At 41.1% G+C, this 230686-nt stretch carries 200 protein-coding genes, 3 tRNA genes and 9 pseudogenes (2 of these 212 cut by a window edge); 112 read left to right on the top strand and 100 right to left on the bottom strand.

The features are described from left to right. Together L0B70_RS05765 and L0B70_RS05760 are read left to right on the top strand one after the other, a co-directional pair. Window positions 1-1900 carry the 3' portion of a TonB-dependent receptor gene (locus L0B70_RS05765; RefSeq protein WP_235143330.1) on the top strand. 320 nt of this gene lie to the left of the window's left edge, so only the last 1900 of its 2220 coding nucleotides appear in the window; its start codon lies beyond the left edge, outside the window; it ends in the stop codon at window positions 1898-1900. 102 nt (window positions 1901-2002) lie between these two features. Beyond that, window positions 2003-2644: a hypothetical protein gene (locus tag L0B70_RS05760; protein WP_235143329.1), complete on the top strand. Its 642-nt coding sequence runs from the start codon at window positions 2003-2005 to the stop codon at window positions 2642-2644. A gap of 224 nt (window positions 2645-2868) precedes the next feature. On the opposite strand, the gene L0B70_RS05755 is transcribed toward L0B70_RS05760, so the two are convergent. Next, window positions 2869-3408, bottom strand: a complete 540-nt coding sequence (locus L0B70_RS05755; protein ID WP_235143328.1) for a hypothetical protein — start codon at window positions 3406-3408, stop codon at window positions 2869-2871. 304 nt (window positions 3409-3712) lie between these two features. On the opposite strand from L0B70_RS05755, the gene mnmA reads away from it, so the two are divergent. From mnmA to L0B70_RS05735, 4 genes are all read left to right on the top strand, one after another. Continuing rightward, complete coding sequence (gene mnmA, locus L0B70_RS05750; protein WP_235143327.1) at window positions 3713-4900, top strand: tRNA 2-thiouridine(34) synthase MnmA; 1188 nt, start codon at window positions 3713-3715, stop codon at window positions 4898-4900. A gap of 179 nt (window positions 4901-5079) precedes the next feature. Next, window positions 5080-6102 carry a hypothetical protein gene (locus L0B70_RS05745; protein WP_235143326.1) on the top strand — a complete coding sequence of 341 codons (1023 nt, stop codon included), beginning with the start codon at window positions 5080-5082 and terminating at the stop codon, window positions 6100-6102. Window positions 6103-6148: 46 nt separating this feature from the next. Further along, entirely contained in the window at window positions 6149-7000 is an 852-nt protein-coding gene (locus L0B70_RS05740) for a hypothetical protein (protein WP_235143325.1), read from the top strand. Between the two features lie 230 nt (window positions 7001-7230). Continuing rightward, window positions 7231-7923, top strand: coding sequence for a diphthine--ammonia ligase (locus tag L0B70_RS05735; protein ID WP_235143324.1), 693 nt, complete (start codon window positions 7231-7233; stop codon window positions 7921-7923). 45 nt (window positions 7924-7968) lie between these two features. On the opposite strand, the gene L0B70_RS05730 is transcribed toward L0B70_RS05735, so the two are convergent. The 7 genes from L0B70_RS05730 to L0B70_RS05705 all read right to left on the bottom strand — a co-directional run bounded on the left by L0B70_RS05730 (window position 7969) and on the right by L0B70_RS05705 (window position 13798). After that, window positions 7969-8712 (bottom strand): LytTR family DNA-binding domain-containing protein, encoded by a 744-nt coding sequence (locus L0B70_RS05730; protein ID WP_235143323.1) that lies wholly within the window; start codon window positions 8710-8712, stop codon window positions 7969-7971. 9 nt (window positions 8713-8721) lie between these two features. Continuing rightward, window positions 8722-9282, bottom strand: a complete 561-nt coding sequence (locus L0B70_RS05725) for an isoprenylcysteine carboxylmethyltransferase family protein (RefSeq protein WP_235143322.1) — start codon at window positions 9280-9282, stop codon at window positions 8722-8724. A 1-nt stretch (window position 9283) separates the two neighbouring features. Beyond that, window positions 9284-9574, bottom strand: coding sequence for a 2TM domain-containing protein (locus tag L0B70_RS05720; RefSeq protein WP_235143321.1), 291 nt, complete (start codon window positions 9572-9574; stop codon window positions 9284-9286). Continuing rightward, the gene (locus L0B70_RS13530) at window positions 9561-9830 is read right to left on the bottom strand and encodes a hypothetical protein (protein WP_407929699.1); all 270 of its coding nucleotides are present in this window, start codon (window positions 9828-9830) and stop codon (window positions 9561-9563) included. The genes L0B70_RS05720 and L0B70_RS13530 overlap by 14 nt, the downstream gene beginning before the upstream one ends. 35 nt (window positions 9831-9865) lie before the next feature. Then, window positions 9866-11194 carry a 2TM domain-containing protein gene (locus tag L0B70_RS05715; protein WP_235143320.1) on the bottom strand — a complete coding sequence of 443 codons (1329 nt, stop codon included), beginning with the start codon at window positions 11192-11194 and terminating at the stop codon, window positions 9866-9868. A 36-nt stretch (window positions 11195-11230) separates the two neighbouring features. Then, window positions 11231-11521 (bottom strand): 2TM domain-containing protein, encoded by a 291-nt coding sequence (locus L0B70_RS05710; protein WP_235143319.1) that lies wholly within the window; start codon window positions 11519-11521, stop codon window positions 11231-11233. Between the two features lie 156 nt (window positions 11522-11677). After that, window positions 11678-13798 (bottom strand): carboxy terminal-processing peptidase, encoded by a 2121-nt coding sequence (locus tag L0B70_RS05705; RefSeq protein ID WP_235143318.1) that lies wholly within the window; start codon window positions 13796-13798, stop codon window positions 11678-11680. Between the two features lie 134 nt (window positions 13799-13932). Here L0B70_RS05705 and surE point away from each other — a divergent pair, with 134 nt between their 5' ends. After that, on the top strand, window positions 13933-14700 hold the full coding sequence (gene surE / locus L0B70_RS05700; RefSeq protein ID WP_235143317.1) for a 5'/3'-nucleotidase SurE: 768 nt from the start codon (window positions 13933-13935) through the stop codon (window positions 14698-14700). A 154-nt stretch (window positions 14701-14854) separates the two neighbouring features. Further along, window positions 14855-15895 carry a GMP reductase gene (locus tag L0B70_RS05695; protein WP_235143316.1) on the top strand — a complete coding sequence of 347 codons (1041 nt, stop codon included), beginning with the start codon at window positions 14855-14857 and terminating at the stop codon, window positions 15893-15895. Between the two features lie 11 nt (window positions 15896-15906). Here the strand turns inward: L0B70_RS05695 and L0B70_RS05690 are convergent, their stop codons facing one another. The 8 genes from L0B70_RS05690 to L0B70_RS05655 all read right to left on the bottom strand — a co-directional run bounded on the left by L0B70_RS05690 (window position 15907) and on the right by L0B70_RS05655 (window position 23687). Further along, the gene (locus L0B70_RS05690; RefSeq protein ID WP_235143315.1) at window positions 15907-16569 is read right to left on the bottom strand and encodes an aspartate/glutamate racemase family protein; all 663 of its coding nucleotides are present in this window, start codon (window positions 16567-16569) and stop codon (window positions 15907-15909) included. Beyond that, the gene (locus tag L0B70_RS05685) at window positions 16566-17519 is read right to left on the bottom strand and encodes an L-histidine N(alpha)-methyltransferase (RefSeq protein ID WP_235143314.1); all 954 of its coding nucleotides are present in this window, start codon (window positions 17517-17519) and stop codon (window positions 16566-16568) included. Before L0B70_RS05685 ends, L0B70_RS05690 begins: the two co-directional genes overlap by 4 nt. Beyond that, window positions 17516-18667 (bottom strand): ergothioneine biosynthesis protein EgtB, encoded by a 1152-nt coding sequence (gene egtB / locus L0B70_RS05680; RefSeq protein ID WP_235143313.1) that lies wholly within the window; start codon window positions 18665-18667, stop codon window positions 17516-17518. The genes L0B70_RS05685 and egtB overlap by 4 nt, the downstream gene beginning before the upstream one ends. A 233-nt stretch (window positions 18668-18900) precedes the next feature. Beyond that, on the bottom strand, window positions 18901-19644 hold the full coding sequence (gene fabG / locus L0B70_RS05675; protein WP_235143312.1) for a 3-oxoacyl-[acyl-carrier-protein] reductase: 744 nt from the start codon (window positions 19642-19644) through the stop codon (window positions 18901-18903). Window positions 19645-19648: 4 nt separating this feature from the next. Continuing rightward, entirely contained in the window at window positions 19649-20383 is a 735-nt protein-coding gene (rsmI, locus tag L0B70_RS05670) for a 16S rRNA (cytidine(1402)-2'-O)-methyltransferase (RefSeq protein WP_235143311.1), read from the bottom strand. Window positions 20384-20624: 241 nt separating this feature from the next. Beyond that, window positions 20625-21086 carry an IS200/IS605 family transposase gene (tnpA, locus tag L0B70_RS05665; RefSeq protein WP_235143310.1) on the bottom strand — a complete coding sequence of 154 codons (462 nt, stop codon included), beginning with the start codon at window positions 21084-21086 and terminating at the stop codon, window positions 20625-20627. Between the two features lie 129 nt (window positions 21087-21215). Then, the gene (murC, locus tag L0B70_RS05660) at window positions 21216-22592 is read right to left on the bottom strand and encodes a UDP-N-acetylmuramate--L-alanine ligase (protein ID WP_235143309.1); all 1377 of its coding nucleotides are present in this window, start codon (window positions 22590-22592) and stop codon (window positions 21216-21218) included. Window positions 22593-22646: 54 nt separating this feature from the next. Continuing rightward, a complete protein-coding gene (locus L0B70_RS05655) occupies window positions 22647-23687 on the bottom strand; it encodes a hypothetical protein (RefSeq protein ID WP_235143308.1) in 1041 nt (346 codons plus the stop codon). 60 nt (window positions 23688-23747) lie between these two features. Between L0B70_RS05655 and L0B70_RS05650 the strand changes: the two genes are divergently transcribed. The 6 genes and pseudogenes from L0B70_RS05650 to L0B70_RS05625 all read left to right on the top strand — a co-directional run bounded on the left by L0B70_RS05650 (window position 23748) and on the right by L0B70_RS05625 (window position 32279). Further along, window positions 23748-24335, top strand: a complete 588-nt coding sequence (locus L0B70_RS05650) for a thymidine kinase (RefSeq protein ID WP_235143307.1) — start codon at window positions 23748-23750, stop codon at window positions 24333-24335. Continuing rightward, window positions 24332-26776 carry a bifunctional UDP-N-acetylmuramoyl-tripeptide:D-alanyl-D-alanine ligase/alanine racemase gene (locus tag L0B70_RS05645; RefSeq protein ID WP_235143306.1) on the top strand — a complete coding sequence of 815 codons (2445 nt, stop codon included), beginning with the start codon at window positions 24332-24334 and terminating at the stop codon, window positions 26774-26776. Before L0B70_RS05650 ends, L0B70_RS05645 begins: the two co-directional genes overlap by 4 nt. Then, window positions 26776-28942, top strand: a pseudogene (locus tag L0B70_RS05640) (patatin-like phospholipase family protein). Before L0B70_RS05645 ends, L0B70_RS05640 begins: the two are co-directional and overlap by 1 nt. 3 nt (window positions 28943-28945) lie before the next feature. Further along, window positions 28946-29358: pseudogene (gene ybeY / locus L0B70_RS05635) on the top strand (rRNA maturation RNase YbeY). 169 nt (window positions 29359-29527) lie between these two features. Next, entirely contained in the window at window positions 29528-31390 is a 1863-nt protein-coding gene (mnmG, locus tag L0B70_RS05630) for a tRNA uridine-5-carboxymethylaminomethyl(34) synthesis enzyme MnmG (protein WP_235143305.1), read from the top strand. 70 nt (window positions 31391-31460) lie between these two features. Next, window positions 31461-32279 carry a class I SAM-dependent methyltransferase gene (locus L0B70_RS05625; protein ID WP_235143304.1) on the top strand — a complete coding sequence of 273 codons (819 nt, stop codon included), beginning with the start codon at window positions 31461-31463 and terminating at the stop codon, window positions 32277-32279. A gap of 195 nt (window positions 32280-32474) precedes the next feature. Here the strand turns inward: L0B70_RS05625 and L0B70_RS05620 are convergent, their stop codons facing one another. Beyond that, window positions 32475-33665: a phosphoglycerate kinase gene (locus tag L0B70_RS05620; protein WP_235143303.1), complete on the bottom strand. Its 1191-nt coding sequence runs from the start codon at window positions 33663-33665 to the stop codon at window positions 32475-32477. A 708-nt stretch (window positions 33666-34373) separates the two neighbouring features. Here L0B70_RS05620 and rpiB point away from each other — a divergent pair. The 8 genes and pseudogenes from rpiB to tsaB all read left to right on the top strand — a co-directional run bounded on the left by rpiB (window position 34374) and on the right by tsaB (window position 40865). Then, window positions 34374-34805 carry a ribose 5-phosphate isomerase B gene (rpiB, locus tag L0B70_RS05615; RefSeq protein ID WP_235143302.1) on the top strand — a complete coding sequence of 144 codons (432 nt, stop codon included), beginning with the start codon at window positions 34374-34376 and terminating at the stop codon, window positions 34803-34805. A gap of 29 nt (window positions 34806-34834) precedes the next feature. Continuing rightward, complete coding sequence (gene rnr / locus L0B70_RS05610) at window positions 34835-36991, top strand: ribonuclease R (protein ID WP_235143301.1); 2157 nt, start codon at window positions 34835-34837, stop codon at window positions 36989-36991. Window positions 36992-37039: 48 nt separating this feature from the next. Beyond that, on the top strand, window positions 37040-37723 hold the full coding sequence (locus tag L0B70_RS05605; RefSeq protein WP_235143300.1) for a LysE family translocator: 684 nt from the start codon (window positions 37040-37042) through the stop codon (window positions 37721-37723). Beyond that, a complete protein-coding gene (locus L0B70_RS05600; RefSeq protein ID WP_235143299.1) occupies window positions 37720-38649 on the top strand; it encodes an LD-carboxypeptidase in 930 nt (309 codons plus the stop codon). The genes L0B70_RS05605 and L0B70_RS05600 overlap by 4 nt, the downstream gene beginning before the upstream one ends. Then, window positions 38649-39008 carry a MauE/DoxX family redox-associated membrane protein gene (locus tag L0B70_RS05595; RefSeq protein WP_235143298.1) on the top strand — a complete coding sequence of 120 codons (360 nt, stop codon included), beginning with the start codon at window positions 38649-38651 and terminating at the stop codon, window positions 39006-39008. The genes L0B70_RS05600 and L0B70_RS05595 overlap by 1 nt, the downstream gene beginning before the upstream one ends. Next, window positions 39008-39379: a YraN family protein gene (locus L0B70_RS05590; RefSeq protein ID WP_235143297.1), complete on the top strand. Its 372-nt coding sequence runs from the start codon at window positions 39008-39010 to the stop codon at window positions 39377-39379. The genes L0B70_RS05595 and L0B70_RS05590 overlap by 1 nt, the downstream gene beginning before the upstream one ends. An 11-nt stretch (window positions 39380-39390) precedes the next feature. Further along, the gene (locus L0B70_RS05585; protein ID WP_235143296.1) at window positions 39391-40143 is read left to right on the top strand and encodes an SDR family NAD(P)-dependent oxidoreductase; all 753 of its coding nucleotides are present in this window, start codon (window positions 39391-39393) and stop codon (window positions 40141-40143) included. A 48-nt stretch (window positions 40144-40191) separates the two neighbouring features. Further along, window positions 40192-40865: pseudogene (gene tsaB / locus L0B70_RS05580) on the top strand (tRNA (adenosine(37)-N6)-threonylcarbamoyltransferase complex dimerization subunit type 1 TsaB). A gap of 64 nt (window positions 40866-40929) precedes the next feature. Here tsaB and L0B70_RS05575 read toward each other — a convergent pair. The 5 genes and pseudogenes from L0B70_RS05575 to L0B70_RS05555 form a co-directional block, all read right to left on the bottom strand. Then, window positions 40930-42648 carry a tol-pal system YbgF family protein gene (locus L0B70_RS05575; protein WP_235143295.1) on the bottom strand — a complete coding sequence of 573 codons (1719 nt, stop codon included), beginning with the start codon at window positions 42646-42648 and terminating at the stop codon, window positions 40930-40932. 6 nt (window positions 42649-42654) lie between these two features. After that, window positions 42655-42729, bottom strand: a pseudogene (locus tag L0B70_RS05570) (hypothetical protein); the annotation flags it as partial. An 834-nt stretch (window positions 42730-43563) separates the two neighbouring features. Then, the gene (locus L0B70_RS05565) at window positions 43564-44121 is read right to left on the bottom strand and encodes a nucleoside triphosphate pyrophosphatase (RefSeq protein ID WP_235143294.1); all 558 of its coding nucleotides are present in this window, start codon (window positions 44119-44121) and stop codon (window positions 43564-43566) included. Between the two features lie 12 nt (window positions 44122-44133). Further along, on the bottom strand, window positions 44134-44652 hold the full coding sequence (locus tag L0B70_RS05560) for an HAD family hydrolase (protein WP_235143293.1): 519 nt from the start codon (window positions 44650-44652) through the stop codon (window positions 44134-44136). Then, window positions 44642-45394 (bottom strand): Rossmann-like and DUF2520 domain-containing protein, encoded by a 753-nt coding sequence (locus L0B70_RS05555; RefSeq protein WP_235143292.1) that lies wholly within the window; start codon window positions 45392-45394, stop codon window positions 44642-44644. The genes L0B70_RS05560 and L0B70_RS05555 overlap by 11 nt, the downstream gene beginning before the upstream one ends. A gap of 103 nt (window positions 45395-45497) precedes the next feature. On the opposite strand from L0B70_RS05555, the gene L0B70_RS05550 reads away from it, so the two are divergent. The 7 genes from L0B70_RS05550 (at window position 45498) to L0B70_RS05520 (ending at window position 53302) form a co-directional block, all read left to right on the top strand. Next, a complete protein-coding gene (locus tag L0B70_RS05550) occupies window positions 45498-46049 on the top strand; it encodes an RNA polymerase sigma factor (RefSeq protein ID WP_235143291.1) in 552 nt (183 codons plus the stop codon). A 13-nt stretch (window positions 46050-46062) separates the two neighbouring features. Next, window positions 46063-46611: a hypothetical protein gene (locus L0B70_RS05545; protein WP_235143290.1), complete on the top strand. Its 549-nt coding sequence runs from the start codon at window positions 46063-46065 to the stop codon at window positions 46609-46611. Window positions 46612-46623: 12 nt separating this feature from the next. Beyond that, window positions 46624-47136 (top strand): hypothetical protein, encoded by a 513-nt coding sequence (locus tag L0B70_RS05540; RefSeq protein ID WP_235143289.1) that lies wholly within the window; start codon window positions 46624-46626, stop codon window positions 47134-47136. A gap of 246 nt (window positions 47137-47382) precedes the next feature. Continuing rightward, window positions 47383-49179 carry a translation elongation factor 4 gene (gene lepA / locus L0B70_RS05535; protein ID WP_235143288.1) on the top strand — a complete coding sequence of 599 codons (1797 nt, stop codon included), beginning with the start codon at window positions 47383-47385 and terminating at the stop codon, window positions 49177-49179. Between the two features lie 196 nt (window positions 49180-49375). Continuing rightward, window positions 49376-51073 carry a M14 family metallopeptidase gene (locus L0B70_RS05530; protein WP_235143287.1) on the top strand — a complete coding sequence of 566 codons (1698 nt, stop codon included), beginning with the start codon at window positions 49376-49378 and terminating at the stop codon, window positions 51071-51073. Between the two features lie 98 nt (window positions 51074-51171). Continuing rightward, entirely contained in the window at window positions 51172-52911 is a 1740-nt protein-coding gene (locus L0B70_RS05525) for a thiamine pyrophosphate-dependent enzyme (RefSeq protein ID WP_235143286.1), read from the top strand. 1 nt (window position 52912) lies between these two features. Continuing rightward, window positions 52913-53302 (top strand): hypothetical protein, encoded by a 390-nt coding sequence (locus L0B70_RS05520; protein ID WP_235143285.1) that lies wholly within the window; start codon window positions 52913-52915, stop codon window positions 53300-53302. A 42-nt stretch (window positions 53303-53344) separates the two neighbouring features. Here the strand turns inward: L0B70_RS05520 and L0B70_RS05515 are convergent, their stop codons facing one another. Then, entirely contained in the window at window positions 53345-54226 is an 882-nt protein-coding gene (locus L0B70_RS05515) for a cupin-like domain-containing protein (RefSeq protein WP_235143284.1), read from the bottom strand. A gap of 168 nt (window positions 54227-54394) precedes the next feature. Between L0B70_RS05515 and L0B70_RS05510 the strand changes: the two genes are divergently transcribed. Next, window positions 54395-57103: a TonB-dependent receptor gene (locus L0B70_RS05510; protein ID WP_235143283.1), complete on the top strand. Its 2709-nt coding sequence runs from the start codon at window positions 54395-54397 to the stop codon at window positions 57101-57103. A 31-nt stretch (window positions 57104-57134) separates the two neighbouring features. Next, window positions 57135-58007: a GLPGLI family protein gene (locus L0B70_RS05505; protein WP_235143282.1), complete on the top strand. Its 873-nt coding sequence runs from the start codon at window positions 57135-57137 to the stop codon at window positions 58005-58007. A gap of 48 nt (window positions 58008-58055) precedes the next feature. On the opposite strand, the gene L0B70_RS05500 is transcribed toward L0B70_RS05505, so the two are convergent. Further along, window positions 58056-58550: a DinB family protein gene (locus L0B70_RS05500; protein WP_235143281.1), complete on the bottom strand. Its 495-nt coding sequence runs from the start codon at window positions 58548-58550 to the stop codon at window positions 58056-58058. A gap of 133 nt (window positions 58551-58683) precedes the next feature. On the opposite strand from L0B70_RS05500, the gene L0B70_RS05495 reads away from it, so the two are divergent. The 6 genes from L0B70_RS05495 (at window position 58684) to L0B70_RS05470 (ending at window position 65399) form a co-directional block, all read left to right on the top strand. Then, entirely contained in the window at window positions 58684-59580 is an 897-nt protein-coding gene (locus L0B70_RS05495) for a GLPGLI family protein (protein ID WP_235143280.1), read from the top strand. 117 nt (window positions 59581-59697) lie between these two features. Then, complete coding sequence (locus L0B70_RS05490; protein ID WP_407929698.1) at window positions 59698-59973, top strand: ferrous iron transport protein A; 276 nt, start codon at window positions 59698-59700, stop codon at window positions 59971-59973. A 40-nt stretch (window positions 59974-60013) separates the two neighbouring features. Next, the gene (gene feoB, locus L0B70_RS05485) at window positions 60014-62050 is read left to right on the top strand and encodes a ferrous iron transport protein B (protein ID WP_235143279.1); all 2037 of its coding nucleotides are present in this window, start codon (window positions 60014-60016) and stop codon (window positions 62048-62050) included. Further along, window positions 62050-62202 carry a hypothetical protein gene (locus tag L0B70_RS05480; protein WP_235143278.1) on the top strand — a complete coding sequence of 51 codons (153 nt, stop codon included), beginning with the start codon at window positions 62050-62052 and terminating at the stop codon, window positions 62200-62202. Before feoB ends, L0B70_RS05480 begins: the two co-directional genes overlap by 1 nt. 127 nt (window positions 62203-62329) lie before the next feature. After that, on the top strand, window positions 62330-63712 hold the full coding sequence (glmM, locus tag L0B70_RS05475; protein WP_235143277.1) for a phosphoglucosamine mutase: 1383 nt from the start codon (window positions 62330-62332) through the stop codon (window positions 63710-63712). A gap of 313 nt (window positions 63713-64025) precedes the next feature. Beyond that, entirely contained in the window at window positions 64026-65399 is a 1374-nt protein-coding gene (locus tag L0B70_RS05470) for a tetratricopeptide repeat protein (protein ID WP_235143276.1), read from the top strand. Window positions 65400-65570: 171 nt separating this feature from the next. On the opposite strand, the gene L0B70_RS05465 is transcribed toward L0B70_RS05470, so the two are convergent. Further along, window positions 65571-68090 carry an ATP-dependent Clp protease ATP-binding subunit gene (locus L0B70_RS05465; RefSeq protein ID WP_235143275.1) on the bottom strand — a complete coding sequence of 840 codons (2520 nt, stop codon included), beginning with the start codon at window positions 68088-68090 and terminating at the stop codon, window positions 65571-65573. A gap of 269 nt (window positions 68091-68359) precedes the next feature. Here L0B70_RS05465 and L0B70_RS05460 point away from each other — a divergent pair, with 269 nt between their 5' ends. The 3 genes from L0B70_RS05460 to L0B70_RS05450 are packed head-to-tail and all read left to right on the top strand — an operon-like array spanning window position 68360 to window position 70876. After that, window positions 68360-69457 carry a glycosyltransferase gene (locus L0B70_RS05460; RefSeq protein WP_235143274.1) on the top strand — a complete coding sequence of 366 codons (1098 nt, stop codon included), beginning with the start codon at window positions 68360-68362 and terminating at the stop codon, window positions 69455-69457. A 37-nt stretch (window positions 69458-69494) separates the two neighbouring features. Further along, window positions 69495-69914: a SufE family protein gene (locus L0B70_RS05455; RefSeq protein ID WP_235143273.1), complete on the top strand. Its 420-nt coding sequence runs from the start codon at window positions 69495-69497 to the stop codon at window positions 69912-69914. Continuing rightward, entirely contained in the window at window positions 69911-70876 is a 966-nt protein-coding gene (locus L0B70_RS05450) for a glycosyltransferase family 9 protein (protein WP_235143272.1), read from the top strand. Before L0B70_RS05455 ends, L0B70_RS05450 begins: the two co-directional genes overlap by 4 nt. 57 nt (window positions 70877-70933) lie before the next feature. On the opposite strand, the gene L0B70_RS05445 is transcribed toward L0B70_RS05450, so the two are convergent. From L0B70_RS05445 to L0B70_RS05405, 9 genes are all read right to left on the bottom strand, one after another. Beyond that, window positions 70934-72016 carry a mannose-1-phosphate guanylyltransferase gene (locus L0B70_RS05445; protein ID WP_235143271.1) on the bottom strand — a complete coding sequence of 361 codons (1083 nt, stop codon included), beginning with the start codon at window positions 72014-72016 and terminating at the stop codon, window positions 70934-70936. Window positions 72017-72018: 2 nt separating this feature from the next. Continuing rightward, window positions 72019-72609 (bottom strand): SprT-like domain-containing protein, encoded by a 591-nt coding sequence (locus L0B70_RS05440; RefSeq protein ID WP_235143270.1) that lies wholly within the window; start codon window positions 72607-72609, stop codon window positions 72019-72021. A gap of 32 nt (window positions 72610-72641) precedes the next feature. Beyond that, the gene (locus tag L0B70_RS05435) at window positions 72642-73991 is read right to left on the bottom strand and encodes a TolC family protein (RefSeq protein WP_235143269.1); all 1350 of its coding nucleotides are present in this window, start codon (window positions 73989-73991) and stop codon (window positions 72642-72644) included. A gap of 65 nt (window positions 73992-74056) precedes the next feature. Beyond that, window positions 74057-75847 carry a MutS-related protein gene (locus tag L0B70_RS05430; protein WP_235143268.1) on the bottom strand — a complete coding sequence of 597 codons (1791 nt, stop codon included), beginning with the start codon at window positions 75845-75847 and terminating at the stop codon, window positions 74057-74059. A gap of 6 nt (window positions 75848-75853) precedes the next feature. Next, on the bottom strand, window positions 75854-76243 hold the full coding sequence (locus tag L0B70_RS05425) for a hypothetical protein (RefSeq protein WP_235143267.1): 390 nt from the start codon (window positions 76241-76243) through the stop codon (window positions 75854-75856). A 197-nt stretch (window positions 76244-76440) separates the two neighbouring features. Then, on the bottom strand, window positions 76441-77550 hold the full coding sequence (locus L0B70_RS05420) for a serine hydrolase (RefSeq protein WP_235143266.1): 1110 nt from the start codon (window positions 77548-77550) through the stop codon (window positions 76441-76443). A 148-nt stretch (window positions 77551-77698) separates the two neighbouring features. Continuing rightward, on the bottom strand, window positions 77699-79102 hold the full coding sequence (locus tag L0B70_RS05415; protein WP_235143265.1) for a nucleoside recognition domain-containing protein: 1404 nt from the start codon (window positions 79100-79102) through the stop codon (window positions 77699-77701). 97 nt (window positions 79103-79199) lie between these two features. Further along, window positions 79200-80243 (bottom strand): PA0069 family radical SAM protein, encoded by a 1044-nt coding sequence (locus L0B70_RS05410; RefSeq protein ID WP_235143264.1) that lies wholly within the window; start codon window positions 80241-80243, stop codon window positions 79200-79202. Window positions 80244-80371: 128 nt separating this feature from the next. Further along, complete coding sequence (locus L0B70_RS05405; RefSeq protein ID WP_235143263.1) at window positions 80372-80566, bottom strand: hypothetical protein; 195 nt, start codon at window positions 80564-80566, stop codon at window positions 80372-80374. A gap of 188 nt (window positions 80567-80754) precedes the next feature. On the opposite strand from L0B70_RS05405, the gene L0B70_RS05400 reads away from it, so the two are divergent. From L0B70_RS05400 to L0B70_RS05370, 7 genes and pseudogenes are all read left to right on the top strand, one after another. After that, a complete protein-coding gene (locus L0B70_RS05400; RefSeq protein WP_235143262.1) occupies window positions 80755-82869 on the top strand; it encodes a prolyl oligopeptidase family protein in 2115 nt (704 codons plus the stop codon). 192 nt (window positions 82870-83061) lie between these two features. Further along, the gene (locus L0B70_RS05395) at window positions 83062-83781 is read left to right on the top strand and encodes a bifunctional 2-polyprenyl-6-hydroxyphenol methylase/3-demethylubiquinol 3-O-methyltransferase UbiG (protein WP_235143261.1); all 720 of its coding nucleotides are present in this window, start codon (window positions 83062-83064) and stop codon (window positions 83779-83781) included. 73 nt (window positions 83782-83854) lie between these two features. Then, window positions 83855-85615 (top strand): DNA mismatch repair endonuclease MutL, encoded by a 1761-nt coding sequence (gene mutL, locus L0B70_RS05390; protein WP_235143260.1) that lies wholly within the window; start codon window positions 83855-83857, stop codon window positions 85613-85615. Window positions 85616-85620: 5 nt separating this feature from the next. Continuing rightward, window positions 85621-86351: pseudogene (locus L0B70_RS13525) on the top strand (rhomboid family intramembrane serine protease). Window positions 86352-86386: 35 nt separating this feature from the next. Continuing rightward, window positions 86387-87334, top strand: a complete 948-nt coding sequence (locus L0B70_RS05380; RefSeq protein ID WP_235143558.1) for an endonuclease/exonuclease/phosphatase family protein — start codon at window positions 86387-86389, stop codon at window positions 87332-87334. A 1-nt stretch (window position 87335) separates the two neighbouring features. Beyond that, on the top strand, window positions 87336-87719 hold the full coding sequence (locus tag L0B70_RS05375; protein ID WP_235143259.1) for a hypothetical protein: 384 nt from the start codon (window positions 87336-87338) through the stop codon (window positions 87717-87719). Between the two features lie 36 nt (window positions 87720-87755). Continuing rightward, the gene (locus L0B70_RS05370; protein WP_235143258.1) at window positions 87756-88103 is read left to right on the top strand and encodes a hypothetical protein; all 348 of its coding nucleotides are present in this window, start codon (window positions 87756-87758) and stop codon (window positions 88101-88103) included. A 19-nt stretch (window positions 88104-88122) separates the two neighbouring features. Here L0B70_RS05370 and L0B70_RS05365 read toward each other — a convergent pair whose 3' ends face one another. Continuing rightward, window positions 88123-89637 carry a GH3 auxin-responsive promoter family protein gene (locus L0B70_RS05365; protein WP_235143557.1) on the bottom strand — a complete coding sequence of 505 codons (1515 nt, stop codon included), beginning with the start codon at window positions 89635-89637 and terminating at the stop codon, window positions 88123-88125. A gap of 147 nt (window positions 89638-89784) precedes the next feature. Between L0B70_RS05365 and L0B70_RS05360 the strand changes: the two genes are divergently transcribed. Beyond that, window positions 89785-90411, top strand: a complete 627-nt coding sequence (locus L0B70_RS05360) for a hypothetical protein (protein WP_235143257.1) — start codon at window positions 89785-89787, stop codon at window positions 90409-90411. A gap of 49 nt (window positions 90412-90460) precedes the next feature. Here the strand turns inward: L0B70_RS05360 and L0B70_RS05355 are convergent, their stop codons facing one another. The 15 genes from L0B70_RS05355 to mraZ form a co-directional block, all read right to left on the bottom strand. Beyond that, window positions 90461-90871, bottom strand: coding sequence for a BrxA/BrxB family bacilliredoxin (locus tag L0B70_RS05355; protein ID WP_235143256.1), 411 nt, complete (start codon window positions 90869-90871; stop codon window positions 90461-90463). Window positions 90872-91085: 214 nt separating this feature from the next. Further along, window positions 91086-91532, bottom strand: a complete 447-nt coding sequence (locus L0B70_RS05350) for a GatB/YqeY domain-containing protein (RefSeq protein ID WP_235143255.1) — start codon at window positions 91530-91532, stop codon at window positions 91086-91088. 80 nt (window positions 91533-91612) lie between these two features. Next, window positions 91613-93448, bottom strand: coding sequence for a cell division protein FtsZ (gene ftsZ, locus L0B70_RS05345; RefSeq protein WP_235143254.1), 1836 nt, complete (start codon window positions 93446-93448; stop codon window positions 91613-91615). A gap of 67 nt (window positions 93449-93515) precedes the next feature. Continuing rightward, entirely contained in the window at window positions 93516-94892 is a 1377-nt protein-coding gene (gene ftsA, locus L0B70_RS05340) for a cell division protein FtsA (RefSeq protein ID WP_235143253.1), read from the bottom strand. 78 nt (window positions 94893-94970) lie between these two features. Next, on the bottom strand, window positions 94971-95984 hold the full coding sequence (locus L0B70_RS05335; RefSeq protein WP_235143252.1) for a cell division protein FtsQ/DivIB: 1014 nt from the start codon (window positions 95982-95984) through the stop codon (window positions 94971-94973). 110 nt (window positions 95985-96094) lie between these two features. After that, window positions 96095-97453, bottom strand: coding sequence for a UDP-N-acetylmuramate--L-alanine ligase (murC, locus tag L0B70_RS05330; RefSeq protein WP_235143251.1), 1359 nt, complete (start codon window positions 97451-97453; stop codon window positions 96095-96097). Between the two features lie 78 nt (window positions 97454-97531). Further along, complete coding sequence (murG, locus tag L0B70_RS05325; protein ID WP_235143250.1) at window positions 97532-98641, bottom strand: undecaprenyldiphospho-muramoylpentapeptide beta-N-acetylglucosaminyltransferase; 1110 nt, start codon at window positions 98639-98641, stop codon at window positions 97532-97534. A 64-nt stretch (window positions 98642-98705) separates the two neighbouring features. Continuing rightward, the gene (locus L0B70_RS05320; RefSeq protein ID WP_235143249.1) at window positions 98706-99935 is read right to left on the bottom strand and encodes an FtsW/RodA/SpoVE family cell cycle protein; all 1230 of its coding nucleotides are present in this window, start codon (window positions 99933-99935) and stop codon (window positions 98706-98708) included. A 49-nt stretch (window positions 99936-99984) separates the two neighbouring features. Continuing rightward, window positions 99985-101310, bottom strand: coding sequence for a UDP-N-acetylmuramoyl-L-alanine--D-glutamate ligase (murD, locus tag L0B70_RS05315; RefSeq protein ID WP_235143248.1), 1326 nt, complete (start codon window positions 101308-101310; stop codon window positions 99985-99987). Window positions 101311-101342: 32 nt separating this feature from the next. Further along, window positions 101343-102584, bottom strand: coding sequence for a phospho-N-acetylmuramoyl-pentapeptide-transferase (gene mraY / locus L0B70_RS05310; protein WP_235143247.1), 1242 nt, complete (start codon window positions 102582-102584; stop codon window positions 101343-101345). Window positions 102585-102601: 17 nt separating this feature from the next. Continuing rightward, window positions 102602-104062 (bottom strand): UDP-N-acetylmuramoyl-L-alanyl-D-glutamate--2,6-diaminopimelate ligase, encoded by a 1461-nt coding sequence (locus L0B70_RS05305; RefSeq protein ID WP_235143246.1) that lies wholly within the window; start codon window positions 104060-104062, stop codon window positions 102602-102604. 43 nt (window positions 104063-104105) lie between these two features. After that, on the bottom strand, window positions 104106-106097 hold the full coding sequence (locus L0B70_RS05300) for a penicillin-binding transpeptidase domain-containing protein (protein WP_235143245.1): 1992 nt from the start codon (window positions 106095-106097) through the stop codon (window positions 104106-104108). Next, on the bottom strand, window positions 106081-106446 hold the full coding sequence (locus L0B70_RS05295; protein WP_235143244.1) for an FtsL-like putative cell division protein: 366 nt from the start codon (window positions 106444-106446) through the stop codon (window positions 106081-106083). The genes L0B70_RS05300 and L0B70_RS05295 overlap by 17 nt, the downstream gene beginning before the upstream one ends. Before the next feature lie 67 nt (window positions 106447-106513). After that, window positions 106514-107407, bottom strand: coding sequence for a 16S rRNA (cytosine(1402)-N(4))-methyltransferase RsmH (rsmH, locus tag L0B70_RS05290; RefSeq protein ID WP_235143243.1), 894 nt, complete (start codon window positions 107405-107407; stop codon window positions 106514-106516). Between the two features lie 10 nt (window positions 107408-107417). Further along, a complete protein-coding gene (gene mraZ / locus L0B70_RS05285; RefSeq protein ID WP_235143242.1) occupies window positions 107418-107888 on the bottom strand; it encodes a division/cell wall cluster transcriptional repressor MraZ in 471 nt (156 codons plus the stop codon). A gap of 253 nt (window positions 107889-108141) precedes the next feature. Between mraZ and L0B70_RS05280 the strand changes: the two genes are divergently transcribed. From L0B70_RS05280 to L0B70_RS05260, 5 genes are all read left to right on the top strand, one after another. Further along, window positions 108142-108921 (top strand): alpha/beta fold hydrolase, encoded by a 780-nt coding sequence (locus L0B70_RS05280; RefSeq protein ID WP_235143241.1) that lies wholly within the window; start codon window positions 108142-108144, stop codon window positions 108919-108921. A 42-nt stretch (window positions 108922-108963) separates the two neighbouring features. Beyond that, window positions 108964-109584, top strand: coding sequence for a ribosome biogenesis GTP-binding protein YihA/YsxC (gene yihA, locus L0B70_RS05275; protein ID WP_235143240.1), 621 nt, complete (start codon window positions 108964-108966; stop codon window positions 109582-109584). Continuing rightward, on the top strand, window positions 109584-110033 hold the full coding sequence (locus L0B70_RS05270; protein WP_235143239.1) for a GNAT family N-acetyltransferase: 450 nt from the start codon (window positions 109584-109586) through the stop codon (window positions 110031-110033). The genes yihA and L0B70_RS05270 overlap by 1 nt, the downstream gene beginning before the upstream one ends. Before the next feature lie 164 nt (window positions 110034-110197). Further along, the gene (locus L0B70_RS05265) at window positions 110198-111499 is read left to right on the top strand and encodes a T9SS type A sorting domain-containing protein (protein ID WP_235143238.1); all 1302 of its coding nucleotides are present in this window, start codon (window positions 110198-110200) and stop codon (window positions 111497-111499) included. A gap of 111 nt (window positions 111500-111610) precedes the next feature. Continuing rightward, window positions 111611-113749, top strand: coding sequence for a S46 family peptidase (locus L0B70_RS05260; RefSeq protein ID WP_235143237.1), 2139 nt, complete (start codon window positions 111611-111613; stop codon window positions 113747-113749). Window positions 113750-113836: 87 nt separating this feature from the next. On the opposite strand, the gene msrA is transcribed toward L0B70_RS05260, so the two are convergent. From msrA to L0B70_RS05235, 5 genes and pseudogenes are all read right to left on the bottom strand, one after another. Then, complete coding sequence (msrA, locus tag L0B70_RS05255) at window positions 113837-114397, bottom strand: peptide-methionine (S)-S-oxide reductase MsrA (RefSeq protein WP_235143236.1); 561 nt, start codon at window positions 114395-114397, stop codon at window positions 113837-113839. A gap of 99 nt (window positions 114398-114496) precedes the next feature. Further along, a complete protein-coding gene (locus L0B70_RS05250) occupies window positions 114497-115465 on the bottom strand; it encodes an ROK family protein (RefSeq protein WP_235143235.1) in 969 nt (322 codons plus the stop codon). Between the two features lie 100 nt (window positions 115466-115565). Then, window positions 115566-118637, bottom strand: a complete 3072-nt coding sequence (gene secA / locus L0B70_RS05245; protein WP_235143234.1) for a preprotein translocase subunit SecA — start codon at window positions 118635-118637, stop codon at window positions 115566-115568. A gap of 116 nt (window positions 118638-118753) precedes the next feature. After that, on the bottom strand, window positions 118754-118975 hold the full coding sequence (locus tag L0B70_RS05240) for a DUF2795 domain-containing protein (protein ID WP_133439307.1): 222 nt from the start codon (window positions 118973-118975) through the stop codon (window positions 118754-118756). A gap of 96 nt (window positions 118976-119071) precedes the next feature. After that, window positions 119072-120100: pseudogene (locus L0B70_RS05235) on the bottom strand (GDP-mannose 4,6-dehydratase). 65 nt (window positions 120101-120165) lie between these two features. Here L0B70_RS05235 and L0B70_RS05230 point away from each other — a divergent pair. Next, complete coding sequence (locus L0B70_RS05230; protein WP_235143233.1) at window positions 120166-120963, top strand: DUF2797 domain-containing protein; 798 nt, start codon at window positions 120166-120168, stop codon at window positions 120961-120963. A gap of 42 nt (window positions 120964-121005) precedes the next feature. Beyond that, the gene (locus L0B70_RS05225; RefSeq protein ID WP_235143232.1) at window positions 121006-123669 is read left to right on the top strand and encodes a hypothetical protein; all 2664 of its coding nucleotides are present in this window, start codon (window positions 121006-121008) and stop codon (window positions 123667-123669) included. Window positions 123670-123684: 15 nt separating this feature from the next. Here the strand turns inward: L0B70_RS05225 and L0B70_RS05220 are convergent, their stop codons facing one another. The 7 genes from L0B70_RS05220 to L0B70_RS05190 form a co-directional block, all read right to left on the bottom strand. Beyond that, window positions 123685-124026, bottom strand: a complete 342-nt coding sequence (locus L0B70_RS05220; protein WP_235143231.1) for a hypothetical protein — start codon at window positions 124024-124026, stop codon at window positions 123685-123687. A 99-nt stretch (window positions 124027-124125) separates the two neighbouring features. After that, window positions 124126-125349, bottom strand: a complete 1224-nt coding sequence (locus L0B70_RS05215; RefSeq protein ID WP_235143230.1) for a PepSY domain-containing protein — start codon at window positions 125347-125349, stop codon at window positions 124126-124128. 50 nt (window positions 125350-125399) lie between these two features. Further along, on the bottom strand, window positions 125400-126806 hold the full coding sequence (locus L0B70_RS05210) for a TonB-dependent siderophore receptor (protein ID WP_235143229.1): 1407 nt from the start codon (window positions 126804-126806) through the stop codon (window positions 125400-125402). Then, window positions 126803-127615: a TonB-dependent receptor plug domain-containing protein gene (locus tag L0B70_RS13450; protein WP_311195394.1), complete on the bottom strand. Its 813-nt coding sequence runs from the start codon at window positions 127613-127615 to the stop codon at window positions 126803-126805. The genes L0B70_RS05210 and L0B70_RS13450 overlap by 4 nt, the downstream gene beginning before the upstream one ends. A 499-nt stretch (window positions 127616-128114) precedes the next feature. Further along, window positions 128115-128198 (bottom strand) — tRNA-Leu (locus L0B70_RS05200). An 8-nt stretch (window positions 128199-128206) separates the two neighbouring features. After that, window positions 128207-128279, bottom strand: a tRNA-Gly gene (locus L0B70_RS05195). Between the two features lie 54 nt (window positions 128280-128333). After that, window positions 128334-128415 (bottom strand) — tRNA-Leu (locus tag L0B70_RS05190). A gap of 158 nt (window positions 128416-128573) precedes the next feature. Between L0B70_RS05190 and L0B70_RS05185 the strand changes: the two genes are divergently transcribed. The 8 genes and pseudogenes from L0B70_RS05185 (at window position 128574) to L0B70_RS05150 (ending at window position 134932) form a co-directional block, all read left to right on the top strand. Further along, complete coding sequence (locus tag L0B70_RS05185) at window positions 128574-128954, top strand: DUF3127 domain-containing protein (RefSeq protein WP_235143228.1); 381 nt, start codon at window positions 128574-128576, stop codon at window positions 128952-128954. A gap of 63 nt (window positions 128955-129017) precedes the next feature. Next, the gene (gene aat / locus L0B70_RS05180; RefSeq protein WP_235143227.1) at window positions 129018-129665 is read left to right on the top strand and encodes a leucyl/phenylalanyl-tRNA--protein transferase; all 648 of its coding nucleotides are present in this window, start codon (window positions 129018-129020) and stop codon (window positions 129663-129665) included. After that, a complete protein-coding gene (locus tag L0B70_RS05175; protein WP_235143226.1) occupies window positions 129655-130539 on the top strand; it encodes a DMT family transporter in 885 nt (294 codons plus the stop codon). The genes aat and L0B70_RS05175 overlap by 11 nt, the downstream gene beginning before the upstream one ends. Before the next feature lie 169 nt (window positions 130540-130708). After that, window positions 130709-131362, top strand: coding sequence for a CBS domain-containing protein (locus L0B70_RS05170; protein WP_235143225.1), 654 nt, complete (start codon window positions 130709-130711; stop codon window positions 131360-131362). Window positions 131363-131448: 86 nt separating this feature from the next. Further along, a pseudogene (locus L0B70_RS05165) lies at window positions 131449-132316 on the top strand (NAD kinase). Between the two features lie 71 nt (window positions 132317-132387). Next, window positions 132388-133458, top strand: a complete 1071-nt coding sequence (fbaA, locus tag L0B70_RS05160; protein ID WP_235143224.1) for a class II fructose-bisphosphate aldolase — start codon at window positions 132388-132390, stop codon at window positions 133456-133458. Between the two features lie 60 nt (window positions 133459-133518). Beyond that, window positions 133519-134370, top strand: a complete 852-nt coding sequence (accD, locus tag L0B70_RS05155; protein WP_235143223.1) for an acetyl-CoA carboxylase, carboxyltransferase subunit beta — start codon at window positions 133519-133521, stop codon at window positions 134368-134370. Between the two features lie 49 nt (window positions 134371-134419). After that, window positions 134420-134932, top strand: coding sequence for a DUF6973 domain-containing protein (locus L0B70_RS05150; RefSeq protein ID WP_235143222.1), 513 nt, complete (start codon window positions 134420-134422; stop codon window positions 134930-134932). An 88-nt stretch (window positions 134933-135020) separates the two neighbouring features. Here the strand turns inward: L0B70_RS05150 and L0B70_RS05145 are convergent, their stop codons facing one another. Continuing rightward, a complete protein-coding gene (locus tag L0B70_RS05145; protein ID WP_235143221.1) occupies window positions 135021-136262 on the bottom strand; it encodes a PQQ-dependent sugar dehydrogenase in 1242 nt (413 codons plus the stop codon). 88 nt (window positions 136263-136350) lie between these two features. Here L0B70_RS05145 and L0B70_RS05140 point away from each other — a divergent pair, with 88 nt between their 5' ends. Together L0B70_RS05140 and uvrB are read left to right on the top strand one after the other, a co-directional pair. Beyond that, window positions 136351-137166: a GLPGLI family protein gene (locus L0B70_RS05140; RefSeq protein ID WP_235143220.1), complete on the top strand. Its 816-nt coding sequence runs from the start codon at window positions 136351-136353 to the stop codon at window positions 137164-137166. A 446-nt stretch (window positions 137167-137612) separates the two neighbouring features. Further along, window positions 137613-139604: an excinuclease ABC subunit UvrB gene (gene uvrB / locus L0B70_RS05135; RefSeq protein ID WP_235143219.1), complete on the top strand. Its 1992-nt coding sequence runs from the start codon at window positions 137613-137615 to the stop codon at window positions 139602-139604. A 207-nt stretch (window positions 139605-139811) separates the two neighbouring features. On the opposite strand, the gene L0B70_RS05130 is transcribed toward uvrB, so the two are convergent. The 4 genes from L0B70_RS05130 to L0B70_RS05115 form a co-directional block, all read right to left on the bottom strand. After that, complete coding sequence (locus tag L0B70_RS05130; protein ID WP_235143556.1) at window positions 139812-140063, bottom strand: DUF3820 family protein; 252 nt, start codon at window positions 140061-140063, stop codon at window positions 139812-139814. A gap of 22 nt (window positions 140064-140085) precedes the next feature. Beyond that, window positions 140086-141168, bottom strand: coding sequence for an AI-2E family transporter (locus L0B70_RS05125; protein WP_235143218.1), 1083 nt, complete (start codon window positions 141166-141168; stop codon window positions 140086-140088). A gap of 68 nt (window positions 141169-141236) precedes the next feature. Beyond that, window positions 141237-141980 carry a beta-carotene 15,15'-monooxygenase gene (locus tag L0B70_RS05120; protein ID WP_235143217.1) on the bottom strand — a complete coding sequence of 248 codons (744 nt, stop codon included), beginning with the start codon at window positions 141978-141980 and terminating at the stop codon, window positions 141237-141239. Between the two features lie 69 nt (window positions 141981-142049). Continuing rightward, the gene (locus L0B70_RS05115) at window positions 142050-142772 is read right to left on the bottom strand and encodes a hypothetical protein (protein WP_235143216.1); all 723 of its coding nucleotides are present in this window, start codon (window positions 142770-142772) and stop codon (window positions 142050-142052) included. A gap of 75 nt (window positions 142773-142847) precedes the next feature. Between L0B70_RS05115 and L0B70_RS05110 the strand changes: the two genes are divergently transcribed. From L0B70_RS05110 to L0B70_RS05100, 3 genes are all read left to right on the top strand, one after another. Beyond that, window positions 142848-143825, top strand: a complete 978-nt coding sequence (locus L0B70_RS05110) for an aminodeoxychorismate synthase component I (RefSeq protein ID WP_235143215.1) — start codon at window positions 142848-142850, stop codon at window positions 143823-143825. Further along, window positions 143809-144435: an aminotransferase class IV gene (locus L0B70_RS05105; protein ID WP_235143214.1), complete on the top strand. Its 627-nt coding sequence runs from the start codon at window positions 143809-143811 to the stop codon at window positions 144433-144435. The genes L0B70_RS05110 and L0B70_RS05105 overlap by 17 nt, the downstream gene beginning before the upstream one ends. Window positions 144436-145187: 752 nt before the next feature. Further along, a complete protein-coding gene (locus L0B70_RS05100) occupies window positions 145188-147062 on the top strand; it encodes a DUF5686 family protein (protein ID WP_311195400.1) in 1875 nt (624 codons plus the stop codon). Here L0B70_RS05100 and menD read toward each other — a convergent pair. Then, the gene (gene menD / locus L0B70_RS05095; RefSeq protein ID WP_235143213.1) at window positions 147059-148726 is read right to left on the bottom strand and encodes a 2-succinyl-5-enolpyruvyl-6-hydroxy-3-cyclohexene-1-carboxylic-acid synthase; all 1668 of its coding nucleotides are present in this window, start codon (window positions 148724-148726) and stop codon (window positions 147059-147061) included. The genes L0B70_RS05100 and menD overlap by 4 nt on opposite strands. An 87-nt stretch (window positions 148727-148813) precedes the next feature. Between menD and L0B70_RS05090 the strand changes: the two genes are divergently transcribed. The 3 genes from L0B70_RS05090 to L0B70_RS05080 all read left to right on the top strand — a co-directional run bounded on the left by L0B70_RS05090 (window position 148814) and on the right by L0B70_RS05080 (window position 152614). Continuing rightward, window positions 148814-149761: an isopenicillin N synthase family oxygenase gene (locus tag L0B70_RS05090; protein ID WP_235143212.1), complete on the top strand. Its 948-nt coding sequence runs from the start codon at window positions 148814-148816 to the stop codon at window positions 149759-149761. A gap of 214 nt (window positions 149762-149975) precedes the next feature. Next, entirely contained in the window at window positions 149976-152102 is a 2127-nt protein-coding gene (locus L0B70_RS05085) for a translation factor GTPase family protein (protein WP_235143211.1), read from the top strand. 191 nt (window positions 152103-152293) lie between these two features. Continuing rightward, window positions 152294-152614, top strand: coding sequence for a GIY-YIG nuclease family protein (locus tag L0B70_RS05080; protein ID WP_235143210.1), 321 nt, complete (start codon window positions 152294-152296; stop codon window positions 152612-152614). Between the two features lie 150 nt (window positions 152615-152764). Here L0B70_RS05080 and L0B70_RS05075 read toward each other — a convergent pair whose 3' ends face one another. The 3 genes from L0B70_RS05075 to L0B70_RS05065 all read right to left on the bottom strand — a co-directional run bounded on the left by L0B70_RS05075 (window position 152765) and on the right by L0B70_RS05065 (window position 155510). Continuing rightward, the gene (locus tag L0B70_RS05075) at window positions 152765-154141 is read right to left on the bottom strand and encodes a tryptophanase (RefSeq protein ID WP_235143209.1); all 1377 of its coding nucleotides are present in this window, start codon (window positions 154139-154141) and stop codon (window positions 152765-152767) included. 94 nt (window positions 154142-154235) lie between these two features. After that, window positions 154236-154874 carry a DUF502 domain-containing protein gene (locus L0B70_RS05070; RefSeq protein WP_235143208.1) on the bottom strand — a complete coding sequence of 213 codons (639 nt, stop codon included), beginning with the start codon at window positions 154872-154874 and terminating at the stop codon, window positions 154236-154238. A 57-nt stretch (window positions 154875-154931) separates the two neighbouring features. Then, window positions 154932-155510: a tRNA-(ms[2]io[6]A)-hydroxylase gene (locus tag L0B70_RS05065; RefSeq protein WP_235143207.1), complete on the bottom strand. Its 579-nt coding sequence runs from the start codon at window positions 155508-155510 to the stop codon at window positions 154932-154934. Between the two features lie 144 nt (window positions 155511-155654). On the opposite strand from L0B70_RS05065, the gene L0B70_RS05060 reads away from it, so the two are divergent. Then, window positions 155655-155894 carry a hypothetical protein gene (locus tag L0B70_RS05060; protein WP_235143206.1) on the top strand — a complete coding sequence of 80 codons (240 nt, stop codon included), beginning with the start codon at window positions 155655-155657 and terminating at the stop codon, window positions 155892-155894. 35 nt (window positions 155895-155929) lie between these two features. Here the strand turns inward: L0B70_RS05060 and L0B70_RS05055 are convergent. Further along, window positions 155930-157023: pseudogene (locus L0B70_RS05055) on the bottom strand (acyltransferase family protein). 143 nt (window positions 157024-157166) lie between these two features. On the opposite strand from L0B70_RS05055, the gene L0B70_RS05050 reads away from it, so the two are divergent. The 4 genes from L0B70_RS05050 (at window position 157167) to L0B70_RS05035 (ending at window position 160338) form a co-directional block, all read left to right on the top strand. Then, window positions 157167-157697 carry a DUF421 domain-containing protein gene (locus L0B70_RS05050; RefSeq protein WP_235143205.1) on the top strand — a complete coding sequence of 177 codons (531 nt, stop codon included), beginning with the start codon at window positions 157167-157169 and terminating at the stop codon, window positions 157695-157697. Window positions 157698-157818: 121 nt separating this feature from the next. Further along, entirely contained in the window at window positions 157819-158244 is a 426-nt protein-coding gene (gene rplU / locus L0B70_RS05045; protein WP_235143204.1) for a 50S ribosomal protein L21, read from the top strand. A 26-nt stretch (window positions 158245-158270) separates the two neighbouring features. Beyond that, window positions 158271-158528, top strand: a complete 258-nt coding sequence (rpmA, locus tag L0B70_RS05040; protein WP_235143203.1) for a 50S ribosomal protein L27 — start codon at window positions 158271-158273, stop codon at window positions 158526-158528. A 238-nt stretch (window positions 158529-158766) separates the two neighbouring features. Beyond that, window positions 158767-160338 carry a M20/M25/M40 family metallo-hydrolase gene (locus L0B70_RS05035; protein WP_235143202.1) on the top strand — a complete coding sequence of 524 codons (1572 nt, stop codon included), beginning with the start codon at window positions 158767-158769 and terminating at the stop codon, window positions 160336-160338. 354 nt (window positions 160339-160692) lie between these two features. Here the strand turns inward: L0B70_RS05035 and thiL are convergent, their stop codons facing one another. Continuing rightward, a complete protein-coding gene (gene thiL / locus L0B70_RS05030) occupies window positions 160693-161745 on the bottom strand; it encodes a thiamine-phosphate kinase (protein WP_235143201.1) in 1053 nt (350 codons plus the stop codon). Window positions 161746-161790: 45 nt separating this feature from the next. Next, window positions 161791-162330: a thioesterase family protein gene (locus tag L0B70_RS05025; protein WP_235143200.1), complete on the bottom strand. Its 540-nt coding sequence runs from the start codon at window positions 162328-162330 to the stop codon at window positions 161791-161793. A 276-nt stretch (window positions 162331-162606) separates the two neighbouring features. Here L0B70_RS05025 and L0B70_RS05020 point away from each other — a divergent pair, with 276 nt between their 5' ends. Then, a complete protein-coding gene (locus L0B70_RS05020; protein ID WP_235143199.1) occupies window positions 162607-163815 on the top strand; it encodes an NAD(P)/FAD-dependent oxidoreductase in 1209 nt (402 codons plus the stop codon). Window positions 163816-163884: 69 nt separating this feature from the next. Continuing rightward, window positions 163885-164208 carry a bacteriophage spanin2 family protein gene (locus L0B70_RS05015; protein ID WP_235143198.1) on the top strand — a complete coding sequence of 108 codons (324 nt, stop codon included), beginning with the start codon at window positions 163885-163887 and terminating at the stop codon, window positions 164206-164208. Window positions 164209-164334: 126 nt separating this feature from the next. Here the strand turns inward: L0B70_RS05015 and L0B70_RS05010 are convergent, their stop codons facing one another. The 5 genes from L0B70_RS05010 to rsfS all read right to left on the bottom strand — a co-directional run bounded on the left by L0B70_RS05010 (window position 164335) and on the right by rsfS (window position 169041). After that, window positions 164335-164988 (bottom strand): phosphatidylserine decarboxylase family protein, encoded by a 654-nt coding sequence (locus tag L0B70_RS05010; RefSeq protein ID WP_235143197.1) that lies wholly within the window; start codon window positions 164986-164988, stop codon window positions 164335-164337. A 7-nt stretch (window positions 164989-164995) separates the two neighbouring features. Then, window positions 164996-165871 (bottom strand): phosphatidate cytidylyltransferase, encoded by an 876-nt coding sequence (locus tag L0B70_RS05005; RefSeq protein WP_235143196.1) that lies wholly within the window; start codon window positions 165869-165871, stop codon window positions 164996-164998. A gap of 54 nt (window positions 165872-165925) precedes the next feature. Continuing rightward, window positions 165926-166507 carry an LUD domain-containing protein gene (locus L0B70_RS05000; RefSeq protein ID WP_235143195.1) on the bottom strand — a complete coding sequence of 194 codons (582 nt, stop codon included), beginning with the start codon at window positions 166505-166507 and terminating at the stop codon, window positions 165926-165928. A gap of 118 nt (window positions 166508-166625) precedes the next feature. Next, window positions 166626-168623 carry an ATP-dependent zinc metalloprotease FtsH gene (ftsH, locus tag L0B70_RS04995; protein ID WP_235143194.1) on the bottom strand — a complete coding sequence of 666 codons (1998 nt, stop codon included), beginning with the start codon at window positions 168621-168623 and terminating at the stop codon, window positions 166626-166628. 49 nt (window positions 168624-168672) lie between these two features. Next, complete coding sequence (rsfS, locus tag L0B70_RS04990) at window positions 168673-169041, bottom strand: ribosome silencing factor (protein ID WP_235143193.1); 369 nt, start codon at window positions 169039-169041, stop codon at window positions 168673-168675. Between the two features lie 87 nt (window positions 169042-169128). Here rsfS and L0B70_RS04985 point away from each other — a divergent pair, with 87 nt between their 5' ends. Both L0B70_RS04985 and L0B70_RS04980 read left to right on the top strand, forming a co-directional pair. Beyond that, window positions 169129-169518 carry a biotin--[acetyl-CoA-carboxylase] ligase gene (locus L0B70_RS04985; RefSeq protein WP_235143192.1) on the top strand — a complete coding sequence of 130 codons (390 nt, stop codon included), beginning with the start codon at window positions 169129-169131 and terminating at the stop codon, window positions 169516-169518. Window positions 169519-169520: 2 nt separating this feature from the next. Then, the gene (locus tag L0B70_RS04980) at window positions 169521-169844 is read left to right on the top strand and encodes a hypothetical protein (RefSeq protein ID WP_235143191.1); all 324 of its coding nucleotides are present in this window, start codon (window positions 169521-169523) and stop codon (window positions 169842-169844) included. Here the strand turns inward: L0B70_RS04980 and L0B70_RS04975 are convergent. The 4 genes from L0B70_RS04975 to L0B70_RS04960 are packed head-to-tail and all read right to left on the bottom strand — an operon-like array spanning window position 169838 to window position 173163. Then, window positions 169838-170932, bottom strand: a complete 1095-nt coding sequence (locus L0B70_RS04975) for an LptF/LptG family permease (protein WP_235143190.1) — start codon at window positions 170930-170932, stop codon at window positions 169838-169840. The genes L0B70_RS04980 and L0B70_RS04975 overlap by 7 nt on opposite strands. A 15-nt stretch (window positions 170933-170947) precedes the next feature. Beyond that, complete coding sequence (gene tgt / locus L0B70_RS04970) at window positions 170948-172084, bottom strand: tRNA guanosine(34) transglycosylase Tgt (protein ID WP_235143189.1); 1137 nt, start codon at window positions 172082-172084, stop codon at window positions 170948-170950. Window positions 172085-172120: 36 nt separating this feature from the next. Beyond that, window positions 172121-172450, bottom strand: a complete 330-nt coding sequence (locus L0B70_RS04965) for a DUF4296 domain-containing protein (RefSeq protein WP_235143188.1) — start codon at window positions 172448-172450, stop codon at window positions 172121-172123. Beyond that, window positions 172447-173163, bottom strand: a complete 717-nt coding sequence (locus L0B70_RS04960; RefSeq protein ID WP_235143187.1) for a polyprenol monophosphomannose synthase — start codon at window positions 173161-173163, stop codon at window positions 172447-172449. Before L0B70_RS04960 ends, L0B70_RS04965 begins: the two co-directional genes overlap by 4 nt. A 111-nt stretch (window positions 173164-173274) precedes the next feature. Here L0B70_RS04960 and L0B70_RS04955 point away from each other — a divergent pair, with 111 nt between their 5' ends. From L0B70_RS04955 to L0B70_RS04940, 4 genes are all read left to right on the top strand, one after another. Continuing rightward, window positions 173275-173916, top strand: coding sequence for a DUF4271 domain-containing protein (locus L0B70_RS04955; RefSeq protein ID WP_235143186.1), 642 nt, complete (start codon window positions 173275-173277; stop codon window positions 173914-173916). A 9-nt stretch (window positions 173917-173925) separates the two neighbouring features. Further along, window positions 173926-174666, top strand: coding sequence for a uroporphyrinogen-III synthase (locus tag L0B70_RS04950; RefSeq protein ID WP_235143554.1), 741 nt, complete (start codon window positions 173926-173928; stop codon window positions 174664-174666). Between the two features lie 128 nt (window positions 174667-174794). After that, window positions 174795-176849, top strand: a complete 2055-nt coding sequence (locus L0B70_RS04945) for a S9 family peptidase (RefSeq protein ID WP_235143185.1) — start codon at window positions 174795-174797, stop codon at window positions 176847-176849. Continuing rightward, the gene (locus L0B70_RS04940; RefSeq protein WP_235143184.1) at window positions 176839-177189 is read left to right on the top strand and encodes a hypothetical protein; all 351 of its coding nucleotides are present in this window, start codon (window positions 176839-176841) and stop codon (window positions 177187-177189) included. The genes L0B70_RS04945 and L0B70_RS04940 overlap by 11 nt, the downstream gene beginning before the upstream one ends. Window positions 177190-177204: 15 nt before the next feature. Here the strand turns inward: L0B70_RS04940 and L0B70_RS04935 are convergent, their stop codons facing one another. Then, a complete protein-coding gene (locus L0B70_RS04935; protein ID WP_235143183.1) occupies window positions 177205-177708 on the bottom strand; it encodes an SRPBCC domain-containing protein in 504 nt (167 codons plus the stop codon). 187 nt (window positions 177709-177895) lie between these two features. On the opposite strand from L0B70_RS04935, the gene L0B70_RS04930 reads away from it, so the two are divergent. Beyond that, a complete protein-coding gene (locus L0B70_RS04930; protein ID WP_235143182.1) occupies window positions 177896-179449 on the top strand; it encodes a sensor histidine kinase KdpD in 1554 nt (517 codons plus the stop codon). 77 nt (window positions 179450-179526) lie between these two features. Then, entirely contained in the window at window positions 179527-180213 is a 687-nt protein-coding gene (locus L0B70_RS04925; RefSeq protein WP_235143181.1) for a response regulator transcription factor, read from the top strand. A gap of 65 nt (window positions 180214-180278) precedes the next feature. Here the strand turns inward: L0B70_RS04925 and L0B70_RS04920 are convergent, their stop codons facing one another. Continuing rightward, complete coding sequence (locus L0B70_RS04920) at window positions 180279-180824, bottom strand: SPOR domain-containing protein (RefSeq protein ID WP_235143180.1); 546 nt, start codon at window positions 180822-180824, stop codon at window positions 180279-180281. 186 nt (window positions 180825-181010) lie between these two features. On the opposite strand from L0B70_RS04920, the gene L0B70_RS04915 reads away from it, so the two are divergent. The 12 genes and pseudogenes from L0B70_RS04915 (at window position 181011) to L0B70_RS04860 (ending at window position 195686) form a co-directional block, all read left to right on the top strand. Next, window positions 181011-182375: a c-type cytochrome gene (locus tag L0B70_RS04915; RefSeq protein ID WP_235143179.1), complete on the top strand. Its 1365-nt coding sequence runs from the start codon at window positions 181011-181013 to the stop codon at window positions 182373-182375. A 22-nt stretch (window positions 182376-182397) separates the two neighbouring features. Next, on the top strand, window positions 182398-185493 hold the full coding sequence (locus tag L0B70_RS04910) for a TAT-variant-translocated molybdopterin oxidoreductase (protein ID WP_235143178.1): 3096 nt from the start codon (window positions 182398-182400) through the stop codon (window positions 185491-185493). A gap of 18 nt (window positions 185494-185511) precedes the next feature. Then, window positions 185512-186911, top strand: a pseudogene (gene nrfD, locus L0B70_RS04905) (NrfD/PsrC family molybdoenzyme membrane anchor subunit). Next, complete coding sequence (locus tag L0B70_RS04900) at window positions 186898-187419, top strand: DUF3341 domain-containing protein (RefSeq protein WP_235143177.1); 522 nt, start codon at window positions 186898-186900, stop codon at window positions 187417-187419. The pseudogene nrfD and the gene L0B70_RS04900 overlap by 14 nt, the downstream one beginning before the upstream one ends. 4 nt (window positions 187420-187423) lie before the next feature. Next, window positions 187424-188158 (top strand): cytochrome c, encoded by a 735-nt coding sequence (locus L0B70_RS04895; RefSeq protein ID WP_235143553.1) that lies wholly within the window; start codon window positions 187424-187426, stop codon window positions 188156-188158. 13 nt (window positions 188159-188171) lie between these two features. Next, on the top strand, window positions 188172-189503 hold the full coding sequence (locus L0B70_RS04890) for a quinol:cytochrome C oxidoreductase (protein ID WP_235143176.1): 1332 nt from the start codon (window positions 188172-188174) through the stop codon (window positions 189501-189503). A gap of 78 nt (window positions 189504-189581) precedes the next feature. After that, window positions 189582-190739: a hypothetical protein gene (locus L0B70_RS04885; RefSeq protein ID WP_235143175.1), complete on the top strand. Its 1158-nt coding sequence runs from the start codon at window positions 189582-189584 to the stop codon at window positions 190737-190739. A 1-nt stretch (window position 190740) separates the two neighbouring features. Beyond that, window positions 190741-191277, top strand: coding sequence for an adenine phosphoribosyltransferase (locus L0B70_RS04880; RefSeq protein WP_235143174.1), 537 nt, complete (start codon window positions 190741-190743; stop codon window positions 191275-191277). Between the two features lie 136 nt (window positions 191278-191413). Beyond that, on the top strand, window positions 191414-192124 hold the full coding sequence (locus tag L0B70_RS04875; protein WP_235143173.1) for a tetratricopeptide repeat protein: 711 nt from the start codon (window positions 191414-191416) through the stop codon (window positions 192122-192124). A gap of 16 nt (window positions 192125-192140) precedes the next feature. Next, entirely contained in the window at window positions 192141-192659 is a 519-nt protein-coding gene (gene ribH, locus L0B70_RS04870) for a 6,7-dimethyl-8-ribityllumazine synthase (protein WP_235143172.1), read from the top strand. A gap of 46 nt (window positions 192660-192705) precedes the next feature. Then, a complete protein-coding gene (locus tag L0B70_RS04865; protein ID WP_235143171.1) occupies window positions 192706-194784 on the top strand; it encodes an LTA synthase family protein in 2079 nt (692 codons plus the stop codon). Between the two features lie 47 nt (window positions 194785-194831). Beyond that, window positions 194832-195686 (top strand): neutral zinc metallopeptidase, encoded by an 855-nt coding sequence (locus L0B70_RS04860; protein ID WP_235143170.1) that lies wholly within the window; start codon window positions 194832-194834, stop codon window positions 195684-195686. Window positions 195687-195798: 112 nt separating this feature from the next. Here the strand turns inward: L0B70_RS04860 and L0B70_RS04855 are convergent, their stop codons facing one another. The 3 genes from L0B70_RS04855 to L0B70_RS04845 form a co-directional block, all read right to left on the bottom strand. Continuing rightward, entirely contained in the window at window positions 195799-196041 is a 243-nt protein-coding gene (locus tag L0B70_RS04855; RefSeq protein ID WP_235143169.1) for a YtxH domain-containing protein, read from the bottom strand. A 220-nt stretch (window positions 196042-196261) separates the two neighbouring features. Beyond that, the gene (gene pruA, locus L0B70_RS04850; protein ID WP_235143168.1) at window positions 196262-197887 is read right to left on the bottom strand and encodes an L-glutamate gamma-semialdehyde dehydrogenase; all 1626 of its coding nucleotides are present in this window, start codon (window positions 197885-197887) and stop codon (window positions 196262-196264) included. 85 nt (window positions 197888-197972) lie between these two features. Further along, window positions 197973-198623, bottom strand: coding sequence for a metal-dependent transcriptional regulator (locus tag L0B70_RS04845; protein ID WP_235143167.1), 651 nt, complete (start codon window positions 198621-198623; stop codon window positions 197973-197975). A gap of 251 nt (window positions 198624-198874) precedes the next feature. On the opposite strand from L0B70_RS04845, the gene L0B70_RS04840 reads away from it, so the two are divergent. Continuing rightward, window positions 198875-199906 (top strand): low specificity L-threonine aldolase, encoded by a 1032-nt coding sequence (locus L0B70_RS04840; protein WP_235143166.1) that lies wholly within the window; start codon window positions 198875-198877, stop codon window positions 199904-199906. A 57-nt stretch (window positions 199907-199963) separates the two neighbouring features. Here the strand turns inward: L0B70_RS04840 and L0B70_RS04835 are convergent, their stop codons facing one another. Both L0B70_RS04835 and L0B70_RS04830 read right to left on the bottom strand, forming a co-directional pair. Next, window positions 199964-200773, bottom strand: coding sequence for an enoyl-ACP reductase (locus tag L0B70_RS04835; protein WP_235143165.1), 810 nt, complete (start codon window positions 200771-200773; stop codon window positions 199964-199966). A gap of 105 nt (window positions 200774-200878) precedes the next feature. After that, entirely contained in the window at window positions 200879-201145 is a 267-nt protein-coding gene (locus L0B70_RS04830) for a hypothetical protein (protein ID WP_235143164.1), read from the bottom strand. A 194-nt stretch (window positions 201146-201339) separates the two neighbouring features. On the opposite strand from L0B70_RS04830, the gene L0B70_RS04825 reads away from it, so the two are divergent. Further along, window positions 201340-201903, top strand: coding sequence for a DNA-3-methyladenine glycosylase I (locus L0B70_RS04825; protein WP_235143163.1), 564 nt, complete (start codon window positions 201340-201342; stop codon window positions 201901-201903). A 129-nt stretch (window positions 201904-202032) separates the two neighbouring features. Here L0B70_RS04825 and L0B70_RS04820 read toward each other — a convergent pair whose 3' ends face one another. After that, window positions 202033-202887 carry a nucleoside phosphorylase gene (locus L0B70_RS04820; RefSeq protein WP_235143162.1) on the bottom strand — a complete coding sequence of 285 codons (855 nt, stop codon included), beginning with the start codon at window positions 202885-202887 and terminating at the stop codon, window positions 202033-202035. A gap of 216 nt (window positions 202888-203103) precedes the next feature. Continuing rightward, the gene (locus tag L0B70_RS04815) at window positions 203104-203427 is read right to left on the bottom strand and encodes a translation initiation factor (RefSeq protein ID WP_235143161.1); all 324 of its coding nucleotides are present in this window, start codon (window positions 203425-203427) and stop codon (window positions 203104-203106) included. A 170-nt stretch (window positions 203428-203597) separates the two neighbouring features. On the opposite strand from L0B70_RS04815, the gene L0B70_RS04810 reads away from it, so the two are divergent. From L0B70_RS04810 to L0B70_RS04790, 5 genes are all read left to right on the top strand, one after another. After that, complete coding sequence (locus tag L0B70_RS04810) at window positions 203598-204044, top strand: transcriptional regulator (protein ID WP_235143160.1); 447 nt, start codon at window positions 203598-203600, stop codon at window positions 204042-204044. Between the two features lie 63 nt (window positions 204045-204107). Continuing rightward, complete coding sequence (locus tag L0B70_RS04805; RefSeq protein ID WP_235143159.1) at window positions 204108-205334, top strand: efflux RND transporter periplasmic adaptor subunit; 1227 nt, start codon at window positions 204108-204110, stop codon at window positions 205332-205334. Next, on the top strand, window positions 205334-208474 hold the full coding sequence (locus L0B70_RS04800; protein WP_235143158.1) for an efflux RND transporter permease subunit: 3141 nt from the start codon (window positions 205334-205336) through the stop codon (window positions 208472-208474). The genes L0B70_RS04805 and L0B70_RS04800 overlap by 1 nt, the downstream gene beginning before the upstream one ends. Before the next feature lie 35 nt (window positions 208475-208509). After that, complete coding sequence (locus L0B70_RS04795; RefSeq protein ID WP_235143157.1) at window positions 208510-209919, top strand: efflux transporter outer membrane subunit; 1410 nt, start codon at window positions 208510-208512, stop codon at window positions 209917-209919. Window positions 209920-209954: 35 nt separating this feature from the next. Continuing rightward, window positions 209955-210482 carry a 2'-5' RNA ligase family protein gene (locus L0B70_RS04790; RefSeq protein ID WP_235143156.1) on the top strand — a complete coding sequence of 176 codons (528 nt, stop codon included), beginning with the start codon at window positions 209955-209957 and terminating at the stop codon, window positions 210480-210482. Window positions 210483-210556: 74 nt separating this feature from the next. Here the strand turns inward: L0B70_RS04790 and L0B70_RS04785 are convergent, their stop codons facing one another. Further along, window positions 210557-211093 carry an RNA methyltransferase gene (locus L0B70_RS04785; protein ID WP_235143155.1) on the bottom strand — a complete coding sequence of 179 codons (537 nt, stop codon included), beginning with the start codon at window positions 211091-211093 and terminating at the stop codon, window positions 210557-210559. A 100-nt stretch (window positions 211094-211193) separates the two neighbouring features. On the opposite strand from L0B70_RS04785, the gene mutS reads away from it, so the two are divergent. Both mutS and L0B70_RS04775 read left to right on the top strand, forming a co-directional pair. Next, window positions 211194-213749 (top strand): DNA mismatch repair protein MutS, encoded by a 2556-nt coding sequence (mutS, locus tag L0B70_RS04780; RefSeq protein WP_407929702.1) that lies wholly within the window; start codon window positions 211194-211196, stop codon window positions 213747-213749. Window positions 213750-213856: 107 nt separating this feature from the next. Next, window positions 213857-214708 carry an oxygenase MpaB family protein gene (locus L0B70_RS04775; RefSeq protein WP_235143154.1) on the top strand — a complete coding sequence of 284 codons (852 nt, stop codon included), beginning with the start codon at window positions 213857-213859 and terminating at the stop codon, window positions 214706-214708. Between the two features lie 110 nt (window positions 214709-214818). Here L0B70_RS04775 and L0B70_RS04770 read toward each other — a convergent pair whose 3' ends face one another. From L0B70_RS04770 to L0B70_RS04760, 3 genes are all read right to left on the bottom strand, one after another. Next, entirely contained in the window at window positions 214819-216657 is a 1839-nt protein-coding gene (locus L0B70_RS04770; RefSeq protein WP_235143153.1) for an ABC transporter ATP-binding protein, read from the bottom strand. Between the two features lie 47 nt (window positions 216658-216704). Beyond that, window positions 216705-217628 carry a M28 family metallopeptidase gene (locus L0B70_RS04765; RefSeq protein ID WP_235143152.1) on the bottom strand — a complete coding sequence of 308 codons (924 nt, stop codon included), beginning with the start codon at window positions 217626-217628 and terminating at the stop codon, window positions 216705-216707. Between the two features lie 95 nt (window positions 217629-217723). Continuing rightward, window positions 217724-218113: a DUF4293 family protein gene (locus L0B70_RS04760; RefSeq protein WP_235143151.1), complete on the bottom strand. Its 390-nt coding sequence runs from the start codon at window positions 218111-218113 to the stop codon at window positions 217724-217726. 155 nt (window positions 218114-218268) lie between these two features. Between L0B70_RS04760 and rho the strand changes: the two genes are divergently transcribed. The 3 genes from rho (at window position 218269) to L0B70_RS04745 (ending at window position 222761) form a co-directional block, all read left to right on the top strand. Beyond that, window positions 218269-220185, top strand: a complete 1917-nt coding sequence (gene rho, locus L0B70_RS04755; RefSeq protein ID WP_235143150.1) for a transcription termination factor Rho — start codon at window positions 218269-218271, stop codon at window positions 220183-220185. 290 nt (window positions 220186-220475) lie between these two features. Further along, window positions 220476-221993: an FAD-dependent oxidoreductase gene (locus tag L0B70_RS04750; protein WP_235143149.1), complete on the top strand. Its 1518-nt coding sequence runs from the start codon at window positions 220476-220478 to the stop codon at window positions 221991-221993. A gap of 171 nt (window positions 221994-222164) precedes the next feature. Then, on the top strand, window positions 222165-222761 hold the full coding sequence (locus tag L0B70_RS04745) for a superoxide dismutase (RefSeq protein ID WP_235143148.1): 597 nt from the start codon (window positions 222165-222167) through the stop codon (window positions 222759-222761). A gap of 58 nt (window positions 222762-222819) precedes the next feature. Here L0B70_RS04745 and L0B70_RS04740 read toward each other — a convergent pair whose 3' ends face one another. Both L0B70_RS04740 and L0B70_RS04735 read right to left on the bottom strand, forming a co-directional pair. Further along, window positions 222820-223236, bottom strand: coding sequence for a DUF6146 family protein (locus tag L0B70_RS04740; protein ID WP_235143147.1), 417 nt, complete (start codon window positions 223234-223236; stop codon window positions 222820-222822). Window positions 223237-223311: 75 nt separating this feature from the next. Next, entirely contained in the window at window positions 223312-224514 is a 1203-nt protein-coding gene (locus L0B70_RS04735; RefSeq protein WP_235143146.1) for an endonuclease/exonuclease/phosphatase family protein, read from the bottom strand. A 237-nt stretch (window positions 224515-224751) separates the two neighbouring features. On the opposite strand from L0B70_RS04735, the gene L0B70_RS04730 reads away from it, so the two are divergent. Both L0B70_RS04730 and L0B70_RS04725 read left to right on the top strand, forming a co-directional pair. After that, on the top strand, window positions 224752-227475 hold the full coding sequence (locus L0B70_RS04730) for a TonB-dependent receptor (protein WP_235143145.1): 2724 nt from the start codon (window positions 224752-224754) through the stop codon (window positions 227473-227475). A gap of 19 nt (window positions 227476-227494) precedes the next feature. Next, window positions 227495-229549 carry a DUF5689 domain-containing protein gene (locus L0B70_RS04725; protein ID WP_235143144.1) on the top strand — a complete coding sequence of 685 codons (2055 nt, stop codon included), beginning with the start codon at window positions 227495-227497 and terminating at the stop codon, window positions 229547-229549. A 230-nt stretch (window positions 229550-229779) separates the two neighbouring features. Here the strand turns inward: L0B70_RS04725 and L0B70_RS04720 are convergent, their stop codons facing one another. Both L0B70_RS04720 and L0B70_RS04715 read right to left on the bottom strand, forming a co-directional pair. Beyond that, complete coding sequence (locus tag L0B70_RS04720) at window positions 229780-230250, bottom strand: DUF6702 family protein (protein WP_235143143.1); 471 nt, start codon at window positions 230248-230250, stop codon at window positions 229780-229782. A gap of 42 nt (window positions 230251-230292) precedes the next feature. Then, window positions 230293-230686, bottom strand: partial view of a TIGR00730 family Rossman fold protein gene (locus tag L0B70_RS04715; RefSeq protein WP_235143551.1) — the 3' portion only. The gene runs 338 nt beyond the window's last position; only the last 394 of its 732 coding nucleotides appear in the window; its start codon lies beyond the right edge, outside the window; it ends in the stop codon at window positions 230293-230295.

Genomic DNA, 230686 nt, shown 5'->3' with positions numbered 1-230686 from the left:
TGCCGTCGTAATTTCCGCCGGCTCCATTGAAGCGAGCGACCGAAAAAGAGCCACCACATTGCTCACGCCGATTGATATTTATACAACAGCCGGCGCGAACGGACAGGTAACTTCTGCACTCGAAACGCTTCCCGGCGTCCAGAAGATCGGCGAAACCGAAGGTTTGTTTGTGCGTGGCGGAACCGGCGATGAAACCAAATTCTTTATGGACGGCAATTTGGTGAACAATTTTTTCGGCAATTCCATTCCCGGCGTGAAATCCATGGATCGCTTGAACACTTCGCTTTTCAAAGGAAATGTTTTTTCCAGCGGCGGTTATTCGGCGGTTTACGGCCAGGCGCTGTCTTCCGTTCTGGTTTTGGAAAGCATCGATTTTCCGGAAAAAAATTCGGTCGATCTGGGTTTTTCGCCTATTTTCGTCAATGCCGGATTTCAAAATGTGAACGGCGAGAAAACGAAATCATTTGGGATTTCTGCGGGTTACTCCAATATTGGGCTGATGACGAAGGTCATTAAATTCAATAATAATTTCACGAAGGCGCCGGAAGGTTTGGGCACGAATTTTAACTTCAGACTGAAAAATAAAGCGGGTGGCATCCTGAAATATTACGGCAGTTTCGACACGAACAGGATTGGGCTGCAAACGGAAAGCCTGGAACCCGACACCGATTTCGACAATACGTCTTTGCAAGGCAAAAATACCTTTCATAACCTGGCTTTCAAACAGAAATTCGGGAAATATCTGTTGAATCTGGGAAGTTCTTATACGTACAATTCGAATTTTATTAATTTGAGTAACACGTTTCAAAACAGAGAAATCAATCCAAATTCCATTGATATAAAATCAAACTACTTCAATACGAAAGCGGTTTTAGAACGAAAAATCAACAAAATTTCCGCAATCCGCGGGGGTCTTGAGTATAACCAGGCAAACGAAAACACGGACGTGGCCGTCACAGATGCACCGTATAAATTTAAAGATCAGATTACCTCGATTTTTGCAGAATCGGATCTGGGTTTCAGCAATAATCTTTCCGCAAAAGTAGGTCTGCGCTCCGAATACTCCAGTGCGGTCCACGAATGGAACTTGGCGCCGCGCTTCGCCATGGCGTACCGCCTCTCAAAAAACTGGACCAGCTCTTTGGCCTACGGAATCTTTTACCAGAATCCGGAAAACAAATTCTTTGGCGCGGCGCCGCTGGATTATCAGAAATCGGAACATTATATCCTGCAGGTTCAAAAATCAGAAGAAGGCCGGAGCCTGCGTCTGGAAGTTTTCTATAAAAACTACACGGATCTTATTAAAACTAAAGTTTTAGATTACCGCCCGCTCGCCATCAATAACACCGGCGAGGGATTTGCAAAAGGGGTGGAAGTTTTTTGGCGGGACAAGAAATCAATCCCCGATATTGATTACTGGGTTTCCTATTCGTATCTGGATTCAAAGAGAAATTTCCAGAATTACGACCAAAGTCTCTTCCCCAATTTTGCGGCAAAACATACGCTTTCCGTCGTTGCAAAGAAGTTCGTGGTTTCCTGGAAAACGGGTTTCAACCTTTCCTATACTTATGCGTCGGGACGACCTTATTACAATTTCGTGACGGACGACGGCGGAAATTACCACCTCGCTACGGAGGGAAGATTAAAGGATTTCAGCGCGCTGAATTTCAGTTTGAATTACCTGCCTAATTTAGGAAAAAAAGACGCCAAATCCTTTATGGTGCTGGTTTTGGCCATCAACAATATTCTGGGACAGAAAAACATTTACGGATACAACTTCTCGACGGACGGTTTGCGAAACCGCGCGGTTCTGCCCTCGGTGAATACGTTTATTTTCGTCGGCGCCTTCATCAATTTCGGTATCGACCGAACCGAGGATGCCATCAACAGTAACCTTTAAAACCTTTCGGAAACCAAAAGCGACCTTTCAGAGAAAAAATATTTGAACACGAAATTTTTTAAAATACCTTTATATCATCAAACACCTCAAAAAATTAAAACAATGAAAAAATTATTTGTAACAGCGCTGCTCCTGATTGCAGTCAGCACCTTCGCCCAAACGCCTTTTGAGAAAGCGATGACCGAAAAAATGGCGAAACTGGACCAATCGAAAACGCCGGAAGACTTCACGGCTTTGTCCAATGATTTCGCGAGAATTGGCGACAAAGAAAAAACGCAGTGGCTGCCCTACTATTATGCCGCGCACGCCTCTATAGAAAAAGGCAGAAACCTGATGCGCACGGGCAAAGTCGCCGAACTGGATGCCGTAGCCGCAGAAGCACAAACTAACCTCGATAAAGCCGCGGAACTCAGTGAAGACAACGCAGAGATACTGATTCTCCAAAAAATGATTCACGGCTTGAAAATGATGGTGGATCCGCAGGCGAGATTTATGAGCGAAGGCATGTTGGGCGCCGACGCGCTTGCCAAAGCAGAAAAACTGGATCCCGAAAATCCGCGGATTTCCCTGCTGAAAGCGGAAGACACTTATTACACGCCGGAACAATTCGGCGGCAGCAAAACAAAAGGGTTAGAATTATTTCAGAAATCTCTGGACCAGTTCAAAACCTATACGCCGAAAAGTCCGCTATATCCGAACTGGGGAAAAGGTGAAGCGGAATATTTTCTGGCGAATAAACCTTAAGCAAACCTGATCAATAAAGCAAAATCTCCTGTTTATACGGGAGATTTTTTTGATTTTTAAGTTTGAATTTTTCCGTCACCATAACGTAAAGTGAGATTTTGGATCGATACAACTATGCGCGACCTGTAAACAGAAAGTTTAGGAAACTGCAGTTTTTGAATTGTGGTGCAGCTGAAAAAATTCGGGTAATTTGTGCTTCAACTTTTCTGCGATTTAAGTTTTATTTAAAGGCCAAAAACAACCCCAACATTCGGAATAAAACCGCCGCCGAAAACGGATTTGTCTTTATCGTACAGCACATTATACATACCGCCGATCTGTAGATACGCGCGCTCACCGATTTTTTGCATATAACCGCCGCCCAAATAAAGCGCAGCTTCCTCGCCGGAATATTTTACGTTGCTGTATTTGTCTTTCTGATTGAAAAAATATTCCTGAAACATGCCGCTTACATAGAAGTTCCGAGCGATATAATAATTCGCGAAAGGGCCGATCCCAATTGTGGTGGCGGAATAATATTTGGAATTCGACCAGTTGAAACTGCCGGCCAACCCGGCTTCGAAATTTTCGGTGACTTTGTAACCGACGCGAGGCGAAAGATAGACAGAAGTCCCGCCACCATTTCCGCCGAAAGATCCGCCAAGTCCTGCTGATCCGCCAACCGTCCATTTGGAGTTTTCGCCACCGACTTGCGTGGAGGTTCCGATTTGGGCATTGGCTGCGAAAGCGACAGTGACTAATGAAAGAAGAATAATTTTTTTCATGAATGTTTCATTTTGTGGGATAAAAGTAAGTCTTTTTCTGAGATCGAAAATTTCAATAATTAAAAAAATAGCCGGTGTTTTTTGCGGAGGAAAATTTTGGAAGAAGAACGAACCTTTCTTCCAGCCCCGATCGCAACGGCATCCCCGGCGCGGCGGCCACGCCGCCGCGCCGGGATAGAGTGAAGAGCGGGCACGGTTTTCGGAAGAAGGCGTGCCTTGGTTGCTCCTAAAAAAATTGCATTTATTGTCGTAAATTTGCGCCCTCAAGAAAGAGTCTCCTTTAAAGACTTTATAAAATGAACATATGAAAATAGTAGTAGGCCTTTCCGGCGGCGTAGATAGCAGTGTTGCAGCGTATTTGCTGCAAAAACAAGGGCATGAAGTCGTGGCGCTTTTTATGCGGAACTGGAATGATGCGTCCGTAACTTTGGAAGATGAATGTCCCTGGATTGAGGACAGCAACGATGCTCTGATGGTGGCGCAAAAACTTGGAATTCCGTATCAGGTCATCGATATGAGCGAACTGTACAAGGAAAAAATTGTGGATTATATGTTCGACGAATATAAAAGAGGCCGCACGCCGAATCCCGACGTTTTGTGTAACCGCGAAGTGAAGTTCGACGTGTTTATGAAAACGGCTTTATCGCTTGGTGCTGAGAAAGTTGCAACGGGACATTACGCGCGCGTGAACTCTACTTTTGATGAAAACGGCAAGGAGATTTATCATCTTTTAGCGGGAGCGGATAATAATAAAGATCAGTCTTATTTTCTTTGCCAGCTGAATCAGGAGCAGTTGTCGAAATCGCTTTTCCCAATTGGGGAATTAACAAAACCGGAAGTTCGGGAAATCGCGCGCGAAATGGGTTTGGTGACGGCAGATAAAAAAGATTCGCAGGGTTTATGTTTCATCGGGAAAGTAAGTTTACCGACTTTTCTGCAACAACAGTTGGAACCGAAAGAAGGTGATATTGTAGAAATCTTCAAGGATTTTGAAGCTTTTCGCCGGGAGACACCTGTATTTTCTTCAAAATTGGAAGAATTGCAGTTTCTTTCGGACAAAACCAAATACGAGAAATCCGATGGAAAAATGATTGGCAAACATCAGGGTGCGCATTATTTTACGATCGGCCAAAGCAAAGGTTTGGGGATTGGCGGCCATGCGGAATCGTGCTTCATCCTGTCGCGCGACATGGAAACTAATACGATCTTTGTGGGCGAGGGTAAAAATTTCCCGGGGCTTTTCCGCAAAGCTTTAAAAATAGAAAACTCCGAAGTTCATTGGGTTCGTGAAGATTTGCGTTTGCAAAATGGTGAATCGATGAAAGTAAAAGCCAGAATCCGGTACCGGCAACCTTTGGAAGAAGCGACGCTTTACCAATTTGAAGAAGGTTTTTATATCGAGTTTGAATGCCCACAATCTGCGATCGCAGAAGGACAGTTTGCTGCGTGGTATGACGGTGAGGAATTGTTGGGAAGTGGGGTGATTTCCTAAAATCCTGATTTTTAATTAATAATATAATTCCTTTCGAAAAATCAAAAGGAATTTTTGGTATTTTAGCAGTTAGATAATTCAATACTCTCATATTACTAATACGCAGAAATTTGAATTAGTCTGTGTTATTTTTAACCCATTATTAGAGTTGCACAAATTTTTTAAAAAATAATAAAGAAATGAATATATACGACATTGATTCTGACAAAGTAATTGATGCAATTGTAGTTAGTGGTTCGATAACATATGGCGAAGCAATCGAAAAATTGATTCCATTAATAAGTAAAACTGAATTCCAAAGAAAATTACAGGATAAAAAGTTTTACGAAAAATTAGAGCGAGATATTGTAGATGGTTGTATAATGCCATCAATAACAATTGCGTTTGTAAATAAAACAATAACCGCTAAGTCAAATAAAGAAGATATCTTAACGTTTTTTGATAACAATTATCAAAAGTCTTTCGTTTTAGATGGCATTCAGAGATTAAATACACTTGCAAGAGTAAGTAATTCAAAAGACATCAATTTAGATAAAAAACTTTATTTGAACATTATTTATAGTGATTCTGTAGATAAATTGCTGTACAGAATGATAACTTTAAATAATGGCCAAAAACCAATGACGCCTAGACATCAAGTAGAAGTTATGATGTCTAATGTATTTGACTTTAAAGAACTGGGTCTAGAAGTACAAACAGAGAAGGAAAGAGCTATTAAGATCAAAATGAATTCTTTTAATAAATCAGATTTAGTACAAGCTTATTTGGCGTATATGGCCAATAGTCCTATGGTTGATAACAAAAAGATCATCCAAGACAAAATGGACGAATTGATAGTTAGCAAAATCGTTTCTGCTGAGAAATTTGACAAAGACTCTACTTTTGAAAATGTAATTAAATCTGTTGCTAAATTTCAAAAAAGCGCTATTTCCTTGAAATGGTTAAAGCAAGCTAACAATTTAGTTGGTTTTGCGGTTGGAATGAAATCTTCCGTGAAAGATATTATAGATTTGAGTGTTGAAGAATTTGAACATGCAGTTATAACTTTCGACCAGGCATTTTCTGACTTTAATCCTTCAAAAATCAAGTTGGGTAAACTAAGACGAGAACTTTCATATGATTATTTCAAAAATTTCGCTAAACTTAAGGATTTTGAAAGTTTAGAATTATTAGAATATTTCAGCGAATTAACAAATGATTAATCGATACATCTACGAAGATCCAATTTTTAAAGCTTCTTCTAAAAATTTGAATTTAAGAATTGACAGTTCAAACAAAATTTTGAATATTTTTCGATTAATCTCTGGGACGATTAATTGTACTGATACATACGATAATAAGATTTATAAATTCCGGCAGAATTATTCTAATTTCCCCTTTTCAACAAATGAAACAATAAATCAATCTGTTGTTCTAAATAATTTCCCAGATGAAGTTAAATTGAAAGACCTTGATATATATTTTAAGCGTTCGAGGTTCAATTCAAAATTCTACAGTTCAATTGAGCCGGAAATAATAAAGTGTCTTATTGCCGTGAATAAGAATAATCATTTAGAAGCTTTCTTCTATTTATATAGGATTTTTGAAGGAATATCTTATTCGGTACCACTAATTTATGTTTCTAAACAGAGAAACTATGACAAAACCTATAAGCAATTACAATCTTTTTTTAATAATGAACAAGATGGGGAATTAGCATTTTTTAAACGTTTTATATCTGAAACATTTAAAGATGAAGATTTTTTTAAATCGACTATTGATATAGATTTTAATACTATTGACAGAACAGATTTAAGAGAAGCATATTACAAGTTATATTTAGAAAAAATAAAGGAAAAACCAATGGATGGTAAAGGTTTAAAAGGAGAAACATTGAACCAAGAAATCAAATTGTCTTTTATTGGATTTTATGATTTTATTATAATTATAAGAAATAGATTTTTCCATTTAACAAAAGGTACTTGGCAAAATAATTTAAGCTCAACTGAAATCCTATTTCCAGATTATTTTTTCAAACCAATTATTAATCACGGATTAAATTGGGTTGCACTAATAATTTTTGAAATAATAAAAGTAGATTTTGAAAAAGGAACGAAATAAAAAATATTTTTTCAGCAGTGTGAATAAATAATTAATTATCATTTTGAAACTACCGAAAGTTTTTCAAACTTGATAATTACGTCTTTTTTTCTTAAAAATAGGCAAACGATTAACAGTAGATTTTGCATTTAACCATAGTCAAATCATTAGAGCTTTTAAAATTTAGAAATGCCCAATAAAACAATTATCGTAGCCGGTGGAACCGGACATCTTCCAAATTCAAATCCTCAATGAAAAAAGCAGTATTCAACTGGAGCGGCGGGAAAGATTCCGCTTTAGCCCTCCAGAAAGTTCTGGACGAAAAAGAATTTGAGGTCATTGCACTTTTGACCAATATGAGAGAAGAAACCTCGAAATCTTCGATGCATTCTATTCCTTTAGAAATTTTAGAAAGACAGGCTGAAAGTATTGGCATCCCTTTATACGCGGTCGCCTCTTCTACGATGTTAAAAAATTACGAGGAGAAAATGGCTGAAGCAGTCAATCATTTTAAAGAACAAGGCGTTAAGCATTTTATCTTTGGCGATATCTTTTTATCCGACGTAAAAGCGTATCGGGAAAGCAAACTTCAGCCTTTGGGAATTGAAGTGGTGGAACCGCTTGGGGAAAAAACCTCTCAGGAAGTTATTGAAGAATTTTTACGATCAGGAATCAAGTCAAAAATCATCGTTACGCAAGCCGATCTATTAGACGAAACTTATATTGGAAAAGATTTAGACCAAAATTTGATCGACTCATTTCCGGAGAACATCGATCTCTGCGGAGAAAACGGCGAGTATCATACTTTATGTTATGCCGGCGGTTTATTCAAAAAGGAAGTTGAGTTTTCAATTACCGAAACCATTAAAACCTCATTTGATTTTACTTTAGATACAGGAGAAAAAAAGACTTTTGAATATTGGCAGGCAGAATTTGAGCTGTAGGAACATCGCATTATCTTGTCCTAAACCTCCACAGTATTTTAGCTTCTATCTGGACAACCACTCCTTAAAATCCTTCACGCGATCGCGGCTCACCGTGATTTCTTCTTCCGGCTGAAATTCCATCTCCACTTTATAATACGGCGAAGTGTGGATGTTCCGGATGAAATTTGAATTGATCATAAACTGCCGGTTCACGCGGAAAAATGTTTTCTCATCTAAAACTTCCTGAAGTTCATCCAACGTAAAATCGGTCGGATAATTTCTTTCTTTTGTCTGCAGATAAACGATTTTGCTTTCGCTGTAAAAACAGGAAACCTCCGCGGTTTGAACGATTTTTAGATTATAGCCGATCTTAACCAGAATCCGCGATAACTTCTGTTTCTCTTCTTTAATTAACGATTTGATTTCCATGGTATTGTAAGCGGAATCCGAGGGCAGGAAACTTTTAAATTTATTGATGGCTTTTTCCAGATCTTCTTCCATAATCGGTTTCAAAAGATAATCGATGGAATTAAGTTTAAAAGCCTTTAAAGTATACTGATCAAACGCCGTTGTGTAGATCATGAAGCTTTTCGTCGGAATTTTTTCGAAAATGTCGAAGGACAAACCATCGCCCAAAACAATATCGGAAAATATCAAATCCGGATGCGGATTATTTTGAAACCAGTCCACGCCTTCTTCCACAGAATTTAGTGTTGCAACCAATTCTAAATCAGGAAATAAGCTTATTAGGCGCTCGAGTTTCCGGGCGGCGGGTTTTTCATCTTCGATGATGAGGGTTTTTATCATGTTCTAAAATTAATAAATAAAAGGCAGAAGACGTTTCGTTTTTTTCATGTAATCCGTGTATGCTGCGCCGAACTTTTCCTTTAAGGCTTTCTCTTCAACTGTAATGCGGTAAATAAACATGAAAAATACAGGCACCAGCAGCATCGCGGCAGATATATAGTTGTTCAGCACCAGCGCCAGGCCGACAAACGTCAGCAACGAAAAGGCGTACGACGGATGTCGCACATACTTGTAAAATCCGTCGGTTTTTAACTGATGATCTTTTTTGATGGTGACATCCACCGTAAAATATTTTCCCAGGTTGTAAACGACCAGCAGCCGGAGAACTACGCCGGAGATAAGCAAAACTAAACCTAGTATTTTCAGAAAATTTCCCGTATAGAAAGGAAAGCTGGAAGATTTTGCAGTAAAGATTCCGAAAAAAATACTGAAGCCGATAACGAGCCATAAATAGGAAAGCGTTCTCTTATCTTTCCCTTTTTCGTCCGCGTCACCCGATCTCATTTTGAGGAGCAGAAATACTTCCGAAAGTCCCCAAAGAAAGGTGATGATATTGGTTACGATGTCCATTTTAACGGTATTTGTCCATTAACTCTTTCGTTTTTCTTTCTTCCCAATCTTTGCCGAGATAAGCATCGGGCAGAAAAACGGTTGCGGCGTGCACAAGAAGACCGGCGCCCCAGAAAATCGCCGTCCAGTAATTGTCCATATTCGACAGGGTTTCGCCTGACTGCACGTTTCCGGCGATGATAAATAAATTCACCATCACAAAAACGGTGGCGTGAATGTAAAAACCTTTGATCTTTTTTACACGTTCCTTCGCTTTGAGGTATTTAAGGTCGTTTTCGTTAAAATTTTCCATGGTTCGTTTGATTAAGTTCTCTGTTCAACATTTTGCGTTCCCAGGTGGAATTGAAAAAGAATATTTTCACCGCTTTCACTGCCAAAATAATTCCCCAGATCCAAAAAACGACTGAAAAATGATTTTGGTCTAAAAAGGGAAATTCCCCAGTTTTAAAAAACCTTCTCAGTACGTAAAAGCAAACGACGAGAACAAAAAATGGCCAGACTGATATAGAATTTTCGCCGTTGTGCAACGCTTTCTTTCGCGAGCGCATAATCGATTTCGTGTTGCGTTAAATTTTCCATGCGTTCAGGGTTTTGAATTTTCTTTGTCTAAAATTTTCCGGATTTGTTTTTCTTCCCAGTTTCTGCCGATGCCGAAAACCTGTAAGGCATGCGAAGCCAAACCGATTCCCCACCCCAGGATCGGCCACCAAAACCAGTGATATTGCGGCGCGGTCCAGAGGTTGACGAAGATTAAAAACGGAATGACGAGGCAGTAGGAAGTTAGATTTCCGTAGAAACCTTTCAGTTCTTTCACTCTTTTGGAGGCTCTTTGATAGGCCACCGATTCTTGGGAAGGTTGTGTGGTCATTGCACTTGTTTTTTGGGTTAATATGGGTATTTTCACGCGGAAAAAATCGCTGGATTTCTCGATGAAAACATTTTGTTTGGTTAAGATCGAATACCGCTGAACGATGTTGGAAAGGCCGATCCCGGCGCTTTCTTTTACCTGTTCGCGGTGCTGCAGATTATTTTCAATAAAAAGATACCCGTTCTCCGAATAAATTTTAATGTTCAGCGGTTTGCTGGACGTAGCAAAATTATGTTTGATGCAGTTTTCCAGCAAGAGCTGCAGCGCCAAAGGCACCACGAAGAATTTAAGATCGCTTTCATTCACTTTAAATTCAAAACTGACGCTGTCTTCGAAACGCGTTTTTAAAAGGTCACAGTAGATTTTTGCAAATTCGATCTCTTCTTCTACGGTGACGAGTTCCTTGTCTTTCTGTTCCAGCACGTAGCGGTAAATCTTCGACATGGAAGCCGTGAAACGTTGTGCCTGCGTGGGATTTTCGTCGATTAAAGAACTCAACACATTCAAAGAATTAAAAAGAAAGTGCGGATCGAGCTGATTTTTTAAACTTTCAAACTGCGCGTTCGCCGACTTCGCGATAAGTTTCTGTTCAACGACTTCCCTATTGGTGGCCTTTTTCCATTCCTCAACAAAACCTTTAGCGTGCATAATGGCTGAGATCAAAAGGGCAACATTGATGATCAGCCAGTTGACAAAGCCCATGGATCCGCTAAAAAACTGCGCAGGATCGTTTTTTTGCAGCACAATAAAATTGATGTAATTGCAGACAAAAACCAAAAATACATTCACAAAAAGCGTCGCCACCACGCCTAAAATCATCCGCGTTCTCGTATCGTCGATCCAGGAATATTTGGAATTCAAGTAACCGTTCGTATAATAATTTCCAAAAACGAAAACAAAAGAATACAAAAAGGAGACGGCAAAACTGATTAAAAGATTTTTAAAACTTTGATCTTCCGTAAAAAAAGTAAAGAAGAAAACACCGGTTGCAAAGGAAATCCCCAGCATTGTCGGCAGTCTTTTTCGGAAATCTTTAAAATCCATTTTTGAAAATTTAAATAATATTAGGGAAAATTAAAACTACTTGCGCAGGATTTTCTGAATTTCTTTTTCTTCCCAGTCCGGACCAAACAAAAGGTTTTTTCCAAACACAGAAAGTCCGTGTGCGAAAAGTCCGATTCCCCAGAAAACCGCCGTCATGTAAGGGTTAAGCATTAATAAGGAATCTGCATTGTCGATGGAGTTTCCGGCGATGATGATTAAGTTCACCGCCAAATAAATGGTCGCGTGAACATAAAATCCTTTGATGTATTTTACTCTTTTTTGAGCCGCTGCGTATTTTTCTTCCTGGGTAAAATTGTACGTTTCCATCGTAGTAAGTTTATTGTTGTTATTTGATGGTGTAAAGATATGTTGCCTGCTGTCGGTTTTCAACAAATTCCGACCGAACCGTAGATTTTACTTACCGAACTGTAGAAAACAAAAAAACCACCGGAAAATCCGATGGTTTTTTAGTATGTGAGCCGGCTATTTCATCTCCGCTGCTACCGTTACCGCTTCCTGCAGGTAAAGATCGCGCTGTAGATTTTTCGTCCAGTTCTGTGTTTTCTTGGTGAAGGCTTCGTCGTTTTTTTCGCGCGCAACCTCATCCGTATTTAAGGTAAATTTCAAACCGTTGTTGAATTTCTCCAGGGCTTTGAATTTTTCAATCTGTGCTTTTCTGGCTTTCATTACTTCGTTGAATTTCTCTTGATTTAAAGAAATCGTTTCCTCTTTATCCAGGTTTTCTTTCCATTCCGCAGATTCCTGCATTAATTGGTAGTTTTTGTTATTCGCGAGGCGGCTTTCGATGCCTTTCTGTAACGCCTGAACGGAAAAATAATTCACCGGCTGAAAGGCAACGGCCGGAATTTTATCCCAGGCCAAAGCGTAATCATCATATCTTTCACCGATTTCCGCATAGGTAAAGAAGTCTTTCATTTTAATGTCGGATTCAATTCCTTTTCGCTGTGTAGATTCGCCCGTGATTCTGTAGAATTTTTGAATGGTTAACTTTAAAGACCCGAAATCGTCGTTCGTATTTAAAAACCGGTTCAGATCGACAAAAGTCTGCACCGTTCCTTTCCCGAAAGACTGCGGCGAACCGATGATCACCGCTCTGCCGTAATCCTGCATGGCACCGGCTAAAATCTCCGAGGCCGACGCAGAAAGTTCATTCTGCATGATAACAACCGGACCAGTCCAAAGCGGTGCGTTCGTCTTATTTTTCAGTGTCTGGATTTTTCCGTTGCCATCTTTAACCTGAACGTAAGGACCTGCGTTCATAAAAAGTCCCATAATATCACCGACTTCCGTTAAACTTCCGCCGCCATTATTTCGAAGATCAAGAATAATTCCTTCTACGTTTTGGGTTTTCAGCTTGATGATTTCATTTTTAACATCATCTGACGCGTTTCTGCCTTTAGCATCAGCAAAATCGGCGTTAAAACTTGGAAGGTTGATCAGTCCATATTTTTTGCCGTCAGCAGAATTTACGATGATGCTTCGCGCGAAAGTGTCTTCAATAGCAACTTCTTCCCGCACCATGGTCACTTCCTTGATGGTTTTATCTTTTTTCTCCACGGTCAGGGTAACTTTTGTTCCTTTCTCACCGCGAATTAGACGTACAGCTTCGTCAGACAGCATTCCCACCACATTCACTGCGTCTTCGCCGGGTTTCGATTTTACCTTTAAAATTTTGTCTCCTTCGGACAGCTGTTTCGATTTCCAGGCGGGAGCGCCCAAACTCAGGGCTCCTAAATAGAGAAAACCTTTTTTCTCCTGAATAATAGCGCCAATTCCGATCACTTTTCCGGTGAACTGCGTATCAAAATCTTCTTTGTTTTTCGGCGAGTAATAGTTGGTGTGCGGATCGAAAACTTCCGTGTAAGCATTCATATAGACGGTAAACCAGTCCATTTTGTTTCTTTTCTTAAATCTGCGGAAGGTATCTGTTACGAGGTCTTTCACTTCCGACGTGGCCTTTATTCTTTTCTGCTCCGGTGTCAGGATTTCGAGTTTAATGGTATCTTTCAGATTGAATTTCTGCACAGAATCTTTTTTCTCCTTCTGCATTTCTTCTTTCGCCGTTAAAGATTCCATCTCCTGCAAAATGTTGTATTTGATGTACTTCTTCCATTCAGCCGCCAGCTCTGCCTGATTTTTTGCGTTCTTTTTAACCTTAGGTTCCAGGATTAAAGTTTCCTCTTCGTTCAGGTTAATGGGTTTGCTAAGAATATCCTGCGTGATTTTATCGATCTCATCTACCCTTTGGTACAAGCGGTCCACTGTTAATTTGTAGAATGTAAGATCGCCCTGATTCAGATAATCGTCCAGTTTCGTTTCATGTTTGGCAAATTCATCCATATCAGACTGGAGAAAATAGCGCTTGGAAGCATCAACCATTTCAAAATAATGCTTGTAAACGTCCTCGGAATAGGCATCGTTAATTGTTTTTGGGGAGTAATGAAGATAACTGAGCGTGTTTTTAACACTTACCATAATGGTCGACATTTTATCGTCATCATTTTTTGGAGAATTAAAGCAGAACACCAAACTTGTAAGCGGAATGAAAAGCAGTAATGTATTGAGTTTTAATTTTTTGAACATATAATTATTTAATATCTAATTTGTTAAGAGTTTCCCCCTTTTGTTACAGGGTTCTACGAAGTATCAAAATTAATACCTTATTTATATTTGAACACTATTATTTTAAGTAAATTTGTGCAAAACCAAGCGATTATATGCAAAAACCTTTGATTTTAGTAACCAACGACGACGGAATTACAGCTCCGGGAATTAGACATCTTGTAGAATTTATGAACGAAATTGGCGACGTTATCGTGGTTGCGCCCAATTCGCCGCAATCCGGAAAAGGTCATGCAATTACCATTAATTCCACGCTTACTTTTGAAGAAATTAGTTTAGACGGGCCGCAGAAAGATTATTCTTTGAGTGGAACTCCCGTGGACTGCGTGAAGTTTGCATTGGACAAGATTTTAACACGCCGACCGGATCTGGTTGTCTCAGGAATAAATCACGGTGCGAACTCTTCCATCAATGTCATTTACTCCGGTACCATGAGTGCGGCCGTAGAAGCCGGCGTCGAAGGTTTGCAGGCCATCGGTTTTTCCCTCCTCGATTTTTCCTGGGATGCCGATTTTTCTCAAGCTAAAGAATACATTCAGAATATTGTTCGGAAAGTAATCGAAAATCCTTTGCCAAAGGGCGTTGTTCTGAATGTGAACATCCCAAAACTGCTAAAAGAAGAGATTAAAGGCATCAAAGTCTGCAGACAGGCGAACGCGAAATGGGAAGAAAATTTCGACGAAAGAATTAACCCACACGGTAAAAAATATTACTGGCTCACGGGTTATTTCAACAATATGGATACGGGCGCTGATGCTGATGAAACCGCACTTTCAGAAGGATATATTTCTATTGTTCCGGTAAAATTCGATTTAACAGCGCATGATTATTTAAAAGATCTGGGGGAAATTATGAATTCCTGACTATTTTAAAAAGAAACCTTGCGGCCCGGATTGAATCGAGCTTCTTCTGTGAAACGAAGCGGAACACATCGACAATTTCAGTATAAATTCCAGGCGGAAAAAGCTGCCAACAAAAGACAACTACCAATATCTCAATCTTAAACTAACTTCTAAAATGCGCATAGAAAACGAAATCAAACTTGGATTTAAGGACGTGATGATCCGCCCGAAAAGATCGACGCTGAAATCGCGGTCTCAGGTGAGTTTGGAACGAAATTTCACGTTTGTCAATTCCAAAAAAAAGTGGAGCGGTGTGCCGGTGATTGCTGCGAATATGGACACCGTTGGTACTTTTGAAATGGCGGAAGCTCTGGCAAAAGATAAAATCCTGACGGCGATTCACAAACATTACGCATTGGAAGAATGGACGTCGTTTTTGACTGATCAGCCCGATTCCATTTACGAGTATATCGCTTTGAGTACGGGAATTGGTAAAACAGACGAAGAAAAAATTCAGAAAATCGTCGCGGCGCATCCAAAGATTAACTTTTTGTGCATCGACGTGGCGAATGGCTATTCCGAACATTTTGTGGATTTCGTGAAGAAAATCAGAAAAATTTATCCGGATAAAACCATCATCGCCGGAAATGTAGTGACCGGTGAAATGGTGGAAGAACTGATTTTAGCCGGTGCCGACATCATTAAAGTCGGCATTGGGCCGGGTTCGGTCTGCACGACGCGCTTAAAAACGGGTGTCGGTTATCCGCAACTTTCTGCGATTATCGAATGTGCTGATGCGGCGCACGGTCTTGGTGGACATATAATTTCCGATGGCGGATGTAAAATTCCGGGCGATGTCGCAAAAGCCTTTGGCGGCGGCGCCGATTTTGTGATGCTGGGCGGAATGTTTGCGGGACACGATGAAAGCGGTGGCGAAATGGTGGAGGAAAACGGTAAAAGATTCCGTCTTTTCTATGGCATGAGTTCGCAAACAGCCATGGATAAACATTCCGGCGGCGTTGCCGAATATCGGGCATCGGAAGGTAAAACAGTGAAAGTGAAGTACAAAGGCGCGGTTTCCGAGACGGTGAAAGATATTTTGGGCGGCGTCCGGTCGACGTGTACTTACGTAGGTGCTTCGCAACTGCGGGAACTTTCCAAAAGAACAACGTTTATTCGCGTTCAGGAACAGGAGAATCAGGTTTTTGGAGATTAGAGAAACTTCATTTACTTTAAAAACGCTTCGATCTGCAATTCTGCCATGTCGATGCAGGAATCGTCATTCTTCCGAGCATGTAAAGAAAGTTCCGTACAGGCGATGAGGACCGGATTACTTGCGGCATATTTCTTTATTGTTTCGTGAAATCTTTCACTATCGGAGGTTGCAACGTTACCTTCGTAAACCATTGTTCTAAAATGGTCGATCCACTCTTGATCTTCGTTGGAAGGCTTTAGCAGCGTGACATCTTTATCATCAAAATTCCTTCGCAGATAATCAGAATTCATCGTGTAGGAAGTTCCAAAGAGGAAAGCTTTCGAGACATTTTTTTCCTGTAAATAATTCAAAGTTAGAGAAACTGGGTGATAAACTTCGAGGGGGAAATCCATCTGATCCAGCGTTTCATGCAACGTGATATTTGGAACCAGCAACTTTTTAATGCCGAGGGCGAATATTTTTTCCAGATAGTCTTTTACTTGCGGAATAAGATCAGAAAATTTATTCGGCAAGAATGGGTTTATTTCCTGAAAATCAATTTGATAAAGTATCAGCGGACAGGTTGAGTATTCTTTATTTTCGTGTTGGAATTTCTCGTGAATTTGCTGCAAATAATATTGGGTTGAAACTGCGCCCAAACCCAAAACTCCTTTTATCGGCGCTTTCGACCTCATCTTTTGGTCAGAATATAATCCGCAAAATAGTTTTTGGAATCCAGAAATTTAGCGGTGATTTCCAATTGAGAATCTGCCACCAAACCGTTTAAAATGTCATCATTATACTTTCGGGAGATCTCGGTGTGAATGGCTTCGTTTTCGTCGAAACTGAAAGATTTATCTAATTCTTTGATGTAAACAGTCTGTTTGACTTTACTTCTTAAAAAACTTTTCGCAATGCCTTCACTTTCGGTGTATTCGGGGGCGTGTTCGAAGTTTTCCAGATTAAAATTGGCGCCAAATTCTGCGTTGATCCTTTTTAAGAGATTCAGATTAAAATCTCTCGTTATTCCGGCAGCATCGTTATAAGCGGGCAGAACAATATCTTTGGACTTGATAAGATCAACACCCAGAAGAAGTTTTTCGTTGGACTTCAAATGCTGAGAAATTTTCTGTAAAAACTGCGCGGCCGTTTCATCCGGCATATTTCCCAGATTAGAACCGATAAACAGGATTACTTTGGGTTTATCGGAATGAAAAAGATCATCTAAAACCTCAAAATAATCGCCCTGCTGCGGCAGGATTTCCAAATCCGGAAATAAATTTTCCATGCGGTCGGTGATCACCTCGAGGCTGTTTCTGGAAATATCGACGGGAATATACTTGAACTTAAAATTATTATCAATTAAAGTTTTGAGCAAATGCTGCGTCTTCTTTCCGTCGCCGGCGCCCAGTTCGATAAGCTCAAATTCTTCAGCTTTGTCAATATTAAAAGAATCAATGATTTTTTCGCTTTGCCCGCTGAAAATTTCGAGTTCGGAATTTGTAAGATAATATTCCGGCATGTCCATAATCCGCTGAAAGATTTCGTCGCCGGCTTTATCGTAAAAATAGTGCGAAGAAATGTATTTGGGATTCCGGCTAAGACCGTCGTTTACATCTTTTAAAAAGGTGGCGTTTTTTGTCATTTTGCTAATCTTATTCCGGTGACCTGCCACCTGTATTTCGGACTGAAAAAGTTTCTGTAGGTTTTTCTGGTGTGACCTTCGGGTGTGGCCGTAGAACCACCGCGCAAAACCATTTGGCTTACCATAAATTTACCGTTGTATTCGCCAACGGCGCCTTCTGCAATCTGAAACTGTGGATACGGCAGATAAGCGGAATAGGTCCACTCCCATCTTTTTCCCCATTGCAGTTGATCGGCGGCGGCTTCCCACTCAAATTCCGTAGGCAGGCGCAAACCTTTCCAGGCGGCGAAAGCCTGGGCTTCGTAAAAAGAGATGTGGGCTAAAATATCATCGGGCGTGATTGGTTTTAAACCTTCCAACGTAAAGGAATGCCACTGTCCATCGATTTTTTTCCAGTAGAGCGGCGATTTTATTTGATTGTCCGTGACCCACGTCCAGCCTTCGTCGAGCCAAAATTTAAAATTATCGTAGCCGCCGGCTTCCATAAACTCAAGAAAATCTGCGTTGGTCACGAGAGAGCGGGAGATGTGAAAATCGTGCAGGAAAACTTTATGCCGCCCTTTTTCATTATCGAAATGAAATCCTTCGCCCTGGAAACCGATCTCGTAAATGCCTTCAGGAATCTCGAGCCAGCCTTCGGCGGTATTTTTCTGCGCAGTAAGATTAAAGTTTTCTTTGTAAACGGGAAAGATCGGATTGTAAGAAAGGGTGTGCTTTAAGTCTGTGATGAGAAGTTCCTGATGTTGCTGCTCATGGTTTATCCCTAATATTATGAGTTCTTCCAAGTCAGAACCAAGTTTGTTTTGCAGCAATTTTTTAATTTGTTCATCCACATGGTTTCGGTATTGATAAACTTCGGCGACGGTGGGTCTGGTGATTGTTCCGCGTTCCGTTCGGATGCCGCGGTCGCCTAAAGTTTGATAATAACTGTTGAATAAAAAACCAAAATGCGGATTGAACACCTGATAATCCGGAAGAAATTTTTTGAGGATCATTTCCTCAAAAAACCAGGTGGAATGGCTTAAATGCCATTTTGGTGGACTCGCAAAATCGACAGGCTGCGGAATATAATCCTCTATATGAAGCGGATCGCACAGCGCAACGGTTTCGGCGCGGACTTTTTGAAATTTTTGTAGTAAAGCGTTCATAAACCTTTTGATAAGTTGAAGCGGAATAGCATACAAAAAATATTCCGCGATATGTAATTAACCACCAATCTACAAAAATTAGTACGTAAATTTACTAATAACCATCGTTCTTTCGGAAAAAGTACAACTCTTCCTTTTAGCCCCGATCGCAGCGACATCCCCGCGTAAGCGGGATACAGCGGAGAGCGGGACTACTTTTGGGAAGAAGCACCCATTGTCGTGCTTCAAAAAATTTAAGTCAACATTCCGCCGTCTACATTCAACACCTGACCCGAAATGTAGGAGGACATGTCGCTCGCAAGAAATACGCAGGCGTTGGCAACGTCTTCCGGCTGGCCGCCGCGTTTCAAAGGGATAGCGTCTCTCCAGCCCTGCACGGTTTTTTCGTCGAGCGCGGCCGTCATTTCTGTTTCGATGAACCCCGGCGCAATGGCGTTGCAGCGGATATTTCGGGAACCTAACTCGAGCGCGATGGATTTGGAAAAACCGATGACGCCGGCTTTGGAGGCGGCATAATTCGCCTGGCCTGCATTTCCTTTCACACCGACAACGGAAGTCATGTTGATGATCGATCCGGAACGCGCCTTCATCATCGGCTTAATAACAGCCTTAGTGAGGTTGAAAACGGAATCTAAATTGACTTTGATGATCGTATCCCAATCGTCTTTCGACATGCGGAGCATTAAATTATCGCGCGTGATTCCGGCGTTGTTGATCAAAATATCGATCTTCCCGAAATCTGCCAAAACATCTGCAGCCAGTTTCTGCGCCGCATCGTAATCCGAAGCATCGGACTGATACGATTTTACGGTGGTTATTTTCTCCAGCTCCTCTTCCAGGGCTTTGGCTTTATCGACGGAACCCGCATAAGTGAAGGCAACCTGCGCGCCTTCCTTGGCGAAAACTTCGGCGATTCCTTTTCCAATTCCACGCGTTGCGCCGGTGATGAGGGCAACTTTTCCTTCTAATAATCCCATATTTTTAATTTTCTAAGTTTTTATATTTGTTTTTCGACAAAGGTTTTTCGGCTTCATCGTCTTTTGTTGCGACATTATTGAGAACTAAAACGATTTCTCCTTTTAAAGTTTTGCTTTTGGAGAATTCGATGAGTTCATTGATTGTCCCGCGTTTTGTTTCTTCGAACTTTTTTGAAATTTCGCGGCTCAGACTTACCTTGGTCTCTTCGCCGAAAAATTCTTTGATCTGCTCCAAAGCAGTGTTTATTTTGTGCGGACTTTCATAAATAATGATGGTTTTCTTTTCTTCGGCCAACTGTTTCAGTTTGGTTTGGCGTCCTTTTTTTTGCGGCAGAAAGCCGGCAAATAAAAATTCGTTATTCGGCAGACCAGAAACGACCAAAGCTGGAACGAAGGCTGTCGCGCCGGGCAAACACTGCATTTCCAGATCCGAGTCGGCTACCGCTTTTGCCAAAAGGTAGCCCGGATCGGAAATACCGGGGGTTCCGGCATCAGTTATAATGGCGATGTTCTGTCCGTTTTTTAAATCACCGATCACTTTTTGCGTCGTCTGATGTTCGTTGTGTAAATGATAAGATTTCAGCGGTTTAGATATTTCGTAATGCTTTAAAAGAAAGCCGGAAGTCCGCGTATCTTCGCACAATATATAATCGACTTCTTTCAGAATTCTTACCGCTCTGAATGTCATGTCTTCTAAATTGCCAATCGGTGTTGGCACAAAATATAGGATTCCGCTCATTTTTATTTTTATGTCTAACATGTCGCATCGGAATACATTACAAAGCGATGTTTCCGTCGCATCGGATAAATTCCAAATTCTTTATCCGTCGCAGTGGAATAAATTCCAATGCTAAGATATCGGCCGTCGCTACGCGACTGGAGGTGAGTTGCGGAGCAACGGCCGATATTATTTCCTGAGATTTCAATCTCAGGGTTCAGATATTGATTTTAAAAACCTCCTGGCAAAATTAACCTTTTCGCTAAATTAAATCTTCAAACCAGTAATGTTCATCATACTCTACTTCAAATTCCTGCAAAAGCTTGTGATATTCCGTCCTAAAGTTTTCCTTTTTGTGATGTTCTTTCTGATTTTGAATATACTGGTAAACATTGCTGATAGCGCTTTGGCTATAACTGAATCCACCAAATCCTCGTTGCCATTCAAACCGTTGTTTCAGAAATTCATTTTCGTTGATCCATTTTGAAGATTTTGCTTTTACATTCTTCATTACTTCTGAAAGAGAAATTGAAGACTTCAACGAGAAAAAGCAATGAACATGGTCTGCTACGCCGTTCACTATGATAACCTTACAACCTGTTTCGTTAATCAAATTGCCAATTACTGCAAATAATTCTTTGCTAAAATGCTCACCAATTAAAGCCTGTCTGTATTTTACGGAAAAAACAGCTTGAACGTACAGTTTAACGTAGGTATTGGGCATTAAATCGTGTTTAAAATTACCTTTTCGAATATTAATCTATTTCGCCTTGATATATTTAAATTCCTGTGGCTTTTCCGTGAGAGTCGCGTATCGACGGCCGATATTCAGGGCTGAGATTTTAATCTTAGCCTAAAGTTTTTCATATAAACCTTTACAAAACTCCTCTAAACCCGGATCTCTTGCGCCCATTAAAAGCAAAACCGTCCCGGAATTTAATTCCGGTCGTAAGGTTTCCAGTAAATGATTTCTGTCTTCGACAAAATGCGCTTTTTTTCCGGTTGCCTTTATTCCTTCCACTAAATCGTTCGCAGAAATATCTTTTACTGCCGTTCCGCCGGCGTAGAAAATTTCGCTCATCCAAATTTCATCCTGCGGTCGTAAAGCATTTGAAATCTCCTCGATAAAGTCGTCTTTCAAAAAGCGCGTCGGTCCATACCCGTGCGGTTGGAACCAGGCGATCACTTTTTCCGCCAAAGGCTGACAGGCTTTGATGGAAGCCGCGCATTTCGCGGGATTATGCGCATAATCATCAATCACCCAAACTCCGTTTTTCTGACCGAGAATTTGATGTCGTCGATAAATCCCTTCATACCGTGCTAAACTTTCGGCGCAGGTTTTCAGAGCGATGCCAATTTGATTTGCGACGGCTATGGCAGCGGTCGCATTTTCGACGGAATGTTGTCCGAGCGAATTCATTTGGAAGTTCTCGTTCAACACTTCGAAGGATAAAGACAAACCCTCCTGGTGAAAATTTTCCGCTGAAAATCCGGCCTCCTTATTCTCGAACCCAAAATCATTCTCTCTATTTTCAGACAAAGATTTAGCTAACGTATTCGACTGATTTACAACGAATAAACCCTTTGTATTGTTTTTGAAAATGGTAAATAAATCTATTAACTCTTCAATTTCCTGATGATCTTTATCAACATTTAAAAGCAGACCGATTTCGGGTTCATACTGCACGACGGACCCGTCGCTCTCGTCGGCTTCGATAATAAGCCATTCGCCTTTTCCTACGGCCGCGTTTCCAATTTTTCCTTGTTTAATAATGTTCGTTAAACCTGCGCCTGAAATGATGCTTGGTTCATATTGAGCATCCAGTAGGATCTGATAAAGCATGGCGGAAGTAGTCGATTTTCCGGAAGTTCCGGCAACGGCAATCGTTTTTTTGCTTTTCGCAATCAGTGCTAACAGTTCACTTCTTTTAATAAGGGGAATTTGAAGCTCTTTTGCTTTTTGAACCTCATAAACCGTGTCCTCGATCGCTGTAGAAACTACAACCAATTCCGTCTTTTCTGTAATTCCGGTGCCATCCTGTAAAAAGCATTTAATGCCTTCCTGTTCGAGTTGCTCTTTGGTTTTGTTGTATTCGTCCGGATGAAAATAGCGGTCGCTCCCGGAAACATTTTTTCCAATTCCTTTTAAATATTGCGCAATGGCGCTCATTCCAACTCCTGCTACTCCAATAAAAAAAACGTTGTCGAAGTCTGAAATATCTTTTATCATATTTTGCTGTTGATCGCGAAGTGCTGTGCGAATTAAATTTTGGCTCCTAATAGTTTAAAGAAATTTATTTTCAACCAGATCCCAAAGTCGTTGCGCGTACTCATCCACTTTGCTCCAGTCTTTCTGATAATAAACGTCGCTTAAGTATTTTCTTGCCTCTTCCACATTATCAAAAGAATTTAAGCGGTCGATCGTACTTTTCAGTTCATTTTCGTCGCCATGGAAAAGCAATTTTGTAAAAGCCACTTTATCATTAAAATCCAGCTTAAATTCATGCTGTTTCTTTGGAGCTTCCATAAAGTCGGTGGGAATGTTGGTCTTCAATAAGCTTCCGGAATCGCCTATTGATTCCTTATTTACGGAAGTTTCGTCCTTTAATTTTTCTAACGGGTCTTCGTCAAATAAGTTTTGAACAGCTTTTAAACCTTTAATACTGGATAGTCTGAATTTTTTTTCTGCCTGTTGTTGTTGAATCGCCTTCTGTTCCTGAATTACCTCTGCGGCCGTCGGATGAGAAACTTCATGTTTGTTAATCTCCACAATTTTCCGGCGGCGCTCTTCCGACTCCAGAAAGTCTTGCTCCTTTTGCGATAAGTGCTGGTCCGGATCAACGTTGTCTTCTTCACCGTTTATTTCCTCTTTCGGAACGTCAATTTCTGTAAAATTATCTTCGTCGCCGAATTCTATATTTTCCGGTGAAGGAGCGTTTTCTTCGGCATAAATTTCCGGCGAATTTCCTGTATCGCTAAATTCTTCTGCGTCTTCCGCCTTATTTTGTTCGGTCTGAATCGCATTAATTTCAGTCGTAAAAAGAACTTCTTCCTCAATCATATCTTCATCGAAAGTCGAATCTTCGAAATGATGCTCGCTGGCGTCAAAATATTCTGGTTTCGTTTGTAATTCAACCGACTTATCTTCCAGAAAACTTTCTTTATTTTTTTCGAGAATACGGAGAAAAGAAATTCGATCTGTTAACTCTGCGAACAAATCCTGTTTCGTCAGGAGTTCATCTTTAGAATCAATTTTAGTGAGCGTATCGAGGATATTTTTGGCTTCGAAAAAAATCTTTTCTTGTATATCTTGAAGGTTCTGCATGATAAAGTCTTATTAAATTTCCCTATTTTTGGTCTCTGAATATTACGGCTAATTTAACAAATGTTTTTAGAAAATACAATTAATCACGCAAAACAAAGCGGCTGGATGGAGGTCATCTGCGGCTCGATGTTTTCGGGGAAAACCGAAGAACTTATCCGGCGGTTACGGCGTGCAGAAATGGCAGGTCAAAACGTAGAAATCTTTAAACCAAAATTAGACGTTAGGTATGCGGATGCAGAAGTTGTTTCCCATAATCAAACCAAGATAAGAAGCACTCCTGTAGAAAGCCCGGCCGAAATCTTACTTCTCGGTTCCAATTGCGATGTGGTGGGAATTGACGAAGCTCAGTTTTTTGATGAAAGTATTGTGGACGTAGCGAATAAATTGGCTAACAGTGGTATACGCGTGGTGATTGCAGGTTTGGATATGGATTTTATGGGCCGTCCTTTTGGTTCAATTCCGAACTTGATGGCCACCGCTGAATATGTGACGAAAGTACACGCAATCTGCAAACGAACAGGAAATTTAGCCAACTACTCCATGCGTATCTCTGCGAGCAAAGATCTGGTTGAACTTGGCGAAACAGAAAGCTATGAAGCGGTAAGCAGAAAAGTTTTCAACGACGAATTTGTGAACAAAAGCTCATGAATTATACCACAAGACAACTCGCAGACATTACAGGGTCAAAACTAATCGGTGAAGAAAATCTTTCTGTAAAGCAAATTGAATTTGACAGCAGAAACATTTATACGTGGGCAAATACAGCTTTCATAGCAATCAACACCACCAAAAATTCAGGCGAGAAATATATTCAATTTGCGATTGAAAAAGGTGTCACGATAATTATCTCGGAGCACATTCCGGAAAACACCGCACAGATTACCTGGATTATTGTTGAAAATTCCATCAAATTTCTGCAGAAGCTGGCGCAACATCACATTCATCAGTTTCAGGTGCAAACCATTGGTATTACGGGCAGCAACGGCAAAACCATCGTTAAGGAATGGCTTTATCAAAGTCTTTTCGACAAACTTATTACCGTAAAAAGTCCGAAGAGTTTCAATTCGCAAATTGGTTTGCCAATTTCGCTTCTTGCGACTAACAGCACGCACGAACTTGGTATTTTCGAGGTTGGTATTTCGAAACCGGGAGAAATGACGGTTTTAGAAGGCATATTATCGCCCGATATCGGAATTCTGACGCACATTGGCTCAGCACATTCCGCCAATTTCGAGTCGGAAGAGCAATTGATCCACGAGAAGCTTTTACTTTTTAAAAATTCAAAAACCATAATTTTTAACGGAGATAACGACCTGGTTTTAAAACTGGTTACTGAGCTTTACTCCAGTAAAAATTTAATATCATACGGCCTTAAAAACCAAAATGATTTTTCTCTTGGTAAGTCGGGAAAAATTCAAAACAAAAAAATAACAGTTCATTATTCTGCGGGCGAATTTTCAATTCCTATACAGGAAAAAGATGAGGCGACTTTGAGCAACGCGCTGTGTGTAATTGCCGTTTTAAAGCAATTTGGCTTTGAAGATTCTGAGGTCATCAAAAAAATTAATTCTTTAAAAGCTGTAGAAATGCGCTTAGAAAGCGTAAACGGCCTGCGAAACAATTTAATCATCAACGATTCTTATAATTTAGATTTGGATTCGCTGATGATTTCTTTTCAGTTTATTCATCAATATAATAGAAAAAGTAAAGTTTTAATTATAACAGATTTTGTGGAAGGTAAAGATGCAGACAAGCTTTACCATCAGGTCGCCGCGTTGACAAATCAACAGGATTTTGATAAAATTTTTTTAATCGGAAACGAAATTACTAATTTTCAAAACTTTTTCGAAGCTGCAACTTATACTTTCGATAACACAAAGGATCTTATTGAAAGTACGCTGCTTAATCAGATTGAAGATTCTTTAATTTTGCTAAAAGGCGCGCGAAAATTCGAAATTGACCGCCTAAAGACTTTTTTAGAATTACAGAAACACGACACGGTGTTGGAAGTTAATTTAAATGCCATTATTCACAACATCAACGCCCATAAAGCTTTATTAAAGCCCGAAACGAAGATGATGGCAATGGTAAAAGCATATTCTTACGGTCTCGGTGGATATGAAATTGCCGAATTTTTGCAGCATCACCACATCGATTATCTTGGTGTTGCCTACGCAGACGAAGGAATTGACCTCCGAAAAAATGGAATTACCACCCCGATCATGGTCATGAATCCCGAGCAGCACAGCTATAACAGCATTATTGATTACAACCTGGAGCCGGAGATTTATAGTTTTCGTGTTTTGGAGCGATTCAATCAACAGCTCATCCACAAAGGAATTCAGCGAAAATATCCCATCCATTTAAAACTGGAAACCGGCATGCACCGTTTGGGTTTTAAAGGAACCGAAATTGACTTACTTTTAAAGGAACTCAGTTCCATGAATGTAAAGGTAAAGTCGATATTCAGTCATCTGTCGTCCTCCGACGATGCTGAAGAACAAGCATACACGCTCGACCAAATCAAAACTTTTACCGAAAATTCCGACCGTTTAATTTTTGGTTTAAATTATCAGCCGCTACGTCACATTTTAAATTCTTCCGGGATTGTTAATTATCCTCAATATCAATTTGACATGGTTCGGATCGGAATTGGAATGGTTGGGATAACCTCCAACCAAAAACTGAAAAAACACCTTCGAAATGCAGTAAGTTTCAAAACGGTGATTTCGCAAATTTCAGAAATCGAGGCCGGAGATTCCGTGGGATACAGCAGAAACTACATTGCCGAAAACTCCACAAAAATTGCAACAATCCCCGTAGGATATGCCGATGGGATTCCGCGATTGATTACAAGTCAGCAGGGTTCAGTCGGAATCCATCAGAAACTGTTTCCCATCGTCGGAAATGTCTGCATGGACATGATGATGATCGATATTGGAGAAGAAAGGGTAAATGAAGGGGAAGAAGTCATCATTTTTAATACTAAACCTTCTCTGGAGGAATTTGCAAAATATTGCAACACGATACCCTACGAGGTTTTAACCTCCATCTCCCGTCGTGTAAAAAGAATTTATATTAAAGACTAATGAAAATTAAAATACTGCTCTTATTGGTTATTTGTGCAAATATCACCCTTTTTTCTCAGGTGAAGGAAGGTTTCAAAGTTCCGCCAAATCCGAAAATCGGTCTCTCGCTCTCTGGCGGTGGCGCAAAGGGCTTTGCCCATATCGGCGTTTTAAAGGTACTCGATTCCTTGGGCGTGCGGATTGATTATGTGGCGGGAACAAGCATGGGTGCAATCGTAGGTGGCCTCTACTCTTCCGGCTATACAGGAAAGGAAATAGAAAAAATTGTAATGGATACCGATTTCTATACAATTATTGCCAACGAAAAAACCCGTCAGGAAACCACTTTTTTCAATAAATCTGTTGATAAATACATTCTTACAATTCCCGTGAAGGACGGCAAGATCAACGTTCTGCCAAAAGCCATTTCGACGGGACAAAAAAACATTTACCTTTTAAAGGAACTTTTCAAAAACGTTTCTACCATCAGTGATTTTTCGAAACTTCCCATTCCCTTTCTTTGCGTGGCAACCAATTTAGAAAGTGGTAAAAAAGAGATCTTTGAGAAAGGCGATTTGGTAAGCGCCATTATGGCAAGCTCCGCCTTTCCCTCGTTGATGGATCCCGTTAAAATTGGAGATTCGCTTTACATCGACGGTGCGATGACCATCAATTATCCTTCGAAACCGCTTAAAGATAAAGGAATCGACATTGTCATCGGCGTCGACCTCAGTCAGGGACTCGCAAGTGCGAAAAACCTCCAGAGTGCAATTGATATCCTCAATCAGGTGATTGATTTCGGTATTCAAACAGAAACAAAAAATCAATATACCTATACTGATATCAATATTCATCCGAATCTGACGGGTCTGGGAGCCACAAGTTACGATGCGAAAAAAGCCATTCTGGATTCGGGTTATGTAGAAGCAAAAAAGTATATCAAACCCCTTTCCCTGCTTCCAAAAAAGAGAGATCGATTTTCTGCGGTCTCCTTTAAATTCGATCTATTCCAATGTGTATAAAATTGATAGTTTAATCGTTGAAAACAACCATATTTTCAGTAAAAATTACATACAGGGGAAGATGAATCTGCGTGTTCCCTCCCTTCAAACTTATGGAGGAATTAATAAAATGATCGATCGCCTGTACGCCACCAACAACTATAAACTCATCAATTACGACATTATTCAAAAGAATTTTAAAAATTATCTGAAATTAAATTTAACCGAGGACGACACCCGAATCTTTCTGAAGTTTGGTTTACACTACGATGAGATCTTTAAAACCGGTCTTTTGCTGAACGCCACGGCAAAAAGACTTTTGTTCCGTAATTCAATTGTCTCGTTGGATGTGGTCATCGGTGATAGTCCGCGGTACTATTTGAACTATTTTATCGATAATGGCTTTATTCCGGGCTTTGGCGTCTACGCGTCGGGAATGAGTCTGGATTTGAACGATGTTGATTCCAATGTCTCCCAGCGGTGGAACTGGTTCCGTAACGAAGCCTTTTTACAATCGGTTTGGCGCGATAAATATGCAATTGGAGGCGGTTTAAGCCACGATTATTTTGAAGCTAAAATCGCCGGCGAATCGTCTTACGCGAATGCAGCGAATTTTATCAACCCTTATATTTTCATTAAAAGCGATACCCAGGACGACACCAGTTTTCCTACGCGGGGATTTTTGCTTAACGCAGAAGGTAAGTTTATCGATATCCTAAACGATGAAAAAGATGGCAGCACACTGCAGGCCAGGATCTCCTCGCAGTTAAACTTCCCTCTTGCGGGCCGGCTAACGTACCGTTTGGGCTTAGTAGGCGGCTTTACACTTGGAAACAACCTACCTTCCTACTATCAGTATCGGATTGGCGGGATTTTCGATCAAAACTTAGGGAATTTTTTTAAATTTCAGGGTTATGAATTTGGTCAGGTCAGCGCTGAAAACATTTTAACGGCATCCAACACTTTGCAGTATAATGTTTACAAAAACTATTACCTGGATGCAAATGTGAGTGTGGCGAACCTTTTTAATGACATTGAAGTGGACGATATATTCCATATCAACGCGTCTTCCGTGGGCTTAACTGCCGGGTACAAATCACCGTTTGGCCAAATTAAGATCAACTTTAGCCGCTCATTAACCGTCGATAATAACATTCTGAGCGTTATTTTAGGACATTATTTTTAGCATATGATTCAGTTTTTTTTTGAGAATATCGCAGAAATTGCAATTCCGCCCGGTACTGAAAACTGGCTGGAGCAACTTATCAGCAACGAAGAAAAAAAGTTGGTGACATTAATTACATTTTCTGTGATGACGAATATCTATTGCAGGTTAACCGTGACTTTCTGCAGCACGATTATTACACAGATGTCATTACGTTTGATTATGTGAAGGGTAAAACCATTTCCGCAGATATTTTTGTATCTTTGCACCGCATTTCCGAGAATGCCGCCCTCTCCGAAAACTTTGATTCTGAATTACTTCGGGTCTTAGCCCACGGAGTTTTACATTTATGTGGTTATAAAGATAAAACACCGGCAGAAATTTCAGTCATGCGACAAAAAGAAGATTTTTATTTATCGAATTTTTTAGGAGCTTAATCCCGCTTTCCGCTCTATCTTTTCTTCAGCCTTGCCTCACTAAGGCCCACCCAAAGGCTTCACAAAAGGATGCCGCTGCAATCGGGGCTAAAAACTATTATTTTACAATTAAAGCCGAAATGTTTCACGTGAAACAATTTAAAATTTAAATGATTTATCACCTTATTTTATGATAAACGATATATATGATGTCATCGTTGTAGGTGCGGGACACGCCGGTTCCGAAGCCGCAGCTGCTGCTGCAAATCTTGGGTCGAAAACGCTGCTCATTACTATGAATATGCAAACCATCGGACAAATGTCCTGTAATCCTGCTATGGGCGGTATTGCCAAAGGACAGATTGTACGCGAGATTGATGCGATGGGCGGTTATTCAGGTATTGTCGCCGACAAATCTGCGATTCAATTCAAAATGCTTAATCTTTCTAAAGGTCCTGCAATGTGGTCGCCCCGAACCCAAAATGACAGAATGTTATTTGCTGAAGAATGGCGGTACGCGTTGGAAAACACCCCCAATTTGGATTTCTTTCAGGATATGGTGAAAAGTTTAATCATCGAAAACCATCAGGTTGTTGGTGTTATTACGTCATTAGGCATAAAAATTAAAGCAAAATCAGTGGTTCTTACGAATGGTACCTTTCTTAATGGGCTTATCCACGTCGGCGAAAAACAATTAGGTGGTGGGCGAATGGGCGAACCAAAAGCGATGGGAATCACAGAACAACTTGTTTCCTTAGGTTTCGAGTCCGGACGGATGAAAACAGGTACTCCACCGCGAGTTGACGGAAGAAGTTTGGATTATTCGAAAATGGAGGAGCAGAAAGGAGATGAAAAGCCGCAGAAATTTTCCTATACCGATACACCAAAGCTGACGAAACAACTGAGCTGTCACATCGTTTATACCAACGAAACTGTGCACGAAGTTTTACGGGAAGGATTCGACAGAAGCCCTATGTTCAACGGTACCATTCAAAGTACAGGTCCCAGATACTGTCCCAGTATTGAGGATAAGATCAACCGTTTCGCGGAGCGCAACAGGCATCAGTTATTTGTGGAACCTGAAGGCTGGAGAACCGTCGAAATTTACGTTAATGGTTTCAGTTCCTCGTTACCGGAAGACATTCAGATAAAAGCGATGAAACACATCCCGGGTTTTGAAAACGTAAAAGTTTTCCGCCCCGGCTATGCGATCGAATACGACTACTTCCCTCCTACCCAACTCTATCATACACTGGAAACAAAATTGATCTCAAATCTCTATTTTGCAGGACAAATTAACGGTACAACGGGATACGAGGAAGCCGCCGGTCAGGGACTCATGGCGGGAATAAATGCCCATAATAAAGTCCATGATAAAGGGGAATTTATTTTAAACCGCGACGAAGCCTATATCGGCGTGCTTATTGACGATCTTATTACCAAAGGTACAGAAGAACCTTACAGAATGTTTACCTCCCGTGCGGAATATCGCCTGCTTTTACGCCAGGATAATGCAGACATTCGACTAACCGAAAAAGCCCACAAATTGGGCCTCGCAAGCGACGATCGATTAAAAAATGTAGAGGAAAAAATATTAAAAAGCAACGAGCTGGAAGATTTTCTTAAAGCCACATCCTTGAAACCAGGCGTGATTAATCCCATATTGAACAGCATAGATTCCTCTCCCGTCGACCAGGCTTATCGTGCTGCCCAAATCCTAACCAGACCGAACATGACCTTAGAGAAGTTGGAAGAGATCACCTTCATCAAAGAAAAAACGGGTGAATTTGCAGAAGATGTGAAGGAACAGGCGGAAATTAACATCAAATATCGTGGCTATATTGAAAAAGAAAAGGATAATGTCGAGAAATTAAACCGTCTCGAAACCATCAAAATTCCCACCGATTTTGATTTTAAAGTTATAAACTCCTTATCCGCCGAAGCTAAACAGAAACTGGACAAAGTAAGGCCGCAGTCAATTGCCCAGGCAGGCAGAATTAGTGGTGTTTCACCGGCAGACATTAATGTTTTGTTAATCTATTTAGGAAGATAACTTAAAATGTTTCACGTGAAACATTAACTTAGAAGAACCTCAATGTAGAAAATTTGCACTTCAACTCAAAATGAAAATTAAAGATCATTTTCTTACCCAGGAAACTTTTCAACTCGAAGAAACGTCCACGAAAGGAGTTTTCAAGACGACGCCATTACCGGAAAATCTGGACAAATATTACGACAGTGCAGACTATATTTCGCACCATCAGGATTCGGGAAGTCTTAAAGAAAAACTATATAAATTTCTCCAGGGATTCAACCTGAAGTATAAAAAGAATATTCTTTGTCGTTATGTAAAAACTCAGTCAAAAGTTCTGGATTATGGCTGCGGTGCGGGTGAATTTCTTAAATTTATAGAAAATGACTTTACTGCGGTAGGCTTCGAACCGAACGACGCTGCGAGAAATGCCGCTGCTAACAAACTGCTTAAATCAACTATAGTAAGAGACATTACCCAGATCGAAAACAAAAGTCTAGCGGCCATAACCTTGTGGCATGTTTTTGAACACATTGAAAATCAGGAAGATATATTAAAAATATTTTATTCCAAACTGAAAGACAACGGTTTACTGATTATAGCCGTGCCCAATCCCACTTCTTTTGATGCAGAATATTACAAAGAGTTTTGGGCTGCCTACGATGTTCCGCGACATATCTATCACTTCTCCAAAAACGGCATGGAAAATTTGATGAACAACCAAAATTGGAAAATCAAAAAAATTAAGCCCCTCCTACTCGATTCCTTTTATATTTCCATGCTCAGCGAAAAATATAGGAAATCACGCTTATTTTGGTTAAAAGGTCTGCTTTTTGGTGCGATTTCTAATTTTAAGGCTTCAAAAACAGGCGAATTTTCCAGTTTGATATACATTATCGAAAAAAAATAGTTTTTACAATTTTGACGAGTTTCTGAAGGCCGAATTTGGAAAGAATCTATTTATTTTCGTGAATATTCCTTTTTTCATAATCGCATTTTTAATAAATAAGATCCCGGTTAGATTAAATTCATTCCTATTAAATTTAACAAAAAAAGATCACCAACTTTGGTGATCTTTTCTATTGAACTAAATATTTAGTTTATCTTAGTCGTTTATTGCTTTTACGCCTGGAAGTTCTTTTCCCTCCAAACTTTCCAGCATCGCACCACCGCCCGTAGAAACATAACTTACTTTATCCTCATAGCCGAACTGTTTCACAAACGCCACACTGTCGCCACCGCCCACGAGGGAAAATGCTCCCAACTCCGTGGCTTCCGCGATACTGTCGCCCAATGCAACTGTACCCGCAGAAAAATTAGGCATTTCGAAAACACCAACCGGACCATTCCACAAAATGGTTTTTGAATTCATTATTACATCATGGTTCATCAACTGCGTTTTCTTGCCCGCATCCAGTCCCATCCAGCCTTCCGGAATATCATAAACATCAACCTCCTTGATCTCCGCATCATTACTGAATTCGTCTGCAATCACACTGTCGATGGGCAGATGTACTTTTACATTCTGTGCTTTTGCTTTCTCCAATATTTCCAGCGCCAGTCTTAACTTATCCTCTTCTACCAGCGAATTACCAATTTGTCCGCCTAATGCTTTAACGAACGTGAAAGCCATCCCACCACCAATAATAAGATTGTCAACAGCCGGCAGCATATTTTCGATGATCGTAATTTTCGACGAAACTTTAGACCCACCCAAAATGGCCGTCACCGGTTTTTCGCCATCTTTAAGAACCTTATCGATTGCCCGCAACTCTTTAGCCATCAGTAAACCGAAAAATTTAGTATTAGGAAAAAACTGCGCAATAACCGCGGTGGAAGCGTGTGCGCGGTGCGCCGTCCCAAAAGCATCATTAACGAAAGCATCGCCATATTTCGAAAGTTTCTCCGCAAATTCTACGTTGCCCTCTTCTTCCTCTTCATAAAAACGCAGATTCTCGAGCAGTAAAATCTCACCCGGCTTCAGGCATCCTGTCATGTTTTTCGCATCCTCGCCCATGCAGTCCGGACAAAACTGAACTTTCTTACCAAAAACCTTTTCAATTTCTGGTATGATATTTTCCAGGGAAAATTCTTCAGAAACCTTTCCTTTCGGCCGGCCCAAATGCGTCATCAAAATCACACAGCCACCATCGTTTAAAATCTTTTCAATGGTCGGTTTTACCGCTACAATCCGGCTGTTATCCGTAACTTTCAGATCTGCGCTTTGCGGCACATTAAAATCTACACGCACCAGTGCCTTTTTATCTTTGAAATTGAAATCGTTTACTGTCTTCATACTTTTCCGTTTTGGTTTCACAAATTTAGGATTAATTCCCGCTAATTAAAATTTAATCTCATTTAAAATTCCCCAATCCCCAAAGCCTCAATTTATCTACATTATATTCTTTTATTAAAAAAAGAAAATGAATAGTGTTGTTGTATCGTGCGGGTTTGGGGAGAAATAAAATCCAGAAAATTCACCACATACAGTCGCGCCAAAGTTCATACGCAACCAACATTATAAAAAATTGATTGATAGTTGGTTAAATACTTTATCAACAATTGTCAGTAAGTTTTATGCAGGGGCATTCTTAGCAAATTTTGTATGGAAAACGTCTTCAATTTTCTGCCCGAACTTCTCAAAATAATTCTGCGATAATCCAAAAACAAATTGCAGTATGAATTTTATATGAATAAGAAAAGAACTTTTTTTACTTACTTACCAACACGAATCCGGGGCGATGTTAACAATTTTTAAGAGATCTTTTTGGGCGTGCCCCTCGCCATGCTCTCCCCTGCCCGGGTCGCGCTGTTCGCTTTTACTCCTCGCGCCTTCGCACATTCCGCGCCTGCTGCGGGGTAACCGCTACCATCGCTCACGCAGCGCACGTTTTTCTCGGTTTTATTTTCCCGGTCTGCAAAGATTTAAGATTCAATCAAACCTTATTTATATTAATAGTATTAAATTTGTAAGAATTGTAAAATGATAATATTACATTGAAACATGAAAAAAATAGCAATTGCTGCGGACCACGCAGGTTTCGACTATAAAGAAATTCTTAAAAAACATCTGGAAGGTCACTACGAAATTCAGGATTTCGGTACCTATTCCAAAGATTCTGTCGATTATCCCGATTTCGTTCATCCCGCGGCGGCCTCCGTAGAAAATGGCGATAATGTCCTCGGAATTCTTATCTGCGGAAGCGGAGAAGGTGTTGCTATTACGGCGAATAAACATCAGGATATCCGCTGTGCTTTATGTTGGGAAGTTGAGCTCGCCGAACTGGCAAGAAAACACAACAATGCTAATATGATCGCGCTTCCCGCGCGGTTTATCACCAGCGACCTCGCAATTCAAATCGTCGAAAAATTCCTCACCACCGATTTCGAAGGTGGCAGACATCAAAACAGAGTAGAAAAAATAGCCTTTTGCTAATTTTCTAATTACAACCAAACATCCCTTAAATGGCAAAAAACAGCAAATTTATATCTCAAAAAAATCAAAATAAACTCCAGGAAATCGGACGTTTAATTATGAATTTTATGAACAAAAATTCCACGAAAATCTATAATTATAAACAGATTTCGGACGGAATAGACTACAAAAATCCACGGCAGCGCGAACTGGTCATTCAGGCCATTCACAAACTGCTTGCTGAAAACAGAATCAAAGAAACGGAGAAGCAGAAATACATTCTGACCCTTAATATCGAAGGAACTTTAAGCGGTACCATCGATTTCAACCAGGCCGGAAATGCTTACGTTCGGGTTGACGGTATGGACGATGATATCTTCATCCATTCCAAAAACGTAAAAGACGCCATACAGGGCGATACCGTTCTTATTGTAACCTATAACTTCAAAGGAAAAAAACTAGAAGGCTCTGTTGTAGAAGTTCTCGAAAGAAAACGCGACGAGTTTGTGGGAACTTTTCAGCTCATCAAACATAAAGATTTTGGTTTTGTGGTATGTGATAAAAAAACCATCAACACCGATATTTTTGTGCCGAAAGGAAAGATTGGCGGTGCTGAAGACGGCGATAAAGTGGTCGTAAAAATGACCGATTGGCGCGCCGGCGAAAAAAATCCTGAAGGCGAAATCATCAAAGTTTTGGGTGCTCCGGGTGAGCACGAAACCGAAATCCATTCTATCTTAGCAGAATACGGCCTTCCCTACGAGTTTCCTGAAGAAGTGGAAAGAGAGGCGCAGAATATCGATCAGGAAATCCGCGACACCGAAGTGGCAAAACGCCGCGATATGCGAAATGTCTGCACCTTTACCATCGATCCCAAAGATGCCAAAGATTTCGACGATGCGCTTTCCATTCAAAAACTGGACAATGGCAACTGGGAAATCGGCGTTCATATCGCCGATGTTTCTCATTATGTTGTGCCCGGAACTTTGCTGGATGATGAAGCCTACAGCCGCGCCACTTCCGTTTATCTGGTGGATAGAGTAGTGCCCATGCTTCCCGAGGTGCTCAGTAACGAAGTTTGTTCCCTGCGTCCGAATGAAGATAAATTTACTTTTTCCGCCGTTTTTGAACTGAATGAAAATTCCGAAGTTCAAAACCAGTGGTTCGGCAGAACGGTAACGCATTCCGACCGCAGATTTTCTTACGAAGAAGCGCAGGAAAGAATCGAAACACAAACCGGGGATTTAACTGAAGAAATTTTAACGCTGGATCGCCTGGCAAAAATATTAAGAAAAAGAAGAATCGACGACGGTGCTATTACGTTTGACCGCAGCGAAGTCCGTTTCAATTTAGACGAAAACAGCCAACCCATCGGCGTTTATTTCAAGGTAAGCAAAGATTCCAATCACTTAATTGAGGAATTTATGCTTTTGGCCAACCGTAAAGTTTCCGAATTTGTCTCCTTAAAAAAAAGCGGAACGCCCACAGAAAGAACCTTCATTTATCGGATTCACGACGATCCGGATCCCGTAAAATTAGAAGCTTTGCGCGATTTTGTTTCTACGTTCGGTTACAAAATGGATTTGGCAAACACGAAAAAAGTGGCGCAGTCTTTAAATAAACTTTTGGGCGAAGTGAAAGGCAAAGGCGAAGAAAATATGATCGAAACTTTGGCCATGCGCTCTATGAGCAAAGCAATTTATTCCACAGATCCGATCGGACATTACGGCTTAGGTTTCGAATATTATTCGCATTTTACCTCACCGATCCGACGCTATCCCGATCTGATCGCGCACCGGTTACTGCAGCATTACTTAGATGGCGGAAAATCGCCTAACAAGCAGGAATACGACGAAAAATGCAAGCACTGCAGCTCAATGGAAAGGCTCGCCGCCGATGCAGAGCGCGATTCCATTAAGTTTATGCAGGTTAAGTTTATGGAGAAACACTTGGGCGAAGAATTCACCGGTGTAATTTCCGGCGTTGCAGACTTCGGTTTCTGGGTTCAGATCCCGGAAAACGGTGCAGAAGGTTTAATTAAACTGCGCGATCTCATGGACGATTCTTACTCATACGATCAGAAAAATCATTTGGTACAAGGCAGTAGAACCGGCAACCAGTACCAGTTGGGCGATAAAGTAACGATTAAAGTAATGAAGGCAAATCTAATTCAGAAACAACTGGATTTTAAAATTGTCAGCAAATAAAATGTATTTCTAAATATTTGAAATACAAGAATTTAAGACTTTTATTCTATGATAGAACTCATACTGTCCGCCATTGGTTTAGGCATCATGCTAAGTTTGGTTTTTATTGGACCTATTTTTTTTCTGTTGATTGAAACGAGTTTTTCCCGCGGTCCGAAACATGCGTTAGCTCTGGATTTGGGCGTTATTTTGGCAGATATTTTATGCATTGCGGCAGCATTTTTTGCAAGTGGCGATCTGGTAGAAATCATCGATAAACATCCTGGATTTTACCGCATAACAGCTTTTATTATTTTAGTTTATGCGGTTTACATGATTGTTTCCAAAACAAAAATGCACCTGGCAGGCGAAGAAAAAATGATCAGCCAAAATTATATGAAAACCTTTTTAAACGGTTTTTTCTTTAATATTTTAAATATTGGCGTCGTTTTATTTTGGCTGGTGACGGTGATTTCCGTGCGGAATTCTTATCCCGACCTCGACGATTTTCTTCTGTATATGGCGCTGGTTGTGGGAACTTATCTGGTGATCGATTTTTTCAAAATCTCCTTAGCCAAACAGTTTCATGAAAGTTTAACGGAGAAACTGGCCAATTATATCCGAAAAGGAGTAGGGTTTGTTTTAATGGGATTCAGCATCGTTATTTTCCTGCAGAGTTTTAAAAAATTCAACCAGTTCGACCAAAGACTGGAGAATGCAGAAAGGACGGAACAAAAAATGATTCACAAATGAAAGACCTCATTTTCCCGAAATCTCTAAAGAAAGGCGACAAAATCGCCGTTATTTCTCCCGCCGGATCCGTAGAGGAACCGCAGCTGGAAGAAGGGCTGCAACTCCTAGAAGCAAAAGGATATGAACCCGTTCTCGGACAGCATGTTTACACGAAATTTAACCACGGGTATTCTTACGCCGGCACAGAAAAAGAAAGAATTCAGGAGATCAACTGGGCATTCAATGCTCCCGAAATTTCTGCGGTATGGGCCTCGCGTGGCGGTTACGGGTGTCAACATTTGTTGCGACATATTGAGCTTTCCGACTTCAAAAAAAAGCCGAAATGGCACATTGGGTATTCCGATAACACCGTGATCCAAAGTTTTCTTTTAAAAAATAATTTCGCCTCTATTCATGCGCAAACGCTTAAAACCTCAAGTTTTGGCGTTTCGGCGGAGAGTTATGAACTTGTCTTCGATATTTTAAAAGGAAAAAAACCAACATACAGAGTAGAGCCGCACCAATTGAATAAAAAGGGAACAGCAGACGGAAACTTAGTCGGCGGAAATTTAGCACTGATCTATGCGCTGCTGGGAACTTCTTATTCATTCAATTTCAAAGATAAAATTCTTTTCATAGAAGATATCGCCGAATCGTTTTATGCTTTGGACCGCATGCTCATCAGCTTAGATCTGGCCGGTGTTTTCCGCGAGATAAAAGGTTTGATCATCGGCGGAATGACGAATATGGGCGATGAAAAAGACAATACAAATCACGCCGCGAGTTTTGATGAATTCGCGTACGAAATCATCGCCGAAAGAATTTCAAACTATAATTTTCCGACATTATTTGGCTTTCCAAACGGCCACATTTTCGACAATAAACCATTAATTATCGGCGCAGCAACAAAGTTAAAGGTAGGAGAAACAAACACGGTAGAATTTTAATGGATACCTTAGAAATTTCAAAATATATTCTTGCGGGACTGCTTATCATCGCCGGAATTTTGCATTTTGTAACGCCAAAACTCTATCTGAAAATAATGCCGGCATACCTGCCCGCGCCTTCAACATTGGTTATTTTAAGTGGGATTGCAGAAATTATATGCGGAGTTTTATTACTTATTCCCACGGCACAAACCGTCGGCGCGTATCTCACGATTGCGTTGTTAGTGGCAGTTTTTCCCGCAAACATCGAAATGTCGCGCAAATATTTCGTGAAAAAAAAGGAAGGATTTTGGCTCTCGGTCCTTAGATTGCCGCTTCAGATTGTACTGATTTGGTGGGCTTATCAATTTATTAGCTAATGGCGGAACACAATGATTTCGGAAACCTTGCAGAAAAACTGGCTGCAGACTATCTGACCGGAAAAAATTACAAAATTTTGGTTCGGAACTTTCGTTATCAGCGGGCTGAGATCGATATCGTAGCAGAATTTGAAGATCTGATCGTTGTTGTAGAAGTAAAAGCCCGCGGAACAGATCTGTTTATGGAACCGCAGGAAGCCGTCACGAAAAAGAAAATTAAAGCCATTGTTTTGTGCGCCGATCATTTTATGAAAGATAGAAATTTGGATAAAGAAGTTAGGTTTGATATTATCGCCGTGCTTCCGGATTCCGCCGGAAAATTACAAATTACGCACATCGAAGACGCGTTTCAGAGTTTCGATGCCAATTAAATACAAGATTAATGAAGACAGCACTCATCACCGGCGCAACGTCCGGCATAGGAAAAGCCACCGCAGAATTGTTAGCGAAAAACGGCTACAGATTAATTCTTTGCGGACGAAGAACAGAAGTTTTAGCACACATTAAAAGCGAACTTTCAACCGCAACGGAAGTGTTTACGTTGAATTTTGATCAGCGTTTCTTCGCCGAAGTGGAAACCGCGATCGGCTCTTTGCCAAAAGAATGGCAAGACATCGATGTCGTCATCAATAACGCGGGAAACGCGCATGGCTTAGAAAGTCTCGAAGACGGCAAGATTGAGGACTGGGATGCGATGATGGACGGCAATGTAAAGGGGATTCTCTATGTTTCAAAACTTCTGATTCCCGGAATGAAAGCTAAAAAAAACGGGCATTTCGTGAATATTTCTTCCGTTGCGGCGCGACAGACTTATGCAAATGGCGTTGTGTACTGCGCCTCAAAACGCGCGGTGGATGTGATCTCCGAAGGAATGCGTCTGGAACTGACCGAATTTGGGATCAAAGTAACCAACATTCAGCCCGGTTTGGTGGAAACTGATTTCTCTAAAGTTCGATTTAAAGGCGACGAAGAAAGAGCCGAAACCGTTTATCAAGGTTATGAAGCTTTAAAGCCGGAAGATATTGCCGACGCCATTTCCTACTGTATTTCTGCGCCAAAGCACGTGGCGATCTCCGATCTGACCATTTATCCGAGCGCGCAAAGCGAACCGCGCACGGTTTATAAAAACCTTTAAAACATTTAATTTAATCAAATAGATTTCTTTTATTAAATTCCTCATCCAATGAAAATTCTCCATATCGAAACATCTTCTAAAAACTGTTCTGTCGCAATTTCTGAGGGATCTGACTTACTTTGCCTTTGTGAAGAAATTTCGGAAAATTATAAACAGTCCGAAAGTTTACACACGTTTGTGGAGTGGGCTTTAGAAGGTGCCGGAATTTCTTTGCAGGATCTTGACGCCATTTGCTTGGGAAAAGGACCGGGTTCCTACACCGGTTTGCGAATCGGTGCTTCTTCAGCCAAGGGGTTTTGCTTTGGTTTACAGATTCCACTTATCGCGGTGAATTCATTGGAAAGCATGACCGAACCTTTTCTGAGGAAAGATTATGACTTGATTATTCCGCTCATCGATGCGCGGAGAATGGAGGTGTATTGCGCCATTTTCGACGGTAAAACCGGAGAAATGCTCACCGACACCGAAGCCAAAATCTTAGACGAAACTTCGTTTCAGGAACTGCAGGGAAAAAAGTGATCTTCGTCGGCGATGGTGCGACAAAAGCCCGGGAAATTCTTCAGCTTTCCGCCGCCGCATTTGATGGTACAATTTATCCGTCAGCGAAATACCTGATTAAAAGAGCGCAGGAAAAATTTAAAGCAAACGAATTTGAAGATGTTGCCTACTTCGAACCTTTTTATCTGAAAGATTTTCAGGGCGTAAAGAAGAAATCTTCCTGATTTAGAAGGAGATATAATCGAATATAAAAAGAAGAAAAGCGAAGTTTTACCTTCGCTTTTTTGCTTATCTGATTTTAATTTCACCGGCGGGCGGCACGGTTCGTGGCGCTTGCAGACCGTTTGAATTTGGCGATCTGACGTCGGTATTATTTCCGTTATTAGTGGGACGTTGCGGGAATGGCATGGACGAAGGAGCGCGTGGAACCGGTGGCTGATTCTGCATTTCGTCCCTCGCAGTTGGTGTTCCGGGGCCCATGTTGATGTTGTTCATTTCTGTTTTGTTGCCGTTTGCATCTGTAGTTTCGATTGCCAAATCGCTTTTCAGGTATTTTAGCATGTCTGCGGCTTTTTCGCCTTCAACTGTTCTGGCATAATTCAAGGCGATTTGCTCCAACTGAAGGATCATGATTTCCTTTCCGGCGATTTTTCCCGAATTAAATGCGTTCAGCAAGGCGAATTTGGGCACCAAAGCGTCTTTCGGATATTTTTCCAAAGAAGATTCGATCAATGCTTTGCTCTCCTCATATTTTTCTGTTGCATAGAGATCGAATGCCTGAGCATAGGCTTTTTCAACTTCTTCCGAAGATTTCGCGAATTCATTATTCTTCGGGTTTTTTACGAATTCAGCGTAAGACGTGTAAGGATATTCCGTAAGGATCATCTGTTTTGCACGTTCTGCAGCACCCGGATTTTTTTCGTAATTAAAGGCGAAGATCTGGTATAGCGCCTGGAGTTTCAGATCGTCTTCGGGTTTGCTGTCCACAAGATCGTAGAGTGTTTTTGTCGCCAGCGGCGTATCCGAAAAATAGGACTCATACATGGTTCCCAGACCTAACGTGGCTGTGTCGCGGGCTTTTTTCAGCGCAAAGATTTCCTGAGTATCGGTGGGAATTTGTTCGATGTAGAAATCGGGTTCCAGTCTTCGGGGATCCGGCGCGGTCGCAATTCCCATGGCTTCATTTTTCATATCTTCAATAGAATTGCTTCTGGCAGAAGTCCGCCAGTTATCACTCAGCGAGCGGTTTCCCCATAACTGTTTGAAGCTGGATTCGCCTTTAGCAACGGTGCTCAGATTAGAAAAGTAAAAACCTCCTTTGTTCTCTCCAAAATCCTGGAATCCGCCCGTGTTGGAGGCAAATACAGAATTGGCTCCGTAATCACCCGTGTCGAAACCTTTGGACCGCTCGGCTCTTCGCTGTTCCAGTTCGGCCTGTGCTTCTTTGGCTTTAATACCTTCGATATATTTGTTGAAATAAGCAATTCGTTCCGCTTCCGGCATATTCGCCAAAGCCAAAATACTGTCGTTTTTCTTGATCAGATAGTAGTTTGCAGAAACCTGCTTGATGTTTTTCGATTGTTCCTGGAGCAAAATTTTGGATGGTTCATAATTCATGGAAGCCAGCGCCGAATCATAATAAGCGCCCGCCGACAAATAATCGCTGTCTTCAAAATAGGCTTTTCCAATTTCGAAATAATCGAGTCCGCGAATTTGCGGATCCGAAACTTTCTCCTTCAAAGACTGCGCGAAAAATGCCTTTGCTTCTTCCTTTTTTCCGGCTTTGTTGGCCATCAAGCCTAAAGCGTAATAAAACTCATTTTTACGCGAACCGTACGTTCCTTTTTTGCTAATTTTTTCCAGATATTCTTTTGCACCTTCATAATCATCTTCTTTTCCGTTAAAGGTTTTTGCGATTTCGATCTGCGATTTTACTTCAAACTCAAAGTTGTTCGCATTTTTGTAGGCTGATACAAAACTTTCACGGGCTTCTTCATTTTTACCCAAATTGGCCAGGATCTGTCCGCGCAGAAAAGCGATCCGGCTGCGAAGTTTTCTGTTTTTGTTGTAGGCATAAGCGTTTTCCAGTTCGGCGACGGCTTCTTCTTTTTTCCGGCAGAAAGCAACATTTCGGAGTAGTAAATGCTTAATAATTTTCTTTCGTTCTTTTTGAGCTTATCGTCTTTCAGACCTGCAAAAACTTCTTCGGCTCTGGCATAATCTTCCATTTTCGAATAGGCCAAACCCTGATAAATGCGCGCTAAAGGCAGCCTTTTATCTTTGGACATATTGCTGAAAATATAATTCAGTCCATCCAGTGCTTCCAAAGGTTTATCCTGATATAATCTCGACTGCGCGAGAAGGATATTGGCATCAAAAATTTTCTTGTTTTTTTCGGTACCGCCTTTCATTACGGAATATTTCGCGATGGCTTTCAAAGCTTTTGCTTCCGAAATTTCTAAAATGCTTGCCCCAGATTTCGGTTGGTTGTCAGCACCGGAAGAATTATCAAACCTGCCCGGAATTCCCGGCCCGTTGGAATTATTGCCGGGTGGCAGCGGAGCACCATTACCAAAAGCGCCGCCGGAAGCCAGATCGCTGCCCAAAGGCTGTTCCTCATAAGTCAGCAACTGAATGTAGGGCGCATAGAAGTTGTCTTTGTGCGCCTGATCGCGGTTGCGCAACTCGGTTTCGAGAGCATCTTTACTGTTGAAAAGCGTGTTGTAATAGGAGAAAAATCCTTTCATAAAAGTGGAATCATTCGTCTTTTTACGCGTGGAACACGAATTGAAAACGCTGACTGCCAAAAGGAAAAGTATAGTTTTTTTCATTATTTCATAATAACTTTTAAATCTGCATTTTAGTATGGAAATGCCTACTATTTTTGGTAAAAATAATGAAATTTTATTTTTGAAAACCTAGTTATTCAAAATCTTTTAAAACCTCGTACACCAAATGTGTAGGAAGTCCCATGATTGTAAAATAACTGCCCTCAATCTTAGAAACCTTCGCCATTCCAAGCCATTCCTGAATTCCGTAACTGCCGGCCTTATCGAAGGGTTTGTAGTTTTTGACGTAGAAATCGATTTCGGTCTCGCTTATCGCAGCAAAGGTAACAGAAGCGACGTCCGTTTTAGAAATGCTTTTATCCGAACTTCTGATCGTGATTCCCGTATAAACCTGATGCGTTTTTCCCGAAAGTTTCCGGAGCATTTGTTTGGCGTGGACTTCGTCTTTTGGTTTTCCCAAAACCTCGTTTTCCAGCGCAACAATTGTATCTGCGGTGATTAAAACTTCATCGTTTTCCAGGTTTCGAAAAGCATTTGCTTTCAAATCCGAAAGGTAAGATGCTATTTTTTCTGGTGCTAGATTTTCCGGATAAACTTCTTCACAGTCCACGGAAACAACGCTGAAATCATATCCTAAACTTTCTAAGAGGTCTTTTCGGCGCGGAGAATTGGAGGCTAATAATATTTTCATTGTTGAGGCTTTCTAAACGCTCTGCGTATTATCTTCAACCCACTTTCCCTGAATTTTCATCACCTGCTCAATCACATCGCGAACGGCGCCCTTTCCGCCTTCAATCGGCGAAATATAATCTGAAATTTCTTTCACTTCCGGCACTGCATTATTCGGGCATGCTGAAATACCGGAAATTTTCATAATCTGGACGTCCGGCAGATCGTCGCCCATCATTAAGATTTCATCGTTTTTCAGATTGTATTTTGTTTTAAAGTGTTCAAAATCAAGTTCTTTGTCCGGAGATTTTGCGTAATAATCTGTAATGCCGAGGTAGTTGATCCGGTGTCGAACTTCGTCATCATTTCCACCCGTGATAACGCCGATCAAATAATTCTTTTTGAGGGCTTTAACCACGGCATAACCGTCCAGAACACTCATCACGCGGCACATATTTCCGCCGGGCAAAAGGTAAACGCTTCCATCCGTGAAAACGCCGTCTACATCAAACACAAAGGCTTTTATATTTTTCAGTTTCGATTTATAACTCATACATTTTCTTTATCGATTCGTTCAGGGTTTTATAAATTTTCAAATGTTCTTCGTCCGCGATCAACTGTTCGTGAAGCACCAAAACCCTTTCATCATTTCTAACCGCCGGACCGGTTTGCGCCAGTTTGGGTTCAACTTCATAAATTTTTTCCGTCGTTTCTTTAATTAAAGGCAAAAAGTACTCGAAAGGAATGTGCTGCGCATCCGAAATTTCTTTCGCCCGTGCAAAAAGATGATTTACGAAATTGCAGGCGAAAACTGCGGTCAAATGAATGTACTTCCGTTTCTCAAAATCGCTCTTCATTACGTTTGTCGAAATTTTTAAAGCTAAATTTTCCAGAATTTCGAGATCCGGCAAATTTTCCGCTTCTACAAAAAAGGGAATTTCGGAATAATTAAGCGGTTTCGATTTGGAAAAAGTCTGCAGGGGATAAAAACTCGCCTTTCGATAATGGCCTTCCAAAGCTTCTTTGGGCAGAGAACCGGACGTATGTGCCACGAGACAGTTTGTTTTGAGAATTTTCTTCGAGAGGTCCGTAACCGCATCATCATTCACGGCAAGCAGATAAAAGTCGGCATCTTCTAATTTCTCTGTGGAAAACGGAATTTCAAGTTGTGCTGAAATTTCTTTCAAATCTTTTTCATTCCGTCCAAAGACCTGCGCGACAGGAATGTTTTTTTCCGCAAAAGCTTTTGCCAAATGATAAGCCACATTGCCGGAACCAAGGATAACAATCTTCATGAAAATAGATATGAACAAAGGTAATTATTTGCTTTGGACTGAAAATTGAAATACCTATTTAACTTTTAATTAAATTTACCATCAAAACACCGAAAGCATCTCAATGAAGATTAAGGAGACCGAAATTATCGAGTTGATGTCGAGCGATAAAACCCGTGAAAAAGGTGTTCGCGCGATGATGGATGCATATCAGAGTAGGTTGTATTGGCATATTCGGAGGTTAATTGTAGATCACGATCTGGCGCAGGATGTTCTTCAGGACACCTTCATCAAAGCTTACCAAAATTTTCACCAGTTCAAACAGGACAGTCAGCTTTATACCTGGCTTTACCGGATTGCAACCAATGAGGCGCTGCAGCAACTGAACAAAATGAAACGCATGCAGAAGAGCGACGAAGGTTCCGAATATCACCTCCAAAATTTAGTTGCGGAAAATGCAGGCGCAGATGCAGAGGAAATTCAGATCCTGCTGCAAAAAGCCATTCATTCCCTGCCGGAAAAGCAGAAACTGGTTTTTTCGTTTCGGTATTACGAAGATATTCCGTACGAAGAAATTTCAAAAATTCTGGACATGTCTGTCGGAACGTTAAAGACGAATTACCATTACGCCAAACAAAAAGTAGAAGATTATATTAAAGCAAATTATACAGAATAAAATTTTTTCTCTCATGGAAAATTTAGATATAGAAAAATTAGAACGTAAGAATATTTACACAGCTCCCGACGGCTTTTTCGCGGAAATGCAGATGAAAGTTCTGCAGGAGACCGCTCCAAAAAAGCAGGGTAAAATCGTTAAAATGAATTGGGTCTATTCCGCCGTGGCAGCAGTTTCACTGTTATTCGGAATCACATTTTTTGTGACGCAAAATAATGGTGAAACCGAGGGCAACACCATCGACAATCAGTTAGCTAAGGCAGAAAACCGCAGCGCAACATCAACACTGTCAGCCGACGAACCCGAAAAAGAAGCTGTAATTGCGTACAAAACTTTAGGAAACGATTTAACTAATGTTGTCGCAGATCATCAAAAAGAAGACAAAGCGCCGGTAAATGTTTCAGAGAAAACCACAGTGAAATATGCCAAAGAGAGCAAACCTATAGTGTCCCAAAATCCCGAAGTTCAGGTCGATCAGATTCTCGCTAATTTCACCTCCGCAGAGTTGGCAGATTTAGGCAAAAATGCAGAGCAGGACGTTTATTTGGATCTGTATAATTAAAACGAAACACCCATGAAAAAGATTTTATTACTAATGTCCCTCATCTTGGCTTCCCATCAAAGTTTCGCGCAGAACCAGAAATACGACTGGAAAACGATGAAGCCGGACGAAAGAAAACAGATCATCCAAAAAATGAGTCCGCAGCAAAGGATGTCGCTCCTGCAGCAGTTTCGGGAAAATATGATGGTGTCGGAGCTGGAAGTTCCCAAAACCAATGAAGAGGAGTTTAAGACGCTGTACGCGGAATATCAGCAAAAGCAAAACGAGATCAAAAGCAAGTTCAAGCCTTCCGGAAATTACGACAATATGAGCGACGACGAAGCCAAAAAACAGATCGACGAAAGTTTCGAGATCGGTCAGCAGCTCCTGGACAACCGGAAAATCTATTGCGAGAAGTTCATGAAGGTCATCAAACCCCAGCAGGTTCTCCAGATGTACCAAACCGAAGGCAAAATGCGCAACAAAATATTAGACAAAAAACAAGACGGACAAGGAAATCCGAGTCCGCAGAGAAGGCGACCATAATAGTTTATTTTTTTAATGTTTGAGCGACCTCTGCAGATTATTGTAGAGGTCGTTCTTTTTTGGGCGATCCCCTTTCCATCGCTTTTCCCGCAACTCGGGTCGGGCTTTCCACTTCAACTCCTCGTGCCTCAGCTTTCCCTGCGCCAACTGCGGGGTTTCCGTTGCAATCCCTATCGCAGCACACCGGCGCAAATTTTCTGCAAAATCCGCCAAAAAACACTAAATTTGCAACCTATCAAGAATTGAATGAAAAACATACGAAACTTTTGCATTATAGCCCATATCGACCACGGAAAATCTACTTTGGCAGACCGCCTTTTGGAATATACCAACACGGTTACCAAAAGAGAGTTGCAGGCGCAAACCTTAGACGATATGGATATCGAGAAAGAACGCGGCATCACCATAAAATCTCACGCCATCCAAATGGATTACGAACTGAATGGCGAACAGTACGTTCTCAACCTCATCGATACACCGGGACACGTCGATTTCTCTTACGAAGTTTCCCGTTCCATCGCCGCCTGCGAAGGTGCGCTTCTCATCGTAGATGCTGCGCAAAGCATTCAGGCTCAAACGATAAGCAACTTATATCTGGCGCTGGAAAATGATCTGACCATCATCCCGGTCCTGAACAAAATAGATTTACCCTCTGCAAACCCCGAAGAAGTAACCGACGAAATTATGAATCTTATCGGTTGCGAATATGAAGACGTTTTGCGCGTTTCCGGAAAAACCGGCGAAGGCGTGCTGGAATTGTTAGAGCAGATCGTGAACAGAATTCCCGCACCCGTTGGGAACGAAGACGGACCGTTGCAGGCCCTCATTTTCGATTCCGTTTACAATCCTTTCCGCGGCATCGAAGCCTATTTCAAAGTCGTCAACGGAAGCATCAAAAAAGGACAGCGCATTAAATTCATGGCGACCAACAAAATGTACGAAGCCGATGAGGTGGGAACATTGAAGTTGAAACAATTAGCCAAAAAAGAAATAAGAACCGGCGATGTGGGTTACATCATTTCCGGCATTAAAGATGCCCGCGAGGTAAAAGTTGGCGATACCATCACCACTTTTGAGAACGGTGCAGAAAAAGCTATTGAAGGTTTCGAAGAAGTAAAACCCATGGTTTTTGCCGGAATTTATCCCATCGAATCCGAAGATTTTGAGGAACTGCGTTTCTCTTTGGAAAAATTACGCCTGAACGACGCTTCTCTGGTTTTCGAGCCGGAAAGTTCAGCGGCGCTTGGTTTCGGTTTCCGCTGTGGTTTCCTCGGCATGCTTCACATGGAAATCGTTCAGGAAAGACTCGACCGCGAGTTCAATATGGACGTAATCACCACGGTTCCCAACGTTTCTTATCACGGTTATACAAAGCGTGATCCGGAGAAAATGATTCTCATCAACAACCCGTCGGAAATGACGGACCCGATGACGATGGACCGCGTGGAAGAACCATTCATCAAAGCTTCCATTATTACCAAATCCGATTTTGTCGGCTCCGTAATGACCTTATGTATCGAAAAACGCGGCGAAATCGTTACCCAAAATTATTTAACTGCAGACCGCGTCGAAATGGTTTTCAATATGCCTTTGGCAGAGGTTGTTTTCGATTTTTACGACCGTTTAAAATCCATTTCCAAAGGATACGCCTCCTTCGATTACCATCCAATCGGCTTTCGCGCTTCCAGATTGGTAAAGATGGATATCCTCATCAACGGCGATATGGTGGACGCGTTATCTTCTCTCATTCACGAAAGCAATGCCTATTACATCGGCAAAAGAATGTGCGAAAAGCTGCGCGAACTCATTCCGCGGCAACAGTTTGATATTGCCGTTCAGGCAGCACTTGGCGCGAAAGTAATCGCCCGCGAAACCATCAAAGCTTTACGAAAAGACGTTACCGCAAAATGTTACGGTGGCGATATTTCGCGTAAAAGAAAACTTCTGGAAAAACAAAAAGAAGGCAAGAAGAAAATGAAACAAATCGGTCGGGTAGAGGTTCCACAATCTGCATTCATGGCGGTTTTGAAGCTGAACGATTAATATTTTTTGGGCGCCTGTTTCCGCCCTCCGTTCCCGCTTTTTTTTGTTCCGCTTTGCGGCCCAAAAAAAGAGCTCCACTCAGGTCGGGGCGCAGATTTTCGCTTCTTTAAAATTTCGGTCAATATATATAATTCCTGGATTCGTTCAGGAATTTTTTATTTAAATTCGTTCTCAACTTAAATTACAACTGAATCCCATGAAATTTCTATCGGCACTTCTCCTTTTTATTTCCGCCTCTGTTCTCTCCCAAACCCAGCTCCAGACCCCTTACGAAAAAGGCAACGGCAACCAAACCACAACGTACGCGGAGATGGTGAGCTTCTACGAGGAGCTGGCGAAAAATTTTCCCACCATCACGGTAGAATCTTTTGGCACCGACGATAATGGCGAACCGATTCGTGTCGTGATTTATAATGCATCGGCAGATAAAAACAGACCAACAATCCTTATCAATAACGGAATTCATCCCGGCGAACCCGACGGCATCGATGCAACAATGATGATGATGCGCAATTTTGCCACGGGAAAAATTAAAGTTCAAAACTTAAAGATTGTCGCCGTCGAAGCCTACAATATTTCCGGCATGTTACGCCGCGGAAAATACAGCCGCGCCAACCAAAACGGTCCGGAAGAATACGGTTTCCGCGGAAACGCCCGGAACTACGATCTGAACCGGGATTTCATCAAAAACGATACAGAGAACGCGAAGGCCTTCCAACAGATATTCCAGCATTTTAAACCGATTTATTTTATTGACAATCATGTGTCCAACGGCGCCGATTATCAATATTTGTTCACTTACATTTCGACGAATAAGGAACGTTTGGGAAAAAAACTGGGAAACTATTTCAACCAAAAGATGCAGCCGGCAATATTACAAAATCTGGAAAAGCAGGGGATCTTAACAACGCCTTACGTTAATATCCATGGCGATTCGCCCGACGAAGGTTTTCCCGCTTTTATGGATTCGCCGCGCTACGCTACAGGTTATACGGCACTTTTCAACACGATGGGAACCGTGGCGGAAACGCATATGCTGAAGCCCTACAAAGACCGCGTTCTCGCAACCTATGAAAACATGTTGAGTTCCATTAAGTACACGGAAAAAAATTCAGAAGAAATTCAAAAATTGATGGCAGAAAGCCTGCAGGATTATCAGCCGAAAATGAAATATGCAATCCAGTGGAAACTGGACAGTACAACTTTCAAAATGATCGATTTTAAAGGCTACGAAGCCGGAAAAAAAACAAGTGAGGTTTCGGGAAAACCCCGGCTTTTCTACGACAGAAACAAACCTTTCACCAGAAAAGTAAAGTTTTACGATAACTATATTCCTGCGAAAGAAATCGCCATTCCGGCCTATTATGTCATCCCAAAATCGGAACGTAAGGTTGTGGAATATCTGAAGAAGAACAATATTCAAACCAAACAAATTCAGCAGGATTCTACCATTTTTGCGCAGAAATATACCATTTCAGCATATAAAACGGTGAAAAATCCTTACGAAGGTCATTACGTCCATTATGATACGCATGTAAAATCCGAAACCAAAAACCATCACTTCCAAAAAGGAGATTTTTTGGTTTCTACAAAACAAAACGGCGTGAAATATCTGCTGGAAACTTTGGAGCCGGAAGGCACCGATTCCTTTTTTAACTGGAACTTTTTCGATGGAATCTTGGGGCAGAAAGAATATTATTCCGATTATGTTTTTGAAGATACCGCTGCAGAACTTCTTAAAAAAAATCAGGTTTTAAGAACCGCTTTTGAGTTTGAAAAAGTGGCGAACCCTGAAATGGCAAAGGATGCAAGGGTGCAGCTGGACTGGATCTACAAACATTCCGATTATTACGAAGGAAGCGTCGCCGCCTATCCGATTTTCCGGATTTTGTAAATGACCTCAAATTCTAGCTTCAGTGAACGGAATATTAAAGGTTTTCGTCTCTAATTCGGCATTGTTTTTTCATCAGGATAAATTCTAAATGTAAAATTATGTCAAAAAATGTTTCAGATCTCTTAGTTGAAAATCTTTATAATGCAGGGGTGCGCCGTGTCTATGCAATCACAGGCGACAGTCTTAATCCTGTGAACGATGCCATCCGGCGCGACGGACGACTGGAGTGGATTCACGTTCGGCACGAAGAAGCAGGCGCTTATGCTGCTTCGATGGATGCCGAACTGAACGGTATTGGATGTTGCATGGGAAGTTCCGGACCGGGCCACGTGCATCTCATCAATGGTTTGTATGATGCAAACCGCGCGGGAAATCCTGTTATCGCCATTGCAAGCACCATCGAAACGACGAAAATGGGACAGGATAATTTTCAGGAAACCAATCCTTTCTACTTATTTCAGGATTGTTCCAAATTTGTTTACGTCGCCAACACGCCAAAGCAGTTTTCGCATATGATCCAGACGGCCATCCAGACAGCCATCTCCGAAAAAGGTGTGGCGGTCCTCGGATTGCCCGGCGATGTTGCTTCTGCAAAGGCCGAAGAAATTGTTACTTCTACGCAAAATTATTTTACGAAATCGGTTTTTCGTCCGACGGAGGAAAAATTGGATGAACTCGCGGAACTTTTAAATTCAAACAAAAAAATCACACTTTTTTGCGGTCACGGCTGTAAAGATGCCATCGAAGAAACCAAAACACTCGCCAAAGTTTTGAAAGCTCCGATGGGCTATTCTTTCCGCGGAAAAATATTTTTCGATACCGAAGATAACGAACATGCGGTGGGAATGAACGGCCTGCTCGGGAACCCTTCCGGCTACGAAGCCTGCAACAAGGCAGATGTTCTGTTTCTTTTAGGCACCGATTTTCCTTATGTTGAGTTTTTACCGGAAGACAATAAAATTGTGCAGATCGACCTTAAAGCCGAAAGGATTGGCAGAAGAGCAAAAGTAGATTTTGGGTATGCCGGCGACATCAAAGATACACTTACGGCATTGTTGCCAAAACTTAAAGAAAATGCGGACGGTTCGTTTTTAAAAGAAATGCGCGAAGCCTATCAGAATTCCGAAGAAAGCTTGCAGAATTTTGCCGACAAGCAAGGCGATAAAGGCGAAATTCAACCCGAATATATCGCTGAAATTATTGACAACTTGGCGACGGATGATGCCATTTTTACGGTCGACACCGGAATGACTTCTGTTTGGGCGGCACGATTTATCAAAGGAAAGAAAAACAGATATCTTACGGGTTCCTTCAATCATGGTTCCATGGCTAACGCAATGCCGATGGCGATTGGCGCAGCAGCTTCACGCACAGGAAGACAGGTGGTTGCAATGTGCGGCGACGGCGGTTTATCCATGTTGATGGGCGACTTGGCGACGGTTATGCAGTATCAGTTTCCAATCAAAATCATTGTTTTCAACAACCGCTCTCTGGGCATGGTGAAACTGGAAATGGAAGTGGAAGGTTATGTAAACTGGCAGACCGATATGGTTAATCCGCCCTTCGATAAGATCGCAGAACTTATGAATATCCGCGGTTTCGAGTTGAAAGACCCTTCAAAAGCAGAAAGTTCTTTGAAAGCATTTTTCGACCACGACGGGCCGGCTTTAATAAATATTTATACTGATCCGAGCGCATTGGCAATGCCACCGCACATCGAAATTTCTCAAATGAAAGGTTTCGTTGTATCGATGATGAAAAAAGTCGGTTTAGGACGATTTAAAGAAATTGGAGATTCTATTTCGTCCAATGCAGGGCACATCAGCGAAATTCTTTAAGATGAAAAATTTTCTGCGAATTGCTTTAGGCGCCTTTATGCTATTGGCCGGAATCGGTCATATGACGTACGCGCGCGAAACTTTTCAGGCGCAGGTTCCGGACTGGATTCCTTTTTCGAAAGATTTCGTGGTGTTGGCCTCCGGCGTTGTGGAGATTCTGTTAGGCCTCGGTATAATCTTTCTTAAAAAATACCGGATGCATGTCGGTTTCGCCCTGGCGGTTTTTTACATTCTTGTTTTTCCCGGAAACATCGCGCAATATACCGGGCATCGCGATGGCTTTGGCTTAAATACAGATACCAAAAGACTAATCCGCCTCTTCTTTCAACCTGTTTTAATTTTTATCGCGCTGTATTCCACCACTGCGCTGCAACTCTTCAAAAGAAAATAACATGAAAAAACGCTTTTAGGAAAATTCTAAAAGCGTTTTTATTTATTTTGGAAGACCATTTTTCAGCGCATATTCGGCTCTTTGGATGGCTTTTTTCTCTTTCCAGTCCATGTATTTATTCTTAAATTTTCCTTTCATAAAGTTATCTAAGTTTCGCTGAACCGTTAAATTCCAAAGCGAATGCGCCTTAACACTCCAGGACCGGTCCCAGGCTCGCTGCGAAATGGAAAAACTTCCGTCCAGATAGCGCATATAGTGCCACCAGCCTGTGGGCATAAATAAAGTGTCGCCATGTTCCAGAAAACACTCAATGCCTACCACGCCATCCAAGGCGGGAAATTTTTCAAAATCCGGATTGGAGATATCGTAATCTTCCAGTGCATAGGTGGCGTAAGGGATTTGATAAAGGCGGTCTTTCCATTTATAATCGAAAAGCAGAATGTGCTTCCTGCCGTTAAAATGCGTGTGAAAAATATGCGCCATATCAATATCATAATGCAGAAAGGTTTCCGAACCCTTTCCGCCAAAAAACATATTCGGATATTTATCTAAAAAGCCACCCATTAAATCTTTCGGCGAAATATAATCCTCCAAAAGTTTAGGAGCTGTCTTAATGGGATCAAAAAGAAAAATTCGAAGATCTGTCGGTTTTTCCTTGATGAGATCGATGTAATCTGTAAACTTCATCTTCGTTGCCGACGAATTGATTGGCGCAGAAGGATCTGCCTTGGAGGAATCGTAAAGGGGAACTTCCACATCGCCCACCATCTCTTTCATGTACTCCATGGTCCATTTCTGGTACGCGGGCCAATTTTTTGCCATGTTTCGAAGCACCACCGGCTTTCTTGGAAGTAAGTATTTTTCCCGAAACTCTTCCTTCGAAATGTCTTCTACCACATCAATTGGCGTTAAATGAAGTCCCATATTAATAAATGTTAAGTGACAAAAATAGGAAAAACTATTTTTAAGTGCTGAAAAAATGATAGTTTTTATCAATGCCAATGCCGGCTTGAACGAAGCCTCGTTTATCGTGCCCAAAGGGTATTCTGTAACAAATATTCCGAAAGGAGTACTAATTTCAAAAACAAATTCATGAGAGCACTTTCCACTTTTTTCTTTGCCTTTTTCTTTGCAATTCTCGCAAATGCCCAATCTGTAGTTACGGGAAAAATTACCGATGCGGACGGACAACCAATTCCGAGTGCCAGTGTAACCGTTGAAGAACAGGGAAAAGACGCGATCATGGCTTTTTCCATTTCGAATTCGAAGGGCGAATATAAGGTGACTTTCACTTCTGCCGAACCGAATGTTGATTTAAAAATCAAAGCGTTCAACCAAAAACCACTTCTCAAAACCATTAAAAACCAAACGCAGAATCTTAATTTCAGTATGGAGTCTGATGCCACAGAAATTAAAGAGGTAAAATTAAAAACGAAACTGATCACGAAAAAAGGAGACACAATTTCTTACGATTTAAAAGCCTTCGAAAGCAAAGCAGACCGAACATTGGCCGATGTTTTAAAGAAGATTCCGGGAATTGAGGTCAATACCGATGGCACCGTGCTTTATCAGGGCGAACCCATCAATAAATTTTATGTGAACGGAAAAGACCTTATGGAAGGCGGGTACGGAACCATCAACAATTCTTTGCCGAAAGATGCCGTGCAAAAAGTAGAAGTAATGGAAAATCACCAACCCGTGAAAATCCTTCAGGATAAAGTTCCCTCCGAAAATGCCGCCATCAACGTGAAACTGAAAAAAAGCGTAACGATGACAGGCCGGGGCGAAGCGGGAACCGGTTTTGGCGAACCCTGGCTCTGGAACCTAAAGCTGACGCCAATGTTTTTCGGACAGAAAAACCAGTGGGTCGTCAACTATAAAACAAACAACAACGGCGAAACCGTAGAAAATGAGGGGAATATTCTTTCTTTTGGAAACCGGTACGAAGGCAGACGCGGCAACGTTTCCCAAAACGACTGGCTCAGTGTGGAAAATGCCTCCGCGCCAAATCTCCCGGAAAAGCGATATTTGATGAACAATGTGCATTATTTATCGGCCAACCTGCTGACGAATCCCTTCGAAAATAAAGACTGGGAACTGAAAGCCAACGCCAGTTACACGAACAATGCCGTTTCCCGCGAATCTTACACGGAGACGAACAATTTCCTTTATAACACGAAATATTTTACCAATATTTTAAATCATTTTTATACCGACAAAGCGAAAGGCGAAGTCATCTTTACAAAAAATGCAAAAAAAGGATTTTTTAAGAACGTAACGACTTTCTCTCAGTTCTGGAATGCCGACCGCGCCGTTGTGAACAGAAACGATATCTACGGAAACCGCGACGGAGCCGAGGCTATCGAATCGCCGACCTCTTCTTTTCAAAATTCCCTGAGCACCATTATTCCCTGGAAAGAAAAACTCGTTAACTTCATGTCCTACATTAGTTATCAGGATGACCATCAAACGCTGGAGATTACGCCTTCTTCCTATCTTAAATTTAAGGATTTGGATTCTACAAATAACCAGGAGTTTCTTTTCGAAAACACCGATGCGGTGCGCCAAAATTTAAGAATCAAATCTTTGGAGATCAACCATTCCGCAAGCGTTGGATTTTCTGCGAAAAAATGGACCTTCACACCCGAGGTTGGTCTCAACTTTTCCAATGATCAGCTTACCTCCGTGTTTTCGACTGTAACGAACGGAGCCGTTTCGCCTTATGGCGGGGATTACGCGAACGATCTGAAATACACCAATGTTGTTCCTTACGCCTCTTTGGGCGTGAACTACAAAGGCGACGCATGGTTGCTTTACTCGCAGTTTCCTTTCAATTTTAATAGTATCAAAGCAGACGATGCGGAGCGGAACGTTTCGAAAAACATCAATAAACTTACCTTTGAGCCGTCGTTTTACGCGCAATATTCGTTTGCGTCTTTTTGGAAAGCCAGTGCCAGCGCCAATTTGAACTACAATTACGGCAGCACGAGAGACAGCTACGCCGGCTTTATATTTTCGAGTCCAACCTCGCCTTCTGCGATGTCTGCCAACAATCCAATTCCCGAAACGACGTCGAAATCCGCGGGTTCGAAGATTGAATATCGGAATCCTTTGAACAATTTATTTTTTAATGTGAGCTACCGCTACAGCCTCACCAACCGAAATATTATCGGGAATTCCCTTAATGACGGGTCGGGTTTTATTTTAACCAACTTTACGGAGCGCGATAATCAAAGCAATTCCAGTTCAGCAGGTGCAGAAGTGGGAAAATATTTTCCGAAGTTCAAAACAAATGCTTCATTAAGCTTCAGCAATACGCTTTCCAAATCGGATGCTTTAACTACGGACCAGGCCAATACCGAATATTTCTTTGTGAATAAAAATACGTCGCAGAGTGCCGGCCTGAAGTTTAACAACACCTATTTTTCCTGGATGAGTGTGGATTATAATTTATCTTTTTCCTGGAGCCATCAGGTAAATGTGTTTAACAATTCGAAAAACTCCGGCTTCAACCATAATTTGAGCACGTTTTTTTATCCGCTCGAAAATCATACGATTGGTTTTAACTGGGACCAAATCAATTCCGGGAATAATTTAACGAGCTATAACAATGCTTTCTTCGACGTGTCTTACCAATATACGTGGGCCAAAAAGAAGGTTGATTTTGAAGTTAAATGGATGAATATTGCGAACAGAAAAGTTTTCGAAAGATTTTCAACCAATACAACGTCCGACGACTATACCAGAATGCAGTTGCGTCCAAGCCAGGTGATGTTTGCCGTGAAATTTAATTTTAAATAAATTCCGGCTGTTAACTTTAAATTTTAAAATAATGAGAAAATTTGCGCTTCTTCTGGTCTTTTTTGGTTTGATGGTTTCCGCCCAAAAAACACGCGTGATCTATGAATACCGGTTCCGGCCGGATTCCACGAAAGCAGACAGTTTGAAAACCGAGTGGATGTATCTCGACATCGGAAAAAACGGCTCCAAATATTACAGCAAAAGCAGTTTCGAAAGCGATTCTGTTGTTGCCGCAAGCATTAGGAAACAAATGTTGTTGGGCTCCAAAAGCATTTCGGTGCAAAGAAATTCGCAAGGCGGTGAAGTGACGGATGAGGTGGAAAAAACCTATCCGGATTACCGGATTTATTTAATTTCTACGCTGGGAAACGATTCCTATAAAGTGCTGGAAGACCGAAAGCCGCTCTGGAAAATTTCTGCGGAGAAAAAGAAAATCAGCGATTTTGAAGTTCAAAAAGCCACAGCCGAATTTGCCGGACGAAAGTGGACCGCCTGGTTCACGACCGAAGTTCCCATCCAGGACGGACCCTACAAGTTTTCCGGGCTTCCGGGGCTAATCGTACAAATCTCCGACGAAACAGGGAGCCACAAAATGGAACTGAAAGGCATTAAAAAAATGACCGAAATTCCTGCCGAAGAAATCGAGATGAAAGGAAAAGAAATTCCCTTCACGAAGAAAAAACCGCTCGATGTTACGCGCAAACAATATGTAAAACAACTTCAGCAGTACGAAAACGATCCGGTCCAGGGAATGCGCGCAATCCTGTCCAGACCGGATTCCAAAGTAAAAATAAATATAAACGGTAAAGAAATTTCGGATCCGAAAGAAGTACTTCGCGCCATGGAAGAAAACGCGCGGGAGGAAATGCGGCAGAACAATAATAAGATTGAACTTGTGCCCTAAAAAGAGCCGTTTTCGTGGGAAAACGGCTCTTTTGTTTATAAAAAAAAGCTACATCTCGGTATCTGCACTTGGTCCGTAACTGGCCGGCAGCGGCACATCATTTAAGCGGTAGTAAACGCCTAACTGCGCCCGATGATGCGTAATCTGGTTCAACGCATGGCGCATTGCGCTGTATTTGGTGTAATCTGCGATAATCTGATCGCCCATATTCATCGTCCATCTGCCGTCTAAATCTTCCGGACTCATTTTATCGAGTGTGGCTTTAGATTTTTCGTAGTCCTGCTCGAATTTTTCCTGAAGTTCTGCTTTGGTCTGCAGAAAAGTTGGTTGATAATCGCCGGCTGCGAAATCTAACTTTTCCGTTTTCATAATGTATTCGGGCCAACCGAAAATCTCGGCGATGTGGGTAACGAGCGGCATTAATTTCATGCTCTTTTCATGCGGTGCATATTCATTCATTCCCTCCGGGAAAACGTCAAAAAATTTCTTCGTAATATCATACTCTTCTTGAAACTCGGTTTTTAAGGCGCTTAAAGGATTCATAAGAATTTGTTTTGTATAAAGATAGGTAGCGTGGGGGAAAGTTTAGCCTAAGAAAATATTAAAAAAATATAAAATATTCTTAAAACCTGTAACAAATTTTTTACTTTGTTTACTAATGAATAAACCTTTAAAAATGAAAAAATTTTTCACCCTATTTTTACTGACTGCCTTTTTTGCGATTAACGCACAGGAAACGGCGAACAGATTCTTTTACGAACTCACCTTTAAACCGAAAAAAGATTCGGCGAAACTGGACAAAGTAATGATGATTTTAGATATCACGAAAGACAAATCAATTTTCAGAGATTATACCATGGTTGCACAGGATTCCACTTTAAAAATCCAGGTGGAAAATATGCAGAAATCCGGCGTTTTCAAGGATCTTTCGAAAATGGTAACGATGCCGAAGTTTTCCGAAAAAATTTACAAATTTTATCCGGACATAAAAGTTCAATATGTGGAGCGTATTTCCAGCGGTTTCACCCCCATGAATATCGGATATAACGACGATACCAAATTTGACTGGAAAATTTTGAACGAAAAGGAAAAAATAGGAACGTACAATACGCAGAAAGCCACAACCGAGTTTGGCGGCAGAAAGTGGACCGCCTGGTTCAGTTCGGAAATTCCGCTGCAGGACGGGCCTTACAAATTTCACGGTCTGCCGGGTTTAATTGTGAAGATTGAAGACGACGGAAAAAATTATTCCTGGGAGTTGAAAGGCAATAAAAAAGTGAATAACTTTAGCGAAACTACCTATCTCGAAAGCGTTTCTCCCGGCGGAAATGGTGGGAAGGTGCAGGAAATTGGCCGCGATAAATTCGAGAAAACATTCAACGACTTCAAAAAAGATCCTTTTGCGTCGGCCAGACCGTTACTAAAACCGGAGATGATGTCGCAAAAAATGCCCGGTAGCGAAACCACCATTGGTGATATGATAAAGCAACAGGAAAAAATGCTCAAAGATTTTTTCAGTGCGAACGACAATCCCATTGAAATCGACACAGTGAGTACAAAAACTAAAAAATAGAATTTCTTTACACTAATTATATTTTGAAGCCCTGAAGCAAATGATGTTTCAGGGTTTTTTATGAGTTTAATCATTTACGCGGAAACCTTATTTAGATTAAATTTAAATAACCTATATTTGCAGCACAAAATTAAAGAATTGAGAAGAGATATTTCCAACAAATTATGCTGTTTCCCGAAAGACAAATCGGGGAAGATTTTGGGGTACGAAAACGAAGATCTCGTAATGCCCAATAAAATTATAGAGATGGGTCTCTTGCCCGAAACAGTATTCCGAATTCTTTATCAGGCTCCCTTCAAAGGACCTCTTTACATTGAATTTGGCGAGGAAAAAAGCAGAATTGCACTTCGTGAAGAAGAAGCACGCTTTATCATCGTCGAACAGTTAACTTAAAAATTTCCTAATCATTGCATAAATGATTACTGAAGAAAAAATGCAGGAAACTTCAAAAAATAAACAAATTCTTCTTGTCGGAAATCCAAACGTCGGAAAGTCCACTGTTTTTAATTTATTGTGCAACAAAAAGCAAAAAACGGGTAATTACGCCGGCGTTACGGTCGCAAGCCATTCCGGCCATTACGATTACAGGGGCGAATCTTTCGAGGTGATCGATTTGCCGGGTTCTTACAGCGTTTACCCGACTTCTGAGGATGAAGCCATTTTTTCCAAATATTTAATCGACGAACAGCAACATTACGCCGGCGTGGTTTATATCTTAGAAGCGCTGAGCATCAAAAGAGGACTGCTGCTTTTTCAGCAGATTCAGGATTTAGGAATTCCTGCTTTGCTCGTTGTAAATCAAATTGATCAGGCGGAAAGACGCGGCATCAGCATTGATCTGGAGGAGCTTTCGAAAGAACTCAAAGTGACCGTTCTCTCTACCAATGCCAAACAAAATCAAGGCATCGATGAACTTCGTCAGGAAATTTATAAAAACAGCTTCTCCAAATCCGAAAAGGTTTCCTTCGAAATACCGATGGAGCAGAAAGGATTGGTTTTCAAAATTTTAAGCGAAACGAAGGAAGAAAATCAATATAAAGTCTGGACGCTGCTTTCCTCCGATACTTACCTCGGGAAACTGGAAACCGTTCAGGATCAAATGAATGATGATGCAGTTAAATGCCTTGTTCCCAAAAGATTACAAACGCAGGAAACCATCAGACGCTACCAAAATATAGACCGTATTGTTGGCAAAGTTTTATCGAAAAAACCGCAGTTCAAAGAATTATTAACAGAAAAACTGGATAAGGTTCTCGTCCACCGGTTTTGGGGATATATTATTTTCGGCGCTATTTTGCTTTTTATTTTCCAAAGTGTTTTCTTTCTCGCAGAGTATCCGATGAACTGGATCTCCGATTTTTTCCTTTGGCTTTCAACCTTCGCTAATACGCATCTTCCGGAAGGCCCCATCAATTCCTTAATCGCAAACGGAATTATCCCGGGCTTGGGAGGTATTATGGTTTTTGCGCCGCAGATCGGTATTTTACTCTATTTTCTTTATTTACTGGAAGATTCCGGCTATATGGCGCGGGTGATCTTTTTGATGGATCGTTTTCTTCGGCCTTTTGGTTTGAATGGTAAAAGTATTGTTCCGCTTGTTTCGGGAACGGCCTGTGCCATCCCCGCAATCATGAGTACGCGAAACATCGAAAACGTAAAAGAAAGGCTCATTACCATTTTGGTAACTCCGTTTATGACGTGTTCTGCACGGCTTCCGGTATACAGTATCATTATTGGATTAATTATTCCGAACCGATATTTTGGCGGCATCAGTTATAAAGCTTTGATGTTGATGGCGATGTATTTTCTCGGCTTTTTCACGTCGTTAATGGCGTCGTTGATCCTGAAAAAAATCATCAAAAGCAAAGGAACATCTTTCCTTGTGATGGATTTGCCCTCCTACAAAATGCCGCTTTTCGGGTATGATTTTAAACTTGTTCTCGGCAAAGTTTGGGAATTTATTACCGGTGCCGGTAAAATTATTTTTCTGGTCAGCATCATTATCTGGGTTTTCAGCTATTTTGGGCCGAAACAGAAAGAAGATCAGTTTGTCGCCACCGATGTAAAACTGGAGCAGTCTTACCTTGCGAAAATGGGTAAATCCATCGAACCTGCAATCGCACCGCTCGGTTACGACTGGAAAATGGGTGTAGGCATTTTGACGAGTTTTGTTGCGCGCGAAGTTTTTGTCGGCACCATGTCGACGTTGTACAGTTTGGATGAGGACGCACCGGAAGGTCGCATCATCGATAAGATGCGGGCAGATGTTAAACCGAATGGCGAGAAGGTTTTCAATTTCGCAACCGGGATTTCAATTTTGTTTTTTTACGCCTTTGCCATGCAATGTGTCTCCACCTTAGCCGTTGTTTATAAAGAAACCAAGTCCTGGAAATGGACCATGGCGCAACTCGTCGGAATGTCGGGCTTAGCGTACGTCGCTTCATTAATTGTTTATCAAATTTTGAAATAATGGAATCTTCTTTAATTTTTCAGTATATATTGGTCGCCGTAGCCGTTTTGGCTGCAGGATATTACCTGTTTGGGATCATCAAAAAAAACTTTTCTTCCAAAAAATTTAAAAAAGGGAAACCTGGCTGCGATTCAGATTGCGGATGTTCATAAAACGCCGCGGCCATTTTGTCGGTGGTTGCGTTTCATTCACTTTTTTAATTCGTATTTTTGCACCGGAAAAAAACCTGATTATAAAAATTCAATTCGTTTAAACGACGACTTTTAAAAATACTGTTTTATGTCTTTAATAAAATCAATTTCCGGAATCCGGGGAACCATCGGCGGCAAAGTCAACGAAAATTTAACGCCGCTCGACGTGGTAAAATTCAGTTCAGCCTTCGGAACCTGGCTTCAGAATAATAAAAATAAAAAAGATTTAACGATTGTTGTCGGTAGAGACGCCAGAATCTCCGGATCGATGGTGAACTCCCTCGTTACTGCAACCTTGCAGGGCTTGGGGATTCACGTGGTTGATTTGGGACTTTCCACAACGCCCACCGTAGAAATTATGGTACCCGAACTGAAAGCCGACGGTGGAATCATTTTAACCGCATCCCACAATCCAAAACAGTGGAATGCTTTAAAACTTCTCAATGAAAAAGGCGAATTCATTACCGGAGAAAACGGTGCAGAAGTTTTGGCCTTAGCAGAAAGCGAAAATTTCGATTATGCTGAGGTTGATGATTTAGGAAAATATGAAACGCGCGACGACGCTTTCGATATTCACATCCAGCAGATTTTGGATTTGCCTATGGTTGACGCGGAAGCCATTAAAGCCAAGAAATTTAAAGTAGTTGTGGATGCCGTTAATTCTACAGGTGGAATTGCCATCCCGCAGTTACTGGAACATCTGGGCTGTGAAGTTGTGAAATTGTACTGCGAGCCGAACGGACAGTTTCCCCACAACCCCGAGCCTTTAAAAGAGCATTTGGGCGATATCTGCGACCTTGTAAAAAAAGAAAAAGCCGACGTCGGCATTGTTGTAGATCCCGACGTTGACCGTTTGGCTCTGGTTGATGAGAACGGCGATCTTTTCGGCGAAGAATATACTTTGGTTGCTGTTGCCGATTATTTATTGAAAAATAAAAAAGGCGTTGCAGTTTCCAATCTTTCTTCCAGTCGTGCGCTTCGGGACGTCGCAAAAAAGCACGGATCCGAATATTTTGCAAGTGCTGTAGGCGAAGTGAACGTAGTTACTTTAATGAAAGAAAAAAACGCAGTGATCGGCGGCGAGGGTAATGGCGGAATTATTTATCCGGACCTTCATTATGGGCGCGATTCTTTGGTAGGCGTGGCTTTATTTTTGACGCATTTGGCCAAGGAAAACAAAACCGTTTCCGAACTTCGAGCCACTTACCCAAGCTATTTTATGGGAAAGAAGAAGATCGAACTGACGCCGGAGATTGATGTTGATTCGCTTTTAACTAAAATGGAAAAAGAGTATCGAACCGAAGAGGTTTCTACGGTGGACGGTGTGAAGATCGATTTCGAAAAAAATTGGGTTCACTTAAGAAAATCGAATACCGAGCCGATTGTACGAATTTATACAGAAGCTTTTTCGCAGGAAGAAGCCGATGTATTAGGCGATGAAATGATCGCGAAAATAAAAAGTTTGATTTAAAATTCAAACAAATTCATAGTTTAGAAAGATATAAAAATAAGCTGTGACGAAGAAAAACCATCTGTTCCGGCTCGCGGCTGTAATCGAAGTTTGTAGTTCATAAGGTCGTACGTGATTGGCTGTTTTTTAACGATGGTGACTTCAGAACTGATCAACTCTGTTCATTGGCAAGCCGGGATTGGAATTATAAAATTGATAATGTTTATTTTGATTTGGAGAAATAAAATCTTATTTTAGTAATGTTTAATAAAATAGTTTCTTACGATGTTTGCAAAGCAAATTCGAACATTGTAAAGAACGGTGAGAAAATATATTGGAAGAATTTTTTGATAATGAACTTGTAAAGAAGTTCGAAGAAATGGTGGAAAATAATGAGGAATTATACTTCGATACCGAAGAGTATGAAGACATTATTATTTACTATCTGGAAATGGGAGACATTACGTTCGCCGAAATGGCAACGAATTATGCCCTAAAATTACATCCCAACTCCTTAGAATTAAAGATAAAGAAGTTCGAGGTCTTTTTAGAACTCGAAAACTACGTGCAGGCCAAAGAATTAATGCAGGAGTTGAAGGAATCTTCAATGGAAAGCACGGATTTTCTGGTGTGTTGCGCGAAATATTATTCGAATCTGGGGAACCCGCGGCGCGCCATCGAATATTGCGAAAAAGCTTTGGAACTGGAAGAAGAAGAAAATTTTCTGCACAACTTTATTGCCGATGAGCATGTAAATTTAGAAGATCCGTTCAACGCTTTAAAACATTACAAATTGGCTTTAAGTTTCGATCAGAATGACGAATATTCCCTGGAAAATGTAATGTTTACCTACAATCAGCTGAAAAGAAGCGACGAGGCCATCGAGTTCCTAAACGGGTATCTCGACAAGTTTGCTTTTTCCGAAACCGCCTGGTACGAATACGGACAGTTCTACTTCAACCGAAAAAATTACGAAGAAGCCATTAAGGGATTCGATTATCTTTTGGCCATTAATCCACAGTCCGTAGGCGTTTATGCAAACAAAGCCGCGTGTTTTGAAGCCTTGGGAGAATGGCTGAAAGCGGTAGAAGTTTACGAAGAAATGCTGGCCTTGGAATATACCAAATCTTTCACGTATTACAAGATTGGCTTGTGCTACAAAGAAAATAAACAGTGGGTTTTAGCGCTGACCTCGTTTCAAAAATCCCTGCGGGACGACCCGCAGTTTTACCTTTCGATGATGGAGCAGTCCTACATTTACGAGGAAATGGGCAGCATGAAGGAAGCGCTTCATTTTGCCAAAGAGGCGATTTCTTTGAATGATAACAATTTAGATTATCAAAAAAGACTTGCTTTTTTATACATCGATTCCGGAAAGTTTGAGGAAAGTCTGTCGTGCATGAAAACGCTGGTCCATTACGAACCGACGCGCTTTTATAACTGGTACGCCTACTCGGAAGTTTTGATGTTGATCGGCGATTACGAAGACGCCATTACGATTTTGAACAAAGCGACCAAGATGCACAACAGGGCAGAATTGTTCTACCAGCTCAGCAACTGTTATTTCCACCTGAATAACCAGAAAGACGGTCGGAAATCGCTTGCAGTGGCTTTGGATTTAGATCCGAATCTGCTGGAAGATATGAAGCAGAAATATCCTTTTATTAAAGAGGAAGTGGAGAAAAAGAAAAGTAAAAAAAGTAAATAATCAAGAAAAATTTACAAAACGCATCTTTTAAAAGGTGCGTTTTTTTTGTGGCCTGCTTCCCGAAATTCCTTTTCCTGCGGTATTTTTCCGTTTTAAAATAGGAATTTATGTTCCAAAAAAAAACCTTGCCAAAATTAATTGACAAGGTTTCTGTTGAGGTTATAGCAAAATTTATTTTGCTTTCTGCTTTGGTTTCGAAGCATTTCCTTCCAGAGAATCTTTCGCTTCGTTTAATTTTAAAACTACGGTTTCGCCTTCCATCAGTTGTTTGTTCACCAGCATTTCTGCCAACAAATCTTCGATGTATTTTTGAATGGCCCGTTTTAAAGGTCTCGCGCCAAAATCTTTGTCCCAACCTTTCTCGGCGATAAATTCTTTCGCATCGTCGGTCAGTTCCACCGTATAATTCAATTTTTCCAGGCGTTTGTACAACTTTGCCAGTTCCAGATCGATAATTTTCGAGATGTGGTCTTTTTCTAAATTATTAAAGATTACGATATCATCAATTCTGTTCAAAAACTCGGGTGCAAAAGCTTTCTTCAAAGCATTTTCGATCGTACTTCTGGCTCTCGAATCGGTATTTGTTTTCTTCGCGAGGGTTCCAAATCCAACGCCGTCTCCAAAATCTTTTAAATCCCGTGTTCCGATGTTGGAAGTTAGGATGATGATTGTATTTCTGAAATCGATTTTTCTTCCCAAAGAGTCCGTCACGAAACCTTCATCCAAAATCTGGAGCAAAATGTTGAAAACATCTGGGTGCGCTTTTTCGATCTCATCTAAAAGTACTACTGCATACGGTTTTCTCCGAACGGCTTCCGTTAATTGTCCACCCTCTTCGTAACCAACGTATCCCGGAGGCGCACCTACCAATCTCGAAATGGCGAATTTTTCCATGTACTCACTCATGTCGATTCTGATCAATGCTTCATCAGAATCGAAAAGTTCTCTGGCCATTACTTTGGCAAGTTCCGTTTTCCCTACACCCGTTGTTCCGAGGAAAATAAAGGTGCCGATAGGGCGGTTCGGATCTTTCAGGCCGGCGCGGTTTCTTTGGATGGCTTTTACCACTTTTTTCACGGCATCTTCCTGTCCGATTACTTTTCCGTTCAGCATTGTATCCATTTGCGCCAGTTTATCAAGTTCGTTTTTACCCACTTTCGTTACGGGGATTCCACTCATCATGGAAACGACTTCGGCCACACTTTCTTCCGAAACGACTTCTTTCTTTTCTTTCACATCTTTATCCCAGATTTCCTGCGCAAGATTCAGCTCGATTTGTAATCTTTCCTCTTCATCTTTCAGTTTTCTTGCTTCCAGGTAATCCTGTGCTTTTACGGCTTTTTGTTTTTGATCCTTGATTTCTTCGATTTTCTTTTCGTGATCGATTATTTCATTCGGAACTTTCATGTTTTTGATATACACGCGAGAACCGGCTTCATCCATCGCATCGATGGCTTTATCGGGTAAAAAACGGTCGGTAATATATCTTGCCGTTAAATTTACACACGCTAAAATCGCTTCATCGGTGTAAGTGACGTTGTGGTGATCTTCGTATTTGTCTTTAATTTGATGTAAAATTAAAACTGTTTCTTCCACGGAAGTAGGTTCTACCATAACCTTTTGGAAACGTCTTTCTAAAGCGCCATCTTTCTCGATATACTGTCTGTACTCATCTAAAGTTGTAGCACCGATACATTGGATTTCTCCTCGTGCCAAAGCAGGTTTAAACATGTTGGAAGCATCAAGACTTCCGGTGGAACTTCCCGCTCCGACAATGGTGTGCAACTCATCGATGAATAAAATGACGTCGCGGCTTTTTTCGAGCTCGGTCATTATCGCTTTCATCCGTTCTTCGAACTGGCCACGGTATTTTGTTCCGGCAACCAAACTTGCAAGGTCTAGCGTAATCACTCTTTTTCCAAAGAGCACGCGCGATACTTTTTTCTGTTGAATTCGTAAGGCCAAACCTTCCGCAATCGCAGATTTACCCACGCCGGGCTCCCCAATCAGAAGCGGATTGTTCTTTTTTCTTCGCGACAAAATTTGAGAAACGCGTTCGATTTCCTTTTCGCGGCCGATCACAGGATCCAGTTTCCCGTCTCTCGCCAAAGAAGTTAAATCGCGCCCAAAATTATCCAAAGTTGGCGTCTTGCTTTTTCCGGTGCCGAGATTTCCGGTAGGTTTCCGCATCTGGCCGAATTCTTCCCGTTCCTCGTCGTCATCGTAGGCGCTCATTTTAGGATTTTGTCCCGTGTTTTTAAGCATCGCCTGATATTCCTTGCTTACGCTTTCATAATCAATATCATACGAACTTAAAATGTTGGTCGTTGGATCTTCAGATTTATATAAAATGCCTAACAGAAGATGAACGGTATTGATTTCGGAACTTTGGTACTGTCTGCATTCCAGTTCCGAACGTTTTACAGCCTGATCTGCCATTTTGGTGAAAGAAATTTTATCGCTTCCCACCGCTAATGGATTTAAGCTTGTTACCGCTAAAGTTTCTATTTTTCGTTTTATTTGCGTTAAATCTGCGCCCAAACTATTCAAGATTTCCTTTGCCGAATTTTCCGCTTTGATCATTCCCAAAAGGAAATGCTCTGTATTCAGAAATTCGCTCTGCAGACGTCTTGCTTCATTTTTACTGTGTTTGAAAACTTGGTCCAAACCATTTGAAAATTTATGATCCATATTTTTTTCTCAATCTTATTATTAAAGATAATTAAAAGTCTTTAATGCTCTAACCAAAGTTACAAATACTTTACCAAAAATATTTAGTGCCTTTTTGGCAGATATAATTTGAGTATCTCATTGAAAATGATTAGGTTTGTCACCCTAAAAAACCAACTGCAAGCCATTAAATTACAAGTTTTTTCCGATTGAATTGTCGATGGGATTTTTTGATTGTAAAGGTATTTAAGGTTGGATCCAATTTATTTATCAAAGGTTAAAACAGTTTTATGAAAGTGATCGTTTCCGCATTCAGCAATCTTTACACCGATCAAAGAATTGAAAAGGTCTGCGAAACTTTAAGCAAAGAAGGCTACGAAATTTTCCTGATTGGAAATGACTGGGGTGGCGCACCCGAAATGACGCGAAATTATCCCTTCAAAAGGATCAAACAATTTTCAAAATCTTTAAAAACGGCTTATCCGGAGTTTAACTGGAAGTTGTACGGCGAACTCAAAAAAGTGGCTGACGTCGATACCATTCTCTTAGCCAATGATTTAGATGCGCTTTTGCCCAATGTATTGATTTCGAAAAAATTAAATATTCCCCTGGTTTTCGACAGCCACGAAATCTATACAGAAATGCCGGCCATTCAGGGAAAATTTACTCAAAAAATTTGGCGGTATCTGGAAAAAAAGCTCCTGCCGAACCTCAAATACATGATGACCGAGAGCCAAAGCTATGCCGAGTGGTTTTCTGTGAAGTACAGCGTGAAACCGGTGGTGGTAAGAAATATCCCGAGAAAATTTGAAACTCCCGCGGAAATTCCCCTTAATCATCCTAAAATAATTTTATATCAGGGCGCAATTAATCAGTCGCGCGGAATCGGTCAGGCCATTTTGGCGATGAAGTATTTGGAAGGTGTTATTTTTAAAATTGCGGGGGACGGCCCCAAAATTAATGATTATAAAGCGCTTGTTGTCAAGGAAAATTTATCTAGCAAAGTCGAATTTCTGGGAAAAATTGCGCCCACTGAACTTCGCAAGATCACAAAAACGGCAGATGTTGCATTAAGTATTGAAGAAAACGGTGGAGTAAGTTATCTCTATTCCTTACCCAATAAAGTGGCAGACTGCATTCAGGCCCGTGTTCCCCTGGTTTTGATTAATTTCCCCGAAATGATGCGCGTTTATAACCAGTTTAAAATTGGCGAAATCGTAGAAAATCACGATCCTAAAAACCTCGCGGAAAAAATAAAAATTGTGCTTCAGAAGGGCAGGGCTTTTTACCAACCCGAACTCGAAAAAGCGGCCGCGGAACTCTGTTGGGAAAAGGAAGAACCCAAAATTCTGGCCCTGTTTAAAAAGGTAGTTGCAGAGAATTTCTAAAATCGATTTTCTTACCTTTGCACAAAGAAATTTTACAATGACCATTAAAGAAAAACAGCAGGAAATAGTGGACGAGTTCGCCTTTCTTGATGATTGGGAGCAGAAATACGAATACATCATCGATCTTGGGAAAGAACTGAAAGGTTTGCCCGAAGATAAAAAATCCGACGCCAATCTCATCAAAGGTTGCCAGTCGAAAGTTTGGATTGATGCGGATTTTAAAGACGGCAAATTAATTTTCAATGCCGATTCCGACGGAATTTTGCCCAAGGGAATCGTGTCTCTTCTCGTATCCATTTACAGCGGCCATTCTACCCAGGAAATTCTGGATTCGGATTTCGAATTTATTTCCCAGATCGGCTTGCAGGAATTTTTATCGCCCTCCCGCGCAAACGGTTTAATGGCAATGACGAAGCAAATTAAATTTTACGCCGTTGCTTACCAATTGAAAAATTGACGCGTATACTCACATATCGCTTTTCTGCTTTTGGCGATGTTGCAATGATTGCCCCGGTTTTCCGCGAAATTTTGGAGCAAAATCCGGAGGTGGAAATTATATTCGTCTCGAGGAATAATTTCCGGGACCTTTTTGAAGGCATCCCAAATCTCATCTTTAAAGGCGTCGACATCGACGATTACAAAGGCTTTTGGGGCATTAGAAAACTCGCGCACCAATTGACCAAAGAATTTCAGCCCGATCTCATCGCGGATCTGCATAATGTAATCCGCACCAAGATTTTGCTCGGAATCTTTAAAAGAAGAGGTTATAAAATTTCGGTACTCAATAAGGGAAAAGAAGAAAAAGAACATTTAACCGACATTTGGAATCTGGAGAAAGAGCCATTACAGCACACGACAGAAAGATATGCAGATGTTTTTCGGGACCTTGGAATCCAGGTTAAGCTGTCTCACCAATACCGACAACTAGCCGAAACTAAAGCGGGGATCGGTTTGGCGCCCTTTGCACAGCATCGCGGAAAAATGCTGCCTTTGGAAAAATCCTTTGAAGTTGCACGAATTCTTTCTAAAAAACATCAGATTTATTTTTTCGGCGGCGGTAAAGCCGAAGTAGAAATTTTGGATCAGTGGGCCAGCCAAATTCCAAATGCGGAAAATTTAGCCGGCAAACTTACTTTAAAAGAAGAACTTCAAAAGATTTCAGAGCTCGAAACCATGATCTCCATGGATTCCGCAAATATGCATTTGGCCAGTTGGGTAGGCACGCGCTGCGTCTCGGTTTGGGGATCTACGCACTCGTATGCAGGGTTTCTCGGTTATGGACAAAGCGAAAGAGATGTGGTACAGGTGAAAGATCTTACGTGCCGGCCTTGTTCTGTGTTTGGCGATAAACCCTGTTATCGTGGCGATTGGGCGTGTTTGGAAGAAATCGATATTCAGAAGATCGTCGATATTATTTAAAATGCAAAAAAAAATCCTTTCGGTTAAGAAAGGATTTTAAGCTATAAAACTTGATATTTACAGATATTTCTCGCCGTTTTTCACCGCTCGCAAATCCTGAATGTACTCTTTCAGATGCTGATCATTTTCTCGGGGGCAAATTAAAAGTGCTTTATCGGTGTCCACAATAATATAATTTTCCAACCCATCAATCACCACCGCTTTGTTCTGGTTTTTCAATTTGATTAAATTTCCTTTCGAATTGTAGCTGAGGATATGTTTGGATTTTGCGGCATTCTGGTCTTCGTCTTTCTCCGAATTTTCATAAATCGAATTCCACGTTCCGAGATCGCTCCAGCCTAAATCTGCGGGAATAACATAAACGTTTTTCGCTTTTTCTAAAATCCCGTTGTCGATGGAAATCTTATTTACTTTGGGGTAAATAAGGTCAATGCACGGTACTTCTTCGTCTGAATTATATTCGCAACTGTCAAAATTTTGCGTCATTTCGGGTAAGAAAGATTCAAAAGCAGAAATAATGGACTGCACATTCCAGATGAAAATACCCGCATTCCACAGAAAATCCCCACTTTCCAAAAATGTTTTTGCAATCTCCAGATCGGGTTTCTCCGTAAAGGTTTTTACTTTAAAATATTCCGAACCTTTTTTATCCACAAACTGAATGTATCCGTAGCCCGTATCGGGACGTGTGGGATTTATGCCCAAAGTAATGAGGTAGTCGTTTTTTTCGGCCAAATTAAAAGCCAGTTCGGCTTTTTTCAGAAATATGTTTTCCTTTAAAATTAAATGATCCGCCGGAAGGACAATGATGTTTGCCTCGCTGTTTTTTGCGGCAATCTTTTTTGCCATGTAAATATTGCACGCAGCAGTATTTTTCATCATCGGTTCGCCCACGATATTTTCCGAATGAACCTCCGGCAACTGCTGCTCGGTAAGCGAAACATATTCTTTGTTCGTGATGACGTAAATGTTTTCGGACGGAACGATCTTCCGAATTCGATCGTAAGTCTGCTGAATCATGGTTCTTCCGGTTCCTAAAATATCCTGAAACTGTTTTGGGTATTTCTGCGTGCTCATTGGCCAGAATCTGCTTCCGATGCCTCCTGCCATGATAACGCAGTAATTGTTTGATTTTGACATTATTAACTTAATTTTTCTACTCTGGCCAAAGGTTTAAACATGTACTTTTTTTGCGTGTCCAGATTTAAACAAAGATAGTTTTTTTTACGAAGTTCCTCGATGATATACGTGTGCTTTTTGTACACGAACCTTTCTCCTACCATCAAATCCTCGATATAGGAACTTTCGTCTTCATAATTTTCGATGTGGAAATACCTCACGAGGTCCGGACTTGCCATAAAATTGGCTTTCGGCGATTTCGAAAATTTTAAAATAACAGGTTGCAAATCATCAGAAAAGACAGAAATACTTTCCAAAAGCATGATCCTGAAAGTGTTTTTCCATTCCGCGCCGTGGGGAGAAATGCGGTGACCAAAATTTTCGAAAGCAAGGAGGTGCGCCAACTCATGCGTTAACACAAAAAAGAAAAGTTGGGGTTGCAGCGTGGAATTAATGGTAATTTGATGCGATTTGTCCGGCATTTTGCGGTAATCGCCCAGCTTCGAGTTTCTTCCTTTTGTAATCTTGATGTGAATGGCGTGCGCACCAAACCAGGTTTTAAGAAAGGGAAGCGTATTATCCGGCAAATATTTTTCTAAAAGCGAGATCGACATATCAAATCTTCTAAAGAACAGGGGAAGAATTTTTATAAAGATAAGGGAATTCCCGCGTAGAAATTGAGTAATTTGAGGCTAAACAAATAGTTATATTTCGACTGTGCTACAGAACCCTGCGCGTTGGCTAAGTTGTTTCGGGCGTTGGTCAGATCATAGATCGTGGTTCGTCCTGCTTCGAAACTTTTCTGCGCGAAATCCAAAGCTAAGGTGCTGCTTCTTTCTGCCTCCACGGCTGCGAGATAATTCTCGTAGTTGCTTTCCGCATCGAACTGCGCCTGCTGAACATTCTCTTTGATGTTTTGTTTGCTCTGCTCTAAATTATTTTTCGCGATATCTTCATTAATCTTCGTCTGTTCCACCTGCAGCCGCGTTATTCCCTTGTTAAAAATGGGAATGTTCGCCGATAAACCAATCTGCTGGCCGAAATTATCCTTGGACTGCCCAAAAAAGTTTTGTTCGGTCAACGTCACATTATTCACGGGATCGTAACCACGGATGTTCGTCGTTAAAGAATTAAAATAAAAGGTTCCGAATCCGGCGGTTGCCGAAACCGTGGGCCAGAAAGCGGTTCGGGCAACTTCCGTTTGCGCATTGGCGGAGGAAATTCTGCTTTCTGCGGCTTTGATTTCGGGTTGATCGGACAGTGCTTTATCTAAAATAGTTTCGGCAGAGTAGAGCGGAGCGTCCAGCTGATTATCCACCGGCACGTCTACAACGTCGAAATCTTTGTAATTCGGAAGTTGCAGCAGTTGCGCCAGGGCAAATAAACTTCTGCTGACGTTAATCTGCGCTGTCTGGACGTTCTGTTTTTCCCGCGCCAGTGCAGCTGTCGCCTCTGCGAGCACGGTTTGAGCAGTGGTACCAACGTCGGTTGTAATTTTCGACCTGTTATAAACACTTTGCGCATTTTCGAGACTACTGTTGGAAATTTTTACGATTTCTTTATTCAGTAAAACCGATAAATACTGCTGTGCAATCTGTAAAGAGATATTATTTTTAATGGCTTCGGTATCGAACTGGCTGGCTTCCACATCGAACTGCGTTTTTCTGATCTGTTTCGCCAATCTGCCGTAATTGAAAAGAAGCATATTCGCACCAACATTAATATTGTTGTTGAAATTATCGTTTCGAACGGTTTGGGTACCCACCAACTGTTGTCCAAAACTGCCGTTGGATTGCACCGTTCCGTTCACAGATGGTAAATAATCGCGTTTCGCAATGTCTAAGTTGAGATCCTGGTTTTTCTTGTTCAAACCACTTTGCAAAACCTGCAGGTTGTTTTCTAGGGCATAATTCACGCATTCCTGCAGCGTCCATTTCTTCTGAGAAAAAGCAAAAACTGAAAAGAAACTCAGTAAAAAAAGAGCAGATTTCTTCATGATTAATTTTAAAGAATAAGACGACAAATTTGGAAAAATGTTACAAACGACCACATATTTTGCCCTTACGGGTCGATAATGCCAAACTTCCGCATCAGATAAATGGCATTCATGCTTTTTGTAACGCCGTTTTGAAGTTGATAATCCGTTTCGAGTTCGCCATTTATATTTTGAAGTTCGAAGCAGTAATTTTTAATTTTTAACGGAAATCTGTCTTCTATTTTGGTAAGATCCAAATCGTGCGTAGCGATAAGGCAGGAAAACAGCGCTTTGCTCTTCATAAGTTTTTCCAGAAATAGCTCGGAACCCGCGAGTTTGTCCTGAGAGTTGGTTCCTTTTAAGATTTCATCAAGAATAATAAATTGCGGTTCGCCTTTTTCTAAATTTTCTACCAATTTCCGAAGCCGAAGAATCTCGGCATTAAAATAAGAAGTTCCGTCGCTGAGAGAATCGCTCGTGCGCATGGAAGTGAAAAGCTGCATCGGAATAAAACTGAATTCTCTTGCCGCAACCGGACAACCCGCCATCGCCAAAACCAAATTGATCCCCACCGTCCGCAAAAAGGTACTTTTGCCCGTCATGTTCGCGCCGGTAACAATGGAGATTTCCGTGTTCTGCCCGATCGTAAAATCGTTGGATACGACGTGGGGTTGAAATAATAAGGGATGAACGAGTTCTTCTGCTTTAAACTTAAAGCTGCCGTCGTTAATTTTGGGCAAAATGTAGTCGGGATTTTTAAACCTGAAAAGGGCCAGCGAAATTAAAGCTTCAAATTCGGCGAACGCTTCAAACCAAAGCGGTAAATCCTCGCCGATCGCCTCAAATTGCTTTTCAATTTTAAGTGTAAAATTAAGATTCCACAGGAAAAAATTATTCAGAATGAGGCCGATGTTGCTTTGTCCGCTCTCATAATTCCGCAGCAAACGCGCCAGCTTTTCAATTTCTTTGCGCGAAGATTTGCTCCTGCCGGAACGAAGTTTATTTTGAAGGGTTTGGTTTAAGCTTTCCGTAAAATTTTCTTTTTCGATATGGGCGAAAACGTTTAAAAACTGCTCGTACTGCGCAGAATTAAAGGAAAGCTTTTCTTCCAGTGCCAGCATTTTCCGGCGGTAAAGATAAAGTGCGATTCTTGAAATGATGAAAATTCCCGCGAACAATAAACCGATAACTGCTCCGGAAATGGCTGTGAAAAGTGCCAAAATTAAAGTCCCAAACGTTAAAACTGGAACTGCAATGGTAATGATCTTTCCCAAAAGTGGCGAAATAAAAACGGTTTTCGCGTTTTCGGGATGTTTAATTTCACCGCCGATTTCCATCGATTTGGCCAACGTGAGAAAGTGAATGTTCCAGGACGTTTTTTCCGAAAGTTCTGCGATCGATTTCTGACGCAGAATGATCTGGGCTTTCTCTACACTTAAATTCAAAAGAAAATCTTTGAGTTTAGCTTTACCTAAAGGGGTTTCGGCATAATTCAAATAACTGAAGAGCGAATTTTTGCCCAAAATATCCAAATCTTTTGCAAACGGATGTTTATCGAAATCTTCCTCCACGCCCACGCCGGTTTCGAATTCTGTTTTGGTGATGATTTCCGCGCCAATATGAAGGTAATTTTTGTAAAACTGGACTTCCTCTTTTACTTTTAAAAGGAAATATCCAAAAACGGAAAAGGCAAGCGTTAAGAAAATGGCAAAGTATAAATGACTCTGCAGACCGCTTTCGAAGATGAAATATTGTAATAAAAAGTAAGCAATAGCAAGGAAAATTAGAACGCGTGTCCAGCCTAAAAGGGTGAGTTTTTTGTTTAATTTTTGAAGCGTCGTTCTTTTTTCAGAAAGCAAGAGATTTAATTCGTTCATTCGGTTTTAACCTTTTTTCAGTTCGCCAATTCTGCCTACGATCGGCAAGGAAAAAATACCGCTTTTCTGTAAGTAATGTTCGTAAAAAGTTTGGGCTTTTTCCGCATAACCTGGAGTTGGATTTTCTTGATTTTTAAAGTAAAATAAATGTCCCAGCAACTCGAAGTAAGGAATCTGATGACTGCCTTCTTTTTCATTGATGAGCTGCAGAATCTCGGCCGTGGGTTTAGACGCCAGGGTTTCGAAATCCATTTTGAAAGTATCGTTCATATTGGTATCGAAAACGCGTTGAAGTTCCACAATATCGCCTTCGTTTTTGCCGCCGACGATCATTTTGGACAGGAATTCTGAAAATTGTTTTACAATTCGGATGATGTAATCTTTATCGTGTATCATTTTTTTTAAATTAGGGACTACAAAGGTAGAAATTTGACCTAAAGTTTTTAAAGAAAAGCGATTTTTCCACATTCATGTGGAAAAAGGCACCGCAACGTTTCAATGCTCTACGATGGTGCGGCTTAAATAGCAAAATCTTTCAATTAAAAAGTAAGTTTAAGAAAATCTGAAATCGTCAAATTTGCGGAAAACCAGCACTATTGCAAAACGCTGTTATCTGTAGACTCTTCTTTTTTTGTGATCTCGTCTATAATGCCATGTAGTTTTTTAAGTTCTATTCTGCCTCTGTTTTTCTCTCCAAGAAAACAAGTTGTGACAATTATCATTTTTAAGTCGGGAACAACGCATATAATTTGTCCGCCATAACCAACTGCGACAAATGCTTGATGTTCATTTGTTTTTCGTCGCCACCAATAATAACCGTACCCATTTGCATTTGGTAAAACGTCCCAACTATCTAATTTAACTTGTTCTGCTGTAGATTCTACAATCCATTTTTCAGATACAATTTGTTCGTTGCCAAACTTTCCCTTATTGAGAATTAAAGTTCCGAATTTCAACATATCACTTGGTTTCATAAAAAGTTCAGAACCAGCTAAATTTCTATTCAAAACATCTGTGTCCCAATTTTTAATATTTAAGGACAATGGTTTAAACAAATTTATATCTGCAAATTCTTTCAGACTTGAATTTACCAATCTTGAAAGAGCTGCTCCGAAAACTAAAGTTTCGCCAGTACTATAATTGAATTTATCTCCTGGATATTCCTCAAAAGGTAGATCTAACATAAATTTCACAGGGTCTGAAGAAAAACCCATTGCATGAGAAATTTGACTGTTTTCTGCGTAATCAAATCCGCCTTGCATTGTCATCAGGTGTCTTAATGTTACTGTTTTTTTAATGGAATCATGAGCAACTTTTCCTTCCAAATTTGATATGTTTTTAAAAAAAGTTCGTGAGTTATCATATTCAGGAAGAATCTTTAAAACTTTTGTATCAATGTCTGTGAGTAAGCCTTTATCTTTTGCAATTCCAGCCAAAATTGAAGTAATACTTTTTGTTACAGATTTTACATTAAAGATTGTTTCTTTATCAGCACCGTTAAAATAGTGTTCATAAATAATTTTGCCGTCTTTTGAAACAATGAATGAGCCAATAGAAGGAATTGAATCATTTGTTTTCGTTGTGAATTTTTCAAAAAAGTGTTTACTGGTTTCTTTGTTTTTATTAGTCTGTGCTTTTATAACGGGGAAAAGAAAAATAAAAAATAATATGAATAAAATTTTAGTAATTGATGTGTTTTTCATTGTTTGATGTGCGATTATTAGTTCAGATAACTGCCAAATTTGTGCTCCTTTTTTTTGAGTCGGTAAATCGAGCCATTTTTCTGCGAAGGAAATTAAGATACTTATTCGGGGAAATAGGATTTTTAAAAGGTGGAATTTGTGATATAATTTACGCAAAGAAAATATACGCCAAAATCACAGAGGTAATTACGCCTACCAGGTCTGCCAAAAGCATGGCGGTTACGGCATATCTCGTGTTTTTAATTCCTACCGCGCCAAAATAAATGGCGATCACATAAAACGTGGTATCCGAACTTCCCTGTAAAACGGCTGCCAATCTGCCCTGAAAACTGTCAGCGCCGAAAGTTTGCATCGTGTCCACCATCATTCCCCGTGCGCCGGAACCCGAAAGCGGTTTGATTAAGGCGGTTGGTAAACCATCCACGAATCTGGTGTCGAAACCGACAACCGCGGCAACCCACTTCATTCCGTCAATTAAAACATCGAAAACGCCGGAAGTTCTTAAAAGAGAAATCGCGATCAGCATTCCTACCAAATAAGGGATAATTTTCACACACGTCCAGAAACCTTCTTTTGCGCCTTCAATAAAAGCATCAAAAACGTTGATCTTTTTATAAACCGCGCCCAGAACGATGGCAAAAAAGATGAGCAGAATGATTCCGTTGCTCAGCAACATGCTGAAATTATCGAGACCTTCTTTACTTAAACTCACCAGATAAACTACAAGTAGCGCGATAACCGCGGAAATTCCGCCCACATAAGCGAGGACGGCAGGCTGAAGCAGGTTGATTTTTTGGTAAATGGAAACCACGATCATTGCTGCTAACGTCGCAGAAAACGTCGCGATCATACACGGCAGGAAGATGTCTGTCGGCGTCACGGATCCCATCGACGCGCGAATGGCAATAATGGAAACCGGAATCAACGTTAATCCGCCCGCATGCAGACACAAAAACATGATCTGCGAATTGCTGGCCCTGTCTTTATCCGCATTTAACGTCTGCAAACTTTCCATTGCCTTCAGTCCGAACGGCGTTGCGGCATTGTCCAAACCTAAAAGATTCGCCGAAAAATTCAGCAGCATATGTCCAAACGAAGGATGATTTTTTGGGATTTCGGGGAACAATTTAGAAAAGAAAGGCTGAATCAGCCGCGAAAGCAGGTTAATTCCGCCTGCCCGTTCTGCAATGCTCATAAAACCCATGAAAAGCGTCATAATTCCAACCAATCCCAGCGAGATTTTAACGGCGACTTCCGACGTGCCGATCACGCCATCGGTTTGCTGGACGCGATATACTGCGACTTGCGCTTGAGCCGAGTCTTTTTTGTAATGAATTCTGTTTTCGGAAACATCGGGTTTAATAAGTAAGTTTTTCTGTACCGAAGGCGTGAGTTCGCCGGCGTTTTTAGAAGCGATTTGCACGGTATCTCCACTTTTTCCGACCACCATATCGTTATAGATCGCTTTGTAATTGTCGGAAAACAAATATTTAATACTTGCCACCAAAATCGCTACGATAATAAACGCGCTCCAAATCCTGCTTAAAACCATTTCTGAAAATTTTGATAAAAATAGCTAAAAACTTTATTTATTTGGGATTAACGCGCTAATAATGTTGGTTCGCTGCGTTTATTGGTGCGGAAAAGTTCTAGAATAATTTGAGTTGTTGGTCTTTTGCTCCCGTGAAATTTTCTGTAGAAAGTTGGGGGAATTCTTTGTCTGCGAAAAATCTTCTTTTTCCCAGAGCAAACGTGTTATGAATCATTTCGGCGATGTTTCCTTCGCCTTTGTACCGTTCGTGAAATCTTTTGTCGCCTAAATTTCCGCCGCGCATGGAGCGGATCAAATTCAGAACTTTCTGCGCTCTGTCCGGAAAGTTGGCATTAATCCAGTTCACAAAAACGGGTTCCACGGTATCGTTGAGGCGAACCAATGAATATCCGAATTTTTGGGCGCCGGCCTCCGAAATCGATTTCAAAATGTTCAGGCTTTCATCACTCGTCAGTCCCGGAATTACGGGCGCCACCATCACGCCTACCGGAATATTATTTTCCGCAAGCGTTTCAATCGCCTTTAGTTTATTTTTTGCTGTTGAAGTTCGGGGTTCCATCTTCCGGCGGATTTCCTCATTCATCGTCGGAATGCTTAAAGAAACTGAAACCAGATTTTGTTCTGCCAATGGTTTCAATAGATCAAGATCGCGCAGAACGAGGGCGTTTTTCGTCAGGATAGCAACCGGATGGCGGTAATCCAAACAGAGCTGCAGAATTTTTCTCGTGATTTCAAAATGTCTTTCGGCCGGTTGATAGCAATCCGTGTTTCCCGAAAGCATGATGGTTTTGGCGATGTAATTTCTTTTTTGGAAAAATTTTTCCAGAAGTTCCGGCGCGTTTTTCTTCACCATAATTTTTCGTTCGAAATCAGTGCCCGCCGAAAAGCCCCAGTATTCATGCGTTGGTCGTGCTAAACAATAGGAACAGCCGTGCTCACAACCTTGATAGGGGTTCAACGAATAGTCCATGGCGAGATCCGGACTTTTTACCGTATTGACGATGGTTTTCGGAAAAACTTCCGTGAATTTGATCTTCGTGTTTTCGAACTCTTCTTCCTCTGGCTCAAAGGTATACCTCTCGAAACGGTTAATTTCGTTTCGCTGTGCGCCCTGACCGTTTTTGGAATTTTCGAGAGACATTTATATTTAATTCTTATCGCAAAATTAACGACTTCTGGTTGAAATAATCGCTTTCTCAATTACATTTTTATCCACAAAAAAATCCTGTTTCAGAAATGAGACAGGATGTAATTTGGTGTTAAAAATCTTTAGAGCATCGCCAGAAATTCGACGCCATCGTGATAATCATCATCCTTGCTTTTTTCGAAATGGCGATGAAAGTCGGAGTAGTAGTCGTTATAATCTTTACTTTTTTTCGATAAAAACCGTCGGACGCCAAACAGTCCAAGACCGATGAGAAGGCCGATACTTCCTGCCAATAAAATTCCTGTTTCCTTTTTCATAGTAAGATTTTGAGCTAATGATGTATCAAATTTTATTCCTTTGAACCCAAATTAAGTTTAAATTTTGTTAAAACTACAGTTTTGCACATATCGTACCGTAAAAATTAATCTTTACACCGCGCAGCCGCTAAGCCGCATCTCTTTTTTCTTTCGATAAAATTTGGTAGTTTTGACCAAATCCTTCATCAATGAATTTTAAAATTTTTACAATTGGAATGGCGGCCCTCATGTTTGCCTCGTGTGCGCCCCGAAAAATGACCAGTAATTTGAAATATCCCGAAACAAAAAAAATCGATCACTCCGACGATTATTTCGGAACAAAAGTCAGTGATCCTTACCGTTGGCTGGAAGACGACCGCGCCGACGACACCAAAGATTGGGTGCAGCGCGAAGTGGCCTTCACCAATAGTTATTTACAGAAAATTCCGTTTCGCGAAGACATCCGCGCGCAGCTGAAAGACATCTGGAACTACGAAAAAATTGGTGCGCCTTTCAAAGAAGGAGAGTATACGTATTTTTATAAGAACGACGGTCTTCAGGCGCAGTCTGTGCTTTACCGCACAGATAAAAGCGGTAAGACGGAAGTTTTTTTGGACCCGAATAAATTCTCTGAAAAAGGAACGACGTCTTTGGCCGGAGTTTCCTTCAACAAAAAAGGAAATTTAGTCGCTTATTCAATTTCCGAAGGCGGCAGCGACTGGAATAAAATAATTATTCTCAACGCTTTAACGAAAGAAATTATCGACGAAACCATCATCGATGTTAAATTCTCCGGCGCGTCCTGGAAAGGGGACGAAGGTTTCTTTTATTCCAGCTACGACAAACCCGAAGGCTCCGAACTTTCCGCCAAAACAGATACGCACAAAGTTTATTTTCACAAATTAGGTACAAAACAGGCGCAGGATGAGTTAATTATTGGTGGTGAAAATTTTAAACGCAGATACATGGGCGTTGGAGTATCCGACGACGAACGTTTCCAGATCCTCAGCGCGTCCGAAGCCACCAACGGCAACGAGTTTTATATTAAAGACTTAAAAACCAATAAAGATTTTATTCCGGTCCAAAAAGGCTACGAGTTTAATACCAACTTCATCGATTCGAAAGGCGATTTTATTTATGCCTTAACCGATAAAAACGCCCCAAACATGCGTCTCGTGAAATTCAACATCAACAAACCAGAGGTCTGGACCGATGTTATTCCCGAAACCGAGAATGTATTGAGCGTCTCTACGGGCGGCGGCTACATTTTCGCCAAATACATGCAGGATGCCGTAACTTCCGTTAAACAGTTGGACTACAACGGTAAACTGGTGCGAAGCATTGATCTGCCCGGCATCGGAACGGCGGGAGGTTTCAACGGAAAGGAGAAAGAGAACGACCTTTATTATTCTTTCACGAATTATATTACACCAGGAACCATTTATAAATACAATGCAGAAACCGGAAAATCTGAAGTTTATCAGAAGCCGAATGTGAAATTCAATGCAGACAATTACGTGTCCGAGCAGGTTTTCTATACTTCGAAAGACGGCACCAAAATTCCGATGATGATCAACTACAAAAAAGGTTTGAAACGGGACGGCAAAAACCCAACGATTCTTTATTCTTACGGCGGTTTCAACATCAGTCTGCAACCTTCTTTCTCCGTCGTGAATGCGATTTGGATGGAAAACGGTGGCATTTACGCCGTTCCCAACATTCGTGGCGGTGGAGAATACGGTAAAAAATGGCATGACGCCGGCACCAAAATGCAAAAGAAAAATGTCTTCGAAGATTTTATCGCCGCGGCCGAGTATCTACAGGAAAATAATTACACCTCCAAAGAATTTACCGCGCTTTCCGGTAGGTCCAACGGCGGTCTTCTCGTGGGCGCTACAATGACGATGCGTCCCGATATTGCAAAAGTGGCCGTCCCCGGAGTCGGCGTTCTGGACATGCTGCGCTACAACAAATTCACTGCAGGCGCGGGCTGGAGCTACGATTACGGCACCGCCGAAGACAGCAAAGAAATGTTCGGTTACTTAAAATCCTACTCGCCGGTTCATAACGTGAAAAAAGGCGTTTGCTATCCCTCAACCATGATCATCACAAGCGATCACGACGATCGCGTGGTCCCGGCGCACTCCTTCAAATTCGGCGCGGAATTACAGGAAAAGCAGGCCTGCAGCAATCCCGTTTTGGTGCGCATCGAAACCAACGCCGGCCACGGCGCGGGCAGAAGCACGGACCAGGTGATTGGCGAAAATGCCGACATTCTCAGTTTTGCGCTCTTCGAAATGGGATTTAAAACTTTAGTAAAATAATTTTTTGGGCAGACATTTCCGTCCTCCACTCCCGCTTTTTTTTCCGCGTTCCGCGGCCAAAAAAGAGCTCCGTTCAGGCCGGGCTGCGGGGGAAAATTCTTTTGAAATATGACCACTAAAAAAAACTTTCTGAATCTTTTTTCAGAAAGTTTTTTCTCTTTAAAGCAAAATTAAAATCATTATTTTTACGCCATGAAACAAGAGGAAATCTCCGGATTTTATGACGAATACGTTCAAAGACAATTAAAGATTGGCGCGAACGAACGATTAATTTCACTTTACAAAAGACTTTTGAGTTTAGGATTAAAAGAAAATTCGAAAGTTCTCGAACTCGGCTGCGGCGTGGGAATCTTCACGAAATTACTGGTTAAAAAAGTTTCAAAAGGAATTGTAGAAGCCGTCGATTTGAGCGGAAAAAGCGTCGCCGTCGCGAAACAGGAGCTGAAAAAGAAAAAAAACGTCCACCTCGATGTTGCCGACGTGGTAAAATATCAACCCAAAAATTCGGCTTTCGATTTCATTACGTTGATGGATGTCATCGAACATATTCCGCTGGAGCAGCACGGCGAACTTTTCGGTAATCTGGCGCACATTTGCACGGAGCAGACGAGAATCGCCATCAATATTCCGAATCCACAATACATCAGCTATACCAGAGTTCACCATCCCGAAACCTTGCAGTTTATCGATCAGGAAGTAGAACTTTTTCCTTTGATGCAGCATCTGGAAAAACATAATCTGGAATTGGTTTTCTTCGAGAAATACAGTATTTGGGAAGAAGAAGATTATCATTTTATGGTGCTGCGGAAAAAACGGAAATTCGAGTTGAAACATCGTGCCGACCAAAGAAATATTCCCGAAAAAATAGCCAAAAAAGTTTCGGTTAAAATCGACGGAATTAAATACTGGTAATTGGCGGAAGTATTTCCCGAAATTATTCCTTAAACGGCATTTGAATCACTATTTTTGTGGCGAATTATTATAGATGACGGATATAATCAAACTTTTACCGGATCATGTTGCGAACCAGATTGCCGCGGGCGAAGTGGTACAGAGACCCGCGTCCATCGTAAAGGAATTGATGGAAAATGCCATCGATGCGGGCGCCACAAAAGTGGAACTCATCATTCGTGATGCGGGCAAAAATCTCATTCAGGTCGTTGATAACGGCACCGGCATGAGCGACACCGATGCACGCCTGGCATTCGAAAGACACGCAACGTCCAAAATAAGTACGACCGAAGATATTTTCAAAATTTCCACGAAAGGTTTTCGCGGGGAAGCGTTGGCTTCGATCGCCGCGGTTTCTCAGGTAGAACTGCGCACGAAAACGAAAGATGCGAAAGCGGGCACGAATATTTATATTGAAGGCGGCGGTTTTCAGTTTCAGGAGCCCATACAAACCGCGGAAGGCTCGAATTTTTCCGTGAAAAATCTTTTCTATAATGTGCCGGCGCGCCGAAAATTCCTTAAAAATAACAATGTAGAATTTCGGCATATTATCGATGAATTTCAGCGCGTTGCTTTGGCGCACGAAAACACCGATTTCGAACTTTTCCACAACGACGATATTATTTTCCGCCTGCGGAAATCCAATTTACTCCAAAGAATTATCGAGATTTTCGGGCGCAAATTGCAGCCGCTTTTGGTTCCCATCCGAGAAGATTTGGGCTGGATAAAACTGAACGGCTTCGTGGCAAAACCCGAAGGCGCGAAAAAAGTTCGCGGCGAACAGTTTTTCTTTGTGAACGGCAGGTTTTTCCGCAGCGCCTATTTCAATAAAGCCGTTCAGGAAGCTTTCGAAGGTTTGCTGTTACCGGGATATATTCCAACCTTTTTCCTTTTTTTAGAACTGGATTTCGGTAAAGTGGACGTTAATATTCATCCCCAAAAAACGGAGGTTAAGTTCGAAGATGAAAGTCTCATTTTTGCGCTCGTACGTTCTACCATAAAAAGATCGCTCGGAATTTACAATGTGGCGCCGAGTCTGGATTTCGAAAAAGACAGTGCCATCGACGCTTTTGTTCATCAGAAAGGCAACAGCGGAAGTTATAAAAGCCCGGAAATCACCGTAGACCGTAATTACAATCCGTTTACGGAAGAAGTAGTTTCCGCGGGCGAAAAAATTGCGATGACGGATATGTATCAGCAAAACACACAGGCGGAGCCTTCAAAAATAAATCTTTTCGAAGACGAAGATTTCGATGAAGACCTGATGCGCCTGCCGAACGGATACTGGCTTTTCAATAAAAACGGCAAAACTCTTATGCTCGATCTGGGCAGAATGCACCGCCTCGTCGTCAGCGAAAGAAATTCCAGGAAAAAGCGCGGCAACGAAAAGCAGACGCTGCTTTTTTCGCTGGAATATCACATGAATGAAACCGAGAAAAATAAATTCCGGTCCATTAAAAAATTTCTGCCGGATCTGGGTTTCGAGATGGTGATTGCCAATGATAATGTTTTACGCATCGATGCGGTACCGGAGGGCTTAAAAGAAACGCAAGTGATGAAATTCATGGAGCATCTTTTCGAAATTTTAGAGTACAGAACTGAAGACGAATTCCTGCAGTTCTACCAAAATCAATGGAATAAAATCCAAAGTAAATCCAGATTCGATTTCCTGTATAAACACGATGCCGAGCAGGTGATCCGCGACTTTACCGCTTTGGGTTTTCCGGATTATCTGCCCTCCGGAAAGCGCTGCTTTATCGAAGTGCCGCTGGACGACTTAAAAAATAAATTTTAAAAAATATGTTCAATACGCTACCGCCGATTACCAGAAATATTATTATCCTGAATGTTATTGTTTTTGGATTATTTTATTTGCTGAACAGCCAGGCTTTGTATATGAAATTCGCGGCATTTTACCCTTTTTCCCCCTACTTCAGATCGTGGCAGGTTGTTACGCATATGTTTATGCACGGCGGATTGATGCACATCCTTTTCAATATGTTTACGCTGTACAGTTTTGGGCCGGTGCTCGAACGGATTTTGGGCGAAAAAAATACGTCATTCTTTATTTTGTGAGTGGTTTGGGAGCGTTCTTCCTTTTCAACCTGTGGAATTTTATGGAGGTGCAGCAAATCCAGACGAGTTTGAAAAGTTTCGGTTTTGATCTGAATGGGTATTTATCGGGCGAAAGTGTTTCTTTTAAAGGCAATGCCGAGGCAATTGCAATGCAGCAGGGGCTTGTGAATAATTTGCAGTCGATCCTTACGGTACCGATGGTGGGCGCGTCCGGTGCGATATTTGGCGTAATTGCAGCATTCGCGACCTTATTTCCGGATGCAGAGATTGGGATCATGTTCATACCGATTCCTGTTAAAGTGAAATATGTTTTGCCCGTCATTGTTGTCGGGTCCATATTTTTGGGGGTTACGGGAAACGTAGGCGGCATCGCCCATCTCGCGCATGTTGGCGGCGCGCTCGTGGGTTTTCTCTTGGCGATGTACTGGAAGAAAAACCGCTTCCGAATTAATTAAAACGTAGTGAAGATCCTAAGATTTTTTTGGTGTTGATGCACCTCGCAATCATCGTTCTGTTGCTCGGAACTTTGCTGAATGATTACGTTTTGCCGCGAACATTTCCGTGGTTTAATCTGCTTTCGCTGATGTTTCCGGTGTTGATGATTCTTAATATCGTGCTTTGTATTTTCTGGGTAGCGATGTGGAAAAAGAGAGCTGTTTTCTTTCTTCTGATATCATTTATTTTTTTCAAGCCTGTTCAAAGGTGGGTTAATTTTACAACGGAATCCGGTGTAAAACCCAATTTAAAAATCGTGACCATGAACATCAAAAACGGCTCAATGGGAAGGGAAAAACTCTACGATTATCTTATAAGTACAAAGGCAGACATCATTATCGGGCAAGAATGCGGGAGCGAATTAAATATTCCCGGCTACCCGTATAAAACTGACGAGTATCAAATTGTGGCGCTCAATTCCAAATACAGGATTGTAAAACAGGAGAAATTAGCGAAATCCGGAAACGGAAATTCGTTTTACGCCGATATCAACATCAACGGCAAAATCATTCGGATTGTAATTGTTTATTTAAATCCGTTTTCGTTTGATAAGCAAAAGGTGAGACCTGCCGAAGATCTGGAAGAAAATAAAGTAAAGATGAAGTACGTTTTAAAGAGGCTGATCCCAACTTTTAAAATTCATCAAGACGAAGTTTCCGATGTTCGCGAAGCGATCGACCATTCACCTTATCCGGTGATTTTAGCGGGCGATTTTAATTCGGTGCCGAATTCTTACGAATATTATACGCTCGGAAAAGGTTTAACAGATGCTTTTGTGACTGCAGGAAAGGGAAGTGCAACAAGTTTTCACGATTATAAATTTCCGATCAGGATTGATTATATCTTTGTCTCCGAGACCATAAAACCCGTTAGTTATCGGGTAGACCGCAGTATAAAATTATCTGATCATTTCCCGGTAATTGCGGAATTTAAAATTGATTAAAATGAAGAGAGTTCTTTTGCTTGGTATATTGTTATCCCTTGTTTTTTGTGGAAAAAAGGAAGCACGAAAGGAGTTTGCAGTTCAGTCGGGTTCTACCGCTGCGCCCTATGATACGGTGGCTGTGGATTCTTTTTCAACAGGTGCCACCTCTGAAAATATTGCACGGAAGATCAGAATTTCCTCAAAAATGTATCAAGATTCTTTAAAAGCAATTCAGGAAAAAATGATTGCGGAAAAAGTTTTGAAAAATGAAGCCGCCGAAAAAGAGAAAGCCGCCGCAAAACAGGAGGAAGTACAGAAAAAGGCAGAAGCCTTAAAATTAAAGAAAGAAAAAGCAAAGTCTGAAGTCGCAATTCCTTCCGCACAAAACACGACGAATCCATAATTTTTTATATTTGAATTTTAAAAACACCCTTAAATTATGAAAGCATCTTTTTTTACGACAGCAATATTGGCTTTGTTTTTCACTAGTTGCAAACAGACGGAAACTAAGATAGAAACGTCTGAAAATCCGGATGGCAGCGTTACTACAACAACGGTTGAAACTCAGAAATCAACCGCGTTCGACTCTGTAAAAATTAATTCTACCGTCGATAAAGCCAAAGAAAAGTTAAATAAAGCGGGAGAAAAAATTGACGCTGCAGCCAATAAAGCAGGAGACGAATTGAAAAAAGCCGGTGAAGACCTGAAAGATGCTACCGCAAAAGGTGCGGAAAAAGTAGAGCAAGGCGCAGAAAAAGCGAAGGAAGATTTAAGAAAAAAGGATTAATTCCTTAAAATATGATAAGTTAGCGGTTCATCAGCAGTAAAGGATCAATATATTCGCGATCGTTGCTGAGCCGCGGAACTTTATTTTGTCCGCCCAACTTGCCACGTTCTGCCATCCACTGGTAAAAGAGATAAGGCTTGGCAACGTGTACAATGGGTTTTTTCAACGTGATGTTGTTATATCGTTTGGCTTCGTAATCGGAATTGATAGATTTTAAGTGCCCGTCGAAAATTTCGGTAAAACGATCCAGATCTTCAGGTTCAATGGAGAACTGAAAAATCCATTCGTGTGCGCCGCTTTCCCCATCCTTCATAAAAACCGGTGCTCCCGTGAAGTCGGATACGCACGAACCGGTGATTTCACATGCTTTGCCCAGCGCAGTTTCGACGTTATCGATCATCAATTCTTCGCCGAAAGCATTAATATAATGTTTGGTACGGCCCGAAATCTTTATTCTAAAAGGTTTTAAGGATGTAAAACGAACCGTATCTCCAATGAGATACCGCCAAAGTCCGCTGTTGGTGGTGATGACCATGGCGTAATTTTTTCCGATCTCTACCTTTTCCAAGGGGATGGCCTGTAGATTTTTAAGGTCGAAAGTTTCCATGGGAATAAATTCATAGAAAATTCCGTAGTCGAGCATGAGCAGCATTTCGTCGCTGCCGTGCTGATCCTGAATGCCGAAAAACCCTTCGGAAGCGTTGTAAATTTCGTAGTAATTAATATCTTTTCCGATTAATTTTCGGTATTGGTCTTTGTACGGTTTAAAACTGATGCCGCCATGAAAAAAAACTTCCAGATTTGGCCAAAGCTCCGTAATATTTTGGTTACCGGTTTCGGTTAAAATTCTTTGGAGCAAAACCATCATCCAGCTCGGAACGCCGGAAAGGCTACCTACATCTTCATTCCGGACTTCCGAGACGATTGCGCAAAGCTTGCTTTCCCATTCGGACATCAGCGAAACTTTCTTACTTGGCGTCGTTGTAATTTCTACCCAAAAAGGCAGGTTTTCAATCATGATTGCAGACAGGTCTCCAAAGGTGGTATTGAAGTCTTCATAAAGCTCGGAACTTCCGCCCAGGCGCAGATTTTTGTAGAGAAAAAGGTTGTTCTCGGGATGATTGTTGGCGTAAATTGAAACCAAATCTTTACCCGCTTTAAAATGGCAATCTTCTAAACTTTCACTTGAAATAGGAATAAACTTGCTTTTCGCGTTTGTGGTTCCGGAAGATTTTGCGAATTTTCGGATGTAGCCGGGCCAGCTAATATCGGGTTTTCCCTGGCGGGCCTGCTCAATATAAGGTTCGAAATCTTCGTAAGTAACGATGGGAATATTGCGGCGGAAATCATCATAACACGAAATGGCATTAAAGCCGTGAATTTTCCCGTAATCGGTGTTTTCTGCATGATAGAGCTGAGACAGCAATAACCCGTTCTGCGTTTCAATAGGGTGATTCATGAAATTTTGAATCTGATCGATCCGCTGCCTCATAAACCAATTGACCACGGTATTGAAAAGCGCCTTTGTTGCCATATTGACAAATATAATATTTTTCATTTAAAGACCCGTTAAGTTTCTCGCGCGAAACTTAGCTGCACTTTAAAATTTTGGCTTTATCGTCTTTTTTAGGTCATTATTGAACACGAATGTACATTTTTGGTGTTGTGGAATTGCTCAACTTTGATAGTATGGAGAAATGACCTTGCTCAAATTCCACTTAATCCCGCATTTATCACCTTGAAAACGCTGAAGATAGACACCCCATTACATCACTTCCAGAGTGACACTATTACTTTGACGGTGTCCCGACGAAAAATCCAGATCACAAAACCGGGTTCAAGTGAAATATTTTCCCTCCACGCAGTGCAAGGCATTGGTATGCTCGATCTGGTAGAAGAATATGAGTCTGATCTTGATGCATATCACGTTAAACAGCGAAATATCCTGCTGTTTTCCGTTTTTCTAATGCTTGGAGGACTGCTGCTTTTTTTCGCGCTGTTTGCAATCGCTGGAACGCTGCTGATTTTAGGAGGACTGGCTGTTCTTATTTTTTTACGGTCTGGGCGAAAACCACATTTAAAATCGGTTATCCGACTGATCATCGACGGTGTACAGCGGGATTTCGAGTATGACAAAGAAAAAGTGAACTTGCAGGATCTTCGTACGATCGTCCACTTTATTAAAAGCCAAATTAATCTCCAGGCGGAAACAGCGACTTCTGAAGCTGAAGAAAAAGTAATATTGCACAGGATTAAAGCAGATCTCCTTTTGGCGATGGCGAAACGCGAGTTCGTGGAAGAAAAATAAAAATTCCGCCCTTTAAGGAGCGGAATTTTTTATCGACTAAATGTTTCGTTTAGCAGTATTCGTCGTAGGCAGCCTGCAAATTAGCGGCAATTGCGCCAGCCGGATTTCCTTCAATGTGGTGTCTTTCGAGCATATGAACTAACTCACCATCTTTGAAAAGCGCTACACACGGAGAGCTTGGTGGGAAAGGCGCCAAAAATTTGCGCGCTTCAGCTACCGCATCCACATCAAAGCCGGCAAATACTGTTGTTAGATGATCGGGTTTCTTCTCGCCAGTTAAAGAGAAAATGACGCCTGGTCGTGCCGCTCCTGCTGCGCAACCGCAAACGGAGTTGATCATCAAAAGCGTAGTTCCCTCTTTATTAATTGCGTTATCTACAGCTTCCGAGCTTCTTAAGTCCTGAAAGCCTTTATCGGTAAGCTCTGCCTTCATGGGCATTACTAATTCTTCTGGATACATATTTATATAATTTATGGTTTAAAATTCGAATTCAATTTCAAAAAAATTGCTGTTGCAAATTTAATTCTTTTTGAATTATTAAGTTCATCTAAATTAGTGATCAAAATCATTCCAAATTTCAATAACAGTCTTTTTGGCAGAAAAAACCCGAAAACAAAAAATGTTTCGGGTTTCAATCAAATCGATATGCAAAGGTTGAATATCCGTACTATTATTAAGAAAGTAGTTTCTTCGCCATTTCGGAAATGCTTTTTCCGTCGCTTTTTCCGGCAAGTGCTTTGCTCGCCATTCCCATTACTTTTCCTAAATCTTTGGCGCTTTCGGCGCCGGTGTCAGCAATAATTTTCTTTATTTCTGCTTCTAATTCTTCCGCTGAAAGTTGCTGCGGCAGATATTTTTCAATGACTTTCATCTGTGCTTCTTCCACATCGGCCAAATCTTTTCGGTCCTGTCCCATGTACTGGTCAAAAGAATCCTTGCGTTGCTTGATCATTCTCTGCAGGATGGCAATTTCCTGTTCTGCAGAAACTTCGGCACCTTTGGCCTCAGTTTTCAACATAAGAATCTGCGATTTCACGGCTCTCAAAGCGTCCAGAGCTATTTTGTCTTTGGCTCTCATGGCGTCTTTAATGGCGTCGCTGATGATAATTTCTAAGCTCATAATTTTAATTTCAAAGTTTGATAATTGGTCAATTTGATAATGTAATTAGCACATTTTCAATTTAACACATGATCACATTATTAATCTACGTCTTTGTTTAAGAATCTGTTTTCGCGAACCTGCATTTTTCCATCCGTTTCTGTAAGGAAATTATTGATGGTTTGCTCGGAGGCACTGTTGCCGTCTAACGTAATATTTTTACGTCGGAAAGCCGGAATATTGGTGAAATCGCTTTCTTTATCGGAAACCTGATATCTGGAGTTGAATTCTTTCAGTTTGTTTCGGCGTTCCAAAATTTTGTCTGAGGAAGTAGGTTTGGTGATGAAGGTAAAATCATCTTCCGATTCGAATTTTGATAATTCTTCAGTGTTTTCCACTATTTCTTCCTCCACCTTTATTTCAGTTTTTTGAACCGGTTGTGGCTTAATTACTACCTTGGGCTGTGGTGTTTCAGCTTTTGGCTCCTCAATCGGTTCATTTACGAAAAAAGTGAATTCATTTGAAATTTCCTCCGAAAAATTTGTTTGCGGCGGTGCAGGCTTTTTTTCCTTTCTTTCTTCAGTTTCGAAGGTGAAGGATTCCCGCTCTAAAGATTCCGAAACGTCGTTATGATCAAAAGAAAACAGATTCATTTCATTTTCTTCCTCACATGTGTTGAAGGTTTGTTGCGGTTTTTCCTCTTCCAAATCGTAAAAAGTTACCTCTGTGGGAGTTTCGTGCTCAAACGCAGCAGGTCTTGAGGACGTTTTTACTTTAAATTCAGGCGTATTCAAATCATCTTCATCATCTAAAATAAAGAGGCTTTTTCGTGTGAAATCTTCGCGCGTGATCTCTTCTTTCTCCATTTTCTGTTTGAAGGGCGAAGTTCTGGTTGGTTCCATAGAATCTCCCAAGGCGAATTTTATTTTCTCTGCAGATCCGGCATGTTTTTTATCTTCGTTAGAAAAGCCGGTCGCAATCACTAAAACGCTTACAGAATCGCCTAATTCTTCGTCGGTTCCAACACCGAAAATAATATCTGCGGTATTTCCGGCTTCTTTTTGAATATGATCCATGATCACTCCGATTTCGTCCATGGTCACTTCTTCGGAACCACTTCGGATCAAAAGCAATACATTTTTGGCGCCGGTAATTTTGTTGTCATTCAGCAATGGAGAATCCAGGGCTTTTTTCACCGCGTCTTCGGCTTTGTTTTCGCCGGAGGCTACACCGTTAGACATTAATGCGGTGCCGGAATTCGCCAAAACGGATTTCGCATCCCGGAAATCGATATTTACATCGAAATAACCCGTAATAACTTCTGCCATGCCTTTCGCAGCGTTGGTTAATACTTCATCGGCTTTGGAAAAGCCGGATTTAAATCCAAGGTTTCCAAACTGCTGGCGTAATTTATCGTTGTTGATGACGATTAAGGAATCGACGTTATTTCTTAATTTTTCCAAACCGATATCGGCTTGCTCCAGTCTTCTTTTTCCTTCAAAACTGAAAGGAATCGTTACAATTCCGACTGTTAAAATGCCCATGTCTTTCGCGACTTTCGCAATGATTGGCGCGGCACCCGTCCCGGTTCCACCACCCATTCCGGCAGTAATAAAGACCATTTTGGTGTTTTGTCCCATGGCTGCTTTGATGTCTTCGATGCTTTCGATGGCGGCTTTTTCGCCAACATCAGGATCTGCACCGGCGCCTAAACCTTCCGTAATGGTTAAGCCAAGCTGAACTTTATTGGACACTGGATTGTTGTCCAGAGTTTGCGAATCGGTATTGCAGATAACGAAATCTACGCCATGAATCCCGCGCTCGTACATGTGTTTCAGTGCATTGTTTCCGCCGCCACCGACTCCGATTACTTTTATAATTGAGGAATTTCCTTTTGGTAAATCAAACGAAAATCCTGGGGTGTTCAAATTTTCCATATTTGTATAGTTGATAATTGATTAATGATAGGTGATAATGTTGATGAATGATTGATAGATCATCAATTTAAATATTTATTCTACTTCTTCGAAGAATTTTTTTAACGCTTTCCATAATTTTTTGTCCGATGGTGAGCTTGTTTCTTCGTCGCTCCGAGGTTTGAGAAATCACTTCTTCCTCGGTTCTAAATTGTGGCGCTTCCGGTGCTGTCATATTTTGAGCGGGCGTTACTTCTTCTTTCTCGACAATTTCTTCGGGTTGTTCGATGCCGTTTTTCTTGTCGCGAATTTTTAAACTTTCCATTAAAAGCCCGATGGATGTTGCATATTCCGGACCTTTTAAATGTTGGTTCTTGTCGTTGGCAACGTATTCGTTTGCGAAACCAATCCGGCTGTCGAAACCTGTCGTATAATTGGCTAACTGACGAAGGTGACGCAAATTTGAACCACCGCCTGTTAAAACGATTCCGGCGATGAGTTTTTTCTTTTGCTCGAACGCGCCATAGGCTTTTAGTTCGGTGTTTACCATTTCTAAAATTTCTTCAACACGGGCATTAACAACCTGCGCGAGAGTTTTTAAAGAAATTTCTTTGTCGGGTCTTCCGTGTAGGCCGGGAATGGTTACGAAGGTGCTGTCTTTCTCCAGTTCCGGCACGGCAGACCCAAATTTAACTTTCAACTGTTCTGCATGTTTTTCGATAATGGAACAGCCTTCTTTAATATCATCGGTAATAATGCCGCCGCCATAAGGAATGACGCAGGTATGACGAATGATGTTGTCTTTAAAAATTGCAATATCCGTTGTTCCGCCGCCAATATCGACGATGGCAACTCCGGCTTCTTTTTCTTCTTTTGTAAGTACGGATTCGGATGAAGCCAATGGTTCTAAGGTCAGGGCTTCCATTTCTAAGCCGGCTTCGCGAACGCATCTGGCGATATTTCGGATGCTGCCCATTTGTCCCACGACCACGTGGAAGTTGGCTTCCAAACGTTTTCCGTGCATGCCGACAGGTTCCTGAATTTCACCTTCAGAATCAACCTTATATTCCTGCGGAAGAACATGAATAATTTCTTCGCCCGGAAGCATGACCAATTTTTTTACCTGATCTTTCAGTTTTTCAATATCGTCTTCCGTAATATATTGGTCGGGATTTTCCCGCATAATATAATCTGAATGTTGCAAAGAGCGAATGTGTTTGCCTGCAATTCCTACGGTAACTTTGTGAATAGGAACGCCGGAACTGGATTGCGCTTCAGCCACCGCGGCTTTGATGGACTGAATGGTTTGGGAAATATTGTTCACAATACCTTTGTGAACGCCCAAACTTTTTGCCTTTCCAACGCCAAGAATTTCAATTTTTCCGTGCGCGTTTCTTCTTCCAACAATCGTTACAATTTTTGTGGTTCCGATGTCGAGGCCTACTGAGTACTCGTGATTTTCCATTTGTATGTCGATTTGATTTGATTTTTCTTTTTCCGCGTTCTTTAGGTGCGGCTTTATAATTGATCCTTGCGGACTTTCTTATTCTATTTTAACTTTCGCTTTGGGTTTTTTCGGGGCGGAAGTTGTGGTTTTATTTGATGTTGAAGCTTTTGGCTTCGCGGTTTCCTTTTTTACGGTAGTTTTCGGTTTTGCCGGAGTTGTCTTTTTCGCTGCAGGTTTTGTAGCGGCTTTCTTTATTGCAGGTTTTGCTTTTTCTGTTCTTGCGGGATTTGTACCGGTACTTTTGGATGCGTCCGCTTTTTTCTGAGCGATTATGGGCAGTTTCGCGAGTTCTTTATTTCCTACGTTGATGATGCTGTCGTTTTCTGCAAAGTTCGGGTTCAATGTCGTGACGATTTGATTGTCGTATTTCACGGAAATTTTGGTGTATTTTTCCGGTTGCTGGTAAATCAAATATTTTTCAACAAAAGTTTTAAACCCTTTTACTTTAAGGTGAATCCTGTCCAGATCGCCTATTTCGACTTTATAATTTCCCTGGCTTGTTAATAAATTGTAACCACCCTGTTCTTTGGAAATCCCGATGAAATATTTTTTACTGAATTCATCATGATCGATTTTGTTGACGAGATCTGCCAGTTTTTCGTACTCGGATTCTTTTACGTTGCCGGTTACGAGCATGCAGGGATAGGAATAATTTTTCGACGTCGGAAATTCATTTCCTTTTTCGTCCACGTAGAAATCTTTGCCGTCTTTATTGAGCCGGAAAGCCGGAACTCTTTGTTTGATGTCCAGATTGAGGTTTCCGTTTAAATTCAGATATACATTGGCGCTGTCCACGGCCGGAAGCTGATTGAGTTTTTTCTCCAGGTCAGGAATATCGATATCGCCAATTCTTTTCGTAGGATTGGATTTTTTTACGAGGTCTTTTACATCTTTTTCATCAATAAAATAAACCGGATTTTTAGTTTTGGTCAAATTAACCGAAACTTTTTCCATAGGTTTATTATTGAATCTTTTCAACGAAAAACTCAGCAGAAATCCAAAGATGATTACTGTAATTAAAATTTTTAATATTCTGAATTTGTTTTTCATTTTTTATAAATATGAACATACCGTTCACAAAGTTTTTTCTTTTTAATGTTTTGTTTCGCAGAGACTTTCGCTTTTAAGAGTGTTCTCCGTGTTTTTAATATTTCCGTTGATCACTTTTCATTCAACAATTCAACAATACCGTCATATAGCGTGTCGATATTTCCCGCGCCGACGGTTAATAAAACATCGAACTCTTTTTCTTTTATTATGCTGAAGGCATTCTCTAAAGTTGAAACTTCCTTTTTCTGTAATTCTATTTTGTCTAAAAGCCATTCTGAGGTAATCCCCTCAAAATTTTCCTGTAATTCGCGCGCCGGATAAATGTCGAGCAGAATTAATTCGTCGGCTTTGTTTAAACTTTCTGCAAAACCTTCCGCAAAATCCCGTGTTCTGCTGAACAGATGCGGCTGAAAAACCACCAACAATTTCTGGTGCGGATAAAAAGTTTTGATGGAGCCAATCACCGCATTTAGTTCGGTTGGATGATGCGCGTAATCATCAATATAAATTTTTCCGCTGTCGAAATTATGTTTCGTATATCTTCTTTTGATGCCTTTAAAGCTGGCAATCCCACTTTTTAAAGTTTCGAAACCGACACCGAGATTGTTCAGAATTGCGAGGGCAACCGTGGCATTTTCAACATTGTGAATTCCGGGAATTTCCCAGACAAAATCATCAACTTCTTCCGTTGGCGTGTGAAAATCAAAGTAAATTTTATCGCCAATTTCGCGGATGTTATCCGAATAAAAATCAGCTTCTTCATTCACCGCGTAAGTTTTGGTTTCTCTGCCAATGTGAATTCCTTTTCGAACAAAAAGCTGATCGCTGTGCGGAACAAGATCTGCAAAATCCCGGAAACCCTGTTCTATGGTTTCTGTATCGCCATAAATATCCAGATGATCCGCATCGATGGAGGTTACAGCAGCCCAATTTGGGGACAGGTTCAGGAAACTTCTGTCGTATTCGTCGGCTTCGACCACGGAAATTTCGTTGCCGTTAAAAAGGAAATTAGATTTAAAATTCTCCGCAATTCCACCCAAAAAACAGGAGAAAGGCAGATTGGCTTCTTTGCACAAATGCGCGACTAAAGAGGAAGTCGTTGTTTTGCCGTGCGTTCCCGCAATGGCGATGCAGTTGGTGTTTTCGGTGATCAAGCCCAGAATTTTCGCTCTTTTTAAAACCGTAAAACCCTTTTCATTGAAATAATTCAAGATCTCTAATTTCTTAATTGCCGGCGTATAGATAACGAGCGTATTTTCTTTATTTAAATTTTGAATTTTATCGTCAGGAACATCCTCAAAAACAATATCGATTCCTTCTGACACCAGGGCTGAAGTCAGTTTGGTTACGGTTTTGTCGTAACCCAGAACTTTTTTCCCCGAGGCGTTGAAATAGCGCGCCAAAGCACTCATTCCGATGCCGCCGATCCCTACGAAGTAGAAGTTTTGATATGTTTGTAGTGGTTTCATTTCCGTTTTACTGATCTGGTTTTGTCATTCAAAGGGCTTCACCCTTTGCTTTTGATTGCGCCCCTTCGTGGCTTTTTCCTAAATGTTTAAAATCTTTAAAATTTCGTCTACAATTTCTTCCGTGGCTTTGGGCTTGGCAAAAAATTCCAGATTGGCGGACATTTCTTTTCTTAGCGTTTCGTCTTCGCACATTGCTAATAAGGTGGGAAGAAATTTCTCTTTCATGTCCGCGTCTTTTACCATTTTGGCAGCCCTTTTTTCGACCAGCGTCATGGCGTTTTTGGTTTGATGATCTTCCGAGGCAAACGGAAAGGGAACCAAAAGCACAGGTTTTTTCGTCAGGGCCAGTTCAGAAATGGCAATAGCCCCGGCGCGGGAAACAATTATATCTGCTGCGGAATACGTTAAAGCCATATCGGAAATAAATTCACGTAACATGATGGAGGATTCATGAGCGGTAACCGATTCGTCATTCTTCAAATCATTAAAATCCGTTTTCCCGGTTTGCCAGATGAGCTCATAATTTCTTTCTGCTATTTGTCCTAAATTTGCTTTCCAACCGTTGTTTAATGTTCGGGATCCTAAAGAACCACCGACGGAAAGGATCGTCAATTTGTTTGGATCTAGACCGAGTTTTTCTTTGGCTGTTTTGATGTCGATTAAGTCCGTAATGATATTCTTACGAACAGGATTTCCAAGAAAAAAAGTTTTTGTGCCGTGGAAAAACTTTTCCATATCGGGGTAAGCCGTGAAAACAGCTTTGGCTTTTTTGGAAAGAAAGATATTCGTTTTGCCGGGCAGAGAATTTTGTTCCTGCACAAACACCGGCACGCCTAATCTTGCGGCGATATACAGGGCAGGACCACTGGCGAAACCGCCTGTTCCGACGGCGAAATCGGGTTGAAATTCTCTAATGGTTTTTCGGGCTTTAATTAAACTTGAAACTATTTTAAAGGGAAGGTTCAAGTTTTTCATCAAATTTCCGCGATCGAAACCGGCGATATTCAGGCCAACAATTTTATAACCTGCCTGCGGAACTTTTTCCATCTCCATTTTTCCGGTCGCGCCGATGAACAAAAACTCAGCTTGCGGAAATCGTTTTTTGATCTCCTCGGCAATGGCGATTGCCGGAAAGATGTGTCCACCCGTTCCGCCGCCGCTCATTAATATTTTTAGTTTTCTGTTCATTTTTATTTTATTGTTAACTCGCAATTAGTGATAATCAAATTCGAGTAAACGTTCTTATCATTAATTATGCGATATCATTTATTTCTTCGATATTCTGCGTCTTTCCCATACCTTCTTCATCGTAAACCTGGATTCTGGAGCTTACATTTAGGATGATGCCAAGCTGAATATAGGTTACCAACATCGACGTTCCACCATAACTAATCAATGGCAAGGGCTGTCCCGTCACCGGAATTAAATTCACGGCGACGGCAATATTTACGGAAAGCTGCACGAAAATCATTATTCCCAAACTGAGCACGAGCAAACTGCCGAAAAAAGCGGGCATTTTACTGGCGATCATCACGATTCTGATGATCATGATGAGGTAAAGCACAATTAAAAATATTGCGCCAAAAAATCCGTATTCCTCCACAATGATGGCGAAAATAAAATCCGACGCGGACTGCGGAAGCATCTGTTTCAAAGCACTTTTTCCGGGACCCATACCGGTAATTCCACCATGAACGATGGCGGCTTTCGCCTGCATGACCTGATAATTTTTTGCTTTTAAGGTTTCATCCTCAACATCGGTCGTTTTTTTTGTGTTGCTAAAGGTTTCCACGCGGCTCATCCATGTGTGAACACGGTTGCTGCCGATTAAATCGGTTTTCAGGGCCAAGAACATAAACATGCCGATGGCAACGGTGGAAACGCCCATGAAACCTAAAATGTATTTTTTATTTAATTGTCCGATGACCATTACCGCCAACGATACCATTAAAATCATCAACGCGGTAGAACCGTTATCTTTTGCAACCAGGCCGAAAACCAGCATTACCGGACCGAATATGTAGAGAATGTTCTCGATAGGAAGTCGGTCTCTTTTAATTCTTTTTGTTAAATATCTGCAGAGGTAGATGACGAGCAACAAATAAGCAAACGAAGAGGGTTGAAAAGAAATCGGCGTGCCCGGAATTTTAAGCCATCTGGAGGCAGACGCTCCATCGATTTTTTGACCGGTAAACATGGTTAAACACAGAAGCAAAACCATAACGGCAAGCAGAATACTGCTGAGCTTTCCGATGTGTTCGTATTTGAAAAAGCCTACGCCGCGCATGATGGCCAAACCCAGCAATACAAAAAACATGTGTTTGATGAGATGCGAAGTCGTTGTGCCGTTGTTAACGATATATTCCAAATTCGAACTGGCAGAGTACACGGGAAATACCGAGAAGAACGAGATCAGTAAGATCACGCTCCAAAGCACTTTGTCGCCTTTTAACAGCTCGAATTTGTTTTCTGTTTCCTGCATATCCTCACCCCGACCCTCTCCAAAGGAGAGGGAGCTATGGGGCCATTTATTATTTTAAAACTTCTTTTTTAAACTGATTTCCGCGGTCTTCGTAATTATCGAAAAGATCAAAACTCGCACAACTTGGAGAAAGCAAAACCGTGTTTCCTTTCTGGGCGAGCGATTTTGAAACTTTCACGGCTTCTTCCATACTCGAAGTGCTGTAAATCAGTTCGGTTTTATCCTGAAAGAAATCGATAATTTTTTGGTTGTCCAGGCCTAAGCAAACAATGGCTTTTACCTTTTTCTTCACCAGATCTTCAATTTCTGTATAATCATTTCCTTTATCAACACCGCCAACAATCCAGATCGCGGGCTGCTTCATGCTTTCCAAAGCGTAATACGTTGCATTAACGTTCGTGGCTTTACTGTCGTTGATGAATTTAACGCCGTTCATTTCCGCAACCTGCTCCAGCCGGTGTTCCACTGCCTGAAACGTCATCAGTGAATTTCGGATGCTTTCGTTATTGATCTGAAGAATTTTCCCCGCAATCGACGCTGCCAAACTGTTGGCGATGTTGTGATTTCCGACCAGGGAGAGTTCTTCAATCTTCATCGAGAATTCATCGGACAGTTTTACAATCATCTTATTTTCGTTGAGATAACCGCCTTCTTTTAATTTTTCCTTCGTCGAAAAAGGGATCATCTTTGCTTTCACTTCCAGTTTTTCCAGCAGACTCAAACTCATGACATCATCTTTGTTGTAGATGAAAAAATTATCGTTTTCCTGGTTTTCCATTATTCTGAATTTCGCCAGAGCATACTCTTCGTAATTGTAATTGTACTGATCTAAATGATCCTGACTTAAATTCAACAATAAAGAAATATAAGGTCTAAAGTTTTGAATATCATCCAGTTGAAAAGAACTCACTTCCAAAACGTAGTAATCGAAGTTTTCGTCAGCCACCTGTTTTGCAAAGCTTTTGCCGATGTTTCCGCCTAAACCTACTTTCAAATCATCGTTCTTCAAAATATGATAAATGAGCGATGTTGTTGTGGTCTTTCCGTTACTTCCGGTGATGGCGATGATTTTCGCATCTGTAAATTCCGAGGCAAATTCGATCTCCGACGACAGTCTGATTCCTTTTTGGTTAATTTTATAAATAATATCTGCTTTTTTCGGAATGCCGGGGGATTTTATAATCCAGTCGGCCGAAAGAATGCGCTCTTCCGAATGTTGGTTCTCTTCAAACTCAATTTCAGCGTCCGTCAAAAGTTTTTTGAAGTCGTCTTTAATTTGCCCTTTGTCGGACAAAAAGACTTCCATGCCTTTTTTCTTCGCTAAATAAGCTGCGCCGAAACCGCTTTCTCCGCCACCTAAAACAACTATTTTCATTTTTTTTATATTTGTGAACAAGCAGACTTGTTCTACCTAACTTTCAATGTAATTAAACAAATGATTGCAAACAGAACGCCCATAATCACCATTCGGTTCACGATTTTGCTTTCATGATATCCTTCTTTCTGATAATGATGATGAAGCGGCGACATTTTGAACAACCTGTTGTTTTGAGCGTATTCCAGCCCAAATTTTCTTTTTCTGTATTTGAAAACGCCTACTTGAAGCATAACGGAAATATTTTCAATTAAGAAAATTCCGCAAAGCACGGGAATCATAAGTTCTTTCCGTAAAATAATCGCTAAAACCGCGATGACGCCGCCCAGCATTAAACTTCCCGTATCGCCCATAAAAACCTGCGCCGGATACGTATTGTACCAGAAAAATCCGATCACAGCACCCACGAGCGCGAGGGCGAAAATGGTTGTCTCCCCCATATTGGGAAGGAACATAATGTTCAGGTAATCCGCGAAGATGATGTTCCCCGAAACGTAGGCGAAAAAAGAGAGCGTCAGCAGAATGACGACACTTGTTCCCGCGGCGAGCCCATCGATTCCGTCGGCGATATTGGCGCCATTTGAAACTGCCGTTACGATGAAAATCACGATCGGGATAAAAACGATCCAGGACCATTCGTGTGCTTTTTCCGGCGTCATCCAAAATAAAATTCCGCTGTAATCGAACTCGTTATTTTTCACAAACGGAACGGTAGAAACTGTGGCTTTTTCCGTGGGCATAAAGTTGCGTTCTACGTTATTTCTGTTGACTTCTTTCGCATCGGCATATTTTCTTTTTACCGTGATATCCGGATGGAAATACATGGTGATTCCCACGATCAGGCCTAAACCCACCTGGCCAATAACTTTGAATTTTCCGCTTAGTCCGTCTTTATTTTTTTTGATTTTCTTTAAATAATCGTCGATGAAGCCAATCGCGCCCATCCATACGACGGAGATAATGAGTAAAACGATGTAGATGTTCAGGATCCGCGTAAAAAGTAAAACCGGAATTAAAGTGGCTAAAATAATAATGAGGCCACCCATCGTGGGCGTACCTTCTTTTTGTTTCTGGCCATCTAAACCCAGATCACGAACGAGTTCGCCCATTTGTCTTCTGCGCAAATAATTAATGATCTTTTTCCCGAAAATCAGCGCAATTATTAAGGAAAACAAAACCGACATTCCTGCACGAAAAGAGATAAATCTAAACATGCCAAGGCCGGGAATGTGGATTCCGTGGGCTGTACAATATTCGTAGAGGTAGTATAACATGGTTTAGGCTTATTGGTTTATTTGGACATTAATTTTGCTAATTCGACAATCATTTCTTTATCATCAAAATGATGTTTTACGCCGTTTATTTCCTGGTAATTTTCGTGTCCTTTTCCGGCGACGAGGATGATGTCTTTCGGTTCGGCAAATTTAATCGCCATTTTCATGGCTTCTTTACGGTCCGGGATCGACGTGTATTTGCTGAAATATTGTGGCTCAACGCCTGCTTCGATTTCTTTGATGATTGCCTCCGGATTTTCCGTTCTTGGATTATCGGAAGTGATGATGGCCAGAGTCGATTTGCGCGTGGCAATTTTTCCCATTTCCGGGCGTTTTACATGATCGCGGTCTCCGCCACAGCCGAAAACCGTAATCAATCTTTCGTTTTTTGTGCGGATCTCGTTGATGGAATCTAAAATATTATCCAGCGCGTCTGGCGTATGTGCATAATCGATGACGAAGAAAATTCCGCCGTCGGATCTTAGCGTTTCAAATCTTCCGTTTACCCTTTTCAATTGGGAAACTGCCTTTAAAACGTCGTCGCTGTGAAAACCACATTCAACCGTTATGGCATAAGCGAGAAGCAAATTATAGACGTTGAATTTTCCTGTTAAAGTGGTCCAGAATTCTTTGCCGTTAAAATTCAGTAACATTCCATTAAAATCCGCTTCCAAAATCTTTCCGTGGAAATCCGCCATCGTTTTTAAAGCGTAAGATTTCTTCTCGGCTTTTGTGTTTTGAAGCATCACATTTCCGTTCTTATCATCAACGTTCGTAATGGCGATCGCATCTGCAGGCAGCTCGTCGAAAAATCTCTTCTTTGTTTTGATGTATTCGTCGAAGGTTTTATGATAGTCTAAATGATCGTGTGTGATGTTCGTAAAGCCGGCGATTTTGAAATGTAGCCCTTCAGTTCGGTTTTGATGGATTCCGTGGGAAGAAACTTCCATGAAAGCGTATTCGCAACCCAATTCGACGGCTTTTGCCAACATTTGGTTGAGGCGAATTACGTCCGGCGTTGTGTGCGTGGACGGAATAATTTCCTCACCAATCCGGTATTCGACCGTTGAAATTAAAAGCGATTTAAATCCTAAAATCCGGAAAATATCAAATAAAATTGTTGCAACGGAAGTTTTTCCATTTGTGCCGGTAACGCCGATTAAGCTGAGTTTTTCCGAAGGGTTGCCGTAAAAGTTGGAAGCAAGCTGACCTAAAGTTTTCGAAGCATCTTTTACTTTGATGTACGTAACATTTTCATCTAAATTTTCAGGCAAAGTCTCGCAGACAATTACGTTTGCGCCTTTTTCCCGAGAAGAATCGATGAAAGAATGACCGTCGGAAACCGTGCCTTTCACCGCAACATAAAGCGAATCCGCAACAACATTTCGGCTGTCGAAAACGATTTCTGAAACCTCCGGATTTTGATTTCCGATGGTCTCCAAAACCGGGATTCTTTTTAATAATTCTTCTAACTTCATAATTTCTTTATCGAATCTTTTGGATCCTTCCTTTTCTATCTAATTAATTCTGCAACTGCAGATAGATTCTTTGATTTTTATTGATGGCCGTTCCGGGATTCGGAAACTGCTCTTTAATTCTGCCAACACCTTTGTAATCGACTCTGTAGCCTTGGTTTTCGAGCTGCGGAATAATATTTTTTCCAATCAGTCCAACAACCTGGGGCATTTGATTGCCGCTAACGGCGATTTTCACATTTGGTTCGAGCATTTTGCTCAAATCGACTTTTCTGTCCACCAATAATTCTTTCTCGATGTTTTGAGGCGTTTTCAAAAAGGTTTTTCCGGCGATTTCTTTAAAAACCGGGGCCGAAACCGTGGCGCCGTAAAAGCCTTTCGAATTGTCCGGTTGGTTGATCATAACGATGCAGGTATATTTCGGGTTGTCGGCGGGGTAAAATCCTGCAAAACTCGCCTGATATTTTGCAGGACCGGGTTTCCAGTATTCAAACCGGGCCGTTCCCGTTTTTCCGGCCATTTTTAGATTGGGTGTGAAAATACTTTTTCCGGTACCTTTTTCAACAGCTTTCGTCAAAGCGCTTGTCATCATGTTGATGGCTTTTTCGGAAGCCATTTTGTTGACCATGGTGGCGGGTTTTGCTTCGTATAGAACGCGACCGTCTTTCATGATTTTGTCGATAAAAAGAGGCTTCAGCATTTTCCCTTTATTGGCGATGCCGTTATAAAATGTGGTAAGCTGTAAAAGATTAAATCTGGACGAATAACCGTAAGCTAACGACGCCAGAGTGGCGGCGTTCCATCTTTTGCTTTCGGGGGTAACGATGAAGGGTTTGGTGATTCCGGGCAGTTCGATATCCATTTTGTCGAACATTTTCCATCTTCTTAAATGATCCAGGAAAACTTCGGGCTTATCGGCATAATATTTTGTGATGAGTTTTGCAGAACCCACGTTGCTCGATTTCGCCAATACATCAGAAATTTCATAAGTTCCGCCACCATGTCCGTCGGAAATCCGCTGTTTTGCGTAGGTCCAAACGCCGTTTCCCACATTTACCGTGGTGTTTTCGTCGATAAAACCATCGTCCATTGCCGCTAAAAGAGAAACTGTTTTGAAGGTAGAACCGGGTTCTGTGGCGTCTTTTAAGGCATAGTTGTAAGCATCCACATAAATTCCGGGCTCTGTGCGACGAAGATTCACCATCGCTTTTACCTTACCGGTCGCGACTTCCATCACCAGAACGCAGCCGTGTTCTGCATCAAATTTGATGAGTTGTTTTTCTAAAGCGGAGCTCGCGATGTCCTGAATTCTCAGGTCAATTGTGGTATAAACATCCTGTCCATCGACGGGTTCCTGAACTTTCCAGTAATCAATAGGTTTCCATTGGCTGGAATTTACTCGCTGTTCCAAACGTGTGCCGTCCTGGCCGGTTAAATATTTTGAAAAAGCACCTTCCAGACCGGATTGTGCGACGCCATTATCCATGCCGATTGTTCCGGCGCCGATTTGCGTAGTTGCAAGTTCTCTTTTAAAATTTCGGTCGATGATGAAACCTCCTCTGTTTTTTCCTTTCTCGAAGATGGGGAATTTGCGAATGCGGTCGTAATCATCGAAATCCAAACCTTTTACCAAGGTGTAATACTGGTTTTTTGCTTTTTTTTGCTGATCGAGGCGATCGCGGAAATAACTTCTGGGTTTTCCGAACATTTTAGATAGAGAATCGGTGAGCGGCCCAATGTTATTGGAATAAACGGAATCTTTGATGATTTTAAAATCGATATAAACATCGTAACGCATAACGGTGGTCGCCAGAATAGACCCATCTGCTGCGTACAGATTTCCACGGGCGGCTTTCAGCGTCGCTTCGCGGTAATTTTTATTAATGTAATCGTCTTTAATTTCCTGAACGTTCGTGTTTTGCAGGACAATGATTCGGGCCAGAAAAACCATAAATAAGACAAAGGCAAAACCTGCGAAGAAGTAACCCCATCGTAGTGTTTTTGCGCGCTTATTTTCGAATTCATTTTGAACCGCCATCAGTACTGTCTAATTTTATCAATAATTTGTGAGGATGATTTTCTAAGGATAGGAGGGAATCCTGCACCATTTCTTTCCCTAATTCCGATTCTAATTTTACTTTAATAAGCCTGCTTTGTGCGTAGGCGTTGCGCGATTTAAATTCTTCGGTCTGTTCTTTCAGGTCGTTCACCATTTCTATCTTCTGGCTTACGAGGTGATTGCTGTAAATAATAATCATCATGAGAAAAAAAACCAAAAGAAAATATTTGTAATGAATTTTTACCTCATCGCGATTGAGAAAATTGCCTTTTATAATATCTATAAAAGTCAGTTTTTTCTGCGAGCGATAGGTAGGTTTCTTTGCCATTATTTCTTTCTAAGTAATACGTGATCAGCGACAAGTATTTGATTGCGGATTGCTTATTACCAATTTCTTAAATTTTTATTCCAACACGCATCTTTGCGCTTCGTGCGCGGGAATTTTCTGCGATCTCCGCTTCATCCGGGATAATTGCTTTGGTTTGAAGAAGTTCGAATGTCTTCGAAAAATTGCCGTAAATATCTCTTTCCGGTTCGCCTTCGAACATGCCGTTCTTCAAAAACCTTTTCACCAGGCGGTCTTCCAGAGAGTGGTAAGAGATTACGACGAGTCTGCCGTTTGGTTTCAGCATTTTATAAGACTGAACCAAAAGTTCTTTCAACACTTCCAGTTCCTGATTTACCTCAATTCTGATTGCCTGAAAAACCTGAGCGAAAAATTTATTCTGCTTAAACTGCGGAATATAACTGAAGAGATTCTTAAGATCTTCCGTTGTTTCGATGGTTTTTAATTTCCGGTGATGAACGATTTCGCGTGCCAGTTTTCGCGATTCGCGCAGTTCGCCATAATAATAAAGAATGTGCGCAAGCTGTTCCTCTTCATATTCATTAATGATTTTTTTGGCATCCAGATCCTGCATCACGTTCATCCGCATATCGAGGGGCGCATTGCTTCGTGTGGAAAATCCGCGCGATGCTTCATCAAACTGATGAGACGAAACACCGAGGTCTGCTAAAATTCCGTCAACACGGCTCACACCATGCACCATTAAAGAGTTTTCCAAAAACCTGAAATTCTGGTTGATGAGCGTGAACCGCTCGTCGTCGATCGTGTTTTTAAGTGCATCTAAATCCTGATCAAAGCCGTACAGTTTTCCTTTTGGAGAAAGCTTCGTTAAAATCTCCCGGGAATGACCGCCGCCACCGAAAGTAACGTCCACGTAGATGCCCGAAGGATTCGTCACCAAATCATCAACACTTCTCTGCAGCAAAACCGGGTTGTGGTACATACTTTTATTATTAATTTTCTTCGTCTCCAAAGTTGATGTCGCCCATTACTTCTTCGGCTAATTTTGCAAAATCTTCTTCAGACGTGGCGATTACTTTTTCGTAGGCATCTTTATCCCAAATTTCGAAAAGTTCGCCTGCGCTCGTGATTACAATTTCCTTTTTAAGGTCCGCAAAGAATATGAGGTCTTTGGAGATCTGTAATCGTCCGGCGTTATCTGGCTCCACGGTTTTTAAGCCTGCGGTAAACTGGCGGATAAAATCGGCGTTTTTCTTTTGGAAACGATTGAGCTTGTTAATTTTTTCCATCAGCTTTTCCCAGCCTTTCATTGGATAAACCTCCAAACAGGGCTGAAACACAGAACGCTTTACCACAAAGGAATCCCCGCCAAAATTCTCCATCTGTTTTACCAAAGATGCAGGAAGTTTGAGGCGACCTTTGTCGTCCATTTTACATTCATATGTGCCGATGAAATTCTTCATTTGGGACAAATTTATATAAAAATTTCTAAAAGCTCCCACTTTTTCCCACTTTTTGACTTAATGTTAATAAGTTTTGCACCGTAACACTAAATAATTGATTAAAAAGCAGTTATGTTATCCATATATTTTATTTACCAAAACCTCAATAAATTTTAGGAGGTATTCTCAAAAACCTTACTTTTATCAAAACTTAGGTCATTTCAATTCAGTTGGTGTTAATTTTGTATTTTTGCAGCGCTGATAAAGCATTTTTATGAGATTTATTACGAAAAAAGAAAAAAAATTCTCTTTCATAGAAGCTGGAGAAGGGCATCCGTTGATTTTATTACACGGCTTAATGGGCGGTTTAAGCAACTTCGATAAAACAGTTAACTTTTTTTCTGAAAGAGGTTATAAAGTTTTCGTACCCGTGTTGCCGATTTATGATTTGCCTGTTTTAAATACGAACCTTACGACGATTGCAAAATATGTTGCGAAATTTATTGAAGAAAAGACCCAGGAACCTGCAACTATTGTAGGGAATTCAATGGGTGGGCATATTGGTTTGATTTTAACGCTGGCAAGACCGGAACTGGTGAAAAATCTTGTTCTAACAGGAAGTTCCGGGTTGTACGAACGTACATTCGGAGACAGTTTTCCGCGAAAATCCGACAAAGAATATATCCGGAAGAAAACGCAGGAGGTTTTTTACGATCCCATTATCGCCACGGAAGAATTGGTGGATGAGGTTTTTTCTGTAGTTAACGATCGGATGAAAGGCATAAAAACAGTCATGCTTGCACGAAGTGCCATTAAACACAATATGATTAAAGATCTGCCAACTATTACAACACCCGTTTGTTTGATTTGGGGAAAACAGGATAATGTAACGCCGCCGGAGGTTGCGGTAGATATGCATAAATTTCTGCCCAACTCTTCCTTGAACTGGATCGACGAATGCGGACATGCTGCGATGATGGAGAAACCCGACGAGTTCAACGAAATTTTGTACCGTTGGTTACAGCAATTAGAAAATAGAAAAGTGGAAGTTTAAACTTCCATTTTTTATTTAATTAAATTTGAAAAAAAATAACACATGGTTATCAAGACAGCAGAATTCCTGAAAAGCAGTGGGAAATGGCAGGAATGTCCCGAACCAACTTTGCCGGAGTATGCATTTATAGGCCGCTCCAACGTGGGGAAATCCAGCCTCATCAACGCGATGCTGAATCATAAAGATTTAGCGAAAACTTCTCAAACCCCAGGAAAGACCCAGTTAATCAATCACTTTCTTATCAACGAAAAGTGGTACTTAACCGATTTGCCGGGCTACGGTTATGCAAGAGTATCCAAAAGCATGCGAAGAGATTTCGAAAAAATCAATACCAATTACATTCTGAACCGAAAAAATTTGGTGAATCTTTTTGTTTTAGTGGATTCCCGACATACACCGCAACAAATTGATATTGAATTCATCGAATGGTGTGGCGAAAGCGACATTCCGTTCTCAATCGTTTTTACAAAAGCCGATAAATTAAAACCAAACACCGTAAACTCGAATGTAGAAGCTTACCGCGCAGAACTTCTGAAGACGTGGGAAGAATTGCCCGACATGTACGTGACGTCCGCCGAAAAGAAAATAGGCGGCGACGAAATTCTAAATTTTATTACTGCCACGAACGAACTCTTACATAAAAATAAAGTCAAGTTTGAATAATGAACGACATCATTTGGAGAATAGAGCGTTTTGAGGAGCTTTCGGTTAAACAGCTGTATGAAATTTTAAAGATCCGCCAGGAAGTTTTTATCGTGGAGCAAACCTGTTATTACCTTGATGCCGACGGCGCTGATGAGAAGGCCCTTCATCTCTGGGCCGAAAAAGAAGGTAATGTGCTGGCGTACTGCAGGGTTTTCGCACCTAGAGTTAAATATGCTGAATCTTCCATTGGACGTGTACTGACGCACCCAAAATATAGAAATCTACGCCTGGGAAAAACTTTGATGAAAATTGCTCTACAAATTATTCGCACAAGATTTAAAACGGATCGTGTTCGAATTTCGGCGCAGGACTACCTTCTTGCTTTTTACACCGCTCTAGGCTTTGAAAGCACGGGAATATCTTATTTGGAGGATGACATTTCGCACACGGAAATGATTAGGAAATAATCGTCCTAGTGCTTTTTGGCAAGCACGTTTACCGCAAATACCGAAAAGCTCGCAATTGCGGATTCCACAGCGTTTCCGCGAAATACTTAAAAAAGTGGCAATAATGTTTGCTCATAATTTTTGAAATGTTTATTTTTACATATAATCATTTAATTTTAATTATTATGAAAAAACTTTTACTTACTGGCTTCGCGCTGGTTTCAATGGCTGCACAGGCGCAAACCTGGACGGAATATGCAGCCAATGTTCCCGCTGCCAACTCTGGACTAAACAATGTTACCATTGTGGATTCCAATGTTGCATGGGGTACGGGTGTTAACGGTACAGATGGAACCGCATTAAGTGTATTTTCCAAGACAACGGACGGGGGACTGACCTGGACAGGAGGTACAATTAATTTTGGGAATTCCACAACCGGACTAAGTGATTTTACTGCTGCTTCTGCAAATCTTGCATGGGCGGCAGGAAACGGGAGTAGTGCTACAACGAACGGCGTTTGGAAAAGTTCAGATGGTGGAACAACCTGGACAAAACAAGTAGCCTATGGAGCAACATCTTTTCCCGATATTGTTCATTTTTGGGATGCCAACACCGGTGTTACGATGGGCGATCCTGTAGGAGGTTATTTTGAAATTTATACTACAACGAACGGAGGAACAACCTGGACAAGAGTACCCAGTGCCAGCATTCCTGCTCCACAGTCAGGAGAGGCCGGGTATACTACCATCAAAGATGTTTCTGTGGAAGACGGGACCATTTGGTTTGGCACCAGCACTGGTAGAGTTTATAAATCCAGTGATAAAGGACTTACATGGACTGTTTCCTTCACGCCACTTGTAGATTTTGGATCAACAGCTGCAAACGGTGAAATTGCACTTAAAAACGCTAACACTGCGTGGGTAATCGATCAGGATAATTCCCTTTATTCCAGTACCAATGGTGGTGCTACATGGGATTTAATCAATCCTGTCGGAAATGTATACAGCCATATTACCTATGTTCCGGGCACAAGCCAGACCCTGATTTCAGTTGGTTTAGATGTAGTTGGCGTTAATAGAGGAAGTTCTATCAGTACAGATGGAGGTTTAAACTGGACCGATATCGTTTTCACTGGGCAGGCCCTGGATGTAAATGCGCTTTCTACCAGCCAAATTCTGGCGGTAGGATACTCTTCAGCGGTGGGAGGAACCGGCTCCGCGTTCAAATTAAGTCCTCTTTTAGGTACTGTGGATGCAAGCATGAAACAACAGGTGTCGGTTTATCCTAATCCTACAAACGGAGAAGTAAACATTGTTTCTAAAAGTAATGTTAAAAATGTTCAGTTGATGGATATGAATGGCAAAGTGATTAAAAACTTTTCAAGTGTAAATCAATTGAATATATCTTCTGTTACTGCCGGAGTTTATTTATTGAAAATTACAACTGAAGACGGAAAATCCGTTGCAACAAAACTGATCAAAAAATAATTTTCAATATTTTCTATTAAGAGTGGATGAGGTTTCTCATTCACTTTTTTTTGTTCTAAAGGCGTATATGAAATGATTTTAGTAAATTAGCCCTATTAAAAAATTTTATAAATGAAAAGAATATTTTTACTGCTCACTTTCATGATGGGCTTTTTACAAATGAAAGCCGATGAAGGAATGTGGCTTCTAATGATGATTAAGCGGCTTAACGGAGTTGATATGCAGAAACAGGGGTTAAAATTGACACCTGAAGAAATTTATTCGGTAAATAATTCCAGTTTAAAAGATGCCATCGTTCAGTTCGGCGGGGGTTGTACTGCAGAAATGGTCTCAAAAGAAGGATTGCTTTTAACCAACCACCATTGCGGTTACGGAGCCATCGCAGATCTTTCAACACCAGCAAAAGATCACCTGACCAACGGTTTCTGGGCCATGAAAAAAAGCGAAGAACTTCCCTCAAAAGGACTTTCCGTTCGTTTTTTAGTGCGCATGGATGATGTAACAAAACGCATCAATGCCAAACTTAATAACAATATGAGCGCGGACGAAAGAAAAGCCGTGATCGATGCAGAATATAAAGCAATTCAAACAGAAAATTCGGAAAACGGGAAATATGCCGTAGTCGTTAGAGACTTCTTTAATGGAAACGAATTTTATTATTTTGTATATCAGGATTTTAAAGATGTTCGATTGGTAGGAACGCCACCCAACTCCTTAGGAAAATTTGGTGGTGATACCGATAACTGGGAGTGGCCGCGTCATACGGTAGATTTCTCCGTCTTTAGAGTGTACGCCGATGCGAACGGAAATCCCGCAGAATATTCTCCGAGCAACGTTCCGATGACGCCCAAGCATGCTTTGCCAATCTCTCTAAAAGGTTACAAACCCGGAGATTTTGCCATGATCGTTGGTTTTCCGGGAAGAACAAACAGATATTTGACTTCTTACGGAATTGAACAGATGGTTAACAAAGATTATCCGGCATGGGTGGAAGCAAGCAAGCTTGCCATGGATGTGATGAAAAAATATATGGACAAAGATCAGGCGACAAAACTTGATTACGCCTCTCAATACGCGTCCGTAGCAAATTACTGGAAAAACAGACAGGGAACAATCGATGCTGTAATGGCCAACGGTACCATCTCTTCGAAAAGAGCCCTGGAAGATAAATACATGACCTGGGCTTTACTGCCGGAAAATCAGGCAATGTACGGTGGCGTTTTAACAGACATTAAATCCAATTACGCGCAGACTTCCAATAGAAATGTAGAGCGAAATTATTCCTCGCAACTTCAGAGAAACGCGAAATATATTACGCTGTCTTATCAGTTAGGTTCTTTATTGAAAACTTACGCAGATCAGGATGCAAACGGCAGAGCGGCCATGAAAACTAAAGTGACCGACGCGATTGATAAAGTATACGATAAATTGAACACGCAGCTCGAAGGTGAAATGCTGAACTCTATGGTAAATCTTTATCAGCAAAAAGTAAATAAAGATGTTGCTTCTCCTACTTTAATGGCGGCAGATGCTAAAAACCTTTCTTTACTGGCTTTCTCCTCTATTTTTGCGACCAAGGAATCTGCGATGAATTTTGTGAACAATCCAGACCGTTTGAAAATTGACGCAGATCCAATGTTGAAATTAGTGGACGGATTTGTAAATGATCAAAAACTGGCAGGAGACAAATTTGCCAAGGTCGACGAAGCTTTCGCGAAAAACAGCAGAATATTTTTGGATGGTTTAAGAAAATCTCAGCCAGAAAAAGATTTTTATCCAGATGCCAATTCTACAATGAGATTAACCACAGGTTCTATCGCAACTTTGCCGGAAAGAACGGATCGAAAATATTTCGGAATCAGCGAGAAAAATAACTATTATACTGATATTAACGGTATGGTAGCAAAATATAAAAAAGGCGATGAGGAATTTGATCTTCCACAAAGGTTTTTAGATTTGGTTAAGAAAAAGGATTTTGGACGTTATAAAGATAAAAACGGATATATGCCGGTAAACTTCTTATCCAATAATGATATTACCGGAGGAAACTCAGGTTCGCCAATTATGGATGGTTACGGAAGACTGCTTGGTTTAGCCTTCGACGGAAACAGCGAAGCTTTAAGCGGAGATATTATTTTCGATCAGAAATGGCAGAAAACCATTAATGTTGACATTAGAATGGTTCTTTGGACCATTGAAAAATACGGAAATGCAGGACACTTGATTAGTGAAATGACCTTGGTGAAATAATCGCCACGCTATATAAATAAAAAGACCGCTGAATTTTCAGCGGTTTTTTTTACTTTAAAATGGAAACTCTGTTTAAGTTTTTAACCTCTATGCGTTTTCGGTACTTAGCATGCCTAACGCGCCGTAATGCTTCCTGAATTTCGCGATTTTTGGTCCAACTACAGCGCTGCAGTACGGTTGTGTAGGATTTTGCTCGTAATATCCCTGATGGTATTTTTCTGCGGGATAAAATTTTTCTAGCTTCGAAATTTCTGTAACGTATTTTCCCTCATATTTTCCGGAATCTTCCGACTTTTTTAAGGCTGCCTCTGCTCTTTGCTTTTCCGCGTCGTCTTGATAATAAACCACTGACCGGTATTGCGTTCCGATATCATTTCCCTGGCGGTTTAACGTTGTGGGATCGTGCAGAAAGTAGAAGACGTCCATAATCTGCTCATAAGAAATTACAGTCGGATCATATGCAAGTTGAACGACTTCCGCGTGGCCGGTTTTGCCGGAGCAGACCTCTTCGTACGTGGGATTTTCGGTATATCCGCCCGAATAACCGGAGATTACAGACTCGACGCCTTTAAGCAAATGAAAGCAACTTTCTACACACCAAAAACATCCGCCGCCAAAGGTTATATATTCTAATTTTTCTCTGTCCATTTTTTATTTTTTTACTGATTAAATACGCTCCTGCGGTTGGCGGGAGTAAAAATAGGGGTAACAAGTCTTATGATTTTGGCTTTAAGCAAACCATGCCAGTCATTTCTCCCAAACAAGAGCACTGGCGCCAAGAATGGCCGCGTCAGCTTCGTCGAGTTCGCTGAAAACAAGTTTCACTTTATTTCGGAAGATCGGCAGCAAATTCCGCTCCATGTGAAGTTTTGTAGGTTTCAATATAAAATCGCCCGCCTTAATAACGCCGCCAAAAAGAAGAATTGCTTCTGGTGAGGAAAACATGACAAAATTCGCCAGTGCTTCACCTAATTTTTGCCCCGTGTACCGGAAAACTTCAATAGCCGTGGGATCTCCTTTTTTCGCGCATTCGAAAACGACTTTAGAATTAACCGCCTCTTCCAGATATTGGTTAAGCATAGAGTCCGGAAATTCCGCTCGCATCTTTTTCGCCGTGATGGTAATACCTGTGGCAGAAGCATAAGCTTCTAAAGAGCCTTCGGAGCCGGTGCTCCAGTGTTTTCTACCGCCGGGTTTTACAATGGTATGCCCCAGTTCGCCTGCAAAACCGTCGTGACCATAGATTAACTGGCCGTTTGCGATAATTCCGCTGCCTACACCTGTTCCGAGTGTAATCATGATAAAATCCTTCATTCCTCTGGCCGCGCCGAACATCATTTCGCCCAAAGCCGCAGCATTGGCATCGTTCGTCATTTTGCAGGGAACTTCAAATTTTTTCGTCATTAATGATGCGAATGGAACAACCCCTTTCCACCGGAGGTTTGGAGCCTGTTCGATGGTGCCGCGGTAATAATTTGCATTGGGCGCGCCAACGCCAATCCCGTCGAACTGCTTTTGACCGCAATGTTTCATAATTAAAGGCGCAACCTCCTCGTACAAAGCATCGATAAAGTCTTCTGCTTTCGGATACTCATCTGTTTTGATGCTTCCTTTTTCCAGGATTTCACCACGATGGTTTACCAATCCGTATTTGGTATTTGTACCACCGATATCAATTCCTAAGGCGACCTGTCGGGATAAATCTATTAATGACATTCAAAAATATTTAGTGACTAAAAATACAAAAATTAAGATAGCGTCACAAAAAAACTTCTCCAAATAAAATTGAAGAAGTTTGAGTATAAATTGTAAATTCTTACGCCGGGATCTCGCCTTTGTATAAGAATGAAATGATTTCTTTGTTAACTCTCTCTACCATTTCGCTGAAAAGATAAAATGATTCCTGTTTGTAAATCACTAACGGATCTTTTTGTTCGTAAACCGCGCCCTGGGAAGAACGACGCAAATCATCCATTTCTCTCAGGTGTAGTTTCCAGTTTTCATCGATAATGGAAAGGGAAATATTCTTTTCGAAGTCGGTAATCAGGGAATCACATTTCGTTTCTACGGCCTGTTTTAGATCCGTTACGATGGTCATGGTTTTAATGCCGTCGGTAAACGGAACCTGAATCATTTTAAACATCGAACCTTGTGTATTGTAAACATTCTCAATAATAGGGAACGATTTTTCCTTCAAAAGATTAAGCTTCATCTGATAGTCTTCGGAAGCTGCTTTGAAAAGCATATTCGTTAACTCAGGAACCTGTTTTGTTTTAAAGTCGTTTTCGGAAAACGGCGCTTCCATGGTGAAATTTTTAATAATTTCATATTCGAAATCTTTAAAGTCGCCTTCCAGTTTACCGCGCGTTACGATCGATTGAGACACGTCGAAAATCATATTCGAAATATCATATTTCAGGTGATCGCCAAACAATGCGTTCTTTCTTCTTTTATAAATTACGTCGCGCTGTTTGTTCATCACATCATCGTACTCCAGAAGTCTTTTACGAACCCCGAAATTGTTTTCCTCTACTTTTTTCTGGGCTCTTTCGATGGATTTGGAGATCATGCCGTGCTGAATAACTTCGCCTTCTTTATGACCCATTTTGTCCATCATTTTCGCAATTCTTTCGGAACCGAAAAGACGCATTAAATTATCTTCCAACGATACGTAGAACTGAGAACTTCCCGGATCACCCTGTCTTCCGGCACGACCACGCAACTGTCTGTCCACACGTCGCGAATCATGTCTTTCTGTACCGATAATCGCCAGACCGCCGTTTTTCTTTACGTCGCCCTGCAATTTAATGTCGGTACCACGTCCTGCCATGTTGGTAGCGATGGTTACAACACCCGGTCCGCCGGCCATTGCCACGATTTCTGCTTCTCTTGCGTGAAGTTTTGCATTCAACACATTATGTTGAATTTTTCTTAACTGCAAAGCCCGTGATAAAAGCTGGGAAATCTCTACAGATGTAGTTCCCACCAAAACGGGTCTACCGTCTGCGGTTAATCTTTCGATTTCCTCAATTACAGCATTATATTTTTCGCGATTGGTTTTGTAAACCAAATCCTGTCGGTCGTCGCGTACGATTGGTCTGTTTGTTGGGATTACAACTACATCCAATTTATAAATTTCCCAAAGTTCGCCGGCTTCCGTTTCTGCAGTACCCGTCATCCCCGCTAATTTGTTGTACATCCGGAAGTAGTTTTGAAGCGTCACCGTTGCGAAAGTTTGCGTGGCAGCTTCAATTTTTACGTTTTCTTTGGCTTCGATCGCCTGGTGAAGTCCGTCGGAATAACGTCTTCCTTCCATAATACGGCCGGTTTGCTCGTCCACGATTTTCACTTCCCCGTCGATCACTACATATTCGTCATCTTTTTCGAATAACGTGTAGGCTTTCAACAGTTGGCTCAGCGTGTGAACGCGTTCGGATTTCACGGCAAATTCACCAAATATTTTCTCTTTGGCCTCGAATTCTTCTTCTTTGCTTAAATTTTTAGCTTCCAGTTCCGCGATCTCGGTACCGATATCATTCAAAACAAAGAAATCTTTGTCTTCGTTGCCGGCAGACATGTATTCCACGCCTTTATCGGTAAGATCGATCTGATTATTTTTTTCGTCGATAACGAAATAGAGATCTTTGTCTACAATCGGCATATCGCGATTGTTATCGGCCATATATTGCCCTTCGGTTTTTTGAAGCAGTGCTTTGTGACCGCTTTCGGAGAGGAATTTAATTAAAGGTCGGGATTTCGGCAAACCTCTGTACGCCTGTAGTAATTTGAAACCACCTTCTTTTGTATTGCCGTTGGCAATTAATTTTTTTGCTTCGTTAAAGAGTCCGGAAACGGTTTTCTTTTGAATTTCGACAATGCGATCGACGGATGGCTTCAGCACATCAAATTCCTGACGGTCACCTTGAGGAACCGGTCCGGAAATAATTAACGGCGTTCTGGCATCATCAACCAAAACGGAATCTACCTCATCGACAATGGCAAAATTTAATTCTCCCTGAACCAATTCAGTTGGAGAGGTTACCATGTTATCCCGTAAATAATCGAAACCAAATTCGTTATTCGTACCGTAAGTAATACTGGAGTTGTAGGCTTTCCGTCTCGCGTCGGAGTTCGGCTGATGCAGATCGATACAATCGATCGTTAAGCCGTGGAATTGATAGAGTGGTCCCATCCAGGCCGAGTCACGTTTCGCTAAATAATCATTCACCGTAACAACGTGTACGCCGCGTCCGGGCAGCGCGTTTAAGTAAATAGGTAAAGTTCCGACAAGAGTTTTACCTTCACCCGTCGCCATTTCGGCAATTTTACCGCTGTGCAGAATTACACCGCCAATAAACTGAACATCGTAATGCACCATGTCCCATTTAATAGGAGTTCCGGCGGCATCCCAGTGATTTTTCCAAATAGCAGTATCGCCTTCAATAACAACGAAGTCTTTTGTAGCTGCCAATTCCCGGTCGAGATCGGTGGCTTTGACGCGAATTTCTCCGTTTTCAGCGAGTCTTCTGGATGTTTCTTTGATCAATGCAAAGGCTTCAGGAAGAATTTCGTTGAGCACTTTTTCTTCTACCTGATAGGAGTCCTTCTTTAAATCTTCGATTTTTCCGAAAAGCGATTCCTTTTCATCAATATCCGTAGCGTTTTTGATCTGTTCTTTGGTCTCGTTAATCTGAGTGGTGATTTTTGCCGTTGCAGTTTTTAATTTTTCTTTAAATGCTGCGGTCTTGTCTCTTAACCCGTCATCTGAAAGTTCGTTAATCGCCGGTTCAACAGCTTTTATCTTGTTTACTACTTTTTTTACTTCTTTCAGGTCGGTTACATTTTTATCACCCAGAAAACCTTTAAGAACATTGTCTATAAAACCCATATTATTCGCTTTAGGTTTAATGCAGTGCGCATTTAACCATTTTAAATTTTTTTAATTTCTAGAATTTTTCTGAAATATAAAAGCCAATTGTTTTTGGGAACAACCGGCAGTATTTTTTAGTATTCATCCTCGTTCCAGAGGTAATCATCATCAGTCGGATAATCGCTCCAAACTTCTTCTATAGAATCATAAATTTCTCCTTCATCTTCGATTGCCTGAAGATTCTCTACAACTTCCATTGGTGCACCTGTTCTAATCGCATAATCAATAAGTTCCGCCTTTGTCATAGGCCAGGGGGCGTCGCTTAAATAAGAAGCTAATTCTAATGTCCAATACATATAATATAATTTTTTGCAAAAGTATAAAAATCAACGACATAAAAAAGGTTTTTGACGTTGATTTTCAATAAACTTTAATTTTTATTGCTCATTTTTTCAGGAACCATTTTTCAAAAACCATTCCACAAATTTTTTTATGCCATTTTGGAAGTGAGTGGTAGGATGATAGCTAATCAAAGTGCGCGCTTTCGTAATATCTGCGCTGGTTACGAGCATATCGCCAGCCTGAATTGGCAGTAAAATTTTTTCAGCCTTTTTATCCAGATTTTCTTCGAGCGTAGAAAGCATCTCATTTAAACTGATAACCTCATTGCCGCCCAAATTCATGATCTCATAAACATTGTCATGAGTTTCTAAATAATGGAGCGATTTGAAGATTCCATCGATAATATCATCAATATAAGTATAGTCCCGCGCCGTGGTGCCGTCGCCGTAAAAAGGAATTTCTTTTTTGCTGTGAATGAGTTCAGCGAATTTGTGAATCGCCAAATCCGGCCTCTGCCGCGGTCCGTAAACGGTAAAGAAACGCAGATGAATCATATCAATACGATACAGGTGATGGTACACGTGCCCCATGATTTCTGTACACTTTTTCGTTGCTGCGTACGGTGAAATGGGCTGATCTACAAGATCTTCTTCCGCGAAAGGATTTTTCTTATTGTTGCCGTAAACGCTGGAACTAGAGGCATTGATGAATTTTTTAATGCTAAATTCATTGCACAATTCCCACAGATTCAGCGTTCCTTTAATGTTTACCTCTTCATACTCCAGCGGTCGTTCGATTGAAGGGCGGACGCCCGCAAGTGCGGCCAAATGGATAACGACATCAATTTTATGTTTTGAGAAAATTCTTTCTAAACCTTCTTTGTCTCTAATGTCCTGATATTAAAGCTGATAATTTTTGGAGGAGGTTTCGAAAATGAGTTTTTGGATATCCAGTTCTTTTTCGTGGAAAGAAAATTCCAACGTTTTATTGATGGATTCTAAGGTATTTTTAATTTTTATCCGGTAATCGTAGAAGTTATCAAAATTATCTATGTTAATGACAGAATGTCCATTTTTTAAGAGATGTTCCGCTAAATGCGATCCTATGAATCCGCTTCCGCCAGTAACCAAATAGTTCATGATTGTTTTTTCTAAAGACAAATTTAATTAAAATCAAATGATTATTTTTACTGAAATTTAATCCCATGATATTCTCCGGCCAAGTTCTGAAAATGATGACGCAAAACGCGCAGCCTATTCAATATTACCTTAATCTTTCTCACGATCTCATTAACATGAATCAATTGATCGGCAAGGAAATGAAGATCAACCATATTGGTTTTGAATGCGTGAATTGCAGCAACGACGAGAAAATTTACCGCATGGGATTTTGCAAAAAATGTTTTTTCGAAAGTCCTTATGCCAGCGAGACCATAATCCGGCCGGAACTTTCTACCGCTCATTTGGGCGTGGGCGATCGCGATTTGGAAGTGGAGCAGGCAATCCAACTTGCGCCGCACATCGTATATCTCGCCTATACGGGCGATGTGAAAGTGGGCGTAACGCGTGCGACACAAATCCCCACAAGATGGATCGATCAGGGTGCAACCTTCGCGCTGCCGATTGCAAAAACCGATAACCGCTACGAAGCCGGAATGATTGAGGTGGCGATGAAAGAACATCTGGCGGATAAAACAAACTGGCGAAAAATGCTCGAAGATGATTTCGAAGATGATCTCGATTTGGCGGATTTCCGCGAAAAAGTGAAAGATTATTTCCCGGATCAGTTCAAAAACTTTTATTCCAGGGAAAATGAAATGGTTCGTCTCGATTATCCTTACGAGGCGCCGGAAAAAATTACCTCTGTTTCTTTGGATAAAATTCCGAATTTTAAAGGCGTTTTAAGAGGAATTAAAGGGCAATATCTTTCTTTTGAAGGCGGCGATTTCATTAACGTGCGGGCACATGAAGGCTACATGATTGAGCTTGACATAAATAATTGATGCTAAAATATTTAGAAATGGCTTAGATTTTCTATACAGCGAATGATGAAAAAAAAACAGCTTAGAATTTTTTCTATAATTGCCGGAATTATTTTCCTGCTTTTTCTGGTGATTAATTTTGGATTGAATTTATGGCTGAAAAATAACCTGGCAGATTACGTTAAGAATAATACATCCTACCGGGTTACCTATAAATCTCTCGATGTCGATTTGGGAACGGGTAACATCAATTCCACTGGATTAACCATCAACAGCAAAGATCCACAGAACGAAAATATTTTAGGACTTCAGGGAACTATTGATACTCTTTCGGTTTCCCGCCTCGGCATTTACGATGCCCTCTTTAAAAAACGAATTACAACTAGCGATCTCCGCTTGTCCAATCCGCATCTGAATATTATTTTGCCGAAACCTGCCAAAAATAAAGTAGAAAAGAAACAAAATCCTCTTGTTGTTAAAAATATCGCCATTACAAACGGTGATATACAAATCTTTAAGCACTCGAAACAGAAGTTTTTATCCGTTCATCACTTAGATCTCCAGGTAAAAAATCTGAAGATGACCGAAGAAACTAAAACCGAAAAAATTCCTTTTGCCTTTGACCAGTATGAGATTAGTGCAAAAAACCTGTACTTCCGTCCCGATAATGTGTACGCTTTTACCGCGAAAGAGATTGCGACAAAAGCGGGACAGTTAAGCGTAAAAAATCTGGCTTTAATTCCCCTGCTTTCTTACCGTAACTTTACCAAATTTTATCCGAAAAAAAGAAACCTCTTCGATTTTAAAACCGAAGCGATGGATTTTAAAGATTTTGTTTTGAAAGATGATAAAATAACGCTTACCAAAGTTCGCTTCGAAAATCCTGAGCTGAAAATGTTCACAACAAACGTGAGTCCGCAGAAAAAAGACAGAAGTTTCACGTACGATGTTCAGTTAGAAGATGTTTTCTTTAATAATGCCAAAATAGATATTGTTAAGCCGAATGGAAATCCTTTGTTTTCGGCGGGAAATCTGAAGATGAAAATCGAGCAGTTTGTAATGAACGAAGAAACGGCCAGAGGAAATATTCCTTTTCAGTACAACAATTTTAAGATCGACGGTCGAAATCTTAATTATGTTTCGAACACGCAGAATATCAAGGTTGCGGCAATCGCCCTCAACCCAAAAATGGCAGATTTGAGAACGGTTTCCATGAAACCTACGACGTCGGCTTCAGATAAAACCCTGCTGGATTTGGACGCGCAAAATGTGACGATGAAAGTAAATGAGTGGAAATTTGTGGATAACAAACTCAAACTGAATATTCAGAATGTTTTGGTAGACGGCTTAAAAGGAAAAATTGTGGGTGCAGAAAATCCAAAGAAAATAAAACCGAATTATAACGGAATCGCTTTTCCGCTGATCATTAAAAATGTAAGTTTAAAAAATGCCGATCTGGTTTATGATAAAGCCGGTAAGCCTTTGGCTTTTACGGATTTAAATGCTAATATTCAGGATGTTGAGATGAATGAAAACACCGTTAAAAATGGCATTCCCTTTAAAACCGGCTTTTACAGTTTGACAACGCGAAATTTCAATTATAAAACCGAATTCTACAATTTATCTGCGTCTTTGCTGAAGTTCAACAAAAATACGATGCATGTTTCGAATTTTGTGATGAAACCAACTGTGTCCCGCGCTCAGTTTATCCGCAGTATTCCTACAGAAAAAGATTTGTATGACATTAAGGTCGCTAAAATTGATATGAAGGGAAGGTGGGACTTTTTTTCGGATGCAAAATCTCTGGATGCGTCACAGGTAACTTTGGACAGAGTAGATGCCAATATCTTCCGCAGCAAGATCCCGAAAGATGATCTTACCGAAAAACCCATGTACTCCAAATTGTTGCGGAGCATTAAATTCCCAATGTTCATCAATAATTTAGATATAAAAAATTCGCTTTTGGTGTACGAAGAAGATACCAAAAAAAGCGATGGGCCGGGAAAACTCACCTTCAGTAATTTTAATTTGAATGTGAAAAATCTAAACTCCGGCAAGATGAAAGGAAAACCCACAGAAGTTCCCATCACCATCAAGTGTCTCTTTATGAATGCATCGCCCATGAACGTCAAATGGAGCTTTAATACCGCCAGCAGCAGTGATGTCTTTGCCATTTCGGGAAATGTGGCAGATCTTCCCGCCTCGCGAATCAATCCCTTTATTGTTCCTTATTTAAAAATTCAGGCAACCGGTTTAATTTCGGATCTTATTTTTGACTTTAAAGGAAATTACAACGGATTAGGAGGAAGTTTAATCATGAAACACGAAAATTTGAAAGTGTCGGTTTTAAAGGAAACGGGCGAAGAAAACAAATTACTTTCGGCCGTGGCAAATATTTTTGTGCGAACGGATTCGGGTAATTATCCGGAATCTGTTGAGGTGGAAGAAGTGGAGCGCGATAAAACAAAATCCTTTTTCAATCTCTTGTGGCGAGGCATCGAGCAGGGTTTAAAGAAAACTTTAATCGGAAAAAGTGCGCCGAAAACAGAAGAGACCATTCGAAAAACCGTCGACAATACGAAAACAGCGTTGGAAGAAAACAGGAAAGATCTGAAAGAAACCAAAGTTGAGGTAAAGCAGAAAGTAGAAGCCGTTAAAGAAAAAGTTCAGGAAACCAAACAGAAAGGAATTTTCCGAAAAATATTTAAAAAGAAATCCGAAAATTAATTTTCGGATTTTGTTTTAGTTGATGTCGTATTCAGGGTTTTCCTTTATGGGCACCTGACGCAGGAAAAAATCGAATTCTTCGCCGCTGTAATTGCTTTCTGCACCGTACGAATCTAAGATTGTTGCAAGCTCGCCCTCTTTATCCTGAAGCAGATACAAAACCGCGTTATCGTCTGGATTGCTGTCTCCTTCAAATCTATAAGACTTTACAATCACCAGATCTTCGGGTTTGTAAATTTTTTCGTCTTTACCTAAAACCATTTGGTTTTGGTCATTCATACAAATTTCTTTCGTGATTCCTCTTTTGATTAAAGTATTTAAAACCTGCGAGAGTGTTTTTAAGTTGTGATTTCCCATGATGTTTATTTAGGTGACTAAAGCTACAAAAAGAATACCACTGCGGCGGAAACGCGGGCCGAAACTTCAGCAAAACTTTTAATTACGTTAAATTTCTGTTTATTTTAAGGAAATCTGACGGGTTTTCTTTCCTTTTTTTCGTCTGCCCCACCAAATCATAAATCCTGTAACAGGTAAGGAAGCGCAAAGTAAACTTACAATGAATGCAATAATTTTTGTAGGCAAACCTAAAATAGAACCAACATGGATGTCATAATTCGCGGCAACGGCTTTTTCTCCAAAATTTTTATCTTTATGATCGTAGTTGTGCAAAAGTTCTCCGGAATTTTCATCAAAAATAAGGCTCGCATTTTTGTGATAGGAATAAGCCAGATGCTTAACAAATACGGAGAAATTTGGGTGTTCGTGATCGTCCATGTGAGGATGACCAAGATCTACCGAAAACATAAACGAGTCGGGATATTTTTCTTCTACCGTATTAATGACTTTGTCTAAAGTTGTATCGTTTCGCGCTTCGACAGGGGCTTTAGTTGTGATGTGGTCAAAATTTGGATACACGGTGTTACCCCCGGAGAAAATAACGTAAATCGCCGCCTGAATGACGAAGAAAGCGTAAAACAAACCCGTTACGGCAGAAATCAAAGCAAAAATTGAGGTGTAAAAGCCTAAGATGCTGTGCAAATCGTAATTTTTTCTCTTCCAGCTTTTTACATTTTTCCATTTAAAAGAAAAACGTTGCTTTCGCGCAGCTCTGTTTTTTGGCCACCACAAAATAATTCCGGAAATCAGCATTAGAACGAAGATGGCAACCGGAATTCCGACAACATATTTTCCCCAGGATTCTTTAAGGAGGAAACTCCAGTGAATCATTTTCACGATGTTGAAAAAACCATTCTTTTCATCGTAAACTCTTAAAACTTGGCCGGTGTAAGGATTCACGTACGCTAATTTATATACGGGGAACTCATCGAAATAATTCCACGCCGCGGTATTGTGTTCGTACCAGTAGAATTGATAAGACATACTTTTATCCATCGGGATATTTACCCAGTGAATTTTATACTTTTCCTGAACCTGCGCGTCGACGGATTTTTCTAATACCCGAATCGGCAGAATTTGTTTCTGTGCAATATTCTGTTCGTGATGATAAATAACGTCTTTTCGGGTGAAGTTTTCGAATTCGTCTTTGAAAACATATAAAGCGCCGGTCACCGAAACAATGACGATGATTAAACCAATGCCCAGACCAAACCACAAATGCAGTTTGCCCGTCCATTTTTTAAAAAGGCTTTGTTTTTTGATGTGTTGGTGTTTTCTTTTCATTTAAAAAACTATTCCCGATTGTCCGGGAATAGCGGATTTTAGTTATCTTCTTAAAACTTGTAAGTAAAGCTTCCTAAGGCGTTGATCAGTTGCTGCGGGTTTGCAGTGGTGAATCCTACCCAATAGTGCTTATTGGTGAAATTATCTACTTTTACCCCAATTCTGAATTTTTTGGTGTCGTAGAATGCGCTCGCATTCAAAACTAAATATTCTGGTAAAATGAAAATATCTTCGCCAATTACTGTATTATCTGCTCCTAAAGCATTGTTATTCAGCTCTCTGTGGTCATTCGCATAGTTCCCGCCAAAGCCGAATCCCAATCCTTTCAAACTTCCGTCCAGAATTTGATAACTTGCGTAAAGGCTGGCTAACCATGGAGAACCCGCAGTTCCAGGTCTTCTTCCCTGCGTCGCAGCATCAGACTCGATAAATTCCGAATCGTTATAACTTACGCCTCCCACTAAAGAAAGTCCTTTTACCAAATAAGCGTTTACTTCCAATTCTACCCCTTTACTCAACAGTTCTCCGGCTTGGTTTTGAATGGCATTTGCGCCCGCGTAACCGGTGGTGATCAGGGAATTTTTCACGTTGATGTTGTAGTAGCTTAAGGTCGCGTTTAGACGTCCTTTAAATATGCTGCCCCGGAAACCTCCTTCAAATTGATTGGCTTTTTCGGGATCTGATAATAAAGTCGTTCCCGCCAAATCTGTCACAATATAACCATTGCTTTTAAAACTGTTTTGATAGTTGCCAAAAACGGAGAACTTATCTTTAATAATTTCATAAACGACTCCGAATTTCGGGGAAAAAGACGCCTGTTCATAAGGTGCAACTTCGGATGTTCCCAATAAACCACCTTTGGAATTGTTGCTTTCATAACGAACGGCGGCCAAAATATTTAAGCCGGAAAGTGGAGTGAATACGTTTGAGATGTAACCACTATACGTATTTAACTCGTCAATTTGATCATACGTACTTGTTGGTAAATCCTGATAGGCTTTGGTAAGCGTCGTGGCATTAAAATCCGAATAGTTAAAACCTTGTGCAGGAACATCCGGGGATATAAAGCCCTGCGTTAAATACAGATAATGGAGGTTGCTTTTAATATTTTGATAATCAAAGCCAACCACCGTTCTGTTACGCATATTATTTCCAAACCGATAGTCGAAATTGAAATTTTGCTGGGCCTGGAGATAGGTTTTTTTACTGTCTTTGGTGGATTGGTCCGCCCGTTTAACGTAAAGTTGATTATCTGCAGCGTTTACATAAGCGGTAAAATAAGGATTAAATCCGTCTGAAAAAGAAGAAGCGGTGCTCAGATTTGTAGAAGAGCTTATGTGATCATTGATCTTATAGTTTACCTGGCCAAAAAGATTCCGTATTTTGGATGTGGTGTAAAGGCCGTCTCCGTAGTACGATTGTTTGTAATCCAAGCCCAATTTCTCTAAATCCTTCATATTATTAACTCCGACGCCGGGAGTATAGCCGCCATTTTTTGAAAGATAAAAAAAGATTGCTCAGCGGTAGCTTTCGTATCAAACATTTCATACTCTAAACTGAGGTTCAGTTTATCATTTACTTTATAAAGCAAAGACGGCGCAAATGCGATGTACGTGTTTTTCGCATCTGTTTTCTGAAAAGTTCCGGAATTGGTATAGGCAGTATTCACGCGGAACATTAATTTCTTATCATTCGTAACGGGTGTATTAATATCCGCCTGGGCACGGTAATAATTATAGCTACCACCCGTCAACGAGATATTTCCGCCAAAATCAGCATAGGGTTTTTTCGTAACTCTGTTTACGGCACCGCCGTATGAAGTAACGTTACTTCCGTATAAAGTGGCTGATGGGCCTTTTAAGACTTCCAGTTTTTCAATATTTACGGCATCAATTGTTGTGGTTACGGGTGCAACCAAACCATTTCTTAAGGAGTTGTTGGATACGAAACCTCTAAGCGCAATATACGAGCCGCCATCTCCTGCTCTGTTGGTGGGGCTCCACATTTTCTGAATTCCTGTAACATTGCGGTAAGCATCGTCTACGGAATAAATCATCTGATTCTCGAAAAATAATTTATCGACTGTAGAAAATAACTGCGGATTTTCTATCGCTTTTAACGGCATTTTATTCGTGTATTCCGAATCTTTCTTCAAAACGGCATTGATGATGACCTCTTCTATATTTTTAGAATTAATGGTGTCTTTTTCCTGTGCGAATGTGAAAATGGAACCGAGCAATGCTGCTCCTATAATAGCTTTGTTCATGAATATTATTTTTGCAAATGTATTCTTTTTATTTATTCTAAATAAGGTTAGCGCTTATTTTTTTTATTTTTAAAAAGAATTTACGAAGTGTGGATTATGTAAACCATTAATATTCATCGGATTTCGTATATGAAATTTTTTGAAAACAGAATTCCATTCGATGATTTGGAAATCGAAATAAAATATGGGGGATAAACAAAAGAATGGTGGCAACCAAAATGTTTTTGCGGAAAAAGTTATAACGGTCTTTAAAAAAGAGAATTACGAAAACCAGCGATAATCCGCGGGGGAAAAGGGAATTTACAAACAAAATAAAGTTTGCCGTGGCCTTCCACGTAATGATCAGAAACGGCAATTGACCTTTGATGAAGTGCGGAAGATTTCGAAAGATGGTTCTAATTTCTGCTGTATAAGGAACAGTGGTAGAACTTCTCGTTTCACTCCAAGCGATCTAAAAACAAAAAACCCTCTGAAAACTTTAGTTTCAGAGGGTTTAAAGTACCTCGGACGGGACTTGAACCCGTACATTCTTACGAATACAGGATTTTAAGTCCTGCGTGTCTACCAGTTCCACCACCAAGGCAAGTGAAGAGCGAAAAACGGGATTCGAACCCGCGACCCCGACCTTGGCAAGGTCGTGCTCTACCAGCTGAGCTATTTTCGCGATAAAATTTTTTAAAATGTGCTGGTAAAAGCTACAATTATTTTTAAAAAATAGTGCGGATGGAGGGACTCGAACCCACACGCCTCACAGCACCAGATCCTAAGTCTGGCATGGCTACCAATTACATCACATCCGCTTTTGAACTTCTTTTCTTTTTTTTTGTGAGTGCAAATATAAATACTTTTCCCTCTTAAACCAACAAAATTTTACATTTTTTATTTTTTTTAAAAATTTAGACCTCCCGCTTCTTTTTATCTTTTGAATTTATTACTTTTACACCTTTAACAATCAATTATGGAATTACAGGGAATTATAAAGAAATTAGGTGAGGTTCAGACCTTTCCGAGCGGTTTTCAGAAAAGAGAAATGGTTCTTGTAACCGAAGAACAGTATCCGCAACCGATAAGCATCGAATTTCTTAAAGAAAAAGGAGATTTGCTAAATCCCCTAAAAGAAGGCGATAAAGTAAAAGTTTCTATCAATATTGGTGGTAGAGAATGGACTTCACCCCAAGGCGATGTAAAATATTTCAACTCAATCACGGGGTGGAAAATCGAAAATATAGAGTCTGGCGGTGGTTTCGAACCCACACAGGCAGCTCCTTCCTCTTCAGCATCTACTCCGGCACAAGGCGGAAATGTTTTTGAAGAAGACGAAGACGACTTACCTTTCTAGTCTTTAAATAATTAAATTGATAGAAATCCTGCTTTTATAAGAGCAGGATTTCATTTTTGAAAAATGATTTTCCTGAATCCCCACAGTATTTCTTTTCCCGATCCCGAATCCACGCATTCGGAAAGCGGATTACTGGCAGTGGGTGGCGATTTATCGCCGGAGCGGATTTATTTTGCCTATCAATTGGGACTTTTCCCCTGGTTTAATCCGGGTGAAGAAATTTTATGGTGGTGTCCCGATCCCAGATTTGTCCTTTTTCCGCAGGATCTTAAAATCTCAAAATCGATGCGAAAAATTTTGCGCGATGACGTTTTCACTTTTACTGAAAATAAATGTTTTCGCAAAGTTCTGGAAGAATGCAAAAACACCTTCAGAAAAGATCAGGACGGAACCTGGCTGTCCGACGAGCTCATCGATTCATTTGTCGTGCTGCACGAAAGTGGAATTGCAAAAAGCATCGAGGTTTGGCAAAACGAGAAGCTTGTGGGCGGCTTTTACGGCGTACAGATTGGAAATGTTTTTTGTGGCGAAAGCATGTTTGCGAAAGTGAGCAACGCTTCGAAGGCCGGATTCATTCAGTTTATTAAAAAGAATGACAATTTGGATCTTATCGATTGTCAGGTTCATTCGGAACATTTGGAAAGCTTAGGCGCAACCATGATTCCCAAAGCAGACTATTTAAAAATTTTAAAAAGAAACAATGAATCCTGAAAAAGAAAGATGGGTTTTACTAGTGGTCCTTTCCATCATCTGGGGTTCCTCCTTTATCCTCATCAAAAAATCGCTGGAGCATTTTAATCCCTATGAAGTTGGCGCTTTGCGCGTTTTAATTGCGGGAATTTTATTGCTTCCCATGGCGCTGAAAAACATTAAGAAATTTCCGAAAAAACATTTAAAGTGGCTAGTTATCGCCGCGGTAACAGGAAATTTTATTCCCATGTTTTTGTTTCCTATCGCCGAAACCAGGGTCAGTAGCAGCATTGCCGGGATCGTGAATTCGATGATGCCGATATTTGTGATCATCGTTGGGGCGCTTTTCTGGAAATTTTCGAGCACGAAAAGACAGCTCATTGGTGTGGCCATTAGTTTTACGGGCGCCTGCATTCTCGCGTTTTCGGGTGGCCCGAGCGGCGAACTGAAATTGGTTCCGATTGTTTTATTGTTAGTCGCGACGTTGTGTTACGCCATTTCGATGACAACGGTCAAGTCCAAACTTCACGATATTCCCGCGAAAATTCTCTCTGCGTTCGTATTTTCCTTTGTTTTGATTGTTCCTTCTCTCGTCGCATTAATCGTTGCGGGCTTCTTTAATGATCTCGAACCGGACAGAGGTTTGTTTATTGGGCTGGGTTTCGTCAGTTTACTTTCGATCTTCGGAACCGGTTTAGCCATGATGTTAAACTACCGCTTACTTAATATTTCTACGCCGCTATTTGCATCGACAGTTACCTTATTAATGCCTGTTGTTGCTGTGATTTGGGGAATTTTAGATGGCGAAAAACTCACTTTGATGCAGGGTTTTGGTGGAATGATCATCATAGCGGGACTGATATTTTTGCGCGCCAAACCTTCAGATAAAAAATAAAACTGCAAAATCCTTGCGGATGATGCAGTTTGAAATAAATCTAATAAAAAGTAAAAATGAAAGGCGACAAAGATATATTTTGTTTCAACATGATGCAAATTAATTTTTGATATTTTTAAAATATTTTCAAAACAGTCTGCCCTTTTTTTTATTTTCCTAAATTAGCATAATGGTTATCAAAGATTACATTTCCAAAGATTATCCGGCCTTTAACTCCAGCGACCGCATTGAAGACGCGAACGAGATCGCGAAAGATTTCGGTTATTCGCATGTGTTTGTGAAGAAAAAAGGCATTTATCAGGGAGCCTTAAGCCAGTCCTTTTTGGAGGAAAGCCCCGAAGGAAGTCTCTCTACGCTGGAAGTTCATTTTGAAAAGTTTGCCATTTTAGACGACGGTAATCTTCTGGATTCCATTAAGTTGTTCCACACTTTTAGCACGAACGTTATTCCTGTGATTTCCAGAATGGAAAAATATATGGGCTACCTGTCCTGCGACGATATTTTTAACGAGTTTTCCAAGTATCCGCTTTTTTCCGAAAATGGCGCCATCATGATTGTTCAAACGAGTGGAAAACATTATTCCTTCACAGAAATCTGCAAAATTGTGGAGTCTAACAATGCGAAAATTTACGGCTGCTACATCAGTTCGATGGGCGAAGATTTTATGCAGATTACTTTAAAAATAAGCAACGAAAACCTTAGTTCCATCGACGAAACCTTCGAACGATACGGCTACAGCGTGGTTCATAAATATTATGATGACGAAAAAGAAGAATTGTTGAAAGACCGGTTTGGCTTCTTTCAAAAATATTTGGAATTTTAAATGATGAAAAAAAGTAATCCTCTTCTGGAAAGAAATAAAAAACAGTTGGTATTGCCTCTAACCAACAAAACAATAAGAACACGCAGATGACGGCAGCGATATATTCCCAAAAAAACGACCTGGATACCTTTCTGTATCTGAGCAAATTTGTTTCGGAACTCGAGAAGCGGGGCATTCAGCCTATTCTTTATGCAGAAATGGCCAATGCCATGCAGTTTTCCAAAGGTTTTGAGACTTTTGCGGGAAAAGAAGATTTAAAGGAAAAAGGCGTTGATCTGTTTTTCACGTTCGGCGGCGACGGAACCATTGTTAATTCACTTTTATTTATTCAGGATTTAGAAATTCCGGTGGTTGGGGTTAATACGGGAAGACTTGGTTTTCTCGCAAGTTTTACAAAGGACGAAGTTTTTTTTGGAACTCGATGAGATCATCAAGGGAGAAGTAAAAATCAGCCGGCGGTCCGTTATCGAAATCGTTTCTCCGAACAAATCCATGTTTTTCCCTTTTGCGCTGAATGATATTACGATTTCCCGAAAGGAAACGACTGCGATGATCACCGTGGAATCTTATATTAACGGTGAGTTTTTAAATGTTTTCTGGGGCGACGGTCTTATCGTGTCCACGCCAACGGGTTCTACGGCGTATTCTTTAAGCTGTGGCGGTCCAATCATCACGCCAACCAATCAAAATTTCGTTATTACGCCGATCGCGCCACATAATTTGAATGTGCGGCCTCTTATTGTTGATGATGATGTCGAAATCCGCCTTAAGGTTGAAAGCCGCGTCCCGCAATATTCCTTATCGCTCGATTCCCGACTCATCCATATGGAAACGAATGTGGAGATCGTTTTAAGAAAAGCGCACTTCCAGATCCTGCTCATTCACCCCAATAATCTGAGCTTTTACGAAACCATCCGCCAGAAACTGCTTTGGGGAAAAGACAAAAGAAACTAAGAGGTTCCGCATAAAATTCTTAACTTTACATTTCTAAATTTTTTGTAGAAAAATCTTTTAAAATATAAATTATGAGCAGACTTTTTCCGGCAGGCGTTGCCACAGGCCAAATGGTTACCGACATTTTTAATTACGCGAAAGAAAACAATTTTGCGCTGCCTGCAGTTAATGTAATTGGCTCCAGCAACGTAAACGCCGTAATGGAAACCGCAGCCAAACTGAATTCTCCCGTGATTATTCAGTTTTCTAATGGTGGCGCTGCTTTCAATGCAGGAAAAGGTTTAAGCAACGACGGTCAAAAAGCAGCTATTTTAGGAGCTGTTGCCGGCGCAAAACATATTCATACTTTGGCGGAAGCTTATGGCGCGACCGTAATTCTCCATACCGATCATTGTGCTAAAAAATTATTGCCCTGGATTGATGGGTTGATGGACGCGAACGAAGAGTTTTTCGAGCAAACCGGAAAATCGCTTTATTCTTCCCACATGCTCGATTTATCCGAAGAACCCATCGAAGAAAATTTAGATATTTCCTGCAAATATTTCGAAAGAATGGCCAAAATGGGCATGACCTTAGAAATTGAATTAGGTGTTACGGGTGGCGAAGAAGACGGCGTTGATAATACGGATGTTGATTCTTCCAAACTTTACACCCAACCCGACGAAGTGGCCTATGCTTACGAAAGATTAAATGCCATTTCGCCGAACTTTACCATCGCTGCAGCGTTCGGAAATGTTCACGGAGTGTACAAGCCCGGCAACGTAAAACTTACACCAAAAATTTTGGATAACTCGCAAAAGTATGTTCAGGAAAAATTCGGAACAGGAGAAAAACCGGTGAACTTCGTTTTCCACGGTGGATCGGGTTCTACGAATGAAGAAATCCGAGAAGCCGTAAGTTATGGTGCAATCAAAATGAACATCGACACGGATTTGCAGTTTGCTTACACCGAGGGAATCCGCGATTATATGGTGAACAATCTGGAATATTTGAAAACCCAGGTTGGTAACCCCGACGGCGAGGAAAAACCGAACAAAAAATATTATGATCCAAGAGTTTGGGTACGAAAAGGCGAGGAAACCTTCTCTAAGAGATTGGTTGAAGCTTTTGAAGATCTTAACAATGTTGGAACCCTTAATTAATAACTGAAAAACATTTTTTCTGCGCAGGCATTTAAAATTTAGAAACTAAAATATAACTTCATGGCATTCGACTGGTTTAAAAGGAAAACGCAAAACATCACGACTTCTACAGAAGACAAAAAAGATGTGCCGAAAGGCTTGTGGCATCAAACGCCGACGGGAAAAATTATTGAGCACGAAGAATTGAAGGCCAATAATTATGTGTCGCCCGAAGATGGGTTTCACGTTCGGATCGGAAGCAAGGAGTTTTTCTCCATTCTTTTTGATGAAAACAAATTCACCGAACTCGATGCGGGGGTTGAAAGTGTAGATATGCTGCATTTTAAAGATACCAAGTCCTACACCGACCGGTTAAAAGAAGTAAAGGCTAAAACAAAACTAACAGATTCCATCAGAAATGCCGTGGGAACCGTTAATGGAGAGAAAATGGTCATTTCCTGTATGGATTTCAGTTTCATCGGTGGATCTTTGGGTTCCGTAATGGGCGAGAAAATACGCCGCGCCGTAGATTACTGTATCGAAAACCGACTTCCCTACATGATCATTTGCCAATCGGGTGGTGCAAGAATGCAGGAAGCGACCTACTCCTTAATGCAGCTCGCAAAAGTGCAGTCGAAACTGGCTCAGTTGTCGGAGGCAGGCCTTTTATACATCGCTTATTTGTGCGATCCAACTTTTGGTGGAATCACCGCGTCCTTCGCGATGACCGCCGACATCATCATGGCAGAACCCGGCGCCTTGATCGGCTTTGCCGGACCACGTGTGATTCGCGAGACCATCGGCAAAGATTTGCCCGAAGGTTTTCAAACTTCCGAATTTTTGCAGGAAAAAGGCTTTGTGGATTTTATTGTGAAAAGAACCGAGATTAAAGATAAAGTTTCGAAAACAGTGAATCTGCTGGTTCATTCTTAGAAACCGATAACTAATTGATAAAATCTCTCCGCCTTGGGGAGATTTCTTTATGAAAAATGCTTTAAAAATACTTTTTAATACGCTCCGGACTTTAAGTTTCAAGAAAATTATCAAACTTTTGAAATTAACCGTTCCGCATCCGCTCTTTGCAGTTTTGGGCGTATATGCGACGATGAAAAGCTTCGTTATTGCGAAGGAATGCTTTCCTAAAACAAATTCGAGCAGCGGTGTTGGCAATGCTTTCCGTCATGCACTTTGGACGTGTTTGATCACCATGTATTGCAGCAAAGTTTCGTCACCGCGGAAAGCCCTGGATTTTTCTAAAAAAATGACCGATCTTCACGAAGAGCTTTTCCCCAACAAACCTCTGGAAACGAAGATGGATCTGCACAACAATAAAGTCGGGATGGACCTTTATGAAGAATTGCTGCCCGGAATCCACCGCCAGTTTTTTGAAACCAGTTTTTTTATCGACCAACTTTTAGAAAAAACCAAAAATGCCCGAGTGTTAGAAGATGTTGATGCAGATTTAGATAACAATCTGGTTTACTTAAAGGAATAATTTTACGATTCTTTGCGTTGAATTTTATTTTCGTGCAAAAAAAACCTCAACAATGTTGAGGTTTTTATTCTGAAAAGAAATCCGTGATTTATTTTTTTGAAACTTTGTAAAGTTTTCCGCTGTCCGTAATTCCGTAAAGATTGCCGTCCGGGCCATTCAGTACGTCGCGGAATCTTTCTTTTTGATCTGCCAACAACCATTCTTCGCCCACGACTTTATTATTTTCGATGACCAGACGAATGATCTTTTCGCCGCTAAGACAACCTAAAAACAAATTGTTTTTCCATTCGTCCATATTCCCTGTGTAAAACGTAATTCCGCTCATCGAAATGGAGGGATCCCAGTAATAAACCGGCTGTTCCGTTCCCGCTTTCTGCTGAATACCTGCACCGACTTTTTCGCCGCTGTACTCTCTTCCGTACGTTACATCGCCCCAACCGTAATTCTTACCGGCTGTGATGAGGTTCACTTCATCGCCGCCTTTTGGTCCCATTTCCGCGTCCCAAAGTTGTCCTTTTTCATCCATTGCCAAACCTTGTGGGTTCCGGTGTCCATAAGAATAGATTTCGGGTTTATACTTCGCATTTCCAATGAAAGGATTTCCAGCCGCTGCTTTGCCGTCCTTCGTAATTTTCATCACCTTGCCTAAATAAGCCATCGTGTTCTGCGCCAATGGACGTGTTGCCAAATCCGATCTTTCGCCCGTACTTACAAAAAGATTACCGTCTTTGTCGAAAGCCAGTCTGCTGCCGTAATGTTTGTCGCCGTCGTAAGTTGGCGTCGCGCGGAATATCACCTTCGGATTTTCGATCATTTTTTCATCTGCAGAAAGTTTTCCTTTCGCAACAGAGGTGTGATTGCCACCGGAAACGGGTTCCGAAAAACTCCAGAAAATCATTCTGTTTGTAGCAAAATCAGGATCGAGAGCGACGTCCAAAAGTCCGCCCTGTCCTTTATCGTCAACCTTCGGAAAACCTTCAACTTTCATTACGGTTTTTCCGTCTGCGGAAACAATGTTCATAAAGCCGGATTTTTCTGTAATTAAAAATCTGCCGTCCGGAAGATTGATAATCCCCCAGGGTTTTCCTAAATCTTTCGTCAGCACCTGCACATCGTACGGAGCCTGTGTTTTTACACCTTTTACTCTCGTCTGGTTAGCGAATGCAGGTTGATATTCCGGAGAATTTTTATCCACCGTTTCAGGATTAGGAATTTGTCCGCTTTCTATTAAAACTTTGTTATTTTCGGTGGTGTTTTTAGTACTTCCTCCACACGAGGTAAGAAGAGCCAAGCTTAAAAAAGGGAGGCTTTTAGTGAGTAAAGATTTCATTGTTTGTTTTTTAATGATTTGAACATTTAAATTACAATAATTATTCCGAGTAAAATCTTACATTTGAAATTCACGTTATTTATTAACTATGAAAAGAGTTGTTTGTGTATTTTTTCTTTTGCTCTTTAGTTTTCTTTTTTCGCAAAATAAAAGTTTTCTGTACGAACTTAAGTTCAAACCTAATCCTGCCAAAGACAGTATTGCCATGCAAACTTTTATTTTAGATGTTATCGACGGGAAGTCTTTATTTAGGACATTAGAAGATAAAAGGGCAGATTCGACGGCTTCTGTTACGAAACGAAGTAGTTTTATGTCCACTTCCTTTAAAGATTTTCGGAGCGTTTCGAAAGATCTAAAAGAAAATAAAATCAAGAAGTTCATCAATAATTTTCAAAAGCTTTTTTCTATTAAAATTGAAGAAGAATTAAAATGGAAGATTGAGAATGATACGAAAGAAACTTCTTCCATGAAAACGCAAAAAGCAACCACGACTTATGGGGGCAGAAATTGGACTGCCTGGTTTACAAATGAAATTCCGTTGCAGGAAGGTCCGTACATTTTTTATGGATTGCCCGGATTGATTACTGATGTTTCCGACGATGAAAATAATTACTTCTTTTCTTTGATCCAGATTCGCAACTCCGACGGTCAAATTTATGAAAAAGAAAAAGCCATTCCCATAACCTGGAAACAGTACGAAAAATTAGCAAAGGATTACTACGCCGATCCCACCCGGGAAATCAACGGCAAAAACAGAGGAAGTGGAATGCCTGTTTTAAAATGGGTCGACGACCAAGGAAATGAGTTGACACCAAATTTTAAAGAAATGAATGAAAGGGAGCAAGTGGAAATTCGGGAGAATAACAATCCCATTGAAGCTAATCATAAAATTACTTACCCATGAAAATGCTAATTGCGATCTTATTTCTCTTTTTTACATCGTGCACAACTTTCAGTACATATTCTCAGTTTAGTAACGTAGAAAAATGCGAAGATAAATCGTATTTATGCGTCCGGAACGATAGTTTAGATCTTAATTATAAATCATTTGGCGGGTTTCACTTTGCATTGAACTTGAAAGAATATCGGAAAATAAAGATTGCAAAAAAACCAAAATTTAAAAATGTTATTGCTTACGGAAAATCCAACATTTTAAAAGGTGATTATTATCTCATTCTACACAATGAAATTCACCCTGCTAACTTTTTTTATAAGGACACGATTGTTAATAACCGCAGAATCACGATCGCTTTGTCGAAAAGCATTAATTACGATTCTAACCAAAACTTTTTGCTTAATTTTAATGTAAACAAATAAAATTCAGTCTTTTAATTTCCTTATTTTTGCACTATGCAATTTCAACTTCAGTCAGAATATAAACCCACCGGCGACCAACCTCAGGCAATTGAAAAATTGACAAAAGGGTTGCAGATTGGGGAAAAATATCAAACGTTGCTCGGTGTTACAGGTTCGGGTAAAACTTTTACCGTCGCCAATGTCGTGCAGAATACGCAAAAACCAACCATCGTTTTAGCACACAACAAGACTTTGGCCGCGCAGCTTTTCGTGGAATTCAAAGAATTTTTCCCGGATAATGCTGTAGAATATTTCGTTTCTTATTACGATTATTATCAACCAGAAGCCTTTATTGCCTCCACAAACACCTATATCGAGAAAGATTTATCCATTAACGAAGAAGTGGAAAAACTTCGGCTTTCAGCGACGGCCAGCTTGCTTTCGGGTCGAAGAGATGTTATTATCGTGGCGTCGGTTTCCTGCATTTATGGTATCGGAAATCCGAAGGAATTCCATAAATCTCTCGTTTCCATCGAAAAAAACCAGAAAATGACGAGGACAACACTGCTTCATTCCTTGGTAGGAGCTTTATATTCCCGAACATTAAATGAATTTGGGCGTGGGACGTTTCGCGTAAAGGGTGACGTCGTCGATGTTTATCCGGCGTACGCCGACAATGCCGTCCGAATTCAGTTTTTTGGCGACGAGATTGAGACCATTCAGAGTTTTGATCCGGTATCGGGCAACGTGATGGATGTTTTCGAAGAGATGATTATTTATCCCGCCAACCTGTTTGTAACCTCAAAAGAGACGCAGCAAAGTGCCATTCGGGAAATTCAGGACGATATGGTAAAACAAGTGGACTTCTTTACCGATATCGAAAAACCGTTTGAAGCAAAACGCCTGCAGGAACGAACGGAACTCGATTTGGAAATGATGAAAGAGTTAGGTTATTGCAGCGGAATTGAAAATTATTCCAGATATTTTGACGGCAGATTGCCCGGCTCGCGGCCTTTTTGCCTTCTGGATTATTTTCCGAAAGATTTTTTAATGGTGATCGATGAAAGTCACGTAACCGTTCCGCAGGTTCACGCAATGTACGGTGGAGACCGCAGCAGAAAGGAAGTTTTGGTGGAACATGGTTTTCGCCTTCCGGCCGCCATGGACAACCGCCCGTTAAAATTTGAAGAATTTGAAGCCATTCAAAATCAGGTGATCTATGTTTCGGCAACGCCGGCAGATTATGAACTGGAGAAAAGTGGCGGAGAATATATCGAACAGCTTATCCGCCCCACAGGATTGCTGGATCCGATCATTGAAGTTAGGCCTTCCATTAATCAGATCGATGATCTTATCGAAGAAATTCACAAAAGAACCGAAGTCGACGAAAGGGTTTTGGTGACAACTTTAACGAAAAAAATGGCGGAAGAACTTACTAAATATTTCACCAAATTTGGCATCAGAACGCGTTATATTCACTCAGATGTCGAAACTTTGGACCGAATTCAGATCATGCAGGATTTGCGTGTGGGTTTATTTGATGTTTTGGTCGGCGTTAATTTATTAAGAGAGGGACTGGATTTACCTGAAGTTTCGTTAGTAGCCATTTTAGACGCAGACAAAGAAGGTATGCTGCGGTCCCGTCGTTCTATGACGCAAACGGTAGGTAGAGCCGCGAGAAACCTGAACGGTATGGCAATTATGTATGCCGACAAAATGACGACCTCCATGCAGGCTACCATCGATGAAACCATTTACCGTCGTCAAAAGCAAATTGAATACAACGAAAAGCACGGACAGGTTCCGGTGGCGTTAAACAAGAAAATATCCGAAGTTTTGGTGGGCCGAAGCAAAGACTTCCCCGATGAGAAATATACGCAGAAAAATATTTTGAAAGAGGTTGCGGAACAGAAATCGACGTATGGAAGTGCAGATTTAGGAAATTTGATTCAGGAAAAACAAAAAGCCATGGAATCCGCGGCAAAAAATCTGGACTTCATAAAGGCAGCAAAATTACGGGACGAAATCGCGCTCCTGAAAGCTTAAGTCTACCGAATAACGTAATAGTGGCAAGAGCCAAAGCAGCAAAATTTAAATACGATTGCGCAGTTGCTTTCTTGCGATGCGACGCTTATATTTAAAAACTGCAGTCTCGTTGGTTACGTTGGTATTAAAAGGTGCGGGCAGCGAAAATGAGGATAAAATTGGTGTAAGTCATCCGAAAATTTGGGATATTAAAGAAAACCTTGAGGATTAAAATTTATATACTTTATTTTTCGGTTTCGGCGCATTTACTTTTCCGCGAAGTGGTGTTAGCAGGTCCATCAAACCATTTAGTTTAATTTCGTAAATGGTGGAAAGCTGCATACCGAGTTTTCCCGGCGGCATTCCCTGGCGCTGAAACCATTCGAGATAATTAATCGGCAGATCTGCTAAAATCGTTCCCTTGTGTTTTCCGAAAGGCATTTCTACTTTGCAGATTTCCTGTAATATTTCCGGCTTCAAACCTTCACTCATGTTGTGTATTCTAAATGGATAGATCTATTTTTTCTTCTATTTCTTTGGGTTCCGGCAGAATAATCTCGTTTTCCTCATACCCAAACTCATCTCTGTACACCTGAATGAGCAGCACCGTAATTGATACTAAAATTGGCCCGAAGATCAAGCCCATGAATCCAAAAAGATTCAAGCCCAAAATAATTCCAAAAACGGTATTTAAGGGGTGAATGTTTTCCAGTTTCTTCAAAAGTGTGAAGCGCATTAAATTATCGGTGAGGCCGACGACGATTAAACAATAAGCTCCAAGACCCAGACCAGCGCCTGTATTACCCTCCGCGATCATAAAAATGCACACGGGCAAATAAACGATGGCCGCTCCAACGATGGGGATCATGGCCGTAACAACGGTTAAAGCAAATAATAAAACCGGACTTGGTGCGCCAAAAATAAAATACCCGATCAATGCTATTATGCCCTGACCAATTGCAACAACCGGAATTCCGATCGCATTGGCGATGACCATCTTACGGATTTTTTCGCCCAGCAGATTCACATTTGCTTTTTTTAACGGTGCAGAGCTTTTTAAAAGCCTTTCAAACAGATGAGGTTTTTCCAGAATAAAGTAGAGAATGAAATACATGGAAGCAATCACGGTAATCGTGTTAAAAGTTCCGCTTAAGGCACTTGTGGAAAACTTGGCGGCGGTATCTTTCAGTTTTGTGATGTTTTCTTTGCTTAGGATATCAATTTTAACATGCTGGTAAACAAAATCGTGAATTTTATCGATAAATATATTAAATTTTGCCATATACGCATTCGCATTTCCGAGTTTATCGACCAAAAGATCTGCGATAAAATAAATGGGTAAAATCAACACAATTAACGTTCCTACAATAATCACAAGCGAGGCAACCCAAGGTTTCCAGTTACGGACTTCCTGCAGATACAGATTATATTTCCGGGTGATAATGTAAAGCGTAATCGCGCCCAAAATAGACGGTATAAACATGGAAAGATTAAAGCAAATTAAGCCCGCCAGCACGATGATAAGAAGCAAAAGAAAGATCTGCTTTATTTTTACTTCGCTGATTTGGTTTTTAATATTCTGCATAGCAACTATTTATAAAAAGCAACAGAATTTTCTGTTGCTTTCAAAAGTACAATAAAATTGTATTATGATTATAAAATTTGTTTTTCCGTTTGCAAAGGTCTTGGTCTGCCGCAAAACGCGCAGTAGGTGGAGTACATTACAATTAATAAGAAAGGCATTGTGGCGATAAGTCCGATGCCGCAAAGAATAACGCCGGCAACACTGATGAGCAATCCTAAAAACGACGCGCCCAGAAAGACACCGTAATTTTCTTTCGCAATAGAGAATGATTTAGTTAAAGCCTCCGAAAAAGTGGCGTTTTCAAATAAAAGTACGGGGTAGCCTAACATTAGTAGAGGCAATACAAAAAATCCCGGGATCACGCACATCGCAAATGAAATGCCAATAATAATGCTGGAGATTAAACTGTAAATTAAAATATTCACCAAATTTTGTCGGTATCCGATAAAGAGATCTGATAACTGAATGGGTTCTTTAAAATTGTATTTGTTCGCCATATAAATAAGGCCAACGTAAAGCGGCGCGGCAAAAAGCCCTAGCAATCCGGAAAGCCCGTAATAAGTTCTAACTCCGGGAATTCCCCAAATGTTGATGGAGGAAAAATCGCCATCTGCTTCCCGCATTTCTTCGGACAGCGCCATTGAATCAAAACCCGAAAGTGCCTGAATTAAAATTGATGCAAGAATATAAATGACCATCGCTAAAATGGCATATAGAAAAACGCCTTTATACATCTCGAAAGCGTGGGAAATAATGTCGCCCGTACTTTTCTGCGGTCCGGTCGGCTGTTCAAATTCGTTGAAATTGTCCATAATAATAGTTTTAATGTTTCTCAAATTTAAAATATAAATCTGAAATTACAGTAAAATCAGTATTAATTTCTAGTCTATTTCTTTGTAAATGTGTTGATAAAGGGTGTAGATCATCGCGTTCCAAAACGGAAAGGTCAGCAGAAAGCCTACCCCAAATAACAGCAGGCCGCTTAAACTGAAGAGAACCGCAACCGCAATAGAGATAATAACTGTTCCGAGATTTTTTTTCAACCCTTTCACCGTTAAACTAATTCCTTCGAAGGTGTTCAACTGCATGAAAAACATCAGCGGAATTGAAAATAAAGTCACGAAAACCCAAACCAATCCTAAAAGCATAAGCGCATTGGCATAGGTGAAAATAATAATCCAGAACAGATAGAATCCAAAAAACTTAAAGAAATCGAAGCCGAGATATCCTGCAAAAAGATCGTTCATCACTACCGGTTCCTTTAGATCGATTTTTCTGAATATTTTATAAAGTCCAACATTCAAAGGATTAATGAGGGCGAGAAGGAAAAAGAAGGCCAGACCAAAATTACGCGCCTGAGGCAAGCGCGCAATTTCCTCCATTTTTTTATTGAAAGCCGGGATATCGGTTCTTACCAGATCGCTGTATTTGGAAAATTCGTCCCAAAGACCGAAATATTTGAAGAGGTAGATGTAGCCCAGAAAAAAGAGCGCAAAGTAGAGTAAGCTATAAAATAATTGAAAGCGCAGACTTTTAACCCAATATTCAAAGGCTGTTTTCAAAATTTGTTGTGTTCCCGCTTTAATCGGCGCAATGTTTTCCATGGCGCAAAAATAATGTTTTAAGTTTAAAACTCGTCATTTTCTGTTTGCTTGCGGCTTTTCCTTATTTTTGCAGAAATGTTTCCGTCTCACCACGCCAGTTTCGATCGAATGGACGAGCTTTCTCAGCAGAAAGTTCCTTTCTTTTTTATGATCGATTTTCTTGTGGAAAATATTGAAATCATCACCGAAGGTGAAATTCAAAATTCCGGTTTATTTGTTGATTTCCCGAACTTTAAAACCATCAACTCAATGGAAGCGAAAGCCGTTAAATTTCATCTTGAGTCTTTTCCCGAGAATGAAGAAACGTACCGAAAAGGCTTTGAGTTGGTTCAGAAAAATTTGAAACTCGGCAATTCTTATCTCACCAATTTTACCTGCAGATCTGAAATAAAAATTAACCTCACGTTAAAAGAAATTTTTCTGCATTCCAAAGCGAAATATAAAGTTTTGTATAAAGATGACTTTGTCTTTTTTTCTCCGGAAATTTTTGTGGAAATAATTGACCAACAAATCAGTACCCATCCGATGAAAGGAACGATAGATGCCTCAATCGAAAACGCTGTGGAAATTTTGAAGAACGACGAGAAGGAAAAAGCTGAACATTATACCGTGGTCGATCTCCTTCGGAATGACTTGAGCATGGTGGCAAATGGCGTAAAACTCGACGAATTTCAAAGAATTGATTTTCTGAAAGCACCGCAGAAAGATTTGTACGCCATGAGTTCGGAGATCTCCGGAAAACTGAAACCCGAATTTCAAAATAAGATCGGCAGCGTCATGAAAATGCTGCTTCCGGCGGGTTCGATATTAGGAGCGCCCAAACCCAAAACCCTGGAAATAATCCGTGCAGCCGAAAATTATGAAAGAGGCTTCTACACGGGAGTTTGCGGCTGGTTCGATGGCGAGAATTTAGATTCCTGCGTGATGATCAGATTCATCGAAAAAGAAAACGGAAAATTATTTTTTAAAAGTGGTGGTGGAATCACGCATTTGAGTAAATTTGCCGACGAATACGAAGAAATGAAAAACAAGATTTATGTCCCAATTTATTGAAAGCATTAAAGTAGAAGACCAAAAGATATTTCTTTTAGATCTGCACCAAAGCAGGGTTAATAAGACTTTTGAACATTTTGGGAAACAAGGTTCGCTGGATCTTGCAGCTGTTTTCAAAAACCTGGATCATAATGAAGACGGTTTGTACAAACTGAAAATCACGTACGATTTGGACAAAAATGTTCGCACGCAAATGATTCCGTACGCCATCTCCGAGATTGATAAGATTTCTCTCGTAGAAAACAACGTATACGATTATTCTTTTAAGTTTGAAGACCGGAAGGAACTGGAACGCATGAAGCAGAAAGCCAAGGCCGACGAAATTATAATTGTTAAAAACAACCATATTACCGACACTTCTTATTCCAATATTCTATTTAAAAAAGGCAAAGACTGGTACACGCCGTCAACTTATCTTTTAAATGGCGTGCAAAGGCAACACCTTCTTAAGAATAAAAAAATTAAGGAAGCCGAAATCACTACCCAAAATTTAAAGGAATATTCACATTTTCAAATCATTAACGCCATGAATGACTTTGATGATATGTTTATTTATCCCTTGTCTAAAATAACAAATCTGCCCGAAACTTCCGAGTATTTGCAAGTATAGAGCAAGCTTTTTCGTGATCATCAATTGGTCTGTTTTTCGCTATAGAATATTTCCGCTTTTGGAAATTGCTGAAAGGTTATGAAGAAAAAAAATCAGTTCATGTTTCATCTCAATCCAGGTATCCAAATTTTCTTTCTCCTGCTGTTTGGTGCCACCCTTTTTTCTCAGAATAAAATTTCAGGAACCATTACCGATGCCAAAACGCACAAGCCGCTAAGTGGTGTGGAAATTTTCCTCAACAATCATTCGCAAGCCGAAACCATTACCGCAACTTCTCATTTTTCCCTCGCAGGCGATTCCGGAATTTCTACGGCTACTTTTTTAAAAAAGAATTACAAGACCGAAGTACTTACCTTCAGCGATCACCAGTTCGAAAATTTGGAGGTACAGATGCAGCCCGAAAAAACCGAGCAGATTCAGGAAGTCGTGCTCGTCGGAATCAACAAAAAGAAATATAAAAATAAGAAGGAAAATCCGGCTTACGCAATCATGCAGGAAGTTTGGAAACGCAAAAAAACCAATGGCCTAGCTAATTACAACGATTATCAGTACAAAGAATACGAAAAGATTGAAATCGGCCTGAACAACATCGACAGCGCTTTTATGCAGAAAAAAATCTTCAACAAGCTGGAGTTTGTTTTTGATTACGCAGATTCGGCGAACTTCGAAAAAAAACTGACGCTGCCGGTATTCTTTAATGAAACCATTTTCAAGACGTATGGTAAAAATCAGCCGGAAAAAAAGAAAACAAGATTATTGTCGCCAATAAATTTTCCGGATTTAACAATAATGAACTCATCGCTTCGACGGCGAAAAATCAGTTTAAGGAAGTTAACATCTACGATAATACACTCAATTTTTTCAACATCGGTTTTCCGAGTCCCGTTGGAACCGATGGTTTCAGCAATTACGAATATGAATTAACCGACTCTCTCTCCATAAACGGCATCGATTCTTACCTCATCAGGTATGCGCCGAAACGAAAAGAAACGCTGGCTTTTCAGGGAAATCTCTACATTTCGAAAGACACCTATAACGTTGTAAAGGCCACACTGAAATCGACCAATAAGATCAATGTGAATTTTGTGAACGGAATTTATATGGAACTGGAATACGATTCACCCAACGACACTGTTTTTCTGCCCCACCGAACGTATACAGAACTCGAAATGTCCATCTTTAATAAGAAAAAAGATGCAAAAGGCGTGCTTTTCAAAAGGACTGATCTTTACAGTGATTATCTTTTCAATCAAAATTTTGCCGCCTCTTTTTTAACCGATAAAGACCAAACCTTAAGCGATACAAATCTTACAAAACCCGATGAGTTTTGGGAAAAGGAAAGAGACGAACCTTTGCAGGAGTCGGAAAAAAAAGTTTATCAAATGGTATCGCAACTGGAAACCGTTCCGAAGTTTAAAAGAATTGTGAAGATCGTCGAGATTTTGCAGTCCGGTTATATTAACGCCTGGAAAGCCATTGATTTTGGAGATATTTTTTCAATTTACGGAAATAATGTGGTGGAAGGCGACCGTCTTCGGCTTGGCGCACGAACGTATTTTTCCGCGAACGACATGTGGCGGATCGAAGGTTATACTGCGTACGGCTTTAAAGATCATCAATTTAAATATGGCGTGGAAGGGCGATATATGTTTGACCGCGACAATCGCTCCATCATCGGTTTTGGCAGTCGAAACGATGTGATGCAGCTTGGTGCACAACTTACGAATGACGATGGCATTATGACGAGATCGTTTGCGTCCTCTTCCGTTTTTTCGTCCGGAACCAACGCCTCCTTGAGTTTTGTAAAACAGAACAATTTCTTCTTTTCTTTGGAACCCGTGAAGAATTTTGAAGTGCGGATGGATGCCAGTGTGCAGAATATCAGATCCGCCAATCCACTCAATTTTAATCTGGATTTCTACAAGAACGGACTTTTAAAATCAGACGTGAATGATTTTCATACCACCTTCAGCCTTATGGCGACGCCGGGTGCGAAATATTCCCAGTACGGCGTGGACCGGTACGCGTTTACAACACTGTCGCCCACTTTTGTCTTAAAGTTTACGCACGGCTTTGAAAATGTTTTTCAGGGCGATTTCGATTATAACAAACTTCAGTTTTTATACTCGCAACCGTTCATTTTAGGAAATTTGGGGCGGACTGTTCTCAACGTAGAAGCCGGAAAAAATTTCGATACCGTGCCCCTGGCTTTACAGAACATTATCCCCGGAAACCAGTCGTACAGTTTGGTTCCCAACACGTTTGCGCTTTTAAAATATTATGAATTTGTGGCTGACGCTTACACGACGATGAATATTGAGCACCATTTTCAGGGAAAGCTGCTGACGTATATTCCGCTGATTAAAAAACTGAAACTGCGTGAAGTCATTTTTTGGCGCGGCGCTTACGGCACTTTAAGCGAAGCTTCCAAAAATATCAATTTTGAAAACCGCCTTTATTCCGCGCCCGATCAACAAATTTATTACGAATACGGTTTCGGTCTGGAAAATATAGGTTTCGGGAATTTAAAAATTCTGCGGGTTGATTTCAACTGGCGCGGAAACTATCTCGATCGTCCCGATGTGTCAAAATTTGGCGTGAAGTTCGGTCTGCAGATGAATTTTTAAGTTTTCAAAAATTCAAAGTAGCCTTTCAGGACGGCAGCGTTTTCGATCATCGATGTGTCAACTTCCAAAATTTTTGCCTTTGCATCCGGTTTAAAGAAATTATCTAAAACGCGCGACAGGGTATCTTCATCTTCAACTTTCGAATATCCAAAGCCAAAATGTTTCGCCAAAAGTTCCGCGGTTTTATGATGTTTGGTTAAGATAAATTCATCCAGCGCATTGGTAGAATCCGGTCCCGGAATAATCTTAAAAATATCGCCGCCGCCGTTGTTAAAGACGATAATTCTCGTGTATGGCGGAATGTAATTGTTCCACAAACCATTGATGTCGTAAAAAAAACTTAGATCACCTGTCACCAGAACCGTTGGCGTCGCACTTTTCATGGCAAAACCCATCGCAGTGGAAGTCGATCCGTCGATACCGCTTGTACCGCGGTTGCAATACACTTTGTTTCGCTGAAAATCAAAAAGTTGCGCGTATCGAATCGCCGAAGAATTGCTGATGTGCAAATTAATGTTTTGGGGAAGTTTATCTGCCAGGATCTCAAAAAATTTAAAATCAGAATAGGAGGTTCCCGCGCAGTATTCCGTATGTTTTAAATCTTTTTTGTCGCGAAGAACGTCCCACAGGTTATAATAAGAACTGGGCTCAAGCGTAATAAATTTCAACAGTTTCGCAAAGAATTTCTCCGGCGCCATCTTAATTTTTTCCGTGAGGCTGAAAAAAGTATCGGGATGCCAGAACTGATCAACATGCCAGTGATTTTTCGGCTTTGCTTTGCGCAGAAACTGTTTTATTTTTTTTGAAACTACATTTTGCCCAATCGTAATTAAAAGATCCGGCGCATAAGTTTTAAAATCTTTTTCTTCAAAATTAAAGATGTACCGGTCGATATGCGCAAAAAATTTATCGTGTTTTAAATTTGAATTTACTTCTTTTAACACAACAACGCTGTGATTTTTAACAAGTTGCGATAGCTGCATTTCCAGTTCGTCGCTGTAATCGCGCGTGCCCACCAAAATCATGATTCTTTTAGACGTGTTCCATTCGGCGGCAAGATTGGGCGAAAATTCCTCCGACTTTTTCTGGATGGTCTTTTCTACGGGTGGAAAATTGGGAATCTCCGAAACCAACTTATACAGAGGCTCTTCCAGGGGGATGTTGATGTGAACGGGACCTTGTTTTTCAAAACAAAGTTCGATGGCTTTTTTAATTAAAGAAAAATTTTCGTCCTCCGCATTTTCTTCCGAATCTTCCAGCAGCTGAAAATCACCGTAAGAATGCTGTTGATAAAGATCTTTCTGACGGATGGTTTGTCCATCGAAAATATCTACAAAATCCACAGGGCGATCGGCGGTTAAAATTAAGAGCGGTGTGTTTTGATAAAATGCTTCCGTAATCGCAGGATAATAATTGGCGGAAGCCGAGCCGCTTGTACAGGTAATGACTACGGGTTTTTTTAAACTTTTCGCCATGCCCATGCCCACGAAAGCCGCACTTCTTTCATCCACAATACTGTAGCAGTTTAGCTCATCGGTTTCCGAAAAGTGTACCGCCAAAGGGGCGTTTCGCGATCCGGGAGAAATAACAACGTCGAAAATTTCGTATTCTTTTAAAAGGTGGGCTAAGATCTGAATGCTTCGTTTGGAAGAGTATTGTTTCATAAGGAGTATTGAGTTGCAAATTTACTCATAATATCAATTTTAATCTAAAAAATGTTAATTTTACCGCCGAATCTTTAATCAAACAAAATGAAACAGATCCCAAGTGTGGATTTGCGTGATTTCCTTTCGGGTAACCCGGAACGCAAACAAAAATTTGTAAATGAAATCGGAAAAGCATACGAAGAAATCGGCTTTGTAGCCCTTAAAGGCCATTTTCTGGACGAGAAACTCGTCGACGAACTGTATGAAGAAGTAAAGCTTTTCTTCGAACTTCCCGTCGAAACCAAAAAGAAATACGAGATTCCCGGCATTGGGGGACAGCGTGGCTACGTGGGATTTGGTAAAGAAACCGCAAAAGGTTTCAAAAAAGGCGATTTAAAAGAATTCTGGCATTTCGGTCAGTATCTGGAAAACGGTTCGAAATACGCCGAAGTTTACCCGGACAACGTGGAAGTACAGGAAAATCCAAAATTCAACACCGTCGGGAAAGAAGCATTCAAAATGCTGGAAAAAACAGGTATTTATGTTCTGCGGGCGCTGGCGCTGCATTTGGGGTTGGACGAATTTTATTTTGACCAATATGTGGGCGAAGGAAATTCAATTTTGAGACCTATTCATTACCCGCCAATCACGTCTGAGCCTGATAATGCGGTTCGCGCAGCGGCACACGGCGATATCAATTTGATTACGCTTTTGATGGGCGCACAGGGAAAAGGTCTTCAGGTGATGAATCACGACGGCGAGTGGATCGACGCGATTGCCGAACCCGATGAGCTCATGATCAATGTAGGGGATATGTTATCTAGATTAACCAACAACAAACTCAAGTCCACCATTCACCAGGTTGTTAATCCGCCGCGCGAAATGTGGGGAACTTCGCGATATTCCATTCCGTTTTTTATGCATCCCGTTGGCGAGATGTCATTAAGTGCTTTGGAAAACTGCGTTGATGAAGATAATCCCAAACTGTATGAAGATACGACTGCCGGCGAATTTCTGCACGAAAGACTGGTAGAACTCGGTTTAATTAAGTAAAAAAACAATTTTTTTAATTCTTACAGGAACGGGCAATTTGTCCGTTCTTTTTTATGCGCTATTTTCAGATGTAAATCTGATGATGTTAAAAATCACCCTTTAGCTTTTCCTTATTGCTGAATCAATTTAAATGTTTTGTAACTTTAAGTTTCTAAAAATCAAATGCCGGCCATTTCCTTTTTAGCATTTCCATAACAATAATTAAAAACTAAATATGATGAGTGCTAATACAAAAAACCTAAGGAATGTAGTTTTACTCGGTCATTCGGACAGTGGGAAAACTACTTTGATTGAGACCATGCTGTACGAAGGCGGGGCGATTAAGCGCCGTGGCAGCGTTCAGGCACGAAATACGGTGAGCGACAATACCGACCTGGAACACGAAAAAGGAAAAACCATTTTTTCGCATCAAATGTTTGTGAACTGGCGGAATAATAAACTTAATATGATCGATACGCCCGGCTTTGATGATTTCGTGGGCGAAGTGATTTCCTCTTTAAAAGTGGCGGATACCGCAATTATCGTTCTCAATGCCGCCAATGGTGTCGAAGTAGGGACGGAACTCGTTTGGGAATATGTAGAGAAATATGAAACGCCGGCAATCTTTGTCATCAATCAAATGGACCACCCGAAAGCCGATTTCGAAAAAACTTTGGCGCAGGCAAAAGAAAGATTCGGTTCCAAATTGATTCCGGTTCAATATCCCTATAATTCCGGTGAAAATTTTAACGCTATTATCGATGCTTTGCGCACGGTGATGTATGAATTTCCGAAAGAGGGCGGCAAGCCGGAGAAAAAATCCATCCCCGAAAGCGAACTCACAAAGGCGAAAGAAATGCATAATGCTTTGGTAGAAATCGCGGCAGAAAATGAAGAAGGTTTAATGGAAAAATATTTCGAGGAAGGCAGTCTTTCCGAAGAAGAACTCGCGAAAGGGATTACGATCGCTTTGGCGAAACAGCAGTTCTTCCCGGTTTTCGTAACGAGCGGTTTAAAAGATATGGGCAGCGGCAGACTGATGGGTTTTATTGACGATATCGCACCTTCCCCCGCGGAACGCCCTGCCAGAAAACTCGAAAACGGTGGCGAAATTTCCTATGATCCCACAGATAAAACCACGATATTTATCTATAAAACAAGTTCCGAACCGCAGGTTGGTATGGTTTCTTACTTTAAAGTTTTAAGCGGGACACTTAAACCCGGCGATGAACTCATCAACGCTAGCAACGGCGAAACAGAACGGATTTCTCAACTTTTCATCGCTGAAGGAAAAGACCGGTTACCGGTGAATGAACTGATAGCGGGAGATTTGGGTGCTACCGTCAAATTAAAAAACGGACATTCCAACAATACCTTAAATGCCAAAGGCGTCGACCGAAAAGTCCGCCCTATGGAATTCCCGGAAAGCCGAATCCGGAAAGCAATTTCGAGTGAATCGTCCTCCGACATGGAAAAACTTGTAAGTGCCTTGCATAAAATCGAAGAGGAAGATCCCACGTTGAAGGTGGAGCAGTCTGCCGAATTGCGACAGACGATTCTCCACGGACAAGGACAACTGCACCTGGATTTAGTAAAACAGCGCCTGCAAAAAGAATACGGTGTGAATATGAATTTTGATAATTCCCGAATTCCGTACCGCGAAACCATTACCGGAAAAGCCGACGCCGATTACCGCCACAAGAAACAATCGGGCGGCTCCGGCCAGTTTGGAGAAATTCACATGAAGGTGGAGAATTACTATGAGGGAATGGAAGAACCAACCGGCCTTAATATCCGTCAGAAAGACATCGAAGATTTGCCGTGGGGCGGAAAACTCGCTTTTTACTGGTGCATCGTGGGCGGCGCCATCGATAACCGCTACATCGGTGCCATTAAAAAAGGTATCATGCAGCAGATGAAAGAAGGGCCGCTAACCGGTTCGCATTGTCAGAATGTTCGCGTTACCGTTTACGACGGTAAAATGCACAGCGTGGATTCGAACGATATTTCGTTTCAACTGGCAGCTTCCGGGGCTTTTAAGGAAGGCTTCCGGCATGCAAAACCTCAACTTCTGGAGCCTATTTATTCCGTAGAAATTTTGTGTCCCGACGGAGATACGGGCGATGTGTTGGGCGATTTGCAAACCCGGCGCGCCTTAATTTCCGGAATGGATTCGGAAGGCCATTACCAAAAAATTTTAGCAGAAATTCCGCTTGCAGAAATGCACGATTACGGTTCTACGCTGCGCTCCATCACGGGTGGAAGAGCGAAATTCACCATGAAATTTTCGGAATACCAATTGGTTCCGCCGAATGTGCAACAGGATCTGGTAAAAAAACATGAAAATTTGCAGGAAGCTTAATCGGCAAGCGTCATTGCGAGCGAAACGCAGTGGAGCGAAGCAATCCCAAGGTTCTAGGATGACGCTTGAATTATGGGATTGCTTCGTCGCTCCTTTTGGTCGCTCCTCGCAATGACGCTTTGAATTATGGGGTTGCTTCGTCGCTCCCTTCGGTCGCTCCTCGCAAGGACGCTTTTTAAATGTAATAAGGTATGAAACCCGGATTTATCTACATTCTCGCGAATAAAAACAACACCACACTTTATATTGGTGTGACCTCCGACCTTCCCAGAAGAATTCTTGAGCACAAGCAGAAAAAATACAAGAAGAGTTTTTCTGCGATGTATAATCTTGAAAAACTAGTTTATTGGGAAGCATTTCAGGAAATTGGTGACGCTATTGTAAGAGAAAAACAGTTAAAGGCGGGTTCGCGCCAGAAAAAGTTAGATCTTATCAACAATTTCAATCCCCAATGGCGAGATTTGTATGATGAGGTCTGCGCTGAATTCACATTTGATAATGGTTTTCCTTGATTTGCGGCTTGTCCTTGCGAGCGAAACGCAGTGTAGCGAAGCAATCCCGAGGTTCTAGGATGACGCTTTGAATTATGGGATTGCTTCGTCGCTCCCTTTGGTCGCGCCTCGCAAGGACGTAAAGCATAAGACAGCCGCGGTTACCGCAATTTAAGCTTCTTCCAGCTTCACCGTAAAATGCCTTAAAATCTCAGATTCCCAAACAATATTGTACCCTTTTTTTATTTCTGCTTTCCGGTCGAAAACATTTTTAATGGCCACGGCAATATAATCCATGTGATTGTTCGTATAAGTTCGGCGTGGAATCGCCAGACGGACGAGTTCGAGTTTTGGATACCGGTTTTCGCGCGTCGCAGGATCGCGGTCGGCCAGCAAAGTCCCGATTTCGACGGTTCGGATTCCGGCTTCGAGATAAATTTCGTTCGCTAAAGTCTGCGCCGGATATTCTTCGCGTGGAATATTTGGTAGAAATTCCAGAGCATCAATAAAAACAGCGTGCCCGCCAATGGGTTTCTGCACGGGAATTCCGAACTCAATGAGTTTGTTTCCGAGATATTCTACCTGAGAAATACGGCTTTCCAAATAAGCGAATTCTGTGGCTTCGTTCAGACCAACGGCCAAAGCATTCATGTCTCTGCCCGCCATTCCGCCGTAGGTGATGAAACCCTCGTAAATAATGGTGAAATTGGAAGCTTCGCGGAAAATATTTTCGTCATTCAAAGCGATAAATCCACCGATGTTGACCAGACCGTCTTTTTTTGAACTCATCGTCATGCCGACACCATAAGAAAAAACTTCTTTCGCGATTTCTTTGATGGTTCGGTTTTCCTGCCGTTTCTCCCGCATTTTGATGAAGTATGCGTTCTCCGCAAATCGTGCGGAATCAAAATAAATCGGAATGCCGTAACGGTCGGAAAGCTCTTTTACGGCTCTGATGTTTTCTAAGGAAACGGGCTGCCCGCCGGAAGAATTGCACGTAATCGTGATTAAACAAAAGGGGATTTTTTCTTTGGGGTGACTTTTATAAACGTTTTCTAATTTTTCTAAATCGATATTTCCTTTGAAGGGATGAAGATCATCCACATCAAACGCTTCATCGATCGTACAGTCCAAAGCGTGGGCTTTTCGGATCTCGATGTGGCCTTTTGTCGTGTCGAAATGGGAGTTTCCGGGAATGACGTCGCCATCTTTCACCAAAACAGAAAACAGAACATTTTCCGCCGCACGACCCTGATGCGTTGGTAAAAGATATTTGTACCCGGTAATTTGCTGTACCGTTTTGTGCAGGGATTCGAAACTTCTGGATCCCGCATAACTTTCATCGCCCGTCATCAAAGCGCCCCATTGCTGGTCGCTCATGGCGCCCGTTCCGGAATCCGTTAAAAGATCAATAAAAACCTGTGAGGATTTTAAATTAAATAAATTAAAGTTGGCCTCTTTCAGCCAGGCGGCTCGTTCTTCGGACGTGGACTGACGAATTTCTTCGATCATTTTGATTCTGTAAGGCTCTGCGTAAGGTAATTTCATGCGTAATAAATAATTGTTAATGAGTAATTAAAAGTCCATACATAAGCGATAAGTAAAATTTTACCTATCGCTTATTACTAATTATCCATTAAAATTATTCGGGTGCTTTGAAGACGTTATCATCTGAATGAAATCCCGCCACACCGCCGCTGACGGCAAATTTCATGGCCTGCGCGGCGCTTACATTTTCCAGAACGACAATATTCGTCGCCAAAACAAAAACAACCCAACCCGAAACGGCGTAGGAATGCGGCAGATAAACCGACACGTAATTCGGAAAACCCACGGAGGACAAATCGCTCTGCGTTAAAAAGCCGATGCGCCAGATGGCGGGATTTTCGGTGGTTTTAATAAGAACCGGTTGGTTAAATTTCTTTTTATCGCCTACAAAAGACGTCATGACATCTTTTAAAGACGTATAAATGAATTTGATACCGGGCGTATGTTCCAGAAGATAATCGAAACTGTCGACCACAACCCGGCCGATGATAAATTTATTCCCCAAATATCCGATGAGCGTGGTGCTTAAAATCACGATGATAAAAGTAATTCCGGGATACATTCGTTCCGAAACGGACGGAATAATATTATCAATGCTCGATACGATGTACCAGATAATCCAGATCGTAATGGCAAACGGCCCGATAATAAGCAAACCTTGGAAAAAGGATTTTACCAATGTATTTACGAGCTGCTCGTGCGTTCGTTTTTGAATGAGGGGAGGTTCTTGCATACAGTTAAAGGAGGACTTTGTAAAAATAGGAAATTTCAGAACGATGTGCAGAAAAAATTAACCGTGAATGGATTCTTTTCTACCGTAAGACTTTATAATTTCCGCTTCGTAGTCCAGCCATTCTTCCCAGCGTTTGTTCACGGTTTCGGGATCTCCCAGTTGGCGCGCAAAACCAATGAAAGTGGCGTAATGGCCCGCTTCGGAAATCATGAGCTCTTTGTAAAAAGCTTTCAGCTCTTTATCTTTAATGTTTTCCGTTAAAACTTTGAAGCGTTCGCAGCTTCGGGCCTCGATCATCGCGGCAAATAGCATGCGGTCGATAATATAATTCTCGCGTGTTCCCTGCACGATGAATTTAAAAAGCTGCCCTACATAATCGTCCTTTCTTTCTCTGCCGAACGTGTAGCCGCGTTTTTTAATGATTTCGTGTACCATTTGGAAATGCTCGAGTTCTTCCTGGGCAATTTTCAGCAACTCGGTGATGATTTCGGGATATTCGGGAACCATCGTAATAATGGTAATGGCATTGGTAGTAGCTTTTTGCTCGCACCAGGCGTGATCGGTCAGGATTTCTTCCAGATTTCCTTCGGCGATATTGGCCCATCTCGGATCCGTTAAAAGTTTCAATTTAAACATTTTCGTCTTTTTATCTTCGGCAAATTTAAAGAATATTAAGATGAAAAGACGCTATGATGCATCGTAAAGTAACTTGCTAAATGATAAATTACGACTATCGTGGCATAAAACTTGAAGAATAGCAAACACATTAAAAAATATATTATGAACACTACATTATTAACAAGAAAATTAGAGCGTTTTGGAATTTTGATTCTCACCTTCTTTTTCAGCGCTTTAGCCTTTGCACAAGAAACAACACCAAGCGTTGATGTTACAACCACATCGTCCAAGACCACCACTACCGAGCAATGGTTTACAAACCCAATTTACTGGGTAATTGGAGCATTAATTTTTATTGTGATCATCGCAATTGTTGCCAGAGGTAACGGTAGAAAAGATTAATCACTTGTTATACTTAGGTATAAATTAAAATCGTCTCAAATAATTGAGGCGGTTTTTTTTCGCAAAAACTCTAAGATCTTCCAACCGAATGTGTCGAGTTTTTTTAGCCCGACGGCGAGCAGAACCGCCAGCAGCACATTCAAAAGATAAATAAATATGAGCAGAATCCACCACGCAAACTCACCGTTCAGCTGAACTACCACGAAATAAACAAGAGACGAACTCATTCCCTGCGCAAAATAAAAGAAGATCGCATTTTGCCCGATGTAGGTAACGAAATTCGGTTTGCTCATTTTCACGCGGTTATACAAAACCATCAACGTTAGCAAAGAAAAGCTGGTCCAGAAAACATATAGCAGTTTCGGCGGAAATTTAAACTTGTTCATCCGCATAAAAAGGTCTTTCCCGAAATCCCAATAGAGAAAGATTAAAATGACGCCTAAGATTCCATAGAGAAATGGCAGCCACTTTGCTGGAATTTTTTTCCTTTCAGTTGGTGCGCAACCAGGAATACGCCCAGATAAAACGCAACATAGCCCACTTGGCCGGTCGGATAATAGTGAGGCAGCAGATTGAAAAGCAGTGTTAACCCAAGACACAGGGCAATAAACCAGTTGATGTGTTTTGAAAAAAATCTCAGCACCAAAACGCCGAAAACCGTCAGTATAAAATAAACTTTCAAATACCAAAAACTTCCCATCACCACAGGGAACGTATCTGCGTTCGTGTATTGATGGAGATACCAGTTGCCCAGATTTTGCCACTGCGGCACATCGGAAATACTTTGTGGAACGTATTTGGCTCCAAATGTGGAGTAAAAATTTTTCATCCAGTCCAAACCGAAGAAATTCAAACCAAAAACCTTGAAGGAATAATCCAGAAAGAAAAGAAAGGTCACGAAAATCATATAGGTGATCTGGAGTTTCAGCAATCGGTAGAGGGTTTTCTCGACTTTGCTGCCGGAAGTGAGGCCGCTGAGCGCATAAAAAAGCGGAACATCGATCAACAAAGACAAAACGCGCAGTTCCGTGGGAACATAATATTGTCCGGACCAAAAAACGGTGTGAATAAAAATTACGGAAAGCGTGGCGATGCCCTTTGCAAAGTCGATGTATAAATCTCTGTTCATAAACGGTGGGAAAAATCAAATTTAATTAAAAAATAGCTGCAATAAGACTTTTGATTTTCGAAAGGGCGATAATAAAGATTAATGTTTATTTTTAGCGGTGTTTTGGAATAACTTTACGACTGAATTTATTTAAAAATTATTTTATGGAATATACTTTTTTTGAGAGCTGGGACGGAATTCTGCGCATTACGGTGACGACTATTTTGGCGTACATCGTGGTGATTATTATGCTGCGGATTTCGGGGAAACGAACTTTGGCAAAAATGAACGCCTTCGATTTTATCGTGACCATTGCGCTGGGATCTATTCTGAGCTCGCTGATTTTAAGCAAAGACACGCCGCTCGCCGAAGGATTGCTGGCTATTGCCTTATTAATTGCGTTGCAATATTGCTTTACGTACATCTCTTTGCGCAGTAAAAAATTTAAAGATCTCATCAGCAACGATCCTGTTTTGCTATTTTACAAAGGGCACTTTTTCAAAAAAGTTTTGCGCGAAGAACGGGTTTCGCAGCAACACATCAACAAATCCGTGCGCGAAGCCGGTTTCCCCAATCTTGATAAAATAGAAGCCATTGTTCTGGAGCCGACGGGAGATATTACGGTGATCAGCAAAAACGAAAATGGACAAGGCGCCAGAGCATTGAGCGGCATCGAAAATTTTCCGCGGGACTAAAGCGAAATGATTTCTTAGCAATCGTTAAAGTATTCATTCTACTTATTTTTAATAATTTGTGTATAATTCAGAATAATTTCTTATTTTTGCACCTCGAATTAACTAACAAAATTTATAAACAATGTTTGCAATTGTAGAAATAGCAGGGCTTCAATATAAAGTTGAGCAAGACCAGAAGTTGTTTGTAAACCGTTTGAAAGGAGATAAAGGAGGAAAAGTTTCCTTCGATAAAGTTCTTCTTACTGTAAACGGTTCTACATCCATCGGCGCCCCAGCTGTAAGCGGTATCACTGTTGATGCCGAGATTTTAGATCACGTGAAAGCGGATAAAGTAATCATCTTCAAAAAGAAAAGAAGAAAAGGTTACGAAAAGAAAAATGGCCACAGACAGTCTTTAACTCAGATTCAAATCACCGGTATTACAGGTTTTGAGAAGAAAGAGACCAAAAACGCGGAGCCAAAAGCGAAAAAAGAAGCAGCAGCAACGGAAGAAGCTCCTGCAGCTAAGAAAACAACAAACAAATCCGACAGCGAAACCGCTGAATAATTTAAACCAAAAAACCTTAAAATAAAATGGCACATAAGAAAGGAGTTGGTAGTTCCAAAAATGGTAGAGAATCGCATTCCAAGAGATTGGGCGTAAAGATTTTCGGAGGACAAGAAGCTATCGCAGGTAACATCATCGTAAGACAAAGAGGTACAACGCATCACCCAGGCTTAAATGTTGGGATGGGAAAAGACCACACTTTGCATGCACTTGTTGATGGTAAAGTAGTTTTTAGAAAAAAAGCAAACGACAGATCATACGTATCTATCGAGCCAAATGCATAATTAAAAAAGCATTCAGAACAATATAAAATCCCATTTCTTTGAGTGGGATTTTTTTGGGCGGACAATTCGCGCTATCCGCTCATACTCCTCAGTCGGCGGCTCCACTGCGTTCCGCCGCCTCCTTGCGGGGTAACCGCTGCTATCGCGGCCGCAGACTGCGCTTTTCAACCAAGTCTGGCTTTTCTATTTCTTCAGATTCACATAATTAAGTATCTTTATGCGAAACTTAGTAAAAAATATGAAGAAGAACCTTTTCTTATCGATGTCTGCGCTGCTCCTGTCCGCGCAAATTTCCCTTACAACTGCACAGACAACAGGTGCAGAAACCCTCAATCCTGTCGTGCAAAACTTTGTTAACGAAACCCAAAACAATTCGCAACTCGAAACGATGGCGCACGAACTTTTGGATAAAATCGGGCCGCGCCTTATTGGCACGCCGGAAATGCTTGCCTCCAACAAATGGACCGCCGAAAAAATGAAATCCTGGGGTGTAGACGCAGATCTGCAGCAGTTCGGCACGTGGAAAGGCTGGCAACGCGGCATTACGCACGTCGATATGGTTTATCCGAGAGTGAAAACCTTAGTCGCAACCCAATTGGCCTGGAGCCCGGCTACCAAAAGGCCCATCGAAGCCGAAGTGGTAATCCTTCCCAATGTTTCATCCAAGACAGATTTCGATCGCTGGCTTGCCACGGCAAAAGGCAAAATTGTCTTAATGGCGCAGTATCAAAAAATCGGTCGTTCCGATGAGCAGATCAAAGAGTTTGCAACACCCGAATTATATGAAAAATTAAAAGCCGAAAAAGACCAGGCTTCAAAAGATTTCCGCGAGTATGTGAAGAACATTGGTTACGATAACAACACGTTACCCGAAGCTTTAGAAAATGCCGGCGCCGCCGGAATCGCCATTTCCAACTGGACCGGAATCATGGGTGCAAACCGTATTTTTGGCGCGAAAACCCAAAAAATTCCAATGTTCGATATAGAACTCGAAGACTATGGAATGCTTTACAGAATGGCACAAAATGGCGAAAAACCAAAACTGAAAATCGAGACACAGTCCAAAGTTTTGCCCGACGCACCTTCATTCAATACCATTGGAATGATCAAAGGCAAAGAAAAACCGAATGAATACGTGATTCTTTCTGCACATCTCGATTCCTGGGACGGCGCACAGGGAGCAACCGATAACGGAACAGGCGTTCTAACCATGTTGGAAACCATCCGTATCCTGAAAAAATACTATCCGAACAACAAAAGAACAATTGTAGTTGGACTTTGGGGCAGCGAAGAGCAGGGCTTGAACGGATCCCGCGGTTTTGTTGCAGACAATCCCGAAATAATGAAGGGCGTTCAGGCGGTTTTCAATCAGGATAATGGAACCGGACGCGTAGTTGATATCAGCGGACAGGGCTTCGTAGATTCATACAAATATATCGGCAACTGGCTGAATGCCGTGCCGAAAAATATTAAAGATCAAATTAAATCTACCTTCCCCGGAAGTCCGGGTGGTGGCGGTTCCGATCACGCTTCTTTTGTGGCGGCGGGCGTTCCGGGATTTTCTTTGAGTTCCCTGAACTGGGGATATTTCGGATACACCTGGCATACGACGAAAGATACTTATGATAAGATCGTTTTTGATGAGGTTAAAAATAACGTCATTCTCACCGCGACTTTGGCTTACATGGCTTCCGAAGATCCGGAATTTACAAGCCGGGAAAAAAGAGCAATGCCCTTAAATGAAAAAGGAGAACCTGCCAAATGGCCGGAGCAGAGAGAACCGCGAAGAAGCAGCAAAGATTATAAATAGAATCTATTATACGACTGGGAAAGTAAATTCCCAGAAGAGCAGATTTAATATCAATAGAGCTGGCTAAAGCCCGCTTTTTGCGTTCGCGATGATTTGGCTTTAGCAAAAATATTTAACAGCAGGTATTTCCATCAAAAAAGCGGCTCCAAATAGAAGCCGCTTATAGTATATCAATTGCAATCGGATAGATTATTTTCAAATTCTTCAGGATTTACCATAATTATAAACTCCTCTGAATGAATTCTGTATCAAACCGGATAGTCGTGCATTCGTGGCAATAAGTTAAAAAATTATCTGCACTTTTAAATAGTATGTATTCACGTTGAAAACTAATATAACTTTGTGGCCGAAAATCTACTTATTCAAAAACGCATCCCAACCCTGCGCATTCAACGGAATCAGTTCGTTGCTTCCTCTTGCGATTAGATAATTTCCCTGCGTTAAATCTACGGCATGACCAACAATTGTAAAATCCGGGTGATTTTTTATTTTTTCAAAATCTTCCGGCGCAATCGTGAAAAGCAGTTCGTAATCCTCGCCGCCGCTCAAAGCACACATCACGGGATTTAAATTCAATTCTTCCGCCGTGGAAATTGTTAGCGAATCCATCGGAATTTTTTGCTCATACAAATGAAAACCCACTTTGCTTTGATCACTCAAATGCAGAATTTCCGAAGATAAACCATCAGAAACATCAATCATCGACGTAGGTTTGATGTCCAGATCCTTCAATGTTTTTTTGATATCTGTTCTTGCTTCAGGTTTCAGCTGTCGTTCCAGAATATAATCGTAACCTTCCATTTCCGGCTGCATTTGCGGGTTCGCCAAATAAACGGAATGTTCCCGCTCCAAAATCTGTAATCCCATGTACGCGCCGCCCAAATCGCCGGTGACGACCAGGAGATCATTTGCTTTCGCACCGCTTCGTTTCACGATGTTTTCCGCATTTTCCAAACCAACTGCGGTAACGCTTAGTACCAAACCGGAAGTAGAACTTGTAGTATCGCCCCCCACCAAATCGACTTTGTACCGTTTGCAGGCCAATGCGATGCCTTCGTAAATTTCCTCCAGAGCTTCCACCGGAAAACGGTTAGAAACTGCCAAACCCACGATAATCTGCGTGGGCGTCGCGTTCATCGCCGCAATATCGCTAAGGTTTACCACAACGGCTTTATAACCCAAATGTTTCAGCGGTACATAACCCAGATTAAAATGAACCCCTTCCGCCAAAATATCCGTGGTAAAAACCACGTGCTGACCTTCGGGATTAATCATTGCCGCGTCATCGCCAATGGAGATTTCCGTAGAAGTATTTTCAAAACTAAAGTTATCGGTTAAATGTTTGATCAGACCAAATTCGCCATAGGCTGAAATAGGCGTCATCTGTGGGTTTTTATCTTCAAGCATAATTTTTAATTTTTTTAAGGTCGAAAATTGTTTCTGAACGTCAGCTTATTCCTGCGTTTTCTCCGGACTGTCTTTTTTCCACGTAAACGTATTTCGTTTATGAAAAGCCTCCACATTTTCCGGTTTAAATGGCAGGTCTTTCAGGTCCTGTCTCGTCAGGATTTTCATGTCTTGTTTTCCAAATTCTTTCATCACCTCCAAAATATCATCCGGTGGCGTGGTAGATTTCCGTAGCATCGTGTCGATCCAAACTCCTGTGGCTTCCGCCGTGGCGCAGTGCGTGCCGTCTGGCATATAAAATTTGTGCACGAACTGATAAATACTCGCGTCTTCCGACATTCCGGCGATTTCTGCGGTCACATATACCGTTTCATCCGGTAAAATTTCTCGAAAAAAAGAATACCGCTCATGCAAAATTACAGGTCCGATTCCCCAGCGGTTCAGCTCTTTCAAGCCCATTTTGTGCGTATTCATAAAAGCCATGCGCGTTTGCGCACAATATTCCACGTAAGACGAATTCGCCAGGTGTTTGTTCGCATCGATATCGCTCCAGCGAACTTCGAATTTATAGTGATAGTCAGACATATTTTAAGGTAATTTTTTTGGGCGCCTTCATCCAGCTTCCACTCCCGCTTTTTTGCTCCTCGTTCCTCGTCACAAAAAGAGCTCCGTTCAAGCTGGGGCGCGGTTTCCGCCTCAATCAAAGCATTATTAATAATTTACAAAATTACGCATTAAACATGGGTTAGAAAAATCGTATTTTTGCAGCAACCACAAAGTCAAAAATGTTAGGCGTTTTATAAATCGCCCGTTGCGAAAATTTCGTAAAAACTTAATGGCTTTGCGTGAAACTTTATCCCATTGAAAAAGAAAAAAATTCTCATCATCGGCGGCGGTGCAGCCGGATTTTTCTGTGCAGCTAACCTCGACGAAAATAAATTCTACGTCATCATCCTGGAGCAAAATTCCGATGTTTTGCAGAAAGTGAAGATCTCCGGCGGCGGCAGATGCAATGTTTCGCATGCGTGCTTCGATCCGAAAGAACTCGTTCAGTTTTATCCGCGCGGCAACAAAGAATTGCTGAGTGTTTTCCATCAGTTTCAGTCGGGCGATACCATGGCGTGGTTCGAGGAGCGAAATGTCCCCTTAAAAATCGAAAACGATAACCGTATTTTTCCCGAAAGCAATTCCTCCCAAACCATTATCGATGCGATGGTGAGCGAAGTAAAAAGCAAAGGCTTTGAGGTGAGAACGCAATCCGTAGTTTCAGAAATCATAAAAGATAACGGCGGATATATCATCAAAACTTCCAACGGAGAATTTAGCGCAGATTACGTTGTTTATGCCACGGGAAGTTCTCCCAGATCTTTAAAACTCCTCAAAAATTTAGGACATCAAATTGTAGAAGCCGTGCCCTCGCTTTTTACCTTCAATATTAAAAACGACACGCTGAAAGATTTAATGGGAACAAGTTTCGCTTATGCCGAGGTTTCCATTCCGCAACTAAAAATGGACGAATCCGGACCCATGTTGATTACGCACTGGGGACTTTCGGGACCCGCAATCCTGAAAATTTCAGCCTGGAAAGCGCGCGAACTGGCCGCTTTAAAATACAACTTCGATATTCATGTCAATTTTCTCGGCATTGATGCCGAAGATGCCGAAGAAATCTTCAAAACCTTCCGACAGCAAAATCCAAAGAAATCCATCGGAACTTCAAAGATATTTGATATTACGACGCGCTTTTGGCACCGCATTTTGTGGCTTTCAAAAATAGATCCGGATAAAAACATCTCCACGGTTTCCTCCAAAGAACTCCAGAGCATTCTGCAGAATCTCTGCAAAAATGTGATGAAAGTCGCGGGCAAATCAACTTATAAAGACGAGTTCGTCACCGCCGGCGGCGTAGAATTAAAAGAGATCAACTTCAAAAATATGTCGTCTAAAATTTTAGATAATTTTTACCTCGCGGGCGAAGTTTTAAATATTGATGCGGTAACCGGCGGTTTTAACTTTCAGGCGTGCTGGAGCGAAGGCTGGATTATTGCGCAGGATCTGAATTCGAAATAAAAGCAATCGTCCTGCAAAATTATAAAGTGAGTATTTATTTTATTACATTTGAGAAAATATATTCAAACAATGAAAAAGTTCTTTTCGATCTTCATTTTGCTTTTAATATTAAGTGCAACCTCCTGCCAAACGCGTGTGGTGAGCCAACAAAAACCCATACAGGCCAATTCGCTGGAGTTATATGAAAAATATACCATCATCACCAATGATGCGAAAGGGTATAAACTTGAGGTTTTGAAACAGGATGATGGAAAAATTTACGGCAAAACAAAACAGGGTGAAGATGTTGTTATTAATAAAAGCGAAGTTCGGGAAATTAAAAAATTAGATTTGCTGTCCAGCGTTGGTATCGGTTTGGCGGCGCTTGCAGCCGTTATTTTTGTCCCTATATAATTTTTTTACAATCGATTTTTGAGGAATTAACGTTAAGGTTGATTCCTTTTTTTTGCTTTAAGACAGTCTTCAAAAAAAGCCAAAACAACTGCTCCGGCTTACCATATTTAATTTCTAAAAAGCTTTCTATTCTTTCATTTTTGCGATCACATCGATTCCACCTTTCGTTTTGTCACCTATTTTACAGATGATTTCTGTATCAAGCGGCAGAAAAACATCCATACGGGAGCCGAATTTAATGAAACCAAATTCGTGGCCGGCCTGCGCGGTGTCGCCTTCATTGCATTTAAAAACAATTCGTCGTGCAACATAACCCGCAATTTGGCGGAATAATACAGTGTGATTGGTCAAACTTTCAACGGCAACAGTTGTTCTTTCGTTTTCTGTGGAGGATTTTTCGTGCCACGCGACCAGGTATTTGCCGGGGTGATATTTTTTATAAACTACTTTCCCCGAAACGGGAAAACGACAAATGTGCACATTTAAAGGCGACATAAAAATAGAGATCTGAATAACTTTTTCCTGTAAAAGTTCGCTTTCGAAAATTTCTTTAATCATGACTACTTTTCCGTCCACAGGCGCAATCACATTTTCGGTGTGGTCCTGAATGTCGCGGTTCGGAACGCGGAAAAACCAAAATACAAGACCATAAATCACCAGAAGCGGAATGATGACCAGAAGGGAATTGTCTTTCAGGAAATAGATGGAAAGGACCGCAACCAAGGCGAAAACAACCGTGGCAACAAGGATGGTTCCTTTGGACTCTTTATGTAATTTCATGCGTGATCTAAATAAATTTTTCTAAAATAAAGTACAAATATACGACAGGAGCACAGATAATAAAGCTATCCAGGCGATCTAAAATTCCACCGTGGCCTGGAATAACATTTCCCGAATCTTTTACACCAAACGTTCTCTTCAACTGGCTTTCGACAAGATCGCCCAGCGGTCCGAATACGGCAACCAAAAGGCCGACGATCATCCAGTTTCCGCGAAGATCAGGATTGTATTCTTCAATAAAAAAAGCCAGAACTAAAGTTAATATTACACCGCCGGCGAAACCTTCCCAGGTTTTCTTCGGCGAAATTTTTGGGGCCATCTTGTGTTTCCCAAAAAATTTTCCTGTGAAGTAAGCGAAACTGTCGCTGCTCCAAATTAAAATGAAAAGGAAAAAGACTTCTAACGTAAAGGTATTGTCTACTGCGGAAAATTTCGGAAGTCCCAAGGTGAAGCCAAACGGAAGAGCCGTGTAGATAACGGTAAAAATAAGTTTGCCGTTGTCGAAGTATAATTCTTTTGAAAATCTGAACAGCGTTACCACCGCAATAGCGATAAGCGAAAGCGCCAGAATTTCGGATAAATTAAAATCGAAATAAAAACCATGCTGAAAAAATCTTTTGGAAAAACGGTAAAACACCAAAACAATCAAGGGAAAAACAAGCCATTTTTCCCAGCTTTTCGGATCAAATTTCATCATCCTCATGCATTCCCAGGCACCCATAAAAAGAAAAAAGGTAATGAGTCCGTAAAATAAATTCTCCTGAGAAAGAAGATTTGGCGAAACTTTATCGAGGAGGTGCGACCCAATTGGCGTGGTACAAAAAATAACAACAAAACCATATAGCAATCCGCCGAAAATTCGCTGCACTAAGTTTTTATCCAAGGTTTGATGATTAATAGTTAAAAAGATTTGCTTTAAAATGCTAATTTAAAGAATTTAGTCTTCGAGCAAAAGTAAGAAAAGTTTGGTATTGTCTTTATTCGGCGTATCGAGTTTGGAATTGCTTCCGCTGATCGACGTTAGATTACGGATGTTCCCGTTGCGTTTAATTTTGCCCATCGCATCGTTCAGATTATTTACAATCTGCGACACATTTGCCATGATGATGATTTTTTGGGGAAGACGCGACGAATGGTAGTGTTGAATATTATTGTAAGACAACATAATACGCCCGTCATAAGCGATGAGATATTCGCACGTAATAAAAGCACAGTCGTTAAAAAGTTCCAGTTCCTTTGTATACGGAACATTTACCACATCTAAAAAGTTCTTTAAGTCTGCATCCCAGCAGAACACAGATTTTATGTCTTCAATCTTTAAAATGTGACTTAAGGTTTGAAGTGCTTCCGCCTCGTCTGCACAATAGTTAAAAAAGCCGCCGGAATGGGTAAAAAGCTGTGCAAACTTGTAATCGAGGTCTGCATTTTTCAGTTGATCGCCAAGTTTGATCAAATCCTGACCATCGTCCTCTTCAGGTTGATTTAATATTTTTCCGACAATTTTTTTAAAAAGACTCAATTTCGATGGATTATGCGATTGTTATTACAAAAATAGAAAATATTTGCCGATATACTGTAAATAACAAAAAAAATCCTGATAAGTTATTTTTCAGATAAAATATCAGGATTTATTTTTTTTAAAGTTGGGTGCCAGAGTCCGGTGCAATGATCACGGGCTCTTCTTCCGGCGTTTCACCTTTGTGCGTATTGGAGACGGGATGTTCCGTAAGTTCCGGATCCCAGGCTCTTTCGCCAAAAATCTCTTCGAGATCTTCGCGGAAAATAACCTCTTTTTCCAATAATTTCGCAGCCAGTGCGTCGAGTTTATCTTTATTTTCTGTCAAAATACGCAGCGCTCTTTCGTACTGCGTTTCAATAATCTTCGAAATTTCTTCGTCGATCATTTTAGCCGTCTGCTCAGAGTAAGGTTTTCCGAAGCTGTACTCGGATTGTCCGGTGCTGTCGTAATAAGAAACATTTCCTACTTTATCATTGAGTCCGTAAATCGTAACCATGGCCTGGGCCTGCTTCGTCACTCTTTCAAGATCGGAAAGTGCTCCTGTGGAAATATTTCCGAAAATGGTTTGTTCTGCAGCCCGTCCGCCCAAAGTTGCGCAGAGTTCATCATACATTTGTTCTGTCGTCGTCAATTGTCTTTCTTCCGGTAGGTACCAGGCGGCACCTAAAGAGCGTCCTCTTGGAACGATGGTTACCTTCAAAAGGGGCGCAGCATGTTCTACCAACCAGGAAATGGTCGCGTGACCCGCTTCGTGGTAAGCTACTCTTCTTTTTTCTGAGGGTTTAATGGCTCTGTTTTTCTTTTCGAGTCCACCGATAATCCGGTCGACAGCATCCAGGAAATCCTGTTTCGTTACTGCCTCGTGGGAGTTTCTTGCGGCAATAAGTGCGGCCTCATTACAAAGGTTTGCGATATCTGCTCCACTAAAGCCGGGTGTTTGTTTCGCGAGAAATTCGCGGTCGATATTTGGTTCCAGTTTAATTTTTGCCAAATGCACATCGAAAATTTCTCTTCTTTCATGCAGTTCGGGTAAGTCTACATAGATGGAACGGTCAAATCGTCCGGCTCGCATTAAAGCCTTATCTAAAATGTCGGCTCTGTTGGTTGCTGCCATGATGATGACGTTCGTGTCGGTTCCAAACCCATCCATTTCTGTTAAAAGCTGGTTGAGGGTGTTTTCGCGCTCATCGTTTCCGCCGGTCATATTGCCCTTTCCCCGGGCCCGACCAATAGCATCAATTTCATCGATAAAAATAATGGCAGGTGATTTTAATTTTGCCTGCGCAAATAAATCCCGAACTCTGGAAGCTCCTACACCGACAAACATTTCTACGAAATCTGAACCGGAGAGGGAGAAGAAAGGTACTTTTGCTTCACCGGCAACGGCTTTTGCCAGAAGTGTTTTTCCCGTTCCCGGAGGACCGACCAATAGAACACCTTTCGGAATTTTACCGCCCAGTTTTGTATATTTTTCGGAATTCTTTAAGAAATCTACCACTTCCTGAACTTCCTCTTTTGCGCCTTCCAAACCGGCAACATCTTTAAAGGAAACCTGTACTTTATCTTTTTCGTCGAAGAGTTTGGCTTTGGATTTACCGATGGAGAAGATTTGGCCACCGCCGCCACCGCCACCGCCACCCATCATTTTGCGGAAAATCACAAAATAAAACAGCGCCATAATCGCGATCCAGAACAAAGCGGTGAAAAGTAACTCGGTCATTGGGTTTTTACCGATGCCGTAATCTTTTTTCGTTGTAATCGCCGGATTGTCCTGTTTTATTTTATCAAATTTTTCGAGAAACAACTGCAAATCGCCGAAGCTTAAATTATAGTCCGGTTTCTCTGCAAAATCGAAGGCATCAAAGGGACCTTTTTCTTTTGCTTTCTGTTTGCTGGCCAGTTCCGTTTTTGCGGCTTTTGTGAGGAAAACATCTGCCTTTTCGGTGTCTTTATAAACCATTACATCTTCCACCTTGCCTTGTTGCATTAAGGCGTAGAAGGCATCTTCGTCAATCGTATTCGACTCCGAATTGCTGTTCATGTTTGAGAAGAAAAAGAGTAGAATGGCACCTATCGCGATAGGAAAAAACCAGTTAAATCCTTTATTATTGTTCATATTTTTTATGTAAGAATTTTTGGCGAAAACCTGCTTTCGTCAAATATCATTAATTTAAATTTTCGATCTTGGTGATTTTTGCATCGCCCCAAAGTTCCTCGATTTCGTAATATTCGCGGGTCTCTCTCTGGAAAACGTGCACGACAACAGAAACGTAATCGAGAAGAATCCACAAGGCGTTTTCATTTCCTTCTACGTGCCACGGGCGGTCTTGAAGGTCGTTTCGTACCTTTTTTTCGATGTTTCCTGCGATGGCAGAAACCTGAGTGTTGCTGTTTCCGCTGCAGATAACGAATGTTTCTGCGACTGAGTTTTCAATTTTTGATAAGTCAAAAATTAGGATTTCCTCTCCTTTTGTATCTTGCATTGCTTCTACTATTTTGTCGATCAGTAGTTGCTTGTCATCTGTTTTATTCATTAAAAATTTTGTATAATCTGCAAATTTATCGTTTTTTTATTTAATTAGTCTGAAATTTACCCCTTCTAACTCTTAAAGTTTTCTTAAATGGTCACAATTATCTATCTGAAAAAATGCGAATCAACCAATGACGCAATACTGCCATTTTTATCACAACATTCAGATGAGATAATGTCCGTTTACACTTTTAACCAAACAAAAGGAAAAGGACAATACGGCAATTCCTGGGAATCTGCAGAAAGCATGAATGTTGCATTATCTCTGGCGATGGGTTCAGACCATTTTAAATTACCCGATCATTTGCTCAATTTTCATACCGCCGTATTATTGGGAGATTTCCTTGCCAAAATGACAAAAATACCGATAGAAATAAAATGGCCGAACGACATCATTATTAAAAACAAGAAAGTAGCGGGACTGCTTGTGGAGAAAAAAATATCCACGGAAATACGTATTTTATTATTGGCATTGGACTGAATGTGTTGCAGCAGAATTTTGATGATCTGCCTAAGGCAGGTTCCTTATTAACGCAAGCCGGATTAGAATGTAATTTAGAAGACCTTACGCTCGCCCTCCACGAATTTTTATGCATGAATCTTCCAAGAGCGATAAAGGAAGAATGTTTATTGGACAAACTTAATCAACAACTTTTTCGCAAAGAGGTGGTTTCCGTTTTCGAGATGAAAGGTTTAAGACAAAATGGCATTATAAAAGAAGTCGATTCCGAGGGATTTCTGTGGGTAGATCTTGAAAACGACGGATTACAGAAGTTTTTTCATAAAGAAATAGAACTGCTTTACTGATTGGCTCTTTTAAAATAAAGGAAAAGCGCCACAGGTCCGAAAAAAAGGTTTGGAAGCCACATGGCTAAAAGGGGACTCAGCGTTTTATTAGCGGAAACTACTTTTAGAACTTCAAAAGAAAATACAAAAACGAAAGCCAGGGCAATTCCGATGGCGAGATTGATGCCCAAACCACCGCGTTTTTTTTGGGAGGATAAAGACAGCGCCAAAAATGTAAGAATAATTACAGAAACCGGCATCGATGTTCGTTGATGCAGTTCATTCAGGTAATTATTAAGGTTGGCATTCCCTTTTTCCCTTTCTCTGTCGATGAATTTGATGAGTTCCGGCGTGGTTTTATTTTGTCCCAGCAAAACATCGGGGAACAGTTCTTCCGGCGGATGTCCAAAACTTTTGGTCATCGAGTTGCCGTTGCCTAGTTTTTCGGTATCATTTTTATTGATGGTTTTCTCCAGGTAATTACTGAGGACGAAATGTTTTTTGTCTTTTTCCCAGAAAAATTCGGTGGCGTTCAACTGATAAATTAGCTTTCTTTTCGCGTCGAATTTCTGGTAGATAAAGCCGGAGCCGCGTTTTTCTTTCTTGTTGTAACTTTTGATAAAAATGTATTCGCTCTTCGAAAGTTGGGTAGAAACTTCCGCGTTGCCCGTAATTTCTTCCCGGTTTACAGCGTTGTAGGTATAAGGTTCGAGCTCGTTTTTCTTCGTATTTGAAATCGGTAAAACATAATGATTTAACAAAAGTGCCAGAACCGCAATTAAGCCCGAGGTTATTAAGTAAGGCCGTGCAAAACGGTGAAAACTGGCGCCGGAGCTGATGATCGCCACAATTTCTGTATTGTTTGCAATTCGGGATGTAAAGAAGATTACCGATATAAAAACCAGAATGGACATGAATGTGATGACCAAATTAATAATCCAAAAGGGATAGAAATTGATTAGAAATTCCGTCACCGTAAATCCGTTCGATTCAATTCGGGGTGCTTTCGCCTGAACGTCGATCACCAGAATAATAATGGTGAGCAGCCCCAGCATAAACCCGAAAGTTCCGAGGTATTTTTTGATGATGTATATATCGAGAATCTTCATGTATTCTATAAATAACTACAGTCTTTGCTTTAAAACAGGTACAACGGAATCTTTCCATTCGTAAAAATCGCCCGCCAGTATATGTTCGCGCGCTACTTTAACCAAATCCAGATAAAAGGCAAGATTGTGGATGGAGGCAATTTGTTTCGCTAAATATTCTTTTGCAACAAATAAATGACGGACATACGCTTTGGAATATTCCGCATCTACATAACTTGTCCCAAACTCGTCTAAAGGCGAAAAATCGCTTTCCCACTTCTTGTTTTTCATGTTCATTATACCATTCCATGTAAAAAGCATGGCGTTTCTTGCGTTTCTTGTAGGCATTACACAATCCATCATATCAATGCCGAGGCCTATGGTTTCCAAAATATTCCACGGCGTGCCGACGCCCATGAGGTAGCGGGGCTTTTCCCGCGGTAAAATATCGGTAACGATATCGGTGATGCGGTACATTTCTTCTTCAGGTTCTCCGACGGAAAGTCCGCCAATGGCATTACCGACCTGATCGCTTTCGGCAATTTTTTCTGCAGAAATTTTTCGCAGATCCGCATAAGTAGAACCCTGCACAATGGGAAAAAAGTGTTGTTTATGGCCATAAATTTCACCGTTTTTTTCATTCCAGTCCGTACATCTTTTCAGCCAGCGGTGCGTCATGTGCATTGATTTTTTGGCTAAATTATATTCGCAGGGATACGGCGTACATTCATCAAAAGCCATAAAAATATCGGCGCCGATCTGCCGCTGAATTTCCATGGAAATTTCGGGAGAAATAAAATGGGTGCTGCCGTCGATATGCGATTTAAATTTTACGCCGTCTTCATTCAGTTTGCGCGATTTCGACAGAGAAAAAACCTGATAGCCGCCCGAATCTGTGAGGATGGGCAAATCCCAGTTCATAAATTTGTGCAATCCGCCTGCCGCCTGCATGATGTCCATTTTTGGTCGAAGATTAAGATGATACGTATTTCCCAAAATAATCTGAGCTTTAATATCGTCTTTTAATTCTCTTTGATGAACCGTCTTTACAGAAGCCACTGTTCCCACCGGCATAAAAATCGGGGTTTGAATGGGTCCGTGATCGGTGGTAATGGTTCCGGCTCTGGCTTTTCCGGTGGTAGTTTGGTTTATTTCAAAAAATGGAGGCATCATATTATCGGGCAAAGGAGGGTACGTTTTGGTTGTCTTTTAATTTTTTTCTATATAATCCCGTGCTGCAGGATCTTTTTGCAGAATGATTTCCTGCGCATTGTTCAGTATCTGTTCCAAATCTCCGGTCGCCATGTAAAATTTATAACTTTCTACAAAGTCTTCGGATTTAATGTTCATTTTTTTTAAAGCCATCCGCGTGGCATTCTCCATATCGGTCCCAGGAATGTAGGTGCTGATCTGATCGTTGGTGGCGAATTCTGCAACAATTTGCGACATCTTATCTTTTTCAATTAAATTTTTCGGTGGATCAATAATTTCTGAACAGCTTATTAAAAATGAAAAAATAATTAAAGTGAACTTTTTCATAATTTTCCAAGGAGGGATTTCCATTTTAAATTTAAGACGCCGAAAACGGCTTCGTGAATAATTCCGCCGTTCATTTTGCTTTCTCCCAGTTCGCGGTTCGTGAAGATGATCGGAACTTCCACAACCTTAAATCCTTTTTTTATGGCCCGAAATTTCATTTCGATCTGGAAACCGTATCCTTTAAGTTTGATGTCATTCAAATCAATGGTTTCTAAAACTTTTCTGCTGAAACAGACAAATCCCGCCGTGGTATCGTGAATGGCGATTCCTAAAATAGTGCGCACGTATTTCGACGCAAAATAGGAGAGTAATACCCGCCCCATCGGCCAGTTAACCACGTTCACTCCTTTCGAATAGCGCGAGCCAATGCTCATGTCTGCATTTTGGCAGGCTTTATAGAGTTTATTAAGGTCTTTCGGGTTGTGCGAAAAATCCGCGTCCATCTCGAAGATGTAATCGTAATTATTTTGCAAAGCCCAGGCAAAACCATGCAGATATGCTTTTCCTAGACCGTCTTTTACTTTTCGAATGCTCAAATGAAGATAATTGGGGTGCAACATCTGGAGTCTTTTTACGATTTCCGAAGTTCCGTCCGGTGAAGAATCATCTACCACGAGAATATGAAAATCCTCCTCCAGCGCAAAAACAGCGGAAATAATGCTTTCGACATTTTCTTTTTCGTTGTAGGTCGGGATAATGACCAGTTTCTTCATCGTATCAATTAATTCGCAAAGATAAACTTTTCCCGCTTTATTGTCCGCCCGAAATAGGGTGGTACACTTTCATTATTTTTAATATGCTTACTTTTGCAAAAAGTTTAAAAATTGGTCAGAATTGCGCAGCAAAACGATTGGGTGGTTTTCATTATTATCGGCTGTATTTTCCTTTACATTTTTATGTTCCGCTCCCTGCAGCGGGACGCTACTGTAAAAGAATTTCTGTTGCAGCAGTTTCCGGATGCCACTAATAATTTTTTGAGCTGGCTTATTATCAGTTTTGTTTTTTCGCTTCTTTTCGCCACTTTTCTCTCTCAATTTATTCCTACCGTACCAAAGGCGGTGAGCGATCTCCACTTTTTTGGATTTGAACTCAATAGGTTCGGCTTCACTTTCTTTTCGGTTTTGGCTTTTTATTTTGTTAGAAACCTGTTCACCTACATTTTTTTTGCCGGCACCGGCACCATAAAAAAATGGCAGATCTTTTATTTTACGGCCGCGAAATTTTACTTTTTTATCTCGATGCTTCTTATCATTTTGTGCGTGGCGGCTTATTTTTATGATTTGGATCATCACCGGCTTCTTCCCTTTTATTTTTGGGGAATTCTGTTTATTCTCTTCTTTAAATTATTGTATTATTTCTTCCATCCAAACGGCATTATGCCGGAAAAGTGGTATTATAAATTTTTGTATATTTGCACCCTTCAAATTGTACCTATATTGGTGCTTTGGAAGATATTGTTCTTTTAAATTTTAATGATGAAAATAAAGTCTATATTGGTTTCACAACCAGCTCCGAACGAATCTTCTCCGTATTTGGAAATGGCGAAGAAGGAAAAAATAAAAATCGATTTCAGGCCCTTTATTCACGTAGAAGGCGTTGATGCAAAGGAGCTTAGAGCACAGAAGATCGATCTGGCACAGTTTACCGGAATTATCTTTACCAGCAAAAATGCGGTAGATCATTATTTCCGCCTGGCAGAAGAGATGCGTTTTACGGTGCCCGATTCCATGCGGTACATTTGCCAGTCGGAAGCGATTGCAAACTACCTTCAAAAGCACATCATTTACCGCAAGCGAAAAATCTCTTTTGGCGAAAAAACCTTTAGCGATTTGTTGCCGCTTTTCAAGAAATTCCCCTCAGAAAAATATCTGTTGCCGGCAGCCGATATTTTAAGTTCAGACGTGCAGAAAGTTTTGGAAACCGCGCCCATCGACTGGACACGTGCAACCATGTACAAAACGGTCTCCAGTGATTTGAGCGATATCAACGTGCTGGAATACGATATGTTGGTCTTCTTCAGTCCGCAGGGAATTAAATCCCTAAGCAGAAATTTCGAAAACTTTCAGCAGGACGGTACTAAGATCGCGGTTTTTGGTACCGCTACAGAACAGGCGGCAGTAGAAGCCGGATTGCGTGTAGACGTGATGGCGCCCAGCAAAGAAAGCCCGTCCATGACCATGGCAATTGAAAAATACATAAGAAATCTGGAAAAATAATTCCGTTTCGAACTTTTTTTAAAACCGTCTTTTTCCTGGATAAAGATGGTTTTACTTTTTAATAATTCTAAATTTACAGGATTTTTCTCTGAAAAGGAGGCAAATTCTGCTTTAAATTACTCCCAAAAATGAACGCTCCGAAAGCAAAAAAAATACCGAATATTCTCGAATTTCACGGCGATAAAAGAACCGACAACTATTTCTGGATGAACGAAAGAGAAAATCCCGCCGTCACCCAATATCTGGAAGAAGAAAACGCCTACTGCAACTTTGTAATGAAAGATACGGAGAATTTTCAGCAGGATCTTTTCGACGAAATGAAAGCCCGCTACAAGGAAGATGATGAAAGTTTACCCTACTTTTTCAACCAGTACTGGTATATCGTGCGGCATGAAATCGGAAAAGAATATCCTATTTTCAGCCGGAAATATAAAAATTTAGAAAACGAAGAAGAAATTTTACTCGATGTTAATATCCTGGCCGAAAACCAGGAGTTTTTGGAGATAGGTAGTGTTGCCGTGTCGCCCAATAATAAGTTGATGAGCTACTCTTCCGATAATATTGGACGAAGAATTTATACCATACACTTTAAAAACCTGGAGACGGGAGAAATTCTTCAGGACCAAATACCTTTTACGACCGGAAAAGCAGTTTGGGCAAATGATAATGACCACGTTTTTTACATTCGAAAAGATGAGAGCCTGCGTGCCTTTCAGGTTTATATGCATCAGTTGGGCACAGATTCATCTCAGGATGTTCTGGTTTTTCATGAACAAGATGAAACTTTTGATGTGAATGTTTTCAAAACAAAATCTTTAGAATACATTTTCATCGCGAGCTCCAGCACGATTTCGGACGAGCACCGTTTTATCCCGGCAGATAATGTTTTGGCGGAATGGAAAATCATTCAACCCCGGATTGATGATCTGGAATATGCCGTAGAACATTATAAAGACGAATTTTACATCATCACCAACGCGGACGAAGCAACAAATTTCAAAATTGTAAAAACCAAAGTTTCCGCGCCGGGCATGGAAAACTGGGTAGAAGTTATTCCGCACCGCGAAGAAACTTTGCTCGAAGGTTTTGAAATCTTTAATAATTTTTTGGTTCTGGAAGAAAGAACCGAGGGTTTGCTTCAGATTAAAATTATAGACCACGAAGCTAATACGTCGCATTATCTGGAGTTTTCAGATCCCACTTACACTGCGTATATTGGGTTGAATTTAGAGTTCAATACCCAAAAACTGCGTTATGGGTATACTTCTTTAACGAAACCGAGTTCGACTTTGGAGTACGATATGAAGGAAAAAACCATCACCGTTCTAAAAGAGCAGGAGGTTTTGGGCGGTAAATTTATCCAGGAGAATTATATTTCCGAAAGAATCTGGGCACCTTCGCGGGACGGGAAAAATAGCGTTCCAATTTCGCTCGTTTACCATAAAGACACGCCGCGATCTGCGGACACGCCATTGCTTTTATATGGATACGGAAGTTACGGACACACCGTTGATGCCAGTTTTTCGAATGTGCGGCTTTCCATCTTAGACCGAGGTTTTGTTTACGCCATCGCCCACATTCGCGGCGGCGAATATTTGGGGAGAGATTGGTATGAAGACGGAAAAATGCTTCAAAAGAAAAACACCTTCTTTGATTTTATAGATGCGGCAAAACATTTGATTTCCGAAAATTACACCTCCGGAAAGCATCTGTATGCGATGGGCGGCAGTGCCGGTGGTCTATTAGTGGGCGCAGTTGTAAATATGGCGCCGGAACTTTTCAACGGAATCGTGGCACAGGTTCCTTTCGTAGATGTGGTGACCACGATGCTCGACGAAACAATTCCGTTAACAACGGGGGAATTTGACGAATGGGGAAATCCGAAGGAGGAAGAATTTTATGATTATATGAAATCCTATTCGCCGTACGACAACATCGAGGCGAAAAACTATCCTAATATATTGATCACCACAGGGTTGCACGATTCTCAGGTTCAATACTGGGAACCCGCAAAATGGACGGCGAAACTTCGGGAACTGAAAACCGATACCAATCTTTTGCTGTTTAAGACAGATATGACGTCCGGCCACGGCGGCGCGAGCGGACGGTTCGAATCTTTAAAAGAAGATTCTTTGGAATATGCATTTTTAATGAAATTAGAAAACAAAATTCATGGAAAATAAAACAGACAATGAACTTTGGGCAGAAGTTGAGGCCTTTTTCGTCGCTAACTTTGATACCGAAAAGCATCCGCAGATCGACACCCTTTTATTTTTAATCGGCGTGCAGGAACTCGGCAGCGGCAAGCAGAAATATACGAAAGACGACAAGGTGAATATTCTGCACATCGCGGTGTGCCGCCTTTTGGAACCCTTTGGTTATTATAAATTTTCGCATTATGACGACGACGGTTACCCGCATTTCGAAGAAGTGGAAAAGCTGCCGGAACTAAAACCGAATGAGCAGCAGATTCTGATGAAGAAGGCGATCATTCAGTATTTTATTGATGAAGAATTGCTATAGCATAAAAAAGACCGGTTAGAAAACCGGTCTTTTTTTATTTAAAATTTCTTCCAGCTGGTTTAAACCCCTTTTAAAACCGCCTTCAAAGCCCATTTCGAGCATTTTAGTCATTTCCTCCAGAGAGTGGTAATGCAGATTAACGGTGAGTTTTGTGCCTTCCTGCACGCCCGTAAAACCGATTAACCAATTTTCCGCAGGCATAGCCGTCTTTTCATTTCCGCTTTCATCGGTAAACGTGCATCGCTGGGAAATGCTACGGTGAAAAGTAATATCATTGAAAGTAACTTTGGAATAATGTCTTTCATTCTCCGGACCAACCATGGCATAGCGCCAGAAACCCTGTGGCTGAAAATCCATTTCTAACGTTTCGCACTTCCAGGGTTTGGGTGCCCACCACTGGTCGAGAAGATCGGCTTCGGTGAAATGCTTCCAAACTTCTTCTACCTCCGCATCGAAGGTTTTCATGACGAAGATTGTGGCAGCTTTATCGTCGATATTAAATGTTATTGTGGTTTCCATTTTCAGATTTTTATCAAATTTAAATATAATTGCCGACACACCAATTTAAAACACGCTGAAAACAAGAGATTTAATGTTAATCTGTTAAAAAAAAGTTTTTTAAGACTGTATACACAATATTTATGCGTTAAAATTGTTTTCATAGTGTTAAAATGAGTAATTTTAACAATTCAAATTCAAATTAAAAATGAACAATAAGTTTATTCCGTTTATTTCAGTATTGATGACGATCTCCATGATCGTTTTCGTGTCTCTGCAGTTATACTGGATTAGGGAATTGTATTCTGCTTTAAATCAGGATTTTTCCAATAAAGTCTATTCAGCTCTGGAATCTTCGGCTCTTAAAACACAGGAAATGGAGGTGGAGAAATACCTGAACCAGGATTACCGAAACTTTGCGAAAAATGTGGTTGACAGCAGCAATCAGCCGACTCAAACCTACATTCAGCAAAATTCGGACTCGGCGAATAAAATGACCATTACCTTCCAGAAAAGCATTGTCGAAAACCAAAACTTCCCTATTTCCCAGAAGGGCGACAGCATCAAGTTCACGAAGCTTTATACCGATGAAGGAATTCTGAAGATAAAAAAGGCGCCCAATACCGCGGAGCCTTTAACCGCGCAACTGAGCAAGGACATCAACAACAATACGTATGCGCTGCGACAATTTGCAAAATTAAGTGCCTCGAATCTTCCCATTGAGCAGCGCGTGCAGGGCAAAATACTGGATTCCATCCTGGCGAAAGAGTTGAGCCTAAATGGCCTGAATACCAGTTTCGGTTTCGCGGTGATGGATAAAAAAAGTGCAGTGACCAAGGTCTCGAACGCGATTTATGAGGATCAAAAAGATAAAAATAATTACACCTATCCTTTATTCACCGATAATAAGGATCGAACGCTTTACACGTTGGCTGTCGTTTTCCCGCGGAAAGATTATTCTCTGGCGAAAAATAATTTACCCATGCTTTTGGGAACTTTCATGTCGTTACTAACGATCTTGGGCATCTATATTATTTCCATCAATTATATGATGAAGCAGAAAAAAATTGCGGAGGTTAAAACAGACTTCATCAATAACATGTCGCACGAGTTTAAGACGCCTTTAGCCACAATTTCAGTCGCCACCGATTCTTTAGCCAACGACAAAATAGCGACGAACCCCAATAAAGTGAAATATTATTCGGCCCTCATCAAACAGGAAAACCTGCGCATGAAGCACCAGGTGGAAAATGTGCTGAACATGAGTAAGTTGGAACGCAATGAGGTGAAATTATTTTTAAAGGAAACTGATGTCCGCTCTTTAATTAAAAGAATTACCGAATCTTTTGGTTTGATTGTGGCACAGCGCAACGGAACCTTAACGCAGGAATTCAATACTGAGCAGTACACCTTTAAAATTGATGAGTTTCACATCTCTAATGCCTTGGTGAATTTGCTGGACAATGCAAACAAATATTCCCCCGAAACACCAGAAATTAAAGTAAAAACCCGTAATGAAGGCAATTGGTATGTCGTTGAAATTTCGGATAAAGGAATGGGGATGGAAACAGACAATAAAGTTCGGATCTTCGAGAAATTTTTCCGCGAGGAAACCGGAAATATTCATAATGTGAAAGGGCAGGGACTCGGCTTGTCTTATGTGAAAAAAATAATAGAACTGCACAAAGGGGTCGTAATCGTAGATTCCCAAAAAGATAAAGGCAGCACGTTTACGATAAAATTACCCATGAATCAGGGTTAACGTTAAGTTGATCACTAATAAAAAGAAAAGGTAAAGGGAAACTTTTAACCGATAATAAAATTAAACCAAATAAAATTATGAGTAACAGGATCTTGTTAGTAGAAGACGACCAAAGTTTTGGTGCTGTTTTAAAGGATTATTTAACCATTAATAATTTTGAAGTTAATCTCGCGACCGATGGGGAGCAGGGTTTGAAAGAGTTTACAGAAAACGAATTCGACATCTGTATTTTCGATGTGATGATGCCGAAAAAGGACGGTTTCAGTTTGGCTGAAGACGTAAAAAGGATCGATAAAAACATCCCGATTATATTTTTAACGGCGCGAAATATGCGCGAAGACATCTTGAAAGGTTACCAGCTGGGTGCTGATGATTATATTACAAAACCTTTTGATACAGAGCTTTTGCTTTATAAAATTAAAGCCATCCTGCAAAGAAGTGCCGTTTTGGAAGACGACGAGCAGGAGCAGTTCAAGATCAGTAATATTTACTTTGATTCGATGTTGAGGCAGTTAAAAGTGAACGATAACGAATATAAACTTTCTCCAAAAGAAAACGAGTTGCTGAAGTTGCTTTGCATGCACAGAAATGATTTTATGCCCCGGGATCTGGCTTTGAGAAAGATCTGGAAGAAAGAAAACTATTTTACCGCCAGAAGTATGGATGTTTACATCGCCAAATTGAGAAAATTACTGCGCGAAGATGATGGTTTGGAGATCATTAATGTTCACGGGGAAGGTTTCCGTTTGTTGGTGAAAAACTAGATTAACGAATATACAGAAAAGCAAAAAGCTCCGAATTTCGGAGCTTTTAATATTTGATCGGACAGTTATTTTGCTTCAACGCAAAACACTCGGTACTGTATGGAGACTGCCGATTTAAAATATTGTTTAATTTTGGATAAATCTGAGGCGGCGCTTTGTTTCGTTAAGTAACTTCCGGCCATCACTTTATAATTGGGTCGTAAAGAAGCGTCGATCTCGACTTTCATATTTGGGAATCTTCTGCGGAAAAACATGCCAACCTCTCTGGCTTCCTCATTGCTTTTTACTACCGCCAACTGAATTTTATATCCCATAATGCGGGGATTTCTTCGGCAAATCTCGGCGCGGCTCAGTTCCCTCTCCGGAATTGTAATTTTTGGCGTCGATTTGGGGGAATCGTCGCTGCCACCATTCCACGCAGGTGTAGAATTGTTCGCAAGATTGGTGGAGCATTTCTCTTCCATATTCACCAATAGATCATCGATTTTTTTGTCCATCGTCATAGATAAAGGAGTTCCGGAAATCGTGTCGTTCTTTACAACCTGTTGGGCGTCAATCGCATTAATTGCAAAAAGCGCGAGGGTGGCAAATATTTTAAGAATATATTTCATCAATATTTATTTTGGGCAAATTTATAACAAATAAAAATTATAGCAACATTTGTAATTTAGAATAGTTACAAATTACCGCCACTCACGAATTGCTCTGTGTTTGTGTTGTTAATTTTCTGTTAAATGTGCTATTTTTGCCAAGTTAAAAGTAAACACATTACAATTTACTAACCCAAGATTTTATAAATGATTAGTTGGAGAAAGCATTACAAAAGAGGTCTTATCGCAATAGGTTTGTTGCTGTCGACCAGTGCTTCTATTTACGCTCAGGGAGATGCAAAAAACGGTGAAAAGCTTTTCAAGGCTAACTGTACCGCATGTCACGCTTTAGATAAGCAACTTGTAGGGCCTGCACTTGGAGGCGTTGTAGACAAGGTAAAAACAGAGCAAAATTTAGACACAGATTGGTTACATAAGTGGATAAAAGACAATAAAGCACTACGGGCTTCGGGCGACAAGTATGCCAATGAAATTTTCGAAAAGTTCAACAAAACAGAAATGCTTGCGTTTCCGAATCTTACCGATAAGGATATTGACGACATTTTAGAATACACCACTAATCCACCAGCAGCCGAGCCTGCAGCGGACGCCGCGGGAGCTTCTACCGATACAAATTCTGTTGCAGCGCTTGAAGAAGCACAACGTAACTCCATGAATTCGAAAGTGATTTTGATTTCGTTGATTGCCATCGGTGGTCTTCTGTTCTGGTTGCTGTTGAAATTGCGACAACTTGTAAAACTTCAGCAAAACGAAGAATTAGCCGGCGTTAACGCTGAAAAAGCAATTTCCTTCGGAGATCTTTACAGAAAATACAGTTTCGTTGGGAAAGGCCTTTTGGTGGTACTCGCTGTTTTTGCAGCCTACGGAATCTGGAATTCCCTCATGTGGATCGGTGTCTACAAAGGCTACAAACCGGAGCAACCCATTTACTTCTCCCACAAGATTCACGCAGGAGAAAATAAAATCGACTGTCAGCTTTGCCACTCTTCCGCAAAATATGGCAAGGTTTCCGAAATCCCATCCATGAATGTTTGTATGAACTGTCACCGAAATATTTCTGAATACAACGGAAAATATATGGAGCCAGGAAAAGACAAAGCTTTCTACGACGGCGAAATTCAAAAAATTTATGCGGCCACAGGGTGGGACGCAGCCTCACAAAAATATACCGGAAAAACGCAGCCGGTTGAATGGACCAGAATTCACAATATGCCGGATTTTGTGTACTTCAATCACTCACAACACGTTGTTGCCGGCGAGCAGGCCATTATAAGTTCTTTCAACCAGAAAAATCCTACGGCCAAAATCGATGTAGTTTGTAAAGCCTGTCACGGCCAAGTCGACACCATGAATGTGGTGCACATGGCAAACGACTTTACAATGGGCTGGTGTATCGAATGTCACAGAACGACGGAAGTTGATATGACTAACGGTTATAATAAAGAGTACTTTAAAAATCTACACGAGAAGTTGAAAAAACAATACGGTTCAGGAACCAAGATTACGGTAGATGCGATTGGCGGTCTTGAGTGTGGTAAATGTCATTATTAATAACAAAAAATTAGAAGTATCAATGGCTTCAAATAAAATACAATTCAGAAGTATTCACGAACTGAAAGATCCGAGCTTAAACGGTAAGCTGGCTCTTAAAGAATTTCAGAACGAAATTCCGGTGGACGAATTATTAGCCGACGAAAAATCGAATGATTCTGGAACTTCACGAAGAGATTTCCTAAAACTTTTAGGGTTTTCTACAGCGGCAGTAACTTTGGCTGCGTGTGAAGCACCGGTCATCAAAACAATTCCGTATGTGGTAAAACCGCACGAAATTATTCCCGGAATTCCTAATTATTATGCCACCACTTACTTTGATGGTCATGATTTTGCCAGCGTTTTAGTAAAAACAAGAGAAGGGCGACCTATAAAAATTGAGCCGAATCCTTTGGCAAAAGAACTGGGCAAAACAAATGCCCGCGCGCAGGCAGCTGTGTTGTCTTTGTATGACAACGATAAAGTAAAACAACCTAAACTGGACGGAAAAGACGAAACTTTTGATAAAGTGGATGATTTCGTTTTAAAAGGTTTATCCGAAGCTCAGGCGGCCGGTAAACGAATTGTTGTTTTATCGCACTCATTTCCTTCACCAACCTTCAAAAAATTATTCGGCGAGTTCAAGGCCAAATATCCAACTGCGGAATTAGTTACTTACGACGCAATTCCTCATACTGCTGCTTTAGATGCAGCGCAGGAAGTTTTCGGACAAAGAGCTCTTCCCGTTTACGATTTATCGAAAACACAACTGGTTGTTTCTTTTCAGGCTGATTTCTTAGGCGATTACAGTGGAGCTTCCCTTGAAACTTCTTATGCGGTTGCGAGAAAGCCGGGTCCGAATATGATGAGACATATCCAGATCGAATCGAACATGTCTTTAACCGGAGCAAATGCCGATACAAGAGTTCAGTTAAAGCCAAGTGCGGTTAACAAAGTTCTTATCGAAGTTTATAATGGTCTTAACGGTGGTGCTACAAGCAAAGAAGCCGCGGAAATTGTAAAAGAATTACAGGCAAAAGGAAGCAACGCTGTTGTATTCGGCGACGGGTCGAAAGGCGCGTATGTTTTAGCCCATTTAATCAATCAAAAATTAGCCTCAAATGCTTTAACAGGAAAAGCAAGTTTCCTTAAAGAGTTTGACGGCGCAAGATATCAGGAATTTTTAAGTTGGATGAATTCCGGGCAGGTTGGCGTTTTAATCGCGAACAACGTGAACCCGATTTACTCCAGCAACAGAGGCGAGGATTTTAAAAAATCTTTAGCAAAAGTTCCGTACGTTATCGCCGTAACAGATAAGAAAAACGACCTCTATAAAGCGGCGAAAGCGGTAATTCCGGTCGCCAACTGGTTAGAATCTTGGGGCGATATGACTCCGCAGACCGGTGTGTATACTTTGATGCAGCCTACCATTCAAAAGATCTTTAAGTCCAGACAGATTGAAGATTCCTTACTGGTTTGGATGAACGGAAAAGGAAATCCTGCGAACAACTATTACGATTATTTAAAAGCAAATGCTGCCACAATGATTGGCGGTACAAGTTTCAATAAAGCCCTGTACAATGGTGTGATGGAAGGTGGTAACACCACCGGACTTTCTTATGCAGGCGGTAACGCACAACAGGCGATTACAGAATTAGGAGCCTTCAAAGCTTCGGATTTAGAATTATCTTTATATACGAAAACCGCAATCGGCGACGGAACTCAGGCGAACAACCCTTGGTTGCAGGAATTACCAGATCCAATTACAAGATTAACGTGGGATAATTATTTGACGGTCTCTCCTTCAGATGCAAAAAAACTAGGTTTAGAAAACGACCTTAATGCGAGAATGCAGTTGGGTGGTTCTGTTGTTAACGTAACAGTAAACGGAATTACCTTAAAAGATGTTCCCATATATATTCAGCCAGGACAGGCTGATGGCTCTTTAGGTCTCGCTTTAGGATATGGTAAAAAATTATCCGGTAAAGTAGCGGAAACCGGAGTGAATGCTTATCCTTTATTTGATGGGTTAAATTCAGTTTTATCCAATGTAAAAATTGAAAAAACGGGCGAAGATCACGAATTTGCGGGAATGCAGCTTCAAAATACCTTGATGGGTCGTTACGAGATCGCGAGAGAAGTTCCTTTGGATACTTTCTTAAATGTAACATTTGACGACGAGAAATTAGGTTGGAACAAGCCTTTGGAATATCATACCATCAACGGAGCAATGCCCGCAGGCAAGATTGACCTTTGGGATGCCTTCGATGATGCCGACGGTCCTCACTTTAATTTATCAGTAGATTTAAATTCATGTACAGGTTGTGGCGCTTGCGTTATCGCTTGTCAGGCAGAAAATAATGTTCCTGTTGTCGGGAAAGATGAAGTAAGAATGTCCCGCGATATGTTCTGGTTAAGAATTGACCGTTACTACTCTACAGATATCCCTGCTGATGTTGATACGAACAAAGACAGCAAACTATCTCAGGAAGAAGCCATTGCGGCAGACCTGAATGTTCCGGGAATGTATGGTCATTTTCTTGATAAGGAAAGCGGTATCTTAAATCACCCGGCGAATAACCCCGATGTTATTTTCCAGCCGGTAATGTGTCAGCACTGTAACCACGCGCCTTGTGAAACTGTTTGTCCGGTAGCGGCGACTTCACACGGTAAGCAGGGGCAAAATCAAATGGCTTATAACAGATGTATCGGTACAAGATATTGTGCGAACAACTGTCCGTATAAAGTTAGAAGATTCAACTGGTTTACTTATAACCTGAACGATAAGTTCGACTTCAATCAAAATAATGATTTAGGAAGAATGGTTTTAAACCCCGATGTTGTTGTAAGAACTCGTGGGGTAATGGAAAAATGTTCGATGTGTATGCAAATGACTCAGAACACTATTTTGGAAGCGAAGAAAGACGGACGAGTTGTAAAAGACGGCGAATTCTCTACTGCATGTGTTAACGCATGTCCTACGGGAGCCTTTACTTTTGGAGATATGAACGATAAGACTTCCAAAGTAAGAGCGCTTTACAGCACGAACAGACGATATACTTTGCTGGAAGAAATTGGTACGAAGCCAAACGTTTTCTACCACACCAAAGTAAGAAACAGAAAAGAAAATAACGTTTAAATAATAAATAGGTAAAAGATGTCAGGACACTACGAAGCTCCGATAAGGGAACCTTTAATTATTGGTCATAAGACTTATCACGATATCTCAGAAGATATCGCAAGACCTATCGAGGAAAGAGCAGGAAAATTATGGTGGGTTTCCTTTTGGATCGCCTTAGCCCTTTTCCTTTATGGATTCGGTTGTATCGCTTATACCATTGGTACCGGTATTGGTGCATGGGGACTAAACAGGACCAACAACTGGGGATGGGATATTACCAATTTCGTTTGGTGGGTAGGGATCGGTCACGCCGGAACCTTAATCTCTGCGGTACTCTTGTTATTTAGACAAAGATGGAGAATGTCCGTTAACCGTTCTGCGGAGGCGATGACGATTTTTGCCGTTGTTCAGGCAGCGATTTTCCCTGTAATTCACATGGGTAGAGTTTGGGTAGGATACTGGGTTTTCCCTCTACCAAATCAATTTGGATCTTTATGGACTAACTTTAACTCTCCTTTACTTTGGGACGTATTTGCAATCTCAACCTATTTCTCCGTATCAACCGTATTTTGGTTTATGGGGTTAATTCCTGACTTTGCGATGATCCGTGACCGTGCAAAAACACCATGGACGAAAAGAATCTACACCTTCCTTGCTTTTGGATGGGGTGGTAAAGCAAAACACTGGCAGCGTTTCGAAGAATTATCCTTGGTATTGGCCGGTTTGGCGACGCCTTTGGTATTCTCCGTACACACCACGGTATCCTTTGACTTTGCAACATCGGTTATCAAAGGATGGCACTCCACAATCTATCCGCCGTACTTTGTTGCCGGCGCAGTTTTCTCCGGATTTGCAATGGTACAAACCTTATTGTTAGTAGCAAGAAAAGTTTGTCACCTTGAAGATTATATTACCATGTATCACATCGAAATCATGAATATCGTCATCATCATCACCGGTGGTATGGTAACAGTGGCGTATGGTACAGAGTATTTCATCGGCTGGTATTCAGGTTCCAGATACGAAGATTTCACCTATCTTTCTCCAGGTGCAGCAACCGGTCCTTACTGGTGGGCGTTCTGGGCATTGATTACCTGTAATTTAATTGTTCCTGCATTATTCTGGTTCAAAAAAGTAAGAACAAATATTATCGCAACCTTTATTATTGCCTTAATTATTAATATCGGGATGTGGTTCGAAAGGTTTGATATTATCGTAATCAATATTTCCCGCGATTATTTACCAAGTTCGTGGACGATGTTTAAACCCTCGATTATTGACGTTGGAGTGTTCTTAGGAACAATAGGATTTTTGGAGTACTGTTTTTATTATACGCAAGAACGTTCCCTGTAATTGCACAGGCAGAATTGAAGACTATTTTGAAAATATCAGGTGAAACTTATAAAGCAAAAGAAGAAGAAGATGAGCACCACTAAAAAAGTATTTGGTATTTATGCCGACGATGACGATTTGTTAAACGGTGTACACGCTTTTAATGACAAAGGAATTGCGATTAACGAAGTCTATACTCCGTTTCCGGTTCACGGTCTGGACAAAGCTTTAGGTTTAAGAAAAACAAGAATCTCAGATGCTGCTTTTATTTACGCAGTATACGGATTAACAATAGGAACTTTGGTTACCTGGTATACTATGAACCATGACTGGCCGCAGAATATTGGGGGTAAACCGGCTTTCGACTGGGCACACAACATGCCGGCATTCGTGGTTCCAATGTTCGAACTGATGGTTTTCTGCGCAGCTCACATGATGTCGCTTACTTTTTTGATAAGAAATAAAATGTATCCGGGATGCCCGCCTCAAAACCCAGATCCGAGAACTACGGATGATAAATTCATGATGGAATTTTTAACTGACGACGTTGATGCAGTTAAACAAATCCTGATGGATACCGGAGTTGAAGAAATAACTGTAAAAGATGCGTAAAATGATGACAAAGAATATAATTAAAATTACAGCAGTCTTAGGCTTTGCAGCATTTTCCTTAAGTTCTTGTAGCAAAGAAAATCCACCTTTGGTTTATTTTCCCGATATGTATTTTCCGGTCGCGTATGATCCTTTAATGAAAGCAAGCGACGCTTATTCTGACCGTGAAAACGAAATCCCTGCATTTGTTAAGAACAACGGCGCCACAGGATTAGGTCCTGTTAACGGTACCGTTGCTCAAAATAAAGATGGCGTTGATGATATGGCGATGAACACTGCGATGGCTCCCGACGAATACAACGGAGGCTACGACGCTTCAAAATTAATCGCTTCAGCACCGTTAAATTCGGCTAATCAGGCCAAAGATATCGAAAGAGGTAAAGGCTTGTACGATAAAACATGTGCCGCCTGCCACGGAACTGGTGGAGACGGGCAAGGTCCTATCGTAGTAAGTGGAGCTTATTCCGGTGTACCAAAATATGCGGACAGAGACATTACGGTTGGGTCGGTACATTACGTCCTTACCAACGGAAGAAACGCAATGGGTTCCTACGCGGGACAGCTAACACCTGGTGACCGATGGAGAGTTGCAATGTATGTAATGAGTGCCTTTAAAGGAGGAATGAATCCTGCAGCAGCACCCGCATCAGCTACAACAGATACCGCCACAGCTCCGTCATCCGCCGAGCCTGCCTCCGGAAGCGCCACAGCAAGTGTAACGACTAGTCCTAAAAAATAAAAAGTATTAAAAAATGTATAGTTTTTCACCTAAATTAAGATTATATTCAATCATATTCATCGTTCTGGGATTAGTGCTTTTCGGAGCAGGTTATTTGATGAACCACGGGATGGATGATGCCCGAATTGAACATATGATGGAGGCAGCGCATGCCGGCGGAAATCACGCTCCTGCCAATTCAAGTGAAATGGTGGGTCCGCAGGATCATGCGGCACATTTGGAACACGCAAAACTCCAGGTTCATAATCAGCCTCTGGCAGCCATTCATACGGTAGCCGTATTTTTGTTTGCGCTCAGCTGTTGTGCCCTCTTTTTCTACAGCATTCAAAATGCTTCGCATGCGGGTTGGTCGATTATTATTTTACGGGTGATGGAGGCTGTAGCTTCGTTCATTCCCTATGCCGGCGCACTTGTTGTGATTCTTATGGTTTTAAATATTACGCACGTAGGTCATATTTTCCATTGGATGGATCCCGAATTAACCACACAAGGAGATAAAAATTTCGATCCTATTCTTTTCGAAAAGAAGCGATTTCTAAATATTCCTTTTTACGCAATCCGAACCTTAATTTATGTGCTTGGAGCCTCATTCTTCGCCTGGAAACTGAAATCTCTTTCCAAAAAAGTAGATGAAACCAAAAGCAGAAAAGACTACGCGAACTATTACAGCTGGAACATCGGCTATATCGCTTTCTTCGGGTTTGCTTCTGCAGCCTGGGCTTGGGATTGGTTAATGAGTATTGATCCGCACTGGTATTCTACCATGTATATCTGGTATGCTATGGTAAGTGCATGGGCCTCCTCTTTAGCAGTAATTATACTCATCTGTGTTTATTTAAAGAAAAAAGGAATTCTTCCGCAGTTTAACGATAATCACCTGCACGACCTTGGGGTTTACCTGTTCGCTTTAAGTATGCTTTGGACGTATACCTTCTTTGCGCAGTTTATGTTATATTGGTATGCCAACGTTCCGGAAGAGGTAAATTATTTCTTTGGCCGCTTCCAGTATTACAAAAGTATCTTCTTTATTATTTTGATAATGAACTTCTTAACGCCGTTAGCGGTTATGGTAAGTTCCAGCATCAAAAGAAATTATACCGTAGTATCTGTGATGGCAGTAATCGTAATCTGCGGACAGTTATTGGTGTATTTCAATATGGTAATGCCCGGAACTGTTGGTCCGTTCTGGAAGACTCCGGAAGTATTATTACTAAACGTCGGTTCCATTCTATTTGGATTAGGATCATTTATATTTGTGGTTTTAACCGCACTTTCGAAATTACAACTCATTCCTGTGGGAAATCCTTTCTTGAAGGAATCGAAAATATACGAATATCCGTTCTAAACAGGACCACCTATTCTTTCAATTTATAATCCCGGCGCTATGTCGGGATTTTTGTTAAATTTGTATAAACCACCAATTATGAAACGAGTTTTGTTTTTACTGCTTTTTGGCTTTATTGTACTGTCCTGCAAAAAGGATCACGTCGATGCAACCACAACCCGCACGTTGCAGTCCAGCATTAACGATATGGCGTCCAGTTTAAATACTTTGCAGCAGGTAAAATTTAATGAGGCACTGTATATTCTGAAAACTTTTGGCGTCGAGGCGGAAGGTGATGAAAGCGAACTCAAAGCTTTAGGAAAAATTATTAACGGCAAAAAAGTACCGGATATTTTGGTGCTCGCAGATCAGGTTGCACAAAAAAACGGCATCGAGTGGACCAGTACCGGTCCGCCGTCTTTAGGAGAAATGAATATTTTTGGCAATGACCTTGCAAAAGAATCAGATCCGAACGACATTTCCGCGAGTTCATTAAACATTGCGGCGAACCCGATGGCGGTTGACAGCATTTTAGGTCCGAAATCTTTGCAAATTGTGCCGCGACTCGTAGATGCATCAGGCAAAGCGATTGCGTTTTCTGGCGCTGGTTTAGAAGCGGTTCTCGAAGTTTTCAGCAATGGCAACCGGATCCTGACTTCAAAAAATTTAATGCAGGACAATAATTTCAAAGGTTTTAATTTGAGATTTGCCTCGCTGCCCGCCCAAAAAATAGTCGATAATAAAATCGACATCACCGTTTCGGTTAAAACCACAAAAAAAACATTCAAAATGTCGAAAATCGGTGTAGTTGTTAATCCAAAGGCTCTTTTGATGCCTGCGGGAAATCCTGCCGAGAATCCGGCCAATGTAACCGTGGAAGATCCAACCTTAAATCCAGCGGTAACCACGCCGGATGCGGCAACACCAACCGTCGCGGCTTCCGGAGATCCCAAAAACAGCGTAACTCGTTTTTTAAACAGTCTGAGTACGCAGAACTTGAAAGGGGCCTACGATACCGCCGACAATCCGAACTGGGGTTCTTATGAGAATTTCTCTAATCCTACTTCCGGATTTGGCGGTGTGAAAAGCATCAACGTGAAAAATATATCCACTACCAGCTCCACGGCAAACGCTGCCAGCGTAAACGCAACCTACGATGTAACCGATAAATCCGGCAAAACAACTGCTTTGCAGGTTACATTTGGTTTAAAAAATATAAACGGCGAGTGGAAGATCGCGAGTTACAAAATCAACTAATATGAGCCACCCCGACCTTATCCGTCAACTGGAAAATACCATTGAGAATATTGCGGATTTTCCGAAACCGGGAATTCAGTTCAAAGACATCACGCCTATCTTTCTCAATCCTAAATTGTACGAAGACGTCATCGAAGACCTCGCGAATTTCAGCCGTGGCAAAGTTGACGCCGTTTGTGGCATCGAAAGTCGCGGGTATCTTTTTGGTATTGCCATTGCCGTCGCGCTACAAGTACCTTTCATACTTATTCGAAAAAAGGGGAAATTGCCGCCACCCTTCGTTGCGCAAAAATACGATCTCGAATACGGATCTTCCGAAATTGAAATGCGAACAGGACAGATAAAACCCGGACAAAGAATTCTGGTTCACGACGATCTTTTGGCAACCGGCGGGACAACCGAAGCTGCGGCCAGGCTGGTTGAAAAACAGGGCGCAATCGTTTCGCAGTTCAGTTTCCTAATTGCGTTAAAAGCGCTGAACGGCGATCAAAGATTGCAACCCTTTAACGCCGAAATTTATTCTCTTCTAAACTATTAAATACATATAAACGCTTTTATATGAAGCGATTATTTAACTGATTGGACCGTAAATTTTAAAAAAAATGTTTTTTCAGACATAATTTTGTAAATCGTTCAAAAACAGTTAAATTTGCACTTCAATTTTTATTAAAATTATGGCAAAACAAGCATCGCACACGAGCAAAAAAGAGATGGAAGGGAAGGAAACTGTAGAGGTTTTCAAAGACCTGGACCGAGGTGCACTGGATACTGAAAGGTTTGTGGAGAAACACGCAAAAACGCTAATGATTGTTTTCGGCGCGTTGGTTTTGGCAGTATTGGGCTATTTTGCTTATCAACAATTTTATGTTGGACCAAGAAATGAAGAGGCGACGCTAAGTTATCTTGCTGCGCAGAAAAATCTGGCAGACGGGAAAGACGAACTGGCTTTAGGTGGGAAAACTGCTGCAAATCCAGGCTATGTAGGAACTTACAACGATTATTCCGAAACCAAAGTTGGAAAACTTTCCGCGTACAACGCTGGCCTTTTGAAATTTAAAGAAGGGAAATACCAGGAAGCGTACGATTTACTGGATAAATTTTCCTCTAAAAATGACGTTTTAATGGCATTGAAATATGGCGCAATGGCAGATTGCCAGGCAAATCTTAATAAAGATGACGACGCGCTGTCGCTTTTAGATAAAGCCACTTCCGCTTCAGACGATCCTTATACTTCTTACTATTTTACAAGAAAAGCCGGATTGGTTGCTTTGGCCTTGAAAAAGAAGGCAGAAGCTAAAAAATACTTCTCCACCATCGACGAAAAATATCAGGATTACGATAACGGTATGTCCGATTCCTATATCGAAATGGTAAAATATTACTAAACAAAAATAACATAAAATGGCAACTGTAAATCTTTCAGATTACAAACCATTACAAATTAATGATGCCGGTTCTTTTAGAATTGGCATCGTTGTTTCAGAATGGAATGATTTTGTAACCCATAATCTCCGCGATGGCGCGCTGGAAGTGCTTAAAGCAGAAGGCGTAAGCGAAAAAAACATCAAAATTTTTAAAGTGCCCGGCGCTTTTGAGCTCAATTATGCCTCCATGCAGTTGTGTAAAGAGGGAATTTTCGATGCTGTTATCGCCATCGGATGTGTAATTCGGGGCGAAACGCCGCATTTCGATTATGTGTGTTCCGCGGTTGCACAAGGCATTAAGGACTGCAATATTTTAACAGATGTACCTACAATTTTTTGTCTTTTAACCGATGATACCAAGGAACAGTCCATCGCGAGAAGCGGCGGAAGTCTTGGCAATAAAGGAATTGAAGCCGGCGTCACCGCTTTGCAGATGATCGACTTCAAAAAAAATCTTTCCGAAAGAAAGGCATATATCGGTTTTGGTACTTTGTAAATCTTTTGAACGTTTCTCGCCCGGCATATCGATTAAAAGTTAAAAAATGGACATCAAAAAAATTAAACCGTTTCTCTACCTCGGAATTTTCTATCTGTTTATTTCCCTTATTTTAAGAGTTATATTCTTCTTTCATCCCATTACCAATGCCAGTTTCGGCTTTTTTGAAGTCATTAAAATCGTAGCGGTGGGTTTGCTCACCGATATCTTGGTTTTTGTTTTGGCGAGCAGCATTTTGGCTTTGTACTTTCTCTTTCTTTCCAATTCCAAATACAAAAAACCTTACGGTTATATTATTTTCGGCCTCTTCGCCCTGGCTTTTATATACACGGCATTTGTCCCCGGAAATATTTTCAGACAGTATGGCGGTGCTTTTCCAAAAATAGCCATGTCTTTTATCGGGCTAAAAACCGTGCTTTTCGGTTTGATGCTTTTCCTGCCCCTGCAAAGAATTAGAATCCGTAACGTTCTGTATTTTATCACTTTATTTCTTTATGTGATGGCGATTATTTTTAATGGCGTCAGCGAATATTTTTTCTGGAATGAGTTCGGTGTCCGTTACAATTTTATCGCCGTTGATTATTTAATTTATACGAATGAGGTCATCGGCAACATTATGGAAAGTTATCCCATTATTCCGCTGTTTTCAGCGATTTTAGGATTAACGTTAGCGGTGACGTGGGTGATTTATAAAAAGACAAAAAATGAACTTCTAACGCTGCCAAGCTTCAGGCAGAAATTGATTCTTCTCAGTACGTTCATTCTTTTATGTAGAATTAGTTTGCTTGTGGTTCCGAAATTAGATGCTTTAAAATCGGAAAACACGTTTTCGGAACAGATTCAGGCAAATGGATTACCGAAATTTTATCATGCTTTCACCCATAACGAACTCGATTTTTTTCAGTTTTATCCTACCTTAAATCAGGAAGTTGCGGAAAAAACATTTTTAAAACAGTTTAATCCACCAACATTAAGAAGAACTATAATTTCTTCAAATCCCGAAACCCGCAAAAATGTAGTTTTAATTTCCATTGAAAGTCTGTCTGCAGAATATCTTGCGCACTACGGAAATACGAAAAACATAACGCCGTTTCTGGACAGTTTAGCCGACAAATCGTTGATGTTTACGAATGTTTATGCAACGGGAAACCGAACCGTACGCGGTTTGGAAGCCTTAACGCTATGTATCCCGCCCACCGCCGGAGAAAGCATCATCAAAAGAGAAAACAATAAAAATAAGTTTACAACAGGAAGCGTCTTTAAATCAAAGGGCTACGACGTGAAATTCCTCTACGGCGGTTACAGCTACTTCGATAATATGGAGGATTTCTACAAAGGAAACGGATACGATATTGTGGACCGAAATAATTTTATCCCGAAAGAAATAAGTTTTTCAAACGTTTGGGGCGTGGCTGATGAAGATATGGCAAAAAAGGCCATTCAGGTGATGAATGCTGAAGCAAAGTCCGGAAAACCCTTCTTCAACCATTGGATGACGGTGTCGAACCACCGTCCGTTTACCTATCCCGAAGGTAAAATCGATATTCCCGGCGATGCGAAATCCCGCGATGGCGGTGTGAAATACACTGATTATTCGTTGCGGAAGTTCTTCGAAATGGCGAAAAAGCAGAGTTGGTACCCAAATACTGTTTTTGTAATTATATCGGATCATTGTGCGTCCAGTGCGGGAAAGACGGAACTTCCAATGGATAAATACCGGATTCCTGCGATGATTTTTTCTGAAGGCTTTATCGCGCCACAGCAGTTTAATCAACTGATGTCCCAGATTGATGTGATGCCCACGCTGTTTGGCCTTTTGAATTTTAACTACGAATCTCAGTTCTTGGGTCAGGATGTTTTCACAGAAAATTTTCAGCCCAAAGCCTACGTAGCAACCTATCAGGATTTGGGTTTGATTAAAGATAATTATCTCACCATAATTTCGCCCACAAGAAAAGTAAAACAATATTCTTTGACATTACAAAAATCTGATTTGCCCGATAATTTTAAACTTTTCTATGATGAAACGCTGCTTCAAAAAAATACCGGCTATTTAGTTAATGAAACGGTTTCTGCCTACCAGTCGACGAGTTATTGGCTGAAAGAAAACAAGTTAAACAAATAAAAATTTTCGTAATTTTAATTCTAAATAAAAAAACAAAAATATTCAGTATGAAATGGACAAATAACAGAAGCGGAAACGTTGATGACCGGCGCGGAAGTGGCGGTGGTGGCGGAATGATGGTGGGCGGCGGTCTTGGTACCCTTATCATAGCTGCGATTATATTTTTTCTGGGTGGTGATCCCTCGGCCATTCTTTCTTCAGGATCGGGCCCTGCACAACAGACCGAACAACGCGATCTAACGGCGGCCGAATTAAAAGTAAGCGATTTTGTCTCCATGGTCACCGCGGAGACCGAAAGAACCTGGACGAAAGTTTTTCAGGAAAACGGCATGCAGTACCGCGCACCGAAGGTTGTAATGTTTGAAAACGCAACGCAGTCGGGCTGTGGTCCTGCCCAGGCGGCAATGGGACCTTTCTACTGTCCGGCGGATCAAACGGTGTATATGGATATGAGTTTCTTTAAAGAGCTCGAACAGCGCTTCGGCGCCAAAGTCACGGAGTTTTCCATTGCATACGTTATGGCGCACGAAATTGGTCACCATGTGCAAACCTTACTGGGCACAACTCAGAAAGTGGATCAGTTACGCGCGAGCGGCAGATATTCGGAAGCAGAAATGAACAGGGTTTCTGTAGCAACCGAACTTCAGGCAGATTTTTATGCAGGATTGTGGGCGAAACAAACCGATAACCGCGAGCAGTTTCTGGAGCCGGGAGATATCGAATCTGCAATTTCGGCAGCCGAAGCAGTTGGCGATGATAATATTCAGAAACGTTCTCAGGGTTATGTGAATCAGGAGGGCTTTACGCACGGCAGTTCGGCACAAAGAAGAGACTGGTTTATGAAAGGATACAACACGGGAGATATTCGCCAGGGCGATACTTTTGACGCATTACTTAAATAATTAATTTCCCTTATAAAAATGTAATTCCCGAAATTTTTCGGGAATTTTTGCTGTAAAAAAGCCGTAGCGTTTAAAACGTTACGGCTTACTTAATTATATAAAAAGATAATTTTTAGTTTTGATTTGCAGAATTCTCTACGGATGTCGACGCCTGATCAACTTTGTTTTGAACCTGAGAAGCAACATCTGAAGCTTTTGATTTTAAATCGCTTCCAAATTTACTGAAGTTGTCTTTCGCTGTATTCAAAGTATCTTTTACGGCTTGTTTTTCTTCTGCTGTAGAATTTTTATATTTCCACCATGCTAATGCTCCAAGTCCTAATAAAGCTAAAAGTCCATTTTTTTTAGTGCTCATAATTTTAAGTTTTAAGTGTTTTTGAAAAATTTAAATTGATACGTTCTTAATGGTAAAAAACGTGCCACAGATTTATTTTAAAACATAAAATTATGTTAAAAGGAGTGATTTTCACTTTATGTTGAAGTAGTGCAGATTCCTCTTTTATGATTAAGATCTGTTTCAGACGTAAAAAACTCTGCCTAAATGGGCAGAGTTAGATTTAGATTTTATCAAGATTCTATCCTAAATACGGATATTTGTAATCTTTTGGAGACACGAAAGTTTCTTTAATACTTCGTACAGAAACCCATCTCATCAAATTCATTTTAGAACCGGCTTTATCATTGGTTCCCGATGCCCGGGCGCCACCGAAAGGCTGCTGTCCTACCACTGCGCCAGTTGGTTTGTCGTTGATGTAGAAGTTTCCGGCTGCATTTTCCAAAGCTTTGTAAGCTTCATCAATCGCATACCGATCTTGGGCGAAAACAGCTCCCGTTAAGGAATATGGAGATGTTTCATCTACCAATTTCAATGTTTCTTTCCAGTCCTGATCTTCGTAAACGTAAACCGAAAGAATGGGTCCGAAAATTTCTTCCGTCATAGACTCATATTTTGGGTTGGTTGTTAAAATAACCGTCGGTTCTACAAACCAGCCTTTTGTGTCGTCACATTTTCCGCCAAATAAAATTTCGGCATCTGCGGATTTTTCTGCTCTTTCAATATAACCTTTACATTTTTCGAAAGAATTTTTGTCGATAACTGCGTTTACGAAGTTGGAAGGATCTTCCGGACTTCCCATTTTTACGGTTTTCAACTGGGCTTCCATTACTGCTTTCACGTCGTTCCAAATGGATTTCGGAATATAGGCTCTTGAAGCTGCGGAACATTTTTGTCCCTGATATTCGAATGATCCTCTAACCAAACCAGTAGCCACGGCTTCAACATTTGCGGAAGGATGCGCCACTACAAAATCTTTTCCGCCGGTTTCGCCCACAATTCTAGGATAGGTTTTATACTGATGGATGTTGTCACCGATCATCTTCCACATTCCCTGGAAAACTTTTGTGGAACCTGTAAAATGGAGACCTGCAAAGTCCGGATGCGACATTACTTTTTCTGCGGTATCTTTTCCGTCTGTAAATATCATATTGATGACGCCGGCAGGTAAACCCGCTTCAATAAGGGCTTCCATAATAACTTTTGCAGAAAGAACCTGCTTGTCAGACGGTTTCCAAACCACCACATTTCCCATCATCGCCATACAAGTTGGAAGGTTTCCGGCGATCGCCGTAAAGTTAAATGGTGTTACCGCAAAACAAAAACCTTCTAAAGGTCGGTACTCAGAGCGGTTCCAGATTCCACTGTCGGAAACCGGCTGTTCGCTATACATTTCCGTCATAAATTCAACATTGAAGCGGAGGAAATCGATAAATTCGCAGGCTGCATCAATTTCTGCCTGATGAACATTTTTACTCTGCCCAATCATCGTGGCTGCATTTAAACGGTCGCGGTATGGTCCCGCGATGAGATCAGCCGCTTTCAGGAAAATAGCAGCACGGTGTTCCCACCCTATATTGTTCCAGTTTTCTTTCGCTGCGAGCGCAGAAATGATGGCATCGTCAACATTTTCCATGGTTCCTTTGTAGTAAAAACCCAGATCATGTTGGTGATCCTGCGGAGAACTGATGGCCACTTTACTATCACTTTTTACTTCCTTGCCATTGATGATCATAGGAATTTCCGCCTTCTCTTTCCACATCTTTTTGTAGGTGGAAATTAAGGATTTTACTTCATCGGAGCCTGGTTCATAAGTTCTTACCGGCTCGTTGACTGCATAAGGAACTTGCGAAATCGCTTTTGACATATTTTTATTCTTTATTAATTATTTTGTGAATGTTACAAAGTTAAGGCAATTAAGGCAATGTGCCAAAATTCCATTTTGCGTTGATTTATGGTTTAACAAGAATTTTTTCGCAGACTACTTTGCTGAGGATTTTTCTTACTCCATCGACGTTGACGGTCATCGACGAATCATATTTTTCGATTTCCAGAATTTCGATCTTTTTACCGAGCTCCAGATTTTTGACGTTCAGGAAGCTCAGAAAATCGTCATCAGATATCGTTACCGCAGTGAAAACCACTTGATCTCCAACTTTACAAGCACTTAATTTTTTTAAATGCAAGGCGATAATATTGCCTTCTTTATCGGGAATCGGTTCGCCATGCGGATCGAACTTAGGATAGTTCAAGATTTCGTCCATTTTATCAAAAAACATATCAGATTGTATATGCTCTACCTGTTCCGCGATTTCATGGACGTTTTCCCACCCAAAATTCATTTTTTCCACCAGAAACATTTCCGTAAGGCGGTGTTTGCGTACGACCAGGGCTGCCTGGGTTTTGCCCGAATCTGTGATTTTAAGAGGTTTGTAACTTTCGTAGATTACCCATTTCTTCTCCGCAAACTTCTTCATCATGTTATTTACACTGGGCATTTTTACATTCAGAAACTTGCTCAATTCGTTGATGGTTACGGTACTTTCTTCATTAATTAAATGGAAAATTGCTTTAAGATAATTTTCTTCTGTAAGTGAGATCATAAAAGATAGATTAAAAACCGTACAAATCTAACATTTATATCACACAAAAGAAAACTCATCCAAAAAAGGATGAGTTCGCAATTAAAATAAAAATTGAGTATGAAGAATAAAGAGAGAACTGAAAATAAAAAGTGGCTATTAGTTTTTTCTGACTTCTGTACCTCAAAGATGATCATATTAGCGCTGTAAAGGCTGGGTTATTTCAACGTATTTTCCGTGGTCCTTTCACGTTTTTTTTCTATTTTTATTTCATGAAATTTTCCTTTAAAAACGACTATTCCGAAGGTTGCCATCCCAGAATTTTGCAGGCGCTGGCCGAAACAAATTTAATGCAGCAGAATGGCTACGGACTCGACGATTATTGTCTGCAGGCGGAGGACATCATCCGGAAAAAAATCAACAATAAAAACGCTAAAATTTATTTTGTCTCGGGCGGTACTCAGGCTAATTTGATTGTGATTTCCGCTTTTTTGCGGCCGCACGAAAGTGTGATCGCTGCCGAAACCGGTCATATCTTCACCAACGAAACCGGCGCCATCGAAGCGACGGGTCATAAGGTGCACGGCGTACCCACATCGGATGGGAAACTAACTGTAAACCACATTCAGGAAGTTTTAGACCATCATCAAAATAAACCCCATCAGCTAAAACAAAAATTGGTCTACATTTCAAATTCCACGGAAGTCGGAACAATTTATTCCAAGGACGAGCTGCAGCGCTTATCAAGCTTTTGCAGGGAGCACAATCTTTTTCTTTTTATGGATGGTGCGCGTTTGGGAAATGCATTAAGCGCAGAGACCAATGATGTAAACCTGGAAGACGTTGCCCGACTTTGCGATGCTTTTTATTTAGGCGGAACTAAAAACGGCGCGTTAATCGGAGAAGCGATTGTAATTAATAATCCTGCGCTTCAGGAGGAATTTGGATTTCACATGAAACAAAAAGGTGCGCTCCTCGCCAAAGGCCGGTTTCTCGGAATTCAGTTTCAAGAACTTTTAAAAGATGAACTTTATTTTGATCTGGCTAAAACCGCGAACACGCAGGCAATGAAAATAAAAAAAGTTTTCGGCGAGCAAGGTTTTCATTTCCTTGCCGAAACCTTTACCAATCAAATTTTTCCGATTTTAAAAAATTCAGAAATAGAAAAACTGAGCCGAAATTTTGATTTTTATGTGTGGAAAAAAATAGACGCAGAAAATTCAGCCATCCGTCTGATTACGTCCTGGGCGACAAAAGATGATGTGGTGGAGGAATTTATACGGGAGGTGAAAAATTTAAAATAAAAAAATTCGTCCACTTTTAAAAGGGACGAATTTTATATAATGATGTAAAATTATGTACTACAAATCTTCGAATTTTTCTACAATTTTCTGAGAAACTCCCGTCTTGCTGAATCCACCGTCGTGAAAGAGATTTTGCATCGTCACTTTTCGGGTAAGGTCAGAGAAGAGGCTCACACAATAATTGGCACAGTCTACCGCATCTGCGTTCCCTAAGGGAGACATGCTGTCTGCAAAATTAAAGAATCCACTGATGCCTTTTACACCGGCACCTGCTTTTGTTAAGACTGGAGACTGAGAGATGGTGTTAACGCGAACTTTTCGGTCGCCCCAATAATATCCGAAACTGCGCGCAATGCTTTCGAGGTAGGATTTGTTATCGGCCATATCGCCATAATTCGGGAAAGTTCTTTGAGCTGCAATATAAGTTAGCGCCAGGATGGATCCCCATTCGTTCATAATGTCTTTATCCCAGGCCGTTTTCATTACTTTATGGAAGGAAACTGAGGAAACGTCCCAACCTTTTTCCAGGAAGTCATAGTTCAGATCGGTGTAGGTTTTACCCTTTCGAATATTTACAGACATGCCGATGGAATGCATAATAAAATCAATTTTACCGTATTTTTCCTGCGCATGGGCGAAAAGTTTTTCCAGATCTTCCATCGAGGTGGCATCAGCGGGAATAACATCCGAACCTGTCTTCTTTGCAAGTTCATCAATTTCTCCCATTCTCATTGCAATTGGAGCATTAGAAAGAATAAATTCTGCACCTTCTTCGTGGCATCTTTCAGCAACTTTCCAGGCGATAGACTGATCGTTTAAAGCACCGAAGATGATTCCTTTTTTGCCTTTTAGTAATCCGTACGACATAATTATAAATTTAGTTGAGACAAATTTAAAATATTTTATGAGATAACGCCTAAAAAAAGAGAACCATAACTGGTATGGTTCTCTTTTTTTCTACTGATCAAAATTTTAGTTCGTTGTTTTACGAACTTCAGCTTTCGCATCTTCGGACCAGTCTTTCGTTTTTTCCCATGCATCGGATACGGCGTCTTTTGTATCGTCCCAAGCATCAGCAATATTTTCTTTTGCTCTGTCCATCCATCCTTCTGCAGTGGGTTCTGTATTTTTGTCTCTTTGCTCACGGATGTAGTCTTTCGCGCGGTCGGCGTAATCATTTACAGTCCATTTCGCATCGTTTACCGTGTTTTCTGCTTTGTTATAATCTTCTCTTTCCATAATACTATTTTTTAAGGTTAAAATTGAATAATTTAATTTGATATAACGGTAGATACAAGATCTATTCCTAAAATATTTAAGAGGATGTTAAATAATTACTAAATATTTCCCAATTTCCTTATAGATGCGATTAAAAGCATTGCGGGTGCGTCAAGCTTTGAAATTTTCGTAATTTTATTAAAAATATTTTACAAATGACAGAAAGAATACGTTGCGGGTGGTCTGAAAAGGATGATTTGTACCGGAAATACCATGATGAGGAGTGGGGTAAGCCGGTTTACGACGACGAAACCCTATTTGAATTTTTGATTTTAGAGAGTTTTCAGGCGGGACTTTCCTGGCACACTATTTTAAAGAAACGCTACAATTTTAAAAAGGCTTTCGATAATTTCGATTTTCAGAAAATTGCAGAATATTCCAACGAAAAAATCCTAGAATTGATGGCTGACAGCGGAATAATACGGAACAAACTCAAAATCCTGGCAACCATCAACAATGCGCAACGTTTTCAGGAAGTTCAAAAAGAGTTCGGCACATTTTCAAAATATATTTGGGGCTTTGTGGACGGAAAACCTTTAATTCATCATCCACAAACCTTACAGGATGTCCCCGCAACTACTGAAATTTCGGATGCATTAGCAAAAGACCTGAAAAAAAGAGGTTTCAAATTCCTGGGCTCCACCGTGGTTTACGCGCACATGCAGGCGACAGGAATGGTGAATGATCATCTTGTGGATTGTTCATTCAAAAATAAATAAAAAAAGAGCGGCCAATTTCTTAACCGCTCGCTTTCCTTGATTTCCAGGCCGTGCAAACTGTAATCCCCGTTTTTTCTATTTCCTGAATATTTTTAAAATTGACTTAAATCTTACAATATTTCCTATTTATTACTTAATAATCCGCTCCAACACCCACTCGATCATATTTCTTTCGGAAGCTGCGTGGTCGGCGGAAAATTCGCCTCTTCTTCGGTTTGCAATCACAGAATTTACGGTGATCGCTTTGTGGCCCAATAATTTCGAAAGTCCATAGATTGCAGAAGTTTCCATTTCAAAATTCGTCACACCCAGATCATTTAATGTTTCCAAAAACTGATCGTCCAGCGCTTTTAGCCGCAGCTGTCGGCCTTGTGGCGCATAAAAGCCGGGGAAAGTCGCGGTATTGCCATGGTATTTTGCGTCTTTGTAATATTCTCCCATTTCTTTAGACCAATCCGAAAAATACAACATCGGTTTAATTTTATGGTACGGAAATTTCGCCATAAAATTTCGGGAAAATTCATTTTCGAAGGCGTAATCCTGATAAAAATGCATTAAACCATCAAGTCCTACAACGTTTTGCGTCACCAACATATTATCGACTTCAATTTCGGGATTAACACTTCCACACGTCCCCATTCGAAAAAGTTCCAGAGCAGTATGTTCGCTTTTAAATTCCTTATTTTTAAGATCGATATTTACCAGGGCATCAAGTTCGTTCATTACAATGTCGATATTTTCGGTCCCGATCCCCGTAGACATTACTGTAATTCGCTCCCCGCGCAAAGTTCCTGTATGGGTATAAAATTCGCGCTTGTTCTTTTTGATTTCAATAGTGTCGAAATATTTCGAAACTTTCGGAACACGATCTGGATCTCCCACTAACATTATTTTTCCCGCGATATCTTCGGGCAATAAATTCAGGTGGTAAACACTTCCGTCCTCATTCAGCACCAGTTCCGATGCAGCTAATTTATTAATCATAGTTCTTTTTTTGTATTCTTACCTATTATTTGGGCAGCTTTTTCCGCCCTCCGTTCCCGCTTTTTTGCCGTCACGTTGTGTCGGCAAAAAGAGCTCCACTCAGGTCGGGCTGCAATTCCGTTCTTCCTAATATCTCTTGTATTTGATCGAATTTTTGTTCCTCCTCCTTCATCCATCACCTAAGATCCATTACCGATCGCCCATCATCGACCCTCATCAGCCGCCAACCCGTTTCGTCTTATAACCCATCTCCTTCAAGATCGTCATGATTTTGTCGCGGTTGTCGCCCTGGATGACGATAATCCCGTCTTTTTCCGATCCGCCAATTCCGAGCGTGGTTTTAATTTTCTTCGAAATTTTCTTCAGTTCTGCGTCCGGCCCTTCAAAACCTTCGATGAGTGTTACCGGTTTTCCGTGGCGGCCTTTTTTTTCGAATTTACAGGTGAGGGGTTCTTGCTGCACAAATTTTTCGACAGGTATTTCAAAATCCTGTTCCTCGTGCTCCGGAAAAATATTTTTTAGCTGATCTCTTAAATCCATCAAACAAAATTACTAAAATTTATATTGCGTGCGGTGTGCTGAGGATTTTACCGCGCGATTCTTTTCTGACTGTAATATTTGTGATGCAAATCATAAAAAATTCATAAAATCTGTATTAGGTTCGGTTGGTTCAGAACTAGTTCGTATTTTTGCACGCTAAGCATAAATTAATGGTTGAAATTGAGAAAGATTTATTTTGCGATATGGTTAAATTTTATGGAAATGCCTTTCATTTACCGCCTCTCGCTGCCAAAATTTATGCTTATCTAATTTTCGATTTCGACAGAAAAGGCGTTGCTTTTGATGAATTTGTGGAAGTCTTTTCCGCAAGTAAAAGCTCGGTTTCTTCCAATTTAAATTTGCTCCTGAATCTCAATATTATCAGCGATTTTAACCGCATCGATGAACGAAAACGTTTTTTTGTGATGAACGAAAAATACATGCAGATCCGCTTTGCCGAAATTATTACGAAAATGGAAGATGAGCTTTTAATTTTGAACAAACTGAAAGATTTCCGCAACAGCAATGATGAGGCTTCTCTAAAGAAATTCGAGATCTATCAGAATCTTTTCCAAAACAGTATTTCTAATATCAAGAATAACCTGGACCAACTTTAATGTTAAATTTTTTAAATATTGCCCGCAGACCCAGCCAATCCTTAGATTATAAAAATTAAATTCATGAAAAATAAAATTATTCTTCTTTCGCTAACAGTGTTGTCTGTTATCAGTTGTAAAAAAGAAGCTCCGAAACAACAGGGCGCTTCTCCCTATCCTGTGGTCTCGGTAGAAACGAGAAATGTAACGGGTTACCAAACTTTTCCTGCATCTATTCAGGGAATTTTAAACAATGAGGTTCGCGCAAAAATTCAAGGTTACATCACTCAGGTTTTGGTGGACGAAGGACAGTACGTCACGAAAGGACAACCATTATTCCGCCTGGAGACAAATACATTAACGCAATCTGCCAATGCCGCAAAAGCGGGTGTTGGAGCTGCAAGATCCAATGTATCTGCTTCCGAAGCAAGTGTAAAAGCGGCGCAGGCCGCCGTAAATGCGGCACAGGTAGAAGTAAACAAACTGAAACCGCTGGTTGAAAAAAATATCATCAGCAACGTTCAGCTGCAAACTGCGCAGGCAAATCTTGCCCGTGCGCAGGCTCAGGTTTCTCAGGCAATTGCAGCAAAACAGCAGGCGAGCGCCGGAGTTGCAGAGGCACAGGCCAATTTTCAAGGGGTTCAGGCGAATATTGATTACTCCGTTATCCGCGCTCCGATTTCCGGCGTGGTGGGAAAATTACCGTTGAAAGTGGGTAGTTTAGTAGGACCAAGCGATCAAACTCCTTTAACCACGATTTCCGATACAAAAACGGTCTATGCCTATTTTTCGATGAATGAGAAAGAATATTTTGACTTTCTGAAAGATTCAGAAGGTGCAACAATGCCGGAAAAAATCAGAAATCTACCCATGGTCGAACTGGAATTGGCAAATGGCGATCTTTATGGCGAAAAAGGAAAGATTGAAGCCGTAACCGGCCAGATAAATCCCTCTACCGGAACCATTGAGTTTCGTGTGGGTTTCCCGAATGCGCAAAGATTACTCAGCAACGGAAACAGCGGAAATATCCGCTTCCCGCAATATTATGAGAATGTTTTGGTAATCCCCGAAAGTGCAACTTATGAGCAGCAGGGAATTGTTTACGCTTATAAAGTTGAAAAAGATACGGCGAGAAATACAATTATAGAACTGCAAACCAGAATTAATAATCTGGCCATAGTAACCTCCGGACTTAAAAAAGGAGATAAAATTGTGGCCGCCGGCATCGGCTCTGTGAAAGACAACAGCGCCATTATCCCCAAACCCATTAGTTTGGACAGTTTAGTAAAAACCATAAAACCGATTTTCTAATGATAAAGAATTTTATTAACAGACCGGTTTTATCCACCGTAATTTCTGTTATTATAGTAATACTGGGAATTTTAGGCCTTACAGCGCTTCCCGTAACACAGTATCCGGATATTGCGCCGCCAACGGTAAGTGTATCTGCCAATTATTCCGGCGCGAATGCGGAAACGGTGATGAAAAGTGTGGTGGTGCCTCTGGAAGAACAAATTAATGGGGTAGAAGGAATGGATTACATTACTTCCAGCGCCGGAAACGACGGTTCTGCACAGATTCAGATTTTTTTCAAACAGGGGATTAATCCGGATATTGCTGCCGTAAACGTACAGAACAGAGTTGCGAGAGCGACGCCCTTATTGCCTTCAGAAGTTACAAGAGCCGGTGTGGTGACGCAGAAACAGCAGACAAGCGCCCTGATGTACCTTACTTTTTTTTCGGAGAATAAAGATTTAAATGATGTTTTTATACAGAATTACGTCAATATTAATGTAATTCCGGCGGTAAAAAGAATCACCGGTGTTGGAGACGCAAGTGTTTTCGGCGGTAAAACCTATTCGATGCGGGTTTGGCTGGATCCGGTGAAAATGGCCGCCTACAGTTTATCACCTACCGACGTTTCTGCCGCAATTAATGACCAAAGTAGGGAAGCAGCCGCCGGATCTATCGGGCAAAACAGCGGAAATTCTTTTGAATACATCATTAAATATGTCGGAAAATACAGCAACAAAGAGCAATACGATAATATTGTTTTGAAATCGCTCGGCAACGGCCAAAATCTCTTACTGAAAGACGTCGCCACCATAGAGCTGGCTTCGTTATCGTACTCCGGTAAAGCAGAAAACGGCGATAATCCGGCGGTGAGTATGGGAATTTTTCAAACACCTGGTTCCAATGCGCAGGAAATTATTGTAAATATTCAAAAATATTTAGAGGACAATAAAAAAGATTTCCCGAAAGGAATCAAATATGTAATCAATTTCGATACAAATGAATTTTTAACGGCCTCCATCGATAAAGTTATTCACACCCTAATTGAGGCTTTTGTTTTGGTTTTCCTCGTGGTCTTTATTTTTTTACAAGATTTCCGGTCGACGCTAATTCCTGCGATCGCAGTTCCCGTGTCGATTGTCGGAACTTTTTTCTTCCTGAATTTATTTGGATATTCTCTAAATTTATTAACCCTTTTTGCCCTGGTTTTAGCCATCGGAATTGTGGTCGATGATGCCATTGTCGTCGTCGAGGCCGTTCACGCAAAAATGGAAGGCGGTATCGCTGATGCCAAAAAGGCAACCGTGGAAGCCATGGATGAAATTACCGGCGCAATTATCTCGATCACTTTGGTAATGGCAGCCGTATTTATTCCGGTAACTTTTATTACCGGACCAACGGGAGTCTTTTACAAACAGTTTGGGGTTACGTTAATTATCGCGATCTTAATTTCTGCGGTAAACGCTTTAACCTTAAGCCCTGTGTTGTGCTCTCTCTTTTTGAAACCTCAAAATCATGATCTTGAGTACGAAAAGAAAAATTTCTTTGAAAAATTCTTCCATAAATTCAATATTGGTTTCAAAGCCATGACCGCAAAATACGGACGCGCATTTTCTTATCTCATCAAACACAAATGGATCACGCTGGGTATTTTTGTAATTACCGCTGGACTTTTAGTCTGGTCGAATTCTTCCATGAAAAAAGGATTTGTGCCCAATGAAGATCGTGGGATTTTGTTTGCAAACATCGAACTTCCCGCCGGCGCTTCTCAGGAAAGAACGTTTAGTGCGATGAAAGAACTTCAGAAAAAAGTGCTGAAGGTTCCGGGTGTTCAGAACGTAACAATTTCTACAGGGAGATCTTTTCTTTCCGGAACGGGAAGTAATTATGGTTTGGCCTTTGTGAAATTAACGCCTTTTGCGGACCGCGGAAGTGGCGAATCTGCCGATGATATCACAAAGAAATTGTTTGGCGTAGGCTCCAGTATTGCGGACGCAAAAATTATCTTTTTTCAGCCACCCTCTGTTCCCGGGTTTGGAACGAGTGCAGGCTTCGAAATGGTGCTTTTAGATAAAGCCGGTGGTGAATATAAAGATCTGGATGTTACAACGCAGAATTTCATTGGAAAACTCATGCAGCGCCCGGAAATTCAGTTTTCCCAAACTTCATTTAATACCAAATATCCGCAGCTACAAATGAACATCAATGTGCCTCTGGCTGCACAGTCGGGTGTTTCTGTGTCGGATATTTTGAGCACGATGCAGGGATATATTGGTGGGATTTATGCCGCCGATTTTACGAAGTACGGAAAACAGTTCCGTGTAATGATTCAGGCTTTGCCTGATGATCGAAAAACGCCGCAGGATTTAAATGGAATGTATGTGAAAACAGGTTCCGGAGAAATGACGCCAATTTCGCAATTTGTTACTTTAGACAAAACGTACGGACCACAAAGTGTAAGCAGATATAATTTGTTTACTTCAGTGAAAATTACGGGAGCCAATAATGCCGGGTTCAGTACCGGTGATGCCATAGCCGCAGTTCAGGAGGTTGCAAGCGAAAATTTAGGTCCTAATTATGATGTTGAATTTACGGGACTTTCCCGGGAAGAACTGGCATCGGGCTCGCAGACATTGGTGATTTTTGCCCTGAGTTTGGTCTTTGTTTATTTTATTCTTGCTGCTCAGTATGAAAGTTATATTTTACCATTGTCGGTTATTTTATCGCTTCCGTTAGGCGTAATGGGCGCGTATCTCGGCCAGTGGATTTTCGGCCTGGAGAATAATATTTATTTCCAGATCGCCTTAATTATGCTCGTCGGATTACTGGCGAAAAATGCGATTTTAATTGTGGAGTTTGCCGTACAGAGAAGAGTTCATGGCGAAACAATTGTAGATGCCGCAATACATGCCGCAACAGCGAGGCTCCGGCCCATTTTAATGACCTCCTTCGCCTTTATCTGTGGAATGTTGCCTTTGGTTTTAGCGACAGGAATTGGTGCCACCGGAAACCGCTCCATTGCAACGGGAGCTGCCACGGGACTTTTAATTGGAACCATCTTAGGATTACTGGTAATCCCAATCCTGTTTATTATTTTCCAAACCTTACAGGAAAAAATATCACCTTTAAAGGACAAAAACATTAATCTTTCCGAATAATTAAAAGTTTCAAACTTTTGCGAAAAATTAAAAAAATGAAAAAATATTTCAATATAAAAATACTTGCAGTTCTCTTTTCAGCTTTTGTTCTGACGTCCTGTATGACGCGCCAAACCTACGAAAGACCAAAAGAAACTATTGATGAAAATCTTTTCCGCACCGATCTTTTGCCGAAAGATTCCACAAGTATGGCCACGGTTTCCTGGCGCGAGATCTTTACCGATCCAGTTCTGCAAAAACATATTGCGAAAGCTTTGGAGAATAACTTAGATGTAAGGGTAGCTTTGCAGAACATCAGCGCCGCAGATTCTTACTTAAAACAAAGCAGAGCGGCCTATCTGCCCACGCTTTCGGCGGGGCCGAATTATACGTTTCAAACCCAGTCTTTAAATACCCAGTCTGCGCAACTTTTAAACAGACGAACTTCCGGTGATCAGTTCGATATTTCCGCAAATGTAGGTTGGGAAGCCGATATTTGGGGCCGGCTGAAATCGCAGGAAAGAGCTGAATTCGCCAATTACTTAGGCACCGTTGCGGCGCATCAGGCCGTGAAAAGCGATTTGGTCGCTGCGGTCGCTTCGGCTTATTATCAGCTTCTTACGTTTGATGATCAGAAAAGAATCATCAACGAAACCATTAGTTTAAGAAAGAAAAATCTCGAAACCACGTCTGCGCTGAAAGATGCAGGTACGGTAACGGAAGTTGCCGTTCAGCAAAGTGAAGCGCTGGTTTTTAACGCACAGTCGATGCTCATCAGCATTGATATTCAGATTGCCCAACTCGAAAACACCATCAGTCTGCTTATGGGCGAACCTTCGCACGCGATCGAAAGAACCACAATCGCCGCACAGAAAATGCCCGTCAGTCTGCAGTTAGGTTATCCCGCAAATTTGCTCGCCAACCGACCGGACGTAAAAGCCGCAGAATACCGTTTGATGAACGCTTTTGAATTGACAAATGCCGCAAAAGCGAACTTTTACCCCACTTTGCGATTAAGCGGCAGCGGTGGAATTTCGGCGGGAGATTTAGATCGGCTTTTTAGTGTGAATTCTCTCTTTGCGAATGTTGTGGCAGGTTTAGCGCAACCCATTTTAAATCAGAGACAGATCAGAACGCAGTATGAAGTCAGTTTGGCCAACAAAGAAATTGCTTATCTGAATTTTCGGCGCGCTGTGTTAGCGGCGGGGAAAGAAGTTTCGGATGCGTTGAATGTGTACCAATCGCAGGATGGTTTCATCAGTTTGAAACGGCAGGAAATGGAAGCCTACCGAAAATCCGTGGATTATTCGCAGGAGCTCGTGAATTACGGTCTGGCCAATTATCTCGAAGTCATCAATGCCAGCGTCAATCAGCTGAATGCAGAACTGAATATTTCGAATGCAGAATATTCTAAACTGGATGCGGGAGTAGAATTGTACAGAGCGCTGGGCGGCGGCTGGAGATAATTCTGGCGGGATAATAATTATAATCCAAATTTGCGATGAGCCTGTATTTTATTGCCGTTGTTCTTCCCGAAGAACTTTGCGAAAAAGTAAAAGCTGTCAGCAAAGATTTTGCTGAAAGATTCGGTTCCGTGAAGGCTTTTAACAATTTTCCGCATATCACGTTAATAGCGCCTTTTCGTTTAGAGGAAAATCTGGAAGACAAGCTGGTGCAGGTTTTTGCAGAATTGCACCTGGGAAGCACTTCTTTTAAAGTCTTTTTAAAAAATTTCGGATGTTTCCCGAACAAAAAACGGCCCGTCATTTTTATTAGTCCTGAAAACACCACCGAGCTTTTACGTTTGCAAAAGGAGATTGAAGACAAAATGAAATTCGAGCCTTTCGGAAAATTTTCGCCGCATCTAACGGTGGCGTACAGAGATTTAAGCGTAGAAAATTTTCAAAAAGCCTGGAAGGAATATGAAAGAAAAACTTTTGAGGATTCTTTTTTAGCCGAACGCATCGGGCTCTTCAAACACGTGAACAAAAAATGGAATCTGCTTAAAACCATCCATTTAAATAAATGATTTGCCGCAGCGAATAGGCCATTTTTACCCGAAAATTCGTGCAGCCGTGAAATAATGGTTTAAAATTTTAAATATTATTTTAAATTTTTAAAAAATTCCCACATCACGATGCCGCCACAAACGGAGACGTTCAGGGAATGTTTCGTTCCCAACTGCGGTACTTCGAGAAAGGCGTCGTACGCAGAAAAGGCCTCGTCGCTCAAACCGTCTACCTCGTTTCCTAAGACCAGCGCGTATTTTTCGTCTCTAGTGATGGAATACTCCGTCAGCGCTTTCGAATCCGAGGTCTGCTCGATACCAATAATTTTATAGCTTTCTTTCTTTAAAGTTTGCAATGCTTCGGAAATATCTTTTTCATACACCCATTCCACACTTTCGGTAGCGCCCAACGCAGCTTTGTGAATCTCGCGGTGGGGCGGCTGCGGCGTTATTCCACATAAAATCACTTTTTCGATCAAGAACGCATCTGCCGTGCGGAAGATCGCACCCACGTTATGCATGCTCCGAACATTGTCTAAAACTACAACAAGCGGTGTTTTTTTTGTTTCTTTAAATGTTTCGACATCGATTCTTCCTAATTCCTCGAGTTTCAATTTTTTGGTGGATGACATTTTCGTATTTTTGGCAAAATTAAGGTTTTCAATCCTTATGTAATTTAAATCTTTTTTCTTGAAAATTAAAATTCCCGTGGCCAAAAAAGAAACCCCTCTAATGACGCAGTACAACACCATCAAGGCGAAATATCCTGATGCGCTTTTGCTGTTCCGCGTGGGAGATTTTTACGAAACTTTTGGCACCGATGCGATCCGTGCGTCCCAGATTTTAGGGATTGTTCTGACAAAAAGAGCCAACGGCGAAGGTCACATCGAGCTTGCCGGATTTCCGCATCATTCCGTAGATACTTATTTGCCAAAACTCGTGAGAGCCGGACTTCGCGTGGCGATTTGCGATCAGCTGGAAGACCCGAAGAAGGTAAAAGGAATCGTGAAACGCGGCGTCACAGAATTAATTACGCCCGGCGTTACTTTCGACGAACAGGTTTTGTCGTCCAAAAAAAACAACTTTCTACTTTCTATTCATAAAGTAAAAGAAAAATACGGTTTGGCTTTGGTGGATGTTTCGACGGGAGAATTTCTAACTTCAGAAGGAAATCTGGAACAGCTGCTGCACATCGTCGGCACTTTTGATCCGAGCGAAATTATTTATCAAAGAACGGCCGAACTTCCCACGCAGCTGAAAAACCGCAATTCTTTTAAACTAGAAGACTGGGCTTTTCAATATAACTATGCCTACGAAAAACTAACGAACCATTTCAAAACCAGTTCTCTAAAAGGTTTTGGCGTGGAGGACCGGAAATTGGGAATTACCGCTGCCGGCGCTATTTTCGCCTATTTGGTAGAGGATACGCATCACGCGCTTCTGCAGCATATTACAAAGATTAAACTCATTCCGAAAGATGACTATCTGATGATGGATCATTTTACCTTGCGAAATCTCGAAATCGTTTATTCTACACATCCGCAGGGAAAATCTTTGCTCGATATCATCGATAAAACCTCGACGCCGATGGGCGGAAGATTACTGCGCCGGAGGTTAATTTTGCCCTTAAAGTCCGTTACCGAAATTAATCGCAGGTTAGATTTAATTGAATTTTTTAATAAGAAGGAAAATCTGAAATACGAAATTTTACAGTTATTAAAAACCATCTCGGATCTGGACCGGTTGATGGGGAAATTAGCCTCGGAAAAAATATGCCCGAAGGAACTGGGTTATCTGCGGCAAAGTGCCATCAACATCCAGCATATTAAAGGGTTACTTCATCCACATGCGGGAGTTTTGGCGTGGCTCTCGCCTTTGGTTAATGTGGAGGAACTCATTAAATATCTGACGGATTATCTAAATGAAGACCTGCCGGTAAGTATTGCCAAGGGAAATGTTATTAAAACCGGGATTTCCGCGGAACTCGATCATTTGCGCGGACTGCAGAGCAAAGGCAAAAATTTCCTCGATGAAATGTGCGACCGCGAGGTAAAACGCACAGGAATTACGAGTTTGAAAATCAGTTTCAATAATGTTTTCGGTTATTTTATCGAAGTCCGGAATTCCCATAAAGATAAAGTCCCCGCGGACTGGATCCGGAAGCAGACTTTGGTCAACGCGGAACGGTACATCACCGAAGAACTGAAAGAGTACGAAGAACAAATCCTGGGCGCGGAAGAAAAGATATCCAAAATTGAGCAGCAATTGTATCGCGAAGTTTGCGAAAATGTGATGATCTACATCGATCAGATTCAGGAAAATTCCAAAATTATTGCAGAACTCGATTGTGGCGTCGGTTTATCTGAACTCGCTGTTTCTGAATCTTACACGAAACCGGTTTTGAATGAGGGTTTTGAAATTAATTTAAAAGAAGCGCGCCATCCGATCATAGAAAATGCTTTGCCTTTGGGCGAAAAATATATTCCGAACGATCTGTTTCTGTCCAAAGATTCGCAGCAGATTATTATGGTTACCGGTCCGAATATGGCGGGAAAATCGGCCATTCTGCGACAAACTGCGATCATCTGTCTGTTGGCGCAAATCGGCAGTTTTGTGCCCGCGAAACATGCGGAGATCGGAATTTTAGATAAAATTTTTACGCGGGTTGGCGCGTCGGATAATATTTCCTCCGGCGAATCGACTTTTATGGTCGAGATGAATGAAGCCGCCAATATCCTCAACAATATTTCGCAAAGAAGTTTGATTTTACTCGATGAAATTGGGCGCGGAACGTCCACTTACGACGGCGTTTCCATCGCCTGGGCCATCGCCGAATTTCTGCATCAGCATCCCACACAGGCGAAAACCTTATTTGCAACGCATTACCACGAACTCAATGAAATGACGGTAAATTTTGAAAGGATCAAAAACTTCCACGTTTCTATTCAGGAGCATAAAGGAAGCATTATTTTTCTTCGAAAACTGCTATCCGGCGGAAGCGAACACAGTTTCGGAATTCACGTCGCGAAGTTGGCGGGAATGCCCGCAAAAGTGGTCAACCGTGCGAATGAAGTTTTGAAAACTTTAGAAAAAAGCCGATCGCAAAGCGGTTCCAAAGATTCTGCAAAAGCCATTACGGAGGAAAGTCTGCAGCTTTCATTTTTCCAGTTGGATGATCCTGTTCTGGAAAATATCCGGGAGGAATTGATTAAAATCGATATCAATACCTTAACACCGATTGAAGCATTAATGAAATTGAATTCAATCAAGAAAATGATTGGGAGATAAATTTCTAAAGTTGAGAATTTATTCAAATGAGGAAATTTAGATAAAATCAAAGAACTTTGTGATTCAAAGTATATTTATATCTTTGCATAAGATTTAATGATACCGCCATGAATTACACTCACAATTCAAATATTTCAAAATGCCCGTTTTCTTCTGGAAGGACCGTTTTCAAAGAAAATCTCTCGCCAGATTCCCGTCAGAATTTTGCGGAAGAAAACTCCATCGTGCGCGAAATTTGGGGGAAAAGCGACACCATTCTTTTTATTTTCGCCGGAGCCGCTGCAGAATTTGCCGTAAACAAAGCGGTAGATTGGCTTTATTTTACAGGCAAATTACCAAATGATCCGATCGGGAGATTATTTTCCACGGTAGAGTATGCCCGAAAAATTGTTTTTGCAACAACCGAAAATGCGCATCATTCAATTGATACCATTCGAAAAATTCATACTGCAGTTGAAAAAAGCCGGGGTTTTCCTATTCCAGATTGGGCTTACCGCGATGTGCTTTTTATGTTGATCTATTATTCAATCGTTGCTTTTGAACTTTTAGAACGAAAACTCACGACTGCAGAAAAAGAAGAAGTGTACAATGTATTTTACCGCGTGGGCGAAAGAATGGGCGTGGAAAATTTGCCAAGGAATTACGCAGAATGGCTTCCTGTAAGAGAGACTCACGTTTACGAAAATTTAGCAAAAAGTAAATTTACCGTGGATTTGTTTCAACAATATGAAAAACATTTGGGAACAGTAAGATTTAAAATTTTAATTGAAGCTCAAAAACTAATGGTGCCAAAAAGAGTAGGGGAGTTGCTGTCTTTCCGAGATTTTTCACTGCTAACTCCTGCAGTTCCGGTTTACAGAATCGTAAAGTTGATGAAAATGGACTGGCTGGTGAAAAATTTATTACTGCCCGCAGATTACCGGGAGCAGATCAACCGTTTAAATGTTTTTCCGGCTTAATTTTTTTTTGCAGAATTTAAAAAAAATTTTTTGATGTCTCGCTTTCAGGGCTCCGCCCACCGCGCCTGTTTCCTGTTAAAACTACGAAAATTCGGTCTTAATTATTTTTTTTAGCCAAAATTCTGCAGATCTACCAGTCTTCTATACATGCCCTGTTTTGCATACAGTTCCTGATGGGTTCCCTGTTCCACGATAATTCCGCGCTCCATCACGACGATCCAATCGGCTTTCTGAATGGTCGAGAGGCGGTGAGCAATGACGAGTGAGGTTCGGTTTTCCATCATTTTTTCCAGCGCGTCCTGCACAAATCTTTCGCTTTCGGTGTCCAGCGCAGAAGTGGCTTCATCCAAAATCATGATTGGTGGATTCTTTAAAACAGCTCTGGCAATGGAAACGCGCTGCTTTTGGCCGCCCGAAAGTTTATTTCCGTCATCACCAATATTCGTATAATATTTATCAGGTAGATTTTCTATGAATTCATGGGCATTCGCAATTTTGGCCGCGGCCATCACTTCTTCTTCCGTCGCCTCGGGTTTTCCCATGAGAATGTTGTTGAAGACGGAATCATTAAACAAAACAGATTCCTGCGTTACCATTCCGAGTAAATTTCGGTAATCCGTAACTTTCAGGTTTTTCACATTTTCTCCATCTACCAAAATTGAGCCTTCGGAAACATCGTAAAACCGCGCCAAAAGATTCGCGATCGTCGTTTTTCCGGATCCGGACTGTCCCACCAATGCGATGGTCTTTCCTTTTGGAACCGTGAGGTTAAAATTCTTTAAAATCACATTGTCTTTATCGTAAAAGAAGCCAATATTTTTAAATTCAATTTGTGATTTTAAAGTGGAAATGGGCACCGGATTTTCAATTTCATCAATTTTTAAATCATAATCCAAAACTTCAGAAACCCGATCCAGACTCGCCATTCCGCCCTGAATGGAAGAAAAAGCGTTCGATAATTTTTTCGCCGGATCCAAAATTTGGAAGAAAACCCCTATAAATGCGAGGAATGTCACGGGATCCTTATTGGTGCCATTAATGATTTCTGTACCTGCAAACCAGGTGATGATGAGCAAGGTGACGGAACCCAAAAATTCGCTCATTGGCGAGGCGAGTTCGCGTCTGCGGCTCATGCCGATGGCGTATTTCTGCCAGTCGTTCGTGGTGCGGTTGAAGCGGTTTTTCAGAATTTTATCGGCATTAAAAATTTTGATGACTTTCGAAGATTTCAAAGTTTCATCGACGAGAGAAAATAAATTCCCCAGTTCTTCCTGCGCGGCCGTCGCCTGTCTTTTTAAGCTTTTCCCTACCCACGCGATAATGATTCCCATCACAGGAAAGACCAAAAGCGAGAACAAAGTTAGCTGCGGTGAAAGTATAAATAAAGTGATCAGCGAAGCGATAATCATAAACGGCGCGTTCAAAACATCAACCAAACTTCCCATAATTCCGCCTTCTACGGCACCGATATCGTTGGAGATCCGCGACATCATATCGCCTTTGCGCTGCTCCGTAAAAAAGGAAACGGGCAGTTTCAAAAATTTGTCGTACATCGCGGTCCGCAGATCTTTGGTGATGCCTACGCGGTAATTTACCAAAAGATAGGAGCCTAAATAGCGGAAAAGATTCCGCAACAAAAACGCCATGGCCGTGATGCCGCAAAGAACGGCCAAAACCTGAATGGCCCCGTATTCATTGATGTTTAACTGAATTTTGTAGTACGCCATATCTTTCATATACCCAAAATAATCCGCGAATTTGCCGCTGTACACCGGGACAATATTTGTGTCGACTTCCTTATCCAGTTTAAATAAGATCCGCAGGATCGGCAGCATAGTTACAATGGAAAAAATTTGGAGGACCGAATAAAGAAGGTTGAAAAAAATACTTCCGAAAAGGTATTTTTGATGCGGTTTTGCAATGGAAAGAATACGTTGTAATGGTTTCATTCAGGGAAATTAAAGCGCAAAATTACATAATTTTCAGTTGGGCGGTATTAATTGAAATCGACGGTGTTATTGTAGACAGGTTTAAAATTTTCCGGCGTCAGTTTTTCTATCGTTTTCCCCACATTATTAATGATTTGCGTAAGATTTTCGAAGTTTACCACGCTTACATCATCACTCAGCTGATGGTAATGTTTCGCCGTGTTCATATCCACGGTAGAAAATGAATGAGCAATGATTTTCTTTTTTACAAAACTCACGTTGTCCGACCGGTAAAAGAGCTGCTGACCCCTATAAGGATCCGGAAAAATGGTAAGACCGTTTGCTGCTTTGCCATTGAATAATTCATCGAGATCAGAAAATTCATCGCCCGTCATGTAAAGCGCGTTCGGACCAAATTTGGAAACCGTGGCGACCATTTCGAAATTAAATAAGGCTTTGATGTTTTGGTATTGAGCTTGTAAGTTTGCTAAACTGGAGATCGCTTTCGAACCTTTCATTCCTATTTCTTCGCCATTGAAAGCGATGAACATCATCGAAAAATGCGGCTCTTTGTTTTTAAAGAAATCGGCCAGGCCAATTACAGTTGTTACGCCGCTCGCGTTATCGTCAGCACCGTTGAAAACGTGATCGCTTTTTTTATTTGTAGACCCAATATGATCGAAATGTGCGGTGAAAGCTAAGGTTTCAGGGGATTTTCCTTTCCTGATTCCGCAAACGTTGTACACCGTTTTTCCTTTGTAATCAAAAGGGACGAGATAGGAATTCCCGGTACAGTAGTCCAGATTATTTTCTTCGAAAGTTTTGGCGATAAACACGGCGGCGGAATCATTTTCGGGCGTCCCGATTTCGCGACCTTTCATTTCGTCCGACGCAAGCGCAGAAAGCACTTTTGTGACGCTTTCTTTGGAAACTTCCTGAGCTGAAAACAGCGTAGAAAACATCAAAATAAATAAAAAAGAAATTTTGGTCATGGATTATTTTTGATAAAGATAAATATTTCCGCGCTTCGGCACTAAAAAAAACAGCTCCCGAAGGAACTGTCTCACTCAAAAAAAATCGTTGAAGTTTAGCGGAGTCTGTCTACAGATTTTACGAGCCTCTCGTCTTTTCGGATGTAGATGTTTGCGATAAACAAACAGATTACAGAAAGGAGCGGGAAAAACGGCTCAATACCTTTCTCAGGAAACTGAATTCCTCCAGGTAAATTGAGTAGCCAATACGCCAGTAAACCGAGCAACAAAGCGTTTATAAAAATGCCGATTTGGTTCAGCAGAATTTGTCTCTTTCGGTCTTTATAACTTAGAATACTGATGAAGCCTAACAAAACGAGGCCAACACAAACAACTGAAATGAACGGAACGGCTCCGAAGAGCGAAAAGTCCTGCGCCGTAACGAACAAAAAGATGGCGCCTAAAATCGCCAGAAAGATCCAGACAGTTTGTATTCTTTGCAACATGTTGATGAGGTTCAGGTGCAAAAATAGCGATAATTTTTTGCATTAATCGAAAATTAGTGTAGATTTGCAATACAAACGATCTGAAAAAGTACAAGTCGCCCGACTTAACTTTCTTACTTACACCTACTTATATAAAACTTTTTACATAACACTTTATGTTCAATATCGAAACGTTACAGTCGAAATCCGATGCGGACTTGGCTAAAATCACCAAAGATTTGGGCGTTAAACTTGCTAAAACCAGCACAGAAAACGACAAAATTTTTGCAATCCTTGATTTTCAGGCCTCTAATACCAGAGCTGCAAAAGATTACTTCAACGCCACCGAAACTCCTATGAATAAAGAAGAAGCTCCTGCTCCTGCCGTAAAAAAGCCGGCGAAAAAAACTGCACCGAAAAAGAAAGCCGAGAAAACGGCTGAGGCTGCAGCGGAAGTTCCTGCGGAAACGGAAAACGCAACGGCGATGATTGAGGAAGCAAATGCAGAAACCGTTAATCAAGACGAAACTCTTAAGAAAACGGACGAAACCAAAACGAACCGTCCCGAACAGCAAAGGAAAAAAAGACAGCGCACCTCTTCCTCCCAAGAAAATGCAGCGCCCCAAAATACAGAGCAGGCATCTGCCCCAGCGGCCGAATCTGCCACAGAGCAGCCGGCATCAGATTCAGGTCCGCAAAATACCAGACCGGCCCCAAATTCTACGGAGACCCGCAATTCCGAGACCCGCAATTCCACCGAAAACAAAAATGTCCGCGAAAAGCAAAACGGAAACGACAATCAGCGCAACAACGGCAATCCGAATTCACACGGAAATCAAAACCCGAACGGCAACACCAGCCAAAATGTAAATCAAACAAAGCCGCAGCACAAAAATCCGAACCAAAACAAAAATCCGAACCAGAATAAAAACCAAAACAACGACCAGCAGGAAGAGCAGTCCCGAAAAGAATTTAATTTCGACGGATTGGTAACTATTGAAGGCGTTTTGGAGATTTTGCCGGACAACTACGGATTTCTTCGCTCCTCCGATTTCTCTTATATTTCTTCGCCAGACGACGTTTATGTTTCAACAAATCAAATCCGTAACTACGCCTTAAAAACGGGCGATACCGTAAAAGGAATTGTGCGTTTGCCGAAAGAAGGCGAAAAATATTTTTCTTTGCTGAAGCCGACAGAAGTCAATGGCCGCGATATGGAATTCATTAAGGACAGGGTTTCTTTTGAATTTTTAACGCCTTTGTTCCCGGAGGAAAAATTTAATCTGACCGGAAAAAACTCGACGCTTTCCACAAGAATTGTCGATCTGTTTACGCCGATTGGTAAAGGTCAGCGTGCCATGATCGTCGCACAGCCGAAAACGGGTAAAACCATGTTGCTGAAAGATATTGCAAACTCAATTTCTGCCAACCATCCGGAAGCTTACATGATGATTTTGCTCATCGACGAAAGACCGGAAGAGGTAACCGATATGGAACGCAGCGTTAATGCCGAAGTAATCGCGTCGACGTTTGATGAGCCTGCGGACAAACACGTAAAAGTGGCGAATCTGGTGCTTTCGAAAGCGCAGAGAATGGTCGAATGTGGCCACGATGTGGTGATTTTGCTCGATTCCTTAACACGTTTGGCGAGAGCTTACAACACCGTAACACCCGCGTCAGGGAAAATTCTTTCCGGTGGGGTGGATGCGAATGCTTTGCACAAACCGAAAAGATTTTTCGGAGCGGCCCGAAATATTGAAGGCGGCGGTTCTTTAACCATCATCGCGACGGCGCTCATCGATACAGGTTCCAAAATGGACGAAGTAATTTTCGAAGAATTTAAAGGAACCGGAAATATGGAACTGCAGTTGGACCGAAAAATTGCGAACAAGCGAATTTATCCGGCGATTGATTTAACTTCTTCCAGTACAAGACGAGACGATTTGCTTCTGGATGAGACTACGCAACAGAGAATGTGGATCTTACGGAAATATTTGGCAGACATGAATCCCGTGGAAGCCATGGAATTTGTGAACAAGAGCATGAAAAGCACTTTAAACAACGAAGAGTTTTTGATGTCGATGAACAGATAAAAACCACATCGAGCTAGAAAATATAAACCGGTCATTTGATCGGTTTTTTTTATTTTGAATTTTTCGGAGTGCTTTGATGTTTATGAATTACCCGTTATTTCTTGCTTGGTATTTCCGTTTTTAAAAAATTTATTATTCAATTTTTGGAAGTAATACATATTTTGGTTTTTTAATTATAGAAGGTCTGGTTATTTTTTCGAAATTTAAATATTTAAAAAGGCGTGAAAATTGCATTTTAGGTTTTATCGGAAAATTCTATCCGAAATATCCACCCATAAGAAAGATTTACTATGAAAAGAGACGGTCAAAATAAAAGTTTGTGGCAAAATGTTGAAATGTCGGTTCCCAAAGAAAATTCCGGGAATAAAATTGATGTGATTATCGCCGGCGCCGGCATTACGGGTCTTACCGCCGCATATTTGCTGCAAAAAGCCGGTAAAAACTGCCTTGTCATCGAAGCTGAAAATATCGGTTTTGGCACAACGGGCGGCACCACCGCGCACATCAATACATTCTACGATGCGCAGTACGATCTGGTTATGGATAATTTCGGTGAAGAAAAAGCCCATCTTTTAGCGCAGACCGGCCCCGAAGTCATCAGTAAAATAAAATCGATCATCGCCGAGCATCAAATAGATTGCGGTTTTGAAGAGCGTGATTCCTACGTTTTTTCCGTAGATAAAGAGCAAACCAAACAACTCGACAAAATGTACGAGGCCACCAAAAAAGTTGGCATTCCTACGCAAAAAGTGGAGTCCAATCCGTTTCCTATTCCGTTCGATTCGATTATTAAAATTGAAGGTCAGGCGCAATTTCATCCCACAAAATACATTAAGGCGCTGAGCGAAGAGTTTTTGAAAATGGGCGGTACGATTCTGCAGGGAGAAAAAGTTACTGATATTGCCGAAAAAGGCGCCTCCGTTTCCGCAACCACGGACCGGTCTACATATGAAGCTTCAGATTTTATCTGGGCAACGCATGTGGTGCCGAACATGAACCGCATGAACTTTCTTGCCGCGCCGTACAGAAGTTATGTTCTGGCTTTCACGCTGCTCTCCGGCGAATATCCGCAGGCGCAGGCAGAAGATATGAGCGAACCTTACCATTATTACAGAACGCAGGAAATCGACGGAAAACAATATGTTATTGCGGGCGGCGAAGACCATAAAACTGGACATCAGGACGACCCCGAATCCTGTTTTGCCGCGTTGGAAGAATATGTGCGCCAATTTTTCGATGTTGAAGAAATTACGCACCGCTGGTCTTCTCAGTTTTACACGCCAACGGATCTGCTGCCCTTTATCGGAAAAAGTCCCGGCGACCAGCATATTTACTGGGCCACGGGTTTTGACGGCAATGGAATGACGTTCGGAACGCTTTCGGCAATGATGATTTTTGACCTCATCATAACGGGTCAAAACAAATACGAAAAACTTTTCGATCCTTCCCGACTGAATGTAACTGCCGGAATTACCGATGTCTTAAAGGAAAATGCGGATGCGGTCTTTCACTTAATTACAGATAAATTTACGGCGCAGAAAATTAAAAATTTAGCGGAAATTGAAAATGGTACAGGTAAAACGGTTTCTCTTGACGGCAAAACCATGTCGGTTTACCGCGATGATGAAGGGCAGCTGTTCGCGGTAAAAAGCGCCTGCACGCACATGGGCGGTAATGTAGACTGGAATGATACGGAGAAATCCTGGGATTGTCCGTGTCACGGTGCGCGTTTCGATATTCATGGAAACGTGCTAAATGGACCGGCGACGAAACCATTAGAAAAAATAACAATTACCGATACCTTATAAATTCAACGCTCCGCAATTGGGATTTAGATTCGTGAGCGTATAATTGTAGGAAATTTAAATATTGATAAACGTTTTGTCAATGTTAAAGATTTATTAAAGTGATGCCACCTTTTTGCGATTGGCCGCCAGAATGACTAAATTTGAGATAATTAACATTTAATAAATAATATTATGGCATTCGAATTACCGAAATTAGGTTATGCTTACGACGCATTGGAACCTACGATTGATGCAAAAACAATGGAAATCCATTATACCAAACACCACCAGGGTTATGTAGATAATTTAAACAAAGCAGTTGCCGGAACGGAACTGGAAGGTAAAACTATTGAAGAAGTTTGCAAAACCGGAACAGATAAAGCAGCAGTTAGAAATAATGGTGGCGGACATTATAACCACTCGCTTTTCTGGGAAATTTTAACACCAGGAGGAAGCAAAGAACCTGTTGGAAACGTTAAATCTGCCCTCGAAAATTATGGCGGTTTCGAAAAATTTAAAACGGACTTTGCTGAAGCAGCGAAAACACGATTCGGTTCAGGTTGGGCTTGGTTGTGCAAAAAAGACGACGGTTCTGTAGCAGTTTGTTCAACTCCAAATCAGGATAATCCGTTGATGCCTGTCGCTGAGTGTGTAGGAACGCCGGTTTTGGGCCTTGATGTTTGGGAACATGCATACTACCTGAACTATCAGAATAAAAGACCTGATTATGTAACCGCGTTTTTCGATGTGATTAATTGGGATAAAGTAGAAGAAAAATTCAATAAATAGGATTTTTTCACCGTCATAAAAAAGGTTCAGAATTTTATCTGAACCTTTTTTGTGTCTGTTATCGAACGTCGGTTTGGCTTAGGCCGCGCATCTTCAAGCCGTATTTCCATTGCACATAGGCAAAAACCTGATAAAGTCTGTATTCGAATTTTAAACCGTAATTTTCGTTGGGATCATAATCGATGGAAGATTCGATTACATTACGATACCGGCCCGAAAAATAGTAAGAGTTCCATTCGGTGACAAGAAAGGAGTTTCGCGTCTTAAGATAACTTTCAGTATACATACTCATTGGTTTTGCAACGGCATTCAGGAAGTAATTGTACTGAGAGTCTAAAACGTCGAGCTCCCATTCACCTTCATCGTTTTTTGCGGGTTTTATTTCGGAATTTTCTTTATGGTTGGCAATTTTATTTTGCGGCGAACAACTCAAAATAAAGAAGCAAACAAGAAGAAATGAGATTATTTTTTTCATAATGTAATTTTAAGTTAAAGGTATAAAAAAATAAAACCGGAGCGCCAACTCCGGTTTCTATATTAATTTAAAATTTTACTTGCCAGGTTTGTATACTTTCTGGACGACGGAAACCGCCGGGAAGTGATCACTGTAACCACCTGTAAAACGGTCGCCATCCCAGGATCTGAGGGGATAGCCTTTCCATTGTCCTGCATTATTTACCAAATAGGATGGGGCATAAATTTCCGCTTTGTAAATGGTATAAGTTGGCGTTAATTTTTCGTTTGAATAAAGATTTTTGGAAACGATAATCTGGTCGAAAAGATTCGGTGCGTCGCGGTAAGCCAAAGAAGCGACGCCTGCTTTATAGAGTTTCGCCATCAAATTATAATACGGCGATTTTTCCGAAAGCTGAGAAGGATCGCCCACCGCACCCAGAATTTTCCGAACGCTTGCGCTTACAGGATCATCGTTGAAATCTCCCATGGCGAAGAGTTTTGTGGCGGGATCTTCGGCTCTTATTTTGTCCATTTCGTCTTTCAAAACCTTTGCGGCGGCAGCCCGTTTTGGTAAAGAACGCGCTTCGCCACCACTTCTGGAGGGCCAGTGATTCATAAAAACGGCTACTTTTTCTCCATCCAGAACTCCTTTTACCACCAGCACGCCGCGGGTGTAGGTTCTGTAGCCGTCGTCATTAAAAATAACGATGTCTTTTACGTAAGATTCGGTGACTTTGAACCTGTTTTTTTGATAAATGATGGCGATATCGATTCCTCTCGCATCGTAAGAATTGTAATGTACGATCCCGTAATTGCTTTTAACCAAAGCCGGCTGCGAGATGAGATCCTGAATAACCTGACGGTTTTCCACTTCAATTAGCCCTACAATAACCGGATTGTCGTTGGTGTACTGCCGGCCGAGTTCGGAAATTACTTTCGATTCGTTGGCTAATTTTTGATTGTATTTCTCTTTATTCCAGTTCTTGGCGCTGTTTTCGGTGAAGTCGTCGGCAAGGATCTGATGACGGATTACTTTTTTACCCAACAGCAGGGAATCGCTCCAGATGCCTTTGTATTCTTCCGTCGTCTCCAGATATTGCAGAGAATCGATCGGAACGCTTCTGTGAAAGGCGGGATTGTGAACATCTTTTGTTCCATCGATATAATCGGCGGAAGGCACCGTATCCCAAAAATTTTCTACGTTTAGGAAAGCGATGGTCGCCCTTTGTACTTGTTTCTGCTGAGAAAACATAAAGCTGAAACTAACCACGCCAAATAATATAAAGATTCTTTTCATAATAGCACATAAAATTTAGGCGATAAAATTACATATAATTTTTCAATGCAGGGACTTAAAAAGGGAGCCGGCTGCCGCTGGTAAATAAATTCGAATGATCTAAAAGGATGATGATATTAATAATGATTAACACCGATTTAAGAGAATAAACTGTTAAATATGTTTAACTTAACAAAATTAAGTTTAAATTTGTTGCCCCTAAAAAAGTGTTATTAGAAGGGAATTAAATAATTAGTTATGATAAAAAAATTATCCTTAATCTCATTGTTTACGTTGCTTCCGGCCTCATATTATTTTGCACAGACTACGGTTTACGCTTATGTGAAAGATATGGAAGGAAAAACCGTTGAGAATGCAGAGATTGATCTTGGAGAATATACAGATGATGTAAAGACGGACAAGATTGGCTACTTTCAGTTTGTCGATATGCAGCCGGGTCACTACGTGATTACCGTTTACAAACAAAGCTTTGAAGCGAAGATCATCGAGTTTGATGTAACCGCCGCTGAAAAAAGAAAAGATTTGGGCGTAATCAGTTTAAATGTGGCCGCAAATCCTGTTGCGGGCGTAATGGTAATTGATGATGCGTCTGCGGATAACGATGAGGGCGGTTCTTCCATGCAGCCTACCGTTGGGCTTTTAAGTGCCGGCAGGGATACTTTTCAAAATATTACTGCCTTTGAATTGGGCGCGTACTGGTTTCGACCAAGAGGTGTAGAAAACCGGTATGAAGACGTTCTTTTCAACGGTATTTCCATGTCTAAAAATGACGATGGAAAAGTTGATTTCAGTAACTGGGGCGGTTTAAACGACGTTACAAGATACCCTTACGAATCGGTAGACAATATTACACCTTCAGAATATTCTTTCGGAAATTTAGGCGGTGTGGTTTATTATAACACAAGAGCTTCTACCTACAGAAAACAAACTTCTTTGGCGTATTCCTTTACAAACAGAAGTTATTTTCACCGGGCCATGGCAACATATTCCAGCGGTTTGTCTAAAAAAGGTTGGGCGTTCACTTTTTCCGGAAGCAGAAGATGGGCGGACGACGGCGTAATCGACGGAACATACCAGGATTCATACGCATACTTCGGCGCCATCGAAAAGCAGTTTAACTCCAGACACTCTATTAATCTAACCGCATTCGGATCGCCTACCTACAGAGCCAATAACTCTCCAAATACACAGGAAACTTACGATATCCTGGGGAAAGATTATAATGCGTACTGGGGTTGGCAGGATGGCGAAAAAAGAAATTCCAGAATTCGAAAAGTTTTCGAACCGGTGTTCATGCTAACTGATTACTTAAAATTAGGAAAAACAAGCAACTGGATAAATACGGTTTCCTATCAGTTCGGGAGAGACGGAAGAAGCCGTTTAGACTGGTTCCACGCGGCGGATCCGAATCCAACTTACTATAGAAAATTACCCAGCTACGGCATTTTGTCTGAAGACGAGTTTAAAGCACAGTCCCAAATCGATTGGGAAAGTCTTTACCAGGCCAATTACATCAACCGATATGATATGGATGGCAATGAGCACGGCGCCGTATACTCCATAGTGGAAGATGTTAACAAGGATAAAACCTTAAATTTTGCCTCTCACTTTGATACAAAACTGCAGGACAACTGGAAACTGAATCTAAACTTTAACTATCAAAATCTGCAGTCCGATAATTTCCGCGAGGTTAAAGATCTTTTGGGCGCTTTATATGCGAATAACCTGAATGCATTTGGTAACGACAGTCCTTATGATACCGATAACCCCGATACAAAAGTGTACGTGGGAGACAGAACACAATATTCCTATGATCTTTTGAGAAACCAATACAGTTTAAATGCTTCTTCGGAGATCGACTTTGCAAAATGGAATGTAATGGCTTCCGTATTTACGTCCTACTCCGAGTCACAGAGAGACGGCAAATTCCGTCATGCCATGTATGCAGACAGTAAAGGAAAAAGCAGTCTTTTCAATTCCTTTGATGCAGGTATGAAAGGAAGAGTTACTTACAAAGTAAACGGCAAAAACTTTATCGTATATAATGGAGCCTTCTTTAGTTTAGCACCTACATTAAATGAAATCTTTATTAGTCCCCGCGTAACCAATTTAATTACGGCCAATATCGAAAACCAGATCATTAATTCTAATGATTTGAGTTATATCGTACGTGGACAAATTTTAAAGTTAAGATTGAGTGGTTATTACACCAGCATTAATAACGCAACAGAAATTTCCCGGTATTACGCGGATATTACAAACGGTGTGGGAGACAGCGGAAATGCTTTGGTAGCTGAAGTTTTGAGCGGCATTAACAAGTCGTACAAAGGCCTGGAACTCGGCACTGAAGTAAAAATTACACCAACCCTTAGTGCAACCGGTGTAGCCAGTTATGGCGATTACACCATTACCAACAATCCAAAAGTTAGAACTTTCGATGATGATTACGGCTTAAGAAACTATGGAACAGCTTATCTCAAAAATTATAAAGTAGCGGGGACACCACAAAAAGCCTACTCGTTCGGTTTGCGGTACAACTCCCCGAAATACTGGTGGTTAGGCGCAACAGCGAATTATTTGCAGGATCAGTACTTAGATTTTTCTGCGCTTAACAAAACAGCGGCACTGTTTACCGATCCGGTTACGGGTGATAACTATCCCGGCGCAACGCCTGAGGCTATTGCCGCAATTACCGCACAGAAAAAATTTGATGATCAGTTTATGTTGAATGCCAACGCCGGAAAATCTTTCCTGCTTGGCAAATACCGAATGGGACTGAGTTTGAGTGTAAATAATATTTTGAATAACAGAGATTACGTAACCGGCGGTTTTGAACAGGGCAGAGCCGTAAACTTTCCCGAAGCTTTGGCAGAATCCCAAAGAGACAAACCTTACTTCGGCCCGAAATTATGGTATGACCGCGGAACAACCTTCTTCGCAAACGTTTATTTAAGGTTTTAATTAATTACAATATATCCAAATGAAAAAATACAGTTCATTTTTTAAGATTTTATTCCTTGCTTTCGCAGCACTTTTTATGACGGGTTGCGTTCACGATGATAAATATGATGAGCCAAACCTCGACAACAGCCAATGTCAGGATCTCACGGCAACGCTTACGATTGCGCAGGTAAAAGCGTTTTATACGGGTACAACCTACGTTTTCCCCAGCACTTCCACAGACGTCATGGAAGGTTATGTTTCTTCAACCGACGAAACAGGAAATATCTATAAAACCATTTATATTCAGGATGCCCCTGTAAATCCTACGCAGGGATTCGTCATCAGTGTAGATGCGGTAAGCACGTACACTAAATTTCCGCAGGGCTCGAAGATTTATATTAAATTAAATGACCTCGCTTTAGGAACTTACGGCGGCTTGGTTCAGTTAGGCGTAAAAGATGAATTGGTAACCACGACAAACGGAGTTTCCAGAATTCCGGAGAAAGCAGTTGCGGCACATATTTTCAGATCCTGCAGTATTCGCGAACAAATAGTCCCGAAAGTTCTTACTTTGCAGGAAATGGCGGGTAACGACAAGCTGTTGGGTGCTTTGGTTCAGGTAAATGATGCCGAATTCGACAAAAAAACCCTTTGCAGTACTTTTGCACCAGACGGTTTTACGGTTGACAAGCAACTGAACGATCCTACTGCCTCGCTTACCACAAGAGTTGTTAGAAACAGCGGTTTTGCCTCTTTCGCCAACCAGCAGTTGCCCGCGGGTAAAGGCGCGTTTATCGGGATTTTTAGTAAATTCAATTCCAGTTATCAGCTCTACATCAACAAAGTTGAAGATTTAGCCGATATGACTCACTTTCCACGAAAAGATGGACTTACCGCTAATCCTTGTATTTACGACCCCGCTAATTTGGCACCGAAAACCGTTGCAGAAGTGAAGCAGCTTTTCAGCGGCTCATTAACTACAATAACGGGAGATTTTGTTTTAAAAGGAAAAGTGACGGCAAATGACGAAACCGGAAACCTTTTCAAATACATTTATGTCGAAGATGAAACGGGTGGAATTCGCGTAAACATCAATAAAACGGGTCTTTATCAGGATGCCAGATTCAAAGTTGGAAAAGAGATCTATATCAAACTTAAAAATCTTTATATCGGAAATGTAAGCGGAGAGCTGCAGTTGGGCGCCTTATTTAACGGCAATGTGGGACAGATAGAAGAAGCTGATGTTTACAAAGTTTTCTTCGATACCAACAAACCTGCAACTCCGGTGATACCTACTGAAAGAACAATTGGCGACCTTTCAACGGCAGATGTTGGCCGATGGATCAAAATCAAAAACGTGCAGTTTAAGAGTTCTGAGATTGGGAATTCTTATGCCACCACTTTACCAAGCAACAGAACACTGGAAGACTGCAGCGGAAAAACAATTGTTGTCAGAACCAGCAACAGAGCCACGTTCGCGGGCGAAGAAATCGATGATGGCAAGGGTGACGTGTATGCAATTCTAAGTATTTTCAATGGTCAATATCAGTTATGGCTTCCGAAACAGATAAATGCTGATTTCGATAACAACAGATGCGACGGGTCCAGTCCGGCAAGCATCATTTTTAAAGATGATTTCCAAAGCGGACTCGATACGAACTGGAAGATATTCAATATCGCGGGACCGCAAACCTGGACGACTTCAAATCAGGGCGCCGGAAATAATTTTTACGGGGTGATGAATGGGAGCGGAGTTGCCAATGAAGATTGGTTGGTTTCTAAAGAAATCTCGTTATCCGGATTTAATAAGTATTCGGTTTCTTATTTAACAGATGGAAACGGAAGCAACGCGAATCCGATTCAGGTTTTAATCACCGATGCTTATTCAGGCGATCCTGCCACTACAACGTGGACACCTTTAACAGGAAAAATAGATACTGTTTTGAATGGATTTGGCTTCGAAACCTCCGGAAGAGTTAATATTACTTCCTACGCCGGTAAGAAAATTCGGGTAGCGTTTAAATATATCAGTACTCCAACAGGTTCTGCAACGTGGGAGATCGATAATGTACAGGTAAAAGGGATGAACTAAATTAATCCTTGTGATTAAGATTTAGAAGAAGGGCTGCAATTATTTGCAGCCTTCTTTTTTTGGAAAAGCTTTGAAGATCGGATATTGCGTTAATGATGGAAGCGACGCAACATCCCAAAAAATGATTGTTAAACAATTTCATCCATCGTACGACCCGGTAACATTCACTATTAAACAAATAAGAACCTCAGCTGATGCTGAGGTTCTTATTTGTTACGAAGAGTGTGGTTTTAAAAACTTACTTCGTTAACTTCCTTGCCACGTTGGAAATTCATTGTTTTCTGATTTCCTTTGTAAGCAATATTCACAAGATTAAACTGTTTTGGAAAGGTTCCCAGCATTATCGTGTTCTTTATTTTGAGTGTTTTAATGTCGGAAACGCCGCCTGCTTCAAAATAAACCCAAACAGACTCGCCGTTAATCTGGCTTCCTGTGAAGGTTAAGGTTTTCGCACCACCGTTCACATAAAGATCGAAATTGTTATTCACATATTTTTTAACTTCAGCTTCAAATCCGGCCGTAGCAGGATCGATTTTGATGGCATCGGAAATATGAGACTTGTTCATTTTCGTAGTAAATTTTAAGGTTTTACTGCCCTCTACATAATCGACTTTGGTCATGGATGAGTAGAAATCTGCACCTGCAAAACTCATCATCATCAATACTGCCAAAATCCCTGTAATATGTAAAAACTTTTTCATTTTATTGTTTGTATGGTTCTATCCGCTCAAATATAATGCCAACTAAAAGTTAACGTTAACCGTGTATTTATCGTAAAATGCCTTAATATGGGCTACGGCATCGTCGGCAGTATCTACCACGCGGTAAAGGTTCAGATCTTCCTCGGAAATCATCCCGTTTTCCAAAAGAGTGCCTTTAAACCAATCCAACAATCCGCCCCAGTATTTTGAGCCCACCATCACGATCGGGAACTTCCCGATTTTGTTGGTTTGAATGAGCGTGATGGCTTCCATCAGTTCATCCAACGTCCCAAAGCCACCCGGCATGACGACAAACCCCTGAGAATATTTCACAAACATCACTTTCCGCACAAAAAAATAATCGAAGTCGATATTGTATCCTTTGTCGATGTAGGGATTAAAGTGCTGCTCAAAAGGCAGATCGATATTCAGTCCA

It is taken from the genome of Kaistella sp. 97-N-M2, from assembly GCF_021513235.1.
Classification (GTDB): Bacteria; Bacteroidota; Bacteroidia; order Flavobacteriales; family Weeksellaceae; genus Kaistella.
The sequence above is the reverse complement of the archived record's forward strand: the minus strand, read 5'-3'. Positions and strand labels throughout refer to the sequence as shown.

Coding starts and splice junctions, on each gene's coding strand:
- L0B70_RS05760 (WP_235143329.1), top strand. CDS start 2,003: ATGAAAAAATTATTTGTAACAGCGCTGCTCCTGATTGCAGTCAGCACC.
- L0B70_RS05755 (WP_235143328.1), bottom strand. CDS start 3,408: ATGAAAAAAATTATTCTTCTTTCATTAGTCACTGTCGCTTTCGCAGCC.
- mnmA (WP_235143327.1), top strand. CDS start 3,713: ATGAAAATAGTAGTAGGCCTTTCCGGCGGCGTAGATAGCAGTGTTGCA.
- L0B70_RS05745 (WP_235143326.1), top strand. CDS start 5,080: ATGAATATATACGACATTGATTCTGACAAAGTAATTGATGCAATTGTA.
- L0B70_RS05735 (WP_235143324.1), top strand. CDS start 7,231: ATGAAAAAAGCAGTATTCAACTGGAGCGGCGGGAAAGATTCCGCTTTA.
- L0B70_RS05730 (WP_235143323.1), bottom strand. CDS start 8,712: ATGATAAAAACCCTCATCATCGAAGATGAAAAACCCGCCGCCCGGAAA.
- L0B70_RS05725 (WP_235143322.1), bottom strand. CDS start 9,282: ATGGACATCGTAACCAATATCATCACCTTTCTTTGGGGACTTTCGGAA.
- L0B70_RS05720 (WP_235143321.1), bottom strand. CDS start 9,574: ATGGAAAATTTTAACGAAAACGACCTTAAATACCTCAAAGCGAAGGAA.
- L0B70_RS13530 (WP_407929699.1), bottom strand. CDS start 9,830: ATGCGCTCGCGAAAGAAAGCGTTGCACAACGGCGAAAATTCTATATCA.
- L0B70_RS05715 (WP_235143320.1), bottom strand. CDS start 11,194: ATGGATTTTAAAGATTTCCGAAAAAGACTGCCGACAATGCTGGGGATT.
- L0B70_RS05710 (WP_235143319.1), bottom strand. CDS start 11,521: ATGGAAACGTACAATTTTACCCAGGAAGAAAAATACGCAGCGGCTCAA.
- L0B70_RS05705 (WP_235143318.1), bottom strand. CDS start 13,798: ATGTTCAAAAAATTAAAACTCAATACATTACTGCTTTTCATTCCGCTT.
- surE (WP_235143317.1), top strand. CDS start 13,933: ATGCAAAAACCTTTGATTTTAGTAACCAACGACGACGGAATTACAGCT.
- L0B70_RS05695 (WP_235143316.1), top strand. CDS start 14,855: ATGCGCATAGAAAACGAAATCAAACTTGGATTTAAGGACGTGATGATC.
- L0B70_RS05690 (WP_235143315.1), bottom strand. CDS start 16,569: ATGAGGTCGAAAGCGCCGATAAAAGGAGTTTTGGGTTTGGGCGCAGTT.
- L0B70_RS05685 (WP_235143314.1), bottom strand. CDS start 17,519: ATGACAAAAAACGCCACCTTTTTAAAAGATGTAAACGACGGTCTTAGC.
- egtB (WP_235143313.1), bottom strand. CDS start 18,667: ATGAACGCTTTACTACAAAAATTTCAAAAAGTCCGCGCCGAAACCGTT.
- fabG (WP_235143312.1), bottom strand. CDS start 19,644: ATGGGATTATTAGAAGGAAAAGTTGCCCTCATCACCGGCGCAACGCGT.
- rsmI (WP_235143311.1), bottom strand. CDS start 20,383: ATGAGCGGAATCCTATATTTTGTGCCAACACCGATTGGCAATTTAGAA.
- tnpA (WP_235143310.1), bottom strand. CDS start 21,086: ATGCCCAATACCTACGTTAAACTGTACGTTCAAGCTGTTTTTTCCGTA.
- murC (WP_235143309.1), bottom strand. CDS start 22,592: ATGATAAAAGATATTTCAGACTTCGACAACGTTTTTTTTATTGGAGTA.
- L0B70_RS05655 (WP_235143308.1), bottom strand. CDS start 23,687: ATGCAGAACCTTCAAGATATACAAGAAAAGATTTTTTTCGAAGCCAAA.
- L0B70_RS05650 (WP_235143307.1), top strand. CDS start 23,748: ATGTTTTTAGAAAATACAATTAATCACGCAAAACAAAGCGGCTGGATG.
- L0B70_RS05645 (WP_235143306.1), top strand. CDS start 24,332: ATGAATTATACCACAAGACAACTCGCAGACATTACAGGGTCAAAACTA.
- mnmG (WP_235143305.1), top strand. CDS start 29,528: ATGATAAACGATATATATGATGTCATCGTTGTAGGTGCGGGACACGCC.
- L0B70_RS05625 (WP_235143304.1), top strand. CDS start 31,461: ATGAAAATTAAAGATCATTTTCTTACCCAGGAAACTTTTCAACTCGAA.
- L0B70_RS05620 (WP_235143303.1), bottom strand. CDS start 33,665: ATGAAGACAGTAAACGATTTCAATTTCAAAGATAAAAAGGCACTGGTG.
- rpiB (WP_235143302.1), top strand. CDS start 34,374: ATGAAAAAAATAGCAATTGCTGCGGACCACGCAGGTTTCGACTATAAA.
- rnr (WP_235143301.1), top strand. CDS start 34,835: ATGGCAAAAAACAGCAAATTTATATCTCAAAAAAATCAAAATAAACTC.
- L0B70_RS05605 (WP_235143300.1), top strand. CDS start 37,040: ATGATAGAACTCATACTGTCCGCCATTGGTTTAGGCATCATGCTAAGT.
- L0B70_RS05600 (WP_235143299.1), top strand. CDS start 37,720: ATGAAAGACCTCATTTTCCCGAAATCTCTAAAGAAAGGCGACAAAATC.
- L0B70_RS05595 (WP_235143298.1), top strand. CDS start 38,649: ATGGATACCTTAGAAATTTCAAAATATATTCTTGCGGGACTGCTTATC.
- L0B70_RS05590 (WP_235143297.1), top strand. CDS start 39,008: ATGGCGGAACACAATGATTTCGGAAACCTTGCAGAAAAACTGGCTGCA.
- L0B70_RS05585 (WP_235143296.1), top strand. CDS start 39,391: ATGAAGACAGCACTCATCACCGGCGCAACGTCCGGCATAGGAAAAGCC.
- L0B70_RS05565 (WP_235143294.1), bottom strand. CDS start 44,121: ATGAAAATATTATTAGCCTCCAATTCTCCGCGCCGAAAAGACCTCTTA.
- L0B70_RS05560 (WP_235143293.1), bottom strand. CDS start 44,652: ATGAGTTATAAATCGAAACTGAAAAATATAAAAGCCTTTGTGTTTGAT.
- L0B70_RS05555 (WP_235143292.1), bottom strand. CDS start 45,394: ATGAAGATTGTTATCCTTGGTTCCGGCAATGTGGCTTATCATTTGGCA.
- L0B70_RS05550 (WP_235143291.1), top strand. CDS start 45,498: ATGAAGATTAAGGAGACCGAAATTATCGAGTTGATGTCGAGCGATAAA.
- L0B70_RS05545 (WP_235143290.1), top strand. CDS start 46,063: ATGGAAAATTTAGATATAGAAAAATTAGAACGTAAGAATATTTACACA.
- L0B70_RS05540 (WP_235143289.1), top strand. CDS start 46,624: ATGAAAAAGATTTTATTACTAATGTCCCTCATCTTGGCTTCCCATCAA.
- lepA (WP_235143288.1), top strand. CDS start 47,383: ATGAAAAACATACGAAACTTTTGCATTATAGCCCATATCGACCACGGA.
- L0B70_RS05530 (WP_235143287.1), top strand. CDS start 49,376: ATGAAATTTCTATCGGCACTTCTCCTTTTTATTTCCGCCTCTGTTCTC.
- L0B70_RS05525 (WP_235143286.1), top strand. CDS start 51,172: ATGTCAAAAAATGTTTCAGATCTCTTAGTTGAAAATCTTTATAATGCA.
- L0B70_RS05520 (WP_235143285.1), top strand. CDS start 52,913: ATGAAAAATTTTCTGCGAATTGCTTTAGGCGCCTTTATGCTATTGGCC.
- L0B70_RS05515 (WP_235143284.1), bottom strand. CDS start 54,226: ATGGGACTTCATTTAACGCCAATTGATGTGGTAGAAGACATTTCGAAG.
- L0B70_RS05510 (WP_235143283.1), top strand. CDS start 54,395: ATGAGAGCACTTTCCACTTTTTTCTTTGCCTTTTTCTTTGCAATTCTC.
- L0B70_RS05505 (WP_235143282.1), top strand. CDS start 57,135: ATGAGAAAATTTGCGCTTCTTCTGGTCTTTTTTGGTTTGATGGTTTCC.
- L0B70_RS05500 (WP_235143281.1), bottom strand. CDS start 58,550: ATGAATCCTTTAAGCGCCTTAAAAACCGAGTTTCAAGAAGAGTATGAT.
- L0B70_RS05495 (WP_235143280.1), top strand. CDS start 58,684: ATGAAAAAATTTTTCACCCTATTTTTACTGACTGCCTTTTTTGCGATT.
- feoB (WP_235143279.1), top strand. CDS start 60,014: ATGCAGGAAACTTCAAAAAATAAACAAATTCTTCTTGTCGGAAATCCA.
- L0B70_RS05480 (WP_235143278.1), top strand. CDS start 62,050: ATGGAATCTTCTTTAATTTTTCAGTATATATTGGTCGCCGTAGCCGTT.
- glmM (WP_235143277.1), top strand. CDS start 62,330: ATGTCTTTAATAAAATCAATTTCCGGAATCCGGGGAACCATCGGCGGC.
- L0B70_RS05465 (WP_235143275.1), bottom strand. CDS start 68,090: ATGGATCATAAATTTTCAAATGGTTTGGACCAAGTTTTCAAACACAGT.
- L0B70_RS05460 (WP_235143274.1), top strand. CDS start 68,360: ATGAAAGTGATCGTTTCCGCATTCAGCAATCTTTACACCGATCAAAGA.
- L0B70_RS05455 (WP_235143273.1), top strand. CDS start 69,495: ATGACCATTAAAGAAAAACAGCAGGAAATAGTGGACGAGTTCGCCTTT.
- L0B70_RS05445 (WP_235143271.1), bottom strand. CDS start 72,016: ATGTCAAAATCAAACAATTACTGCGTTATCATGGCAGGAGGCATCGGA.
- L0B70_RS05440 (WP_235143270.1), bottom strand. CDS start 72,609: ATGTCGATCTCGCTTTTAGAAAAATATTTGCCGGATAATACGCTTCCC.
- L0B70_RS05435 (WP_235143269.1), bottom strand. CDS start 73,991: ATGAAGAAATCTGCTCTTTTTTTACTGAGTTTCTTTTCAGTTTTTGCT.
- L0B70_RS05430 (WP_235143268.1), bottom strand. CDS start 75,847: ATGAACGAATTAAATCTCTTGCTTTCTGAAAAAAGAACGACGCTTCAA.
- L0B70_RS05425 (WP_235143267.1), bottom strand. CDS start 76,243: ATGATACACGATAAAGATTACATCATCCGAATTGTAAAACAATTTTCA.
- L0B70_RS05420 (WP_235143266.1), bottom strand. CDS start 77,550: ATGAAAAACACATCAATTACTAAAATTTTATTCATATTATTTTTTATT.
- L0B70_RS05415 (WP_235143265.1), bottom strand. CDS start 79,102: ATGGTTTTAAGCAGGATTTGGAGCGCGTTTATTATCGTAGCGATTTTG.
- L0B70_RS05410 (WP_235143264.1), bottom strand. CDS start 80,243: ATGTCTCTCGAAAATTCCAAAAACGGTCAGGGCGCACAGCGAAACGAA.
- L0B70_RS05405 (WP_235143263.1), bottom strand. CDS start 80,566: ATGAAAAAGGAAACAGGAATTTTATTGGCAGGAAGTATCGGCCTTCTC.
- L0B70_RS05400 (WP_235143262.1), top strand. CDS start 80,755: ATGAATTTTAAAATTTTTACAATTGGAATGGCGGCCCTCATGTTTGCC.
- L0B70_RS05395 (WP_235143261.1), top strand. CDS start 83,062: ATGAAACAAGAGGAAATCTCCGGATTTTATGACGAATACGTTCAAAGA.
- mutL (WP_235143260.1), top strand. CDS start 83,855: ATGACGGATATAATCAAACTTTTACCGGATCATGTTGCGAACCAGATT.
- L0B70_RS05380 (WP_235143558.1), top strand. CDS start 86,387: ATGCACCTCGCAATCATCGTTCTGTTGCTCGGAACTTTGCTGAATGAT.
- L0B70_RS05375 (WP_235143259.1), top strand. CDS start 87,336: ATGAAGAGAGTTCTTTTGCTTGGTATATTGTTATCCCTTGTTTTTTGT.
- L0B70_RS05370 (WP_235143258.1), top strand. CDS start 87,756: ATGAAAGCATCTTTTTTTACGACAGCAATATTGGCTTTGTTTTTCACT.
- L0B70_RS05365 (WP_235143557.1), bottom strand. CDS start 89,637: ATGGCAACAAAGGCGCTTTTCAATACCGTGGTCAATTGGTTTATGAGG.
- L0B70_RS05355 (WP_235143256.1), bottom strand. CDS start 90,871: ATGTATCCAGAAGAATTAGTAATGCCCATGAAGGCAGAGCTTACCGAT.
- L0B70_RS05350 (WP_235143255.1), bottom strand. CDS start 91,532: ATGAGCTTAGAAATTATCATCAGCGACGCCATTAAAGACGCCATGAGA.
- ftsZ (WP_235143254.1), bottom strand. CDS start 93,448: ATGGAAAATTTGAACACCCCAGGATTTTCGTTTGATTTACCAAAAGGA.
- ftsA (WP_235143253.1), bottom strand. CDS start 94,892: ATGGAAAATCACGAGTACTCAGTAGGCCTCGACATCGGAACCACAAAA.
- L0B70_RS05335 (WP_235143252.1), bottom strand. CDS start 95,984: ATGAAAAACAAATTCAGAATATTAAAAATTTTAATTACAGTAATCATC.
- murC (WP_235143251.1), bottom strand. CDS start 97,453: ATGAAACCACTACAAACATATCAAAACTTCTACTTCGTAGGGATCGGC.
- murG (WP_235143250.1), bottom strand. CDS start 98,641: ATGAACAGAAAACTAAAAATATTAATGAGCGGCGGCGGAACGGGTGGA.
- L0B70_RS05320 (WP_235143249.1), bottom strand. CDS start 99,935: ATGCAGGAAACAGAAAACAAATTCGAGCTGTTAAAAGGCGACAAAGTG.
- murD (WP_235143248.1), bottom strand. CDS start 101,310: ATGAAAATAGTTGTTTTAGGTGGCGGAGAAAGCGGTTTCGGCGCAGCT.
- mraY (WP_235143247.1), bottom strand. CDS start 102,584: ATGTTATACTACCTCTACGAATATTGTACAGCCCACGGAATCCACATT.
- L0B70_RS05305 (WP_235143246.1), bottom strand. CDS start 104,062: ATGAAGTTAGAAGAATTATTAAAAAGAATCCCGGTTTTGGAGACCATC.
- L0B70_RS05300 (WP_235143245.1), bottom strand. CDS start 106,097: ATGGCGGTTCAAAATGAATTCGAAAATAAGCGCGCAAAAACACTACGA.
- L0B70_RS05295 (WP_235143244.1), bottom strand. CDS start 106,446: ATGGCAAAGAAACCTACCTATCGCTCGCAGAAAAAACTGACTTTTATA.
- rsmH (WP_235143243.1), bottom strand. CDS start 107,407: ATGTACCACAACCCGGTTTTGCTGCAGAGAAGTGTTGATGATTTGGTG.
- mraZ (WP_235143242.1), bottom strand. CDS start 107,888: ATGAAGAATTTCATCGGCACATATGAATGTAAAATGGACGACAAAGGT.
- L0B70_RS05280 (WP_235143241.1), top strand. CDS start 108,142: ATGAGATTTATTACGAAAAAAGAAAAAAAATTCTCTTTCATAGAAGCT.
- yihA (WP_235143240.1), top strand. CDS start 108,964: ATGGTTATCAAGACAGCAGAATTCCTGAAAAGCAGTGGGAAATGGCAG.
- L0B70_RS05270 (WP_235143239.1), top strand. CDS start 109,584: ATGAACGACATCATTTGGAGAATAGAGCGTTTTGAGGAGCTTTCGGTT.
- L0B70_RS05265 (WP_235143238.1), top strand. CDS start 110,198: ATGAAAAAACTTTTACTTACTGGCTTCGCGCTGGTTTCAATGGCTGCA.
- L0B70_RS05260 (WP_235143237.1), top strand. CDS start 111,611: ATGAAAAGAATATTTTTACTGCTCACTTTCATGATGGGCTTTTTACAA.
- msrA (WP_235143236.1), bottom strand. CDS start 114,397: ATGGACAGAGAAAAATTAGAATATATAACCTTTGGCGGCGGATGTTTT.
- L0B70_RS05250 (WP_235143235.1), bottom strand. CDS start 115,465: ATGTCATTAATAGATTTATCCCGACAGGTCGCCTTAGGAATTGATATC.
- secA (WP_235143234.1), bottom strand. CDS start 118,637: ATGGGTTTTATAGACAATGTTCTTAAAGGTTTTCTGGGTGATAAAAAT.
- L0B70_RS05240 (WP_133439307.1), bottom strand. CDS start 118,975: ATGTATTGGACATTAGAATTAGCTTCTTATTTAAGCGACGCCCCCTGG.
- L0B70_RS05230 (WP_235143233.1), top strand. CDS start 120,166: ATGATATTCTCCGGCCAAGTTCTGAAAATGATGACGCAAAACGCGCAG.
- L0B70_RS05225 (WP_235143232.1), top strand. CDS start 121,006: ATGATGAAAAAAAAACAGCTTAGAATTTTTTCTATAATTGCCGGAATT.
- L0B70_RS05220 (WP_235143231.1), bottom strand. CDS start 124,026: ATGGGAAATCACAACTTAAAAACACTCTCGCAGGTTTTAAATACTTTA.
- L0B70_RS05215 (WP_235143230.1), bottom strand. CDS start 125,349: ATGAAAAGAAAACACCAACACATCAAAAAACAAAGCCTTTTTAAAAAA.
- L0B70_RS05210 (WP_235143229.1), bottom strand. CDS start 126,806: ATGAAGGATTTAGAGAAATTGGGCTTGGATTACAAACAATCGTACTAC.
- L0B70_RS13450 (WP_311195394.1), bottom strand. CDS start 127,615: ATGAACAAAGCTATTATAGGAGCAGCATTGCTCGGTTCCATTTTCACA.
- L0B70_RS05185 (WP_235143228.1), top strand. CDS start 128,574: ATGGAATTACAGGGAATTATAAAGAAATTAGGTGAGGTTCAGACCTTT.
- aat (WP_235143227.1), top strand. CDS start 129,018: ATGATTTTCCTGAATCCCCACAGTATTTCTTTTCCCGATCCCGAATCC.
- L0B70_RS05175 (WP_235143226.1), top strand. CDS start 129,655: ATGAATCCTGAAAAAGAAAGATGGGTTTTACTAGTGGTCCTTTCCATC.
- L0B70_RS05170 (WP_235143225.1), top strand. CDS start 130,709: ATGGTTATCAAAGATTACATTTCCAAAGATTATCCGGCCTTTAACTCC.
- fbaA (WP_235143224.1), top strand. CDS start 132,388: ATGAGCAGACTTTTTCCGGCAGGCGTTGCCACAGGCCAAATGGTTACC.
- accD (WP_235143223.1), top strand. CDS start 133,519: ATGGCATTCGACTGGTTTAAAAGGAAAACGCAAAACATCACGACTTCT.
- L0B70_RS05150 (WP_235143222.1), top strand. CDS start 134,420: ATGAAAAATGCTTTAAAAATACTTTTTAATACGCTCCGGACTTTAAGT.
- L0B70_RS05145 (WP_235143221.1), bottom strand. CDS start 136,262: ATGAAATCTTTACTCACTAAAAGCCTCCCTTTTTTAAGCTTGGCTCTT.
- L0B70_RS05140 (WP_235143220.1), top strand. CDS start 136,351: ATGAAAAGAGTTGTTTGTGTATTTTTTCTTTTGCTCTTTAGTTTTCTT.
- uvrB (WP_235143219.1), top strand. CDS start 137,613: ATGCAATTTCAACTTCAGTCAGAATATAAACCCACCGGCGACCAACCT.
- L0B70_RS05125 (WP_235143218.1), bottom strand. CDS start 141,168: ATGCAGAATATTAAAAACCAAATCAGCGAAGTAAAAATAAAGCAGATC.
- L0B70_RS05120 (WP_235143217.1), bottom strand. CDS start 141,980: ATGGACAATTTCAACGAATTTGAACAGCCGACCGGACCGCAGAAAAGT.
- L0B70_RS05115 (WP_235143216.1), bottom strand. CDS start 142,772: ATGGAAAACATTGCGCCGATTAAAGCGGGAACACAACAAATTTTGAAA.
- L0B70_RS05110 (WP_235143215.1), top strand. CDS start 142,848: ATGTTTCCGTCTCACCACGCCAGTTTCGATCGAATGGACGAGCTTTCT.
- L0B70_RS05105 (WP_235143214.1), top strand. CDS start 143,809: ATGTCCCAATTTATTGAAAGCATTAAAGTAGAAGACCAAAAGATATTT.
- menD (WP_235143213.1), bottom strand. CDS start 148,726: ATGAAACAATACTCTTCCAAACGAAGCATTCAGATCTTAGCCCACCTT.
- L0B70_RS05090 (WP_235143212.1), top strand. CDS start 148,814: ATGAAACAGATCCCAAGTGTGGATTTGCGTGATTTCCTTTCGGGTAAC.
- L0B70_RS05085 (WP_235143211.1), top strand. CDS start 149,976: ATGATGAGTGCTAATACAAAAAACCTAAGGAATGTAGTTTTACTCGGT.
- L0B70_RS05080 (WP_235143210.1), top strand. CDS start 152,294: ATGAAACCCGGATTTATCTACATTCTCGCGAATAAAAACAACACCACA.
- L0B70_RS05075 (WP_235143209.1), bottom strand. CDS start 154,141: ATGAAATTACCTTACGCAGAGCCTTACAGAATCAAAATGATCGAAGAA.
- L0B70_RS05070 (WP_235143208.1), bottom strand. CDS start 154,874: ATGCAAGAACCTCCCCTCATTCAAAAACGAACGCACGAGCAGCTCGTA.
- L0B70_RS05065 (WP_235143207.1), bottom strand. CDS start 155,510: ATGTTTAAATTGAAACTTTTAACGGATCCGAGATGGGCCAATATCGCC.
- L0B70_RS05060 (WP_235143206.1), top strand. CDS start 155,655: ATGAACACTACATTATTAACAAGAAAATTAGAGCGTTTTGGAATTTTG.
- L0B70_RS05050 (WP_235143205.1), top strand. CDS start 157,167: ATGGAATATACTTTTTTTGAGAGCTGGGACGGAATTCTGCGCATTACG.
- rplU (WP_235143204.1), top strand. CDS start 157,819: ATGTTTGCAATTGTAGAAATAGCAGGGCTTCAATATAAAGTTGAGCAA.
- rpmA (WP_235143203.1), top strand. CDS start 158,271: ATGGCACATAAGAAAGGAGTTGGTAGTTCCAAAAATGGTAGAGAATCG.
- L0B70_RS05035 (WP_235143202.1), top strand. CDS start 158,767: ATGAAGAAGAACCTTTTCTTATCGATGTCTGCGCTGCTCCTGTCCGCG.
- thiL (WP_235143201.1), bottom strand. CDS start 161,745: ATGCTTGAAGATAAAAACCCACAGATGACGCCTATTTCAGCCTATGGC.
- L0B70_RS05025 (WP_235143200.1), bottom strand. CDS start 162,330: ATGTCTGACTATCACTATAAATTCGAAGTTCGCTGGAGCGATATCGAT.
- L0B70_RS05015 (WP_235143198.1), top strand. CDS start 163,885: ATGAAAAAGTTCTTTTCGATCTTCATTTTGCTTTTAATATTAAGTGCA.
- L0B70_RS05010 (WP_235143197.1), bottom strand. CDS start 164,988: ATGAAATTACATAAAGAGTCCAAAGGAACCATCCTTGTTGCCACGGTT.
- ftsH (WP_235143194.1), bottom strand. CDS start 168,623: ATGAACAATAATAAAGGATTTAACTGGTTTTTTCCTATCGCGATAGGT.
- rsfS (WP_235143193.1), bottom strand. CDS start 169,041: ATGAATAAAACAGATGACAAGCAACTACTGATCGACAAAATAGTAGAA.
- L0B70_RS04985 (WP_235143192.1), top strand. CDS start 169,129: ATGGTCACAATTATCTATCTGAAAAAATGCGAATCAACCAATGACGCA.
- L0B70_RS04975 (WP_235143190.1), bottom strand. CDS start 170,932: ATGAAGATTCTCGATATATACATCATCAAAAAATACCTCGGAACTTTC.
- tgt (WP_235143189.1), bottom strand. CDS start 172,084: ATGATGCCTCCATTTTTTGAAATAAACCAAACTACCACCGGAAAAGCC.
- L0B70_RS04965 (WP_235143188.1), bottom strand. CDS start 172,450: ATGAAAAAGTTCACTTTAATTATTTTTTCATTTTTAATAAGCTGTTCA.
- L0B70_RS04960 (WP_235143187.1), bottom strand. CDS start 173,163: ATGAAGAAACTGGTCATTATCCCGACCTACAACGAAAAAGAAAATGTC.
- L0B70_RS04950 (WP_235143554.1), top strand. CDS start 173,926: ATGAAAATAAAGTCTATATTGGTTTCACAACCAGCTCCGAACGAATCT.
- L0B70_RS04945 (WP_235143185.1), top strand. CDS start 174,795: ATGAACGCTCCGAAAGCAAAAAAAATACCGAATATTCTCGAATTTCAC.
- L0B70_RS04940 (WP_235143184.1), top strand. CDS start 176,839: ATGGAAAATAAAACAGACAATGAACTTTGGGCAGAAGTTGAGGCCTTT.
- L0B70_RS04935 (WP_235143183.1), bottom strand. CDS start 177,708: ATGGAAACCACAATAACATTTAATATCGACGATAAAGCTGCCACAATC.
- L0B70_RS04930 (WP_235143182.1), top strand. CDS start 177,896: ATGAACAATAAGTTTATTCCGTTTATTTCAGTATTGATGACGATCTCC.
- L0B70_RS04925 (WP_235143181.1), top strand. CDS start 179,527: ATGAGTAACAGGATCTTGTTAGTAGAAGACGACCAAAGTTTTGGTGCT.
- L0B70_RS04920 (WP_235143180.1), bottom strand. CDS start 180,824: ATGAAATATATTCTTAAAATATTTGCCACCCTCGCGCTTTTTGCAATT.
- L0B70_RS04915 (WP_235143179.1), top strand. CDS start 181,011: ATGATTAGTTGGAGAAAGCATTACAAAAGAGGTCTTATCGCAATAGGT.
- L0B70_RS04910 (WP_235143178.1), top strand. CDS start 182,398: ATGGCTTCAAATAAAATACAATTCAGAAGTATTCACGAACTGAAAGAT.
- L0B70_RS04900 (WP_235143177.1), top strand. CDS start 186,898: ATGAGCACCACTAAAAAAGTATTTGGTATTTATGCCGACGATGACGAT.
- L0B70_RS04895 (WP_235143553.1), top strand. CDS start 187,424: ATGACAAAGAATATAATTAAAATTACAGCAGTCTTAGGCTTTGCAGCA.
- L0B70_RS04890 (WP_235143176.1), top strand. CDS start 188,172: ATGTATAGTTTTTCACCTAAATTAAGATTATATTCAATCATATTCATC.
- L0B70_RS04885 (WP_235143175.1), top strand. CDS start 189,582: ATGAAACGAGTTTTGTTTTTACTGCTTTTTGGCTTTATTGTACTGTCC.
- L0B70_RS04880 (WP_235143174.1), top strand. CDS start 190,741: ATGAGCCACCCCGACCTTATCCGTCAACTGGAAAATACCATTGAGAAT.
- L0B70_RS04875 (WP_235143173.1), top strand. CDS start 191,414: ATGGCAAAACAAGCATCGCACACGAGCAAAAAAGAGATGGAAGGGAAG.
- ribH (WP_235143172.1), top strand. CDS start 192,141: ATGGCAACTGTAAATCTTTCAGATTACAAACCATTACAAATTAATGAT.
- L0B70_RS04865 (WP_235143171.1), top strand. CDS start 192,706: ATGGACATCAAAAAAATTAAACCGTTTCTCTACCTCGGAATTTTCTAT.
- L0B70_RS04860 (WP_235143170.1), top strand. CDS start 194,832: ATGAAATGGACAAATAACAGAAGCGGAAACGTTGATGACCGGCGCGGA.
- L0B70_RS04855 (WP_235143169.1), bottom strand. CDS start 196,041: ATGAGCACTAAAAAAAATGGACTTTTAGCTTTATTAGGACTTGGAGCA.
- pruA (WP_235143168.1), bottom strand. CDS start 197,887: ATGTCAAAAGCGATTTCGCAAGTTCCTTATGCAGTCAACGAGCCGGTA.
- L0B70_RS04845 (WP_235143167.1), bottom strand. CDS start 198,623: ATGATCTCACTTACAGAAGAAAATTATCTTAAAGCAATTTTCCATTTA.
- L0B70_RS04840 (WP_235143166.1), top strand. CDS start 198,875: ATGAAATTTTCCTTTAAAAACGACTATTCCGAAGGTTGCCATCCCAGA.
- L0B70_RS04835 (WP_235143165.1), bottom strand. CDS start 200,773: ATGTCGTACGGATTACTAAAAGGCAAAAAAGGAATCATCTTCGGTGCT.
- L0B70_RS04830 (WP_235143164.1), bottom strand. CDS start 201,145: ATGGAAAGAGAAGATTATAACAAAGCAGAAAACACGGTAAACGATGCG.
- L0B70_RS04825 (WP_235143163.1), top strand. CDS start 201,340: ATGACAGAAAGAATACGTTGCGGGTGGTCTGAAAAGGATGATTTGTAC.
- L0B70_RS04820 (WP_235143162.1), bottom strand. CDS start 202,887: ATGATTAATAAATTAGCTGCATCGGAACTGGTGCTGAATGAGGACGGA.
- L0B70_RS04815 (WP_235143161.1), bottom strand. CDS start 203,427: ATGGATTTAAGAGATCAGCTAAAAAATATTTTTCCGGAGCACGAGGAA.
- L0B70_RS04810 (WP_235143160.1), top strand. CDS start 203,598: ATGGTTGAAATTGAGAAAGATTTATTTTGCGATATGGTTAAATTTTAT.
- L0B70_RS04805 (WP_235143159.1), top strand. CDS start 204,108: ATGAAAAATAAAATTATTCTTCTTTCGCTAACAGTGTTGTCTGTTATC.
- L0B70_RS04800 (WP_235143158.1), top strand. CDS start 205,334: ATGATAAAGAATTTTATTAACAGACCGGTTTTATCCACCGTAATTTCT.
- L0B70_RS04795 (WP_235143157.1), top strand. CDS start 208,510: ATGAAAAAATATTTCAATATAAAAATACTTGCAGTTCTCTTTTCAGCT.
- L0B70_RS04790 (WP_235143156.1), top strand. CDS start 209,955: ATGAGCCTGTATTTTATTGCCGTTGTTCTTCCCGAAGAACTTTGCGAA.
- L0B70_RS04785 (WP_235143155.1), bottom strand. CDS start 211,093: ATGTCATCCACCAAAAAATTGAAACTCGAGGAATTAGGAAGAATCGAT.
- mutS (WP_407929702.1), top strand. CDS start 211,194: ATGACGCAGTACAACACCATCAAGGCGAAATATCCTGATGCGCTTTTG.
- L0B70_RS04775 (WP_235143154.1), top strand. CDS start 213,857: ATGAATTACACTCACAATTCAAATATTTCAAAATGCCCGTTTTCTTCT.
- L0B70_RS04770 (WP_235143153.1), bottom strand. CDS start 216,657: ATGAAACCATTACAACGTATTCTTTCCATTGCAAAACCGCATCAAAAA.
- L0B70_RS04765 (WP_235143152.1), bottom strand. CDS start 217,628: ATGACCAAAATTTCTTTTTTATTTATTTTGATGTTTTCTACGCTGTTT.
- L0B70_RS04760 (WP_235143151.1), bottom strand. CDS start 218,113: ATGTTGCAAAGAATACAAACTGTCTGGATCTTTCTGGCGATTTTAGGC.
- rho (WP_235143150.1), top strand. CDS start 218,269: ATGTTCAATATCGAAACGTTACAGTCGAAATCCGATGCGGACTTGGCT.
- L0B70_RS04750 (WP_235143149.1), top strand. CDS start 220,476: ATGAAAAGAGACGGTCAAAATAAAAGTTTGTGGCAAAATGTTGAAATG.
- L0B70_RS04745 (WP_235143148.1), top strand. CDS start 222,165: ATGGCATTCGAATTACCGAAATTAGGTTATGCTTACGACGCATTGGAA.
- L0B70_RS04740 (WP_235143147.1), bottom strand. CDS start 223,236: ATGAAAAAAATAATCTCATTTCTTCTTGTTTGCTTCTTTATTTTGAGT.
- L0B70_RS04735 (WP_235143146.1), bottom strand. CDS start 224,514: ATGAAAAGAATCTTTATATTATTTGGCGTGGTTAGTTTCAGCTTTATG.
- L0B70_RS04730 (WP_235143145.1), top strand. CDS start 224,752: ATGATAAAAAAATTATCCTTAATCTCATTGTTTACGTTGCTTCCGGCC.
- L0B70_RS04725 (WP_235143144.1), top strand. CDS start 227,495: ATGAAAAAATACAGTTCATTTTTTAAGATTTTATTCCTTGCTTTCGCA.
- L0B70_RS04720 (WP_235143143.1), bottom strand. CDS start 230,250: ATGAAAAAGTTTTTACATATTACAGGGATTTTGGCAGTATTGATGATG.